The 189321-nt window shown below is 56.0% G+C and carries 189 protein-coding genes, 3 tRNA genes, 2 pseudogenes and 2 riboswitches (1 of these 196 cut by a window edge); of the genes and pseudogenes, 85 read left to right on the forward strand and 109 right to left on the reverse strand.

The window, feature by feature from the left end:
- The 10 genes from AC2FD9_RS08180 to AC2FD9_RS08225 form a co-directional block, all read right to left on the reverse strand.
- Positions 1-68, reverse strand: partial view of a UDP-glucose dehydrogenase family protein gene (locus AC2FD9_RS08180; RefSeq protein ID WP_496836301.1) — the start only. It extends 1282 nt beyond the left edge of the window; the window shows 68 of its 1350 coding nt (coding positions 1-68); the start codon lies at positions 66-68; its stop codon lies off the left edge, out of view.
- Positions 68-1177, reverse strand: coding sequence for an NAD-dependent epimerase/dehydratase family protein (locus AC2FD9_RS08185; RefSeq protein WP_496836303.1), 1110 nt, complete (start codon positions 1175-1177; stop codon positions 68-70). The genes AC2FD9_RS08180 and AC2FD9_RS08185 overlap by 1 nt, the downstream gene beginning before the upstream one ends.
- A 311-nt stretch (positions 1178-1488) precedes the next feature.
- Positions 1489-2187 carry an SDR family NAD(P)-dependent oxidoreductase gene (locus AC2FD9_RS08190; protein WP_496755428.1) on the reverse strand — a complete coding sequence of 233 codons (699 nt, stop codon included), beginning with the start codon at positions 2185-2187 and terminating at the stop codon, positions 1489-1491.
- The gene (locus AC2FD9_RS08195) at positions 2184-3479 is read right to left on the reverse strand and encodes a DUF4910 domain-containing protein (protein ID WP_496836305.1); all 1296 of its coding nucleotides are present in this window, start codon (positions 3477-3479) and stop codon (positions 2184-2186) included. The genes AC2FD9_RS08190 and AC2FD9_RS08195 overlap by 4 nt, the downstream gene beginning before the upstream one ends.
- A gap of 5 nt (positions 3480-3484) precedes the next feature.
- Positions 3485-4819, reverse strand: a complete 1335-nt coding sequence (locus tag AC2FD9_RS08200) for a methyltransferase domain-containing protein (RefSeq protein ID WP_496836307.1) — start codon at positions 4817-4819, stop codon at positions 3485-3487.
- A gap of 363 nt (positions 4820-5182) precedes the next feature.
- Complete coding sequence (locus AC2FD9_RS08205) at positions 5183-6058, reverse strand: hypothetical protein (RefSeq protein WP_496697407.1); 876 nt, start codon at positions 6056-6058, stop codon at positions 5183-5185.
- 12 nt (positions 6059-6070) lie between these two features.
- Positions 6071-7279, reverse strand: a complete 1209-nt coding sequence (locus AC2FD9_RS08210; protein WP_496836309.1) for a Gfo/Idh/MocA family protein — start codon at positions 7277-7279, stop codon at positions 6071-6073.
- Positions 7280-7772: 493 nt separating this feature from the next.
- The gene (locus AC2FD9_RS08215; RefSeq protein ID WP_282170089.1) at positions 7773-8432 is read right to left on the reverse strand and encodes a hypothetical protein; all 660 of its coding nucleotides are present in this window, start codon (positions 8430-8432) and stop codon (positions 7773-7775) included.
- A 5-nt stretch (positions 8433-8437) separates the two neighbouring features.
- Positions 8438-9295, reverse strand: coding sequence for a hypothetical protein (locus tag AC2FD9_RS08220; protein ID WP_496697412.1), 858 nt, complete (start codon positions 9293-9295; stop codon positions 8438-8440).
- 344 nt (positions 9296-9639) lie between these two features.
- Positions 9640-10773, reverse strand: a complete 1134-nt coding sequence (locus AC2FD9_RS08225) for an aminotransferase class I/II-fold pyridoxal phosphate-dependent enzyme (RefSeq protein ID WP_496836311.1) — start codon at positions 10771-10773, stop codon at positions 9640-9642.
- Between the two features lie 154 nt (positions 10774-10927).
- On the opposite strand from AC2FD9_RS08225, the gene AC2FD9_RS08230 reads away from it, so the two are divergent.
- Entirely contained in the window at positions 10928-12673 is a 1746-nt protein-coding gene (locus AC2FD9_RS08230) for a GMC oxidoreductase (protein ID WP_496836313.1), read from the forward strand.
- A gap of 162 nt (positions 12674-12835) precedes the next feature.
- On the opposite strand, the gene AC2FD9_RS08235 is transcribed toward AC2FD9_RS08230, so the two are convergent.
- Positions 12836-12911 (reverse strand) — tRNA-Lys (locus AC2FD9_RS08235).
- A gap of 211 nt (positions 12912-13122) precedes the next feature.
- Here AC2FD9_RS08235 and dapF point away from each other — a divergent pair.
- Both dapF and mtaB read left to right on the forward strand, forming a co-directional pair.
- Entirely contained in the window at positions 13123-13965 is an 843-nt protein-coding gene (dapF, locus tag AC2FD9_RS08240; RefSeq protein WP_496697644.1) for a diaminopimelate epimerase, read from the forward strand.
- Complete coding sequence (gene mtaB / locus AC2FD9_RS08245; RefSeq protein WP_496836315.1) at positions 13962-15218, forward strand: tRNA (N(6)-L-threonylcarbamoyladenosine(37)-C(2))-methylthiotransferase MtaB; 1257 nt, start codon at positions 13962-13964, stop codon at positions 15216-15218. The genes dapF and mtaB overlap by 4 nt, the downstream gene beginning before the upstream one ends.
- 90 nt (positions 15219-15308) lie before the next feature.
- On the opposite strand, the gene AC2FD9_RS08250 is transcribed toward mtaB, so the two are convergent.
- Genes AC2FD9_RS08250 through petA form a run of 3 tightly spaced genes read right to left on the reverse strand, consistent with a single transcriptional unit; the run spans position 15309 to position 18043 of the window.
- Positions 15309-16094, reverse strand: a complete 786-nt coding sequence (locus tag AC2FD9_RS08250) for a cytochrome c1 (protein ID WP_496836316.1) — start codon at positions 16092-16094, stop codon at positions 15309-15311.
- A gap of 17 nt (positions 16095-16111) precedes the next feature.
- Positions 16112-17443 carry a cytochrome b gene (gene petB / locus AC2FD9_RS08255; RefSeq protein WP_108860628.1) on the reverse strand — a complete coding sequence of 444 codons (1332 nt, stop codon included), beginning with the start codon at positions 17441-17443 and terminating at the stop codon, positions 16112-16114.
- 15 nt (positions 17444-17458) lie between these two features.
- Complete coding sequence (petA, locus tag AC2FD9_RS08260; protein WP_058279154.1) at positions 17459-18043, reverse strand: ubiquinol-cytochrome c reductase iron-sulfur subunit; 585 nt, start codon at positions 18041-18043, stop codon at positions 17459-17461.
- A 363-nt stretch (positions 18044-18406) separates the two neighbouring features.
- On the opposite strand from petA, the gene AC2FD9_RS08265 reads away from it, so the two are divergent.
- The 3 genes from AC2FD9_RS08265 to AC2FD9_RS08275 all read left to right on the forward strand — a co-directional run bounded on the left by AC2FD9_RS08265 (position 18407) and on the right by AC2FD9_RS08275 (position 20115).
- A complete protein-coding gene (locus AC2FD9_RS08265; RefSeq protein WP_496836319.1) occupies positions 18407-18955 on the forward strand; it encodes a helix-turn-helix domain-containing protein in 549 nt (182 codons plus the stop codon).
- Complete coding sequence (locus tag AC2FD9_RS08270; RefSeq protein WP_282119708.1) at positions 18952-19485, forward strand: GNAT family N-acetyltransferase; 534 nt, start codon at positions 18952-18954, stop codon at positions 19483-19485. The genes AC2FD9_RS08265 and AC2FD9_RS08270 overlap by 4 nt, the downstream gene beginning before the upstream one ends.
- 186 nt (positions 19486-19671) lie before the next feature.
- Positions 19672-20115, forward strand: coding sequence for a c-type cytochrome (locus tag AC2FD9_RS08275; protein WP_282119709.1), 444 nt, complete (start codon positions 19672-19674; stop codon positions 20113-20115).
- Between the two features lie 52 nt (positions 20116-20167).
- Here the strand turns inward: AC2FD9_RS08275 and AC2FD9_RS08280 are convergent, their stop codons facing one another.
- Positions 20168-20776, reverse strand: coding sequence for a glutathione S-transferase (locus tag AC2FD9_RS08280; RefSeq protein ID WP_282119710.1), 609 nt, complete (start codon positions 20774-20776; stop codon positions 20168-20170).
- 74 nt (positions 20777-20850) lie between these two features.
- A complete protein-coding gene (locus AC2FD9_RS08285; protein WP_496836321.1) occupies positions 20851-21462 on the reverse strand; it encodes an FMN-binding negative transcriptional regulator in 612 nt (203 codons plus the stop codon).
- A gap of 53 nt (positions 21463-21515) precedes the next feature.
- Positions 21516-21663, forward strand: a riboswitch (FMN riboswitch).
- A 72-nt stretch (positions 21664-21735) separates the two neighbouring features.
- Here AC2FD9_RS08285 and AC2FD9_RS08290 point away from each other — a divergent pair.
- The 5 genes from AC2FD9_RS08290 to cobO all read left to right on the forward strand — a co-directional run bounded on the left by AC2FD9_RS08290 (position 21736) and on the right by cobO (position 25654).
- Positions 21736-22176: a 6,7-dimethyl-8-ribityllumazine synthase gene (locus AC2FD9_RS08290; RefSeq protein ID WP_496755439.1), complete on the forward strand. Its 441-nt coding sequence runs from the start codon at positions 21736-21738 to the stop codon at positions 22174-22176.
- A 94-nt stretch (positions 22177-22270) separates the two neighbouring features.
- Positions 22271-23371, forward strand: a complete 1101-nt coding sequence (gene aroC, locus AC2FD9_RS08295; RefSeq protein WP_496755440.1) for a chorismate synthase — start codon at positions 22271-22273, stop codon at positions 23369-23371.
- Positions 23355-24017: an HD domain-containing protein gene (locus tag AC2FD9_RS08300; RefSeq protein WP_496836323.1), complete on the forward strand. Its 663-nt coding sequence runs from the start codon at positions 23355-23357 to the stop codon at positions 24015-24017. The genes aroC and AC2FD9_RS08300 overlap by 17 nt, the downstream gene beginning before the upstream one ends.
- Before the next feature lie 44 nt (positions 24018-24061).
- Positions 24062-24997 carry a DMT family transporter gene (locus tag AC2FD9_RS08305; protein ID WP_058272776.1) on the forward strand — a complete coding sequence of 312 codons (936 nt, stop codon included), beginning with the start codon at positions 24062-24064 and terminating at the stop codon, positions 24995-24997.
- A 57-nt stretch (positions 24998-25054) separates the two neighbouring features.
- Positions 25055-25654 (forward strand): cob(I)yrinic acid a,c-diamide adenosyltransferase, encoded by a 600-nt coding sequence (gene cobO, locus AC2FD9_RS08310; protein WP_058272720.1) that lies wholly within the window; start codon positions 25055-25057, stop codon positions 25652-25654.
- A 37-nt stretch (positions 25655-25691) separates the two neighbouring features.
- On the opposite strand, the gene AC2FD9_RS08315 is transcribed toward cobO, so the two are convergent.
- The 4 genes from AC2FD9_RS08315 to AC2FD9_RS08330 all read right to left on the reverse strand — a co-directional run bounded on the left by AC2FD9_RS08315 (position 25692) and on the right by AC2FD9_RS08330 (position 28684).
- Positions 25692-25889 carry a hypothetical protein gene (locus AC2FD9_RS08315; protein ID WP_145975814.1) on the reverse strand — a complete coding sequence of 66 codons (198 nt, stop codon included), beginning with the start codon at positions 25887-25889 and terminating at the stop codon, positions 25692-25694.
- A 374-nt stretch (positions 25890-26263) separates the two neighbouring features.
- Positions 26264-26629: an SPW repeat domain-containing protein gene (locus tag AC2FD9_RS08320; protein WP_496836325.1), complete on the reverse strand. Its 366-nt coding sequence runs from the start codon at positions 26627-26629 to the stop codon at positions 26264-26266.
- A 109-nt stretch (positions 26630-26738) separates the two neighbouring features.
- Positions 26739-27689, reverse strand: a complete 951-nt coding sequence (locus AC2FD9_RS08325; protein WP_496836327.1) for an AraC family transcriptional regulator — start codon at positions 27687-27689, stop codon at positions 26739-26741.
- A gap of 128 nt (positions 27690-27817) precedes the next feature.
- On the reverse strand, positions 27818-28684 hold the full coding sequence (locus AC2FD9_RS08330) for a branched-chain amino acid aminotransferase (protein ID WP_496836329.1): 867 nt from the start codon (positions 28682-28684) through the stop codon (positions 27818-27820).
- 158 nt (positions 28685-28842) lie between these two features.
- Between AC2FD9_RS08330 and AC2FD9_RS08335 the strand changes: the two genes are divergently transcribed.
- From AC2FD9_RS08335 to AC2FD9_RS08365, 7 genes are all read left to right on the forward strand, one after another.
- Complete coding sequence (locus AC2FD9_RS08335; RefSeq protein WP_058272723.1) at positions 28843-29355, forward strand: MarR family winged helix-turn-helix transcriptional regulator; 513 nt, start codon at positions 28843-28845, stop codon at positions 29353-29355.
- Positions 29352-30053, forward strand: coding sequence for a response regulator (locus tag AC2FD9_RS08340; protein ID WP_108860615.1), 702 nt, complete (start codon positions 29352-29354; stop codon positions 30051-30053). The genes AC2FD9_RS08335 and AC2FD9_RS08340 overlap by 4 nt, the downstream gene beginning before the upstream one ends.
- Positions 30054-30122: 69 nt before the next feature.
- On the forward strand, positions 30123-31049 hold the full coding sequence (locus AC2FD9_RS08345; protein WP_496836331.1) for a histone deacetylase family protein: 927 nt from the start codon (positions 30123-30125) through the stop codon (positions 31047-31049).
- Complete coding sequence (locus AC2FD9_RS08350) at positions 31046-31288, forward strand: exodeoxyribonuclease VII small subunit (protein ID WP_058272726.1); 243 nt, start codon at positions 31046-31048, stop codon at positions 31286-31288. Before AC2FD9_RS08345 ends, AC2FD9_RS08350 begins: the two co-directional genes overlap by 4 nt.
- Positions 31289-32155, forward strand: a complete 867-nt coding sequence (locus AC2FD9_RS08355; protein ID WP_496836332.1) for a polyprenyl synthetase family protein — start codon at positions 31289-31291, stop codon at positions 32153-32155.
- 14 nt (positions 32156-32169) lie between these two features.
- On the forward strand, positions 32170-34098 hold the full coding sequence (gene dxs / locus AC2FD9_RS08360; RefSeq protein ID WP_496836333.1) for a 1-deoxy-D-xylulose-5-phosphate synthase: 1929 nt from the start codon (positions 32170-32172) through the stop codon (positions 34096-34098).
- A gap of 213 nt (positions 34099-34311) precedes the next feature.
- Positions 34312-34746 (forward strand): hypothetical protein, encoded by a 435-nt coding sequence (locus AC2FD9_RS08365; RefSeq protein WP_496836335.1) that lies wholly within the window; start codon positions 34312-34314, stop codon positions 34744-34746.
- Between the two features lie 78 nt (positions 34747-34824).
- On the opposite strand, the gene bfr is transcribed toward AC2FD9_RS08365, so the two are convergent.
- Together bfr and AC2FD9_RS08375 are read right to left on the reverse strand one after the other, a co-directional pair.
- Positions 34825-35310, reverse strand: coding sequence for a bacterioferritin (gene bfr, locus AC2FD9_RS08370; protein WP_108860610.1), 486 nt, complete (start codon positions 35308-35310; stop codon positions 34825-34827).
- A 359-nt stretch (positions 35311-35669) separates the two neighbouring features.
- A tRNA-Thr gene (locus AC2FD9_RS08375) sits at positions 35670-35745 on the reverse strand.
- Between the two features lie 223 nt (positions 35746-35968).
- Here AC2FD9_RS08375 and AC2FD9_RS08380 point away from each other — a divergent pair.
- From AC2FD9_RS08380 to arsB, 4 genes are read left to right on the forward strand one after another with little or no spacing between them, the layout of a single operon-like run.
- Entirely contained in the window at positions 35969-36802 is an 834-nt protein-coding gene (locus tag AC2FD9_RS08380; protein WP_496697450.1) for an arsenate reductase/protein-tyrosine-phosphatase family protein, read from the forward strand.
- The gene (locus tag AC2FD9_RS08385; RefSeq protein WP_496836336.1) at positions 36799-37797 is read left to right on the forward strand and encodes an ArsJ-associated glyceraldehyde-3-phosphate dehydrogenase; all 999 of its coding nucleotides are present in this window, start codon (positions 36799-36801) and stop codon (positions 37795-37797) included. The genes AC2FD9_RS08380 and AC2FD9_RS08385 overlap by 4 nt, the downstream gene beginning before the upstream one ends.
- Positions 37794-39059, forward strand: a complete 1266-nt coding sequence (gene arsJ / locus AC2FD9_RS08390; RefSeq protein ID WP_496836338.1) for an organoarsenical effux MFS transporter ArsJ — start codon at positions 37794-37796, stop codon at positions 39057-39059. The genes AC2FD9_RS08385 and arsJ overlap by 4 nt, the downstream gene beginning before the upstream one ends.
- Positions 39056-40078: an ACR3 family arsenite efflux transporter gene (gene arsB / locus AC2FD9_RS08395; RefSeq protein WP_496836340.1), complete on the forward strand. Its 1023-nt coding sequence runs from the start codon at positions 39056-39058 to the stop codon at positions 40076-40078. Before arsJ ends, arsB begins: the two co-directional genes overlap by 4 nt.
- Positions 40079-40104: 26 nt before the next feature.
- On the opposite strand, the gene glf is transcribed toward arsB, so the two are convergent.
- The 3 genes from glf to AC2FD9_RS08410 are packed head-to-tail and all read right to left on the reverse strand — an operon-like array spanning position 40105 to position 42942.
- Positions 40105-41253, reverse strand: coding sequence for a UDP-galactopyranose mutase (gene glf / locus AC2FD9_RS08400; RefSeq protein ID WP_496836342.1), 1149 nt, complete (start codon positions 41251-41253; stop codon positions 40105-40107).
- Position 41254: 1 nt separating this feature from the next.
- Positions 41255-42145: a hypothetical protein gene (locus tag AC2FD9_RS08405; RefSeq protein ID WP_496755450.1), complete on the reverse strand. Its 891-nt coding sequence runs from the start codon at positions 42143-42145 to the stop codon at positions 41255-41257.
- Positions 42142-42942 carry a glycosyltransferase family 25 protein gene (locus AC2FD9_RS08410; RefSeq protein ID WP_496836345.1) on the reverse strand — a complete coding sequence of 267 codons (801 nt, stop codon included), beginning with the start codon at positions 42940-42942 and terminating at the stop codon, positions 42142-42144. The genes AC2FD9_RS08405 and AC2FD9_RS08410 overlap by 4 nt, the downstream gene beginning before the upstream one ends.
- A 590-nt stretch (positions 42943-43532) precedes the next feature.
- On the opposite strand from AC2FD9_RS08410, the gene AC2FD9_RS08415 reads away from it, so the two are divergent.
- The 5 genes and pseudogenes from AC2FD9_RS08415 to AC2FD9_RS08435 all read left to right on the forward strand — a co-directional run.
- On the forward strand, positions 43533-45311 hold the full coding sequence (locus tag AC2FD9_RS08415) for an ABC transporter ATP-binding protein (protein WP_496755452.1): 1779 nt from the start codon (positions 43533-43535) through the stop codon (positions 45309-45311).
- Positions 45312-45645: 334 nt separating this feature from the next.
- Entirely contained in the window at positions 45646-46623 is a 978-nt protein-coding gene (locus AC2FD9_RS08420; protein WP_496836347.1) for a glycosyltransferase family 8 protein, read from the forward strand.
- Positions 46613-47743, forward strand: a complete 1131-nt coding sequence (locus AC2FD9_RS08425) for a rhamnan synthesis F family protein (protein ID WP_496755454.1) — start codon at positions 46613-46615, stop codon at positions 47741-47743. The genes AC2FD9_RS08420 and AC2FD9_RS08425 overlap by 11 nt, the downstream gene beginning before the upstream one ends.
- A gap of 6 nt (positions 47744-47749) precedes the next feature.
- On the forward strand, positions 47750-48016 hold the full coding sequence (locus AC2FD9_RS08430; protein WP_496755455.1) for a hypothetical protein: 267 nt from the start codon (positions 47750-47752) through the stop codon (positions 48014-48016).
- A gap of 160 nt (positions 48017-48176) precedes the next feature.
- Positions 48177-48338 (forward strand): annotated as a pseudogene (locus AC2FD9_RS08435) (integrase core domain-containing protein); the annotation flags it as partial.
- 364 nt (positions 48339-48702) lie between these two features.
- Here the strand turns inward: AC2FD9_RS08435 and rfbA are convergent.
- The 5 genes from rfbA to AC2FD9_RS08460 form a co-directional block, all read right to left on the reverse strand.
- A complete protein-coding gene (rfbA, locus tag AC2FD9_RS08440; RefSeq protein ID WP_496755456.1) occupies positions 48703-49611 on the reverse strand; it encodes a glucose-1-phosphate thymidylyltransferase RfbA in 909 nt (302 codons plus the stop codon).
- 14 nt (positions 49612-49625) lie between these two features.
- Positions 49626-50471 carry a dTDP-4-dehydrorhamnose reductase gene (gene rfbD / locus AC2FD9_RS08445; protein WP_496755457.1) on the reverse strand — a complete coding sequence of 282 codons (846 nt, stop codon included), beginning with the start codon at positions 50469-50471 and terminating at the stop codon, positions 49626-49628.
- Complete coding sequence (gene rfbB / locus AC2FD9_RS08450) at positions 50468-51517, reverse strand: dTDP-glucose 4,6-dehydratase (protein WP_496755458.1); 1050 nt, start codon at positions 51515-51517, stop codon at positions 50468-50470. Before rfbB ends, rfbD begins: the two co-directional genes overlap by 4 nt.
- Positions 51517-52086, reverse strand: coding sequence for a dTDP-4-dehydrorhamnose 3,5-epimerase (gene rfbC, locus AC2FD9_RS08455; RefSeq protein ID WP_496755459.1), 570 nt, complete (start codon positions 52084-52086; stop codon positions 51517-51519). Before rfbC ends, rfbB begins: the two co-directional genes overlap by 1 nt.
- Positions 52087-52372: 286 nt before the next feature.
- A tRNA-Arg gene (locus AC2FD9_RS08460) sits at positions 52373-52449 on the reverse strand.
- Between the two features lie 114 nt (positions 52450-52563).
- On the opposite strand from AC2FD9_RS08460, the gene AC2FD9_RS08465 reads away from it, so the two are divergent.
- The 6 genes from AC2FD9_RS08465 to AC2FD9_RS08490 all read left to right on the forward strand — a co-directional run bounded on the left by AC2FD9_RS08465 (position 52564) and on the right by AC2FD9_RS08490 (position 59873).
- A complete protein-coding gene (locus tag AC2FD9_RS08465; protein WP_108860587.1) occupies positions 52564-53589 on the forward strand; it encodes a LacI family DNA-binding transcriptional regulator in 1026 nt (341 codons plus the stop codon).
- 4 nt (positions 53590-53593) lie between these two features.
- Complete coding sequence (locus AC2FD9_RS08470) at positions 53594-54808, forward strand: winged helix-turn-helix domain-containing protein (RefSeq protein WP_496755460.1); 1215 nt, start codon at positions 53594-53596, stop codon at positions 54806-54808.
- Positions 54809-55038: 230 nt separating this feature from the next.
- Positions 55039-56070, forward strand: a complete 1032-nt coding sequence (locus AC2FD9_RS08475; protein WP_496755461.1) for a glycosyltransferase family 2 protein — start codon at positions 55039-55041, stop codon at positions 56068-56070.
- Positions 56071-56222: 152 nt separating this feature from the next.
- Positions 56223-57608: a glycosyltransferase family 61 protein gene (locus AC2FD9_RS08480; RefSeq protein ID WP_496755462.1), complete on the forward strand. Its 1386-nt coding sequence runs from the start codon at positions 56223-56225 to the stop codon at positions 57606-57608.
- Positions 57605-58777, forward strand: a complete 1173-nt coding sequence (locus AC2FD9_RS08485) for an ATP-grasp domain-containing protein (RefSeq protein ID WP_496755463.1) — start codon at positions 57605-57607, stop codon at positions 58775-58777. The genes AC2FD9_RS08480 and AC2FD9_RS08485 overlap by 4 nt, the downstream gene beginning before the upstream one ends.
- Before the next feature lie 217 nt (positions 58778-58994).
- Positions 58995-59873 (forward strand): FkbM family methyltransferase, encoded by an 879-nt coding sequence (locus AC2FD9_RS08490; protein ID WP_496836353.1) that lies wholly within the window; start codon positions 58995-58997, stop codon positions 59871-59873.
- Between the two features lie 5 nt (positions 59874-59878).
- Here the strand turns inward: AC2FD9_RS08490 and AC2FD9_RS08495 are convergent, their stop codons facing one another.
- The 5 genes from AC2FD9_RS08495 to hpaR form a co-directional block, all read right to left on the reverse strand.
- On the reverse strand, positions 59879-60940 hold the full coding sequence (locus AC2FD9_RS08495) for a Gfo/Idh/MocA family oxidoreductase (protein WP_496755465.1): 1062 nt from the start codon (positions 60938-60940) through the stop codon (positions 59879-59881).
- The gene (locus tag AC2FD9_RS08500; RefSeq protein ID WP_496755466.1) at positions 60937-62052 is read right to left on the reverse strand and encodes a DegT/DnrJ/EryC1/StrS family aminotransferase; all 1116 of its coding nucleotides are present in this window, start codon (positions 62050-62052) and stop codon (positions 60937-60939) included. The genes AC2FD9_RS08495 and AC2FD9_RS08500 overlap by 4 nt, the downstream gene beginning before the upstream one ends.
- Complete coding sequence (locus AC2FD9_RS08505) at positions 62049-62465, reverse strand: sugar 3,4-ketoisomerase (protein WP_496836356.1); 417 nt, start codon at positions 62463-62465, stop codon at positions 62049-62051. The genes AC2FD9_RS08500 and AC2FD9_RS08505 overlap by 4 nt, the downstream gene beginning before the upstream one ends.
- Before the next feature lie 560 nt (positions 62466-63025).
- Positions 63026-63757, reverse strand: a complete 732-nt coding sequence (locus AC2FD9_RS08510; RefSeq protein ID WP_496755468.1) for a fumarylacetoacetate hydrolase family protein — start codon at positions 63755-63757, stop codon at positions 63026-63028.
- A gap of 488 nt (positions 63758-64245) precedes the next feature.
- Positions 64246-64680 (reverse strand): homoprotocatechuate degradation operon regulator HpaR, encoded by a 435-nt coding sequence (hpaR, locus tag AC2FD9_RS08515; protein WP_496755469.1) that lies wholly within the window; start codon positions 64678-64680, stop codon positions 64246-64248.
- A 240-nt stretch (positions 64681-64920) separates the two neighbouring features.
- Between hpaR and AC2FD9_RS08520 the strand changes: the two genes are divergently transcribed.
- Entirely contained in the window at positions 64921-66333 is a 1413-nt protein-coding gene (locus tag AC2FD9_RS08520; protein ID WP_496836358.1) for a pyridoxal phosphate-dependent decarboxylase family protein, read from the forward strand.
- 15 nt (positions 66334-66348) lie between these two features.
- Positions 66349-67119, forward strand: coding sequence for an HpcH/HpaI aldolase family protein (locus AC2FD9_RS08525; RefSeq protein ID WP_496836360.1), 771 nt, complete (start codon positions 66349-66351; stop codon positions 67117-67119).
- Between the two features lie 4 nt (positions 67120-67123).
- On the opposite strand, the gene AC2FD9_RS08530 is transcribed toward AC2FD9_RS08525, so the two are convergent.
- Positions 67124-68266: a DUF3095 domain-containing protein gene (locus AC2FD9_RS08530; RefSeq protein WP_496836362.1), complete on the reverse strand. Its 1143-nt coding sequence runs from the start codon at positions 68264-68266 to the stop codon at positions 67124-67126.
- A gap of 139 nt (positions 68267-68405) precedes the next feature.
- Between AC2FD9_RS08530 and AC2FD9_RS08535 the strand changes: the two genes are divergently transcribed.
- The 4 genes from AC2FD9_RS08535 to AC2FD9_RS08550 all read left to right on the forward strand — a co-directional run bounded on the left by AC2FD9_RS08535 (position 68406) and on the right by AC2FD9_RS08550 (position 72819).
- Positions 68406-69578: an MFS transporter gene (locus AC2FD9_RS08535; RefSeq protein ID WP_496836364.1), complete on the forward strand. Its 1173-nt coding sequence runs from the start codon at positions 68406-68408 to the stop codon at positions 69576-69578.
- A 23-nt stretch (positions 69579-69601) separates the two neighbouring features.
- Positions 69602-70636 (forward strand): glycosyltransferase family 4 protein, encoded by a 1035-nt coding sequence (locus AC2FD9_RS08540; protein WP_496836366.1) that lies wholly within the window; start codon positions 69602-69604, stop codon positions 70634-70636.
- A gap of 111 nt (positions 70637-70747) precedes the next feature.
- Positions 70748-71770, forward strand: a complete 1023-nt coding sequence (locus tag AC2FD9_RS08545) for an aspartate-semialdehyde dehydrogenase (protein ID WP_058275078.1) — start codon at positions 70748-70750, stop codon at positions 71768-71770.
- A 230-nt stretch (positions 71771-72000) separates the two neighbouring features.
- Positions 72001-72819 (forward strand): DUF2189 domain-containing protein, encoded by an 819-nt coding sequence (locus AC2FD9_RS08550; protein WP_496755475.1) that lies wholly within the window; start codon positions 72001-72003, stop codon positions 72817-72819.
- Between the two features lie 48 nt (positions 72820-72867).
- On the opposite strand, the gene AC2FD9_RS08555 is transcribed toward AC2FD9_RS08550, so the two are convergent.
- Both AC2FD9_RS08555 and AC2FD9_RS08560 read right to left on the reverse strand, forming a co-directional pair.
- Positions 72868-73404 carry an SRPBCC family protein gene (locus AC2FD9_RS08555; RefSeq protein ID WP_282170632.1) on the reverse strand — a complete coding sequence of 179 codons (537 nt, stop codon included), beginning with the start codon at positions 73402-73404 and terminating at the stop codon, positions 72868-72870.
- A 104-nt stretch (positions 73405-73508) separates the two neighbouring features.
- Positions 73509-74159 carry a carbonic anhydrase gene (locus AC2FD9_RS08560; RefSeq protein ID WP_282119743.1) on the reverse strand — a complete coding sequence of 217 codons (651 nt, stop codon included), beginning with the start codon at positions 74157-74159 and terminating at the stop codon, positions 73509-73511.
- 153 nt (positions 74160-74312) lie between these two features.
- On the opposite strand from AC2FD9_RS08560, the gene AC2FD9_RS08565 reads away from it, so the two are divergent.
- The 3 genes from AC2FD9_RS08565 to AC2FD9_RS08575 all read left to right on the forward strand — a co-directional run bounded on the left by AC2FD9_RS08565 (position 74313) and on the right by AC2FD9_RS08575 (position 76873).
- Complete coding sequence (locus AC2FD9_RS08565; protein ID WP_496836369.1) at positions 74313-74693, forward strand: hypothetical protein; 381 nt, start codon at positions 74313-74315, stop codon at positions 74691-74693.
- Positions 74694-74756: 63 nt separating this feature from the next.
- Complete coding sequence (locus tag AC2FD9_RS08570; protein ID WP_496836370.1) at positions 74757-76139, forward strand: leucyl aminopeptidase family protein; 1383 nt, start codon at positions 74757-74759, stop codon at positions 76137-76139.
- On the forward strand, positions 76136-76873 hold the full coding sequence (locus AC2FD9_RS08575) for a C40 family peptidase (protein ID WP_496836372.1): 738 nt from the start codon (positions 76136-76138) through the stop codon (positions 76871-76873). The genes AC2FD9_RS08570 and AC2FD9_RS08575 overlap by 4 nt, the downstream gene beginning before the upstream one ends.
- Here the strand turns inward: AC2FD9_RS08575 and AC2FD9_RS08580 are convergent.
- The 13 genes from AC2FD9_RS08580 to AC2FD9_RS08640 form a co-directional block, all read right to left on the reverse strand.
- The gene (locus AC2FD9_RS08580) at positions 76870-77220 is read right to left on the reverse strand and encodes a DUF2794 domain-containing protein (RefSeq protein ID WP_058275250.1); all 351 of its coding nucleotides are present in this window, start codon (positions 77218-77220) and stop codon (positions 76870-76872) included. The genes AC2FD9_RS08575 and AC2FD9_RS08580 overlap by 4 nt on opposite strands.
- A gap of 76 nt (positions 77221-77296) precedes the next feature.
- Positions 77297-78961 carry an ABC transporter permease gene (locus tag AC2FD9_RS08585; protein WP_496836374.1) on the reverse strand — a complete coding sequence of 555 codons (1665 nt, stop codon included), beginning with the start codon at positions 78959-78961 and terminating at the stop codon, positions 77297-77299.
- Positions 78962-79080: 119 nt separating this feature from the next.
- On the reverse strand, positions 79081-80298 hold the full coding sequence (locus AC2FD9_RS08590) for a phenylacetate--CoA ligase family protein (RefSeq protein WP_496836376.1): 1218 nt from the start codon (positions 80296-80298) through the stop codon (positions 79081-79083).
- Between the two features lie 19 nt (positions 80299-80317).
- Positions 80318-81151, reverse strand: a complete 834-nt coding sequence (locus AC2FD9_RS08595; RefSeq protein ID WP_496836377.1) for an ABC transporter ATP-binding protein — start codon at positions 81149-81151, stop codon at positions 80318-80320.
- 75 nt (positions 81152-81226) lie between these two features.
- Positions 81227-82507 carry an ABC transporter substrate-binding protein gene (locus tag AC2FD9_RS08600; RefSeq protein ID WP_496836379.1) on the reverse strand — a complete coding sequence of 427 codons (1281 nt, stop codon included), beginning with the start codon at positions 82505-82507 and terminating at the stop codon, positions 81227-81229.
- A gap of 75 nt (positions 82508-82582) precedes the next feature.
- Positions 82583-83659 carry a branched-chain amino acid ABC transporter permease gene (locus AC2FD9_RS08605; protein ID WP_058275085.1) on the reverse strand — a complete coding sequence of 359 codons (1077 nt, stop codon included), beginning with the start codon at positions 83657-83659 and terminating at the stop codon, positions 82583-82585.
- Positions 83660-83662: 3 nt separating this feature from the next.
- Positions 83663-83920 carry a hypothetical protein gene (locus tag AC2FD9_RS08610; protein ID WP_058279215.1) on the reverse strand — a complete coding sequence of 86 codons (258 nt, stop codon included), beginning with the start codon at positions 83918-83920 and terminating at the stop codon, positions 83663-83665.
- Between the two features lie 4 nt (positions 83921-83924).
- Positions 83925-84911, reverse strand: a complete 987-nt coding sequence (locus tag AC2FD9_RS08615; protein WP_058279216.1) for a branched-chain amino acid ABC transporter permease — start codon at positions 84909-84911, stop codon at positions 83925-83927.
- A gap of 29 nt (positions 84912-84940) precedes the next feature.
- Positions 84941-85759, reverse strand: a complete 819-nt coding sequence (locus AC2FD9_RS08620; RefSeq protein ID WP_058275088.1) for an ABC transporter ATP-binding protein — start codon at positions 85757-85759, stop codon at positions 84941-84943.
- Between the two features lie 78 nt (positions 85760-85837).
- Positions 85838-87781: an AMP-binding protein gene (locus AC2FD9_RS08625; protein WP_496836468.1), complete on the reverse strand. Its 1944-nt coding sequence runs from the start codon at positions 87779-87781 to the stop codon at positions 85838-85840.
- Positions 87782-88290: 509 nt separating this feature from the next.
- A complete protein-coding gene (gene mutT, locus AC2FD9_RS08630) occupies positions 88291-88689 on the reverse strand; it encodes an 8-oxo-dGTP diphosphatase MutT (protein ID WP_058279219.1) in 399 nt (132 codons plus the stop codon).
- A complete protein-coding gene (gene argJ / locus AC2FD9_RS08635; protein ID WP_496836382.1) occupies positions 88686-89912 on the reverse strand; it encodes a bifunctional glutamate N-acetyltransferase/amino-acid acetyltransferase ArgJ in 1227 nt (408 codons plus the stop codon). Before argJ ends, mutT begins: the two co-directional genes overlap by 4 nt.
- 5 nt (positions 89913-89917) lie before the next feature.
- A complete protein-coding gene (locus AC2FD9_RS08640) occupies positions 89918-90766 on the reverse strand; it encodes a peptidylprolyl isomerase (RefSeq protein WP_109313769.1) in 849 nt (282 codons plus the stop codon).
- A gap of 176 nt (positions 90767-90942) precedes the next feature.
- On the opposite strand from AC2FD9_RS08640, the gene secA reads away from it, so the two are divergent.
- The 3 genes from secA to AC2FD9_RS08655 all read left to right on the forward strand — a co-directional run bounded on the left by secA (position 90943) and on the right by AC2FD9_RS08655 (position 96268).
- On the forward strand, positions 90943-93660 hold the full coding sequence (gene secA, locus AC2FD9_RS08645) for a preprotein translocase subunit SecA (protein ID WP_108860649.1): 2718 nt from the start codon (positions 90943-90945) through the stop codon (positions 93658-93660).
- A 100-nt stretch (positions 93661-93760) separates the two neighbouring features.
- Positions 93761-94687 (forward strand): hypothetical protein, encoded by a 927-nt coding sequence (locus AC2FD9_RS08650; protein WP_109313770.1) that lies wholly within the window; start codon positions 93761-93763, stop codon positions 94685-94687.
- Positions 94688-94711: 24 nt separating this feature from the next.
- The gene (locus AC2FD9_RS08655; protein ID WP_058279222.1) at positions 94712-96268 is read left to right on the forward strand and encodes a phosphate ABC transporter substrate-binding/OmpA family protein; all 1557 of its coding nucleotides are present in this window, start codon (positions 94712-94714) and stop codon (positions 96266-96268) included.
- A gap of 3 nt (positions 96269-96271) precedes the next feature.
- Here AC2FD9_RS08655 and radC read toward each other — a convergent pair whose 3' ends face one another.
- The 13 genes from radC to dnaK form a co-directional block, all read right to left on the reverse strand.
- Positions 96272-97027: a RadC family protein gene (gene radC, locus AC2FD9_RS08660; RefSeq protein ID WP_282119755.1), complete on the reverse strand. Its 756-nt coding sequence runs from the start codon at positions 97025-97027 to the stop codon at positions 96272-96274.
- Between the two features lie 35 nt (positions 97028-97062).
- Positions 97063-97797, reverse strand: a complete 735-nt coding sequence (locus AC2FD9_RS08665) for an ABC transporter permease (RefSeq protein ID WP_496836386.1) — start codon at positions 97795-97797, stop codon at positions 97063-97065.
- Entirely contained in the window at positions 97794-98522 is a 729-nt protein-coding gene (locus AC2FD9_RS08670) for an ABC transporter ATP-binding protein (RefSeq protein ID WP_496836387.1), read from the reverse strand. Before AC2FD9_RS08670 ends, AC2FD9_RS08665 begins: the two co-directional genes overlap by 4 nt.
- The gene (tenA, locus tag AC2FD9_RS08675) at positions 98519-99193 is read right to left on the reverse strand and encodes a thiaminase II (protein WP_496836388.1); all 675 of its coding nucleotides are present in this window, start codon (positions 99191-99193) and stop codon (positions 98519-98521) included. Before tenA ends, AC2FD9_RS08670 begins: the two co-directional genes overlap by 4 nt.
- The gene (locus AC2FD9_RS08680; RefSeq protein WP_496836390.1) at positions 99190-100125 is read right to left on the reverse strand and encodes an ABC transporter substrate-binding protein; all 936 of its coding nucleotides are present in this window, start codon (positions 100123-100125) and stop codon (positions 99190-99192) included. Before AC2FD9_RS08680 ends, tenA begins: the two co-directional genes overlap by 4 nt.
- A 20-nt stretch (positions 100126-100145) precedes the next feature.
- A complete protein-coding gene (locus AC2FD9_RS08685) occupies positions 100146-101108 on the reverse strand; it encodes a HesA/MoeB/ThiF family protein (RefSeq protein WP_496836392.1) in 963 nt (320 codons plus the stop codon).
- On the reverse strand, positions 101105-101701 hold the full coding sequence (locus AC2FD9_RS08690; protein WP_496836394.1) for a thiamine phosphate synthase: 597 nt from the start codon (positions 101699-101701) through the stop codon (positions 101105-101107). The genes AC2FD9_RS08685 and AC2FD9_RS08690 overlap by 4 nt, the downstream gene beginning before the upstream one ends.
- Positions 101698-102462, reverse strand: coding sequence for a thiazole synthase (locus tag AC2FD9_RS08695; protein ID WP_282170616.1), 765 nt, complete (start codon positions 102460-102462; stop codon positions 101698-101700). The genes AC2FD9_RS08690 and AC2FD9_RS08695 overlap by 4 nt, the downstream gene beginning before the upstream one ends.
- A gap of 3 nt (positions 102463-102465) precedes the next feature.
- Positions 102466-102660 carry a sulfur carrier protein ThiS gene (gene thiS / locus AC2FD9_RS08700; RefSeq protein ID WP_282119763.1) on the reverse strand — a complete coding sequence of 65 codons (195 nt, stop codon included), beginning with the start codon at positions 102658-102660 and terminating at the stop codon, positions 102466-102468.
- Positions 102644-103621: an FAD-dependent oxidoreductase gene (locus AC2FD9_RS08705; protein WP_496836396.1), complete on the reverse strand. Its 978-nt coding sequence runs from the start codon at positions 103619-103621 to the stop codon at positions 102644-102646. Before AC2FD9_RS08705 ends, thiS begins: the two co-directional genes overlap by 17 nt.
- Positions 103618-104421 (reverse strand): bifunctional hydroxymethylpyrimidine kinase/phosphomethylpyrimidine kinase, encoded by an 804-nt coding sequence (gene thiD / locus AC2FD9_RS08710; RefSeq protein WP_496836398.1) that lies wholly within the window; start codon positions 104419-104421, stop codon positions 103618-103620. Before thiD ends, AC2FD9_RS08705 begins: the two co-directional genes overlap by 4 nt.
- A 45-nt stretch (positions 104422-104466) precedes the next feature.
- Positions 104467-104572: riboswitch (TPP riboswitch) on the reverse strand.
- Positions 104573-104701: 129 nt separating this feature from the next.
- Positions 104702-105856, reverse strand: a complete 1155-nt coding sequence (gene dnaJ / locus AC2FD9_RS08715) for a molecular chaperone DnaJ (protein ID WP_282119766.1) — start codon at positions 105854-105856, stop codon at positions 104702-104704.
- Positions 105857-105930: 74 nt separating this feature from the next.
- Positions 105931-107841: a molecular chaperone DnaK gene (gene dnaK / locus AC2FD9_RS08720; protein WP_058275103.1), complete on the reverse strand. Its 1911-nt coding sequence runs from the start codon at positions 107839-107841 to the stop codon at positions 105931-105933.
- 212 nt (positions 107842-108053) lie between these two features.
- Between dnaK and AC2FD9_RS08725 the strand changes: the two genes are divergently transcribed.
- On the forward strand, positions 108054-108656 hold the full coding sequence (locus tag AC2FD9_RS08725) for an alpha-ketoglutarate-dependent dioxygenase AlkB family protein (RefSeq protein ID WP_282170612.1): 603 nt from the start codon (positions 108054-108056) through the stop codon (positions 108654-108656).
- Here AC2FD9_RS08725 and AC2FD9_RS08730 read toward each other — a convergent pair.
- Complete coding sequence (locus AC2FD9_RS08730; RefSeq protein WP_496736646.1) at positions 108653-109474, reverse strand: ABC transporter permease; 822 nt, start codon at positions 109472-109474, stop codon at positions 108653-108655. The genes AC2FD9_RS08725 and AC2FD9_RS08730 overlap by 4 nt on opposite strands.
- Before the next feature lie 123 nt (positions 109475-109597).
- Between AC2FD9_RS08730 and cysQ the strand changes: the two genes are divergently transcribed.
- From cysQ to AC2FD9_RS08765, 7 genes are all read left to right on the forward strand, one after another.
- Positions 109598-110395 (forward strand): 3'(2'),5'-bisphosphate nucleotidase CysQ, encoded by a 798-nt coding sequence (gene cysQ / locus AC2FD9_RS08735; RefSeq protein ID WP_282119769.1) that lies wholly within the window; start codon positions 109598-109600, stop codon positions 110393-110395.
- On the forward strand, positions 110395-111195 hold the full coding sequence (locus AC2FD9_RS08740) for a 3-deoxy-manno-octulosonate cytidylyltransferase (RefSeq protein WP_472722525.1): 801 nt from the start codon (positions 110395-110397) through the stop codon (positions 111193-111195). The genes cysQ and AC2FD9_RS08740 overlap by 1 nt, the downstream gene beginning before the upstream one ends.
- Before the next feature lie 68 nt (positions 111196-111263).
- The gene (gene galE / locus AC2FD9_RS08745) at positions 111264-112247 is read left to right on the forward strand and encodes a UDP-glucose 4-epimerase GalE (RefSeq protein ID WP_496836401.1); all 984 of its coding nucleotides are present in this window, start codon (positions 111264-111266) and stop codon (positions 112245-112247) included.
- Between the two features lie 55 nt (positions 112248-112302).
- A complete protein-coding gene (locus AC2FD9_RS08750) occupies positions 112303-113313 on the forward strand; it encodes a glycosyltransferase family 2 protein (protein ID WP_496836470.1) in 1011 nt (336 codons plus the stop codon).
- Between the two features lie 147 nt (positions 113314-113460).
- Positions 113461-114447: a glycosyltransferase family 2 protein gene (locus AC2FD9_RS08755; RefSeq protein ID WP_496836403.1), complete on the forward strand. Its 987-nt coding sequence runs from the start codon at positions 113461-113463 to the stop codon at positions 114445-114447.
- The gene (locus tag AC2FD9_RS08760; RefSeq protein ID WP_496836405.1) at positions 114444-116144 is read left to right on the forward strand and encodes a DUF5927 domain-containing protein; all 1701 of its coding nucleotides are present in this window, start codon (positions 114444-114446) and stop codon (positions 116142-116144) included. Before AC2FD9_RS08755 ends, AC2FD9_RS08760 begins: the two co-directional genes overlap by 4 nt.
- Positions 116145-116150: 6 nt before the next feature.
- Complete coding sequence (locus AC2FD9_RS08765) at positions 116151-117596, forward strand: nodulation protein NodH (RefSeq protein WP_496836406.1); 1446 nt, start codon at positions 116151-116153, stop codon at positions 117594-117596.
- Here the strand turns inward: AC2FD9_RS08765 and AC2FD9_RS08770 are convergent.
- From AC2FD9_RS08770 to hslO, 8 genes are all read right to left on the reverse strand, one after another.
- Positions 117580-118098: a L,D-transpeptidase family protein gene (locus AC2FD9_RS08770; RefSeq protein WP_058275258.1), complete on the reverse strand. Its 519-nt coding sequence runs from the start codon at positions 118096-118098 to the stop codon at positions 117580-117582. The two genes, AC2FD9_RS08765 and AC2FD9_RS08770, sit on opposite strands and share 17 nt — an antisense overlap.
- Positions 118099-118155: 57 nt before the next feature.
- The gene (locus AC2FD9_RS08775) at positions 118156-118941 is read right to left on the reverse strand and encodes an ion transporter (protein ID WP_472722519.1); all 786 of its coding nucleotides are present in this window, start codon (positions 118939-118941) and stop codon (positions 118156-118158) included.
- 21 nt (positions 118942-118962) lie between these two features.
- Positions 118963-120186 (reverse strand): class I SAM-dependent RNA methyltransferase, encoded by a 1224-nt coding sequence (locus AC2FD9_RS08780; RefSeq protein ID WP_496836408.1) that lies wholly within the window; start codon positions 120184-120186, stop codon positions 118963-118965.
- Between the two features lie 38 nt (positions 120187-120224).
- The gene (locus tag AC2FD9_RS08785) at positions 120225-122057 is read right to left on the reverse strand and encodes an ABC transporter ATP-binding protein (protein WP_496836410.1); all 1833 of its coding nucleotides are present in this window, start codon (positions 122055-122057) and stop codon (positions 120225-120227) included.
- A complete protein-coding gene (locus AC2FD9_RS08790) occupies positions 122054-123892 on the reverse strand; it encodes an ABC transporter ATP-binding protein (RefSeq protein ID WP_496836412.1) in 1839 nt (612 codons plus the stop codon). Before AC2FD9_RS08790 ends, AC2FD9_RS08785 begins: the two co-directional genes overlap by 4 nt.
- A gap of 190 nt (positions 123893-124082) precedes the next feature.
- Positions 124083-125237, reverse strand: coding sequence for a CCA tRNA nucleotidyltransferase (locus AC2FD9_RS08795; RefSeq protein WP_496836413.1), 1155 nt, complete (start codon positions 125235-125237; stop codon positions 124083-124085).
- Positions 125234-125839 (reverse strand): CoA pyrophosphatase, encoded by a 606-nt coding sequence (locus AC2FD9_RS08800; protein ID WP_496836414.1) that lies wholly within the window; start codon positions 125837-125839, stop codon positions 125234-125236. Before AC2FD9_RS08800 ends, AC2FD9_RS08795 begins: the two co-directional genes overlap by 4 nt.
- Entirely contained in the window at positions 125823-126800 is a 978-nt protein-coding gene (hslO, locus tag AC2FD9_RS08805; RefSeq protein ID WP_496755498.1) for an Hsp33 family molecular chaperone HslO, read from the reverse strand. Before hslO ends, AC2FD9_RS08800 begins: the two co-directional genes overlap by 17 nt.
- Before the next feature lie 76 nt (positions 126801-126876).
- Between hslO and AC2FD9_RS08810 the strand changes: the two genes are divergently transcribed.
- Positions 126877-127320 carry an NUDIX hydrolase gene (locus tag AC2FD9_RS08810; RefSeq protein WP_058275119.1) on the forward strand — a complete coding sequence of 148 codons (444 nt, stop codon included), beginning with the start codon at positions 126877-126879 and terminating at the stop codon, positions 127318-127320.
- On the opposite strand, the gene AC2FD9_RS08815 is transcribed toward AC2FD9_RS08810, so the two are convergent.
- The gene (locus tag AC2FD9_RS08815) at positions 127317-128588 is read right to left on the reverse strand and encodes a PP2C family protein-serine/threonine phosphatase (protein ID WP_496836415.1); all 1272 of its coding nucleotides are present in this window, start codon (positions 128586-128588) and stop codon (positions 127317-127319) included. The two genes, AC2FD9_RS08810 and AC2FD9_RS08815, sit on opposite strands and share 4 nt — an antisense overlap.
- Before the next feature lie 152 nt (positions 128589-128740).
- On the opposite strand from AC2FD9_RS08815, the gene AC2FD9_RS08820 reads away from it, so the two are divergent.
- Positions 128741-129064, forward strand: coding sequence for an Hpt domain-containing protein (locus AC2FD9_RS08820; RefSeq protein WP_058275121.1), 324 nt, complete (start codon positions 128741-128743; stop codon positions 129062-129064).
- A 109-nt stretch (positions 129065-129173) separates the two neighbouring features.
- Here AC2FD9_RS08820 and ilvA read toward each other — a convergent pair whose 3' ends face one another.
- The gene (gene ilvA / locus AC2FD9_RS08825; protein ID WP_496836418.1) at positions 129174-130400 is read right to left on the reverse strand and encodes a threonine ammonia-lyase IlvA; all 1227 of its coding nucleotides are present in this window, start codon (positions 130398-130400) and stop codon (positions 129174-129176) included.
- A 58-nt stretch (positions 130401-130458) separates the two neighbouring features.
- Positions 130459-131163 (reverse strand): hypothetical protein, encoded by a 705-nt coding sequence (locus AC2FD9_RS08830; protein ID WP_496836419.1) that lies wholly within the window; start codon positions 131161-131163, stop codon positions 130459-130461.
- A 177-nt stretch (positions 131164-131340) separates the two neighbouring features.
- On the opposite strand from AC2FD9_RS08830, the gene AC2FD9_RS08835 reads away from it, so the two are divergent.
- The 3 genes from AC2FD9_RS08835 to msrA all read left to right on the forward strand — a co-directional run bounded on the left by AC2FD9_RS08835 (position 131341) and on the right by msrA (position 133767).
- A complete protein-coding gene (locus AC2FD9_RS08835; RefSeq protein ID WP_496836421.1) occupies positions 131341-132567 on the forward strand; it encodes an argininosuccinate synthase in 1227 nt (408 codons plus the stop codon).
- A 148-nt stretch (positions 132568-132715) separates the two neighbouring features.
- Positions 132716-132997, forward strand: a complete 282-nt coding sequence (locus AC2FD9_RS08840) for an SCP2 sterol-binding domain-containing protein (RefSeq protein ID WP_282170595.1) — start codon at positions 132716-132718, stop codon at positions 132995-132997.
- A gap of 98 nt (positions 132998-133095) precedes the next feature.
- Positions 133096-133767, forward strand: coding sequence for a peptide-methionine (S)-S-oxide reductase MsrA (gene msrA, locus AC2FD9_RS08845; RefSeq protein WP_496836423.1), 672 nt, complete (start codon positions 133096-133098; stop codon positions 133765-133767).
- Here msrA and AC2FD9_RS08850 read toward each other — a convergent pair.
- The gene (locus tag AC2FD9_RS08850; protein WP_496836425.1) at positions 133764-134636 is read right to left on the reverse strand and encodes a ribokinase; all 873 of its coding nucleotides are present in this window, start codon (positions 134634-134636) and stop codon (positions 133764-133766) included. The genes msrA and AC2FD9_RS08850 overlap by 4 nt on opposite strands.
- Positions 134637-134639: 3 nt before the next feature.
- Positions 134640-136895 (reverse strand): NADP-dependent malic enzyme, encoded by a 2256-nt coding sequence (locus AC2FD9_RS08855; RefSeq protein WP_472722505.1) that lies wholly within the window; start codon positions 136893-136895, stop codon positions 134640-134642.
- A 161-nt stretch (positions 136896-137056) separates the two neighbouring features.
- Here AC2FD9_RS08855 and mutS point away from each other — a divergent pair, with 161 nt between their 5' ends.
- Positions 137057-139672 (forward strand): DNA mismatch repair protein MutS, encoded by a 2616-nt coding sequence (gene mutS / locus AC2FD9_RS08860; RefSeq protein ID WP_496836471.1) that lies wholly within the window; start codon positions 137057-137059, stop codon positions 139670-139672.
- 58 nt (positions 139673-139730) lie between these two features.
- On the opposite strand, the gene AC2FD9_RS08865 is transcribed toward mutS, so the two are convergent.
- Positions 139731-140294: a nucleotide exchange factor GrpE gene (locus tag AC2FD9_RS08865; protein ID WP_058275130.1), complete on the reverse strand. Its 564-nt coding sequence runs from the start codon at positions 140292-140294 to the stop codon at positions 139731-139733.
- 10 nt (positions 140295-140304) lie between these two features.
- Entirely contained in the window at positions 140305-141369 is a 1065-nt protein-coding gene (gene hrcA / locus AC2FD9_RS08870; protein ID WP_282119790.1) for a heat-inducible transcriptional repressor HrcA, read from the reverse strand.
- A 112-nt stretch (positions 141370-141481) separates the two neighbouring features.
- Between hrcA and rph the strand changes: the two genes are divergently transcribed.
- Genes rph through AC2FD9_RS08890 form a run of 4 tightly spaced genes read left to right on the forward strand, consistent with a single transcriptional unit; the run spans position 141482 to position 144307 of the window.
- Positions 141482-142195: a ribonuclease PH gene (gene rph, locus AC2FD9_RS08875; RefSeq protein ID WP_058279370.1), complete on the forward strand. Its 714-nt coding sequence runs from the start codon at positions 141482-141484 to the stop codon at positions 142193-142195.
- Positions 142192-142806, forward strand: a complete 615-nt coding sequence (gene rdgB, locus AC2FD9_RS08880; RefSeq protein WP_282170591.1) for an RdgB/HAM1 family non-canonical purine NTP pyrophosphatase — start codon at positions 142192-142194, stop codon at positions 142804-142806. The genes rph and rdgB overlap by 4 nt, the downstream gene beginning before the upstream one ends.
- Positions 142799-143950, forward strand: coding sequence for a radical SAM family heme chaperone HemW (hemW, locus tag AC2FD9_RS08885; RefSeq protein WP_496836473.1), 1152 nt, complete (start codon positions 142799-142801; stop codon positions 143948-143950). Before rdgB ends, hemW begins: the two co-directional genes overlap by 8 nt.
- A 3-nt stretch (positions 143951-143953) precedes the next feature.
- Entirely contained in the window at positions 143954-144307 is a 354-nt protein-coding gene (locus AC2FD9_RS08890; RefSeq protein WP_496836428.1) for a YbaN family protein, read from the forward strand.
- Here the strand turns inward: AC2FD9_RS08890 and AC2FD9_RS08895 are convergent.
- The 7 genes from AC2FD9_RS08895 to AC2FD9_RS08925 all read right to left on the reverse strand — a co-directional run bounded on the left by AC2FD9_RS08895 (position 144297) and on the right by AC2FD9_RS08925 (position 151662).
- Positions 144297-145193 carry a ParB/RepB/Spo0J family partition protein gene (locus AC2FD9_RS08895; RefSeq protein ID WP_058275136.1) on the reverse strand — a complete coding sequence of 299 codons (897 nt, stop codon included), beginning with the start codon at positions 145191-145193 and terminating at the stop codon, positions 144297-144299. The genes AC2FD9_RS08890 and AC2FD9_RS08895 overlap by 11 nt on opposite strands.
- 20 nt (positions 145194-145213) lie before the next feature.
- Positions 145214-146017, reverse strand: coding sequence for a ParA family protein (locus AC2FD9_RS08900; protein WP_058279264.1), 804 nt, complete (start codon positions 146015-146017; stop codon positions 145214-145216).
- Positions 146010-146624, reverse strand: coding sequence for a 16S rRNA (guanine(527)-N(7))-methyltransferase RsmG (rsmG, locus tag AC2FD9_RS08905; protein ID WP_058275138.1), 615 nt, complete (start codon positions 146622-146624; stop codon positions 146010-146012). The genes AC2FD9_RS08900 and rsmG overlap by 8 nt, the downstream gene beginning before the upstream one ends.
- Entirely contained in the window at positions 146621-148489 is a 1869-nt protein-coding gene (gene mnmG / locus AC2FD9_RS08910; RefSeq protein WP_496836431.1) for a tRNA uridine-5-carboxymethylaminomethyl(34) synthesis enzyme MnmG, read from the reverse strand. Before mnmG ends, rsmG begins: the two co-directional genes overlap by 4 nt.
- Before the next feature lie 12 nt (positions 148490-148501).
- On the reverse strand, positions 148502-149788 hold the full coding sequence (gene mnmE / locus AC2FD9_RS08915; RefSeq protein ID WP_496836433.1) for a tRNA uridine-5-carboxymethylaminomethyl(34) synthesis GTPase MnmE: 1287 nt from the start codon (positions 149786-149788) through the stop codon (positions 148502-148504).
- Between the two features lie 30 nt (positions 149789-149818).
- The gene (gene rho / locus AC2FD9_RS08920) at positions 149819-151090 is read right to left on the reverse strand and encodes a transcription termination factor Rho (RefSeq protein WP_058275260.1); all 1272 of its coding nucleotides are present in this window, start codon (positions 151088-151090) and stop codon (positions 149819-149821) included.
- Positions 151091-151212: 122 nt separating this feature from the next.
- Entirely contained in the window at positions 151213-151662 is a 450-nt protein-coding gene (locus AC2FD9_RS08925) for a CopD family protein (protein WP_472722500.1), read from the reverse strand.
- Positions 151663-152065: 403 nt separating this feature from the next.
- Here AC2FD9_RS08925 and AC2FD9_RS08930 point away from each other — a divergent pair, with 403 nt between their 5' ends.
- The 4 genes from AC2FD9_RS08930 to dnaQ are packed head-to-tail and all read left to right on the forward strand — an operon-like array spanning position 152066 to position 154800.
- Positions 152066-152665: a Maf family protein gene (locus AC2FD9_RS08930; RefSeq protein WP_472722499.1), complete on the forward strand. Its 600-nt coding sequence runs from the start codon at positions 152066-152068 to the stop codon at positions 152663-152665.
- Positions 152662-153495 carry a shikimate dehydrogenase gene (locus AC2FD9_RS08935; protein WP_472722498.1) on the forward strand — a complete coding sequence of 278 codons (834 nt, stop codon included), beginning with the start codon at positions 152662-152664 and terminating at the stop codon, positions 153493-153495. Before AC2FD9_RS08930 ends, AC2FD9_RS08935 begins: the two co-directional genes overlap by 4 nt.
- Positions 153492-154085 (forward strand): dephospho-CoA kinase, encoded by a 594-nt coding sequence (gene coaE / locus AC2FD9_RS08940; RefSeq protein WP_472722497.1) that lies wholly within the window; start codon positions 153492-153494, stop codon positions 154083-154085. Before AC2FD9_RS08935 ends, coaE begins: the two co-directional genes overlap by 4 nt.
- Complete coding sequence (gene dnaQ, locus AC2FD9_RS08945; RefSeq protein ID WP_496836436.1) at positions 154078-154800, forward strand: DNA polymerase III subunit epsilon; 723 nt, start codon at positions 154078-154080, stop codon at positions 154798-154800. The genes coaE and dnaQ overlap by 8 nt, the downstream gene beginning before the upstream one ends.
- 27 nt (positions 154801-154827) lie before the next feature.
- Here dnaQ and secB read toward each other — a convergent pair whose 3' ends face one another.
- A complete protein-coding gene (gene secB, locus AC2FD9_RS08950; RefSeq protein WP_472722495.1) occupies positions 154828-155325 on the reverse strand; it encodes a protein-export chaperone SecB in 498 nt (165 codons plus the stop codon).
- A 54-nt stretch (positions 155326-155379) separates the two neighbouring features.
- Complete coding sequence (locus tag AC2FD9_RS08955; protein ID WP_496836438.1) at positions 155380-155880, reverse strand: FxsA family protein; 501 nt, start codon at positions 155878-155880, stop codon at positions 155380-155382.
- A 107-nt stretch (positions 155881-155987) separates the two neighbouring features.
- On the opposite strand from AC2FD9_RS08955, the gene AC2FD9_RS08960 reads away from it, so the two are divergent.
- The 3 genes from AC2FD9_RS08960 to AC2FD9_RS08970 are packed head-to-tail and all read left to right on the forward strand — an operon-like array spanning position 155988 to position 158265.
- Positions 155988-156647: a Tim44/TimA family putative adaptor protein gene (locus AC2FD9_RS08960; protein ID WP_282119801.1), complete on the forward strand. Its 660-nt coding sequence runs from the start codon at positions 155988-155990 to the stop codon at positions 156645-156647.
- On the forward strand, positions 156644-157678 hold the full coding sequence (gene mltA / locus AC2FD9_RS08965; protein ID WP_282119802.1) for a murein transglycosylase A: 1035 nt from the start codon (positions 156644-156646) through the stop codon (positions 157676-157678). The genes AC2FD9_RS08960 and mltA overlap by 4 nt, the downstream gene beginning before the upstream one ends.
- The gene (locus tag AC2FD9_RS08970) at positions 157678-158265 is read left to right on the forward strand and encodes a Smr/MutS family protein (RefSeq protein ID WP_496836440.1); all 588 of its coding nucleotides are present in this window, start codon (positions 157678-157680) and stop codon (positions 158263-158265) included. Before mltA ends, AC2FD9_RS08970 begins: the two co-directional genes overlap by 1 nt.
- On the opposite strand, the gene AC2FD9_RS08975 is transcribed toward AC2FD9_RS08970, so the two are convergent.
- The 3 genes from AC2FD9_RS08975 to hslU all read right to left on the reverse strand — a co-directional run bounded on the left by AC2FD9_RS08975 (position 158262) and on the right by hslU (position 161985).
- A complete protein-coding gene (locus tag AC2FD9_RS08975) occupies positions 158262-159482 on the reverse strand; it encodes an MFS transporter (RefSeq protein WP_496836441.1) in 1221 nt (406 codons plus the stop codon). The two genes, AC2FD9_RS08970 and AC2FD9_RS08975, sit on opposite strands and share 4 nt — an antisense overlap.
- On the reverse strand, positions 159479-160579 hold the full coding sequence (locus AC2FD9_RS08980; protein ID WP_496836443.1) for an alpha/beta hydrolase: 1101 nt from the start codon (positions 160577-160579) through the stop codon (positions 159479-159481). Before AC2FD9_RS08980 ends, AC2FD9_RS08975 begins: the two co-directional genes overlap by 4 nt.
- Positions 160580-160677: 98 nt before the next feature.
- Positions 160678-161985 (reverse strand): ATP-dependent protease ATPase subunit HslU, encoded by a 1308-nt coding sequence (hslU, locus tag AC2FD9_RS08985; RefSeq protein ID WP_108860507.1) that lies wholly within the window; start codon positions 161983-161985, stop codon positions 160678-160680.
- A gap of 197 nt (positions 161986-162182) precedes the next feature.
- Between hslU and AC2FD9_RS08990 the strand changes: the two genes are divergently transcribed.
- Together AC2FD9_RS08990 and AC2FD9_RS08995 are read left to right on the forward strand one after the other, a co-directional pair.
- Positions 162183-162584, forward strand: coding sequence for a DM13 domain-containing protein (locus AC2FD9_RS08990; RefSeq protein ID WP_058279372.1), 402 nt, complete (start codon positions 162183-162185; stop codon positions 162582-162584).
- Positions 162585-162700: 116 nt separating this feature from the next.
- Positions 162701-163942 (forward strand): MFS transporter, encoded by a 1242-nt coding sequence (locus AC2FD9_RS08995; RefSeq protein WP_496836446.1) that lies wholly within the window; start codon positions 162701-162703, stop codon positions 163940-163942.
- Here the strand turns inward: AC2FD9_RS08995 and hslV are convergent.
- A complete protein-coding gene (gene hslV, locus AC2FD9_RS09000) occupies positions 163939-164490 on the reverse strand; it encodes an ATP-dependent protease subunit HslV (RefSeq protein ID WP_058279280.1) in 552 nt (183 codons plus the stop codon). The genes AC2FD9_RS08995 and hslV overlap by 4 nt on opposite strands.
- A gap of 197 nt (positions 164491-164687) precedes the next feature.
- Between hslV and AC2FD9_RS09005 the strand changes: the two genes are divergently transcribed.
- Complete coding sequence (locus AC2FD9_RS09005; RefSeq protein WP_496760758.1) at positions 164688-164882, forward strand: DUF1127 domain-containing protein; 195 nt, start codon at positions 164688-164690, stop codon at positions 164880-164882.
- A gap of 61 nt (positions 164883-164943) precedes the next feature.
- Here AC2FD9_RS09005 and AC2FD9_RS09010 read toward each other — a convergent pair whose 3' ends face one another.
- The 10 genes from AC2FD9_RS09010 to regB all read right to left on the reverse strand — a co-directional run bounded on the left by AC2FD9_RS09010 (position 164944) and on the right by regB (position 177591).
- The gene (locus AC2FD9_RS09010; protein ID WP_496760759.1) at positions 164944-165306 is read right to left on the reverse strand and encodes a Lin0512 family protein; all 363 of its coding nucleotides are present in this window, start codon (positions 165304-165306) and stop codon (positions 164944-164946) included.
- Complete coding sequence (locus tag AC2FD9_RS09015; protein WP_496836448.1) at positions 165303-165653, reverse strand: Lin0512 family protein; 351 nt, start codon at positions 165651-165653, stop codon at positions 165303-165305. Before AC2FD9_RS09015 ends, AC2FD9_RS09010 begins: the two co-directional genes overlap by 4 nt.
- Before the next feature lie 91 nt (positions 165654-165744).
- Positions 165745-166065: a thioredoxin gene (gene trxA / locus AC2FD9_RS09020; RefSeq protein WP_058275159.1), complete on the reverse strand. Its 321-nt coding sequence runs from the start codon at positions 166063-166065 to the stop codon at positions 165745-165747.
- A 59-nt stretch (positions 166066-166124) separates the two neighbouring features.
- Positions 166125-169484, reverse strand: a complete 3360-nt coding sequence (gene addA, locus AC2FD9_RS09025; protein ID WP_496836449.1) for a double-strand break repair helicase AddA — start codon at positions 169482-169484, stop codon at positions 166125-166127.
- On the reverse strand, positions 169481-172408 hold the full coding sequence (gene addB / locus AC2FD9_RS09030) for a double-strand break repair protein AddB (protein WP_496836451.1): 2928 nt from the start codon (positions 172406-172408) through the stop codon (positions 169481-169483). Before addB ends, addA begins: the two co-directional genes overlap by 4 nt.
- On the reverse strand, positions 172401-173087 hold the full coding sequence (locus AC2FD9_RS09035) for a nucleotidyltransferase family protein (RefSeq protein WP_496836453.1): 687 nt from the start codon (positions 173085-173087) through the stop codon (positions 172401-172403). The genes addB and AC2FD9_RS09035 overlap by 8 nt, the downstream gene beginning before the upstream one ends.
- Positions 173084-174088, reverse strand: coding sequence for an aminoglycoside phosphotransferase family protein (locus AC2FD9_RS09040; protein WP_282170570.1), 1005 nt, complete (start codon positions 174086-174088; stop codon positions 173084-173086). Before AC2FD9_RS09040 ends, AC2FD9_RS09035 begins: the two co-directional genes overlap by 4 nt.
- Positions 174085-174558 carry a tRNA (adenosine(37)-N6)-threonylcarbamoyltransferase complex ATPase subunit type 1 TsaE gene (gene tsaE, locus AC2FD9_RS09045; RefSeq protein WP_496697624.1) on the reverse strand — a complete coding sequence of 158 codons (474 nt, stop codon included), beginning with the start codon at positions 174556-174558 and terminating at the stop codon, positions 174085-174087. Before tsaE ends, AC2FD9_RS09040 begins: the two co-directional genes overlap by 4 nt.
- 41 nt (positions 174559-174599) lie before the next feature.
- Positions 174600-176108 (reverse strand): PAS-domain containing protein, encoded by a 1509-nt coding sequence (locus AC2FD9_RS09050; RefSeq protein ID WP_282170568.1) that lies wholly within the window; start codon positions 176106-176108, stop codon positions 174600-174602.
- 85 nt (positions 176109-176193) lie between these two features.
- Positions 176194-177591 carry a sensor histidine kinase RegB gene (gene regB, locus AC2FD9_RS09055; RefSeq protein WP_058275166.1) on the reverse strand — a complete coding sequence of 466 codons (1398 nt, stop codon included), beginning with the start codon at positions 177589-177591 and terminating at the stop codon, positions 176194-176196.
- 92 nt (positions 177592-177683) lie between these two features.
- On the opposite strand from regB, the gene AC2FD9_RS09060 reads away from it, so the two are divergent.
- The 6 genes from AC2FD9_RS09060 (at position 177684) to AC2FD9_RS09085 (ending at position 180713) form a co-directional block, all read left to right on the forward strand.
- The gene (locus AC2FD9_RS09060) at positions 177684-178304 is read left to right on the forward strand and encodes an SCO family protein (RefSeq protein WP_058275262.1); all 621 of its coding nucleotides are present in this window, start codon (positions 177684-177686) and stop codon (positions 178302-178304) included.
- Between the two features lie 86 nt (positions 178305-178390).
- Positions 178391-178945 carry an ActR/PrrA/RegA family redox response regulator transcription factor gene (locus AC2FD9_RS09065; RefSeq protein ID WP_058275167.1) on the forward strand — a complete coding sequence of 185 codons (555 nt, stop codon included), beginning with the start codon at positions 178391-178393 and terminating at the stop codon, positions 178943-178945.
- 138 nt (positions 178946-179083) lie between these two features.
- Positions 179084-179578, forward strand: coding sequence for a lactoylglutathione lyase family protein (locus AC2FD9_RS09070; protein ID WP_058275168.1), 495 nt, complete (start codon positions 179084-179086; stop codon positions 179576-179578).
- 92 nt (positions 179579-179670) lie between these two features.
- Positions 179671-180066 (forward strand): DUF805 domain-containing protein, encoded by a 396-nt coding sequence (locus AC2FD9_RS09075; protein WP_496755522.1) that lies wholly within the window; start codon positions 179671-179673, stop codon positions 180064-180066.
- A gap of 8 nt (positions 180067-180074) precedes the next feature.
- Positions 180075-180260, forward strand: a complete 186-nt coding sequence (locus tag AC2FD9_RS09080; RefSeq protein ID WP_496836457.1) for a hypothetical protein — start codon at positions 180075-180077, stop codon at positions 180258-180260.
- Positions 180261-180341: 81 nt separating this feature from the next.
- On the forward strand, positions 180342-180713 hold the full coding sequence (locus AC2FD9_RS09085) for a VOC family protein (RefSeq protein WP_058275170.1): 372 nt from the start codon (positions 180342-180344) through the stop codon (positions 180711-180713).
- On the opposite strand, the gene AC2FD9_RS09090 is transcribed toward AC2FD9_RS09085, so the two are convergent.
- On the reverse strand, positions 180710-181303 hold the full coding sequence (locus tag AC2FD9_RS09090) for an HD domain-containing protein (RefSeq protein ID WP_496755523.1): 594 nt from the start codon (positions 181301-181303) through the stop codon (positions 180710-180712). The two genes, AC2FD9_RS09085 and AC2FD9_RS09090, sit on opposite strands and share 4 nt — an antisense overlap.
- Before the next feature lie 204 nt (positions 181304-181507).
- On the opposite strand from AC2FD9_RS09090, the gene AC2FD9_RS09095 reads away from it, so the two are divergent.
- The 3 genes from AC2FD9_RS09095 to AC2FD9_RS09105 all read left to right on the forward strand — a co-directional run bounded on the left by AC2FD9_RS09095 (position 181508) and on the right by AC2FD9_RS09105 (position 184078).
- The gene (locus AC2FD9_RS09095; protein ID WP_282170565.1) at positions 181508-181822 is read left to right on the forward strand and encodes a hypothetical protein; all 315 of its coding nucleotides are present in this window, start codon (positions 181508-181510) and stop codon (positions 181820-181822) included.
- A gap of 103 nt (positions 181823-181925) precedes the next feature.
- Positions 181926-183314: an adenosylhomocysteinase gene (ahcY, locus tag AC2FD9_RS09100; RefSeq protein WP_496836460.1), complete on the forward strand. Its 1389-nt coding sequence runs from the start codon at positions 181926-181928 to the stop codon at positions 183312-183314.
- A gap of 14 nt (positions 183315-183328) precedes the next feature.
- On the forward strand, positions 183329-184078 hold the full coding sequence (locus AC2FD9_RS09105; protein ID WP_282170563.1) for an extensin-like domain-containing protein: 750 nt from the start codon (positions 183329-183331) through the stop codon (positions 184076-184078).
- A 17-nt stretch (positions 184079-184095) separates the two neighbouring features.
- On the opposite strand, the gene AC2FD9_RS09110 is transcribed toward AC2FD9_RS09105, so the two are convergent.
- On the reverse strand, positions 184096-184743 hold the full coding sequence (locus AC2FD9_RS09110) for a DUF899 family protein (protein ID WP_282170562.1): 648 nt from the start codon (positions 184741-184743) through the stop codon (positions 184096-184098).
- 199 nt (positions 184744-184942) lie between these two features.
- On the opposite strand from AC2FD9_RS09110, the gene AC2FD9_RS09115 reads away from it, so the two are divergent.
- Positions 184943-185284 carry a DUF2853 family protein gene (locus AC2FD9_RS09115; RefSeq protein WP_282170561.1) on the forward strand — a complete coding sequence of 114 codons (342 nt, stop codon included), beginning with the start codon at positions 184943-184945 and terminating at the stop codon, positions 185282-185284.
- A gap of 213 nt (positions 185285-185497) precedes the next feature.
- On the opposite strand, the gene AC2FD9_RS09120 is transcribed toward AC2FD9_RS09115, so the two are convergent.
- From AC2FD9_RS09120 to tsaD, 4 genes are read right to left on the reverse strand one after another with little or no spacing between them, the layout of a single operon-like run.
- Complete coding sequence (locus tag AC2FD9_RS09120; RefSeq protein ID WP_282170560.1) at positions 185498-185920, reverse strand: EVE domain-containing protein; 423 nt, start codon at positions 185918-185920, stop codon at positions 185498-185500.
- Positions 185920-186189, reverse strand: a complete 270-nt coding sequence (locus AC2FD9_RS09125) for a YciI family protein (protein ID WP_058275177.1) — start codon at positions 186187-186189, stop codon at positions 185920-185922. Before AC2FD9_RS09125 ends, AC2FD9_RS09120 begins: the two co-directional genes overlap by 1 nt.
- Before the next feature lies 1 nt (position 186190).
- Entirely contained in the window at positions 186191-187153 is a 963-nt protein-coding gene (locus tag AC2FD9_RS09130) for an NAD(P)H-dependent glycerol-3-phosphate dehydrogenase (RefSeq protein ID WP_472722472.1), read from the reverse strand.
- Entirely contained in the window at positions 187150-188247 is a 1098-nt protein-coding gene (tsaD, locus tag AC2FD9_RS09135) for a tRNA (adenosine(37)-N6)-threonylcarbamoyltransferase complex transferase subunit TsaD (protein ID WP_496836463.1), read from the reverse strand. The genes AC2FD9_RS09130 and tsaD overlap by 4 nt, the downstream gene beginning before the upstream one ends.
- Before the next feature lie 96 nt (positions 188248-188343).
- Between tsaD and AC2FD9_RS09140 the strand changes: the two genes are divergently transcribed.
- Together AC2FD9_RS09140 and AC2FD9_RS09145 are read left to right on the forward strand one after the other, a co-directional pair.
- Complete coding sequence (locus tag AC2FD9_RS09140; RefSeq protein WP_282119825.1) at positions 188344-189057, forward strand: uroporphyrinogen-III synthase; 714 nt, start codon at positions 188344-188346, stop codon at positions 189055-189057.
- 54 nt (positions 189058-189111) lie between these two features.
- Positions 189112-189321, forward strand: a pseudogene (locus AC2FD9_RS09145) (hypothetical protein); the annotation flags it as partial.

Consider the following 189321-nt stretch of genomic DNA (forward strand, 5'->3'; position numbering starts at 1 on the left):
CCCTTCATTGCCAGACAAGCGCCCGAGACCAACCCAACATATCCCGTTCCTATGACTGATACACGCATCACATATCCTCTGCGTCTCGATTGCCGCTGTACCAAATCATTGCGCGACGCAGCCCCTCGTCCACTCCGATCTCAGGGTCGTAGCCAATATCGGACCGGGCTTTAGCGATGACCGGGCAGCGACGATTGGGATTGTCGACAAGGTAGTCTTTGTCTTCCGAGACTTGAAAAACCGCTTTGCCCTGATAGCCAAATTCGTCGCGGGCAATTGCGATAACACGCTCGGCCAAATTAGCCATAGAGATTTCGGGGTCTTCAATACCAATGTTGTAGGCTTCGCCCGGCTTTCCGTTCAACAGAATCTTGTAGTAACCGCAGACGGCATCCGCGACATAGCAAAATGTCCGAGTGGGCGCGCCATCGCTGAACATCACGATATCGCGTTCAGCAAAGATATCGCGGGCAAAATCCGGCAGCACTCGGCGGTCCGAAATTTTCAGGCCTGGGCCGTAGTTATTGAACGGGCGCACTATCGTTATCGGCAGATCGTGTTGTTGGGCGAACACTACGCAAAGCGTTTCGCCGTATCGCTTGGACTCGTCATAGCAAGCTCGCGGGCCAGTGCACGACACATTTCCCCGGTACGTTTCCGGAGTTGGAATGTTTTCGGGGGTTGGATCACCGTAGATTTCGGATGTTGAAAAAAAGAGAAACCCTTTGATCGGTTTTTCCTTTGAATGCTGCGCCAAAGCGTAGTCCAACATATACCGCAATCCACCGACATTGGCGTCCATCGTCTTCAGCGCGTGTTGGCGGTAATAGATTGGCGAAGCGATCGAGGCCGCGTGGATGATGTAATCGAAATCGGCCATGTCATCCGGCAACGGTTCCGTAATGTCATGGGTTACCAGTGCTAGGTTGTCATCATCCTGTATGGACTTCAGCCAATCCGGTACGCCGCGCATGTAATTGTCAAACACTGTTATCTTGATCGGTGCTTGACCCGAAACGTTGTTCCAATGGACCACGGATTGCACCAAATAATACCCCAAAAAGCCTGCCCCTCCGATAATCAAAAGGCTTCGGCCTGACATGGTTTCAAATTCTGGTCCAAGCTTGGAAGCGATATATTCCAAATCGGTGAACACAACTTCTTGAGCGGTTTTCACGAGGCTTCTCTCTGCAAACTCAATGATTGGTGATACGGAACTTTGAATCTCGCGATGAACACAACGCTGCTTACTGCAGGCAAATTCTTTCTGGTTCGAAGTCTTGAAACCAAACGGAGACCTGGGTTGGTGTCGACTGTATTCAACTTGATTCACCGAAGAAAAATTTCATTTAGATCTTAGCATGCACCGCAGTGGATGAAGCAAAAGATTGTTAAGTGAATTCAACTTGCGACCCCGCCAAGTCAAACGGAGTGAATGCTGCAACTATCCAAGTTGCATTGTTGCAGCTTGGTTTTTTACCTGGACGGCTAGAACTTTTTAGCCGGGCGCACATGAATGTCGGTCACTTCCGCTGTGTTTGCCGACAACAAAGACTGCAGCACAATCTGCGATATGTCATCCGGCTGCAGTAGAAGGTCTGGATTATAAGCTCGGTTCTCTTCTGCGAAAATACCTTGCTGCATGGCACTTGCCGTTCGCCCAGGAAAGACGCTTAAGACACGGACGCCGACCGGGTTCAACTCATCACGCAAGGCGTCGGCAAAGGCTTTGAGCGCGTATTTGCTGGCTGAATAGGCGCCGGTGCCACCTCGGGCGTTGTTCCAAATCGATGAGTTCAAAAATACTACCGATCCATGTCGGGCTGATAGCGCGCGCGATAACGCCTTCGTCAGAACCCAAGGCGCGCGCAAATTTATTCTCCACATCCGGTCTAATTCCGTGATCGGCGCACGCGCAACGGTGCCCATGGCAAAGTCGCCAGCGGCGTGAACAAGTATATCAAGCTCATCGATAGTGGATGAAATTTTGTCGGCAGCAGCTTCCATCGCCCCGTCGTCAGAGAGGTCAACTTTATGCCAGATAAGTCGGTCACTCTGTTTCGTTTTACGCGACAATGCATGAACTTCGGCACCTTCGGCCACTAAAGCCTCGGAAATTGCGCCGCCGATTCCACCGCTTGCCCCTGTAACCAAGGCAACTTGCGACTCAAATCGAGCCAACCTCATGACGCGACTACCAGCAAGCCATGTTGCAGCAAAATTTCAGCCGCACGCGCCACACGATCAAACCCAAGTTGAGATCGCTCCGCGATATCCAAAAGACTGTGATCCCCATCCGAATAGTTCAGCACCCAAAGCAACGCCATCTGCTGCTCCTTGGAATCCGATCTGCCACCAATCGCGTCATACAAGCCACGTCGTCCAAGCATCGGTTCCCCTTTCGGGTTGAGGTTCATGAACTTTTTGTCACGCTCAAGGATATCGATTACCTTCTCCAACCTAGTCAACGAGTCTTCCAACGCTTCCGGTCTGACGAATTCGGGATTGTCCGCCGAGGTATGATACTCTGGGAAACTGGCATATGGCGTTCGGGAAAAACAGCCCATTGGCATGTCAAAGCCCGGCGAACAAAACTGCCTTTCGTCATAACCATAGGGTTCGAATTCCAGCATTTTGTGATCCGGTTGATCCTGAATCACCAATCTGACTGCCCGGTTGATTTCTGTGTCATCTCGGCGGCTTTTCTTGTAGTGAATCGCCCCCGGATCGCCAAGGTTTGCCAGCACCAGACCATGCTTGACCCGGTCAACGGTTGCAGTGTTGCGCGCGAGCCAAGTGATCGAGCCAATTGTGGCGGGGATAAACAGAACACGGATTGTGTGCTGCGGCTGCGGCCCTTCCAATAGTCGACGTGCAAGTTCAGTCGCAACCACAATCGATGATAGGTTGTCATTAGCCAAAGAGGGATGGCAAATGTGGACCGACAGTAGAATTTCATCCTTCGTTTGCCCTGGTATGACACACTCAGCGTAGGTGAGAGATCCGTCCTCAAGCGTCGCGTCCACGACGACCTCATATTCCCCTTCCTGCATAGCCTCAAGATCACGGTGCGGCAGACAAAAACCCCAGTTCTCCGCGTAGTACCCGGTTCTATAGGGAATCCATTCGGGATTCGAAGGATCCGAATGCAGGTGTGGCTTCAGTTCCGACAGTGACATACGGGTGTGCACCGGACGACTATAGCTTACGATATGCAGATTGTGCTTTTGGAAATCGATCACCCTGTTCCCGGAGGCATCAGCAACCCAAGCGTCGCGAATGGTCCATTCCTTTGGGACATGCCAATCCAGAACGGGTTCGCCTGAAGGGACCTCGGTGACGGAAAGTGGAATATGCTCGCCTATCAGCGAAAGCGTTTCGCGTACACCTGGGCCCGTGATTGAACGGCATATTGGATATAGGCGAACGAGCTGAGAATGAAGCAACTCCCCGACGGGGGTATCCGCGCGATCCGCCATCATCACTACTCCAAGACCTTTACTTCGGGCAATGGAACAACAAATCTTCCGCCCCATTCGACTATGCCCTTCATCGAGTCCATGATCTCTTCTTTGATGTTCCATGGAAGGATCAGCACATAATCGGGCCGAGTCTCGAAAATCTTATCGGGCGCGTGAATCGGAATACGTGTTCCTGGCAGCAACTTGCCCATTTTGGCAGTGCTCACATCTACGGTGTACTCAAGAAGATCCGTCTTGACGCCACAAAAGTTCAAAAGGGTGTTTCCCTTGGCGGGGGCTCCGTACCCGACGACGGTTTTTCCAGCTTCCTGCGCGTCCATCAGGAACCTCAACAGATCCCGCTTTGATTTGTGAACCTGTTTCGCGTAATCCCGGTATCGATTGAGCGACGTTAGTCCCTCAGCCACTTCGCGAACTTCAAGTTCGGCCACGGAAGGCAACACCGGATGATGGGTATCCACGTCCTCCGCACGGCAGGCGAACACTCTCAACGACCCACCTTGTGGCGCGATCTCTTGCACCTCGAAGACCTTGAGCTTGTGGCGTTCAAAAATCTCCCGAACTGCAATCAATGAGAGGTAGGAATAATGCTCGTGATAGATCGTGTCGTAATAGTTCTTTTCGATCAGATTCAGCAGATGCGGGAACTCCATTGTAAGCACCCCGCCCTCTGCCAGGGCCGGATGGAAGCCGCTCACAAAATCGTCAATGTCCGGGACATGGGCCAGTACATTTGCACCGTGAAGAAGTTTAGCCTGCAGGCCTTCGCTTTGCAGCCACTCACCAGTTTCTCGGCCGAAAAAGCGAATTTCCGTTGGCAAACCTTTTTCGCGCGCGACCTTTGCGACTCCTGCCGATGGCTCAATCCCCAGCGTAGATACGCCATTTGCGTGAAAATATTGAAGCAGATAGCCGTCGTTGCTTGCGATCTCGACAACCCGGTGTTCCGGGCCGATCCCAAATCGTTCGGTCATCTCGGCGACATAGCCTTTTGCGTGATTCAGAATCGTCGACGAGAAGGACGAGAAATAAGCGTAATCCTCATTGAATATGGTTTCGCGCTGTTCGACAGCTGGCAACTGGACCAGCCAACAGTGTGGGCAAACATATGCATGAAGCGAATAAAATGGCTCTGGCTCGAGAACTCTGGACGGATCTACATACGAATTCGCCAGCGGCGTGGCGCCTAGATCGACAAATGTTTCGGCTAAACCTTTGCCGCAACCTCGGCACGAAAGCTTGACGCTCTTTGGAAAAACCTGATCGGGCATAACAACATTCAAAACAATGAACAAACACGAATTTGGTAGCATAGATGGAACGTCACCCAAAGCCATTTTTCCTGACTAGGTAGACTCTTAGGTCGCCAATCAAACCTAAGTATCGGTTTCGTTGATCTGTGAAAAATGAGGCATATGAAACAGCTGGTCACCGTTTGTTTCTGGCTTTTCAAGATTAGTCAGGAATCATCGGCGCTTAGCGCTCTGGCCCTTAGACCGGTTTTAACACCTGCACTATGGTTGAAAATCACGACGTCAGCGCGCAAAGCAATGCGCATCGGATTTCGGCCAAACCAATAGATATGCATGCTCCCGGATCCAAAAAACGCAATTGTATCGGGCATGCCTTATTGTTTGCAAAAGTTTGACAATAAGGACATCAGGTGTGTCGGAACGGCCGAGTAGCTTGACGGGCTCAATTCATGCATTGCGTCGCCCGCCAATGTATTTGTCAACCAACGCCTTCGTCCCACGAATATTTCCCGCGCTTGAAGCCCCGAACACAATCGATTCAACGCCCGGGAGCTCTGATATCCAGTGGATTGCTTCATCTGCGGGGATCGCCCCAGAGGCATAAACAGACATAGCGACAGCCCGCACACGTCCGGATTTCAATGCGTCAAGATAGGCATCATATCCACCAGACATACGGAAGCCGATCTTGTTGATATTCGAACAGATTATTGGGCGTTCAATGCCCTGCTTTTCCAGTATATCAAGAAGCAGCGGCATGTTCATTGTGATGTAAGCAGGCTCGGCGCCGTATTTCTCTTGGATGTGATCGTGGAAAATTCGGAAAGCCCGATGGAACCCCACGCCAATCAACAAATCAGCAAAGACGTTCTGTATGAAAACAACAGGAGTTTTTGCTCCCGTGAACATCTTCATCTCCATATCAATCATTGCCCTGGCGATGCCATCCATTTCTTTTGATGCTAGGGCTTTTGTCCCCGCAAGCGCGGTTGCAAACAGACCATCATTAGGCATGAGGTGTCTTATGGCCCCCAACATACCGTGGTCAGTTACGGCGTTGGCGTATTTATGCGCGTAGGGCATACAGGGGTAGAACTGGAAATCGCTGTAACGAACGGGATCGGCCCGAACACGATCAGCCACTTCTGAAATCTGATCGTGGGTCGTACACATGAAAGTGCGAATACCCACATCATAGGCAACATCCAGAACGTCCATAATCGCGTCAGTTCTCTGAAAACGCATCGCTTGCGCCCGCGCTTTTTCTTCGGACATGTGGTTGACGCCAAAAAACTGATTATCGCCGAAAAGCAACTTATCCACGTCATGCACTCCTTAAAGACGAAACCATCCACGCCTTTTCGCGGGCGCGGGCTGCGTGACGATCGGGGCTTCACCAACAGGCATACCGGTGTCGGCATTGGACAATATCATCGACATAGTTTTGTCGGTTTCGGTGGCAGAAGCAAAATCGTTTAAAATGAGGTCTGGTTTTCCTTGGGCCACAGCGGTGATAAATCCATCAAGCTGGGCTGAGTATTCTTCGCCTCGCAGATAGAACCACACGTCGTCCGTAAGATCTGTCGTATATCTGACGTTCCAGCCTTTGGTATAAGTCGGCAATTCAGGATCAGCATTTCGCAGATAAAGCTGACACTCCTGACGGTCAGCGAAAAGGCGTCCATTGGTTCCAATCATTGTGATCTTCGTCGACATTTTTCGATGGCTCTCGTCAGACCAGTTGACTGAAAGCTGTGCCGTGGGTCCATTATCCCATCGTAGGGTCGACATCACCTGATCATCTGCATCTTCTGAGAAAACGCGCGTGAGAACTGAGCCGGAAACCTGCGTTGGAGTACCAAAGAACCAGTTCAAAAGGTTCAAAGGGTGAGCCGCATAATCATAAAGGCAGCCGCCGCCTTCGGAATTGTCAGTGCGCCATGTGCTACGCCGATGACGCAGTACGACGGGTCCATAAGCTTCGGCCTGCACGTGTGTGATATTACCCAGTGCTCCGGAATTCAGGATTCTCCTGACTTCCTGGAACGCGCCAACATATCTGTAGTGATAGCCAACCTGCGTGACGACGCCCTTGTCTTTCGCCAACTCCGCCAAACGGAGGCTATCCTGCCAGTTAAGGCAAAACGGCTTTTCGCAAAAGACGTGCAAACCTTTTTCTAGGGCGGCGTAGGCCATGGACGCATGCAGACGTGACGGGGTCGCAATGACGACCGCATCCAAATTCTGAGTGGCAAGCATCTTTGCGTAGTCACTGTGAATTGTAACTTGCGCGTTCTTTTTTAGCACATCGCTGATGAATCTGGAATCATCACAGGCTACCGCATTGGCCATCGGATGCACATTGGCTATGGCATAGTGTGACAAGCCCATTTTACCCAGGCCAACAACGGCAATGTTGATTTTGTCCGCCATTCTCCAGTGCACCTCAAACTCATTAAAAAAATTGACGCATGTCGCCACGAAGGTTGCACAAACGTAGACAATTCCAGTGTCATACACCACCGGGCGAAATTCAAATTGCAATGCTAGTACTTTTTGACGCAGTGGATCTTCAGATGGGTATGGGTGCCTCGACAATCATTCAAAATGAACCGTAACAACTTGAAGTTCTTTGTTACCAACGCTGTTACATGCTAAATTTGTTGGTGCGACAGTAAATTGAAGTCTGCAATTACAGCCTCAGAATTAACACAGACGCCGCGTTGACAGCGCGACCTTCAATAAACGCAACTCGATTAGACGACACAAACAAAATCGGTAACAGTTTGAAACCACCCTAGTGTTATGTTTCTAAATTCGAAACACTCTTAGGCAGAATCACTCACACGAAGCCACATACAATGGCGACGCCAAAGGCTCATCGACATGACGCTTGGGCAATACTTTCGATCACCCCTGTGCAAAAAGACAAATAGCAAACGCGTGTCGGTTGGGGTTGACGTGCGCATCAAACGGCCGCTGGACCAGATCCATTGAATTTGTGCATCACCCAACATCTGCTGCTTAATAGAGGCCGCTAACGTTTGGCAAAGGCCTTTTCGTATCGGGCGTCAGGCCAGACGCACAGCAGACCGTTACTTACCCGTGCCAACAGTTCGGCGTCATCTTCGTGGTCCGTCACCACTGTGGCATCATCCAATTGTCCAGCATCAAAATACGCTTCGGCATTCGCAAGCTTGCCTGCGCGGCGCCATTTCCAGCCGGATCTTAAGGAAGCTGCTGCAAGCTCAGGTCGGGTTCCGGGGTAGCATTGCAGTAAGGGCGCGATAATAGCTTCATAACCATTTGAGAAAACGACAAACCGCGCCGGCCGAGCCTTGCCTATTAGGTCCTCAAGTGCTGTGTTGGCGAAAGTGCGACCAAGCTTGGGAGCGATGCGTGCCCAACTGCGAAGGGTCCATGGCATCAACGTCGCGATGGCCATCACACGAAGCCAATCACGATAGTCTCGCGCCCGTCGCCGCCCGCCAATGACCCTCCACGGGCGTGTCAAATCAAGACCGCGCAAGATTGCCGCTGCCAAAGGAGCAGGACGCGCATGGGCCAGAAAGCACTCGGTAGAATTGCGCAACCAAAGTGTCTCATCGAAATCCACGATCAGCAGCTTGCCCGCAGCTTTTTCCATGGCATGTGTGAGCTGTTCAGGAGAAGCAGTTTCGTAAAGGGGACGCTGCATCACCATTAACTGTCCATACCGCCTGAAGACGACCATTTGTCGTGCTGCACATGCTGCATCTCACGTACCACTTTTCTTGTTTGCTTGAACCCTCGCAAGCAGAGCCACCCCAGAATAATGCCCCCGTGAATAAGGTAGCTTTCGCTCAGATTGGATGGCAACAACAATAGCCAGATCGACACGAACGAGAGTATTCGCAACACTTTAGACGGAAGTCCTACAAGGCCACTGCGTCCGTATCGGTACACGATGTATGGCACCCAACGGCGCAGGCATTGCGCAAATATGAGGGCTGCGCCCGCAGCAGGCAGGTAAAAGAACAGCAACGGAAACCCGTATTTCAGGATCTGTAAGGGTAAATAGACCCATACGCGGCTCAACTTATCGATACGGTTGTACGCATAATAGACCGCCCGAAGACAACCCAGTAAAGTGATCCAAGTAAGCAGGTATAAGAGTACAAATAGCCCGGTTGCTTCGGGTTCTGTAACCCACGCAGCCAGCAATGCCCCAGGCGCCGCAAACGCCACCGCCCACAACCAAGCTTGGCGTTCGGAGAAGTACGTCGCGGCCCTGTCAAAGCCAGGCGTTACCTTGGCTTCATGTTCAAGGCTTGCCGACACCGCGTCGTTTTCGAAGTAGCCGATCTCGTAGACGGTCCAGAAAGAAATGTGGAAGAAAAAAATGGCTAGGGCGACGCTGATTGGATCCGATGAAAATGGCACGAATGCCAACAGAACCAACAGCAAATCATCGCCAAGATTATCGAGAAAAAACGGTAGGCCGGTAGACTTGTTGCGTTTGAAGCGAAACGAGTAGTCTAGCGGAACATACCTGCGCGGACTTTTTACATTGTTATCCATAAAGAACCTTTTACCGGGGCATTAGACGCACACGCATATCAATCACTATTCGTTTATATTTTGACGACTCTACGATTTTTTGACGTGGTCGCAAAACAGATCAAGTTTCGACATAAGACTGCTGCCGCATTTGCGAATAGATGCTGTTTCCCTAAATCATTGGAAGCAGAACGTTTCTTTCAGATGTGAAGAAGGACAGTTTTTGACGTCTCGAGACCTTTTTGGATGTCGACTGCACATCAGTTCGGGCGGCAGGACGGTGCTTTGCGCGTCAACTCTGGGCCCCTTTCAATCTAGATACCTACTTTCACAATCGCGCAAACCAAAGTCCGAGGCGCATGAAATTATCCCTTGGAAAAATCGCGCGCGACCATTTTCACCAATGCGAGTGGATATCGCTCTCCAATCCCGACCCGGCAACTGCGCCGCAAAATATCCAGTGTTCGCGGGCACATGTCCGGAGCATATTCGATCGGCCGTTGCGCCCATGCCCAAGGATCGACCTTTGGATGGAAGGTCCTTTTTTCCAGGATCGGATCCCAGTTTGAATAAACGTGTTTAGTGCTGTCAAAAACACGACTAACCCCGCGGCGTTCGGCAAAAGCCTCGGCTTCGTTTTCCGTATCAAATGTAACGACGACACCAAGTGCATTCTCGGGGTCATTTTGTGGAGTGAGGGGGAAGCGACCTTTTTCTAGCGCTTCTGTCACCACCTCGTATCGCTGCTTCATACGTGAGATAACGCGGTGCAGTTTAGACAGTTGCGTATTCATCATGGCACCAGAAATCTCGTTTGCCCGCAGATTCAGCCCAATGAACATAGGAGAGGGTTCGGTAAACGCATCATTCCGATAGGAAATCCCGATGTCGTGGTAGTTAAACGCACGAAAGTAGTCGTGATCGCTGCTTAACAAAACTGCGCCGCTTTCGCCGATGGTTATGTTTTTGTGCTGATTGAAACTGAAGGCGCCAGCGTCGCCAATTGCTCCGCAGTACTGACCCCTGTACTTTATCCCGACGGCCTGGCACGCATCCTCTACAACCAATAAACCGTGTTTCTTCGCGGTTTTAAGTATTGCGTCCATGTTGCACGGGCGGTTGCTCATGTGCACCGGCAAAATCGCCCGTGTGTAGGGTGAAATTTTGTTTTCTATGTCCTTTGGATCAATCGCCAACGTCTCATCAATTTCGACCAGAATTGGCACCGCCCCAACGTGGACGACGGCCGCCGCGCTTGCCATCCATGTATATGCGGGAACCAGCACCTCATCACCGGGCCCGACACCCAAAGATGCAAGGGCCACGGTAAGGGCCGAGGTTCCGCTGTTAACCATCAGCGTTTGTTTCGCACCGGTCAGTTCGGACAATCGTTGCTCAAAACGGCGACAGTATTGGCCAGACCCAGAGTTTCGAAGCAAATCACCCCGAGCGATCGCTGTTCCCGCTGCCAACCACTCTCTAAATCCCAAACGCTGCACGCGACCCTCCCCCTGTCCCTGTTTTCAGATGGCCGTGCGAAGGTTTACAGATCGCTAAAAAGATGTTTCCAATATTCATCTCTAATTTACTCGCAAAATTCACCAAGTAACTTTTTCCAATCGCGCCAGATAAAAAGCGCTCCGACACAACAATATGGAAATTATTCAACTTCAAGAAGCACCGCATGAAAAGGTGATTCGAACAGACGTACTGATCGTCGGCGGCGGAGCCTGCGGTTTGACCATTGCCCGCGAGTTGATCGGGTCAGGTCTAAATGTGGTCGTGGCTGAAAGCGGTCTGCAACAAGAAACACCTGAACATTCAGCGCTCAACACCGTGGACATGCCCGATGCAGTTCGATCCCAAGCTCGGGCCAAATTCAATTCAGGTCTGGCGACTCATTGGGATCAAGACAGCCAGCCATTCGGCGTCCGGTGTCGCGGCCTCGGTGGGTCCACATTGGCGTGGGCTGGGAAGTCTGCAGCTTTCAGCGAAATCGACTATCAGCAGCGGGAATGGGTTATCGGCTCGGGTTGGCCGATTTCACAGCGCGAGCTTGCACCATATATCGAGCGAGCCGGACAAATACTTAACCTTGGTCCACAGGTATACAACTCTGCTTTGTGGGAGCTTTTAGGGACGACTCCGGCGCAACCTTCAATCGACCCGGCGGTATTCGAGGATTGTTTCTGGCAGTTTTCGCGTGGCCGAGAAAACCCTCTCGACCTTTTGCGAATGGGGAGCGAATTCGCCAATTTGACCGCCAAAAACGTGCGTGTTCTGCTCAACGCTACTGCAACTAAGATAAACGTCGACACTACCGGAACCCGTTTCGAAAGCGTGAGTTTTGCAACGCTGTCGCCAGAAATCCGTAATGTTACAATCCATGCGGAAAAATGCGTCCTGTCGGCAGGAGCAATCGAAAACGCAAGGTTGCTACTGGTATCCAACGATGTTCACCCAAATGGCTTGGGCAACCGTTTCGACTTGGTCGGACGCTATCTTTGTGACCATCTGCAGGCGGAACTCGGTTATTTTGACGCCTCCGACGCACAGAGAATGACGCAGCGATTTGGCTTTTTTGGCCTCCCCACAGGTGGGCGCACGCATATGTACTCTAGTGGGCTTGCAACCTCCCCGGCAATTCAGCGAACCGAAAAGCTGTTAAACGGCGCTATCTTTTTTCTGGAGGAACGTTCTCAGGAAGATCCGGTCAGTGCGTTAGGGCGGTTATTGGGCGGCAAGAGCCAATCCAGATTGCAAGACGTGATGTTTGTGGCGCGAAGCCCGGTTTTTGCTCTTAAGGCCGCTGGAATGAAAGCACTGAATAGCGGAAAGCTCCCCAAATCCGTTCGCAATCAGATCGCCGAAGCTGCTGCTGCACTCTTTCTAAATTCCTCTGTCCGCGAATTTCGTTATCGAGGGCTCCCACACAAGCTGGATGGCATCGTGGCCCATGCAATAATCGAACAAGCGCCCAATCCTGAAAACAGAGTCGTACTTTCAGATCGTCAAGATCAACTGGGACAACACCTACCCAAGGTAAACTGGTCGACCGGTTTTGAAGAGCGCCACACACTGCTTCAAATGGGGAAGAACTTTGTATCCGAGTTCAAGAAATGCGGCTTACCACCCCCTAAGGTTTCCGAGTGGCTGCGCAATGGAAAGCCGGATCAGGCGGATATGTTTGATGTCGGGCACACCATGGGGACCACGCGAATGTCACTGTCACCAAGGGAAGGGGTCGTTACAACTGATTTGAGAATTCGAGATATTGAGGGACTTTATGCTGCCGGCGGTTCCGTTATGCCAACGACGGGACACGCAAATCCAACACTTATGATGATGTCCCTATCGATTCGCCTTGCAGATCACTTTAAGCAAAAGGGGGCTTCTTAGGCTGAATACTCGTTTCGCAGGTGTTCAGGATGAGTCCATTCCCAAGCGGTGAACGGACGAACGATCCACTATTTTCTTTCGGCTGAAATCAGATCCCTACATACAATGAATGCTACGGTGCTTCTTTGATCACTTTGTAGCAAGGATGGATAATTAAAAAAGTGGTGAGCCGTGCAGGATTCGAACCTGCGACCCACTGATTAAAAGTCAGTTGCTCTACCAACTGAGCTAACGGCCCACTCTTTTGCTGGATCTTGTCGATCCGTGGCGCTCTTTAAGTCATTTTCCCGACCGGGTTCAAGACCTTATTTGCACCTCGTTTCGCCAAAGTAGTCAGTGTTTCCGGCGACCCGATAGGCGGCCTAATTAGGCAGGTGGCGCTGGGGGGTCAACCCCCTTTTTAAAGGAATCTGCGTCGCAGGGTGGATTCCTTTCAGGCGCAGGGTTATATGCGCGCCATGCAAGGATTACAGAACACTGGTTTGCCCTTCATGAAGATGCACGGGCTGGGCAATGACTTTGTCGTTGTGGACGCGCGCGCGTCTGCGACGCGGATTAGCCCGGCACTTGCGCGGGGAATCGGGCATCGTCAATTCGGCGTAGGTTTCGATCAGCTTGCCGTGATCGAAAACGGCAGGTCGGATGCGCATCTGGTGTTCTACAATTCAGATGGATCTACCTCGGCAGCATGTGGAAATGCCACCCGTTGCATCGCCCGTTTCCTGATGCAGGAATCGGATAGATCCGACCTGACACTGACGACCGAACGCGGCACTCTTTACGCCAAGGACGCCGGAGACGGCCTGACCTCAGTTAATATGGGACACCCCCAACTAAACTGGAACGAGGTTCCGTTGTCTGAGGAGGTCGACACGCTGGAACTGCCCATCGAGGGAGCGCCGACGGCCACCGGGATGGGTAATCCGCATTGCACCTTTTTTGTTGATGATGCCGAGGCTATCCCTCTGACCGAGTTCGGTTCGCGTTACGAGCACCATCCACTCTATCCTGAGCGTACGAATGTCCAAGTGGCACAAATCATTGGACCGGACCACATCCGCATGCGCGTGTGGGAGCGTGGCGTGGGCATCACCCTGGCTTCGGGATCATCCTCATGCGCCACAGCCGTTGCTGCTGCGCGTCGCGGCCTGACCGGACGCAAAGTGCAAATTGAACTGGATGGCGGGACGATCTGGATCGACTGGCGCGACGATGGCGTCTGGATGACCGGACCAACCCGCCACGTCTTCTCGGGCACACTGACACCGGAATTTCTGGAATCACTGGAATGAGCGCGCCGAAGTTCACCACCCTGGGCTGCCGCCTGAACGCCTATGAGACCGAGGCGATGAAAGAGCTGTCAGCGCAGGCCGGGCTCACCGACGCGGTGATCGTGAACACCTGCGCCGTCACGGCAGAAGCGGTGCGCAAAGCCCGGCAAGAGATTCGCAAGCTGCGGCGGGAAAACCCTAACGCGCGGCTGATCGTGACAGGCTGCGCGGCCCAGACCGAGCCTGACACCTTTGCCCAAATGGATGAGGTCGACGCGGTCATTGGCAATACCGAGAAAATGCAGCCGGAGACCTGGAAAGGCATGGCGGCGGACTTTATTGACCAGACCGAGGCCGTGCAGGTCGATGACATCATGTCCGTCACCGAAACCGCAGGCCACCTGATCGACGGTTTTGGCACCCGCTCACGCGCCTATGTTCAGGTCCAAAACGGCTGTGACCATCGCTGCACTTTTTGCATTATCCCCTATGGCCGTGGGAACTCGCGCAGCGTCCCTGCCGGCGTTGTTGTGGATCAGATCAAGCGGTTGGTGGATCGGGGTTATAACGAGGTCGTACTGACCGGCGTTGACCTGACCTCTTGGGGCGCCGACCTGCCTGCGCAACCCAAGCTGGGCGATCTGGTCATGCGGATTCTGAAACTGGTGCCCGACCTGCCACGCCTGCGGATCAGTTCGATCGACTCGATCGAAGTGGATGAGAACCTGATGCAGGCCATCGCGACCGAACCGCGCCTGATGCCGCATTTGCACCTTTCCCTGCAACATGGCGACGATCTGATCCTGAAACGGATGAAACGCCGCCATCTGCGCGATGACGCCATCCGGTTCACCGAAGAAGCCCGCAAGCTGCGCCCCGAGATGACCTTTGGCGCCGATATCATTGCTGGCTTCCCGACCGAAACGGATGATCATTTCGAAAACTCGCTGAAACTGGTGACAGATTGCGATCTGACCTGGTTGCACGTTTTTCCCTATTCCAAGCGCGAAGGCACCCCGGCCGCCCGCATTCCGCAGCAGGTGAATGGGAACATCATCAAGGACCGCGCCGCCCGCCTGCGCGCGGCCGGTGAGGCGCAGGTCACACAGCATCTGCAAGCCCAAATAGGCAAAACTCATCACATCCTGATGGAAAACCCGCATATGGGCCGCACCGAACAATTCACCGAAGTCGCTTTTGAGGCACCACAGGCCGAAGGGCAGATTGTGACGGCAACAATCATAGGTGCCACCGGCACGCAGCTACAAGCCTGATCCGGCCTTCATCAGGCCCCTGCCCGATTGCAACAAAAAAACCCCCGCAGCCGGTGGCGCGGGGGTTCAAACATTGCGGGGCTGTGAAACTCAGCCTTGTTTCTTGCCTTTGACACCTGCCCACAGGCGCTTGTTGACAAGGTACAGAAGCACCGACAACAGCGACAGGAACAGAACGCCGACGAAGCCCGAGTACTTGCGCTCCATCATTTTTGGCTCGGCCGTCCACATCAGGAAGGCCGCGATGTCTTCGGACAAGGCTTCGACAGTGGCCGGGTGGCCATCGGCGAATTCAACCTGATCTTCGGACAGCGGCGGCGCCATCGAGATCCAGCCACCGGGGAAGGCTTTGTTTTCATACAGGATGGTGCCTGCTTCTTCTTTTTCTTCACCGGTATAGCCGTCCAGCAGCGAGGCGATGTATTCCGCGCCACCCATGCCTTTGAAGAACTGGTTGATGCCCAGACCATAAGGTCCGTGGAATCCGGCGCGGGCCTTGGCCATCAGGCTCAGGTCCGGTGCGCCAACACCGTCATTGACCGGGAAGTGGTCGGTCGGGATTGCCGGACGGAAATCGTCCAGCTCGGGATCGAACACTTCGAAGTTGTCTGCCGAATAGGCGATGACTTCTTCTTCCGAATAGCCCAGCGCTTCGAGATCACGCAGAGGCACATAGCGCAGGCCGTGGCAGGCTGCGCAGACCTCAGTATAGATCTGAAGGCCACGCTGCAGCTGGTTTTGATCCCAGGTGCCAAAGGGGCCTTCAAACGAGAAGTGGAAGTCTTCGATGTGCTGCTCGCCACCACCCGCTGCGAAGGACGCAGCAGGGGTAAGGGCCAAAGCAAACGCGGCACCGATTGCAAGTTTCTTGAACATGTTTCCGGTCCCTCTTCTTACTCGGCCGGCGTGGCGTCGGCGTCGGCCTTGCCATAATGCGCGTTGAAGTCTTCTTCGATGGTCTCTGGCTGTGGCAGCGGTTTTTCGATGACACCCAGGATCGGCAGGATCACGAAGAAATAGGCGAACCAGTAGGCGGACGCGATCAGCGAGAAGGTCGCATAGGGCTCTTCCGCGGGCATCGCACCCAGCCACATCAGGGCAAAGAAGTCGATGATCAGCAGGTAGAACCACCATTTGAACATCGGGCGGTATTTGCCCGAACGCACGGTCGACGTGTCCAGCCAGGGCGCCAGCGCCATTGCCAGGATCGCACCGAACATCGCAATCACACCAAAGAACTTGGCGTCAACGATGCCTCCGGTGATGAAGCTGGCAAATTGTACAACCCAGACTTCACCGGTAAAGGCGCGCAAGATCGCGTAGAATGGCAGGAAGTACCATTCGGGCACGATGTGTGCAGGCGTGACCAGCGGGTTAGCTTCGATGTAGTTGTCCGGGTGGCCCAGATAGTTCGGCATGTAGCCGACGATGGCCCAGAACACGACCAGGATCACGGCCAGAGCGAACAGGTCCTTGATCACAAAGTACGGCCAGAACGGCAGGGTGTCTTTCTCGGCATCGGCTTTCGACGTGCGGCGAACTTCAACACCTGTGGGGTTGTTGTTGCCGGTGGTGTGGAAGGCCCAGATATGCACGATGACCAGAGCCGCGATAACAAACGGCAGCAGATAGTGCAGCGAGAAGAAGCGGTTCAGCGTGGCATTGTCCACCGCGGGTCCGCCCAGCAGCCAGGTCTGGATCGCGTCACCCACAAACGGGATCGCGCCAAACAGGCCGGTGATCACCGTCGCACCCCAGAAGGACATCTGACCCCAAGGCAGAACATAGCCCATGAAGGCAGTACCCATCATCATCAGATAGATAAGCATACCGATGATCCACGTGATCTCACGCGGGGCTTTGTATGAGCCGTAGAACAGGCCACGGAAGATGTGAATGTAGACCGCAACAAAGAACAGTGACGCGCCGTTCATGTGAATGTAGCGCAGCATATAGCCGCCATTCACGTTGCGCATGATGTGCTCGATGCTGGCGAAGGCCAGATCGACATGCGGTGTGTAGTGCATCACCAGAACGATACCGGTGACGATTTGCAACGCCAGGCAGAACGCCAGGACGATGCCCCAGATCCACCACCAGTTCAGGTTCTTGGGGGTGGGGATCATGATGGTGTCGTAAATCAGGCCGACGATGGGCAAGCGGCTGTTCAGCCACTTCTCGCCGTTTGTCTTCGGCTCGTAATGATCGTGGGGAATTCCGGACATAAGTTTGGGTCTCCCTTAGCCGAGTTTGATGGTGCTGGCGTCGGTCCACTCTGCAGGCGGAACGGGCAGGTTTTCAGGTGCGGGGCCCTTACGGATACGTCCGGCCAGGTCGTAGTGCGATCCGTGGCAGGGGCAGAACCAGCCGCCAAAGTCGCCAGCATCGCCCAGCGGCACACAGCCAAGGTGCGTACATACGCCCATCTGAACAATCCACGCGCCCGGCGCTTCGCCCTCGGGCGACGGCATCACGCGGTTGGCGTCGGTTGCCGGAGCATCCGCGTTCAGGTTGAAGTTGCGGGCCAGCGGATCAGGCAGTGCATCAACGCCTTCGGCGTCCTGTTCCTGCGCTTCTTGAATTTCAGCACCAGTGCGGTGGCGGACAAACACGGGTTTACCCAGCCATTTCACGGTCAACTGCGTACCGGGTTCAACGCCGCTCACATCCACGCGGATCGAGGACAGCGCCTGAACGTCTGCCGATGGGTTCATTTGATTGATCAGGGGCCATACGGCTGCACCCGTCGCGACGACACCTGCGCCGCCTGCGACGTAGTAGAGGAAATCTCTGCGGGTGCCTTCGTGGTCTTCTGCGTGGGACACGAGGTTTTCTCCGATTCCGGCGCCCGGGGGTGACCCGAGCAAACATGCATCAGCACCGCATCAAAGCGGCGTCTCATCGCGGCTATCTATCCGGGAGAATTCGGTTCGTCCAGCGGTCATAGGCGCGCAGTGCGCCACATCAGGGCATTCATGTCACAACGAGGGGCGAAAGTTTCAAGATACGGACCTGTTTTTTGGCGAAAACACTCCGGTCCCCCGGCTTTTCCAAATGTGATTCGATTCGCTTCGGCGGGGTAGAACGGTGCTGAACAGACCCAGCCCCACAAGGTTTTGCAGAATGCCGATCCGCCCACCTTGAACTTTTCGGCATATTCGGGAATATTTCCGTATATGAGAAGTTCCATGGAAGCCACCTCTGACAAACTGGCCACGCATTTGCGTGGATTGCGAGAGCAGCACAACATGACCCTCGACACTTTGGCCGGAAGAACTGGTTTAAGCCGCGCCACCCTGTCGCGGATCGAGAAAAACGAAGTCAGCCCGACCGCCGAGACGCTAGGCCGTCTGGCAACGGTCTATGCAGTGCCGATCTCTCAGCTACTTGCCCCGCTGGAGCAAGGTTTCCAACCGATCGTCCGGCGGCACGACCAGCCGTTCTGGACGGATCGTGGGCGCGCGTTTCAACGTCGCAGCGTTTCGCCCCCCAGTGGGCACCTTTCGGTTGAATTGATCGAAGGAACCCTGACCGCGCGGCAGCGCATCGCCTATGATGCACCCGCAGTTCCGGGGCAAGAGCATCACCTGTATGTCTTGTCCGGGCAGATCGAAATCACGGTCGAGGGGAAAGCTTATGACCTTCGACAAGGGGATTGTCTGCGGTACATTTTGTTTGGCGAGACAGTCTTTGAAACGACCCATAGTCCCTGCACTTACGTGATCGCATTGTCATGACCATTCAGACACCCAACGTCTCCCGTCTTACCCCGGCGGATATCGACAACAATCTGACAGATCTATGCCGCACGCTTGTTGACAGCGTTGCCGACGGTGCCGCGATCAGCTTCATGATGCCGCTCGACCATGACACCGCCGCGCGGTTCTGGACGGATGACGTCAAACCCGCCATCGAAACAGGCGCGCGGCACTTGTTTGGCGCATTTTATCAGCGTCGCATGATCGGTACGGTCCAGCTGTTGCTTGCCATGCCCCCAAATCAGCCCCACCGGGCAGAAATCTCGAAAATGATCGTTCACCCTGATGCCAGGCGTCGCGGTTTGGGCAAGGCCCTGATGCAAGAAGCCCTGAAATCCGCACAAGAAGCCGGGAAGACACTCATTACACTAGACACGCGCACCGGAGACGTCTCGGAATCCCTTTACAGGTCTGTCGGGTTCAAATCGGCAGGTGTCATCCCCGATTTCGCATTCGACCCGGAAGGAAAATCACGTCACGCGACGACCTATATGTACCGATACCTTTGACTTAAGCTCGAATTCACGGAGACGCCCGACATAGTAAGACGCGCCGCTTCTGCAGGGCATATAGATGTAGAAAATCTGAGTTAAAAATAGATATTTTACAAAGGCTTAGTCATGTTTGATTTCGATTGAACTTTAGACGCAAATGATCGAAATGCGGGAAATCCCAATCTCTGCAGGACGTTTCTCATGTCAAAGCTCTTTGCACCAACCCTGATCCTCGCACTGACCGTGCCCTTTCAGGCGATAGCGGCCGGTGATCCGGCGAAAGGCGAAAAACTCTACAATCGCTGCTCTTCTTGCCACGCAATCATCAAAGATGGCCAAATTCTGGTCAAAGGCGGCATCACTGGCCCGAATCTTTACGGCGTCGTCGGTCGCGTCGCAGGAACCGAGTCAGATTACCTGAACGGAAGCGAGCGTTTGCCCATCGGAATGTTCACCGACGACATGATCCGGGCGGGCCAGGAAGGGCTGGTCTGGACGCAAGAGAATATCGCCACGTATTCCAAAAACCCGATCGCATTTATTCAGGAGTATCTAGATGACGAAACCGCGCGCCCAAACATGAGCGTCAAACTGAAAAAGGGCGCCGATGACATCGCAGCCTATCTGGCGACGTTCAACGAATGATGTCTGTCGCTGGTCGTTCTGCCGTCAGAGCGACCAGCGCATTGATCCCCGATCAGGCCGGCGGTTGCGTTGCGACCATGCTGGGACGCTCGGCGAACTTCTCGTACCAAGCGGCCAGCGCGTCATTTCCCTTGCGCCACCCGCGCGCATCGTGGCGGAAATCGACGTAGCCCAGCGCGCAGGCCACTGCGACCTGCCCCATATCCAATGGTCCGGACAGATGCGCCATCCACCGCTGGTTCAACGCGGCGCAGGCGCGTTCTATCTTGTCCCATTGCGCATCGGCCCAGCCCTCCCATTGCTTGTCTTCGGGCCGCATCCGAGCCTCATAGGTGATCAGCAACGCCGCATCCAGAATACCATCCGCCAGCGCTTCAAGCGTCAGCACATCCCAATGCCGGGCACCGTCCTGATAAAGACCGGCCTGCCCGCGTGCGTCCAGAAACGCACAGATAACACGGCTGTCGAACAGGGTCGGCCCATCAGGGCGCTCTAACGCGGGCACCTTTGTCAGCGGGGCCTTGGCCAATAGCGGCTCGGCCGGGGACATTGGCGTTGTTGCAACATTCAGCAGTTCGACATCCTGCAACTGGTCTGTTTCATGCAACAAAACCATGACTTTGCGGACATAGGGCGAAGTGGGGCTGAAATAGAGTTTCATAAGAGATCTCCCTGAATTGCCGGAACTCTACATCACCCAATGCAAAACAAAACCCGTCAATTGGTGCGCCAACCTCACCCTCTCATCAACTTTTGCAGAGTATCAAGCTCGGACCCGATCCCGTCGTTTGCGATATGTTCTGACGCGCTCAGGCGGGCTGCATCGGGCTTGTTCTGGTTTAGCTTCCAGGTGCCTTGAATGTCGTCAATGCGAAACTGAAACGGCACGATCATGCGCATCATCTTATCCAACGCGTCCTGGCTCATCTTGCCGGTAGTCCAAGGCGGTTTGGGCAGCAAGCGTGCCTCATAAAAGGCGGACTGGCGATTTAACAGGTCCAGCAACTCCGCGTGCGGCCGCTGTTCTAACTGACCGATCAGATGCACAGCGACATAGTTCCATGTCGGAACCTGATCGGCGATCCCGTACCAATCCGGAGATACATATCCGTCTGGTCCCGTGACGGCGATTCTCGCCGGTTTAGGCTCTTTCAGCATGCGGACGATCGGGTTGGATCTGACAAGATGCAGCTCGGCCAGCGCGCCATCCTCAGACAGCATAAACGGCACGTGGCTAATCAACGGCGCTTCATCCGTCGACACCGCAAGAACCCCGAACGCGCGGTCACGCGCAAAGGTAACGTGGCGCTCGGTCTCTTCTGCGCGGAAGGCTGGATTGGGGTGCATGGCTATCCTCCTGCAAAATCTCTTGCAGAACCGGCCGCACCTTGGCAAGGTCCGCCCGTTCTCAGGGCGGGGTGAAATTCCCCACCGGCGGTATGCGGGCGATGACCCGTAAGCCCGCGAGCGGCCCCGGTGTACGGGGTGTCAGCAGATCTGGTGAGATGCCAGAGCCGACGGTTAAAGTCCGGATGAAAGAGAACGTGCAGTGCGTCGGCCCTGGCTTGCGCCTGCCCGTGATCGCCTTGGGTGACGTGTCTGTTGCGAAAGGAGATCATGATGACACACACCCGCTATGCTTTTGTGAAAGCCAACTGGCATTCCGATATCGTTGACCAGGCTCTCGAAGGGTTTCTGGAGCTTGTCCCCGCCGAACAGGTTGACGTTTTTGACGTCCCCGGCGCGTTCGAGATGCCGCTGCTGGCTCGCGATCTGGCCCAAACCGGGCGCTATGCCGCGGTCGCCTGCGCGGCGTTTGTCGTGGATGGTGGCATTTACCGGCACGATTTTGTCGCACAGGCCGTGGTAGATGGGCTGATGCGCGCCAGTATGGACACCGGCGTTCCGGTACTGTCAGTCTCGCTGACGCCGCACCAGTATCAGGAAACCGATCACCACAATGCCATCTACCGCGCGCATTTTGTCGAAAAGGGTCGCGAGGCTGCGCAGGCGGCCCTGAAGATCACCCAAACGCGCGCGTCGTTTACGCGTGCCGCATAGGCACAGCTGGTTGGGGTTCCCCTGCCCCAACCGCAAATCCGCTTGAGGCCAAGGGCCTCGCCCGCTAATCACGACGCGCAAAGGAGCATGCCCCATGTCGATGAACAGTTTTGGCCACCTTTTCCGCGTCACCACCTGGGGTGAAAGCCACGGGCCCGCATTGGGTGCGACCGTCGATGGCTGCCCTCCGGGTGTTACGATCGACGAGGCGATGATTCAGCAATGGCTGGACAAGCGCAAACCGGGTCAGAACAAGTTCACCACCCAGCGGCGCGAGGCAGATCAGGTCAAAATCCTGTCGGGCGTGTTCGAAGGGCAAACCACGGGCACACCGGTGCAGCTGATGATCGAGAACACGGATCAGCGCTCGAAAGACTACGGTGATATCATGGACAAGTTCCGTCCCGGGCACGCCGATATCACTTACTGGCAGAAGTACGGCATCCGCGATTATCGCGGCGGCGGGCGCAGCTCGGCCCGTGAAACTGCGTCGCGTGTGGCCGCAGGCGGGCTTGCGCGTGAGGCGATCAAACAGATCGCATCGAATGTGCAGATCACCGGATACATGACCCAAATCGGCCCGCACAAGATTGACCGGAGCAATTTCGACTGGTCCCAGATTGAACAGAACCCGTTCTGGACCCCGGACGCACAAGCCGCCGAAGACTGGGCCAACTACCTGGACGAATTGCGCAAGTCCGGGAACTCGGTTGGTGCGATTGTCGAGGTTGTGGCCCGTGGCGTCCCAGCAGGCATCGGTGCGCCGGTTTACGCCAAGTTAGACACTGATTTGGCCGCTGCGATGATGTCCATCAACGCCGTCAAAGGTGTCGAGATCGGCGAAGGCATGGCCGCCGCCGAACTGACGGGCGAAGCCAATGCGGACGAGATTTTCATGGGCCAGAACGGCCCGCAATACAGCTCAAACCACGCGGGCGGTATCTTGGGCGGTATCTCGACTGGACAAGACGTTGTTGTGCGGTTTGCTGTCAAGCCGACTTCGTCAATCCTGACGACGCGCAAGACCATCACCAAATCCGGTGAAGAGACCGAGATCATCACCAAGGGCCGTCACGACCCCTGCGTAGGCATCCGCGCCGTTCCGGTGGGTGAGGCGATGATGGCTTGCGTGATCCTCGACCACCTGCTGCTGCATCGCGGCCAGATCGGAGAGAACCGTGGACGGATCGGCTGATCTGCGCACGCGCCTGCGGGCCGTCGTTGCGCAGCGTATGGAAACCGACCCGGCGCATGATCTGGCCCATCTGGACCGGGTCTGGGTAAACGCGCAGGCCATTGCAAACGACCAGACCGACATGCCGGTGCTGCTGGCCGCCGCTTATCTGCATGATCTGGTAAATTTGTCCAAGGACGACCCAGACCGCCATTTGGCATCGCGTCGATCGGCCGAAGAATCAGAGTCTATTTTGGTAAACTTAGGCTATTCTACAGGTCAGATCCACGCAATCAAACATGCTATCGAGGCACATAGTTTTTCGGCCAACATCACGCCGGAAACGCTCGAAGCCTGCATTCTGCGCGATGCCGACAGGCTGGACGCGCTGGGCGCGATTGGAGTTGCCCGGAATTTCTCAGTCTCCGGTGCTTTGGGACGGTCGCTTTATGACCCGGCAGATCCCTTTGCTGCCAGCCGCCCGCTGGACGACCTGCATTTTTCAATCGACCACTGGAAGGTCAAACTACTGGGCCTTCCTGGCGATATGCTGACCGAGGGTGGCAAAGAGATCGCGCAGCGCAGAATCACACGCATGATCCGCTTTCTGGAAGAGTTCGCGCAAGAGATCGGCAGCCCACTGCCGACCGATTGGACGAATCTGTAAACGACGCGTTGATCTTTCCCCGCCAAAAGCGCAGTTTCGCGCCGATGGCAAAACCCTTAACATCGCATCGACCTTTGCTGGCCGTCGCTCTGAAAACGAGCGCGGTGTTTTTGTTCACGGTCATGGCGGCGATTGTCAAAGCGCAGTCCGATCACTTCCCACCTGGCGAGATGGTGTTTTTCCGGTCCCTTTTTGCCATTCCGGTGATTGTCATCTGGCTGATGGCGCGCGGAGAATTGGCGCAAGGGTTCAAAGCCCGCAAACCTTCGGGTCATTTCTGGCGCGGCGTGTTGGGCACCACGGCGATGGGGCTTACATTTACCGGCCTTGGCTTGATCCCGCTGCCCGAAGCGACGGCGATTGGCTATGCCACCCCGATTTTCACCCTGATCCTTGCCGCGGTGATGTTAGGCGAACGCATCCGTAAGATCAGAATCGCGGCTGTGTCCATCGGGCTTTTGGGTGTCCTGATCATGATCTGGCCCAGACTGGGTGGCAACAACATGGAAGCTGCTGCCACCTTCGGCGCATTGTGTATTCTGGGTGCGACCGTTGCCAGGGCCTTTGTGCAGATCCACATCCGGCAGCTGGTGCAGGTCGACCACCCTGCGGCCATTGTCTTCTATTTCTCGATGACGGCGACCATCCTGTCCGGGCTGACTATTTTTTGGGGGTGGGTCATGCCCACATGGGAACAGGCAGGCTTTTTGATTCTGGCTGGTCTGATCGGAGGTGTGGCGCAGATTCTAGTGACTTCGTCCTATCGGTTTGGGCAGGCTTCGATGCTGGCGCCCTATGATTACACCTCGATGCTGTTTGCCATCGTCATTGGCTATGTCTGGTTCAGTGAACTGCCAACGCTGGTCATGCTGGCCGGAGCGGCGCTGGTGATTGTCGGTAACGTCGTGGTGATCTGGCGCGAACATCAACTGGGCTTGGAGCGCGGCAAGGCACGCGCGGTCACGGATCCCAAAGCCTGACCTTTACCTTTGCAGAACTTCCCCTAGGGTGTGCCCAACACAAGATGAGGGTTTCCCATGAGCGACGCACAGGACCACAAGGAAAAGATGCAAAAGGTGCAGGCCCAGCACCGCAAGAAAGTGTCCGAGGCAGTTGATCCCGACCGCGGGCTGGTGCTGATCAACACTGGCAAGGGTAAGGGTAAGTCCTCGGCCGCGTTCGGGGTCGTGATCCGTGCGCTGGGTTGGGGCCAGAAGGTCGGCGTTGTTCAATTCATCAAAGGCAAGTGGAAAACCGGCGAACGTCGCTTTTTCGAAGAACGCGATCTAGTGACATGGCACACGATGGGCGAAGGTTTCACCTGGGACACTCAGGACCGTGAACGCGACATCGCCGCTGCAAACGCCGCCTTCGACAAGGCGCGTGCCCTCATGTCCAGCGGCGAATACGATCTGATCGTACTGGACGAGATCAACATCGCGCTTCGCTACGAATACCTTTCGGTTGAACAGGTGATCGATGGGCTGAAAGAACGGTCTGACAAGACCAGTGTTTTCCTGACGGGTCGGGATGCGCCGCAGGCGTTGCGGGACTATGCCGATCTGGTCACCGAGATGACCGAGGAAAAGCATCCGTTTCAGGCCGGAATCAAAGCCCAGCGCGGCGTGGATTTCTGAGCATCAGGGTCAAAACAGTCCCCCCCCTCAGGGGCTGTTACGCTGGCGGGTTTTCGTTGAGAAACCTAACTGACCCGCGTCGACACGCGGCGCTATCCGGCAACGGTTGTTCAGCCCTGTCACCCTGGGCCGCCTTGGGTTTGTCGACATAGGCGCAATAGTCGTCGTCACAGCAACATCCACAAGCGGTGGCCGCTTCGTGCCGTGCCATGATTTCATCAAGTGGGTCACCCATCGTCATTTCCTGTTGCGCGTGTCGTTTCCGAGGCGGTGGCGCGCTCTCACCAAGCTATACGCTAAGCCCGCAGACCGCCTCGAAACCCCGTGCTGGATGCTAACACATCTGGCCTTGATCTTTATCTGATTATTTTTGTCGGAATTTGCAAGATCAAAATAACACTTCCTGGATAGCCCCACAGTTAATCGGCTTGGAACGGAGTTACTTCAGGCGTTTTGAGAATACCAATTTCCTGAAATCTCTTTTTTTAGGCTCACATATGCTGATACACGGCGCGAACAAACAGATCAGCAAGCCGCTTGTCGGCTGGACAAGCGGCTCTGGTTTTTTGAGAATTCACCTTGTTGTGGTGAACCCAAGGTGCGTCAGGTTCAGGCCGTAACACCCTGCTCTGGTGCGCTAAGCGAGATGACGGCGACCACCGCAGCCCCGTTCAGCCAGTAGAAAATTGCATCCAGGCCCGAAAACCCAAACAAGCTGGGCGCGGCCAAGAAAACGACGCCGACCAGAAGATCGACCGCCAAGTGAAAGTTGTAGGGAAGAACGCGCCAGATCCCCAAATGGTGATCCGTCAACACCGTCAGGACAAACGCCGCGACGCCGGTGACCACCGACAGCCACAACGCCATCGGGTTGGATTGCCCCAGTCCAAGCAAAAAGGGCAACCCCATCAGCGCAAAGGCAACAGGATAGTCTAGATAAGCGTGAATATTGCGGGTGACAAAGCGGAGAGACATGAGAGTTCCTTTCCTGATATGGGATGACCTCAAACTAGGAAAGGATCTCGGAACGTTTAATTCTGGATCGTCCGTGAAACGTTGCAGATCGTCCAGAGTTTGAATTCGATCAGTGCATTGATCGATAGGCGGCTGGCGATACGCCAACCTGCTTCTTGAACACCCGCGAAAAGGCGGCTTCCGAAGCATAGCCGACCTCGGCCGCGGCATCGGCCACGTTCCAGCGGGCCTCAGTCAATCCGTGACACGCAATCTGCATCCGCCAATCGGTCAGATACTGCATGGGCGTTGTCCCCATCTTGTCTGCGAATAGCTGTGCGAAAGCAGTGCGAGACATTCCGGCCTCACGTGCCAGAGACTCGACGCTCCACTCTTGCGCGGGCGAATGGTGAAACGCAGTCAATGCACGCGAAATGCGGGAATCGGCGAACCCGGCAAGCGCGGTTTCGCTGGGGCTTTGATGTTCAAGATGGGCCCGAATGGCCTGCGCAAACAGGACCTCGGACAGTTTCAACGCTATGAGGTCACCACCGATCCGCGCGCCGTTGATCTCGGACCCGATCATACGCAAGGTGGCTTCGATCCAGGCCCCGGCTTCCTCGCCATAGTTTTCGATCAGGATGTATGGGGGAAGCCGATCAATCAGCATATGCCCTGTTCCCTGTCGCCCCGGCGGTCCTGTGAATGAGAAATGACCGCAGATCAATTGCGTATCGCGGCTTTTGTCTTCGCCGCCATAAAGCAGAACCCCGTCGCCCTTGTACCCGGCCTCTTCCAATACGCGTTCAAGCGGCAGGGCATCCATTGGCTGGACCTCACTGCACAGCAGCGCGTGGGCAGATCCGTGTGGGATCAGGATCAGATCGCCCTGCTTGAGACGCAAAGACTCCCCTGTATTAGAGACGAATACTTTTAGCTCGCCACGCTGTACAAAGTGAAATCGGGCCACGTTTTGATAGGCCGGCACCTGTACGCCAAACGGCGGTGTAAACGAGGTTCGAAAGTAGAATGTGCCCTTCAAGGACAGGCGGGTGAGAATATCGCTAAGTAGATCCAACATTGGATTAAGATAGACACGGCCGCGCGTTCGTCCAGCTGTGTGAACGATCTGCAAGGATTCTTGAACGTACGGCAATGAAAAAGCCCCCACGAAAACGCAAGGGCTTCAATCACAGCTGCAAGATCCGATCAAGCGCGCACGAGCGCCTCATAATCTGCCGCGATTTCACGGGTCAGATCTCCGACCTCAAACGTATAGTCGCCGATCTGGCCCACCGGCGTGACCTCGGCTGCCGTCCCGGTCAGCCAGCACTGTTCGAAACCGGCCATTTCCTCAGGCTTGATGCGGCGTTCGTGAACAGTGATGCCTTTGTCCTTAAGCATCTGAATGACGGTCTGGCGGGTGATCCCATTCAGAAAACAATCGGCCAGAGGCGTATGAACCTCACCATCTTTCACGAAGAACACATTCGCACCGGTCGCCTCGGCCACGTAACCGCGCCAATCCATGAACAGCGCGTCTGAGCAGCCCTTGGCCTCGGCCTTATGCTTCGAGATGGTGCAGATCATGTACAGACCCGCCGCCTTGGCGTGCACCGGAATAGTTTCCGGGCTGGGGCGTTTCCATTCCGCGATATCCAGCTTGGCGCCCTGCATCTTGGCGTCACCATAATAGGCACCCCAAGGCCACACGGCGACGGCCATCCGGACCGGGTTCTTGGCTGATGCCACACCCATGTCTTCCCCCGAGCCACGCCAGACCAGCGCACGGACATAGGCGTCCTGCAGACCGCTGGCTTTCAGCGCTTCGTCCTTGGCGGCCTCGATGTCATCCACCGAATAGGGCATAGGCATGTCCAGCGCTTCGGCCGAGGCAATCAAACGCTCAGAATGTTCGCGACTTTTGAAAATCTTGCCGTTATAAGCACGTTCACCTTCGAACACCGAAGACGCATAGTGCATCGCGTGGGACAGGATATGCACATTGGCTTCGCGCCAGGGCACAAGTTTGCCATCCAACCAGATGACGCCATCACGATCATCATACCCCGCCATGCGAAACCTCCTGACATGGGATCAATTTCCGATTATTGCGTAAATTAAGTCCACATCGGACATAAAGTTGCGCAAAAACTGCGATTCGATACCCGTACACTCTTGGAATGTCAATAACGCTGACATAAACTCGGGTCGAGTAACGAATGAGGCATACTATGTCGGATACCCGCCCCGCCCCAGCCTTTGGTGGCGAGAGCCTGTTGTTTTTGACCGACGAACAGTTGCGGCAGGGGATCGAGGCGATGTTTTTCGCCTATCGCGGCTTTACCGCAGATCCTGATCGCATACTGACCGAAATGGCCTATGGACGGGCGCACCACCGGGCAATCCACTTCATCAACCGCGCGCCGGGTACGACTGTCAACAACCTTCTGGCCATTCTGGGCGTAACAAAACAGTCTCTGAACAGGGTTTTGCGGACGTTGATCGACGACGGTCTGGTCGAAAGCCGGGTCGGATCAGTGGACAAACGCGAAAGACACCTATTTCTGACAGAACAGGGCAAGGCGCTAGAGGCCAAACTGTCTGAGGCCCAGCGCGTTCGAATGCGTGCGGCGTACAAAAAGGCGGGACCCGAGGCTGTGTCGGGGTTTCGTAAAGTGCTTGAAGCAATGATGGATGCTGATATGCGTCATGCCTATACGAAACTGCGGGATACCACCTCATGAACGAAATGGATGCCCATCTGCTGATCGTCGACGATGACGAGCGCATTCGCGATCTGTTGAAGAAGTTTCTGATGCGGAACGGATTTCTGGTCACGGCTGCAAGGGATGCAGCACATGCACGGCGGGTGCTTTTGGGGTTGGATTTCGACATGATCGTGCTGGACGTGATGATGCCCGGCGAGGATGGGGTCAGCCTAACCAAGGCGCTGCGCGAAACCCATACCACTCCTATCCTGCTTTTGACCGCGCGCGGCGAAACCGAACATCGCATTGCCGGGCTTGAGGCCGGTGCGGATGACTACTTAGCCAAACCGTTCGAGCCAAAAGAGCTGTTGTTGCGGATCAATGCAATCCTGCGGCGGATGCCGGAAACGCCTGCGCAGGACGCGACGGCGAAGATACTGCATCTTGGTCCGATCCGGTACGATATCGAGCGTGGCGAGATGTGGCAGGGCGAAGACCCGGTGCGCCTGACGGCGACCGAAAGCCAGTTGATGAAGATTTTCTCGGCCCAGCCCGGAGAGCCGATCAGCCGAACCAAACTGGTCGAAGATCTGGGCCGCGACAAGGGTCAGGCGCAGGAACGCGCAGTGGACGTTCAGATCACCCGTCTGCGCCGCAAAATCGAACAGGACCCCAAGCAGCCGCGTTACCTGCAGACCGTCCGCGGCGCCGGATATATGCTGGCACCAGATTGATTCAGCCGTGGCGCGGCGCTTTCTTGCCTTGGGCGAGGATAATTATGGCCAGATGAAGATGGGATCCCGATGACAACCGCCCTTTTGACCCACGCCGATTGCCTTGATCACGTGACACCGCAAGGTCACCCCGAGAGGGTGGCGCGGTTAGAGCATATTCTGCATGCGTTAGAAGGCTTGGAACTGACACGTGTAACCGCCCCTTTGGCGGCGGATGACGACCTGCTGCGCGTGCATCCGGAAAGCCATATCCGTGAAATCCGTAATAGCAGGCCATCCGATGGCTTTAAACAGATTGACGGCGACACCTTCATGTCTCCGGGGTCGGTGGACGCGGCTTACCGGGCTGCAGGTGCGGTTGTGCGGGCGGTAGATATGGTTTTGGGTGGCGAAGCCTCGAATGCGTTTTGCGCCATCCGCCCGCCCGGTCACCATGCCGAAACCGAAACGGCAATGGGGTTCTGCCTGTTTGGAAACGCCGCGCTGGCGGCCAAGCACGCATTGGATCATCATGGATTGAAACGCGTAGCCGTCGTCGATTTCGACGTTCACCACGGAAACGGCACGCAGGATCTGCTGTGGGACGAAAGACGTGCACTGGTGATCACCAGCCAGCAAATGCCGCTGTGGCCCGGATCGGGGCGCCCGGATGAAACCGGCGCTTATGAGACCGTTTTGAACATCCCGCTGGCACCCGGCACTGGTGGGACCGAGATGCGGACAGCTTACGAAACGCAAGCCTTCCCGAGTCTGCGCGCATTCAAGCCGGAACTGATCATCATCTCGGCAGGTTTTGATGCGCATCAGGACGATCCGCTGGCCAACTTGAACTGGTCTACAGGCGATTTTGCCTGGGTTACTGCTGAGCTGTGCAAGATCGCCGATGAGCTGTGTGAAGGTCGTATCGTCTCGACTTTGGAGGGCGGGTATGATCTGAACGCCCTTGCCGAGGCCACTCGTGCCCATGTGGAAGAACTGATGAAGGCAGCCCGATGACCGATACTCCTGTTGATCAGATGACATTCGAACAAGCGATGAAAGAGCTTGAGGCCGTTGTCGGCCAGTTGGAGCGTGGTGACGTGGCGCTGGATCAGTCCATTGCGCTGTATGAGCGCGGTGCCGCGTTGAAGAAACGCTGCGAAGACGAATTGAAGCGGGCTGAAGAAAAGGTCGCAGCCATTACTTTGGATGCCAATGGGCAGCCAACCGGGACGACGCCTGTCGAAGGTCAGTAAATGTTCAAGGAAATTCTGGCGCAGGATGCCGCGCGGATTCAGGCTCAGTTCGATCTGGTCCTGAGAGCGCTGGACGAATTGGATGTTACCCGGGCGATGGCCTACACCACCCAGGGCGGCAAGCGATTGCGCGGGTTTCTGGTTCTGGAAAGCGCGCGGATGCATGGCATCGACTCAACACAGGCAATCTGGCCTGCGACAGGCATCGAAGCCCTACACGCCTATTCTCTGGTCCATGATGACCTTCCCTGCATGGACGATGACGATCTGCGACGTGGACGTTCGACCGTGCACGTAAAGTGGGACGAAGGCACCGCCGTTCTGGCCGGTGATGCCCTGCAGACACTAGCCTTTGAGCTGTGCACCCGGCCCGAGGTCGGAAATGCAGAAATTCGTGCTGAATTGGCTCTAACCCTGGCCCAAGCAAGCGGTGCGCAGGGAATGGTGCTGGGGCAAGCGCTCGATATGGCGGCTGAAACAGCGGCCGCGCCCCTGACACTGGAGCAGATCACCACGCTTCAGGCTGGCAAAACCGGTGCGCTGATTGAATGGTCCGCCTGCGCCGGTGCGCGTTTGGCCCAGGCAGATCCCGAACCCTTGCGCCAATATGCCCAGGCGCTTGGCCTTGCTTTTCAGATCGCTGATGACATTCTGGATGTTGAAGGTGATGCCGAGAAGGCCGGCAAACGACTGCAAAAGGACGCCCAGGCGGGCAAAGCCACGTTTGTTTCGCTTTTGGGTCTGAACGCCGCGAAATCCCGCGCCGTAGAACTGGTCGATCAGGCCTGCGCTGCGTTGGATGGTTACGGTGCCAAGGCTGAAACCTTGAAGGACGCGGCACGCTTCGTTATTGCCCGGGACAGCTAAGCCAGGAACGCCACATGTCTGACCGCCCGAATACACCCCTACTGGACCTTGTGAACCGCCCTGCGGATCTCAAGCAGTTTTCGGACGCACAGTTGCATAAGTTGGCGCAGGAATTGCGGACCGAGACAATATCGGCCGTGTCCGTCACCGGTGGGCATCTGGGCGCGGGTCTGGGCGTGGTCGAATTGACGACCGCCCTGCACGCCGTGTTCGACACGCCGCGCGACAAGATCATCTGGGACGTTGGTCATCAGTGCTATCCGCACAAAATCCTGACCGAGCGGCGCGACCGTATCCGTACGCTTCGCATGAAGGACGGGCTGAGCGGCTTCACCAAGCGCAGCGAAAGCCCCTATGACCCGTTTGGCGCAGCGCACAGCTCAACCTCGATCAGTGCCGCGCTGGGGTTTGCCGTTGCGCGCGATCTGGGCGGTGTGACGCCCGAGGGATTGGGTGACGCGATTGCCGTGATCGGTGACGGTTCAATGTCTGCAGGCATGGCCTTCGAGGCGATGAACAACGCCGGACACCTGAAGAAACGCCTGATCGTCATTCTCAATGACAATGAAATGAGCATCGCACCGCCTGTCGGCGCGCTGTCCAATTACCTGTCCCGAATTTACGCTGAAGAGCCGTTCCATGATCTGAAAGCCGCAGCCAAGGGCGCGGTCTCACTGCTCCCGGAACCCTTCCGCGAGGGTGCCAAGCGCGCCAAGGAGATGCTCAAGGGCATGGCCGTGGGCGGCACATTGTTTGAGGAGCTGGGCTTTTCCTATCTCGGTCCGATCGACGGGCACGATATGGATCAGCTATTGCCTGTCCTGCGCACGGTCAAGGCCCGCGCCACGGGCCCGATCCTGATCCACGTGCTGACAAAGAAGGGCAAGGGGTATGCCCCAGCCGAGCAGGCCCGCGACAAAGGCCATGCGACAGCGAAGTTCGACGTCGTCACGGGCGAGCAGAAGAAAGCACCCTCAAACGCACCGTCTTACACATCGGTCTTTGGCAAAACGCTGGTGGAAGAGGCCGCGCGCGATGACAAGATCGTTGCGGTCACCGCTGCGATGCCCGACGGCACCGGGCTGAACTTGTTTGCGGAACGCTACCCTTCACGCTGTTTCGATGTGGCGATTGCCGAACAGCACGGCGTGACCTTCGCCGCCGCTCTTGCCGCCGGCGGGATGAAGCCCTTCTGTGCAATTTATTCCACGTTTTTGCAGCGCGGGTACGATCAAGTCGTGCATGACGTAGCCATTCAGCGCCTGCCGGTTCGTTTTGCGATCGACCGTGCGGGTTTGGTGGGCGCGGATGGCGCGACCCATGCGGGGTCGTTCGATATCGCCTATTTGTCCAACTTGCCCGGCATTGTGGTCATGGCCGCAGCGGATGAGGCCGAGCTGGTGCATATGGTGGCCACCGCCGTCGCACATAATGAAGGCCCGATTGCTTTCCGCTATCCTCGCGGTGAAGGTGTCGGCGTCGACTTGCCGGAACGTGGCGAAGTCCTGGAAATCGGCAAAGGCCGGATCATCCAAGAAGGCGCACGGGTCGCAATGTTGTCCTTCGGGACACGGCTGGCCGAAGTGCAGAAAGCGGCCGAAGCTTTGACCGCGCGTGGGATCACCCCCACTATCGCTGATGCTCGATTTGCCAAGCCCTTGGACCACGACCTGATTTTGGATCTGGCCGCCAACCACGAGGCGTTGATCACCATTGAAGAAGGTGCCATCGGCGGCTTTGGCAGCCATGTTGCCCAACTTTTGGCCGATGAAGGCGTCTTTGACCAGGGGCTCAAGTATCGCTCGATGGTTCTGCCTGATACCTTTATCGACCAGGCCAACCCCGCAGATATGTATACAGTAGCAGGCCTGAATGCCGAGCAAATCGAGGCCAAAGTGCTATCCGTTCTGGGTGTTGCAACCATCGGCGAAAAACGCGCCTGAGGCACGACGCTAACCAACTGAATTTCACCGTTGTTTGAAAATCCGTAAGTACCGTTTTTGGCGTAGTTTTCGGAAAGCCGTCGAATTCATCCGGTTTCGGGTGAGTCCTTGAGAGCACAGAAACCACTTGCGTCCCGGCGCGCCGTTCCAGCACGCCCGCTTTTCTGATAATGATAAGAAAAACGAAAACTCCACCCTTGAGCAGGCGGGCGGATGAGAAACACGATAGCAGCGTTGGCGACGCTCGTTCTGATGAGTATGCCGGCAAGTTCAAAAGAGATTCAGGTTGGCAATGATCCGGGTGGGCGGATTGTGGATCGCATGGTTCAGATCGAAATCGCCAACCGGACAAACGCGCAGTTTCAAATCATCGGAGATTTTTGCCACTCTAGCTGCACCATGCTGCTGGGTGCGGACGAAGTTTGCGTTTCGCCCGAGACTGTCTTTGGCTTTCATGGCCCCCATCGCTCGAACCGAAAGAAAATGACGGCAGATGAGTTCGACAGGAAAAGCGCGTCACTATCCAGCTACTACCCAAACCCGGTCAGAAATTGGTTCATGTCCAAAGCGCGGTTCGCCGGACCAAATGAACTTTTGTTCGTGACCGGTGAGTACCTGATAGGTCTCGGCGTGCAGGAATGTGCTTAGGGCAACGACGCCCTAATCCTGCAACCACCCGCTGATAGGAAACCCTATGCCCGCGGCCATCGTCGCCAACACGACCACCTATTCGGCATCTTCCATTTTGGTTGCATTGAGTTGCGCGAAAAGCTCGGGTCCGACGCGATCATACAGTTCGATCTGAGTCTCCAGAAAGTCGATATGACCTTCTTCATCCGACATCAGGCTTTCGAACAATCCCATCGAGACATAGTCTCCTGCCTCTTTGCAGACATCCCGCGCCTCTTTGTAGAGCGCGCGCGCGCTTTGTTCCGCCGCCAGATCGCATTCCAGCGTTTCCCGGGGGTTTTCGCCGATCCGCAGGGGATCAAGTTTTTGCAGGTTGGGATGACCTTCCAGGAAAATGATCCGCTCGATCAGTTTGTCGGCGTGTTCCATCTCTTCAATGGATTCTTCTCGACTTTTCTTGGCCATGCTGCCAAGGCCCCAATCGTCTTGCAGGCGATAATGCAACCAGTATTGGCTGACGGCTGTTAGTTCGTGGCGCAGAGCTTTGTTCAGGTATTCAATTACCTTTTTGTCACCTTTCATGATGAAACTCCTTGGCTTTGTCTAAGAATTGGCGTGGAAACAACTTTTTAAGCTGAATGCTACCACCAGAGCAGCTTAACCCAAAACCTTCAAATATCTGTTTTAAAACAGGTAATTGAAAATTTCCTGACGATTCTCGTTTGAATCAGAACCCGTCACTTGAAAGCGTTTTTCCACCGCACATACGATTCCCTGATACCTGCTTACCGATCGCAAGCATGGCCCTTGCGGATCAAAATCACGCAGGCAAATAGCTACGGAGATTGAGCTGCGCTAGCATCCGATGATAGCCCGCAGGATCAAACCAAAAGTGAGATACGAGGTAGGCCGCTAGTTTAGCTTAACTATCCAAGGGAAAGTGGTGCCTCAAGAGGGACTCGAACCCCCGACCTTGTCCTTACGAAGGACCTGCTCTACCAGCTGAGCTATTGAGGCAAGCGACGGTTCCTTTAAACCCTCGGGCAGATGCGTGCAAGTCTCGATATCCTCGGACGCCTACCGGTGTGTGATGGTGATTCCCGCAGCTCAGATCGCTTGAAGCCCATTCCATCACCACGCTCCAGCAAGAATATCACGCCTGCTCCAACGCTTACGCGCACCTTCGATGGCCATGTATTTTCGGTTGACTGGGTTGTATTATTTTAATATTTCATGAAATATGATAGAACAGATAACAGACCAATTGGCCATCCTGGGTCATCCGCAGCGTATCCTTGTGTTTCGCATGCTCATGCGACGTTTTCCTGACAGTGTTCCGGCGGGCGAGCTGGCGGCGGAGCTCGACGTGAAGGCCAGCACCTTGTCGAACTATCTGAACGCGCTTCAGCGTTCCGGGCTGGTCAAGCAGGAACGTTCCGGGACATCTCTGCTCTATTCGATTGAAATGAAAAACGTGCAGCAGATGCTCGACTATCTGATTGTCGATTGCTGTCGCGGTCGCCCTGATATCTGCATGCCGTTTGCTCAGGGAAATAAGGCGGCGACGGATCGGAAATTCAACGTCTTGTTTTTGTGTGTGGGCAATTCTGCCCGGTCGATTTTTGCGGAATCCCTGCTGCGCACGCTGGGAGGTGACCGGTTCAACGTTTTCTCGGCCGGCACGCAACCCACATCCGAGCTCAACCCGATGGCCGTGCAAGTTCTGGACGACAAAGGACATGACACATCCATCCTGCGATCCAAGAACATGTCCGAATTTGCAACCCCCGGCGCGCCCGAGATGGACTTCGTCTTCACGGTCTGCAATCAGGCCGCGAATGAGGAATGCCCCGCTTGGGAAGGCCAGCCAATCAGTGGCCATTGGGGCATGCCGGACCCGGTCAGGGCCGAGGGCACGGATGCCGAAAGAAGCCTTGCATTTCAACATGCATATGGCGCGCTCAAGCGCCGGATTGAGGCCTTTACGTCTTTGCCGGTCGAAAGCCTCGACCGGATCGCACTGCAAACTGCTGTTGATGACATCGGCAGGACGCCCACTGAGGACATGAAATGACGACTTATGCTGTGAACGGATTGGGGCGGATGGGAAAGCTGGCCTTGAAACCGCTGCTCGACAAAGGCGCAAAGATCGCCTGGATCAATGATGCAGTCGGTGACCCCGAGATGCACGCGCACCTGCTGGAGTTTGACACGGTTCATGGGCGTTGGGATGCCGCGTTCGCGCATGACGCCGACAGCGTTACGATCAACGGCACCCGCCTACCCTTTATCGGCACCAGAGATCTGGCGGAACTACCGCTGGACGGTGTCGATGTGGTGATCGACTGCACCGGTGTTTTCAAGACCCAGGCCAAGCTGGCCCCCTATTTCGAAGCGGGTGTTAAGAAGGTTGTTGTCTCGGCCCCGGTCAAAGATGGCCCGACCGCCAACATCGTTATGGGCGTGAACGAGGCCACTTATGATCCGGATGTCCACAGTATCGTGACGGCGGCCTCGTGCACCACGAATTGTCTGGCCCCAGTGGTCAAGGTCATCCACGAAAACCTTGGTATTCGCCACGGGTCGATGACCACAATTCACGACGTGACCAACACGCAAACCATCGTGGACCGCCCCGCCAAAGATCTGCGCAGGGCGCGATCTGCTTTGAACTCTCTGATCCCGACCACCACCGGGTCGGCCACGGCAATCACGCTGATCTACCCGGAACTCAAGGGGCGGCTGAACGGCCACGCGGTGAGGGTTCCCTTGCTGAATGCCTCGCTGACCGACTGCGTCTTCGAGGTTGAGCGTGAAACCACAGTCGAAGAGGTCAACGCGCTTTTCAAGGCCGCGGCCGAAGGTGAGTTGAAAGATATCCTTGGCTATGAGACGCGGCCGCTGGTTTCCACCGACTACACCAACGACGAACGGTCCTCGATTGTGGATGCGCCCTCGACCATGGTGGTGAACGGGACACAGGTGAAGATCTATGCCTGGTACGACAATGAAATGGGTTACGCGCATCGTCTGGTCGACGTTGCCCTGATGGTTGGTGCATCGCTGTGACCCAAAGGCCCGAAGGTATGTCGGCCTATATCACGGTCACAGCAGCCTATTGGGCCTTCATGCTGACCGACGGGGCCCTGCGTATGCTGGTGCTGCTGCACTTTCATAGCATGGGATTCTCGCCGGTTCAGTTGGCATATCTGTTTGTTCTGTATGAGATCGCCGGCATGGGCACGAACCTTGCCGCCGGTTGGATCGCGGCGCGGTTCGGGCTGACCTCGACGCTTTATGCAGGGCTGGCACTGCAGATTGCAGCGTTGCTGGTTCTTACGCAACTAGACCCTAATTGGGCGATCCCGGTAAAAGTTGTCTTTGTGATGATTGTGCAAGGGGCCAGCGGGGTTGCAAAGGACCTGGCCAAGATGTCCTCAAAATCCGCCGTCAAACTGCTGGCCCCGACCGAGGGCGGAGGGTTGTTTCGCTGGGTCGCGATTTTGACCGGCTCGAAGAACGCTGTGAAAGGGTTTGGGTTTCTGCTTGGGGCGGCACTGTTGGCGACAGTGGGCTTCATGTGGGCCGTTCTGACTATGGCGATCATACTTGCTGCATTCCTCGTCGCCGTCATCCTGTTCATGCCGACCGGCCTGCCCAAAGGGCGCAAAAGCGCCAAGTTCTCCGAGGTCTTCTCAAAATCCGCCAATGTGAACTGGCTATCCGCCGCTCGTGTCTTCTTGTTTGGCGCGCGGGACGTGTGGTTCGTGGTCGGCATTCCGATCTATTTTTACGCAGTTCTGTCGGATGGAACTGAGGATGGCAACCGTGCCGCATTTTTTATGATCGGCACATTCATGGCCGTTTGGGTCATACTTTACGGCACTGTTCAGGCCAGCGCGCCGAATATCCTGCGCGCAAAGGAACGCCCGGAAGGGGATCTTATCCACGCCGCCAAAAATTGGGCCGCGGCGCTGTTCTGCGTGCCTGCTGCCCTGACCATCGCGGTTCTGCTCTCATCCGGCCCCGAGACATGGCTGACCGTTACGCTGGTTGTGGGCCTATTGGCATTTGGGGCAATCTTCGCCGTCAATTCGGCGCTGCATTCATACCTCATCCTGGCCTTCACCAAGTCCGAGCGTGTGACGATGGATGTGGGCTTTTACTACATGGCCAACGCGACTGGCCGCCTGGTCGGCACTGTCCTGTCGGGACTTACCTATCAGATTGGCGGGCTTCCACTGGTTCTGGGCACCGCTGCTGCTATGGTCGCGCTGGCCGCCCTGACATCCGGCAAACTAACCGACCAGACGAATGAGGCATATACATGAGCATCTTCGAACGCTACCTGACCGTCTGGGTCGCGCTGGCCATGGTTGGCGGCGTATTGATCGGACTGGTTGCACCCGGCCTGGTTCAACTGATCGCCTCGGCCGAAGTGGCCAGCGTCAATCTGGTCGTGGCCTTGCTGATCTGGGCGATGGTCTACCCCATGATGGTCGGTGTGGATTTCGGCGCAGTGGCGGGCGTAGCACGCCAGCCACGCGGGCTGATCGTAACGCTGGTTGTCAACTGGTTGATTAAGCCGTTCACCATGGCATTTCTGGCGGTTCTGTTCTTTGAACACGTCTTTGCACCATGGATCGAACCTGAAGACGCGGCTCAATACACGGCCGGGCTGATCCTGCTGGGTGCGGCACCGTGCACCGCTATGGTATTCGTCTGGTCTCAGCTGACTAGGGGCGATGCGACCTATACGCTGGTGCAGGTTTCCGTAAACGACTTGATCATGGTGGTGGCATTCGCCCCAATCGTGGCCTTTCTGCTGGGTGTGACCGACATTCAGGTTCCATGGCAGACACTTGTTCTGGCAACTGTGCTGTATGTCGTTTTGCCGCTGATCGCCGGCCTGATAACGCGCCGTACATTGGGATCGCCCCAAGCCATCGACACGTTTTCCGCACGAGTCAAACCCTGGTCGGTCATGGGCCTTATCGCCACTGTCGTCATTCTGTTTGGCTTGCAGGGACAGACCATTCTGGCCAAACCGCTAGTGATCGTCCTGATCGCGGTACCAATTCTGATACAGAGCTACGGCATCTTTGCCCTGGCTTATGGTGCAGCCTATGCCCTAAAGGTGCCGCACCGGATCGCCGCACCCTGCGCAATGATTGGCACGTCCAATTTTTTTGAGCTGGCTGTCGCTGTAGCCATCAGCCTGTTCGGATTGAACTCGGGCGCGGCACTGGCAACGGTTGTCGGCGTTCTGGTTGAAGTTCCGGTCATGCTGTCACTGGTCGCATTTGCAAACCGCACACGCGCGCGGTTCCCCGAACTCGCGCCGTCGTAAACCTAACTAACGCTCCATCGTGTGTGTCAGAGAACTGGAACAAAGAACGGCTTTAGCCGTTCCTTTTCCGAGATCGCAGACAGCACCGCCCAGGCGGTATCCAGCGACTCGCGGATCGTGACATCCATATCCAGGTACCGATAGGTTCCCAGACGGCCAACGAACGTGACGTTTTGGGTGTCTTCGGCCAGCGCAACATACTCACTCAGCAGCGCTTTTTCCTTTAGCTGACGGATCGGGTAATACGGTATGTCATCCGGACCAGCAGCTCGAGAAAACTCGCGATAGCAGACCGAGCCGTCATGCGTTTCCCATGGCGAAAAGTGTTTGTGCTCGGTAATCCGGGTAAAGGGCACCTCTTCCTCGCCATAGTTCATCACCGCGCAACCTTGGTAGTCGCCGTCATAGGTGAACCGTTCGAAATCAAGCGTGCGATAACCCAGGCGCCCAAGCTCGTAGTCGAAATAGCCATCCAGCGGGCCAGAATAGAACACGTGATCGAAGCCATCCGCCATGCCGCGATCGAAAGTGGTATTCAGCTTCACTGTGATGCCGGGGTGATCGAGGATGCCACCAATCATGTCGGTATACCCATTCTCGGGCATGCCTTGGAATTTATGGAAAAAGTAATTGTCGTCGTAGTTAAACCGCACTGGCAGACGCTTAAGGATCGACGCCGGCAGCTCGGATGGGTGACATCCCCACTGTTTGATCGTGTAGCCTTTGAAAAACGCCTCATAAAGGTCGCGACCGACGAACCGCATCGCCTGTTCCTCGAAACTCTGCGGGTTGGTGATGGATGTATCAGCCTGTTCTTCGGTGATAAACGCGCGGGCTTCGTCCGGGTGCATGGTCTTGCCAAAGAACTGGTTGATTGTATGCAAGTTCACCGGCAGCGAATAGACCTGCCCGCGCGAGGTGGTTTTGACCCGGTTCTTATAAGGCAAGAAGTTGGCGTATTGGTTCACATACTGCCAAACCTCTTCGTCATCCGTATGGAAGATATGTGGCCCGTACACATGGACCATCACGTCGGTATCGGCATCCCGTTCTGTGTGGCAGTTTCCACCGATATGGTCACGGCTGTCGACCACGGTGACATTATGCCCTTGTTCCGCAAGTTGCCGACCGATCACAGCCCCGGACAATCCGGCCCCAACCATCAAGAACTGCATATCAGGGGCTTTCCTGTTTCATCGAAATCGTCGTCATGTCGAGGGGTTTGATCAGTTGACGGCGGGCAATTTTGAATATACCCGACCGCGCCTCGCTGGCGCTACGGAACTTCGGCAGGACCGACATCCATGCCCGGCACATGTGCCATCCCAACTGCAAACGACCCGAGATGGGTTGCCCACCTTGCAGGATCGCGGCAAAGACGACCGGAACGGTACGCCGCGACAGATCAAACATCTGCTTTAGAACGGCCTCTTCTTCCTCTGAGCTGAGGTTATTCGACTCGGCCATCGCAGCTTTCAGGTTCTTTCCGATCGGCCGCGTGTGGTGCATCGCGATCTCGTCCAGAATGGCGGTTCGAAACGCGCCAGCCTCGGCCCATCGGCACCATATATAGTCCAGACCATAGCCGCTCATGGTGCCCTGAAAAAGCGGCAGTGCCTTTTTCAAAATGTCCTTGTGCAGGCACGGCGCCATGATCTCGATATAGTTTGTGTACCGCAGCACGAAGCCCGGGCATTGGCTGAACACAAAATGCGAGAAATAGCTTTCGGGGGTCAGCGACGGTTGTGCAATACGCAATCCGTGAACCTGCATGGCATCAAACAGCGCGTTTACATCCGTAGCGCTGATGTCCAGATCGTCATCTGGCAGCCAATAGTAGTCATACTTATCAAGGTCACGTTCAGCGAGGGTTTTGAACAACCCATCCCATTTGCCGCCTTTTACCAGCACAGCCTCGACACCGGGTTCAGGTTTGAATGCCGCAAAAGCCTCGTCCGAGAAATAGCTGATCAGAAGATCGTAGGTGCGATCTTCATAGGGGATTTCTTGCCACCGATGGTGCAATGACTTGTTGCCCGCACGGACAACCACAAGGCTATTCTTCATGCGCGGTTCCGAACCCGATTTCCTGCCTGCATCAACGGGCCGAGCCCCTCAATCATGTCTGGGTTCAACGGATGGCTCAACCGTCCGTACGTGTACTTTGTTTGGTACATTAGGTTTCGAACGAATCTGGCCATGGGCGAGCCGGGTTTCATTTTACTGCGGCAGTGGTCAATCGTGCTGTCTACCTCTTTGCGCTCCGCGACCATCTGCTCGGCAAGTGTGAGGATGGGTACGTTGTGTTCCCAATAGAATTTCAAGTCGATGTCGATGGGGCGCGCAATCGGGGCCTCGATCGCAAATAGTTGAGCGGCAGCACGCCGACCGATGATGTAACCTGTGGTTCTTGGCGGCAGGCGATCCGACAGGACAAGATCCTGATCTGCCACGGATTTAATCACCTGCCCGTTGCTCCTCGAAGTGCCATCCAGCTTTATCATAACACCTTCGAAACATTCGCCACATTCAGCCAGTTCATTGAAAAATGGCCTGGGATCTTGCACGAATGTCGCGTCATCTTCCAAAACAAGGCTCACGAAATCGGAAGAGGCCGCAATATCCCTCCATATCCGGCGATGCCCAAGGGTACATGCGACTTCGTTGCGGCTGAGCGGGCGTTTGAATTTGCTCCGATTCATGTCGGCATCATAAACGCGCTGCAACTCAGAGTTGTTCAGCTGGTCTCCAGCAATGGCGTCGCAAAACTCATGGTTCAAGCCAAAGCGGGTAAATTCGCTTTCGCAGAAACGTCGCCGTTCAACATCTTGCGGCAAACTCAGAATGACGGCCTTAATCGACACTGTTCCATTACCAATAATTTTTTTTGCACCGCGTTACTACGGGCCGTATTTACTAAGCACAAGCGAAACTGGTCTACCCTTTTCCCGCGACGCGTCAAGGATTTCCTGCTGCAGAAAACCGCTGAAATTCAATCGTTACTCTCACGCTACAGCAATTTGCCCCACAATATCAGAGCTTACATTCTTCCAAACATGTAGATATCACGATGAAACCAAAAAGAAAATCACCTGACCACTTCACGCGGGCTAGCGCGAATTTCTGCCAACGCTTCAATCTATCCACCATAATCAAGGGACCTCGCGCAGCAGAAGGTGCATACAAGACGCTATAAAGTTGTGCGGACAACTACCGGCATAGACATTTAAACACCAAATAGAGGTCGGTGCACGAAGGCCCACAATACATCGCGCCAGCTTGTTGAACGAGAGCATCAAAACCTTGAACAACCCAGCTCCAACCCTTATCTGCCAAGGCCCCCCGCGCAACCTTAGGATTGGGCAACTCTGTCGCGTCATTTGATCTGCCCTTTAGGCGGGAACGATTATAGGTTATCTGAGCGAGCGCATGATTTCACGATCTGGAGAAAGCAATGATTAAGCGTGCCTGGACCGAATGGCGATCAGGCTATATGGGCCGCCTCATCGGCGAGAGTTTTTTTGCCCAAGGACGCCTTTATGCCGTCGCCATCGTTGCGATGATCGCCGTTGCCGCGACCACCGCGGGCTCTGCGTTTATGATGGAATACATCATTGATGCGATGACCAACCCGGATATGCGAGAGTGGGCAGCCATGATTGCCCTGGGTGTTGTTTTGCTTTTTCTGGCAAAGGCGGTCGCCTCTTATATTCAGTCCATCTATCTCGCGCGCGCTGGAAATCGGATTATCGCAATGCAACAAGACCGCGTATATCGTAAGTTGTTGCGGCATGGCGTGTCATTCTTCGCCGAGAATGAATCCTCAGACGTTATTATGCGAACAACGCTTGGAGCACAGGCAGCGCGGACACTCATTGATGTTCTCGTCACTGGCTTCGTGCGTGACGCCTTTACGTTGGTTGGTCTCGTGGTCGTGATGGTCTATCAGCAACCCGTGCTGTCCATCATGTTTTTCGTAGTCGGTCCTGTAGCTATGCTGGGTGTTCGCTATCTGTTAAAAAGTGTGCGGTCCATCATGCAAAAAGAATTCAAATCGTTGGCCGAGATCATTCGAGTCTTGCAGGAAACAACTGCTGGTATCAAAGTGATAAAAGTGTTCTCGCTAGAAGATCGTATGATCGACCGAATGGAAAACGCGATCCTAAAAGTCGAAGAACGTTCGAATGACATTGCAAAACTGCAGTCTATTGCCAGTCCGCTGATGGAGTTTTTAGCCGGCTTGGCTGTGGCTGGGGTCTTGGTCATTAGTTCCCTCGGAATCGCGGGAAGCGAACAGCCGAGCGCAGGTCAGCTAATGTCCTTTATTACAGCCCTGCTGATGGCATATGAGCCGGCAAAACGCTTGTCGAAGATGCGCGTACAAATCGAGGCCGCAATGGTCGGTGTCGGTATGCTTTTTGGGCTGTTGGATCACGAAGACACGATGCAGGAAAGCCCTGAGGCGCGGGACCTTCTGGACGGGCCAGGTGAGATCGCGCTTCGTAATGTCACCTTTAGCTATAATGGCTCCGTTCCTGTAATAAAGGATATGAATATTACATTTGATGCTCAAAGAACTACTGCGCTGGTTGGCCAGTCCGGGGGGGGCAAGTCCACAATTTTCGGTTTAATCATGCGGTTCTACGACCCTGACGGAGGAAATGTCGAAATCGACGGGCAGAACATTCAGTTTGCCAGTTACCCCTCTCTGCGGCAAAAAATTTCTTACGTGGGACAGGACACTTTCCTGTTTTCGACAACTGTTATGGAAAACCTGCGATGTTCAGCGCCAGAAGCGACCGACGAAGAGGTCATGGAAGCTGCAAAAGCCGCGCACGCACATGACTTCATTTGCGAATTGCCTGCAGGTTACGACACGGAGGTTGGAGAAAACGGGACTTTCCTATCAGGCGGTCAGAAGCAACGCATTGCGATCGCTCGGGCGATCTTGCGCAATGCAGAAATATTGTTGCTGGATGAAGCCACCAGTGCGTTGGACGCGGAATCAGAAGCTTTGGTCAAATCAGCGTTGGACTCGCTGACGCAGAATATGACTGTAATTGTGATTGCGCACCGCCTCTCAACTGTCCTTGAGGCGGACAAAATCATGGTCGTTCAAGATGGTACCGTGGTCGAGCAAGGAAACCTAGACGAACTCATGCAACTTAACGGTCAATTCCGCAATCTGTTCGACCAGCAGTTCAAAAAACGCGAAACCGCAGCTATAGGGTGACGATTTCGTTAGGAAAGCTATTGGAAAGTAAGGTTTAGGTGAGCCGTTTTCCCGCTTCCTGGCCAAGGCTAGAAAACAAACGTAGCTTTAGGGAAAGATGTTGATCTGCCTGGCTTGATCTAGCTTGAAAACACTCAATTTCCTGAGATGAAAGGCCCAAAACCACATTCAATGTTGCTAATATCTGGCGTAACTTCAAAAAACGGTTGGAGGCGCTTCTTTGGAAGCACCGTAATTGGCAATCGGAACGCAATACAAAGTTAGCTGTTTGGGACATGACAGCCCAAGAGCGAGGAGCAATTTGACATTACGTAACGACAAACTGGCAACGGAAATGGACAAGCGGAACAATCAGGCCGCACCGGAAAGCACTCAAGAGCAACTTGAGTGCGTATCGCTAGGATCATCAAACGAAACGATTGAAATTTGTTTAGCGTTTGATCGCAATTTTGTTCAGCATGCAGCCGTAACGCTCTTGTCCGCATCTCAATCATTGAGCTCAACTGAAAAACTGATCGTGCACGTTTTGCAGGCGGGTGACATCGGTTCTGAAGTTCAGATCGCATTCGAGAACGTTGCGCCGGATTGCACATTTCACTGGTACGAAATCGACGTGGAACGTTTCAACAGCCTTCCAGATAACCGTGATCATGTTTCTCTGGCCACTTACCTCAGGCTTTTCATTCCCGAAGTACTAAGCGAGTTTTCCTCGCGGGTGATTTATCTGGATTGCGATACAATCGTCGCGGACGAACTTGGAAAGCTGTGGTGCCAAGACCTTGGCTCAAGCCCGATCGCAGCAGCACCGGATGAAGGCGGGTTGACACAAGCAAAGCGATTGAATTTAGAAAACAACGCCTTCTATTTCAATGCCGGGGTTTTGGTTTTTGACTTGGAGGCGTTGGACCCTGCGAAGTATTGGCAATTAGTCGAAACAATTGTGTATGATGAATCCATCAACCTCGAACTCCAGGACCAAGACATTTTGAACCTGGCCTTCAAGGGACGAACTCATTGCCTTGATCTTCGTTGGAACGCAAACACACGGCTGTTTATTCCTGACGATATTGAACCAGCTTATACCCCAGAAGAAGCCCTATCGTCAGCACTATCCCCTGGAATTCTCCATTTCACCGATAGAAAAAAGCCATGGTGCACCAACTGCAATCATCCATTGCGCCATCTCTACTGGGAACTTAGGAACCAAACACCTTGGCGTGAAACTACATCAAAGCGGTTCTTACGGCAGGTCAAAAACTCACTTCGAAATCGATTTAGCAAGTCCCGAAAGGCTGTAAACCGTGTCTGGTAAGAAGGCTTCAAAACTCATTCGTGAGATTGCACGGCCCGCGAAACAGTTAACAAAACTGACCCATAGGGTTTCGTCGCGACTGTATTCGCCCTACCTCTATGACCTAACAGCACGCCGTCGCGTGCGGATTTCCCCAGGTGCTATCCACTGGAAAAGCCATGCTGCGATTTACGTGATTGCGCCATTTCACGGCGTTTGGCCGTCTCACCTTCAAGCACTCGATTTTTTGGTAGCATCAGGCGCCGCACCGATTGTTGTTTCAAATCTACCATTAAGCGAGACCGAGAAGAACAGCATCTCGGAGCGAGCGACTGTAGTTATCGAAAGACCAAATCAAGGATATGACTTCGGAGCATTTCGAGAAGGATACCTGTACCTGTGCGATCGTTTCGAAGAGTTATCACGAGTAACTATGCTCAACGATTCTGTTTGGTTTCCTGCTCCGAATGCCACCAACTGGTTTTCGTCTCTAGATGCTCAGAACTCTATTTTTACAGGTGCAACTTCGAACTATGGGGGATCCCTTAAAGTTCCAAAATCACTGGGTCCGGAAACTTGGAGATACGGTCCACAGAGGAAGAACTTCCACTATCAGTCATACGCGCTTTCGTTCCGCGATAGTGCATTCAAAGACCCGGCGTTTTCTAAGTTTTGGGCCAATTTTCCACTGACAAATAACAAAGATCTGACTGTCCTTCGCGGAGAAATGGGTTTGTCTCAGTGGGCGCTTTCGCGGGATTGGTCCACTTCGTCTACGTACCCGATAGAAAATATGGATACGCTGATAGAACCCCTTTCAGAACCTCGCTTGAGAGCCATCTCTGAAAACTTAATTGTGCTTGGAAATCCAGAATTTCTTGCGCTTAAACATCGAGTTTTGAAAGAAAAAACGGACAAAAACAACCTGCGTGCTCTGATCTTGTCTGCGGCACGATGTTTGGGAGTCGCCTACGCGACACCAGATTTCAACCTGAATGAAATGAAGTTCCCATTTCTGAAGAAGTCACCAGTTTGGCACCAACAGGAGGCATCCGACACGACGCTCCGCATAATTCAGGAGTATGGTGATACGTGGGGGATTTTGGAGGAAGCAGAGTTTCTAAGGCGCAATTTGCTTTAGGCTGTCTTGCTGCAATTGGATTCAACTGAGCCTTGTACGGCTGGAGGTGGCAACAACCTTGCCGCCGCAAAAAGAGCTTATAAGCAGTTAGTTTTTGCGGTTCGTGGCCATAATAGAAAGAATACTGCGTTCACAGATGTTGTTGCCGAATTCAAGCCGCTCGTCGCTGAAGTACTCCAGATCTCCGGCGGCATGCTGGCCGAACTGGCACAAAGTACCACCGAAGTCAGTGCAGCCTTCTTCTGCAGAAGGTACCGAGTCTCGCCGTTCTAAATTATCAGGCGGCGGCTTACGGATTTGCTGACGTTTGGGCGGAGCGCTCCTTTGCGGTTCAGCCGCGACTTCAATCTCTGAGTCTTTCGCTACATCTGCGTATTCCCTCTATATTGCCGGTTGAATCCAAAGCTCGCTGTGCTTTTGTCCCTTGGCCGCGGTGCTGATCAGCGAGACCTTCTACAGCCTACGGGAAGCGCAAATCCTGATTGAACAATGGAGGAAACACTGCAACACGAAACGACCACATAGTGCCTTGGACTACCGCCCACCGGCGCCGGAAACCATCGTGCCGATAGAACCCAGGTCGATCATGAACTAACATTCAAACTGGACCACTCATGTGGGGCTGATCAGATCACGAAGCCAATTGTGGATCAGATTGACGTTCATCGAATACCGACGCGCCGCCTGCGCAACCCAAACGCCCAGCGCCTGCGTCTAAGAACAGATCGACCGCTTCTTCTGACCTTTCTTCCCGACCATTGAATGCACCAAGAATTCTACTATGAACGTGGACATTTTCAACTCACTCCATAAGACGTCAGAGCAGGCAAACCGGACAAATGCTTTGTAATTAAATTACCATCATGAGCATCTAACAACAAAATTATGCACTGTGTTGAATGTCAACGGTTTGAAAACCGGGAAGCACGATCAAAACCAGATGAGAGTGCCCACCTCTTTCAAAATGCCCTGTCGGAATTTTCGGCCTGGGTAGCGGTCTCGGCAAGCTCATAAAGGTATTGCCCATATGCATTTTTCTTTAGCATTGTCGCCAGTTCTTTCAATTTTGTGACACTTATCCATCCTTTACGAAAAGCGATTTCCTCGGGGCTACCAACCTGTTGACCCTGTCGCTCGGACAGGGTTCTAACAAAGTTTCCTGCGTCAAGAAGGCTAGAATGAGTTCCCGTATCCAACCATGCGAATCCTCGACCCATTTGCTGAACTTCAAGCGTGCCCTCATCAAGATAGCTTTTTAGAAGATCAACAATTTCCAATTCCCCGCGCGCAGAAGGTTTTACCCCTCGCGCACGTTCAGGCGCTGTTCCATCCATGAAGTAAAGGCCTGTCACGGCGTAATTCGATGGGGGCACAGTCGGCTTTTCAACGATTTCAGTTACCCGGCCACGCACGTCATACCCAACAACGCCGTATCGCTGTGGGTCAGAAACCCGGTATCCAAAAACGGTGCCGCCCTTATTGCCCACGTCAGCTGCTGCGAGCACGTCTTGCAAACCGTGCCCGAAAAACAGGTTATCTCCTAGAACCAACGCAGATGGCGCTCCGTCCAAAAATTCTTCGGCTAAAAGATAGGCTTGCGCCAGGCCGTCTGGACTCGCTTGTTCAATGTAGGTGAAGGAAACGCCCCATTTGCCTCCGTCGCCCAAGACGCGCTTAAACTGATCTTGATCAAGTGGCGTCGTAATAATCGCGATTTCGCGGATACCAGCTAACATAAGCACACTAATTGGGTAGTAGATCATCGGCTTATCATAGATTGGCAGCAATTGCTTTGAGACTCCGATTGTGATCGGATAAAGCCGCGTTCCCGATCCACCAGCCAAGATAATTCCTTTGCGATCTTTCATGATTTCATCGCCTCTTATTCAAAAATTGTATCTTTAAGCCCATTGCGCCAATCTGGTCTTTTAATTCCAAAAACGCTCTCAAGACCACCGTTGTCCAATCTGGAGTTCAAGGGACGCTTTGCCGGCGTCGGAAATGCGGTGCTTGGAATATCAGTGACTTGGCAACTTACCCCGCTCAACCGAAAAATCTCTCGGGCGAATTCGGCCCAACTTGTATCCGGCCCGCCAGAGTAGTGGTAGGTTCCTGATTTTTCGGGGTGCCGAATAAGTTGTCTGGCACAGTTCAGACACGTAACTGCAATATCTTTTGCAGGCGTAGGCCCGCCGATCTGATCAGCAACGACAGAAATCTCATCTCGATGGGTACCCAAGCGTAGCATCGTTTTGACGAAGTTTTTCCCATGACTCGAAAAAACCCACGATGTCCGCAAAATCAAGTGTACTCCGCCTGCGACCCGCACGGCATCTTCGCCCTGCAGTTTTGTGCGTCCGTAGGCACTTAAAGGACCTGTCGGATGGTCCACTTTGAAGGGCGCGGTGCCACTACCATCGAACACATAATCAGTCGACAGGTGCAAAAAAGGCAAACCGCGTTCTGCTGCTTCTGACGCCATAGCTGCTGGAGAAACGGCGTTAACTATCCGCGCCGCTTCTTCTTGTTCTTCAGCAGCATCAACAGCCGTGAATGCCGCTGCGTTGATGACAGCGTCGGCATCAGTTGCCCTGACAAAAGATGCGCACGCATCAGGATCCGATAAATCTACTACATTTCGGCCGATTGCTTCCACAACAACGTCGCTGGCGTGCCGCTGCAATTCCTGACCTACTTGGCCAGTCTTCCCGAAAACGACAACCTTCACGTCTTTGTCCCGAGTCGCTTGCCTACGCCGTCACGCTGCTGCAGCGGGCCCCACCATGCTTCGTTATCCAGATACCATTGCACTGTTTTGCGCAGGCCCTCGTCAAGAGTCACTGCGGGCTCCCATCCCAATTCCTCACTAATTCGCTTCGCATCGATGGCATATCGGGCGTCGTGTCCTGGCCTGTCCGCCACAAATGTGATTTGATCAGCGTAGCTACCGGAGCTCTTTGGACGTAGCTCATCTAAAATAGCGCAAAGCGCCTTAACAAGATCAAGGTTGGAGGATTCGTTGTTCCCACCAATATTGTAGGAACGGCCAATCTGGCCTTTCGTCATGACCTCGATCAAAGCATCAGCGTGATCTTCCACATACAACCAGTCTCGAACGTTCGATCCATCACCGTAGATCGGCAACGGCTTACCAAACAACGCATTCAAAATGGTGACGGGGATAAGCTTTTCGGGAAAATGAAAAGGGCCGTAATTGTTTGAACAGTTACTTAAAACGACCGGCAATCCATAGGTGGCATTCCAAGCGCGAACTAAGTGATCGCTCGCAGCTTTAGACGCGGAATATGGCGACCTTGGATCGTATGAAGTATCTTCAGTGAACTTAATCGAAGTATCCATAGGAAGAGAACCAAAGACTTCATCTGTAGAAACGTGATGAAACCTGAATTTCTTAGGTCGACCAGTCCGTTCCCAATGGTTGCGGGCCGCCTCGAGAAGGTTATAAGTTCCCTTTATGTTTGTATCGATAAAGTCCTCAGGCCCATCTATCGACCGGTCAACGTGGCTTTCTGCCGCCAGATGCATAATCGCATCCGGCTTGTGTTTTTCCACAACTTCTTCGACTGCCGCTCGATGGCGCAAGTCCGCTTGTTCAAAACAGTAGTTTGGATGATCAGCGACACTTGCGACGTTTTCGAGGCAAGCAGCATAGGTCAAGGCGTCCAGATTAACAACATCATGCCGGCGGGCGATCGCCAATCGTACGACCGCAGAACCGATAAAACCGGCCCCACCGGTCACAAGAACTTTCATTATTGAGATCCTTCAAAAACGAATGGGCTAGCTACATCCCTTAACCGTCGGGCCGTCGAGTCTTTTGGGGATAGTATGGGCACTTGGCCCGCCAGGTCCCAGTCAACATTAAGATCGGGGTCATCGAAGCACACAGTTCCCTCGGACTCCGGCGAATAGTAGTCCGAACATTTGTAGATTATTTCTGTATTCGATTCACGAGTTAGAAATCCATGCAAAAATCCTTTTGGAATATACAATTGCTTGCCGTTCTCCGAACTAAGTTCCACACCCAACCATTTTCCGTAACTTGGGCTCCCGCGGCGGATGTCTACAATTACATCAAATAGGCGGCCTTGACCGCAACGTACAAGTTTGGCTTGCGCAAACGGTGGCGCTTGGAAGTGAAAGCCACGCAATGTTCCCGATGATGTGGACAAAGAATGATTGTCTTGAACAAATTGCGTGTGGACACCAAACGACTTCATCTTCTCCTGGTTCCAAGTCTCGCTGAAGTAGCCGCGATTATCTTCGAACCGTTCTGGTGTGACGACCAAAACCCCCGGAAAGGCAGTTTTTTCAACCTTCATTCAACGCTCCATCGTCTTTCTCGCCTATCTGAGTGCACGCTTGGAGCCAGGAATGAGTCCGTCCAAATTTAGTGGCCCGGCCATGCAAATATTTGCACTAAAAAGGTCCTTGATCGTTGATCGAACCTTTATTCAACTTGCCGTGTCACTACAAGTACTTCGCTGGAGATCCAGCCATCGGCCGCTATTCATCATAAGCCACAGGGCAGATTTCACCGGTTTTTTCACATATCGGAGCGCTCAAATTTGTTAGATCACCATTAGCAAGATAAACTTTGTAAAATTTTGGCGACCCCGGCAGGATTCGAACCTGCAACCTGCCCCTTAGGAGGGGGCTGCTCTATCCAGTTGAGCCACGGGGCCGTGCGACGCTCTCTTTAGCCCGGTTTTTCAACCTTGTCATGGCCTTTGCGCGACGGTTGTAAATCTTGCGCTGTTCACGCTACCATCGGGCAAAACAACATCGCAGGTGCCTCAGTGACAACAGAAACCAAACGCCCGCTTACTCTTCGTGATGTCTCGGAAGCGTCCGGAGTGTCGGAAATGACGGTCAGTCGGGTTCTGCGCAACAGGGGCGATGTTTCGGACGCCACGCGCACCCGCGTCTTAGCCGCCGCGAAAGAACTGGGGTATGTGCCCAACAAAATTGCGGGCGCATTGGCATCTAGCCGGGTGAATTTGGTGGCGGTGATCATCCCCTCGCTATCGAACATGGTCTTCCCTGAGGTTCTGACCGGCATTAACCAGGTGCTGGAAGACACCGAGCTGCAACCGGTTGTGGGCGTCACCGACTATATGCCGGAAAAAGAAGAAAAAGTGCTGTACGAGATGCTCTCGTGGCGGCCGTCCGGAGTAATCATTGCTGGCCTCGAACACACCGAGGCCGCGCGCGCCATGTTGGATTCAGCTGGTATTCCGGTGGTCGAGATCATGGATACCGACGGCAAACCGGTCGACGCGATGGTTGGGATTTCCCATCGCCGTGCCGGGCGCGAAATGGCGCAGGCGATCCTGAAGGCGGGCTATGAGCATATCGGGTTCATGGGAACCAAAATGCCGCTGGATCACCGGGCGCGCAAACGGTTCGAAGGCTTCACCGAAGTTCTGGGCAAACACGGGGTTGAGATCGAGGATCGCGAATTCTACTCTGGTGGATCGGCTCTGGCCAAAGGGCGTGAGATGACCCAGACCATGCTGGAACGGTCCCCCGATCTGGATTTCCTCTATTACTCCAATGACATGATCGGTGCAGGTGGGCTGCTGTATCTGCTGGATCAGGGTATTGATGTGCCGGGACAGATCGGCCTCGCCGGGTTCAACAATGTCGAGCTTCTGCAAGGTCTGCCGCGCAAGCTGGCCACAATGGACGCCTGCAGGTTGGAGATCGGACGCACAGCGGCAGAGATCATCGCGGCGCAATTGGCTGATCCCAATGCCGAGGTCGACACGCGTGTGACCCTGACCCCCAAGATCAGCTTTGGCGACACCCTAAAGCGGCGCTGAACACGTGGCGCTGCAACGGCTGGACAACCGAACAACTCGCGCGCTGTTCATGGATCGTCATGCATTGGCCGAGCCGCCATCGGGCGGCGCAAAAGGCGCGGAATTGCTGGACCTGATCCATCGTCTTGGCTTTGTGCAATTGGACAGCATCAACACGGTTGCGCGCGCCCATGACATGATCCTGTTTTCGCGGCGCCCATCCTATCGCGCAGGCAATCTCAAACGCTTGTACGAAAGCGACAGGGCGCTGTTTGAACACTGGACCCATGACGCAGCTGTCATTCCGATGGCGTTTTATCCGCACTGGCATTTGCGGTTTCAGCGCGATGCAGATCTGCTGAAGTCCCGATGGAAAAACTGGCGCCGCGACGGGTTCGAGCAGCGATTTGAAACCGTTCTGCAACATATCCGGGATCACGGGCCAGTATCCTCGTCCGATGTTGGCAAGGACGAGAAAAAGGGGTCCGGCGGCTGGTGGGACTGGCATCCGTCAAAAACGGCGCTGGAGTTTCTTTGGCGCTCGGGCGCACTGACGGTCATAGGGCGGCAAGGATTTCAAAAGCGCTATGATCTGACTGAGCGGGTGATCGAAACGCATCTTTGCCTGGGCAATATGCCCTGTGATGCCGAGGAGACGGTGGATTGGCTGTGCAACGCGGCGCTTGATCGGTTGGGGTTTGCAACCTCGGGCGAATTGGCTGCGTTTTGGGACACTGTCACGACAAGCGAGGCAAAATTCTGGTGTGAACAGGGTCTAATTCAGGGAACATTGGAAGAGATCGAGGTGACTTGCGCGGACGGCAAGCTGCGCAAAGTGATCGCCCGACCAACCATTTCCAAGGATGCAGAGGCTGCACCCCGTCCCCCAGGTCGCATTCGGGTCCTTAGCCCATTTGATCCCATGCTGCGCGACCGTAACCGTGCCGAACGATTGTTCGGCTTTCACTATCGCATCGAGGTTTTTGTACCTGCCCCAAAGCGCACTTACGGTTACTATGTGTTCCCGTTGCTTGAGGGCGACCGATTGACCGGGCGGATTGACATGAAAGCCAACCGGGATTGCGGGGCGCTGCAAATCAGCGCCTTATGGCCGGAACGATCCGCGCGCTGGTCCGATGCCAGAACCAAAAGGTTGCAGTCAGAGCTCGACCGAGTCCGACGATTTGCCGGGCTGGACAACGTGGAATTCGCCCGTGATTGGTTAAAAGACCCATTGTAAGTTGTTACAGAAGCACGACAACCGTAAACAATGACCTAGAAGCCCTGCCGATTTTGGCCGTCCGTAGGTTTGTTGCTTCTTCACAGAAATTTTGTTCGAACTGAACAATGATTCACAGGTCTGATAAAAGTACAGATGAATTGCTTTAACCGATGAGTATCAGGACTGGTATCCCACCTTAATCACATATATCAGTCCGTGACCGCACCCTGGGCTCATAAGGAGAAGCAATGTCGAGTGAACTGCCGAAAGTTTCCGTGGTTGTGTTGACATATCAGCACGAGAAATACATCGAAGCTTGCCTGCGTAGCTTGTCATCTATCCGTTACCCAAATTTCGAGGTCGTTGTTTTGGACGACGGTTCGGTCGATCGCACTGCCGAAGTTGCCATATCCTTTGCTTCTCAAACGAATAGCCCTATCAGGATCTTGCAGCAGGAAAATACTGGCCGCACGGCCGCGAATACTCAAAAATTAATCGACGCCACCGATGCGCCATATGTTCTAATGATGTCCGGGGATGATATGCTAACGCCCGGATATCCCCTTGATGATATTGTCGCAGGCCTAGAGAAAAATAGAAACGTAGATTTAGTCCTTCCCTATCTTGTTTATTTTGACGAAGATCCGGCCCAAAGAACACCCCATTTTTATGACGCTGGTTTTATTGAACCACTACGAAGCGGCGATGCGAAAAGGGTACTGGAAGAGCATTTATTTAGACAGGTCTCACGGATATTTCTTCAGGGAACCGTGATGCGTCGAGATCTAATAAACTCCGTGGGCGGGTTTGACGAAGAATTGCTTGCTGATGATTACTCATTTGTTCTTCGCATTTTTAAACACATGGCTAATAATGATCGTATTTTCGAGTTCCACGAGAAAGCAACTTGGTTGTATCGAGTACACCAAAAAAACGTGCACAAAGTAAAATTGCGTCAGAGCAAACTGATATTGGAAGTGGTCGCCAAATATGTCCCAAAATCATATTGGAAAACCTTCGACTGGTCACATGTAAGAACGTTAACCTTTAACGACTACAAAATAGTGCGGGGTTGGGTAATTGATTTACTCGGTCATGACTCTGGAGGCTTAGTAGCCGACAAAATTGGGTTACTCGCACTTAAAGAAGCTCGCAATCGGCGAGATCAGGTACTTCTTAAAGAGTTCTACGAGTCCCGCGTTGTGTCGCTTCCACTAAGGTTTAAGGCACTGCGTTACTATTGGCAGGTTTGGATGCGGCAACTGCGCAACAAGAAGTAGGGTGAGCGGGTGATTTTTAGACTTTGTTTTACTTGATGCCAGCTTCAAATTACCGTAGTGGCCAGCCACATCTGCAACGGGGCAACATAGCTTACTGCCTCTTCTAACGGTATATTTCAATTGCAGACCCACTCAATTGGGGAGGGAACAACTTGAGTTACAGAAAATTAAAAAAAATTGAAACGGCGATTAGGAGAAGAATTCGAACAAAAAGCTACAAACTTGTCAAGGTTTCTTCTCTGGCAAAAATCTGCAATGCGACAAGTTTTGTAATAGAGAAAAGTTCGAAAATTGATGGGCCTAGTCCGAAATTTTTTGGTATCAACTCCAATGATCTAAACAAGCGGTATTCCGTCGACTTCTACTCTCCAGAGCTCAACCTTATTCGCTTCTTTGATGTTGAGGTAATGGGATGGAGTGACTTTGTCATCTGGAAAAACCATGCTGCATATCCGGATGTGGCAGATATTAATCGCGATGTTCAAATTGTTGAACTGGAAAAGCGCGGGCGAATTAATCTCGAAGAACACTCGCTAAGCATTCTGCCATTGAAAAAACCCCTTCATGTTAAACAAGGGATTTCATTGCTTGGTCAATCAAGCTCAAATTACGCACATTGGCTAACAGAAGCGCTTGCAAGGTTGGCTATTGCAGATCAGTTTGAAGAGTTTTTAGATTTCCCCATCCTCGTTGACAGAGAAATTCATGACAACATTCTTAGATCACTGTCAATATTCGGTCTTCGGACTAGAAACGTAATCTTTGTCGACAAATGGCAAAGGGTCAAAGTCGACAACCTAGTTTACTTATCTCCGCCCAGCTATACTCCCGCGGATAGTCGTGAGCGAGTCCAAAGTGGCGATCTGCAAGACGACAGACGACAAGATTCTTTGTTCTCACAAAGTGCTCTTAAGTTGGTAAGGCAACGAATTAGGGAGCGGTGTGAACCATACATGTATGCTGATTTCTCCAACTTGCCGATGCTCGAAGTACCCTCTGTATTCAGTCGTTTAGAAAATCCCAAGGAGGCGACTGCGTTACAGGTAAATATCGCGGGCAAAAACGGAGAAAAATCTGAAGAAACGCCAAAAAGAGTGTTTTTGAGAAGAGCACCAAACACCACTTTTAATCAACGTGAGGTGGCAAACTCGCATGCTTTGGAAGCATTGTTGGCAAAATGGGAGTTTATCGCAGCAGATCCGACAAAGTTGTCTTTTGAAGAGCAAGTACACTTGATGAAAGATTGTCGATGCGTCGTGTCAACTGTCGGAGCAGCGGTGAGCAACTTAATCTTTAGCGCTGCTGGTTGCAATGTTGTGGTACTTGCACCGTACTACAAAAACGCGAGTTTCGCATACTTTTCTGCACTTCTTTCTGCTCTGGAACATAAAGCACTGTTTGTGCTGGGAGCTCAAATTCCTGACCCAGCGCGGAGCGTTTACAAACGAGACTTTTATGTGGATCTGACGGCCCTAGAAGACGCCTTGAGGAATGTGCTAGGCGAACCCAAAACTCGAATGCAAAAGGCTGACAAATGAAAGCACTTCTCATCGGCTCCAGTTTCAGTGCGGCCCCAATATTTGAGGCAATGCGAGAACTCGGTGCTCAGGTAACCGTCATTGGCCGCAATCCGGATGATCCCTGCCACGCCTATGCAAATGCGTCCATCTACGAAGATTACTCAAACCCTGAGACTTTGCTTGAAGCATGCAAGGCGAACGACTTCGATTGCATTGTACCATCGTGCAATGACTATGCGTATATGGCCGCAACCTATGTTGCCGACAAACTTGGCTACCCGGGTTTTGATACACCGGAAGTTGCGCACGTTCTTCACACGAAAGATGCATATCGGGAGAAGTTAGAGGAGCTAACGATTCCTTCGCCCCGTAAATACGGTGAGTTTACTCCTGACAGCCTGTTTGACGCCGGTCACATCCCAATGCCCGCGATCGTAAAGCCAGTTGATAGTTTTAGCGGTCGCGGCGTTAATGTTGTTTACCAGCAGGGAGATTTAGAACGCGCGATCCAGGATGCGTTTGGCAGTTCCAGGCAGAAACGTGTCTTGATCGAACAGTTTGTTGAAGGAAGTCTGCATAGCCATACGGCATTTGTTTTCAATGGTGAGGTCTTTTGGCATGAATTCGCAGATGAGTATTGCGAGGTGTATCCCTATGCAGTCGATCGCTCGGTTTTTCCGTCCATCCTCCCAGAACAGATCAAGACGGGCGTGCAAGAAAGCATGTGCCGCCTTGTCGACGATATGAGACCCAATAACGGACTGATGCACACACAGTTCATCGCAAAGGGCGATGAATATTGGATTATTGAATGCATGAGAAGGTGTCCCGGCGACCTCTACGGACATAAGATCGAACTTTCATGCGGCATCGATTACGCAAAGTACTATGTGATGCCCTTCCTCGGTTTGACTTACGACACTCAAAAAGTGATGCCTCAGGCTACGGTTCAGGTTGAGCGCCGCATTTTGACAGTCTCTCAAAAACAGCCCTTGTTCTCTGTTACATTCAATAATTCTGGAAACAGATTGGAATATGTACCACTAAAAACTAGTGGTGGGGAATTGGAAGTCGCCCCCTACGATAAAGCAGGGATACTGTTCTCCGTCAGTAGCAGTGAGGATACTCCTAACCCACAAATCGAAGTAGGTACGCAAGGTTATGACCAATCGCACTCCCAAAACTGAGAATAACTCTTTTGAAAGCTGAAAAATTGGAAAATAAACATCAATCTGAAGAGCGCACAGACATAGCTAAAGCGTTCTGCTCCCGGTTTCTCAATGCCGACACACGACAACGGTTCGTGTTTGGACGTAAGTTTATACAAAGAGCATCCTTGAACACGTCAGTATTGCCGGAGTAATCGGCGATTTCACAAACGAGCAATTTTACTGTGGAATTCCCGTGTTAAAGATTAGCGATCTTCCGGCAGATGCACTCGTTTTGGCTGCATCGGGCGGGAAACCCCTGACAGTGGCAAAGCTCCTGGGCGATCTCAGCATTGATCACCTCGACTATTTTTCATTCCTAAAGCACTCGAATCTGCCGCTCCGCGATATTGTTTTCAATGAGGGGTTTAACGAAGCACTAGCCCAAAACCCTGAACGTGTTGAGTGGCTAAGAAATCTAATGGCGGATCCGACGTCGAGCGAGATTCTCGACAAGCTTTTGGGCTTTAGGTCCTCACTTGACCTGGCACATTTGGACGGATTTTCGGATCGGCAAAAAGAACAGTATTTTGAACCCTTCATAACCTTTCCTGATGGCGCCGTTTTCTGGGACGTCGGTGGTTTTGATGGGTATACCTCTCAAGAGTTCGCCAGGCGATTCCCAGGATACGATTCCATTAAAATCTTCGAACCGGAGCCGAGAAATCAAGAGAACTGCAAAAAGGCGACCGAAGACCTGCATGACGTGGAAATCATGCCCTACGGCGCCGGATCGGAGCCCGGTGAAGCGCGGTTTTCATCTGATGGTTCGGCATCTACCCTGGCAACAAACGGCGAATTGGTAATCAAAATACGCAGACTGGATGAGTTTGGAAGTGTTCCACCCACATTCCTAAAAATGGATATTGAAGGGGCAGAAATAGGCGCGTTGAAGGGCGCCGGGGAACTTATTTCAAAACACAGACCAACACTAGCGATTTCCGTCTATCATCGTCCCAGCGATTTTTGGGAAGTCCCAGAAATCGTGCTGGGCTTCAATCCCAATTATCACGTCCATTTGCGACACTACACGGAATCGATTTATGAAACCGTGATGTACTTCATCCCGTCATAGCCACACTATGACGGGTTAGCACTCCGGGGTGTTGGTACTTTTAGATAACGCCCCGGTTCATCAAGTGCCTGACGGACAACCAACGCAGTGTTCAATGCGTTCGTTCCATCCCGCGCCGAAATTCTTGGCACAGCCTTGCCGAGAGCAACATCGTGAAAATGGGCAAGCTGATCTGAAAAAACACTCTGCCAGCTTTGCGTCAGCCTATTGCGATCTTCAGTTTCAAACGGCTTTGTCCAATCGGGGTCTTCTTGCTTCCAAATCTTTAATTGGGGAAACTCTACCGCCCCCCGGTCAAACAGAAAGCGATATGGATTCTTCCTGGATTGAGGGAAAGTCGGTGCGTTCTCCCCAGTCGCTTGCTCCCAACTCCAAGGAGACGCGGCGCTATCACTCAAGAGTATTGTCCCTAACGCCCCACTCTCGAACTCCATATTCAACGAAACTGTAGCTTCGACTTCTGGCCGGCGTCGCCGATTGGCGCAGAATGCCGACAGACCGTGGATTCGACCAACCATCGCTTGCAGATACTCAATTTCATGAATCAAGTTGATCATGATTGGCCCACCCGAAGGACCAACACGCCAATCAGTATTGAAGTAGTCGTCGGGCTTTCGAACAGACCAAACGCCCGAAAACCCTACCAAAGACCCCAGTTCTCCTCCTCGAATGAGGTCATGCATTTCTTGGATGACTGGATTGTACCTACGGTGATGACCAACGAGTACCGGCACTCCAGTGCGTGCTTCCGCGTCTAAGATGGCCTCACATTCTTCCAGAGATGCTGCGATGGGCTTTTCAATCAAAACGGGCATACCTGCTTCAAGCAAGTCAATTGCAATTTCTGCATGTGTCTCATTCGGGCTTGAGATAATCGCAGCCTCGGCAAGGCCCGCGCCAATCAGATCTCGGTGCGATCCAAAATTTGGAACGCTATACGCTTCCATAATGTCGAATGGGGTGTGATTTGGATTCACAATTGCCGCTAATTCCAGACCAGGGTTCTCTGCAATCAAATCGATGTGTTTTCGACCGATCAATCCGCTTCCAATTACAGCGATCTTCATTTCTTAAACACCTTTTCCAGCGTGCAGCTCAACTCTCTGAGTACTTTGTTTTGGTCGTTTTGCGAAAAGTGTGGTCCGATTGGTAGGCTCAGCAGACTCTCGGCCATTTGCGTTGCAACTGGAAAAGCGTTGTTAGGAATATCAGCATCTTGGTAAGCCTCCTGAAGGTGCGGAGGGACCGGGTAGTGAATCAGCGTGTTTATGCCAGCTTCCGTCAATTTGGACTGAACAATATCCCGTTGATCTACCTGAACTACAAACAAGTGCCAAACAGGCTCCGCCCAGTTTGGCACATAAGGCATGATCAGACCCGAGACATCGACTGAATCAAGGTAGTTCTTGGCGACAATACGACGTCTTTCATTCCAATCGTCCAAATGCTGGAGTTTGACACGCAGTATAGCCGCCTGGATCGGATCCAATCGACTATTGGTCCCTTTGACTTGATGATAGTATTTTTTCTGAGATCCATAATTCCTATAGAGAGCAATTCTATCAGCAATGTCGGGATTGTTCGTGGTCACTGCACCGCCATCGCCCATGGCACCAAGATTCTTGCCCGGATAGAAACTCCAACAAACTACATCGCCATGAGATCCAATGCGCTTTCCCTTGTACCGAGCTCCGTGCGATTGAGCAGCATCCTCAATAACGAATAGCCCACGCCCTTTTGCCAAAGAGCAAATCGGATCAAGATCTGCCGGCTGTCCATAGAGGTGAACTGGCATAATTGCACGAGTCCGATCAGTTATCGCCTTTGAGATATTGTTGGATTCAATATTAAATGTCAGAGGGTTAGGATCTACTCCTACGGGAGTTGCGCCGACCGCAGAAACAGCGAGCCAGGACGCAATATACGTATTTGATGGCACTATGACCTCGTCACCGGGACCGACCCCAAGCGCCCGTAGAGATAGTATCAAGGCATCTAATCCATTACCGACACCTATAGCTCTTTCAGCCTCACAGTAATTGGCAAAATCATGCTCGAAGGATTCGACTTCTGGACCCGAAATATAGTAGCCACTTGAGAGGACACGCCCAACAGCGGCGTCAATATCGACCTTTAGCTCTTGGTATGCTGCGGCGAGGTCAAGAAATGGTACAGTCATCGATTTTCTTCCTTCGCTTTCAGTAGAAATTCATCATAGTCCCGATAGTAATCGGCTTCGTCGTAGGTTTCTGACGCTAAAACCATACAGACTGCACCAGAAGTGAAATTATTGAGATCGCGCCAGACCATAGGGCCGATGTACAGCCCTTTATGTGATCTATTCAGTTGAATTGTTTTCTTCGAATGACCATCGTCCAGTGTTACTTCAAAGGCACCTGAAATTGCCACCATCAGTTGGTGCAGCGCCTTGTGTGCGTGACCACCGCGAACACTTCCGCCGGGCACGTCATACAAATAGTAAACTCTTCGTATACTGAAATCCACATGATTGCCGCCTTCAATAAAGGTCAGATTACCGCGATGGTCCTCTATTTTGGGAAGATCAAGGACCTTACAACCGTCAATTTTCATTCTGAAAACAATCCTTTAATCTATGGATATTGACCCCGGCTCTGGCACATCGAACATCCGGCTATCGTTAAGAGAGAAAGCCATTCTCTACTCTATTATAACGTTTTTAGTAGTTACTTAAATGTCAGCACATGGTAAAGGGTTCTGATCCAAAAACAACGGCTTAGGGCAAGGAATTGCCGCATCTCCTCTCACTATGCAATACAATGATTCAACAAGCAGGCCGACTGGCGAATATTGACCTCACTCGCGGCTAAAATGGTGCAATCGCCCACTGCAAGATCTACAACGAAGAAGAATGTTTTCAGCAACCACCCTAATTTGGCCGGCTACCAAAACAAAATTTTATGCATCTTGAGAATTGGCCTCTAACGACCCTCAGACCAAGCAGAGCCCAAACTCTTGGTAATCCAAGAAGACCAATCCGCAAGAAACCAGCCTCTAGGGCACCCAAGCCACCAAAAAATCGGTAAACACTGACTGAAATTACGAATTACATATCAATGCTTTAACGTATTCTTGTTTTGCATGCCTTGGTGTGTTTAGCTTGCCAACCCTGCCTATAGTCCACCGACGCAAACTATTTTAGCGAGGTCTTCAGCCTCTAAAACAGCCATTCCGATACGCAGTAACCCGTCAATCCCGCCTTCCAGGACATCGCCCGCCAACACCGGGCCAACCCCAGCCGGTGTACCAGTCAGGATCAGATCACCGGGCCGCAGGTGATAGTATCCAGACAAATGGCAGATGACCTCATCTATCTTCCAGATCAGCTCTTCCAGCGTCGCGTCCTGCCGCGTTTCCGCATTCACGTTAAGATAAATGCGTTTATTGTCGTCCGGGGACCAATCTGCCGTGCGGGTCAAAGCGGCCAACACAGTGCCGTTTTCCAGATCCTTGCCCAAATCCCACGGGCGCTGTTTATTCCGCTCGCGGACTTGCAGGTCACGGCGTGTCATGTCCAGCGAACAACTATAGCCATAGACCGCATCCAGCGCATCGGCACGCGTCGCACGGAAAACGGGTTTGCCGATCGCGACCGCCAGTTCCATCTCGTGGTGAAAATTCTCAGTTCCAGGCGGATAAGGCACGGTTGCACCCGACAGAACCGCGTTCGGAGCAGATTTTGTAAAGTAGAAAAGCGCCTCACGATCGACCTCATTTCCCATTTCGGCCGCATGGGCCGCATAATTGCGGCCAACACAAAAAATGCGTCCCACGGGATAGGTCGACAATTCACCCTCAACCGGGATCGAAATCGGGTCGGGTAAGGAAAACAAGCTGTCCGGCATCAAAGCCCCCTAACTGCAACTTGCAGCTTGTTTCTAAGTTGGCGGGACCAGTTGAACAAATCATGCAGGTTCGCGCCAGGCATCACCCTCACGCGAACTAGCCCCGTGGCTGGCTGTTCACAATTCAAAGTTTTGCCTTGGAAAGCCTTGGGTGCGCGCTACCTTTGGTTGTATCATGGATCACGCCACCATCGTTTTGACACTCATTCCCTAGCGATATCCGAAATCCACTCGTCGCTGATCAGGTGATTTGCCTGTAGGCGAGTGCAACTGAATCAGAGAGCGACGGCCAAAGACTTGTACCCCCACACGGTCTTTGCGTCCGGATGTCCGCTTATTTTCAGGTGGCTGTTTCTCTGAGGTGTGAGCCGGATAAATCCATCCGGCCGCGGGCCAGACACGCAGTCCAGTCAAAGTCTGGCCACCCCGCCGGAGGATATCCATACTTCTCTGGCGGGGACAAAAGCCTTTGCATGCGCGACGTGCAATCAGGTCTTCAGATCATGCAGGTCGTTCAGTAAGTCCAGCAGCGCTTCGTGCCGATCCGGGCCTAGCTGAGTCTTGATCTCTTCAGCCAGACGTAGTGTCACCTGTATGTTGTCTTGGATGATCTTTTCGCCTTTGGCCGTGATATCGATGATCTGACGACGCTTATCCTCGGGATGGACCCGGCGCCGGATCAAATCCTTGGCTTCCAGTTTTTGCAGAATGCGCGTCAGACTGGGTAGCAAAAGGCACGATCGATCCGCTATATGCGTTGGCTCTTGAGGGCCTTCTTCTTTCAGAACACGCAGAACGCGCCATTGCTGTTCCGTAACTCCCGCATCAGCCAGCATATTTCGAATGGGCCCCATGACCCTTTCGCGCGCCCGCAGCAGTGCAATCGGCAATGAGCGGGACGTATTAGGCAGGTCTCTGGTCATATTGGAATTTTTGCCCAAATTGGATCAAACTGCAACTGTCCAAGAATTTTAGTTATGATATCAGTAACTTGAACGCGCAATATACTACCCTTTTAGGCACATCGCAGCTTCGAGCCGCATCTCAAAATTAGTAAACAAAGCAATTAATATTGACGTTTTCTTCAGAATGACGATCACTGGACGCACAAAGAAACTAAGTCCCGGTCCGATCCCGGGGTTGGCAGATATCTGAGGGTTAAGATGAAGTGGGATGAGTTTTCGGATTGGGGCAAACGAATTGCCGAGTGGACGCAGGATTATCACCTGACTGTAGGTGACAAACCCGTCCGCGCCCGGACTGAGCCGGGGGATATCCTCAATGCCCTGCCCGCGCGGCCACCCGAGCACGCGCAGCCACTGGAGGACGTGTTTCAGGATTTCGAACAGATCGTGATGCCGGGGATAACGCATTGGCAGCATCCAAGGTTCTTTGCCTATTTCAACTCGAACGCCTCAGCCCCATCGGTCCTGGCCGAATTTCTGGCCAGCGCCATCGCACCGCAATGTATGTTGTGGCAGACCTCACCGGCCGCGACCGAGATGGAAACGCGGATGATGGACTGGTTGCGCCACGCACTGGATCTGCCCCAGGGTTTCGCTGGCGTTATTCAGGACTCCGCCTCATCAGCGACATTGGCTGCTGTCCTAACGATGCGCGAGAAGGCGTTGAAATGGCAGGGTAATCAACAAGGATTGTTTGGGCAAAAACCCCTGCGCGTCTATTGCTCGGCCGAAGTGCACACGTCGGTCGATCGTGCCATTTGGGTTGCGGGGATCGGGCAAGACAATCTGGTGCGGATTCCGATCAAGGGAGATTGGCGCGGGATGGATCCCGAAGCACTGGAGGCAGCGATCCAGGCCGATTTAGACTCTGGTTTACATCCGGCGGGCGTTATCCTTTGCGTTGGCGGAACAGGAACGGGTGCAACCGATCCTGTGGATGAATGTCTGAAGATCGCCCAGAAATACGGTCTTTATTCCCACGTGGATGCGGCCTGGGCCGGATCGGCCATGATTTGCCCGGAATACCGCCACTACTGGCCCGGCGTGGATCAGGCCGACAGCATCGTGTTCAACCCGCATAAGTGGCTGGGTGTACAGTTCGATTGCTGTGCGCATTTCCTGAAAGACCCCGATGATCTGGTGCAGACGCTGGCGATCAGCCCCGAATTCCTCAAGACCCACGGCAAGGATGGCATCATCAACTATTCGGAATGGTCTGTGCCACTTGGCCGCCGGTTCCGGGCGCTCAAACTGTGGTTCGTGATCCGGGCTTATGGTCTGGAAGGGCTGCGCCAACGCCTGCGCAACCACGTGAACTGGTCTGTGGCGCTGCATGATCGGCTGGCGGCCGAGGCGGATTTCCAAATCGTCACTCAGCCCATGTGGTCATTGTGGACGTTCCGCTATGCGCCGGAAGGTCATGCGGATCTGGACGACCTGAACCTGCGTTTGGTGAACGCCATCAATGACGACGGCCGCATCTATTTGACGCAAACCCGCGTGGATGGCGATCTGGTGATCCGGTTCCAGGCCGGTCAGTTCGAAACCACCGAAGACGATGTCCGAATGGCCTATGACGTCATAACCGAAATCGCCCGCTCACTGACATAAACAGGAGGTCCGGCCATGCCAGTCCCAAAAAACAGCTTCAAACAGGCTCTAATACAGGGTGATCGGCAGATAGGCTGCTGGATGAGTTTTGCCGAATCCATCACTGCCGAAATTATGGGCACCGCCGGATTCGACTGGCTGGTCATTGATGGTGAACACGCGCCGAACGATATCCGATCAATCCGTGATCAGCTTATGGCGTTGGCTGCCAGCTCCTCGCATCCGGTGGTGCGGGTTCCGGTTGGCGACACCGCTTTGATCAAGATGGTGCTGGATGCCGGGGCGCAAACCGTTCTGGTACCGATGGTCGAGACCGCCGATCAGGCGCGACAGTTGGTTCGGGACTGCCGCTATCCCCCGACGGGTGTGCGCGGCGTTGGGGCCGGTGCGGCCCGAGCGACAATGTACGGCTCAATCCCCGAGTACATTCAATCTGCAGACGATCAAATTTGCCTTTTGGTTCAGGTGGAAAACCGCGCCGGGATGGCCGCGCTGGATGATATCCTGAAGGTCGAAGGCATCGACGGAGTGTTTATCGGCCCTGCGGACCTGTCCACCGACATGGGGTTTCAGGGAAACAGCGCAGCACCCGAAGTGCGCGCTGTCATTGCGGACGCCATCACAAAGATCAGGGCCGCGGGCAAAGCCCCCGGCATACTGGGCACCAGTGAAGAGGCCAGTCAAACCTATTATGAAATGGGCGCACAGTTTCTTGCGGTCGGCATTGATGTGATGTTGCTGGCGCAGGCATCCCGGGCGCTGGCGGCGAAATGGAAGGCGAAATAGCGCGTCAGGCGTACATGGTGGCCGCGGCCTGCGCATAACCACCCGAGGCCCCATCCACAAAGTGAACATGATCGTCGCGTGTCGCCGAGGGGACGATACAGGTCATCATTGCCTCGTCTTGCGCATGCAGCCCATAGCGGATCTTGCCCTGTCCGCGTGCCTGTTCAAGCATCATCCGGATTTGCGTCAACGTGGCAGCGTCACAATCCAGCGTCATTTTCAGCCCATCATCGAATTTTCGGTAATCGGCGTTTCGGCTGACCATACGCTTGTAGTGACCGGGTTCGAAATTGCCCAACCGTTTGCCCGATGTGAACAACAGGGCGATCAAAAGGTTCTGGCCCAGCAATTTGATCCGCTGCAGCAACAAATTGTTCCCGGCTCGTGATACGCGGGCATCCAGGCCAACATCCGGCGGTGGCCAGCTGATCGGCGGGCCATCTTCTGGTACTGGATGACCCGAACGCTCCAACCCCTCCGAAGCTGACAGAACCGAGCGGGCCAAATCCGCAAAGTCACTCTCGGTCGCATTTGCTGTGGGCTGAACGACGACCGAGACGATTTGACCATTGCGTGCCTTGCTGTTGGACCACCGGCAGGACAAACCGGTTAGGTCGGGCTGTGCACCAGGTTTGGCAGGCGGCACCATAAAGGTACCAGCCTTCATCTGCGCCTCAGCCCAGGCCAACCCGCCACCCGAGAACATGGCGTAATCCACCCCATCAGACGGCGCATAACGCGCGACCCGCAGGTCCTTACCTGCCTTACGAATTTCGGCAACCGGAACCAACGCCGCGCGCAGCGAGATCGAGAACTCTTCGTCCGCCCAGCGCCTGAGGTCCGCCATTACCGCTTTTGCAGTGTCGATCTCACTTGCGGGCACGGCGAATCCGGCGCCGTCACCGCCAAAAACATAAGGGAACTCCTTGCCGTGAAGCGCGTTGATCATGGCCGAGATCACCGCCGCGCCGACCATATTCACCGTCTTGTAGCGCCCTTTTGCAATCTCACCAGTGGAGTCGACGATATCTGCCACGCCCAACGCCCAATCGCCCGGAACAGCAGAGAAACGCGCCGGGTCCACCAAACGGGTAAAGTCCCGCAACAGGGGAAGACTGTCATAGAACGCGGCCTGGGCGTCTTTCATTGGCACCTCGGATATTCGGTAAGGACAAGGATAGCCCGAATGTGATCACTGTCCGGCAAAATCAGTATAGCACACGCGCTTGTGTGTGGCACCGTGACGTGCCAAGCATTTCTTCGCCGGTTTGGGGGAGAGGGTTTTCATGAAGGCAGGTCTGGTGGTGTTGTGCCTGGGCTATGTGCTCAGCCAGTTCTTTCGCGCCTTTCTCGCGGTTCTCAGTGTTGATCTGGGGCGCGATATCGGGGCCACACCCGAGGATCTGGCCTTTGCGTCAGGTCTTTGGTTTCTGATCTTTGCCGCCATGCAGTTGCCCGTAGGCTGGGCACTGGACCGAGTTGGACCGCGCCTGACAGCGGCGGTCTTGCTGCTGGTCGGTGGTGCCGGCGGAGCGGCATTGTTTGCCCTATCCAGCTCCCCTTTTCACATCGCCATCGCCATGGGGCTGATCGGGGTCGGCTGCTCACCGGTTTTGATGGCGTCTTACTATATCTTCGCCCGCGAATTCCCCCCTGCCCGCTTCGCCACTTTGGCGGCTGTCATGCTTGGCGTCGGATCGGTCGGCAATCTGGTTGCCTCGTACCCTACTGCGCTGGCGGTTGAGCTGATGGGATGGCGGGCCACGATGGGGACGCTGGCCGTTTTTTCCGCCGCGATCGCGTTGGGCATCTGGTTCAGCGTGCATGATCCCAAACGTGTCGAGACCGAACACAGGGGAACGGTGCTGGACCTGCTGAAAGAGCCCGCCCTGTGGGCGATCTTGCCGCTGATGCTGGTGGCCTATGCCCCGTCGGCGGCAACGCGCGGCCTTTGGGCCGGGCCATACCTCAGCGATATCTTCGGCCTTAGCACCACCCAGATCGGGACAGCGACCCTGATCATGGGGGCGGCGATGATTGCAGGTACCTTTGCGTATGGGCCGCTCGATCGAATGCTGGGCACGCGAAAATGGGTGATCTTTGGCGGCAACGCGCTGGGCACGGTGGGGCTGGTTCTGATGTGCCTTTGGGTCGACAACGCAATTTGGCTGGCGGTTGTCCTGATGGCAGCGATCGGGTTTCTTGGGGCCAGCTTTCCGGTCATCATGGCTCATGGACGGGCCTTTGTGCCACCGCATCTGGTTGGGCGCGGCATGACCCTACTGAACCTCTTCGGCATTGGCGGTGTAGGACTGGCGCAATTCGTCACCGGCCGCATCCATGCCGCCACGGTGGACATCAGCCCGACCGCGCCCTACACAGCGATATTCGGCTTTTTTGCGGTCACGCTGGCCATCGGCTGCGTGATCTATTTGTTCAGCCGCGACAGCGTCGACTAACGCTGGAACTGCCAGGAGTGTCCATGTCCGACCCGCGCGTCATTGCCCCCAACCTCAAACGCAGACTTTCGGGTGTGACCGCGACGATTGCCCGGTTGGTGCCGCTGCAAGTGCAATGGATCGACATCGCGGCCACCGGGCCGGGTCTGCCGGATGACATCCCACATATCCCACTGGGCCGCCTGCCCTTTTTGTCGCGCAAAACACTGCGCGTCTGGCACGCGCGCCGCAATACCGAGATGCTGCTGGGCCTGATCCTGCGCAACGTGCTGCGGCTGCGGTTGAAGCTGCTGTTCACCAGCGCTTCGCAACGCGCGCATTCGGGTTACACCAAATGGCTGATCGACAAAATGGACGCGGTCGTCGCAACTTCTCGCAAAACTGCCGGATATCTTGAGAGAGATGCGCAAGTCATCATGCATGGCATTAACCTGCAGGATTTCACACCGCCCGAAGACAAAGCCGCAGTTCGGGCGCGACTGGGTTTGCCAGATGGTCTATTGCTGGGCTGCTATGGCCGCATTCGTCACCAGAAGGGCACCGATGCCTTTGTCGACGCAATGATCGACCTGTGCGGCCGCTTCGACGACGTCCATGGCATCGTCATGGGCCGCGCCACGGAAAAGCACACCAACTTCCTGACCGAACTGAAAGACAAGGTCGCCGAGGCGGGCCTGTCCGACCGCATTCTGTTCATGCCCGAGGTGAACGTCGATCAGATCGCCGAATGGTATCAGGTGCTGGACCTGTTCATCGCCCCGCAACGGTGGGAAGGGTTCGGCCTGACGCCGCTGGAAGCAATGGCCTGCGGCGTGCCGGTTGTTGCGACCGACGTGGGCGCGTTTTCCGAGATTGTCACCGACCCGTCGCTGGGCCGCGTGGTCGAACCCGGCGATATCCCCGCGCTGGCCAACGCCGCCGCCGAGGTGTTGGCCGACCGTGATTCCCTTGCGCATTCTGGTGCCGTCGCCCGCGTCCATGTCGAGCAGAATTTCGACATCAACGGCGAGGCAAAGACGCTTGTGGCGCTATATGAACGTCTTTTGACCGACACCTGAGGCGATGCGCCACGTCAAATCGGTGTCATTGCGCGAAATAAACCCCGAAAACTCTTTTTTATTTGCTGCAACGCGGCTATGAACGCGCGTCCTTAACATTGGAGACATGAAATGGGCTATCGCGTCGTAGTCGTCGGCGCCACGGGTAACGTGGGCCGCGAAATGCTGAACATTCTGGCTGAACGCCAGTTCCCCGTCGATGAACTTGCTGTTCTGGCAAGCCGTCGTTCGCTGGGCACCGAAGTAAGCTTTGGCGACACGACACTCACTACCAAGGATCTGGACACGTTCGATTTCACCGGCTGGGATATGGCGCTGTTTGCCGTAGGGTCCGAGGCGACCAAGGTCTACGCCCCCAAGGCGGCCAAAGCTGGCTGCGTGGTGATCGATAACTCGTCGCTCTATCGTTATGACCCGGACATTCCGCTGATCGTGCCGGAATGTAACCCGCAGGCGATCCACGACTACAAAAACAAGAACATCATCGCCAACCCCAACTGCTCGACCGCGCAGATGGTTGTCGCGCTGAAGCCGCTGCATGACCGCGCGCGCATCAAGCGCGTCGTCGTGTCGACCTATCAGTCGGTGTCTGGCGCCGGTAAGGAAGGCATGGACGAGCTGTGGGATCAGACCAAAGCGATCTATAACCCCACCACGGACGTGCCGCCGAACAAGTTCCAGAAGCAGATCGCTTTCAACGTCATTCCGCAGATCGACGTCTTCATGGAAGACGGCTCGACCAAGGAAGAGTGGAAGATGGTTGTTGAGACCAAAAAGATCGTCGATCCGTCGATCAAGGTCACAGCCACATGCGTTCGCGTTCCGGTTTTCGTCGGCCACTCTGAGGCCGTGAACATCGAGTTCGAGGAATTCCTGGACGAAGACGAAGCCCGTGACATCCTGCGCGAAGCCCCAGGCATCATGGTGATCGACAAGCGCGAACCCGGCGGCTACGTCTCGCCGATCGAATGCGCAGGCGATTTTGCCACGTTCATCAGCCGGATCCGCCAGGACTCGACCGTGGAAAATGGTATCAACCTGTGGTGCGTCTCGGACAACCTGCGCAAAGGTGCGGCGCTGAATGCAGTGCAGATTGCGGAACTTCTGGGCCGTGAGGTTCTGAAGAAGGGCTAAGCCCCGACCCGAAACTGCGGATTTTTTTAAACCCTGCTGCGCTGTCAGTGGGGTTTATTTTTGGCAGGCAGCGGAATCTTCGCGGACTCGAAGGGCGTCCAGGATCGCCCGGGAACCTTGCTCTTGTCCTTTAGCTGATACACACTTCGATACGCAGCAGGGGCTACTTTCGCCGCAATGCCTGTTGTCGAACCGACAAGTACGATTCCGCCCTTTTGGAGGAGTGTGTCATGACATCCAAAACCAATGGGTCCTCGCCCCCGGACAACCTGACGCCGCAGCAGCAAGCCATGCCCGAGGTGAACACATTGACGGCGGCAGATATCAGCGCATCGCTAAAAGCCGGATTAGCCGATTTTCTGGCACGCCCGGTCATGAGCGGCTTTTTTGGCCTATTCTATGCAATTTTTGGGATTCTGTTTGTCTGGTGTCTGGTCTGGCTTGGCAAAATCTGGATGATCATTCCCGCGGCTGTTGGCTTTCCGTTGGTTGCGCCTTTTGCCGCCGCCGGGCTCTATGAGATGTCTCGGCGGATGCAAAACAACGAGGATTTCGGATGGTCTGATATCCTCACCGTCATGGCCAACCAGCGAAAGCGTGAAATGGGCTGGATGGCCTTTGTAACCCTGTTCATTTTCTGGGTATGGACCTATCAAATACGGCTTTGGCTGGCGATCACGCTGCAAAATGCATCGTTTTCTGATTTTGACCGTTTTCTGAACATCGTCTTCTTTACGCCGCAGGGCTGGACGTTCCTTGTCATAGGTACCTGTGTGGGCGCATTTTTGTCGGCAGTCCTGTTCTCGGTAACGGTCGTCGCCATGCCAATGCTGCTGGACCGAGAGACGAACTTCATTTCCGCGATGATCACATCCATCCGGGTTGTCACCGGAAACCCAGTGGTCATGCTCAGCTGGGCAGCGATTATCTCGGTCACGATGTTGCTGTCGATGTTACCTGCATTTCTAGGCCTGATCTTCACCCTTCCGATTCTGGGCCACACCACGTGGCATCTTTATCAAAGGGCTGTTTCCCCAGCCGAGGGGTGATCAGACCGATCAAACCCAGCCGTCGCGAAATGCATCGAAGCGCCTGATTTACCCCTGCCCCTCGACCAATGCTTTGAGGTTTGTCAGACCGCGCTCGTAATCTCCGCCGACCCATTTATCCATCATCAGACCCATCCAGCGTGACATGGGGTTCATGCCTAGATCGGATTCGAACCCCCAGGTCACCTGAGTCTGATCGCCCTCTGGTGTCAGATCGAACGAGGCCGATGCGGACCCCATCGGGCCGAAATCAAGCGCCGTTTTGACGGTTTGATCCGGGACACTTTCGACGATTTCCTGTGATCCCGTGCCCACCTGTGGGTGTTCAGACGTCCAGTTCAGGGTGTTGCCAACGCCCGCCTCAGGTCCGCTGTAGGACAATTGGGTTTCGGGATCACGCGTCAACCAGGGCGACCATTTTTCAGTTTCCTGCATCGAATTCACGTAAGGAAAGATCGCGCTGGCGGGTGCGTTGATCGTGATGCTGCGGGACAGTTCGGCCTTGCCGGGCAAAAGGTAAGACACGCCAACCAGAACCAGGATAAGAACAAGCAGAGTGATGAGAATACGTTTAATGAATCGCATGACGCGCTCCTGATCGAAAGAGTTTGGTTTCGATCATAACAAAAAATGGCGCGAAATCAGAGACCTGATCCGCGCCATTCAAAAATTCTCAGATGCCAGCCCGTTTAGACAACCACGAATTTCTTCTCGGCCGGGTCATAACATTGCAGGCCACCCTCACCGATGTCGGTCCACAGCCCATGCAAGCTCAGCGAGCCGTCATCTACCGCAGATGAAACGAAGGGAAAGGTCATCAGGTTCTCCAGCGATGCCACGACTGCCTGCCGTTCAAACTGCCGCGCTTGATCGACGCTGTCTTCAACATCGGCAACCAAGTCATATTTCGGTTTCAGGATGTCCATCCAGCGGCCGACAAAGCTTTCTTTCGCCTCCAGTTGCGGGGCTTTTCCCTTGCACATGTCAATGCAGCCCTGAACGCCACCGCATTGCGAATGGCCAAGAACGATCAGGTGCGCGACTTTCAACGCCGTAACCGCATATTCGATTGCCGCACTGGTGCCGTGGTGATCGCCATCAGGTGCGTAAGGCGGCACAAGGTTTGCGATATTGCGGTGAATAAAGAACTCGCCCTGATCGGCACCGAAGATCGATGTCACGTGAACCCGGCTGTCACAGCACGAAATCACCATCGCACGCGGGCGCTGCCCTTCAGTGGCCAGGCGGCGATACCAGACCTGGTTTTCCGAATAGGTGGTGGCTTTCCATCCGTGGTACCGCTTGACCAGATAGGTCGGCAGAGGTTTGGCTAAGTCCATTCTCATGTCCCCGTTCTTTTGTCTGTCGGCTGCTGTAACCTGAATTCGCAGAAAATTCGACCCATTTTCCAGCATCGACGCAAGGTTTTGCAAAGGATTTTACCGCCAATGTCCAACTATGCCGTGGGGGCGTAGAGAATTGGGGTAGATGTGGTGGATAAAATAGTCACGCTTGAACAAAAGGAAACCGTTCGGCTGGATACGGACCGCTTGAACGGGCTGTATCACCAATTGGGCGACAGGAACGCATTGGATGTTTTGTGCCGTACGGTCGAGGAATTGGCCGTGCGCCTGTCAAACTGCGAGCGATTTTGGCGTCAGCGCGACTGGGCCGGGCTGCGCAAATGCGCCCGGTCATTGGTGGCCATCGCCGAACAGATTGGCATGACCGCGCTGGCCCGAGTCGCCGGTGATGTGGCGCAATCTGTGGATGTTGGGGATGCGGTCGCGACGGGGGCCACCCTGTCGCGCCTGATCCGTGTAGGTGAGAAATCGCTGACCGTGATCTGGGATCAGCAGGATCTTTCCCTCTGACGGGGCTTGCGGACGGATCGTGGGCGGCTAGGCTGAGCGTAATTCGAACCAGCCGAGATACACATGACCCTGTCCTTCGCTTCGCCATCCGAACCCTCTGTTCCGCTGCATGTCATTTCGCAACCCAATCTTGACGATTGGTTGAAAGACCAGCCAAGCCACATCGCATCGTGGGTCGAGGTCAGCGGATTCACCGGGGCCATGGGGCAAGCTCTGCTGATCCCGCAATCGGATGGTACCCCCCAAATGGCCTTGGCGGGTTACGGAAAAAGCAGCAAGCGCGCGCGCAAACGGTTCCCGCTGGCAGCGGCGGCCGAAGCCTTGCGGAAGGGAACCTATCACATCGTGTCCGGTGTGCCCGCAGATGCGCTAAGCAACGAGTGCCTTGGTTGGCTGCTATCGGGATATGCCTTTGACCGTTACGCAAATCAATCACCTCCCAAGGCGCGACTCATTGCACCCGAAGATGTCGATGCCGCGCGAATTGAGGCGCTGGCCAATGCAGAGGCGCTAACCCGCGATTTGGTCAACACACCGGCCTCGGACATGGGACCGGGTCAGCTGCAGGCCACAGCCGAGGATTTGGCTCAGGAATTCGGCGCGACATGTTCGACGATTCAAGATAACGCCCTGCTGGACCAGAATTTCCCGCTGATTCACACGGTCGGACGCGCCGCCGCGCAAGCTCCGCGCTTGATCGAGATGACATGGGGCAACACCGGGCCCAAATTGACCCTTGTCGGCAAGGGTGTGTGCTTTGACACTGGCGGACTGAATCTGAAACCAGGGAATTCGATGTCCCTAATGAAAAAGGACATGGGCGGTGCGGCCAATGTGCTGGGTTTGGCGCGGATGATCATGGCAACAAAGCTGCCTTTGCAACTGCGCGTGCTGATCCCGGCGGTTGAGAATTCGGTCGCGGGGAATGCCTTCCGTCCGGGGGATATCCTCACCTCGCGCAAAGGTCTGACGGTGGAGATTAACAACACCGACGCCGAAGGGCGGCTGGTTCTGGCCGACGCATTGGCGCTGGCGGATGAGGGTGAACCTGACCTGATCATCTCGATGGCGACGCTGACCGGTGCCGCGCGCGTGGCGGTTGGCCCCGATCTGGCGCCCTTTTACACCGATGACGATGGCGCGGCAGACGCACTGGCCAACGCTGGTCGGCAATCGGCCGACCCTGTCTGGCGGATGCCTTTCCATGAACCCTATGAGGCGATGATCGAACCCGGCATTGCTGATCTGGACAATGCGCCTTCAGGTGGGTTCGCAGGCTCGATCACCGCGGCCCTGTTCCTGCGCCGCTTTGTGGGTGACAGCCGCTATATGCATTTCGACATCTATTCCTGGCAGCCCAGCAAGGCCCCCGGACGCAGCAAAGGCGGTCTGGGCCAAGGGCCGCGTGCCTTGCTGACCGCCCTGCCCGAGATTCTGAACCTATGACCCGCTTGCGCGTCATAAAGCCGGTTGTTGATTTGTTGCGCAGCCCGAATGGCCCCAGGGACCGGCAGCTGTTGTTTGGCGACCCGGTAGATGTTGTTGACAAAACCGATAGGTGGAGCCGGATCACCTCGGACAAGGACGGCTATCCCGGTTGGGTCAGGTCCGATCAGTTGGGACCTGAGGCGCAACAGACCCACTGGGTCACCGCGCCCGCGACACATGCCTATAAACAGCCCGACATGAAAAGCCAGGACCGCGTATCGCTGAGTTTCGGCAGCAAATTATGCGTGCTGTCGGAACAGAATAGGTTTCTGGAAACAGAACTGGGGTTCATTCCGGCGATTCACGCCAAACTCAGCGCAACTCACCTGACCGATCCCGTAGCGGTGGCCGAGCTGTTTCTGGGCACACCCTATCTTTGGGGGGGAAACAGTCGCTTCGGTATTGATTGTTCCGGGTTGGTTCAGGCCGGTTTGCTGGCCTGCGGCATACCCTGCCCCGGTGATAGCAGCGATCAGGAACGCGAACTGGGTACGGCGCTGCCTGCCGGAACTGAACCAAAACGCGGGGATCTGTTGTTCTGGAAAGGCCACGTGGCATGGGTCTATGGCGAGAACATGCTGCTTCATGCCAACGCCTACCACATGGACGTGACGTTCGAGCCGATGGATCAAGCAATCACACGGATTCTGGAGCAGGGCGACGGGTCTGTAACAGCCCACAAAAGGCTCTAATCAAGGTCAACCGACCGGATCAGCTTGCGTTCCAACACGCGCAGAACGGTGCGCAGGTCATGGCCCCGCTTCAAGATACGCCCGTCCATGCCGATCACCGAATACATCCCCTGTTTGGACCGCAGACGAGGGTGTTTTTCGACCCGGTAGATCGGATGCTCTGCCGTGCGTCTGAAAATGGAAAAAACTGCCATATCGCGCAGGTTGGAAATGCCATAGTCACGCCATTCTCCGGCGGCGACCATCTTGCCATAGACAGACAGTATATGTGACATCTCGCGCCGGTCGAACGCGACGGGCATCTGGGCCGAGTTTGCAGAAAACCGGCTGGGAGGCTGCATGTTCATACCCTCAGCCTTGCCGGAAAACGCATTTGAATCAAGTCCGGTGCCAACAGGTGTGGTAAATTTGAATCGTTTCGTCCTACCGCCGCCCAACTTGCCGACAGATCAGAATCACCGGCAAAAGCCCAACTGCCAGGATCACAAGCGAGGGAACCGCTGCCCCCTCCAACCGCTCGTCTGAGGCCAGACGATAGGCCTGGACCGCAAGCGTATCAAAGTTGAATGGGCGCATGATCAAGGTCGCGGGCAGCTCTTTCATCACATCCACAAATACGATCAGCAAGGCCGTCAGCAGCGAGGGTGTCAGTATTGGTAGATGCACTCGTCGCAAGGTACCCAGAGGCGATTGGCCCAAAGACCGGGACGCGGCATCCATATTGGCGTGCACAGTACTCTGCCCGCCTTCATACGCGCTGAGCGCTGCCGCCAGAAAGCGCACCATGTAAGCCGCCACCAGCAACCAGATTGACCCCGTCACCAGCAGACCTGTCGAGACGTCGAACGTCTGGCGCATCCACGAATCCAGCGCGTTGTCGAATCTGGCGAAGGGTACCATCAGGCCAACGGCGATCACGCCGCCGGGCACCGCATAGCCCAACCGCGCCAGATAGCCGGTGGTCGATGATCCCCGACCCGGGCGAAGGCGCTGAAAGAACCCAACACAGATCGCGGCGCAGACCGTAACCACGGCGGCCACTCCGGCAAGTGTCAGCGAGTTTTGAATGAACCCGAGATATCGCCGCGACAACAGGTTTTGTTCCGAGGTCAGACCCATCTGGATCAGGATAAATACCGGCAGCAAGAACCCCAGCACCACTGGTATAACGCACAAGGTTATGGCTGCTGCGGATTGCCAGCCCTTAAGCTGCGCCGAAGGCAGCGAGGCATGGCTTTTGCCTGCCTGATAGTACTTTGCCTTGCCGCGCTGCGTCCGCTCGGCCACAGCCATGACCAGCGCAAAGCCCAGCAGGCACAAGGCCAACTGCGCCGCACCCGCCCGGTCGCCGATCGAGAACCAGCTTGTGTAGATGCCCGTGGCAAAGGTCTGAACTCCAAAATAGGCGACGGTTCCAAAATCGGCGATGGTTTCCATGATGGCCAGCAGGACACCACCGGCAATGGCCGGGCGGGCCATCGGCAAAGACACGTGCCAGAACGCCAACCACGGGCTTTTGCCCAGCGCACGAGCGGCCAGAAAAGCGGTGGCACTTTGCTGCAGAAACGCAGCCCGCGCCAGCAGATAGACATAAGGGTAGAGCACTAGGATCAGCATCACCGCCGCGCCCTCGGTCGAGCGGATTTCCGGGAACCAATAATCGCGCGGCCCCCAACCCGTCACGTCGCGCAGCGTGGTCTGCACGATACCGGGATGATCCAGAATGAACGTATAGGCATAAGCCAGAACATAGGCCGGAAAAGCCAGCGGCAGGACCAGAGCAATTTCCAGAAAGCGCACACCGGGAAAGCGTGTCATCGTCACCAGCCACGCCGCGCCAACCCCGATAGAGAACGTGCCGATAGCCACCAGAACGACAAGGATCACGGTTGTCAGTGCATACCCGGGTAAAACCGTCTCAAACAGATGCGAGACCGTTTCCGTACCCCCCGTCACCGCCGCCAGAACAACCGCAACCATCGGCAGAAGACAAGCTGCTGCCACCATATAGGCCACAGTGGCCACCAACCGGGTGCCCAGCGCGCCGCGATTGCGTTTCCCGTGTTCTGAATAGTCGATTTCGGCCATGGACCTGGATTGTAACTGGCGTTGGCTATTGATCAGCCTTTAATCGACCAAAATGCTAAGAAACACCAGTGCAGGGAAAACAAATCTGCGGCACATACTGCCGCAGACATGGCTCGGGGTTATTCGTAAACGCGCTGATCCTCGATCACCAACCCGTCCTTCGGCAGTGATCCGGGGGTTACGACCTCGATTGCGCCTTTCAGTTTCAACACCTCGACTACGGATTTGGCATAGGCCATGTCGTCGCCTCCCGCGCTTTCGATCTGGACGGTCATCGTGTCCATCTCTCCCTGACGGGCGGCGATGACGCGGGCTTTGACGATTTCCTCGTGTTTGTCGACCAATGCTGCCACCTGTTCAGGACGCACAAACATGCCCTTGATCTTGGTGGTCTGATCTGCGCGACCCATCCAGCCTTTAATACGCAGATTGGTCCGCCCACAGGGCGACACGCCCGGCATGATCGCGGACAGATCACCAGTGGCAAAGCGGATCAGCGGGTAATCAGGGTTCAAAGAGGTCACCACAACCTCACCGACCTCACCCGGCTCTACCGGTGTTCCGGTGCCAGGGGTGACAACCTCGATGATGACATGTTCGTCGATGATCATCCCTTCCATCGCGGCGCTTTCATAGGCGATGTTGCCCAGATCGGCCGTGGCATAGCATTGCAGGCAGGAAATACCCCGATCAGCATAATCCTGACGCAAAGATGGGAACAGCGCGCCGCCGCCCACAACAGCCTTCGAGAAGTTCAGGGCCACGCCCATCTCATCTGCCTTGTCCAGAATGACCTTCAGATAGTCCGGTGTGCCCGCATAGGACGTGCAGCCCACATCGCGCGCTGCTGTCACCTGCAATTCGGTCTGGCCAGTACCTGCTGGCAGCACAGCGGCTCCTACCGCGCGTGCGCCGCTTTCAAAAATCATACCAGCTGGCGTCAGGTGATAGCCGAAACAGTTCTGCACAATATCTCCGGGTCCGACGTCGGCGGCGTTCAGGAAACGCCCCATGCGCCACCAATCATGATCCGTGCTGCCGGGCTCATAGATCGGACCGGGAGACTGGAACACATGATGGAAATGTCGGGCTGGTTTGACGGTAAATCCGCCGAATGGCGGACGCGACGCCTGTGCTTGCGCCAGATCGGATTTCCGCAAAACCGGCAGTTTCACCAGATCGTCGGCTGAAATCACCGCGCTGGTATCCGCATCGGCCAGATGCGCAGCAAAGCCCGGAGCGGACAGGGCGCGGTCAATCTGAGTACGCAGCGCCTGCGCCTGATCAGCGGAGCGTTCATCGGCTGATCGGGTTTCGAGAGCGTCGTAGTAGGTCATCGCCAGATCCTCCATTCGCTTACAACCACCTCTTGCGGCGGCGGTAAGACCGCACGTCACGGAAGCTTTTGCGGCCTTCGTCGGACATGCCCAGATAAAATTCTTTAACGTCCGGATTTTCACGCAGATCGGCGGCGGGGCCGTCCATCACAACACGCCCGGATTCCAGAATATAGCCGTAATGCGCAAACCTTAGAGCCACATTGGTGTTCTGTTCGGCCAACAGGAAAGAAACACCTTCTTTCTCGTTCAGGTCCTTCACGATACCGAAAATCTCTTCGACCAGCTGCGGCGCCAGACCCATCGAGGGTTCGTCCAGCAGGATCGTCTCGGGCCGCGACATCAAAGCCCGACCCATTGCAACCATCTGTTGCTCACCACCCGAGGTGTAGCCTGCCTGCGACCGGCGGCGTTCCTTCAGACGGGGAAAATATGTGTAGACCAGTTCAAGGTCCTGCTGGATGGCGGCCTTGCCATCCTTGCGGGTATAGGCCCCGGTCAGCAGGTTTTCTTCAACCGTCAGGTGTTCAAAACAATGGCGGCCTTCCATCACCTGGATGACGCCCTTTTCCACCAGATCGGCAGGATCGCTTTCATGCACGCTGGAGCCGCGATATTCGATCGTACCCTTGGTGACCTCACCGCGCTCGGAATGCAAAAGGTTCGACACCGCCTTGAGTGTCGTTGTCTTCCCCGCGCCGTTGCCGCCCAACAGGGCCGTGATACCGCCCTTGGGCACAGTTAGGCTGACGCCTTTCAGAACGAGGATCACGTGATTGTAGATCACCTCGATATTGTTGACCTCAAGCAGGTTTTCCGACTTGGTGTCAGTGGTTTGTGCCGCATCCAGCATCTGCGCGTGTCCTTAAGCGAGTGTGGGGTTCGGGACGGCGGTCTGCCGCCGCCCCGGGTTGTTCAAAGCGCTGTATCAGCAACGCCCTTCAATGTTGTTTTCTGCTGCATAAGCCGCAGAATCTTCATCGATTAGCGCGCCGATCACTTCACCATCGGTCTGCTTGAAGTCCGAGATCAGCGTCCAGGTTTTGTTTGCTGCATCCCACTGCGTCACGCCGACCAAAGCATCACCGCCATGGTTTTCGCAGGAGACCGAGAAGGTCGGACCGAAGTTCGCCAGGCCCAGTTCTGCCATCTTCTCTTCGGTCATCTCCAGTGCTTCCATACCGGCACGCATCTCAGACGGGGTGATTTCCGCATTGCCCGAGATTTCCTGGGCTTTCTTGATGGCTTCGGCAGCCAAAACAGCCGCGTACAGGCCACGGTTGTACAGAACCGTGCCTACCTGATCGCCCGCGCCAGCAGCCTTGCCCGCATCGACCACGTGTTTCTGCAGGTCATCAAAGACCGGGAAGTCCGTGCCCACGTTGTGGAAGGTCAGCGCCTTATAGCCATTGGCGGCTTCGCCCGCTGGCAGAACATCGTTCTCAGAACCGGACCACCAGATGCCGATGAAGTTTTCCATCGGGAAGCGGATGTTTGCAGCCTCTTGTACCGCAACCTGGTTCATCACACCCCAGCCCCACATCAGGACATAGTCGGGACGATCACGGCGGATTTGCAGCCACTGCGACTTCTGCTCCTGACCCGGGTGATCGACCGGCAGGGCGACCAGCTCAAAGTCGTGCTTTTTGGACAGCTCTTCCAGGGTGCGGATCGGCTCTTTGCCGTAGGCCGAGTTGTGATAGACCAGCGCAATTTTCTTGCCGCTCAGGTCGCCACCGTTTTCCTCAAGCAAATAGTTGACCGCGCCCGAGGCCCCGTCCCAATAGTTGGCCGGGTAATTGAAAGTATGGCTGAAGACGTCGCCGTTTTTGGCCGAGGTCCGCCCATATCCCATCGTGTGCAGCGGAATGTCGTCCGCAGTGACTTTTGGGATCAGCTGGTACGTAATACCTGTGGACAGCGGCTGATAAACCAAAGCGCCTTCGCCTTTGGTGGCTTCATAGCATTCCACACCTTTTTCGGTGTTGTAGCCGGTTTCGCATTCGACCATCCGGATCGGAACACCGCCGATGCCGCCATCGCGCTCATTAAGCAGGGTGAAATAGTCGTTATAGCCATCCGAAAACGGAATGCCGCCAGCGGCGTAAGGCCCGGTACGATAGCTCAGATCGGGGATCACAAGATCCGCCAGAGCGGGTCCTGCAGCCATCAGGGCGCTTAGCGCCGCGGTTGCCAGTTTCAATTTCATCGGGTGTCTCCTCCCTTGGTTAGTCCGATGTTGCATTCAGGCTTGTTCCGCCCGTTTTTTCATTGGGCCGACCCCTTAGTGCGGGAACGGCCATAGTCTGAGTTTCTCTTTCGCCACGCGCCACAGTTGTGCCAGCCCGTGCGGTTCCAAGATCAGGAACATGATGATCAGCGCGCCGACGATCACCAGCTGCAGATGTGCTACGATATCCGTGGGCCAGCCCAGAACGTCGACGCCCACCACTTTCAGGACCACCGGCAGCAGAACAAGGAAAGCGGCACCGGCGAACGATCCGAAAATAGACCCTAACCCTCCGATAATAATCATGAACAGGACTAGGAACGATTTCTGGATACCGAATACTTCGCCGACCTCGACCGCGCCAAGATAGACTGCAAAGAACAGCGCTCCTGCGATGCCGATGAAGAACGAGCTGACGGCAAAGGCGCTCATCTTAGCCTTTAGTGGGTTCACCCCGATGATCTCGGCCGCGATATCCATGTCTCGGATTGCCATCCATGTCCGGCCCGTGGTGCCGCGCGTCAGGTTGCGTGCGATCAGGGCGCTGACGGCCAGGAAAATCAGGCAGAACAGATAGGTGGCCCATGCCGGTGCATTCGGACCGGTGATGATGATGCCAAACACATCCCGTTCCGGCGCGTTGATCTGACCCGAAGCTGAATAGTTGTAGAACCACGGCACCCGGTTAAAGAGCCACACAAGGAAGAACTGCGCCGCCAGCGTGGCCACCGCCAGATAAAACCCCTTGATCCGCAGACTTGGCAGGCCGAACAGCACACCGACAATGGCCGTTATGCCGCCAGCCAGAATGACATGGATGAACATGCTGACATCAGGGAATGAGGTCATCAGCTTGTAGCAGGCATAAGCGCCTACAGCCATGAAACCACCGGTACCCAAGGATACCTGCCCGCAATAGCCCACAAGGATGTTCAACCCGATTGCCGCAATGGCATAAATCAAAAAGGGCAGTAACAGCGCATTGGCCCAATAGTCATTGATGACGAAGGGAATTATCCCGAAAGCCACCGCCAGAACCACATAATACCGATACCGGTCGAACTTAATCGGAAAGGTTTGGCTGTCATCTGTGTAGGAGGTTTTGAAATCCCCGGCCTCACGATAAAACATGTCTTACTTTCCCCATTCTTCCTGCGCCCGGTTGCGGGCCTCGGCGTTCAGCTGCTTGGAGCCTTTTGCATATCCGCTCGCCTCTGAGGCGCGCACAAGTTTCATGTAAGCCAGGATGCCCATGGCGAGTCCGGCAAAAGCCAGAATTGCTGCAATCACCAACTGGCCTTCGGTCAAATCGTCCGAAGTGAGCGCGATGTAGCCAAAAGCCCAGAACCCGGCCCATGCGATCACGTTGATGATGGCGATCAGCTTGGTCATGTCGCTAGACCCTCTCGATGATCTTTTCACCGAACAGGCCCTGCGGCCTGAACACGAGGAAGATCAGCGCCAGAACATAGGCGAACCAGTTCTCGGTCGCACCGCCGACCAGTGGGCCGATGGCAAACTCGAACAGTTTCTCACCGACACCGATGATCAGTCCGCCGACGATGGCACCGGGGATTGAGGTAAACCCGCCCAACATCAGCACCGGCAGCGCCTTGAGCGCGATCAGCGACAGCGAGAACTGTACGCCCGACTTGGTACCCCACATGATGCCCGCAACAAGCGCGACAAAACCCGCAACCGACCACACCATGATCCAGATGAAGTTCAGCGAGATGCCAACCGACAGAGCCGCCTGGTGGTCATCCGCCACGGCGCGCATCGCCCGGCCCTGCTTGGTGTATTGGCTGAACGCGACCAGTGCGGTCACCAGCAGCGCGGCTATCACCGTCGCCACAAGGTCCAGATTGTCGATAAAGAAGCCGTAGCCAAAAATGTTGAACGTGGTCTCATCGATCCACAAGTTGATACCCTGCGGCAGGCCGACATCCAATGTCTTGATCTCGGATCCCCACATCAGGTCAGCCACGCCCTCAAGGAAATAGGCCAGGCCGATGGTCGCCATGAACAGGATGATTGGCTCTTGCCCGACTAGATGCCGCATCACAAAGCGCTGCACCGCCCAGGCCAGCAGAACCATGACACCCATCGTCAGGATAATCGCCACAAACGCAGGTACATTCCATCCGAACTTGTGGATATGCGTCCCGAAAGTCGCGTTGATGAGATGGGCAAACGGGACCTGCCCGTTCATGATCCCGACCAGCGTCATGGCGGCAAACAGGGCCATAACCCCTTGAGCATAATTGAAAATTCCGGACGCCTTGTAGATCAACACAAAGCCCAGCGCGACCAGAGCGTACAGCACACCGGCCATAAGACCGTTGAGGAAAACCTCCATCGCGAAAATCAGCTGATCAGGCATGTGCGCCCCCTCTCATGTCTGTCAGTTGCTCAGTCATGGCTCACCCCCAGATAGGCGTCGATGACTTCCTGATTACTGCGCACCTCGTCCGGGGTACCGTCGCCGATCTTTTTGCCATAATCCATCACGACCACACGGTCGCTCAGGTCCATCACCACGCCCATGTCATGCTCGATCAGCGCGATGGTGGTGCCAAACTCGTCATTCACATCGAGGATAAAGCGGCTCATGTCCTCTTTCTCTTCAACGTTCATGCCGGCCATTGGTTCGTCCAGCAGCAACAACTTAGGCTCGGCCGCCAAAGCGCGGGCTAACTCGACCCGCTTTTTCAACCCGTACGGCAGGCGGGAAACCGGCGTCTTGCGGATGTGCTGAATTTCGAGAAAGTCGATGATTTTCTCGACCGCTTCGCGGTTTTCAACCTCTTCCGCCTCAGCCTTGCCCTTCCACATGGCCTGCTGAAAGAGGTTGGTTTTCATATAGTTCAGCCGTCCGGTCATGACGTTGTCCAGCACGCTCATGCCTTCGAAAAGGGCAATGTTCTGGAACGTCCTAGCAATACCTTGCCGCGCAACTTCATAAGGGCGCATCTGCGGACGCTTGGCCCCATGGAACCAGACCTCGCCCTCCTGCGGGATATAGAACCCGGATATCACGTTCAGCATCGAGGATTTACCGGCGCCGTTCGGACCGATGATCGCGCGGATCTCGCCCTCACGGATATCGAACGAGATATCCTTGATCGCCACCACGCCGCCAAAGCGCAGGGTGATGTTCTTCATCTCCATCACCACGCCGCCGATTTTGCGGCCGTCTTCGGTGACATATCCTTCGGAGTTATCCAGCATCAGTCACTCCCTGACTTGCGGAAAAACGGGACGGTGGGCGGGGCGATGACCGCAGGTCGAGCGGCGCGTGACCGGCCCTCATTCCGCCGCCACCTTGTGCTGAGCAACCGGCACGACCGGTGCATCGATAATCTCAAGCGTTGCGCTGATCGAACCTTTTCGGCCGTCCTCATACGTCACTTCGGTCGTGGTCGAGACCTGCTTGGACCCGTCATAAAGCGCATCGATGATGTCACTGAACTTGTCCTCAACAAACCCACGGCGCACCTTCCGCGTACGGGTCATCTCACCGTCATCCGCATCCAGTTCTTTGTGCAGAACCACAAAGCGATGCACCTGACAGCCCGACAACATCTCATCAGCGGCCACAGACTTGTTCACCTCTTCAACATGGCTACGAATCGTCTCTAACACACGAGGATTCGCTGTCAGTTCCTGATAGGACGCATAGGCCACGTTGTTGCGTTCTGCCCAGTTCCCAACAGCCGTCAGGTCGATATTGATAAACGCCACGCAGCGGTCCTTGCCGTTTCCGAACAAGACAACCTCGAGGATATCGGGATAGAATTTCAGCTTGTTCTCGACATATTTCGGAGCAAACATCGAACCATCGGCCATTTTGCCGACGTCCTTGGCGCGGTCGATTATCCGCAGATGGCCCGAGCTTTCCTCGATGAATCCGGCGTCGCCTGTAGCGACCCAACCCTCGGCATCCTTGGTCGAGGCCGTTGAATCCGGATTGTTGTAATACTCGACGAACACACCGGGTGAGCGATAGTGGATCTCACCCATTTCGTCGATCTTCAGTTCGACATCCGGGGCAGGCACACCAACGGTGTCGGCGCGCACCTCACCATCCGGCTGAACCGTGATGAAAACTGTCGCTTCGGTCTGACCGTAAAGCTGTTTCAGGTTGATGCCGAGCGAGCGGTAGAAATCAAAAATCTCCGGCCCAATCGCCTCACCCGCCGTATAGCCAACGCGAAAGCGGCCATAACCCAGCGTATCCTTGAGCGGGCCATAGACCAGTAGGTTGCCCAGCGCGTATTTCACGCGGTCGCCAAAACTCACCGGCTTCCCGTCCAGTAACAGTCCACCCACTTTCTTGGCATGCGCCATGAAGTGGTGGAACATCCGTTGCTTCAGTTTACCTGCGTCCTCCATCCGGATCATCACGTTGGTCAGCTGAGTCTCAAAAACCCGCGGCGGAGCGAAGAAATAAGTCGGCCCGATCTCACGCAGGTCCGTCATCATCGTATCGGCGCTTTCGGGGCAGTTCACGCAAAAGCCGCACCAATACGCCTGACCGATGGAAAAGATGAAATCGCCAACCCAGGCCATCGGCAGGTAAGACAGGATGTCTTCGTTCCGGTTCAAATGATCGAATTCGGCCGAGTTCTTGGCGCTTTCGATCACGTTGCGGTTCGACAACACCACTCCCTTGGGTTTACCCGTGGTGCCTGACGTATACAGCATGACGCAGGTGCCGTCGTATTCGATCTCGGCAATCCGACGATCCAGTTCCGCATCAAAACGCGCGTGACCGGCGCTGCCTTCGGCCATCAGATCGTCCAATGCGTTCATCTGGCTGTGATCGTATTTCCGCATCCCCCGCTTGTCGGTGTAGAGGATGTGTTTGACCTGATGCAGGTTCTCTTGAATCTCGATGACCTTGTCGACCTGCTCCTGATCACCACAAACGACGTATTTTGCGCCGCAATGATCCAGCACATAGGCCATCTCTTCGGCGACTGCGTCCTGATAAAGCGGCACCGGCACGGCACCCACCATCTGAGCCGCAACCATCGACCAGTAATGCGCCGGACGATTGCGCCCGATCACTGCGATGTGGTCGCCTTTCGCGACGCCAAGTTCCAGAAAGCCCAGGGCAATCGAACGGATTTCCCTGGCCGTTTCGGCCCAGGTCCAGCATTGCCAGATTCCGAATTCCTTTTCCCGGTAGGCCGGGGCGTCCCCGAACTGGGTCGCATTGCGGTGTAGCAGCGCCGGAAGAGAGTGCATCCCTTCAGCGCCCGACTGCGTCTGAGCCAATCTCTTTCTCCTCCCCATCCGACCCCTCCTCCGGGCCGGAAATGGCAAACCCGAGGGTCAACCCCGGACGCCAACGCCCCGATAAGGGACGCAGGAAAGATCAGCGTCAACTTTTTCCTGATGTTTTCTCAATTCTTACGAATTGTAACAGGGTTGAAGGAGTGATTTTCCCTACAGAAAAAGATGCATTCAAATCGGCAAAAAAGAGCAAATTTGGCTAGGACTGTCTTTTCCTCAATCGAAAGAGGAAAACCAATTGAACCAAAAAAACCGCGAGAAATGCAGGAATCGTAAGAAAAGTGATCGGTAGGCAGATGAAGACTGGCCCATGTTGCCTCATCATGTCATCGCATTCTGCGAGTTCGAATGGCAAGTAACCGACCAAAGCTATAAGCACGACACCTGTTAGGATTGTAAAACGCTTGAGCATTCGAGACTAGTTCCTCTCAGACCGAAGAGGGCCCGCAAACGGGCTGCCTCTATAACCAATCTCGCAAAATCGGGATCAGTGGCACATCCGCCGCAGGCATCGGATAGTTCCGCAACTCATTCGCGCGCGCCCATTTAAGCGCCTGCCCTTCCTTAGACTGCGGGATACCCTCCCACTTGCGGCAGGCAAACAGCGGCATAAGCAGGTGGAAATCATCATAGCTATGGCTGGCAAAGGTCAGCGGGGCGAGGCATGAGGCCCAGGTGTCGATGCCCAGTTCCTCGTGCAATTCGCGGATCAGGGCGGCCTCGGGGGTTTCGCCGGGTTCGATCTTGCCACCGGGGAATTCCCAGAGACCGGCCATAGATTTGCCCTCGGGTCGTTGGGCCAGAAGCACCCGGCCCTCAATGTCGATCAGGGCGACAGCGGACACCAGTAAGGTCTTCACGAGCGATAATCCGCGTTGATCTCGATATAGCCGTGGGTCAGATCGCAGGTCCAAACGGTGGATTTGCCTTCGCCCAACCCAAGATCGACCGCAATCACAAGGTCTTGACCTTTCATATAGGCGGCAGCGTCATCCTCACGGTAATCCGGGCTGACCCAGCCCTTTTCGGCAACCAGAATATCCCCGAAGGAAATACTCAGCAGGTCGCGGTCAGCGGCGGCACCGGATTTGCCGATGGCCATAACGATCCTGCCCCAGTTCGGGTCTTCACCAGCAATAGCCGTTTTAACCAGCGGTGAGTTGGCAATCGCCAGCCCATGCACCTTGGCGTCCGTATCCGACGCGGCACCGGTTACACGAATTTCCACAAATTTCGTAGCACCTTCACCGTCGCGCACCACCTGTTGCGCCAGATCCAGCATCACGCTTTCCAGCGCCTCGGCAAACGCCGGGTTGCCGGTGGCATCTACGCCCGAAGCTCCAGTTGCACAGAGCAACAGGCTGTCCGAGGTCGAGGTGTCGCTGTCCACGGTAATACAGTTGAATGTCCGGTCGGTTTGGGCGCTCAGCATCGCCTGCAGGGCGGACTGTTCGACCTGTGCATCGGTAAAGATGTAGACAAGCATCGTCGCCATATCCGGCGCGATCATGCCTGACCCCTTGGCAATCCCTGCGATAGAGACTGTTCTTCCGTCAATCTCGACCTTTACGCTGGACCCTTTTGGAAAGGTATCCGTGGTCATGATCGCCCGCGCTGCGTCCTCGATCGCTTGTCGGCTGAGGCCCGCCTTCAACGCCTCAAGCTGTGCCACGATGCGGTCGTGGGGCAGCGGCTCACCAATCACGCCGGTGGAAGAGGTGAAGACGCGTTCCACTGCAACGCCGGTCGCTTTGGACACTGCTTGCGTGACCTCAGCCACCGAGGTTTGACCATAATGACCTGTAAAGGCATTGGCATTGCCCGAATTCACCAAAATCGCCGCTGGCCCATCGCTGGACCCGCCGATCTTGTCCTGACAGTCCAGCACGGGGGCAGCGCGGGTGGCCGATCGAGTGAACACCCCGGCCACAGATGTGCCTGGATCCAGAACCGCCAACATTACGTCGGTGCGGCCCTGATAACGCACGCCAGCCTCGACGGTGGCAAAACGCACACCGTCAATGGCAGGCAGATCGGGAAAACCCGCTGGCGCGAGCGGCGAAACCTTGGTGATCGCGGCCACTGGGGTTACTCCTGAATCAGATCGATCTGACGGATGACCTCGGGGCCAACACCGTCCAAAGCGGGACGTTCGATCTGCGACTGCTGCGTCAGCTCGTCAATCTTGGCTTGAATCGCGTCCTGCTGAAGAGACTGGGCCAGCTGTTCACGGACGGCATCAAGCCCCGGCGCTTCGGATTTTCGCGTGTCGTTGAGAATGATCAGGTGCCAGCCGAACTGTGTTTGCACCGGATCCGAGATCTGACCCTTTTCCAACGAAACAACGGCGTTTTCGAATTCCGGAACCATCTGGCCCTTGCCAAACCATCCCAATGACCCGCCATTCGGACCCGATGGGCCGGTCGACTTTTCCTTGGCCGTCTCGGCAAAATCGCCGCCGTCATCCAGCAGGGTTTTGATTTCCTTGGCTTCTTCTTCGGTAGCTACAAGAATATGGCTGGCGTCGAACTCATCTTCGCCTTCGAAGTTGCCGAATTCCGCGTCATAGGCTGCCTGAATTGACTCTTCGGTCACAACATCGCCCAGCAACGCATTTACTGTCTGCACCGCCCGCATGGACCGGCCTTCGTTTTCCAGTCCCAACTGGTTCAGCCGGTTCAGATCGTCCTGCTGCTGCGCCAGCAATTGCTGCTGGATCAATTGCTCGATGACGAATTCGTACAGAACATCATCTTCGACCTCGGAGTAATTCGGCGGCAGCGCCGCGACAGATGCGATAACGTGACCCAGTGTGATTTCATCCCCGTTCACATTGGCGACAACCGTATCCGCGTCCGGCTTGGTTTCGGCAGCAACCGGCATCGCCATCACGGCAGCCAGAGCCAGCGATGGCAGAAAAGTGAGGCCTTTGGGCATGGAATCATCCTATTTCTTTGCCGCGACGGGGCGTGGCGTTGACACTCTGGGACCTGCCGCTTACATCGCTTTGAAGCCTTGGACAGGGCCGCCTTTCATCCCCCGTATCTATGGGTTGCAAGCAAGGTGGGCAAGCCTGTCGCAACCAAGACAAGAACAGATCCGCTGGAGTGAACATGCTGGGACTCGGAACGCTCGCCAAAAAGGTGTTCGGAACACCGAACGACCGCAAGATCAAGGCGACCCGCCCGCTGGTCGAAAAGATCAATGCGCTGGAACCTGAGTTCGAAAAACTGTCCGATGAGGGCCTGATCGAAAAGACCGCCGAACTGCGTAAACGCGCACTTGATGGTGAGGCGCTGGACGACCTGCTGCCCGAAGCCTTTGCCAACGTTCGCGAAGGTGCCAGACGCGCGCTGGGTCTGCGCGCCTTTGACGTACAGCTGATGGGCGGCGCGTTCCTGCATCAGGGCAATATCTCGGAGATGAAAACGGGTGAGGGCAAGACGTTGGTTGCCACTTTCCCCGCCTATCTGAACGCACTGACCGGCAAGGGCGTGCACGTGGTCACGGTAAACGAGTACCTGGCCAAGCGTGACGCCGAATGGATGGGCAAGGTGTTTGGTGCCCTTGGCATGACCACCGGTGTGATTTGGTCTGGTCAGCCGGACGCCGAGAAAAAAGCCGCCTACGCCTGTGACGTCACCTATGCCACCAACAACGAGTTGGGCTTTGATTATCTGCGCGATAATATGAAAGCGGAACTGGATCAGATTTACCAAAAGTACCACAATTTCGCGATTGTGGACGAGGTCGACTCGATCCTGATCGACGAGGCGCGGACGCCGCTGATCATCTCGGGCCCGTCCGAGGACCGCTCGGACCTGTATACCGCCATCGACGCCCTGATCCCGTCGCTGCAGGATGACCATTTCTCGTTGGACGAAAAGTCCCGGAACGTGACCTTTACGGATGAGGGAAACGAATTCCTGGAACAGCAGCTGAACGCCAACGGTCTGATCCCGGAAGGCCATACTTTGTATGATCCGGAAAGCACCACAGTCGTTCACCACGTCAACCAGGGTCTGCGCGCACACAAGCTGTTTACACGTGACAAAGACTATATCGTCCGTGACGGCAACGTCATTCTGATCGACGAATTCACTGGCCGGATGATGCCAGGTCGCCGCCTGTCCGAAGGCCTGCATCAAGCCATCGAAGCCAAGGAAGGCGTGCAGATTCAGCCTGAAAACGTGACACTGGCCAGTGTGACCTTCCAGAACTACTTCCGCCTGTATGACAAGCTGGGCGGCATGACCGGCACCGCGCTGACCGAGGCCGAAGAATTCGCCGAAATCTACGGTCTGGGCGTGGTCGAGGTTCCGACCAACAGGCCGATTGCCCGTCTTGACGAAGACGATCAGGTTTATCGCACTGCCGATGAGAAATACGGCGCGATGATCAATGAGACCAAAGAAGCGCAGGAAAAGGGCCAGCCGGTTCTTTTGGGCACAACCTCGATCGAGAAATCCGAACTGCTAAGCCAGCTGCTGCAAAAGGAAGGCATCGAACATAACGTTCTGAACGCCCGCCAGCACGAGCAAGAGGCACAGATCGTGGCCGATGCCGGCCGGTATGGTGCGGTGACCATTGCCACCAACATGGCTGGCCGCGGCACCGACATTCAGCTGGGCGGCAATGTCGAGATGAATGTGCTGCAGGCGCTGGCCGAAAACCCCGAGGCCGATCCTGCCGAGCTGCGAGCCAAGGAAGAGGCCCGCCACGCCGAAGAAAAGGAAAAGGTTCTGGCGGCCGGTGGTCTATATGTCATGGCATCCGAACGTCACGAAAGCCGTCGGATCGACAACCAGCTGCGCGGTCGTTCGGGCCGTCAGGGTGACCCGGGCCGCACAGTGTTCTACCTGAGCCTCGAAGACGACCTGATGCGCATCTTCGGATCAGAGCGGCTGGACAAGGTTCTGACCACGCTGGGCATGAAAGAAGGCGAGGCTATTGTTCATCCTTGGGTGAACAAGTCGCTGGAACGCGCACAGTCCAAGGTCGAAGGTCGCAACTTTGACATGCGCAAAAACGTTCTGAAATTCGACGACGTGATGAACGACCAGCGTAAAGTGGTGTTCAGCCAGCGGCGCGAGATCATGTCTACCGATGACTTGTCCGAGATCGTCTCGGACATGCGCGAACAGGTGATCGACGATCTGATCGACGAACACATGCCGCCAAAAACCTATGCCGATCAGTGGGACACCGACGGTCTGCACGAGGCGATCAAGGAAAAGCTGACCATCGATGCGCCCGTACAGGACTGGGCCGCCGAGGAAGGCGTCGATGATGAACAGGTGCGCGAGCGTCTGGTCAATGCTGCCGATGAGATGATGGCGCAAAAGGCAGCGGCCTTTGGTCCTGAAAATATGCGCAACATCGAAAAGCAGGTTCTGCTGCAGACGATCGACAGTAAATGGCGTGAGCACTTGCTGACGCTGGAACATCTGCGCTCGGTCGTTGGATTCCGCGGTTACGCCCAGCGCGACCCGCTGAATGAATACAAGAACGAGAGCTTCCAGTTGTTTGAGTCCATGCTCGACAGTCTGCGCGAAACCGTGACTCAGCAATTGTCGCGCGTCCGTCCGCTGACCGAAGAGGAACAGCGCGAGATGCTGGCACAGATGCAGGCACAGCAAGCACAGGCACAACAGGCGGTGGATCAAGCTACCGATAAGGCCGAAGCACTGGCCGAAGCTCAGGCTTCAGGCGATGCACGCCCCGGCTTTGTCGAAGACGATTCCTCGACTTGGGGGAACCCGTCGCGCAACGATCTCTGCCCGTGTGGATCGGGCAAGAAATTCAAACATTGCCACGGCCGACTGACCTGACGTCACCTTGATCAAAACACATTGAGTCCGTTTCACGGCCACATATTGGCCGTGATTCAACTTCAGGATGCGACTCGCTCCTTCAACTGGGGAGGGTGTTTTGTTTGTAATAAAGAATTACGTGACCACTGGCGGCACCGTCGCTTGTGCCTTAGCCATTGGTTACCTGATGCAAAATGGATCGCCAGCGCAATCGGATGGCGCGCAGGCTCCTGTAACTGTGGCTGCCGCCAATCAGTCCTCGGTGATTGCCGGGCTGGAAGGAATTGTTCTGACCTCCTCGCTTCCGGCCGCTGATGCAACCACCGACATCAAGGCATCGCGGCGAGCCCTGCAACCCGCCCGATCGACCCCCTCTGATCAGAAAAGCTGCACTCTCAGTGCCCGCGCAAAATCCGTCCCCGGCGCTGCGGCGCGCCTGACCGTCAAAGCCCCCTGCCACGGCAATGAACGGATCGAAATCCATCACAGCGGACTAACAGTTACCCAACGAACGGACAAAAACGGCGCTTTGGATCTGACGATCCCGGCCCTGTCGGAATATGCGATCTTTCTGATCTCGGTAGATGATCAGACCGGGACCGTAGCCACCACTCACATCCCCGACCTGGCCAACTACAACCGCATCGCACTGCAATGGCAGGGTGAGACAGACCTGCAGATCCATGCGCTGGAATTTGGGGCCAGCTATGGAACCGCCGGACATGTATCGTCGAACCCTGACGCGAAAGGTGCGGGTAAGGTCGTGCATCTGGGCCAACAGGCGTTCGGCGACGCGCAGAATATCGAAATTTATTCCTTCCCTGCAGGCGAAACCAGCCAGACCGGTTCGATCGAACTGACGGTGGAGGCCGAAGTGACCGAGGCAAATTGCGGCCGGGATTTGGCCGTTCAATCACTCGAGCTGCGTGGCGATCGCCGCCTGCGGTCGCGCGATTTGACGCTGCCCATGCCGGATTGCACGCGGGCCGGTGATTTTCTGGTGTTGAATAATCTGCTCCAAGACCTGACAATCGCGGCAAATTAAACCGCAGGCAGGCTCGACTTTCTTATGACATTTTTTCGTGTGGCAGTGGCCACACTGATTTCGGTGACTCTGGCGTCATATGTGCACGCACAGGATATCACGCTGACCTCGCAAGACGGCAAGGTCGAGGTCACAGGCAACCTGCTGAGCTTTGATGGCGAGTTCTATCGCGTGGATACGCAGTTCGGTGAGCTGACAGTGGATGGGTCGGGTGTTACCTGCGAAGGACCCGCCTGCCCCAACCTTACGGATTTCGTGGCCGAGGTTCGGTTCTCTGGTTCCTCCGTCATGGCGGAAAAGGTACTGCCGGCCCTGATCGTTGGTTTCGCCCAGCAAGAGGGGATGTCGGCGACGCCGCAGCGTTTGGATTCGGGCGCATTCACCTATGAGCTTCACCAGACCGGGCGCGATGCTCCTTTGGGACGGTTCTATTTCGCCCCCAACAACACAGGTAGCGGCTTTGCGGATCTGATCGCCGATGAGACCGATATCGTCATGGCACTGCGTGAAATTCGCCCATCGGAACAGGAGGCTGCGCAGACCGCTGGTCTGGGTGATCTGGCAGATGCAAGGCGTTCCCGGGTCATCGCGCTGGACGCGCTGGTCCCAATTGTGGCCCGGGAAAACCCGGCGCGGCAAATTTCGCCCGCAGAACTGATGAGCGTGTTTTCCGGCGAGATCCAAAACTGGTCTGAATTAGGAGGACCCGATGCGCCCGTTTCCCTGCACTTACCAGACGCCGGTTCAGGTTTGGCGCAAGGGGTTGAGGATCGGTTGCTGGCCCCCGCTCAATCCACGCTGGCCGAGGGAATCGTCCGTCACACCCGTAGCAGCGATCTGGTTCGCGCTGTTGCTGATGACCCTTTTGCCATCGGTATCGCCAGCCATGCCGAGGTCGGGCCTGCCCGGGGCCTGCCTTTGACCGGCGGTTGCGGTCACGCGCTGACCGCCACGCGGCAATCCATCAAGACCGAAGACTATCCGCTGACATCGCCGATGTTCCTGTATCTGCCGGAAATCCGCCTGCCCCGCATCGCACGGCAATTCCTGGCCTATTCGCAAAGCGCCGAGGCACAGATGGCGATCCGCGATGCCGGATTTGTGGATCAAGAACCCGAAACCATGCGGATCGGGTTGCAAGGGGATCGTCTGGCCAACGCAGTGGTTTCAGGTGGTGCCGAGGTCGGGTTGGAAGAGTTGCAGCGCATGATCGACACGCTGCGCCCGCAATCGCGCCTGTCGCTGTCGTTCCGGTTCGAGGCAGGTTCCTCAAGACCCGATGCGCAGTCACGCTCAAACATCCGGCAATTGGCCCATGCCCTTGAAACCGGAGCCATCGACGCGCGCAAACTGACCTTTGTCGGTTTCAGTGATGGTGACGGCGCGGCCTCATCCAATGCCAGAATCGCATTGCTGCGGGCAAAAACCGTGCGCAACGCGGTGCTATCGGCGGTAGAAACAGCCATTCCGGATAGCGTCGAGATCGCCGTGGACGCATTTGGCGAGGCGATGCCTATGGCCTGTGATGACACGGACTGGGGTCGCAAAGTCAATCGTAGGGTCGAGGTCTGGGTTCAGTAACCTTTACAAATAGCCCTCGGACCGAAAGCTCAACTCATTCGATTTGCCAATAATCAGATGGTCATGCAGCGTCAGGCCCAGCGCGACGCAGGCATCCTGAATTCGGTTGGTCATATCGATATCCGATTGCGAAGGTGTCGGATCGCCCGATGGGTGATTGTGTACCAAGATTAGCGCCGAGGCATTCAGCTCCAGCGCGCGTTTGGCTACCTCACGCGGATAGACGGGAACGTGGTCGACAGTGCCTTTGGCCTGTTCTTCATCCGCGATAAGTACGTTCTTGCGGTCAAGGTAGAACACGCGAAACTGCTCAGTCTCGCGATGCGCCATCGTCGTATGGCAATAATCCAGCAGCGCGTCCCAGCCTGATACGACGTGCCGTTGCATGACCCGCGCGCGGGTCATCCGATGGGCACACGCTTCAAGGATTTTCAGGTCGGTGATCACCGTATCGCCTACGCCTTTGATTTGCCGCAGCCGTTCTTCGGGTGCGGTCAGCACGCGGTTAAAGTCGCCAAACGTATCCATCAGCGCACGGGCCAGGGGTTTGACATCCTGCCGGGGGATTGAGCGGAACAGGGCAAGTTCCAACAATTCGTAATCCGGCATTGCCGCCGACCCACCAGACATGAACCGTTCGCGCAATCGTTTGCGGTGATCTTTGATATACGACGGCAAGCGACCAGACGGCAGCGGTTGCACCGGGGCTTCGTCGGTTTCAAACAGCATCGGGGCTTCGGCAAAGGCGTCCTGAGTCATTGGACCACCGTGCCGCAGAATCGGTTTCTGAATGGTTAACGCATCTCACCCGCAATGCCTGCAGTTGCCCGTCGGACAACCATGTGCAACAGGATCGAAAACACCCCCAACGTCAGCATCGCCGCAAACATCAAATCGGTTTTGGCCCGCCCATTGGCTAGCAGCATTAGGTACCCCAATCCTTGCGACGACCCGACCCATTCGCCGATCACCGCTCCGATCGGGGCATAGACGGCCGCCAGCCGCATGCCCGAAGCCAATGAGGGCAAAGCTGCGGGGATACGGATGTGCCACAACACGGCGCGCCGACTTGCCTGCATGGTTCGCGCCAGATCAAGATATCCGGGCGGCGTGCGCATCAACCCGTCGAAGAAGGATGAGGTGATCGGGAAATAGATGATCAACACCGCCATCGCGACCTTGGACCACAGCCCATAGCCCAACCAAAGGGTCAGCAAAGGAGCCAGAGCAAAGACCGGGAGCGCCTGCGTAAAAACCAGCATCGGCTGCACCAGCACCCGCGCAGCATGGGAATTTGCCAATTGCAGCGCGGTAACGACCCCCAATACAGTCCCACAGGCCAGGCCGATTATGACCTCAACGGCCGTGACCCATGTGTGTTCAGCAATGATCCAGCGGTTTTGCCACCAGGTCTCAGCCACCAAAGCGGGGCCCGGAAGGATGAATTTCGGAAGGCCGGTTGCCGAGACGATTGCCTGCCAGATTGCCAACGCGAACAGAGTGGCGGCAAGGCCCGACAGCAGTTTCATGCCGCCGCCTCCCGCAACAGCCGCAGTAGCGCACCTTGCGTTTCCAGCGTTTCCAGATCATCCACCTTGCGCGGGGCCGGTGCATGTGGGGGCTGGCAAGGCGTTATGCCATTCTGCGTCATGACCACGATGGATTGACCTAACCGGGCAGCCTCGCCCGGATCATGGGTGACCAGCAGAACGGTCCGGTCCTGTAACGCTTCGGCCGCAAGGTCCTGCATATCCGCGCGGGTGCGGGCGTCCAGCGCCGAGAACGGCTCATCCAAAAGAACGATGGGCCGATCTTCCATCAACGTGCGGGCCAGAGCCACGCGTTGACGTTGGCCACCAGAGAGTTCGCCTGGCTTCTTGCCCATATGGTCCTGCAGGTGCATCCGTTCGATCAGTCGGTCACAACGGGTCAAGTCCGGCTTTTCTCCGCGAAGCCGCGCGCCCAGCGTGACGTTTTGCGCCACGGTGGCCCAAGGCAGCAGCAGATCGTCCTGTGCCATGTAGGCTACCCGCTCCCGCACAGATTGCCCGTCACTGGCGGTAATCTGACCGGTGAACTCTGCGCCGGTGTCCAAGCTAGCAATCAGGCGCAGAATGGTGGTTTTGCCAACCCCCGATCCACCCAGTAAACACGTCCACCGCCCGGCCGCTAGCGTCAGGGTCAACGGCGCGAACAATAACGCGTCGCCAATTGCGGCCGAACCACGGATGGTTAGATCGGGGGCTAGGGTCATGGGGTCAGGCCCATTTGCCAGAAATTGACCTCCAACTCGGTCGCGGTACGGAAGGTGTGGCACAGCCGGGTCCAACGCGGGGATGCTTCGAAATCCTCGCCAATACGCCTTGTTAGAGCCGAATCCAGCAATTCCCCGACCGCCACGCAGGCACCTTGGTAGTCATCGCTGGCATAGGTGGCGATCCAATCGCGATAGGTGTCAGACGTCGCCTCAGCCGCTAGTCTTGTGCCAATCTCACCATAGCCCATCACACAAGGTACCAAAGCCGCCAGCAGGTCCAGCAGATCGCCGCTATACCCAGCCTCAAGCACGAAACGCGTATATGCGAGATTCTCGGCCCGCTCCGGCGTCGCAAAAAGCTGGTTCTGTGAGATGCCTTCGACCTCGCAGATCCCGATATGCAGCTTCATCTCTTCGCTGATCAACCCGTTCACGGTGCGCGAGGCTGCCAGCATTTCCTCATGCGTTTCCGACTTCACAACCGCCAGTGCCCATGCGCGAGAGAAATGAATCAGGAACACATAGTCTTGCCGCAAATAGTGCAGAAACGCCGCGCGCGGCAGCGAGCCGTCCTTCATCCCTTCGACAAAAGCGTGGCAGGTGTAATCCTGCCACGGCCCCTGCGCTGCCTCACGCATCAGCGCGAATGCTTTGCCATAGTCGCTCATTGCACGGTCACATCTACTGAAATGTCGCTGACTGGATTGATGCTGTCGATCATGCCGCTGTCTTTCAGGAACGCTTCGAAACGGGCATAGCGACCCGCATCAAAACCCGCCGGGCGCAGCGCGAAACGGGGCAGTGTATCAACCCATGCACGCGCGTTCAGCTCATCCTGCAATTCGGGTGAGGTGGCGGCGAAGATTTCCCAGCTTTTTTCGGGGTTGTTGACGATGAACTGGGTCGCCTTTTCGGTCGCAGCCAGGAAACGGGCGACCTTATCCGCATCCATCGTGTCGGGATTGGCGACATAGATCAGCTCATCATAAGACGGTACGCCTTCTTCCTCGATGTAGAAACAGCGGCCCGCGACGCCTTCGATATCCATCTGGTTCAGCTCAAAGTTCCGGAAGGCCCCGATCACCGCATCCACCTGACCGGTCATCAGCGATGGCGACAGCGAGAAGTTGACGTTGACCATCTCAATATCGTCCAGCGCGACATCATGGGCGTTCAGCATGGCGCCCAGCACCGCCTCTTCGACACCCGCGACCGAGAAGCCGATTTTTTTGCCCTTGAGGTCGGCGAGCGATTTGATCGGACCGTCCTGTAGCACCAGCAGGCAGTTCAACGGCGTCGCGACCAAGGTGCCGACGCGCTTCAGCGGCAAACCCTCATGGATTTGCAGGTGAAGTTGCGGCTGGTAGGACACCGCCAGATCAGCCTGACCGGCGGCAACCAGACGCGGAGGGGCCGATGGGTCGGCGGGTGGCACAATCTCAATCTCCAACCCCTCGTCGGCAAAGTATCCATTCTCTTGCGCCACGATGATGGGCCCGTGGTCGGGGTTAACGAACCAGTCCAGCAGAACGGTCATCTTGTCTTCGGCCCAGGCTGGCGCGGCGGCCAGCAGGGCAATTGCTGTCATCAGCTTTTTCATATCTCGCGTATCCTTTTCGTTCACGAGGTTGAGGCCGCGACGAGAACGATCTCGCCCGGCCAATCCGGTTGCAATTTTTCGGCAGTACGCCACGCACGCAGACCAGTGGCGCAGCACAGTGCCAGCCTTTTTCCATTATTAGGCTCTGATATAACCAATTCAGAGGACCCGCGGAGCGCTTTGGGATGAATGGGCTCAGGCGCCTCATCCGGGCTGCGCAATTCGATGATCAGATCATCCGTGGTCAGTTGGCAGGCCGACACAAACGGGAAGTGATGGCTGGGCTCGGGCGCATCGTCAAAGCGAAACGTGCTGCTTCGCATCGTGCGGGCATCGAACTGAATCATCTGCCCGAGTGGCGAAGGGTCCAGCCCGAGAATAACGCTCAGCGCCATTTGCGCTTGCATCGCGCCAATCATTCCGACGACCGGGCCCAACACTCCCGAGGTGGCACAGCTTTCACCGCTGCCCGGCGCGTCGGGAAAAACCGCCCGCAAAGATGGGGCACCGCCGCAGAAACCGCCGACATAACCCGACAACCCTAGGACCGAGGCGCTTATCAGCGGTTTGCCAAGCGCGCGACACGTATCCGACAGCGTATAGCTTGCCGCATAGCTGTCTGCGCAATCGAGGATGACATCGACTTGTGAGGCAAATCGTTGCGAATTTAGGTTAGTTAGAGCCTGATTTTTCGTGGAGATCGTAATTTCAGAGTTTAAGGCCTGACAACGCTCAGCCGCGACTTCGGCTTTGGGGCGGCCACAGTCCCCTTCAGCAAACAAGGTCTGGCGATGGAGGTTCGACAGGGCCACTTCATCGGAATCCATGATGGTCAAATGTCCGACCCCTGCACCAGCCAGCAGAGGCAAAACCGGTGCTGCCAGCCCCCCGGCCCCCACCACAAGAACCCGCGCGCCGGACAGGCGGGCCTGTCCACGCGCGCCGACCTCCGGCAGGATCATCTGACGGGCGTAGCGGCTCATGTGGTGACCTCGATCCACGCACGTACGCGGGCTTCTGGGTCTGCATTCAAGGTGATGTCTGTCACGACTGAGACAATGTCCGCCCCGGCCTGCAACACACCCGGCACGCGCTCGACACTCATCCCGCCAATACCGACCAAAGGGACTTCCCCCACGCGCGCTTTCCATTCAGTGACACGCGGCAGGCCCTGTTGTTTCCATTTCATCTTTTTCAGGATCGTTGGGTAGACCGGCCCAAGCGCAACATAGTCGGGGCTCATGGCCAGAACACGCTCAAGCTCGTCATCGTCATGGGTCGAGACACCCAGTTTCAGCCCTGCGCGTCGGATCGCCTTCAGATCTGCGTCATCCAGATCCTCTTGTCCCAAATGAATCCAGTCGCAGCCTGCGTCGATGGCAACCTGCCAATGGTCATTCACCACCAGAACAGCCCCATTCGCACGGCACAGATCCCGCGAAACCGCGATCTGTTCACGCACGACCGCATCCGCTTGGTCCTTGATCCGCAACTGCACCAGTTTCACGCCCAAGGGCAGCATCCGGCGCAGCCAGTCGGAATGGTTGAAGATTGGATAAAACCGGTCGAGGTTCATGACAAAAACGCCTTTCCAATAACAGGGGTCGAGGGTTCGGCCATATCGCGCGCTTCGATCGGGTCGGCCTGATAGGCCAATCGCCCGGCCTCGATGGCCAGCTTCATCGCCTTGGCCATTGCGGCGGGATCGCCGGCCCGTGCCACCGCGGTGTTCAGCAGAACGGCATCATACCCAAGCTCCATCGCATGTGCGGCGTGGCTGGGCAGGCCGATACCAGCGTCAATCACCAGTGGTATTTCGGGAAACTCAGCGCGCATTGCGCGCAGGGCGTATTCATTGTTCAGACCGCGGCCCGAACCAATCGGGGCCCCCCAAGGCATCAGAACTTCACACCCTGCCGCCAAAAGGCGCTCACCCACGATCAGGTCGTCCGTGGTGTACGGAAACACCTCGAACCCGTCTTCGCTCAGAATGCGCGCGGCCTCGACCAATTGGAACACGTCGGGCTGCAGGCTGTCGGTATGCCCGATCAGTTCCAGCTTGATCCATTTGGTGTCAAACACCTCTCGCGCCATATGAGCGGTGGTCACAGCCTCTTTCACCGTATGGCAACCTGCTGTGTTGGGCAGGACAAGAACGCTCAGATCGCGGACCATCTGCCAGAAGGTTTGTCCTGCGCCTGCTTCGCGTCGCAAAGATACGGTGGCCACCCCGGCCCCGCTGTCCCGAAATGCCTGTTCCAAGATTGCAGGGCTTGGATATTGCGCGGTGCCCAGCATCAACGGGTTCGGCAGTGATGTGCCGTAGAAGGTCTTCATCGCTCAGCCCCCCTGCATCGGGGCGACGACTTCGATCCGATCGCCATCCTTGATATTGCGAGCTTTGCGCAGGCTTGAGGGCACAAAACCCTCGTTCACAGCCGTCGCCACCCGGCCCGAAAACCCACATTCCTGCAAAAGATCGGCAAGAGTTTCGGCCTGCACCTCGCGCTTTTCGCCATTAAGTACAATCTTCATCAACCATCTCCGAATGTTTGTTGTCCAACGCCAGGTCAGCCACGCCCTTTGCCAGTGCAGGGGCCAGCAGGTAGCCGTGGCGGTAGAGGCCGTTGGCGTAGATTGTCGGTCCCAGTCGCCGAATACGCGGCAGGTTGTCGGGGAAAGCGGGGCGCAGATCGACACCGATTTCCAACACTTCAGCCTCTCCAAAGGCGGGGTTCAGGGCGTAGGCTGCGCTCAGCAACTCAAGCATCGAGCGTGCGGTAATTCGGCTGCTGTCCTCGGATTCGATCATTGTTGCGCCCAGCATGTAGACGCCGTCGCCGCGTGGAACGATATACAGCGGCACGCGTGGATGAAGCAGTCGTATAGGCCGGGTCAGTGTCACGTCTGGGCACCGGATCACCAGCATCTCACCCTTCACGCCGCGCAAGTCCTGCAGATACTCGCGCGCGTGCAGACCTCGGCAATCAATGGCGTTGTCCAATCCCGTCGGAGCGCGCGCATGATGTAATTCAACACCGTGATCCTGAAGCTGGTGTGACAGATCCAGTAAGGCCTGACGCGGGTTCAAATAGGCCTCGGCATCAAAGTAGAGACCCTTTCCGAAACCGTGAAGATAAGGCTCTAATTCGGCGATTTCGCCAGTATCAACTTCGGAAAACCCCTCAGTTCTGCGGGCGAAACGACGCAGATCCGGCAGGTCCCGTGGGTTAGCAACAACCAGTGTGCCGCGCCTGTGGACCTGAGTTCGCTTGGCCCACCAGTCGATTGCCAATTGCCCCAGACGCAGGACAGGTTCCTCCGCGTTTTCATACTCGCACCACGGTGCCAACATTCCGCCCGCCCACCAGGAGCAGCCATGCGGCCCTGGTCCACCGCCGGGATCAAACACCTGAACCTTGGCCCCGCGCGCGACAAGTTCGGACGCGACGGCCAACCCGGCCACACCTGCCCCTATGATCGACCAGACGGTCACGCGGGCCAAACCTGATGGAAGTGATGAACAGGTCCGTGACCTTGCCCGACGTTTAAAGCATCGGCCTGAGCGATGGCGCCCTGCAGATAGTCATGTGCTTGCGCCACGGCTTGGGTTAGCGAAAGGCTCTTGGCCAACCCGGCCGCTATGGATGAGGACAGGGTGCAGCCGGTTCCGTGGGTGTTGCGGGTCTGTCGGCGCGGCGCTTGAAACTGAGCAATCACGCCCGAACGTGAGATCAATATGTCATGGCAGATGTCACCCTTGCCGTGACCGCCCTTCATCAGAACCGCACCAGCGCCAAGTGCACACAGATCTTGCCCTTGTGCGATCATCTGTTCGAGGCTGTCCGCAGACTCAGAGCCCAGCAGGCAGGCTGCTTCGGGCAGGTTTGGCGTTAACACGGTCGCGCGTGGCAACAATACGTCGCGCAGGGTTTGCACCGCCTCTTCTGCCAACAACGCATCGCCGGATTTCGCAATCATGACCGGATCCAAAACTACCGGCCCATCAAATTCGGCGATACTGTCTGCGACACATTGGATGATCTGAGGGGTCGCCAGCATTCCAATCTTGATCGCGCCAACATCCAAGTCGGTCAGAACAGCCTCGATCTGGGCTGCAATGACGTCCAGAGGGATGCCATGCACCGCCGTAACTGCGCGAGTATTCTGCGCCGTCACTGCGGTAATCACGCTGGCCCCGTAAACGCCAAGCGCGGACATCGCCTTGAGGTCAGCCTGAATTCCAGCCCCTCCGCCGCTGTCAGATCCTGCGATTGTTAAGGCAATGGGTGCCATGTCGTTGCTCCAGTTCAAAATGGGCAACGGGCATGGAAAACGTCTAAGCACTATAAGACCGTTCCCTACGCCGGTATTGCCCGGATCAGGTTCGATGGGTTAGCGCGTTCACGCCTCTCAGCCCCCAAACAGGGCACCCCAACGGTTGGGGCGACACTCTCAGGGGATGGTGGGGGAATCAAGGGCCAATTTTGGTGCAGATTACGATCAAACTGGACTTATGAAATGCAAAAGCCGGCCTCAACGGACCGGCTTCTGTTTGATGTTCAGGTGTGCAGGTTCAGCCCTTCATACCGTCCCAAAATGACTTGACTGACGAGAAAAAGCTTTTTGATTCCGGATGGTTATCTTCGCCCAGATCGTCGAACTCACGCAGAAGCTCTTTTTGACGGCTGGTCAGATTGACCGGGGTTTCGACGGCCAGTTCGATGAACATATCGCCAACGCCACCGCCGCGAAGGGCGGGCATGCCTTTGCTGCGCAAGCGCATCTGACGTCCTGACTGACTGCCAGCCGGAATTTGCACGCGACCACGGCCACCGTCGATGGTGGGCACTTCGATCGAACCGCCCAGCGCTGCCTTAGCCATGCTGACCGGAACGCGGCAATACAGGTTTACGCTGTCGCGCTCGAACAGCTTGTGGTCCGAAACTTCGACAAAAATATACAGGTCGCCCGGAGGACCACCGCGCATCCCGGCCTCACCTTCGCCCGCAAGACGGATGCGTGTGCCGGTTTCGACACCAGCTGGAATGTTGACCGACAGCGCGCGTTCTTTTTCGACGCGCCCGGCGCCGCCGCATGATTTACAGGGGTTCTTGATAATTTGACCCAGACCCGAACAAGTCGGACACGACCGTTCAACTGTGAAAAAGCCCTGTTGCGCCCGCACTTTTCCCATGCCCGAACAGGTCGGGCAGGTTGTGGGCTCAACCCCGCCTTCCGCACCCGAGCCGTCACAGGCCGAGCAGGCCACGGCAGCAGGCACGTTGATCGTCTTTTGCAGGCCAGAGAATGCTTCTTCCAAGCTTACACGCAGGTTGTAACGCAGGTCTGACCCGCGCGCGGCCCGTCGACCACCCCCGGTAGCACCGCGCTGACCACCCATAAAATCGCCGAACAGGTCATCGAACACGTCCGAGAAGGCACTGGAGAAATCGCCCTGTCCGCCAAATCCGCCGCCGGGACGGCCACCGCCGCCCATACCGTTTTCAAACGCGGCATGACCAAAACGGTCATACGCGGCCTTTTTTTCGGCATCGCGCAAGACGTCGTAAGCTTCGTTCGCTTCTTTGAACTGAGCCTCGGAATCCGGGTTGTCCTTGTTGCGGTCGGGATGCAATTCCTTGGCTTTCGTGCGAAAGCCCTTCTTGATCTCGTCCGCTGATGCGCCCTTGGACACGCCGAGCACATCATAGTAGTCGCGTTTTGACATCAGTATTTCCTTCTGCCGCAACGTAATCGGGCCGGCCCGGTGACCGGACCGGCCCGAATTGGCCCGGTTTCCCGTTACTTACGCTTTTCGTCGTCAAGATCTTCGAATTCGGCATCGACGATATCGTCTTCACCAGCCGGAGCGGCATCCGCCGCCGCTGGCTCATCCTCGGTCTCTTCAGACTGCGCCTTGTAGATGGCTTCGCCCAGCTTCATGGCGGCTTCGGTCACGTTCTGAATGCCTGACTTGATCTTGTCGGCATTCTCGGTTTCCAGCTCGTCCTTCAGCGCGACAATCGCCAGCTCGATGGCTTCGATGGTGGTCGGGTCGACCTTGTCGGCATGCTCTTCCATCGACTTCTCGGTCGAGTGGATGAGGCTTTCCGCCTGGTTCTTCGCCTCGATCAGCTCGCGGCGTTCCTTGTCCGCCTCGGCGTTCTCTTCGGCGTCCTTGACCATCTTGTCGATATCTTCGTCCGACAGACCACCCGATGCCTGGATGGTGATCTTCTGCTCTTTGCCGGTACCTTTGTCCTTGGCCGAAACCGAGACAATGCCGTTGGCGTCGATGTCAAAAGTCACCTCGATCTGAGGCATGCCGCGCGGTGCGGGCGGGATATCTTCAAGGTTGAACTGACCCAGGATCTTGTTATCCGCAGCCATTTCGCGCTCACCCTGGAAACAGCGGATGGTCACAGCGTTCTGGTTGTCCTCGGCGGTCGAGAAGACCTGAGACTTTTTCGTCGGGATCGTGGTGTTACGGTCGATAAGACGAGTGAACACGCCACCCAACGTCTCGATACCCAGCGAAAGCGGGGTTACGTCCAGCAGAACCACGTCTTTGACGTCGCCTTGCAGAACGCCGGCCTGAATGGCGGCACCCATGGCAACAACTTCGTCCGGGTTCACGCCTTTGTGGGGCTCTTTGCCAAAGAATTTGGTGACCTCTTCGATCACCTTCGGCATGCGGGTCATACCACCGACCAGAACAACCTCATCAATGTCGCCTGCCGACAGACCGGCATCTTTCAATGCGGCCTGACAGGGTTTCATCGACTTCTTGATCAGATCGCCGACCAGCGATTCCAGCTTGGCACGGGTCAGTTTCATGACCATGTGCAGCGGCTGACCGTTGGCGCCCATCGAGATGAACGGCTGGTTGATCTCGGTCTGCGAGGTCGAGGACAGTTCGATCTTGGCTTTTTCCGCGGCTTCTTTCAGACGCTGCAGGGCCATCTTGTCGCTGGACAGATCGACACCGTGTTCCTTTTTGAACTCATCCGCCAGGTAGTTGACGATGCGCATGTCAAAGTCTTCACCACCCAGGAAGGTGTCGCCGTTGGTCGATTTGACCTCGAACAGTCCGTCGTCGATTTCCAGAATGGTCACGTCGAACGTACCACCACCAAGGTCATAGACCGCGATGGTTTGGGTTTCTTCTTTGTCCAGACCATAGGCCAGCGCAGCCGCTGTCGGTTCGTTGATGATCCGCAGCACTTCCAGACCGGCGATTTTGCCTGCGTCTTTGGTGGCCTGACGCTGTGCGTCGTTGAAATATGCCGGAACGGTAATGACCGCCTGTGTGACTTCTTCACCCAGATAGCTCTCGGCGGTTTCCTTCATCTTGCCTAGAGTGAAGGCCGAAATCTGGCTTGGAGAGTATTTTTCACCGCGGGCTTCCACCCACGCGTCACCGTTGCCGCCATCCACGATGGCGTACGGCACCATTTTCTTGTCCTTCTGGACTTCTGCATCATCCACACGACGACCGATCAGACGCTTGACGCCAAAGATCGTGTTGTCGGGGTTGGTGACCGCCTGACGTTTTGCAGGCTGACCGACCAGACGCTCATCTTCGGTGAAGGCGACGATCGAAGGCGTGGTCCGCGCCCCTTCTGCGTTTTCAATGACCTTTGGCTGAGAGCCGTCCATGATGGCTACACACGAGTTGGTGGTGCCGAGGTCAATACCGATTACTTTTCCCATATGTTCAATCCCTTTCTCTTCAAGGCGATGTCTCGAGGTCCGGACCCGTTATGGCATCCGGTCCCGATCTGGTTTGCGCAACAGCACTACACCATCGCGCGTCCCGGCGTATATAAGGGCGAGATCAGAGGCCTGCAAGCGGTGTAAAAGGCAGGTTTTCGGGAATCTGCGGCCTTTTTGACAAGGTTTTGGCAAGGATTGGGGAATCTTCAATGGCGCGGCTGCTCTTGCGCGGATTTGACATCAGAAAAGCCTATCTGGACGTTGCGGCACAAACGCAACTGATTGAGGCGTTGCGCCCGATTCTGAAATCGGCGCCGCTGTTCCGGCCGGTTACGCCCTCGGGCAAGGAAATGTCGGTGCGCATGACCTCAGCCGGAGCGTTTGGTTGGGTCACTGACAAAGGGGGCTACCGATATCAGGCGCAGCACCCTAAAGGAATGGTGTGGCCCGACATTCCTGATACGATACTGGGCATCTGGCGCAAGCTTGCCAGCACCCAACGCGATCCGGATTGCTGTCTGATCAACTATTACGGCGAAGGTGCGCGCATGGGGCTGCATCAAGACAAGGACGAGGCCGATTTTTCCTGGCCTGTCCTGTCGATATCCCTGGGCGACGATGCCCTTTTCCGCATCGGAAACGAAACCCGGGGCGGCAAGACCGAGTCGATCTGGCTGAACTCCGGCGACGTCGTGGTTATGGGCGGCCCCGCCCGCCTGACCTATCACGGGGTAGACCGCATCCGTTTCGGTTCATCCAAGCTGTTGCCCAAAGGTGGGCGGATCAACCTGACCCTACGGGTGGCGAGTTAGCGGCGCGCCCCCCAACTGGCCGACACATGCTGGCGGGTGTAAAAAATCCCCAGCAATCCAATTGTCAGCAAGGCCAGCCCAACCCAAAGCGCGTATTCCCAACTGGAGTTTCGCGGATAGTAGTTACGAAAGACAAAGCCACGGCATTGGTCAATTATGTGAAACAACGGGTTCCAGGCAAAGAAACTCAGCAAGAAGCCACCCAGCGCATTCCCTACAACCATTTTGCCCGAAAAAATCATGTTCATGCGTCGGTACAAGTTTCTGAGAATATCAGAAGTCCCGGGGAACCACGGTTTGAGCGCCATGAAAACAACACCCACCGCACATCCCGTAAACCAGGCCAGGATCAGCATATAGAACGCGCCGCCGGGCTCTTGGATCTCCAGCGGCTCAATTATGACGCTGTAGGCGAAGAGGATCACAAGGATCGAAACCAATTGCGTATAAAGCGATCCGAAGGCGGTCGCCAACAATGCGACCATCATATTCATCGGAGAGTGCAGCATCATCGGGTTGTTTCCTGTAGCCACGCCAGCGACGGTCGAGACGGCTTTGATGTGAGTCAGGAACAGAAAGACACCTGATAAGAGAAACAGGATAAAGTTACCCCGGATCTTGGCCACTCGTGTGCCCAACATCGACAAGATCAGATAAAAAACGGTCACAAGTGCGAGAATTTGCACGATATTGATGATGATCGCGATCACGGCATTCGCGTGTTTTGATCGTATCCCGTGCACAACCGCATGATAGATAAGCTCAGCGGTCGTGAAAGCGCTGCCCAAAAGCGTCTGTTTTCGCTTAAAATAAAACACTCAGTACACTCTTTCCCGCTGAACTGCCTGCAAACTGCCACGAAATTCTTGCCGTTCCGTAACCGCCGCATCATAAGGCCCACAAGGATTTCGATCAACAAACTACAGCAACGGAGCATTTTTGTGACCTACGACGCCCTTATTCCCGTAATCAGACGTCTGGCGCTGGAAGCCGGGGACACGATCATGCAGATCTACGAGTCGGATGATTTCGACGTCAAAGTCAAATCCGACGCCAGCCCCGTGACCGAAGCGGACGAGGCAGCCGATGCCCTGATATCGGCAGGCTTGCGCGCCGCGTTCCCGGATATTCTGCTGGTGACCGAAGAACAGGCCGCATCACATTCCGAAAAAGGCGACACATTCCTGATCGTCGATCCGCTGGACGGCACCAAAGAATTCATTAACCGGCGCGGTGATTTCACGGTGAACATCGCATTGGTCGAAAACGGAGTGCCAACTCGGGGCGTTGTGTATGCACCGGCCAAGGGGCGCATGTTCTACACGCAAGCAGACGGTCAATCGGTTGAAGAAACCGGCGCGCTGAACAAGGCACAGGCCGGTGACGTAACCCCGATTTCGGTGTCTGAACCAAACAATTCGGCACTTTTGATCGTCGCGTCAAAATCACACCGCGATCAGGCGACCGAAGATTACATCAACAAATATCAGGTCAAGGACAGCAAAAGCGCGGGCTCGTCCCTGAAATTCTGTCTGGTCGCAACAGGGGAAGCGGACCTCTATCCCCGCGTCGGGCGCACGATGGAGTGGGACACAGCCGCCGGTCACGCCGTTTTGGCGGGTGCGGGCGGCAAGGTTGTTCGTTTCGATGACCACTCGTCATTGACCTACGGCAAGGACGGCTATGCAAACCCGTTCTTTATCGCCTACGCTCCGGGCGTTGACCTGAAGGAGGCCTGATGTCCGTATTGATTGCCATCCCCGCCCGCTATGCCTCGACCCGCTACCCTGGCAAGCCGCTGGTTCCGCTGACCGGGGCAAGCGGTAACGCGATGACCCTGATCGAACGATCGTGGCGCGCCGCCTGTTCTGTGTCAGGTGTGGACAAGGTGGTTGTCGCCACCGATGACGACCGAATCCGCGACGTGGCCGAGCGGTTCGGGGCCGAGGTGGTAATGACATCCGAGACCTGCGGTAACGGCACCGAGCGCTGCGCCGAGGCCCATACTGCTCTGGGCGCGGGCTATGAGATCGTGGTGAACCTGCAAGGGGATGCACCACTGACACCACATTGGTTTGTCGAAGACCTGATCGCCGGTCTGCGCGCCGCGCCCGATGCCGGGGTCGCAACGCCAGTTCTGCGTTGTGACGGAGATGCTTTGAACAGCCTGCTGAATGATCGAAAAAACGGACGGGTCGGCGGCACAACAGCCGTATTTGCCACCGATCACAGCGCAATGTATTTCTCGAAAGAAGTCGTGCCTTTTACTGCCGAAACTTTTGCTGGCCCCGAACCGACACCGGTGTTTCACCATGTCGGCGTCTACGCCTATCGCCCCGATGCGCTGTCAGCCTATCCAACCTGGCCAGTGGGACCTTTGGAGCAATTGGAAGGGCTGGAACAGCTGCGCTTCATGGAAAATGGTCGCAAGGTTCTGTGCGTTGAGGTGGAGGCGAAGGGCCGCCAATTCTGGGAATTGAACAACCCACAAGATGTGCCGAAACTCGAAGAGATGATGGCCGCTATGGGGTTGGATTGACCCATTTTCACCTTAACCCCTTGCAAGACGGCGTCTAACCGGGCGTGGCACCGCAATTTGGAACGATCATGAAAAATATTCTTGTCACTGGCGGTGCCGGGTACATTGGATCTCATGCCTGTAAGGCGCTTTCTCAAGCCGGTTACACGCCTGTGACCTTCGACAATCTCGTTACCGGCTGGCAGGACGCGGTGAAGTTTGGTCCGTTCGAACAGGGCGATCTGCTGGATCGTGCTCGACTGGATGAGGTGTTCGCCAAATACGAACCCGTGGCCATAATGCACTTTGCTGCCCTCAGCCAAGTGGGTGAGGCCATGTCCGAGCCCGGCAAATACTGGTCCAATAACGTGACCGGTTCGCTGAATTTGATCGAAGCCACGGTGGCCGCCGGATGTGAGAACTTTGTATTCTCGTCCACCTGCGCCACCTATGGCGAGCATGACAATGTGGTGCTGGACGAAGACACGCCGCAACTGCCGCTGAACGCATACGGCGCCTCAAAACGTGCCATCGAAGATATCCTGCGCGATTTCAAGGCCGCGCACGGGCTGAACCACGTGATCTTTCGGTATTTCAACGTGGCCGGTGCCGATCCCGATGGCGAGGTGGGCGAGTTCCACCGCCCGGAAACCCACCTTGTGCCGCTGATGCTGGACGCCATCGACGGCAAGCGCGACGGGCTGACTGTTTTTGGGACGGACTACGAAACACCAGACGGCACCTGCATCCGCGATTATGTGCATGTTTGCGATCTGGTCGATGCCCACGTTTTGGGATTGAACTGGTTGGAACAAGGCAAAGACAGCCGCGTCTTCAACCTGGGCACCGGCTCTGGTTTCTCGGTGATGGAGGTGATCAGCCACTCCAACGCCGTCACCAACCGCGACGTGCCCTATTCGATTGGACCGCGCCGGGCTGGGGATTGCACAAAGTTGGTTTCTGGTTCTGTGCGCGCTGGCGAGGAACTTGGCTGGTCGCCCAAAAGGTCCTCGTTAGAGACGATGATTGCCGATGCATGGCGCTGGCATCAGAACGGCCATTACGAAAAATGAGCTTATTGTGACTGGTACAGGGGAAGATACGCTTCCGCCCATCTCATGGGTGCAAATGTACAAGTTGCGGCTAAAACGACGGCGGTTGTTGTGGCGGTCCTTTCGCAGCCGCCATCTATTGTCCAGTCTGAGCGACCGCACGGCGAACATTAAACCCGGTGGTATCCTGGCCTTCACCACGCTGCGCAATGAAATCACCCGCCTGCCCTGGTTCCTGCGCCATTATCGCGCATTGGGGGTTGATCACTTTCTGATCGTCGACAACGACAGCGACGATGGCTCGGCGCCCTTTCTCAAGGAACAGCCGGACGTGTCACTGTGGCAGACCCGGGACAGCTATCGCACGTCGCGCTATGGGTTGGATTGGCTGACTTGGTTGCAAATGCGCTATGGGCACCACCACTGGACTCTGATGGTCGATGCGGATGAGTTGTTGATTTACCCCGATCATGACACCCGGCCCCTACCGGACCTGACGAAATGGTTAGATGATCAGGGACGTGTAGAGTTTGGCGCGCTGATGCTGGATCTTTATCCCAAAGGCCCGTTGGGGGAACAAGGCTACGATCCTGAAACCGACCCGACCGAGGTGGTGAGTTGGTTTGATGCCGCGCCCTACCGGACACAACGGCAAAGCCCGCTCGGCAACCTTTGGGTGCAGGGCGGCGCGCGCGAGCGTATGTTCTTTGCCGACGCCCCACGCCGATCCCCGACGCTTAACAAAATCCCGTTGGTCCGGTGGTCGCGGCGCTACGCCTATGTGAATTCATGCCATTCCGCATTGCCACGACATCTGAACGCCAGTTACGGAGGGCCCGGCGGCACGGCACCATCTGGTGTTTTGTTACACACCAAATTCCTGCCCGAAGTTGTGGAAAAATCAAAGATCGAGAAAGAGCGCCGGCAACACTTTCATGATCCCGAACAGTTTGCAGACTACTATGACGGCATCACGGATCGCCCGGTCATGTGGGCGCCAGAGTCCAAGCGATACACCGGTTGGAACTCATTGCAGCAACTGGGTCTGATGGGAACAATTGATTGGGAAAGCCACAACTCAAACTAACGGTTTTTAAAGTCGTTGCTTCGAAAGATGGAAAAATGGCATAAAACGGCAATTGTCCGGTACCACTCTGGCTTGTACAGCCTCCGGGCACGCTCGCGTAAATAACAAAGGTTGGGCAGTCGCGTGGGCCTATTGGATTCATACCGAATGAGATTGCGGCGCAAGCGCCGTATATTGCGTTGCCTTCGAAAGCGGCGCGATCTTAATCCCGTTTCCGTAAATGTAAATTCGATAACACGGAAAGACGTCCTGCTGGTCAGCGTCATACGGAATGAGAAAATTCGTCTGCCATATTTTCTGACCTACTACCGGCAGCTGGGCATCAACCATTTTCTGTTCGTTGACAACGCCAGCAATGACGGATCACTGGAATATCTGGCGGGTCAACCCGATGTGTCGGTCTGGCGCGCTGATGCTAGCTATAGGCGCGCGTCGTTTGGGGTGGACTGGACAAACTATCTGTTGCGCAAATATGCGCACCGCCACTGGGTTCTGACCGTCGACCCGGACGAATTCTTCATCTATCCATTCTGCGATACCCGGCCGATCCGCGCCCTGACTGACTGGCTGGATGGCTGCGCCGTGCGCAGCTTCAGTGCAATGCTGATCGACATGTATCCCGAAGGGCCGGTCGAAGACGCCATCTATTCCGAGGGGCAAAACCCGTTCGAAATCGCCAAATGGTTTGATGCAGGAAATTATACGATCACAAAGAACCCGACCTACGGAAATCTCTGGATTCAAGGCGGACCCCGCGCGCGTGTGTTCTTTAAGGACACGCCGAAAAAAGCGCCTGCGCTGAACAAGATTCCGTTGGTGAAATGGGACAAGCGCTATGTCTATGTCAGCTCGACCCATGCGCTGCTGCCACGCGGATTGAACCAGGTGTTTGATGAATGGGGTGGCGAAAAAACAAGCGGTGCGTTGTTGCACGCCAAACTCATCAGCACATTGGGCGAGAAGGCCCAGGAAGAGATGGAGCGCGGCCAGCATTACCGCAGCTCTGGGGAATATCGCGCCTATGCCGAACATTTGGCGGACATGCCCGAGTTCTGGTGCGACAAGTCCGAAGCTTATATCAATTGGCGACAACTTGAGATTTTAGGCCTCATGTCAAAAGGAAACTGGGCATGAGCAATCTGGGCATCATTATGCTGGTTCACACCGCGCTGAACCGTGCCGGGCAAGTGGCCCGCCACTGGACGTCTTCGGGGTGCCCGGTGGTGATCCATGTGGACCGCAAAGTGCCAAACAATGTCTATGCGGAATTCGTTGCCGCCTGTGCGAATGACCCGCTGATCCGGTTTTCTGACCGTCATGTCTGCAACTGGGGGGGGTGGGGCATCGTTGCCGCCTCGCAGTCTGCCGCCGCACTGATGCTTGAAACATTTCCCGATGTCCGCCATATTTTCCTGACTTCAGGATCCTGTCTTCCTTTGCGGCCAGTGGATGAACTGGTCAATTACCTCTCGGACAGGCCGCGCGTGGATTTCATCGAAAGCGCCACTACCTCTGATGTAAGTTGGACCATCGGAGGCTTGGATCAGGAACGCTTTACCCTGAGATTTCCGTTCTCGTGGCGAAAGAACCGCAAACTGTTTGACGCCTATGTGAAACTGCAACGCGCGTTGCGCATTCGACGCCACATACCCGAAGGGCTTGTACCGCATATGGGTAGCCAGTGGTGGTGTCTGACCCGCCAAACCCTGTCGGCTATATTGCAGGATCCAAAGCGCGAGACCTATGATCGGTTTTTTCGGCGCGTCTGGATACCTGACGAAAGTTACTTCCAGACGCTGGCGCGCCTGTATTCCACCCATATCGAAAGCCGGTCTCTGACACTGTCCAAGTTCGACTATCAGGGTCGTCCGCATATTTTCTATGACGATCACCTGCAGCTACTGCGCAGGTCCGATTGTTTTGTTGCCCGCAAAGCCTGGCCCAACGCGGATCGACTGTATCAGGCTTTTCTGACCGATCAGGCAGGCGCCATGAAACCCACAGAGCCCAACCCAAGCAAAATTGACCGGGTGTTTTCCAAAGCGGTCGAACGGCGCACACGTGGGCGTGACGGGTTGTACATGCAAAGCCGGTTTCCACGGCACGGCAACGAAAACGGGCTGACGTCCTCTCCGTATTCGGTTTTTCAGGGCTTTTCCGAAGTGTTCGAAGATTTTGAACCCTGGTTGAGCAACATCACTGGCGCGCGTGTCCACGGGCATCTGTTTGACCCGAAGCGCGCTGAATTCGCCGGCGGAGAAACCATCGTCAACGGCGGCCTCAGCGATTGCGCAAAGCTGCGGGATTACAACCCAACAGCTTTCCTTTCGAACCTGATATGGAACACGCGTGGCGAAAAACAGTGTTTTCAGTTCGGCCCCGCTGACACGCAAGAGATCAACTGGCTCTTGGCTCGGGACAAGAATGCGCTGATTTCCGTCATAACCGGGGCCTGGGCAATCCCGCTGTTTAGATCAAACCTGAACTTTGCCGATATCCGCGCCGAGGCCGCGCGGCTGCAGCAGATCGAAACCAAGCAATTGGAAATCCTGTCTTCTGTCTGGACCAAGGCGCGGGTTCGCAGGTGGACGTTGGCAGAATTCGTTGAATCTCCGGTCGAGCCTTTACAGACCGCGGTCGAGGATACCGGAACCACCCAAACCAGCCACCTGACCGAAGCGCCAAAAATGGTGGATCTGTCCGGGTTTGGCCAGTTCCTGCAAAACCTGAAGAACCAGGGCATGCACCCTTATCTGATGGGCGATTTCCCACCGGACGACAGCTTTACGGACCGGGTCCGGCCATATCGAAAACCCTATCTGGTGCAGTAAAGATAAATGACGCCCCAATTCGACTATTTTATCATTCTTGCAGCCATGCGGACCGGTTCCAACTTGCTAGAGGCGAACCTGAACGCCATCGAAGGAGTCACCAGCCACGGCGAGGCGTTCAATCCCCATTTCATCGGGCGCCTGAAATCCGATACTCTGCTGGGCATCTCGGTGGAAGAGCGGGATCGTGACCCTTCCACATTGCTTGAGGCAATCCGGCAGGCACCAGGTGAACTGAACGGGTTTCGCCTTTTTCAGGGACATGATCCTCGTGTGTTAGAGCCTGCTTTGACCGATCCACGTTGCGCCAAGATCATTCTGACTCGAAATCCTCTGGACAGTTTCATCTCGTTGAAGATTGCGCGCGAAACCAAGCAGTGGCAGCTGAAAAACATTAAGCGTCGTCGCGAAGCACAGGTTGAGTTCGATGCCGAAGCGTTCATGAAATACCTGAACCGGCAGCATGAATACCACCTGATGCTGTCGCAGCGTTTGCAGCAAAGCGGCCAGACCCCATTTTACATTGCCTATGAAGACCTGAACCAGGTGCACCTTCTGAATGGTCTTGCCGCCTGGTTGGGTGTGTCAGGCAGGCTGTCGGCGATCGACGAAACACTCAAACCGCAAAACCCCGAGCCGGCGCTGGCGAAAGTGACGAACCCCGATGAGATGGAGCAGGCGTTGTCACAGATCGACAGCTTTAATCTGCACAGCACTCCGAATTTTGAACCACGCCGACGTCCATTGGTGGCGAATTACGTTGCCGCACCAAAAACGCCGCTGATGTACATGCCGATCCGCGGAGGAATGGAAAGCCCGGTAACAAGGTGGATGGCCGCGCTGGACCATGTTGATGTTGAACAATTGCTGACCAATCAGAATAGAAAGCAGACGCGTCAGTGGTTTTTATCCAATCCCGGGCATCGAAAGTTCGCCGTGCTGCAACACCCATTGGCGCGCGCGCATCGGGCCTTTTGCAGACATATCCTCAACACAGGTTCCGGCGCCTATCCGAAAATCCGACACGTCCTGCGCAACCGGCTGAAGATTCCGATCCCCGGACAATTGCGTGATGGCAATTACCCGGTTGAGCAGCATTACGAGGCGTTTTCCGCTTTCCTGACATTCCTGCGCCAGAACCTTGCCCAACAGACAGCCATACGCGTGGATGCGGCATGGTGCAGTCAGTCGCAGGCCCTTGAGGGGATGGCGCCCTTCGCATTGCCCGACCTGATCCTGAGGGAGGATGAGGTCACGACAGCGCTGCCCGATCTGGCGCGCGGGATGGGGCATAGCACACCGCCCCTACCCGAACTCAGTGAACCGGATACCCCGTTCACTTTGGCTGAGATTTATGACGACAAACTGGAAACGCTGGCCGCCCAAGCGTACCAGCGTGACTATATGCAGTTCGGATTTGGGTCTTGGAAACCGATTAGGGGCGCAGAGTAATCAGCGTTCCCCGGTTTACCATTGAATAGATCTCTTCGATCTCGTCATTCTTGACAGCGATGCAACCCGCAGTCCAATCCGACGTCTTTTTGGCGCGCTTACGCTCTTTGCGACGGTTCGGTTGTCCGTGGATAAAGATATCGCCGCCCGGATCGACACCCATAGCCTTCGCTTTCGCAACATCTTCAGAATTCGGGTACGAGATCCCCAGCGACAGATGATAGCGGCTGTTGGGATTGTGCCGATCAATCAGGTAGCTGCCTTCCGGCGTACGCCCGTCACCGCGCTTTGCTTTGGTGCCGTTGGGCGCAAATCCAAGATCAACCCTGTATTCTTTCAGGATCTTATCATTGTGCAGAAGATATAGTTTCCGCGAGCCCTTGTTGATGACCAGAGAGGTCACTTCGGGTCCGTTGTAAGTTAGAATTCTGGGGTTGGCTGAGGCACAAGCCGAGAGGCTCAGCGTTGCCATTGCACCCAATCCAAATGCTCGACGATCCATGTTCACTGCCTGCTGCTCTTTTTTTCTGTATTATGCCAGAAAATGTGAAAACTGAAATCACTTTTTGATGTTTTGCTGCTCTGTCAGGCGACGTTCGATGCTTTCAAGCCGCTCCAGCACTTCGTCACGATAGGCATCGGTTTTGACTTCGTCCTCGGCATGGTGCGCGTCTTGCATCGAATTCACGATCAGACCAACCAGCAGGTTTACCACCGCAAAAGTGGTCACCATGATGAATGGCACAAAGAACAGCCAGGCGTAAGGATAGATCTCCATCACCGGGCGCACGATCCCCATGGACCAGCTTTCCAGCGTCATGATCTGGAACAGTGTGTAGGCAGACAGGCCCAGATCGCCGAACCAGTCCGGGAAGGTCTGCGAGAACAGTTTGGTTGAAATCACCGCACCGATGTAAAACAGGATCGCCATAAGAAGGAACACGCTGGCCATGCCAGGCAAGGCCGAAATAAACCCTTCGACCACGCGGCGCAGGCGTGGCGCGACCGAGATGACACGCAGAACCCGCAAAATCCGCAATGCCCGCAGCACCGACAGGCCGGACCCACCCGGTACAAGAGCGATGCCGACAATCACGAAATCAAAGACATTCCAGCCGTTGGTGAAAAACCTGCGCCCTGTAGCCAGCAGTTTAATCGCAATTTCAACAACGAAAATGGTCAGGCAAAGGCTGTCCAGTGTTACGATCAATGGACCTGCAATTTCCATAAGGGTGGGTGATGTCTCCATCCCCAGCAGCACGGCGTTGAAGATGATGACACCGGTAATGAACTTCCCGAAAGCTGGTGCTTCGATAAGGGTCAGCAGGCGTTGGGTGATCCCCATTCGGGTGGTCTCCTGTAAGTCTTAAGGGTTCAGGGTGAACCGTGCCGCAAGTTCGGTGTGTGACGACCATCGAAATTGGTCAACGACCTGTACCCATTCAAGGGTGTAGCCCGCATTAACAAGAATTTTCGCATCACGGGCAAAGGTCACAGGGTTGCAGGACACATAGGCAATCACCGGGCGCAGGGCTTGCGCCAGTTCGGCCACTTGCGCCTCGGCCCCGGCGCGTGGCGGGTCGATCACCACAGCATCAAAAGACTTTAGCTCATCCGGCATCAGCGGTCGCCGAAACAGGTCCCGTGCCTCGGTCGTTATCCGTTTGAGGCCCTGCGCCCTGCGCCACCCCTGATCCAGCGCTTGCGTCATCGCTGCTTCGCCCTCGACGGCGTGAACCTCAGCCCCCTCGGCTAGCGGCAAAGAGAATGTGCCGCTGCCAGCAAACAGGTCCACAACGCGCTTGGAACCACTCACAGCTTCGGAAACCGCCTTTAACAGAGCCTGTTCTCCGTCCTTTGTCGCCTGTAGAAACGCGCCGGGCGGCGGAACAACATTTGCCTGACCAAAACGCTGAACGGGTGGCTGGCGCATGGCAATCACTTCACTATCCCAGCTTAGCCGGGCAAGACCGTGTTTCTCGGTCGCTTGTGCCAAAGTTGACTCAAGCGGGCCGTCCAGCGGTTTGCCGCCTTTGACCGCCACATCAAGCCCGGCTTCGGACAAGGTTAGCGTCACCGCCAACACGCCTTTACGGCTGCCACCCAGAATCGCCAGTGCTTCGGCCACCGGAATGGCCGCGATCAGGGCCGGGTCGAGCAAATGGCAATCCGGGATCTCAGTGATCGTGTCTGACGCACGGCCATGGAACCCGGCCAGAGTGCCCTTTTTGGTCCGTCGTACCGCGATCGTTGCGCGACGGCGGGACCGTTCTGGCGACGTATGGATCGGGCGCATCGACGCCTCCAACCCTTGCGCGGCCAGCGCGGTACGCACCACCTCGACCTTCCAATCCGCAACAAAACCATCTGCCGCGTGCTGCAACTGGCATCCACCACAGGATTTGTAGTGACGACACGGTGCCTTGACCCGCTGGTCCGAGGGCGTCTCGACACGGATATCTGTCAGGAATTGATCCAGCAGCGTGCCGCTGACGACCTCACCCGGCAAGGTGCGCGGAGCGTAAACGGGGCCATCAGCGATGCCGTCGCCTTGATGACCAAGGCGGGTAATGGTGTAGGTTTGCGTCATGAGGGCCTGATACCGGGGCTTGGCCCGCAACAAAACCCTTATTCCGCAGCTTCGGCCTGAATGAACCCACCCGACTGGCGATGCCAGAACCGTGCATATAGCCCGCCCTGATCCAACAAGGCGTCATGGGTGCCGGTTTCAACGATACGTCCCTGGTCCAGGACAATAATCCGGTCCATCTCGCTGAGTGTGGACAGACGGTGCGCAATAGCCAGAACCGTCTTGCCTTGCATCACCCGATGCAATGCCGTCTGGATCGATGCCTCAACCTCGGAATCCAGTGCCGAGGTTGCCTCATCCAGCACCAAAATAGGCGCATCCTTCAATATGGCGCGCGCCAGAGCAATCCGCTGACGCTGACCACCACTAAGCTTCACTCCGCGCTCGCCCAGATGTGCGTCATAGCCGGTGCGGCCGTGGGCATCCTGAAGGCTGAGGATGAATTCATGCGCCTCGGCCTTTTTGGCCGCCTCGATCATTTCCCCTTCCGAGGCGTCAGGGCGGCCGTAAAGAATATTCTCCCGCGCCGACCGATTGAACATCGCGGTTTCCTGCGTGACCATGCCGATCTGACGGCGCAAGCTGTCCTGCGTTACTCCGGATACGTCCTGACCATCTATCAAGATCGTGCCCTTTTCACCGTCGTACAGGCGCAACAGCAGCGAAACCAAGGTTGATTTCCCCGCCCCCGAAGCGCCGACAATGCCCAGTTTCTCGCCGGGGTGCACGGTCATGTTCAGGCCTGATACACCGCCAACATCCCGACCGTAGGCAAAGCTGACATGGTCAAAGGTGATCTGGCCTTCGGGCACGGACAACTCCGCCGCGCCCGTTTGATCCTCAACCCGTTCACGCTTGGCCAGCGTATTCATGCCGTTCTCGATCTCGCCAACATTGGCGTAAAGACCCATGAGGGTGAAGCTGACCCAGCCAGTCATCTGGGCAATGCGGATGGAAATGGCACCTGCGGCCACAATGTCACCGGCTGTCGCAGACCCCGCTTGCCACAGCCACAGCGTTGCACCTATCAGCAAAACCGGCAGAACCCCGGCCAACAGCATCAAGATAAAGCGGAAACTGGCCGACAGGCTTCCGAACGCCAACATCTTTTCTCGCAGATCAACCATGGAATTCCGCGCGGCCTGATCTTCGAAGTCAGAGTGGGCAAACAGTTTAACGGTTTTGATATTGGTGATCGTGTCGACGACTTGCCCGGACACCATCGCGCGAGCGCCTGCCCGCGCCGCTGAGCTTTTACGGATGCGCGGCAGATACCAACGGACAAGCAAGAAATACACGACCAGCCAAGCCGCAAATGGCAGCATAACCAGCGGATGAATAGACCCTAACAAAAGTAATGAGCCCGCCAGCGAGGCCAAGGCAAACACGATCGCACTGATCGTCTCGGATACCACTGACGCCATCGCGTTGGATGTTTGCATCTGCTTCTGCGCGATCCGCCCGGCAAAATCGTCGTCGAAATATGTGACCGACTGGCCCAACGTCCACCGGTTCAGCTTGGCCAGAACCAACGGCGTGATATTGGGCATGACGATATAGTTGTTGGTCAACGACGAAAGCCCGAACAGGGCTGGCCGCAGTAGCATGAAAAACGCAACGACCCCAAGGATCATCCAGACGTTGTTGGCGGTCAGAAAGTTCTCGGGTCCGCTTGTGGTTGCTGCGTCAATGACTAGGCCCAGCATCCACGCAGTGCCCGCCTCCATCGCACCCGCAGTAGCCGAGAAAAACGCTGCGACGAAGATCATTGGCCATGCGCCAGACAGGCACCAGCGAATGAACGCCCCCAGAGTTTGCGGCGGGGGCGTTTCGATGTTCTTGAACGGATTTATGAGGTCGGCAATCCTCATTCAGCGGCCTCCGGGTTCAGGAAGCCCCCAGATTGCCGTGCCCAGAACTGGGCGTAAAGCCCACCTTGCGCCAGCAGTTCCGAATGCCCGCCCTGTTCAACGATCCGACCACTATCCATGACCAGAATACGGTCCATCTGCGCGATGGTGCTCAGCCGGTGGGCGATGGCGATCACGGTTTTTCCTTGCATCATACCGTAGAGAGTTTCCTGAATTGACGCTTCGACCTCGGAATCTAGAGCGGATGTCGCCTCGTCCAACAGCAAAATGGGTGCGTCCTTCAGGATCACCCGCGCCAGCGTCACGCGCTGCCGCTGACCGCCGGACAGTTTCACACCCCGCTCGCCCACATGCGCATCATACCCCGTGCGCCCTTCTGGGTCTTGCAGATCAAGGATGAACTCATGCGCCTCAGCCTGTTTGGCGGCGGCGATCATCTGTTCTTCAGTGGCATCGGGGCGACCATAGAGGATGTTGTCACGCACCGACCGATGCAACAGGGCGCTGTCCTGCTGAACCATACCGATATGGCTGCGCAAACTGTCCTGCGTGACCCTGGAAATGTCCTGATCGTCAATCAGGATCGCGCCCTGTTCAACGTCGTAAAACCGCAAAAGCAACTTAACTAGGGTCGATTTTCCAGCACCAGACCGCCCGATCAAACCAATCTTTTCGCCCGGATTGAGGGTCAGATTGATGTGATCCAGCCCGCCGGTCTTGCGACCGTAATGGTGTGACAAATCACGGATGTCGATCTGGCCCTTGCTCAGCTGCAAGGGCTTGGCATCCGGCACGTCCAACAGGTCAACGGGCTGGGCAATGGTCTGCATGCCCTCGGCCACGACACCAAGCTGGCGAAAGAAGCTGGTCAGCGCCCACATGATCCATCCGGTCATCGCATTCAGTCGCAGGGTCAAAGCAGTCGCCGCCGCAACGACACCCACAGATGCACTCCCTTGCATCCAAAGGGAAATGGCCCAACCAACCACGCCAACAATCAGCAAACCGTTCAGAGCGACCAGTACCGCATCCATTATGGTGAAAATCCGCATTTCGACCTGAAAGGTACGACGCGTTTCTTCAATGGCTTCGCGGGCATAGTCCAACTCTTGTTCGTTATGGGCGAACATCTTGACCGAATGGATGTTGGTATAGCTGTCCACCACCCGACCCGTCACAGCCGAGCGCGCATCGGACGCAGCCTGCGAAGCCGGACCGACCCTTTTCACCGTCCAGCGCACCAGAATGGCGTAAAGCGCAAACCAGATCAGCAGCGGCAGCAATAACCGCGGATCAGCTGCCATCAACAGGATCGCAGCGCCAATCAGATAGGCTATCGAAAATGAGATGGCGTCAAACACCTGAAACACGGCCTCGCCTGCGGCAGGCGGCGTTTGCATGATCCGATTGGCAATGCGACCGGCAAAATCATTCTCGAACCAACCGACGGATTGGCGCAGAACGTGTTTGTGGGCACGCCAGCGGATCAGGGTGCCAAAGTTCGGTAGGATCGTGTTGTTTAACAACAGCACATCCACGACATGCAGCATCGGGCGCAGCAGCAGCACAAACGCCGCGACCAGGATAAACTCGGTGCCGTGGTTCTGCCAGACCTCGGCCGGAGGGCCCGACAGCAGGTCAACCACCCGGCCCATGTAGTAAATCAGGCCAACTTCAACTGCCGCAACAACGACAGAGATTAAACCAGCCCAGAAGAACACCCGCATGAACGGTTGCGAGTAATCCAGCATGAATGGCCACAACCGCGTCGGCGGCGTGTCGGTTTCCTTGTAGGCAACAAAAGGGTCAACGAGGTTTTCGAAATAGCGAAACATGGAGAGTGCTCCGGTTGAGCAAAAAGTAAGTCATGCGAAGAAAGATGGCGCCAGAACACCACCCCTACGGGTCAACGTGTTCCAGCCTTAGCTGTCCCAGATCCCGTAATACATTCGCATCCCTCCATTCATTTGACAGGGGCAAATAATCATAAACTCTTTTACTTGTCATCCCCTTTTGAGACTTCCTTTATCCGCCAAGCAGATCTTCGCGGCCCAGTGTGAACCCCGAGGCGATCCACTTCGCCTCAAGATCGGCCAGTTTCTTGCCCAGCGCAGGACCGGTGAACTCGGGGATCAGATCGGTTGCCTTAATCGGGAAGGTCGCGCCCGCACCAACGTGGAGATCGTGCTTTATCGAGTCTAACCAGGGTTGTTCCAGAAAGGCACACCGCAATAGTGCTTCATGAAGCCCGTCTGTTTCACCGTACCGAAATCCCAATTCGGCAAAGCTGGCCGGGCTGGACGCCTCATCCCGCATTCGGGTCAGGCGCTGCAATTGCGCGCGGCTCAGGCGCAGGGTTTTTGCGACTTCCGGCGGCGCAATCGCAGCTAGTCGCCGCACCGGTTCCGGATCAGCGCCTGCCTGTTGTTCCAATGCAATCAACGGGGCCAATGCACGATCATCAGCACCCGGCAATAGCTGCACCAGTACTCCGGCGCTGCGCATTGCGGCGACGGACGGCGCGGGGTCTGGTGCGCCCAGAAGCTTCAAAAGCTCAGCACCCACGCGTTCGTGGGACAAGCCGGCCAGACCGTCCAGGTTGGACGCAATGGCGGCCAGAGCGTCGGGATCGAACCCTGCCTCGACATCGCCATACCAGGCGTGAAACCGGAAATAGCGCAGCGAACGCAGATAATCCTCGCGAATGCGGTTCGCGGCAGTGCCGATAAATCGGACGCGGCGCGCTTGCAGGTCTGGCAAACCGTTCAGAGGGTCCAAGATTGTCCCGTCGGGCCGTGCATATATCGCGTTCATCGTGAAATCGCGACGTGCGGCATCCTCTTCGACCTTGCCCGAAAAGGCGACGACGGCGCGACGGCCATCCGTTTCAACATCACGGCGAAAGGTAGTGATCTCATGCGGGATACCCTGACTAACCACGGTGATTGTGCCGTGATCAATCCCTGTGGGTATGGCCTTAAGTCCTGCTTTCTGCGCCAGCTCTACCACTGTGTCGGGCTGCGCATTTGTGGCGATGTCGATATCCGATACCGGAGCGCCTAACAGCGCGTTACGTACACATCCACCCACAAACAAGGCTTGGTATCCGGCATCGGTCAGGACAGCACAAACCCGTTGCGTTGCAGGTTCCGTCACCCAGTCTTCTGAAATTTGCGTCATTCGTTGATCCGTGATGCCAATCCCCGCAGAATTCGGGCTGTTGCGCCCCAGATGTAATAAGGGCCGAATGGTACCGTGAAGTAATACCGCCTTTGTCCGCGCCAGCGGCGCGATTCAACGATATAATTCGCAGGGTTGAGCACATGTGCAAGTGGAACTGAAAACACCTCGGCCACTTCGCCCGGCTCAGGCACGGGTTGGAAAGGTTTCCGCAGGATCGCCACCACAGGTGTGATGGTGAATGAGGTCACTGTTTCATGCGTCGGTAGGTGGCCAAGAATTTCCGGCATTTCCTGCGGCAGTCCGATCTCTTCGCGCGCCTCACGCAATGCAGTGGCAGTCACGTCCGCATCGCCGTTATCCTGCTTACCACCTGGGAACGCTATCTGCCCCGGGTGATGCTTAAGCGCCGAGGATCGCTTGGTCAAAATCAAGCGCGGGGCACCATCTGCTACTGAAATCGGAACCAAAACACCGGCAGGGCGCAGTTTGCGACCCTCAGGTAGGGCAAAATCGGGATTCAGGTCAAAATCACTGGACCCGTTGCCGGGGCGACGCAAGGCCGCCCGCAGCTGATCAGTTGGATCAGGCGTTGTCAGCATCAAATCCGACCGTAGTAGGATCCAGCACGTAATGTGCACCGCAGAACTGACAATCAGCCGTCACGTCGCCTTCGGGCGTGGTCATCTTTTCGATGTCCTTGGCCGAATAGATCGACAGGCTCTGACGAACACGGTCTTCTGAACAGGTACAGCCGAATTGCACTGACTGCGCATCGTATACCCGCGGCTGTTCCTCATGAAACAGCCGGACCAACAGATCCGTGGGTGCAATCGACGGACCGATCAGTTCCAAATCGTCGACCGTATCCAGCAGGATGTTGACGCGGCCCCAGTTTTCACCTTCTTCACCATCGACAAGGTCATCCGCTGTCAGGATGTTTCCGTCGCCCTCGCTGGATGCCACGAAGGGCGAAGCCTTAGGCATGTGCTGCAGCATGACACCACCGGCGCGCCAATGTTCGCCAACGCCGGGTTCGGTCGATTTGCCAAAGCTCAGCGAAAACCGGGTCGGTAACTGTTCCGACTGGGCGAAATACGCCTCGGCACAGGCACTCAGCGACCCACCGGCCAAGGGGGTGATCCCCTGATACGGCTGGGTCCCCTCACCCTGATCGATCATGATGGCAAAATACCCCTCACCCACTTGATCGAACGGCGCACCATCGGTCAGACGGTCGCGGTCAAAGCTGGCATAGGCGCGAATGCGGGCCGGCTCCCCCTCTTGCTGAGGCGCATAATAGTCGGTCGCAATCATGCGCACCGGACCTTTAGACTGAACCTGCAGGGACAGCTTCCAGCGCAGCGCTACTGTCTGGCCGATCAATGCGGTCAGCAGGGCCATCTCGGCCACCAGTGCCTCGACCTTTTCTGGATAGTCATGCTGGCTTAGGATGCCATCAAGCACACCATCCAGACGGGCCACGCGGCCGCGCATATCCGATACATCAAGTTGAAATGGCAGGACGGTGTCGTCCCACGCGATTTTTGTTCCAAGAGACATGGGGTTTCCTTACACGCCACAGGTTGGCATACCGCCAGCATATAGGTCGAACTATTCGGGTTTTAAGGGGCCATACATGATCAGACGGTTTGGTGAAACCCCTCAGGCCGGGCGAACATATACACGCCGGGTGGGTGTTTATGCGTTGCTGCCCCGAGGCCGCAGCCTTTTGCTGACCTGTCAGACAGAACCCGGACCCGATCTACAATTGCCCGGCGGCGGAATTGATCCGGGCGAATCACCCATCACTGCCCTGCACCGAGAAGTGTTCGAGGAAACCGGCTGGTTGATCGCGTCGCCCCGCCGCATCGGCGCTTTTCGTCGGTTCACTTATATGCCCGAATACGATTTGTGGGCCGAAAAGCTGTGCCATATCTATCGCGCGCGTCCCATCCAGCGCATGGGTCCACCGTCTGAGCCGTTCCATGAAGCCATATGGATGGACACCGCCGATGCGGTCCAATTGCTGGGCAATGACGGAGATCGCCACTTTGCCGGGCTGCATGAACAGCGGCTTTAGTGTCCATTGTATTCAAAGAAAACAGCCGAAACATCATCATCCATACCTCGGCCAGGTGCCATCGCTTGCGTCAGCCGCCAGAACATATCGTCCAGGAATTCCGTTCCGATCCGATCCGGCCCGCAATCCAACGCCATCTGCCGCAAGCCATCCTCGTCCAGTAGGCCACCGTCGGCGAGACTGCATTCTGTGAACCCATCGGAATACAGCAATAGCCTGTCGCCGGGTTGCATGTAGAACTCGGTCCGCTGAAACGTGACGTCCGGCAGCAATCCAATAGGCAACCCGCCCTCGCCCAGAAATTCCGTTCTGCCGTCCTGACATAACAACAGCGGATGAGGGTGCCCGGCCTGCACCATTTTCACATGCCCATTGCGCAAGTCTGCGATGGCATAGACCATCGTGAAATACTCTTCGATTCCCGTATCCGCCATCAGCCGCGAGTTCAGGGTTTCGGCAACTTCTTCCGGTGGCAGCAGAGCGTAAAACTTGTCGAACCTCCGTGCCATCGCTACGTTCTGATCAAAATGATTGCTGGACAGATAGCCCCCCAAACGCGCGGTCATCATCGCAGACGTGATGCCATGCCCGGACACATCGATACTGTAAAACCCAAGCCTGTTCACACCCGGAGAGAACATCCCCACCAGATCGCCGCCGATATGGCCGCAGGGTTTCAGCAGCATGCTGACCCGGGACTTGCCGAAATCGCGCGTCAGATCGGGTACTAGCGATTCCTGTATCTTGCGTGCCTGGATCAGGTCCTTGTCGATCGCGTCATGGGCGACGCGCAGTTCTTCAAGCGCGGTTTCGATCATCTGATTTTTCTTGGACAATTCACGCTGCATATCCAGAATACGCGCACCAGCTGATATACGCGCTCGCAGCTCATCTGCCTCAAGCGGTTTGATCAGAAAATCATCCGCACCGGCATCGAGACCACGCGCCACCTCTTGCTTTTCGCTTTTGGAGGTCAGAAGGATAAAATAGCTGTATTGCTTGTTGTCCAAGGCACGGAACGCCTTGCAGAAATCCAGCCCGCTCATCCCCGGCATAACCCAATCGCTGAGGACAAGATCCGGCGCGTCCGCCCCGCACATTTCAATCGCAACGTCGCCGCTATCGGCCTCAAGCACGTCGAAGCCCCATTTTTTGAGCGAGGCGACCAGAATACGGCGCTGCAGGCGGCTGTCATCGACGACAAGCACCTTTTGGATCACACCAAAATCCAGATCTGATCCACTGTCTGCCTGACTGACCCTTGTCACCTTAACCCTCTGCCCAGCGGCGCTTATCGGAATGGGAAGACTCTATCGCGCCGCAGCTTAACAATGGGTGAAAGCCGAAATTCATCCCGCTTAACCTGCTCTTTACCGGTTCCGTGGTACCAAATCCCCGGGGCAGATAAAGCGAGGATGGTATGATCAACTGGTCCAGGGTCCGGCAACTAAGGGACGAGGTTGGCGCCAATGAGTTTGATGAAGTGGTGCAGATCTTCCTTGACGAGGTGAACGAAGCCCTTACCCGGCTTCGGAACGACACCGCCCGCACAGAGTTTGAACAAAACCTGCATTTCGTAAAAGGTAGCGCGCTGAGCCTTGGATTCGAGGCTGTGGCCAAGCTGTGTCAGGACGGGGAACGACAATCGGCACAAGGGGACAGCAAGGCGGTCGACTTTGCCAATATCCTCAGCATTTTTGAACGCTCAACCGCCGAATTTAAGGCGGGGCTCGGCAGTCTTTAGCGAATGTCAGCGTGGCTTCTTCCTGTTCGCGACGCTACATTTCCCGGCAATTCCAGAAATCGAAATGAGAATTGAACAGGCCGGAGAGACACACAAATTGATCGTGGCTTCAAATCACGAACTGCGCCAGCGTTTCGTCTTCGGTGATGTCTGTATAGGTAAAACCCGCATCATCAAGATGCGCAAACAGGCGCACAAAATTTTCAGGCTTTCGCGTTTCGATACCGATCAGCACAGACCCGAAATTGCGCGCCGACTTTTTCATGTATTCAAAGCGGGCAATATCGTCTTCGGGGCCCAGGATGCCCAGAAACTCTTTTAGTGCACCCGGACGTTGTGGCAGGCGGAGGATGAAGTATTTTTTGACGCCCGAATACCTCTGCGCCCGTTCCTTAACCTCGGGCAAGCGTTCGAAATCGAAATTGCCGCCCGAGGTGACGCACACCACGGTCTTACCCCGGATAAAGCTTTGCACGTCGCCCACAGCCTCAACCGCCAGGGCCCCCGCTGGTTCCAGCACGATGCCCTCGACGTTCAGCATTTCGATCATGGTGGTACAGATGCGATCTTCGGACAGAACCAAAACGTCGGACAAATGGCGAGATTTCAACAGCTCAAACGGCTTTTCACCGATCCGACCTACTGCCGCACCGTCGACAAATGTATCTACGTGATCCAGAGCCACCGGATGGCCCGCCGCCAAAGCCGCGCGCAGACAAGCGCCACCCGCCGGCTCCACGAACAGACAATGCGTCCGATCCCCGAACCATGTGGCCACGCCAGACGACATGCCACCACCACCCACTGGCAAGATGACATGATCGGGAACCTGTCCAAGCTGTTCCTCAATCTCAACCGCTAAGGACGCCTGACCTTCGATCACGTCCTCATCATCAAAGGGCGACAGAAAGTACCCACCTTGCTGGGCGCACCAGTCTTGCGCAGCAGCCAGGGTGTCGTCGAAATAATCTCCGGTCAGGTGGATCTCGATATTGTCGCCGCCGAAAATCCGGGTCTTCTGGATTTTCTGCTGCGGCGTGGTCACAGGCATGAAAATGACACCGCGTACGTTCAGATGTTTGCACATATAGGCAACACCCTGCGCATGATTGCCCGCACTGGCGCAGACGAACAGATCCTGCCCTTGCTGGTTGCGCATGGCATTGAACGCGCCGCGGATCTTATAAGACCGCACCGGGCTGAGATCCTCACGCTTAAGCCAGATATCGGCGCCATAGCGGTCGGACAGATGGGCATTCCGTTGCAACGGCGTTGCCGGAAAAACAGAACGCATCACCTGTTCGGCGGCGCGGGCGCGGGTCATGAAATCGGTCATGAACGTTTCAGTGCCGCATCACCGCCGAAAGGGCAAGGAGTACATATGTGTACGCGAGTCAGGCGAGTTCGCGCTTTTCGACACAAAGACCGTACATGGTTGTCAGAACGCTCAGGCTTACCATTGCGATCATCCAATTTACGATGGCCTGAAGCGCATACCCTAATAGTGCCGAGAAGACCCCTAAGAACCCTGCAACAAAACCAATAGCAAAACCAAACGCGCCCAAAATCGGGAAAACGATAAGAATTGCTGTCGCAATAGGCCGCGTAGCACGCCACGAGTCATCAAATCTGATCGGCTTTCCCACAGCGCTTGCGGGAAGAACCAGGCTCAGACGCTGAGTGACCCAAATAGTAAAAATCAGCCCGACACCCAATAGAACGCCGCCAAACAATGACAGCGATCCTGCTATAAAACCGCCGGCGGCGTAAACAACGGCGAACAATAGGGCTACCATACCTAAGAGGATCAACCCTAACAAAAGACCCCACCCGAAATACCCTAAAATGCGTGAAACATTAAAATCCGGGATTGTCTTTTCTGGATACTCTTCCAGCAGGCAGTAGCGATGCCAAGAAACAGCAACCCATATGGTGGCAATGTAACTCAGAAGCCCAAGCAGCAAGACACCCTCGAACTGACCCTGTCCTCCGGTGACGTATTCCGACCCTTTTACGATGAAAAGCACAACCCCGAACAGGGAAACCGCTATTAACGGGGACGACACTCGCAACGCAGTACCAAAATCATTAAAAATCATGTTAAGCGCGTGCTTAAAAATTCTCCAACCCAACATCCGAAAACTGCCCTCTCAACCAATCCTTGTTTTATAGACGAACGTTTCACCTCAATTCCGGCGCCGGGTCAACGCAGATAACTTGCCCCCGCTCACAAAACCCGTTAGGGGCCAATCGTCTTATGAATAAGGGGAAGTCAGATGTCCGCGCCCAAGAAAGTTGTTCTGGCCTATTCCGGTGGCCTTGATACTTCGATCATCCTGAAATGGCTGCAGACCGAGTATGGTTGTGAGGTCGTAACCTTCACTGCCGATCTGGGTCAGGGTGAGGAACTTGAGCCAGCGCGCCAAAAGGCCGAGATGCTGGGAATCAAGCCCGAGAATATCTTTATTGAGGATGTCCGCGAGGAATTCGTCCGCGATTTTGTCTTCCCCATGTTCCGCGCCAATGCGCAGTATGAGGGCCTGTATCTGCTGGGCACTTCGATCGCGCGCCCGCTGATTTCGAAACGTCTGGTTGAGATTGCCAAAGCAACCGGTGCCGACGCGGTTGCCCACGGCGCAACCGGCAAGGGCAATGATCAGGTGCGGTTCGAACTCGCGGCTTACGCGCTGAACCCCGATATCAAGGTAATCGCGCCCTGGCGCGAATGGGACCTGACCAGCCGGACCAAGCTGCTGGAATTTGCCGAAGCAAACCAGATCCCGATTGCCAAGGACAAGCGCGGCGAGGCACCCTTTTCGGTCGATGCCAACCTGCTGCACACCTCGTCCGAGGGTAAGGTTCTGGAAGACCCCGCCGATATGGCGCCCGACTATGTCTATCAGCGCACGGTTCACCCCGAGGATGCGCCGAACGAGCCTGAATTCATCGAGATTGGTTTCGAAAAAGGCGACGCGGTCAGCATCAATGGCGAAGCGATGAGCCCCGCGACCATCCTGACCAGGCTGAACGAATATGGCGGCAAACACGGTATTGGCCGTCTCGATCTGGTCGAGGGTCGCTTTGTCGGAATGAAATCGCGTGGCATCTATGAAACACCGGGCGGCACCGTCCTGCTGGAAGCGCACCGTGGTATCGAGTCGATCACTATGGACCGTGGCGCGATGCACCTGAAAGACCAGTTGATGCCGCAATATGCGGAAGCAATCTATAACGGCTTCTGGTACTCACCCGAACGCGAAATGCTGCAAGCTGCGATCGACAAGTCGCAGGAACACGTCACCGGCACCGTCCGCGTGAAACTGTACAAAGGTCTGGCATCGACCGTTGGCCGCTGGTCGGATCACTCGCTGTATTCAGAGGAACACGTGACCTTTGAAGACGATGCCGGGGCATATGATCAGAAAGACGCAGCCGGATTTATCCAGTTGAACGCCCTGCGTCTGAAATTGCTGGCCGCGCGCGAAAAGCGTCTGTCCAAGTAAGTCGCGCCATTGTTGGATAATGAACCCAGTGTCCAAGAGGGCGCCGGGTTTTTCTTTGTCTTCGCTAACCAGACAGTTCCAGTAGCGTCACCCTTGCCTGTTTCGTCCCTTTTTCTTTACGCAAGGGTCAACAGGGAAAGGGTAGACCATGCTTCAGGACATCGCCGACGGGATTCAAAAAGGTCTGAAAGACAAGACGTTTGACGGCTCTCTCAAGTTCGATTGCGGTGATGACGGGGTGATCGTGCTGATCGACAATCAGGCGACGACGCAAGATCAGGATGCAGACTGCACAATACGAATTTCACAGGAAAACCTGACCAAACTGCTGACCGGCAAGCTGAACCCAATGACCGGCGTAGCATTGGGCAAGCTCAAGATCTCGGGCAATATGGGTGTGGCGATGAAACTTGGACAGTTGCTGGGGTAAGCGCCGATAAACTCGTCTCACCAGCGCGTGACAAACCATGTCAGCGGATTGCAACGGCAGAAAAGTAGGGGCAGCCTGATCTCAGAAGGAGATCTGCCATGACCCGGACCACATACCTCTGTTTCGTTAAACCGTCGCTTCTGTTTGTCCTGATCACACTGGCCGCGATGTTGCGCGCCCTGCCCGCGCCAGCTGCCGGCACTGAAACCCTGACCGTAGCCGGAGGGTGTTTCTGGTGCGTTGAATCCGATTTTGAATCGGTTCCCGGCGTGATTGGCGCCGTATCCGGCTTTACCGGCGGTAAGACAGCCAATCCGACTTATGACCAAGTGACGAAAGGTGGCACCGGACATTACGAGGCTGTTCAGATCACCTTCGACTCTTCGCGGGTTTCCCGTGAAACGCTGCTGAGCATGTTCTTCCGTTCCGTTGATCCAACCGATGCAGGCGGCCAGTTCTGTGATCGCGGCAACAGCTATAGCACTGCTGTTTTTGTCTCTAACACAGGCGAAAAAGCGTTGGCGCAGAAAGCCAAAGCCAATGCGCAGCAAGCGCTGGGTCAAACCGTAGTCACGCCCATCTTAAACGCGGGCACCTTTTACCCGGCCGAAGCTTACCATCAGGATTACTACAAGGGCGACAAGCTGGTGCTCACCCGCTTTGGACCGAAACGCCAGAAAAACGCATACAAAGCCTACCGCAAAGCCTGCGGTCGGGATGCGCGCGTCAAACAGCTCTGGGGTAGCAACGCACCATTCGCCGGGTCCTAACCGAACCGGGCTTCCAGCACCTCTTTGAGGTCGGGAATAACATCCGCCGTGCCGTGCCGCGTGACCATCAGGGCCGCGGCACGATTTGCTTGTGCAATCGCCTGCGGCATCGGCAACCCGCGGTCCATTCCGGCCAGAACGTATCCGGTAAAGGTATCCCCTGCGCCGGTCGTGTCCACGGCTTTTACTTTGTGTGCCGAAATCTCAAGTGCCTCACCATCCTTGGGTAGGTAGCGCGCGCCTTTAGACCCCAACGTGACCAGTACATGCTTAACGGGCAATTCAGCGACGGATTGGCCCGTACTTTCGTGCAGCTGTTCTGCCTCGACCTCATTCAGGATCAGGAAGTCCAGATAAGGCAGCACCGCCTGTACGGCATCAGCCTGAAACGGCGCGGCGGCATAGCAGACGGTCAGTCCAAGATCACGGCCCATACGCGCGGCTTCGACCTGCGCGTTGGTCTCGTTCTGCATAACCAGCAGATCACCGGGAACAGCCTGCGATAAGGCCTGTCCCAGCTGATCCTGTTCGATGGCGTGGTTCGCGCCGGGATACAGAATGATCTGGTTCTCACCCAGCTCGTCCACCGCAATGATCGCGTGACCTGTAGGCACGTCGACCTCGGTAATGAACCGGGTGTCGACGCCATATTCGGTCATGCGATCCAGGGCCCAGCGCCCGTCCGGCCCAATGCCACCGATATGCGCCACACGCGATCCGGCACGCGCCGCTGCAACGGACATGTTGGCCCCTTTGCCACCCAGAAACCGCTCCAAGTTCGAAGCGGCCAGGGTTTCACCGGCAGTGGGCAGATGCGGCAGGGCATAGACCATGTCCGCATTGATCGAGCCTAGGTTCCAGATCGTCACGGTTTATCCAATATCGCAAGAGGCCAGAATGGCCATGTTCAGAATGTCATTTGCTGTCGAGCCAGTCGAACAGATCTGAATCGGCTTATCGACACCGGTCAGGATCGGGCCAATGACGTTCGCGCCGCCCATCTCTTGCATCAGCTTGGTCGAGATCGAGGCCGAATGCCGTGCGGGTACAATCAAGATATTGGCTGGGCCCGTCAGACGCGAGAAGGGATAAGCCTCTTGCTGTTCCACGTTCAGCGCCACATCCACGGTCATCTCGCCATCATATTCAAAATCGACGCCGCGCTTATCCAGAATCTCGGGCGCTACGTGCATTTTCTCAGCCCGCTCAGATACCGGATAGCCGAAGGTGGAAAAGCTGACAAAGGCAACGCGTGGGTCCAGCCCCAAATGCCGCGCGACCGAGGCCGAGCGTTCGGCGATATTGGCCAGATCATGCTCATCCGGCCATTCATGGACCAGCGTGTCACCAATCAAAACGATCTTACCCTTGTGCAACAGCGCCGTCACACCAACGGCCCCATGTTCGGCATCAGCGTCAAACACATGATTGATGCGTTCCAGCACATGTGCCGATTTCCGCGTTGCACCGGTGACCATGCCGTCGGCGTGACCATGCGCCAACATCAGGCAAGAGAACACATGGCGATCCCGCGCGGCCAGACGATGGATATCCTTGCGATCAAAACCACTGCGCTGCAGACGCTTGTAAAGGAAATCCTTATAGGCTTCGAGATGCGTGGTTGTGGAGGCGTTAATCACCTCCAGCTCGCGCACTGCGTCCTCCAGACCGGCGGCTTCCAGCTTTTCCTTCACATCGTCTGGACGACCAACAACCAGCGCCTTGCCAAAGCCCGATCGCTGATACATCACCGCCGCGCGCAAGACGCGTGGATCGTCGCCTTCGGCAAAGATCATCCGGCTTTGCGCCTGACGTGCACGGGCGTTCAGGCCGCGCAGGATGCTGGCGGTCGGGTCCATGCGGGATTTCAGGCTCAGCTCATACGCGTCCATGTCGATGATCGGGCGGCGGGCTGCCCCAGTGTCCATCCCGGCCCTTGCCACGGCAGGTGGAATACGGTGGATCAGGCGCGGGTCAAACGGCGTCGGAATAATGTAGTCCCGGCCAAAGGTCAGAGATTTGCCATAGGCCATGGCAACCTCATCCGGCACATCCTCGCGCGCCAGATTGGCCAGTGCATGGGCGCAAGCGATCTTCATCTCGTCATTGATAGCGCGGGCGTGAATGTCCAGCGCGCCGCGAAACAGGTAAGGGAAACCCAGAACGTTGTTCACCTGGTTCGGGTAATCGCTGCGCCCGGTGGCGACGATGGCATCAACACGAACCTCATGCGCCTCTTCTGGCGTAATCTCCGGGTCCGGGTTCGCCATGGCGAAAATCACCGGGTTGTCTGCCATGCTGGCAACCATATCCTGCGTCACTGCCCCTTTGACCGACACACCAAGGAATACGTCCGCGCCCTTCATCGCCTCTTCCAATGTGCGCAACTCGGTGGTGATCGCGTGGGCCGATTTCCACTGGTTCATGCCCTCGGTCCGGCCCTGATAGATCACGCCCTTGGTGTCGCAGACGATGCAGTTCTCGTGTTTTGCGCCCATCGACTTGAGCAGCTCGATACAGGCGATACCCGCCGCACCCGCGCCGTTCAGGACGATTTTCACGTCTTCGATCTTTTTGCCCGAGATACGCAGCGCGTTCAGCAGGCCCGCCGCACAGATCACCGCCGTGCCGTGTTGGTCGTCGTGGAAGACGGGGATGTCCATCTCTTCCTTCAGGCGCTGCTCGATGATGAAACACTCGGGCGCCTTGATGTCTTCCAGGTTGATACCGCCAAAGGTCGGTCCCATCAGACGCACAGCGCGGCAGAATTCGTCCGGGTCTTCGGTATCCAGTTCGATATCGATCGAGTTCACATCAGCGAACCGTTTGAACAGGACTGATTTCCCCTCCATCACCGGCTTCGAACCCAGCGCGCCAAGATTTCCAAGGCCCAGAACCGCCGTGCCGTTCGAGATCACCGCAACCAGATTGCCCTTGTTGGTGTAGTCGTAAGCAGTCTCTGGGTTTTCGGCGATAGCTTCACATGGAACAGCGACACCGGGGCTATAAGCCAGCGACAGATCGCGCTGCGTCGTCATGGGAACGGTGGCCTGAACCTCCCACTTGCCGGGTGTCGGGTCGAGGTGAAAGGCCAGCGCCTCTTCTTTGGTGATCTTCGCTTTGGGCATGTGATGGGTCGTTTCTTTACATCTGCGGGACTTTTGCCTCATAGCGCAGGCAGGCGCGCGCCTCAACGAGAATACTTTTCACCTTTCGTCGAGATGGGTGGATTTGTAAGGTCGCGACCGGAATACGCCAAAAGGGGTCAGCCTTGTCCACAGTCACGCCGATGATGGCGCAATATCTCGAAATCAAAGAAGCGCATGCCGATGCCTTGCTGTTTTACCGCATGGGCGACTTTTACGAGATGTTCTTTCAGGACGCCGTCAACGCCGCCGAAGCGCTGGACATCGCCTTGACCAAACGCGGAAAGCATAACGACACCGACATTCCGATGTGCGGCGTACCTGTCCATGCGGCCGAGGGGTATCTGCTGACCCTGATCCGGAAAGGGTTTCGCGTGGCCGTCTGCGAACAGATGGAAAGCCCGGCTGAAGCGAAGAAAAGAGGCTCTAAATCAGTCGTAAAGCGCGATGTTGTGCGTCTTGTTACGCCTGGCACGTTGACCGAAGATGCCCTGCTTGAGGCTCGCCGCCACAACTTCTTAGCCGCCTATGCCGAGGTTCGCGATGAGGCCGCGCTGGCTTGGGCCGATATCTCAACTGGCGCGTTTCACGTGATGCCTTTGACCTCAGTGCGCCTCAGTCCCGAATTGGCCCGGCTGGCACCATCCGAGTTGATCGTGGCCGATGGTGTGCAGGACAAACTGAACGAACCCGTTATGGATCTCGGTATCTCGCTGACTCCGATCGGGCGTGCCAGCTTCGACAGCACTGCGGCGGAAAAGCGCATCTGCGGGCTGTTTCACGTGAGCGCACTGGACGCGTTCGGCAGTTTTGGCCGCGCCGAAATCTCGGCCATGGGTGCGCTGATCGACTATCTGGAAATCACGCAAAAAGGCAAACTGCCGCTTCTGCAAACCCCATTGAAAGAATCCGAGGACCGAGTCGTTCAGATCGACGCTGCCACACGGCGCAACCTGGAACTGACCCGATCCCTATCCGGTGGCCGCGCGGGTTCGCTACTATCTGTGATGGATCGCACCGTCACACCGGGTGGTGCACGACTGTTGGACCAACGGCTTTCGAGCCCATCCCGCAATCTGGACGTCATCCACGGGCGGCTGGATGCTGTAACTTTTGCGGCCGAAGACAGCCTGATCACATCAGACCTGCGCGAGGCTTTGCGCAAAACCCCGGATCTGGATCGGGCGCTGTCCCGCCTGTCACTGGACCGCGGTGGCCCACGGGATCTGACCGCCATTCGCAACGGCCTGACACAGGCCGCAGCAATCGCCGAACTCTGCGCAGGTCGAGACCTGCCGGTTGTCCTAGCCACCGCCCTGCAAAATCTGGTCGGATTTGACGACCTGCTGAACCTGCTTGACGAAGCGCTTGTGGCCGAACCCCCATTGCTGGCCCGGGACGGCGGGTTCATCGCCCCGGGTTATGATGCCGAACTGGACGAAGCCCGCACCCTACGCGACGAAGGTCGTTCCGTCATTGCCGGGTTTCAGCAGAAATATGCAGAACACACCGGCATCACGTCGCTGAAGATCAAGCATAACAATGTGCTGGGCTATTTCATCGAAACTACGGCCACCCATGCCGAGAAAATGCTGAACCCACCATTTTCTGAGACCTATATCCACCGTCAAACAACCGCCAACCAGGTCCGGTTCACGACCGTGGAGCTGTCCGAGATCGAGACCCGCATTCTAAACGCCGGAAACTTGGCGCTTGAGATCGAAAAACGGCTCTATGCAAAGCTTTCTGGCGAAATTCTGGATAAGGCCGCACGTCTCAACCAAGCAGCGCGCGGTTTGGCTGAACTGGATCTGACCACTGCTCTGGCCGATCTGGCGCGTGGTGAAAACTGGTGTCGCCCGCAGGTTGATGCCTCACGCGCGTTCGATGTTCAGGGCGGAAGACACCCGGTGGTCGAACAGGCATTGCGCCGGCAAAACGGTGACGCCTTCATTGCTAATGACTGCGATCTCAGTGCTGATAAAGGCGCGGCGATCTGGATGCTGACCGGCCCCAATATGGCCGGTAAGTCGACCTTCCTACGCCAGAATGCCCTGATTGCCTTGCTTGCCCAGATGGGCAGTTACGTGCCTGCGGAACAGGCGCATGTCGGGCTAGTCAGCCAACTGTTCAGCCGCGTCGGAGCGTCGGATGATTTGGCCCGCGGACGCTCGACCTTTATGGTCGAAATGGTCGAAACCGCCGCGATCCTCAATCAGGCTGATGACCGCGCTCTTGTTATTCTTGATGAAATAGGTCGCGGCACGGCCACCTATGATGGCCTGTCCATCGCCTGGGCCACGCTGGAACATCTGCACGCCTCCAACAAATGTCGCACCCTGTTCGCAACCCATTACCATGAACTCACCGCACTTGCCGGCAAACTGGAAGGCGTGGAAAACGCCACCGTTTCTGTCAAAGAATGGGAAGGCGAAGTGATCTTCCTGCACGAAGTTCACAAAGGCGCGGCTGACAGGTCCTACGGTGTGCAGGTCGCCCAATTGGCAGGACTGCCCGCCTCGGTCGTTGAACGTGCCCGTATCGTTCTGGATCAACTTGAAAAAACCGAACGCGAAGGGGGGAAGCAAAAGACCCTGATCGACGATCTGCCTTTGTTTTCGGCCGCCCCGCCACCGCCACCACCAGCGCCCAAAGCTTCTCCTGTAACCGGCATGCTGGACGATATTCTGCCGGATGAGCTTACCCCGCGAGAAGCACTCGACCTGATCTACAAACTGAAAGAGGCGGCCAAAACCTGACCGCCCCTTCATCTTTTCAAGAATACTCTCGCCCAAGGCTTGGCTTCAACGAAGCCAATTAACTTGCCGGAGTAGACGACACCCCAACCTGCGCCGGACGCAGCAGGCGATCATGCAACATGAAGCCTTCTGCGGACACCTGTATAATGTCACCTGCACGGGTACCCGGCACCGGGGCCTCGAACATCGCTTCGTGCACGTTGGGATCAAACCGGTCGCCAACTTCGGGCGTGATCACTTCCATCCCATGTTTTTGGAACACGTCCTTCAACGCACGCATGGTCAGTTCCACGCCTTCCAGAAGGGGTCCTGCCACTTCTTTCTGCTCATCGGTCGCGGCTTCAAGCGCACGTTTCATGTTGTCGTAAACCGGAAGCATGTCGCGGGCCAGCTTCGATCCGCCATATTGTTCCGCATCGCGGCGCGCCCGGTCACCCCGCTTGCGGGCGTTTTCCGCATCCGCCAGCGCGCGCATGAACTTGTCTTTGAAATCATCCCGCTCAGCACGCAGCGCATCAAGTTCCAGCGCTTCTTCACTGATCTCGGCAAATTCCTCGGCCAGCTCTTCCGCCTCGGCGGCTGCGATATCGTCCAGAAATTCTTCGTTTTTGGGCTCTGCCATCTCTTACCCTCTAGCTCCGGTCGGAAATCAGTTTGCCGACCAGTTGCGCCGTATAATCCACGATCGGCACGATCCGCCCATAATTCAGACGAGTGGGTCCGATGACCCCAACCGCACCAATTATCTTTCGATCAGCGTTCATATATGGAGACACCACCAAAGAGGAACCCGAAAGTGAGAAAAGTTTGTTCTCTGAGCCGATAAAAATGCGCACACCCTCGCCTTCTTCGGTCAATTCGAGGAATTCAGCAATGTCTTGCTTTCGCTCCAGGTCGTCAAACAACGTTCGGATTCGGTCCAATTCCTCGGCTTCGCCTGGCTCCCCCAGCAGATTCGCCCGCCCGCGCACGATCAAACGGGCCGAGTCTGTCCCGTCCCCATCCCAGGCCGCCATGCCGCTTTCGACCATCTCGCGCGCCAATACATCAATTTCCTGCCTGCGCGCGGTAATCTGGGTCTGCATCTGACGCAGCACTTCGCTGAGCGTTCGTCCTTCGATCAGAGAGTTCAGAAAGTTCGCCGCCTCGCGCATCGAACTGGGTGTCTGTCCCGGCGGAGGCGTAAATAGCCGGTTTTCCACATGCCCGTCCGCAAAAACCAGAACCACCAAAGCGCGGTCATGGGCCAGCGAGACGAACTCAATATGCTTGATCTCGGACTCTTGCTTGGGGGTAAGAACCAGCGATGCGCCATGTGTCACGTGTGACAAGGCCGAACCAACTCGGTCCAGCATCCCGCCCACATCACCCGCGTTAGAGCCTAGTGTTTCATCTAACTTCTGCCGATCGTCTACACCAAGATCACCCACTTCCAGCAACCCATCGACGAACATCCGCAGACCCATCTGCGTGGGCACCCGGCCTGCACTGACATGCGGGCTGTCGAGAAGACCCAAAAATTCGAGATCCTGCATTACATTGCGTACGGTGGCGGCGCTGACCTTTTCCGACAATGTGCGGGTCAGCGAGCGGCTTCCGACCGGTTCGCCGCTGTCCAGATAGCTCTCGACGATCAACCGGAACACCTCGCGTGACCGGTCATTCATTTCGTCCAGAACTCTACTTGCTTCGCTCATCGGCAATCCTCTGCTGGATTGGCATTAAATCGCAGACATCTGAAAGGTCAATCGGGGTTGCATCCTAAGGCACGGGGACGTTATCCCCAACCCAGCAAACAAAGGATTTTCCATGCGACCCTCAGGACGAGATTTAAGCGAAATGCGCGCCGTTTCAATCGAAACGGGGTTTACCAAACATGCCGAAGGTTCCTGCCTGATCAAAATAGGCGATACCCATGTCCTGTGCACCGCCACGATTGAGGATCGCGTGCCGCCGTTCATCAAAGGCTCGGGCCTGGGTTGGGTTACTGCCGAATACGGCATGTTGCCCCGCGCAACAAACACCCGCATGCGGCGCGAGGCGGCCAGTGGCAAGCAAGGCGGCCGTACCGTAGAAATTCAACGCCTGATCGGTCGTTCGCTACGCGCAGGTGTGGATCGGGTTGCGTTGGGTGAGCGTCAGATCACCGTGGACTGCGATGTTATCCAGGCTGATGGCGGCACCCGCTGCGCCTCGATCACCGGTGGCTGGGTCGCGCTGCGTCTGGCCGTGAACAAGCTGATGAAAACCGGGGACGTCATTTCCGACCCGCTGGTCGATCCCGTCGCGGCCGTATCCTGCGGCATCTACGCGGGCCAGCCGGTTCTGGATCTGGACTATCCTGAAGACAGCGAGGCCGGTGTTGACGGTAACTTCATCATGACCGGATCAGGCAAACTGATCGAAGTGCAGATGAGCGCCGAGGGCTCTGTTTTCAGCCGTGATCAAATGAACCAGCTGATGGATCTGGCAGAAAAAGGCGTGGGTGAGCTGGTTGCGGCCCAAAAGGCAGCCACCGCATGACCCGCAAGTTCGACGGCGACAGGCTACTGGTGGCCACGCACAACAAAGGCAAGCTTGAGGAGATGACCCATCTCCTTGAGGCCTTCGGCGTGAAGGTTGTTGGAGCGGCAGAGATGAACCTGCCGGAACCGGAAGAAACCGAAGATACGTTCGTCGGTAACGCCCGGATCAAGGCCCATGCGGCGGCACAAGCCACCGGCCTGCCTGCCCTGTCGGACGATTCCGGAATCACGATCGACGCGCTGGACGGCGCGCCCGGTGTCTACACCGCCGATTGGGCAGAAACCGGCAATGGCCGCGATTTCCTGATGGCGATGACCCGGGCACATGATGAGCTCGAGGCCGCACAGGCGCCTCATCCACGCACTGCACAATTTCGCTGCACACTGGTCCTGGCCTGGCCCGATGGTCATGACGAAGTGTTTGAGGGCGTCATGCCCGGTCAGCTTGTCTGGCCCATCCGTGGGGAAAACGGCTTCGGTTATGACCCGATGTTCCAACCGGACGGGCACGATGTGACCTGTGCGGAAATGGTTCCGGCGGAAAAACACAAAATCAGCCATCGCGGACGCGCCGTAAACGCCTTTGTTCAAGGCTGTTTCGGTGGATGACTGGCGGCATGGAGGCTTCGGCCTCTATGTTCACTGGCCTTTTTGCGAGGCTAAGTGCCCCTATTGCGATTTCAACAGCCATGTTTCAAAAAATATTGTTCAAAAACAATGGCTTAAATCGTATTTGACTGAACTGCGTCGCTCGGCATCTGAAACCCCTGACCGGGTTTTGAACACAATCTTCTTTGGTGGCGGCACGCCGTCCCTTATGGCACCAGAAACGGTGGCAGCCATTGTCGACGAGGCGCGCAAGCTCTGGCGCCCTGCGAACGACATGGAAGTCACGCTTGAGGCCAACCCCGGATCGGTCGAGGCAGGCCGGTTTGCCGCCTATCGCGATGCGGGCGTGAACCGCGTTTCCATGGGTGTTCAGGCCCTGAATGACGAGGACCTGCGCCGATTGGGTCGTATCCACACGGTCGCCGAGGCCCGTGCCGCCTTTGCCATCGCCCGCAACTGCTTTGACCGTGTCAGCTTTGACATGATTTACGCGCGTCAGCACCAAACCCCGAAGGCCTGGCAAGCGGAGCTGACCGAGGCGCTGTCGATGGCCATCGATCACCTCTCGCTCTATCAATTGACGATCGAGGAAGGCACCGCCTTTGGGGACCGGTATGCAGTTGGTAAGCTGCGTGGACTGCCCGAGGATGACCGCGCCGCCGACATGTATCTGGCCACACAAGAGATCTGCGAAGCCCACGGCCTGCCCGCCTATGAGGTTTCCAACCATGCCCGTCCGGGGGCAGAATCCCGGCACAACTTGATCTATTGGCGTTACGGAGATTACGTCGGTGTCGGACCCGGCGCGCACGGGCGTATTACGCTGGACGGCCAGAAGATAGCGACAGAGACCTATCTGTCACCCAACGCCTGGCTCAGTGCTGTTGAAAAAGGAAACGGCGAGAAAGAAAGATCATTGCTATCTACGCAAGATCAGGCAAGTGAATACCTTATGATGGGTATGAGAATTTCTGAAGGACTAGATGTTGATCGTTTCAATGCACTTTCCGATCTCACACTGCCAGAAAACAAACTGAGAGACCTGGAAGAGCTGGGTATGATACACCGATCAAACGGCCGATTGATCGCCACCAAAGATGGTCGCGCAGTCCTGAATGCGGTCATTCGAGAGTTATTGGGATAAACGATGCAGTACCTCTGGGCCGCAATGGGATTGATCTGCGTCGGGTTGGCTGTTGTCGGCATTGTGTTGCCGCTGCTGCCGACGGTCCCGTTTCTTTTGCTGGCCGCGTTCTTTTTTGCCCGATCTTCCTCCCGACTGCACACTTGGCTGGTCAGTCATGGAACCTTCGGGCCGATGATCTTGGATTGGCAACGCTCGGGCGCCATTCGTCCGGCCGCAAAAAAGACGGCCACCCTGTCGGTTGCCGCCGTTTTTGGATTGTCTGTCGTTCTTGCGCTTCCAAGCCACGTCCTGATCATTCAGGCAGTTGTCCTTAGCGGGGTTATGATTTTTATCTGGACCCGCCCTAACGGCTGAGCTTGGCGCAAAGATCGTCCAATTGATCAAGGTTTTCGTAGGTCAGCACGACCTGCCCCGTTTCCGATCCCGCTTTGTGGTTGATAGCTACTTTCATCGCCAGAATGGCTGAAAGATCCTTCTCCAACGCGCGCGTATCCGCATCCTTGCCAGCATTCAGATTTCTGGACCGCGGCGCCGCCTGAGGAGCATCCCCCTGCTGTTGTTTTTTCACCAGCGCTTCAGTCGCACGCACGCTCAGCCCGTCCTTGACGACGATCTTCGCCAGCTCAGAGGGGTCTTCAGCTGTGATCAGCGCCCGGGCATGACCGGCAGACAGTTTTCCTTCAACAACAAGCTTCTGAACATCCATAGGCAACGACAGCAAACGTAAAAGGTTCGCAATATGACTGCGGCTTTTACCCAGCGCTTCGGCCAGTTTTTCCTGTGTATGGCCAAAACGGTCCATCAACTGCTTGTAACCCGCGGCCTCTTCAACAGCGTTCAGGTCTGCGCGTTGAATATTCTCGATAATGGCGACTTCCAGAACTTCGGTGTCGTCAAAATCCCGCACGATAACCGGGATATCATGCAGCTGCGCCATCTGAGCCGCACGCCAGCGGCGTTCGCCCGCCACGATTTCATAGTCGCCGCCGCGAACCTCACGCACGATCAGCGGCTGAATGATGCCCTTTTCCTTGACCGAGGCCGCAAGTTCATCCAATCGCTCTTGCTGAAAGGTTCTGCGTGGCTGGTTCGGGTTCGCTCGTAGTTTTTCAATCGGGACTTTCATATCCGGACGGCGCGGGTCTGTGGGCATAAGCCCCCCGGTATCCTGCGTCACATCCGCCATCAAAGCGGAAAGTCCCCGGCCCAAACCTCTGGGTTTTGTTTTTTTGGCGGCCACGGTGCCCTCCTCACTGTCGCTTAGGCGGCGACTTTCTTGTTCTTGTGCATGACTTCCCGGGCCAGGTGCCGGTAAGCCATCGCCCCCAGTGATCCCGAGTCGTACTGCAAAACGGGCAACGCGTAAGACGGAGCCTCGCTGACCCGCACATTTCTGGGTATCTTGGTTTTAAATACCATCTCGCCCAGATTGTCACGCGCGTCTTTTTCAACCTGACGGGACAAGTTGTTGCGGTTGTCATACATGGTCAACACAACACCTTCGATTCTGAGGTCCGGATTCGCAGTCTGGCGCACCTCTCGAATAGTCAGCATCAATTGCGATAATCCTTCCAATGCAAAGAACTCACTCTGCAACGGCACCAGGACAGAATGTGCAGCGACCATAGCGTTGACGGTCAGAAGGTTTAACGAAGGCGGGCAGTCGATTAGCACAAAATCCAGGTCAAACTTGTCGATTGCGGTTTGACGTAGTGCGTCATGCAACAGATAGCTGCGCTTTTCATTGGATATCAGCTCAATATCCGCCGAGCTTAGATCAACCGTCGCCGGGACAACAAACAACCCCTCGATTTCGGTTTCCTGAACGACCGCCTCTAAAGGCGCGTCATCCAATATCAGGTCATATGTCGTCCAATCACGATCTTCGACCCCCAACCCGGTAGACGCGTTCCCCTGAGGATCAAGATCGACAACCAGCACTTTGCATCCAGCCTCGGCCAGGCCGGCCGCAAGGTTGATCGCTGTTGTGGTTTTCCCAACCCCGCCCTTCTGATTGGCTACCGCAATAATCCGGGGCCCTGAGGGACGAGACAAATCAACCACGTGATACTCCTTTGATTTTAAGGATAACGGCCTGAGGCTCAGTTAAACTTGTAATCGGGTCAACGTCGAAATTCCATTCTTCCTGCGCCTCTTCCAGCTCTTTTTTCCACCTTTCGCCTTTCGGCAACAGCGCCAGCCCCTTTTTGCTCAAATGTCTGTCGCAAAAGGACAATAGCGTAGGAAGATCAGCAAGAGCCCGCGCAGAAAGGATATCAGCGCTCAACGGTTCAACCACTTCGATTCGCTTGGAAACAACAGTGCATTTCGCGCCGCACTCGCGTGCAACGTTGCGCAGAAAAGCGGACTTTCGTTGGTCACTTTCAATAAAGGTGAACTGGGCATCTGGTGCGTCTTCAATGGCCATTATGGCACAAACCATCCCGGGGAATCCGCCTCCGCTACCCAAATCCACCCAGTTTTCGAATGGGCCTGCGCTTTTATAAACTTGTACGGAATCCTTTATGTGTCGAACCCAGATGTCATCCAAGCTTTTCCGTGAAACAAGATTAATCTTCGGGTTCCACCGCTTCACAAGCTCTACATAGGTTGTGAGACGCTCGAATGTTTCACGTGAAACATCCAAATCATCAATAGTGGTCCCATTCATACCTTGCGGACCTTCTGATCGCGTCGAAGCTTAGCCAATAACAACGTCAGTGCCGCAGGGGTAACTCCTTCGACACGCCCCGCCTGTGCAATGTTCTCCGGCTTTGCATTTGAAAGCTTTTGCTTCATTTCAGAAGATAGCCCTTCCATCGAAAAATAGTCGAAACCCCGTGGAATCTCATATGATTCATCGCGTTTCATTGCCTCAACATCTTTTTGTTGCCGGGCAATGTAGTTTGCGTACAAAGCGTCCCGCTCTACTTGCAGACGGATCTCCTCCTCAACACTCTCAATCTCGGGCATCAGAGGAACAAGATTACCAAAGTGAACATCCGGGAACGCCAGAATAGCCATCCCGTCCCTGCGGTTTCCATCTTGATTGACATTGATACCAGCTGCCCGAACTTCTTTGGGAGTAAAAGTCTTTTCTGTCAGTTGGGACTTTGCGGCGGACAGCCTCTCCATTTTATTGGTAAACACTCTCTTCCGCTCACCGCCAACACAGCCGATATCCAAGCCAATTGGCGTGAGGCGCTGGTCTGCGTTGTCCGCACGCAAAGACAGGCGGAACTCTGCGCGTGATGTGAACATGCGATAAGGTTCCACAACACCGCGTGTTGTCAGGTCGTCGATCATCACGCCGATATAACTGTCAGCACGTGTAAAATGCAGCGGTTCCCGGTCAAGCACCTTTAGCGCAGCATTCAACCCCGCAACCAAGCCTTGCGCAGCTGCTTCCTCATATCCTGTAGTTCCGTTTATTTGCCCTGCTAGATATAGTCCTTCGACATCTGGTAGCGAGAGAGTCGATGTCAAAACACGCGGATCCACATAGTCATACTCAATCGCATAACCAGGCTGCAGGATCTCTGCCGCCTCAAGACCTTTGATTGAACGCACATACTCAAGTTGCACGTCCTGAGGCAAAGAGGTCGAAATCCCGTTCGGATAGATCGTGTGATCATCGACACCTTCGGGCTCCAGGAAAATCTGATGTGATTCCTTATCAGCAAAACGTACGATCTTATCCTCGATGGATGGGCAATACCTGGGGCCCACCCCATCAATATGCCCGCCATACATCGCCGATCGAGACAAGTTTTTTTCAATAATTTCGTGCGTCCGCGCGTTTGTATGCGTGATTCCGCAGGAAATCTGTGGGGCAATCACCTTTGTTGACAAGAATGAAAACAAGGTTGGGTCATCATCCCCGTCTTGCTGTTCCAGATCACTCCAATCAATCGTCCGACCATCCAGCCTCGGCGGTGTTCCTGTTTTCAAACGCCCCAGGGGTAGCTCGAAACTGTCGAGCCGTTCTGCCAATTTGACTGACGGGCGATCACCCATACGACCGCCGGGCCGAGATACATCCCCAATATGAATAACACCGCGCAAGAAGGTTCCGGACGTCAGGATAACCGTTTTACTCTTGATTTCAGAACTGTCGGCCAGTTTCACACCTGAAACTTGGTTCCCGTCCATCAGGAAATCGACAACTTCGCCGGTAACGACGAAAAGATTTGTCTGTTTTTCCGTCTCTTTCTGCATGGCCGCGCGGTATAGCGCACGATCTGCCTGTGTTCTGGGACCTTGAACGGCTGGCCCTTTGCGTCGATTTAGCAAGCGGAATTGAATGCCGGCCTGATCGGCAACACGTCCCATGACGCCATCCAGGGCATCAATTTCACGGACCAAATGGCCTTTACCCAGCCCACCAATTGCCGGGTTACAAGACATGACGCCTATATCTGATGCGGACAATGTGACCAGTGCTGTCTTGACACCCATACGCGCTGCCGCATGAGCTGCCTCTGTACCCGCATGGCCTGCGCCAATTACAATCACGTCGAAATCTGAATGTTTCACGTGAAACACTCCTTACTTACCCAAGCAGAAACTCGAGAAGATCTCATCCAAAAGGTCTTCTACACCGATTCTGCCAACCAAGGTTTCAAGTGCACGGATCGCCGTGCGCAATTCTTCTGCTGCGATATCATACAAGTCTGGACCCGATTCCAGAACCGCCATAGCAGAACTCAGGGATTCCCGCGATTTGATCAAGGCAACCCGGTGCCTTTCCCGCGTCGCAATACCACTGCTTGTAGTTCGGGTACTAAGTACATCCGAAATCTGGGAAATGAGTTGATCAATACCCAGCCCGGTTTTTCCGGATATTCCACCTTCGGATGGATCTCGAAGATCAGATTTCGGCAAAACCTGTATATCGCCATTCATAATCTGAACACCCAGGTCCTTCGGGTCATCTGTCAGGAACACACGCAAATCAGCTGAATCGGCGCGCTTTCTTGCCAGTTCGATTCCCAAGCTTTCGACGTGATCCTCAGTTTCCCGCAATCCTGCGGTGTCCAGCAATGTGACCGGAAGTCCTGCAAGATCCATTCGAACCTCGATTACATCGCGAGTAGTTCCAGCATATTCCGAAGTAATCGCCGCCTCTCGCCCTGCCAGAGCATTTAGCAAGGTTGATTTTCCGGCATTCGGAAGACCAACAATCGCGACTTCAAACCCTGTTCGAATGCGCTCTGCAATCTGTACGCTATCTGCTTCACGTTGCAGATCAGCCATGACACCCGTCACAAGGGATTTTACCTCGGGTGTAACGTCTGTTGGGACGTCCTCATCCGCGAAATCAATGACGGCTTCCAGCAAGGATGCAGCACGGATCAGATCGCGTCGCCACCGTTCCGCCAATACACCCAAATCACCAGCCAGAATAGTTTGCGCTTGTTTGCGCTGCGCCTCGGTTTCCGCATCAATCAGATCAGCAAGACCTTCGACCTGTGTCAGGTCCATCTTGCCGTTTTCCAGCGCGCGTCGGGTGAACTCACCTGGCTCCGCCAGCCGCAGCCCGTCCATATCGGAAAGGCACCGCATCACTGCGTTAACCGAAGCGGTGCTACCATGGATCTGCAGTTCAGCCACGTCTTCGCCGGTAAAACTGGCCGGCACCTGAAAGGTTAGAACCAGCCCGTCATCCAACCTTGCGCCATCCGCGGCATATAACGACCGGACCCGCATACCACGAGGCGGCAGCGGGCTTCCGGTTAAGCTGGCAGCTGCGGAATGCGCGTGTGGTCCCGACAGGCGGATGACCGCCACCCCGGCTTTGCCTTGCGCGCTGGCCAAGGCGAATATCGTATCCATTCGAAGGCCTCGCGTCGTTTAAGACCTATGTCAGGTGTTCATCGAATCGAAGAACTCACCGTTCGTCTTGGTCTGTTTCAGCTTGGACAACAGGAACTCGACCGCGTCGGTTGTGCCCATCGGGTTAAGGATACGACGCAAGACGAATGTCTTGGCCAGATCGCCCTTGTCGACCAGCAGATCCTCTTTCCGGGTGCCTGACTTGAGGATGTCGATGGCCGGGAACACGCGCTTATCTGCGATCTTGCGATCCAGAACGATTTCCGAGTTACCGGTGCCTTTGAATTCTTCGAAGATAACTTCGTCCATCCGACTGCCGGTGTCGATCAGCGCGGTGGCGATGATAGTCAGCGAGCCACCCTCTTCGATATTCCGCGCGGCACCAAAGAACCGCTTGGGCCGTTGCAGAGCATTCGCGTCCACACCACCGGTCAGAACTTTACCCGATGATGGCACCACAGTGTTGAAGGCCCTACCAAGTCTTGTGATCGAGTCGAGAAGAATAACAACATCTCGTTTATGTTCGACCAAACGCTTGGCTTTTTCGATCACCATCTCAGACACAGCCACGTGGCGCGTTGCAGGTTCGTCGAAGGTTGAAGACACAACTTCACCCTTAACCGAACGCTGCATGTCGGTCACCTCTTCGGGGCGTTCGTCGATCAGCAGAACGATCAGATAGCACTCTGGGTGGTTCTGTTCGATCGAATGCGCGATGTTCTGCAGGATCACTGTTTTACCGGTCCGCGGCGGCGCCACAATCAGCGATCGCTGGCCTTTACCGATCGGGGCCACCAGATCGATCACACGCGCCGACTTGTCCTTGATGGTGGGATCCTCGATCTCCATCTTCAGGCGTTCATCGGGATAGAGCGGCGTCAGGTTGTCAAACGCGATCTTGTGTCTGGCTTTTTCCGGTTCTTCAAAGTTGATCTTGGTGACCTTGATAAGCGCAAAGTAACGCTCATTGTCATCAGGCGCTTTGATATCCCCTTCGACCGTATCACCGGTGCGCAAGGAATGCTGGCGGATCATGTCGGGTGAGACATAGATATCATCCGGACCTGGCAAATAGTTCGCCTCGGGCGAGCGCAGAAAGCCAAAGCCGTCTTGCAGCACTTCCAGCACGCCGTCGCCGCCAACGGTCCAGCCTTCATCCGCGCGTTCGCGCAGAATCTGGAACATCATCTCGCCTTTTCGCATGGTCGAGGCGTTTTCGATCTCCAGCTCTTCGGCCATCGCCAGAAGGTCTTTGGGGCTTTTGGCCTTCAGGTCGGCCAGATTCAGGGATTCAGTGGACATGATATATACCTTCGCCGCTGACATTGCGGCACGAAGTGGAATTTCAGTACGGAAGATACGCCGCCCGGACGGGCGTGTTGATCCCTACATAAGCGCGCGGGCCGTCGGAGTCAAACAGGCCCTCAGAACTTCACAACGACTGCCAGAACGATGATAACCATCAGAACGGTGGGAACCTCGTTCATCATGCGAAACTGCCGCCCAGTGAGCTTATTTCGGCCTTCCAGGAAATCCCTACGTCTCGCCATCAACCAATGATGGAACCAGGTCATGCCAATTACGGCAGCACCCTTGATCCAGGGCCAGGACCATTCCCACCCGACGATGCCGGGCGTGAACACCATGATCAACCCGCAGAGCCACGCTACATACATCGCAGGGCGCATGATCACACGCAGCAGCTTCTCTTCCATCTCAAAGAAGATGGTTTCTGCGCCTTCGACCTTTTGGGCTTTCTCAACGTGATAGACGTACAGTCTGGGCAAATAGAACAAACCTGCCATCCATGAGATCACAGCCATGATGTGCAATGACTTCACCCACGGGTAAATCGTGAAAAGAAGATCGGTCATTCTGGCTCCGAGCGTTGGTTGGAACCCTCCCTAATAAAAAAATAGGAAAAGAAAAAGGATGATGGTTTTGTAGGGTGAGTAAATTCCGTGGATTACTTTTTTGCGCATGTGTTTTCCCCAGGTGGATAGAATTGTGCCGTGAAAAGGTGATTCTGTTGATTTCAGTTTTTATTATTTAATTTCAGTATATTAGTCCGATATCATTCAAGCTTGTCTGGGGATAACTCGTTGGGTAAGACAGGAAATCCCAGTTTTCCCGCGCAGCAAAGTTATCCTTGTCCCAAAAGGACGGTCTTCGAACGACTCATGGAAGTTTCAGGCGAAATTCCCGGGGTTGCGTGTCAACCGGAAAACCATACAAACCATCCTAGAACGCTCAACGATTTGCTCAGGGGTTTTCCACATGTCTGTCCCCATCATCCTTGCCTCGGGGTCATCTATCCGCGCGCAGCTTTTGCGCAATGCGGGCGTGCCGTTCACGGTGGAAACCGCGCGCGTGGATGAGGATACTGCCAAACGCGCCCTTTTGGCCGAAAATGCGCCACCACGGGATATCGCAGACACTTTGGCCGAAATGAAGGCCCGCAAGGTTAGCGACAAGAACCCGGGCGCGATGGTTCTGGGCTGTGATCAGGTGCTGGACTTCGATGGCCTGCTTTTGTCGAAACCAGAAACGCCCCAAGACGCGCTGGCGCAGTTGAAGGGAATGCGGGGCAAGCGACATATGCTGTTGTCTGCGGCCGTGATTTATCAGAACGGTGAACCGATCTGGCGCCATGTTGGTCAGGTACGTCTGCGCATGCGCACGAGTTCCGATGCCTATCTGCGTGACTACATAGACCGCAACTGGGACAGTATTCGTCATGCGGTCGGGGCTTATAAGCTTGAGGAAGAAGGTGTGCGCCTTTTCGCGACCATTGACGGCGACTATTTTAATGTTTTGGGTATGCCCCTGTTGGAGTTGCTGAATTTTCTGGCTGTTAAAGGGGTGATTGATCAATGACGGATAACCAAATTCCTTTGGCCGGCGTAATTGGGCATCCGATTGGACATTCAAAATCCCCTAAACTTCATGGGTATTGGCTAAAGACTTATGGGCTAGCTGGGCACTATGTCCCTATGGACGTCGCACCCGAGGATTTGGAGAGTGTTCTGCGGACCCTGCCCAAAGCCGGGTTTGTCGGCGTAAATGTAACCGTCCCCCATAAAGAAGCCGCCTTGCAGATTGCGGATCACGTGTCAGATCGGGCGGCAAAGATTGGTGCGGCGAATACACTTGTCTTTCAGCCCGATGGCTCGATCCACGCAGACAACACCGATGGCTATGGATTTATGGAAAATCTGCTTGCAGGGGCGCCCGACTGGAACCCACAGGACGGACCAGCCGTGGTTCTCGGCGCGGGCGGGGCTGCGCGCGCCGTTTTGCAGGCCCTGGTAGATGCCGGTGTGTCCGAGATTATGCTGACCAATCGCACGCGTGCCCGGGCCGACCAATTGAAAGAAGAATTTGGACCGCGCATAACCGTGGTTGATTGGGTCAAGGCCGGCAATGTGATCGAAAATGCGGAACTGGTGGTGAATACCACATCGCTGGGTATGCAGGGACAGCCCGAATTGCGTGTGCCGTTGGATGGGTTGCAGCCGGGCTCTGTGGTTACTGATCTTGTCTACGTCCCTCTGAAAACTAGGCTTCTGCAAGCGGCCGAAGAGGCCGGGTGCACAACCGTCGACGGTCTGGGCATGTTGTTGCACCAGGCGGTTCCGGGCTTTGAGCGTTGGTTTGGAAAACGGCCCGAGGTAACGGATGAGTTGCGCGCCACGGTGCTGGGATGAGCTTTGCTCTTGGCCTGACAGGCTCGATCGGAATGGGCAAAAGCACCACGGCGCAAATGTTCGTGGACGAAGGCAGTGCGCTGTGGGATGCGGATGCAGCTGTGCATCGGCTGTATTCATCGGGCGGCGCTGCGGTAGAGCCGATGCGCGATGCGTTTCCTGAGGCAATTGTTGATGGCGCGGTCAGCCGGGATGCTTTGAAAAAAGCCATATCCTTGGATCCGGCGGCATTGAAAGTGATCGAAAGCATCGTGCACCCTTTGGTGGCCGCCGACCGGGCGGGTTTTCGGGATAGCGCCACGGCGGACATTCTGGTTTTCGACATCCCCTTGTTGTTTGAAACAGGCGGCAATGCGGCGATGGATGCGGTTGCTTGTGTTCAGGTCCCGGCGGACGAGCAAAAGCGACGTGTGATGGAGCGCGGAACGATGACTGAGGCGCAGTTCGAACAGATCCGCGCCAAGCAGATGCCCAATGACGAAAAATGCGCGCGGTCGGACTTTGTGATCGTGACGGACACACTGGACCACGCCCGCGCACAGGTGCAGGATGTGGTCAGACAGATACGGGCGAGGATAGCTAATGCGTGAGATTGTACTCGATACCGAAACCACGGGGTTTGAACCCGAAAGCGGTGACCGGATCGTAGAAATCGGCGCAGTCGAACTGTGGAACCATATGGCCACGGGTGAGACCTATCATGTCTACATCAACCCCGAGCGTTCGATGCCCGAAGAGGCATTTGGCGTGCACGGTATCGGTCCCGACCTGCTGGACACTCCGCGCGCCCCGGAAAAGGGTGAGGTCACGCTGAAAGACAAGCCGGTTTTTGCCAAGGTGGGCCAGGGCTTCCTTGATTTCATTCAGGATTCCAAATTGGTAATCCACAACGCATCCTTCGACATGAAATTCCTGAATGCGGAACTCAGGTGGATGGGATTGCCGCAGGTGCCGATGGATCAGGCGCTGGACACGCTGGCGATTGCGCGCAAACGGTTTCCGGGATCTCCTGCATCATTGGATGCGTTGTGTCGACGGTTTAACATCGACAATACGAACCGTGTCTTGCACGGCGCGCTGCTCGACTCGGAAATTCTGGCCGAGGTTTACCTGGAACTGATTGGCGGGCGACAGCCAGACTTTGGCCTGTCCACCAGCGCGGCTACTGCCGGTGGCGGAGGGGACGATTGGCGGCCAACAGCGCGCCAGACGCCGCTGGCGTCGAAAATCACCGCGGAAGAACGCGCGGCACATGAAACATTTGTGGAGAAGCTGGGCGAAAACGCCCTGTGGACCCGCGCCTGAGCCCCTGCCCGGCGCGGGTCGTACCGATTAGGCTTCGGTTTTTTCGGTTTCGGCCTGACGGCGCATCAGCTCGTTGCGGTACAGCGCAACAAAGTCGATATTGTCCAGGTTGACCGGCGGGAAACCACCGTCACGGGTGATGTCGCTGACAATGCGGCGCAGGAACGGGAACAGCATGCGCGGGCACTCGATCATCAGGAACGGGTGCAACTGGTCTTCTGCCACGCCTTCGATGTGGAACAGGCCGCAATAATCCAGCTCGCACAGGAACAGAATGTCTTCCATGCCCTTAGCTTTCGAGGTCAGGTTCAGTTTGACGGCAACTTCGTACTGATGCTCGGTCGGGCGCTTTTTGGCGTCCAGGTTCACCTGAACGGCAATCTCGGGCTGAACGTCGCCAGACACGCCTTTTTGCGCCATCACGTTTTCAAAAGACATATCGCGAATGAACTGTCCCAGAACGCGCATCTGAATCTGAGGAGCGGTCTGTGCCGCGGTGTTTTCTGCAGGGCTTTCGTCAGCCATGGATCTACTCCGAAAATGAAATTTGCCACTGCTTAGCAAGTTGGGCGCGGCACCTCAATGCTGGGGTGGACCTTCGACCCATTTGGATGGCTTTGAGGGGTTCTGACGCGGGCGAACTTCGGTAAAATCTCCGTCGATCACGTCATCCTGATCAAACGGGGTGGGACCAGTGCGGAACTGCGCGCCGGTGCCCATCTGGAACTGTGTGATGGTCGCCTTGGATTTCAGGTATTTGAATACGGCCACCCGAATACCCGGAACAAGCAGTGCAAATCCAATGGCATCGGTGAAAAACCCCGGCGTCAGCAACAAAACACCAGACAGCAGGATCATGGCACCATGGGCTAAAGGCTCGGTCGGGTCGTCCAGTTCAGCAAAGGACCGCTGCAAGTTAGCCAGTGCCATGCGACCTTGTGTCCTGACCAAAACCGTGCCGATTACGGCTGTTAGAACGACTATCGCCAGCGTCGGCCACAGTCCGATCAGGCCGCCGACCTGTATGAACAGGGCGATCTCGATGATGGGCACCAACAAAAATGCCAAGAACAAGTACATCTGCGTTATCCTTTCCCTTAGGCCGGGCTGTGGACTTGCCACGATCTGTCACCTACATAGTGGCATGAGGCCGCGTATACAAAGTCGCGGTCTGAAAAGAGGATGAAATGAACGAACCGATGATCCAGTTGCTGGTCCTGGCCGGAATTGCCGTTTTCCTGATCCTGCGCCTGAAAAGCGTGCTGGGTACACGTGAGGGTTTTGAGAAACCCCCTGTTCAACAGCAACCCGAGGCGGACAAGTCGCGTCGCGGCTTCGAGGTGATCGAAGGCGGGCCGGATCATGACATCACAGACCATGTCGCCGAAGACAGCGAACAGGCGAAAACGCTGGCCGCGATGAAGCGGGTCGAGCCCGAATTCTCTGTTGGTGAATTCGTGCAGGGTGCCCGCGGAGCCTATGAGATGATCGTCATGGGGTTCGAAAAGGGCAATCTGGATGAAATCCAGCCCTTCCTGTCCGAAGAGGTGTTTGACACATTCGTTTCAGTCGTGGCGGCCCGCGAAGATCAGGGTCTGACCATCGAGGCTGAGTTTGTCGGCGTGCGCGAAACCGCGCTGGCGGATGCGACCTTCGACAAAGACACAAACCAGGCGGAAATCACCATGCGGTTTGTGGGTGAGCTGACCTCGGTCGTGCGTGATCGTGGCGGTGATATCATCGAAGGCAACCCAAACACTATTAAACGCCAAAAGGACAGCTGGACCTTTGCCCGTGTCATGGGCGCTGATGATCCAAACTGGCTGCTTGTTGCCACGGACGCATGATTGGCGCGCTCCGGTCGCTATTTCTGGTGGCAGTTATGACCACTGCCGCCAGCGCTGAACCGACGCGATCAATTCTTTCCTTTGACGATCTGGATGGATGGGCTGCCGACGATCACGGGGCGGCCCTTTCGGTATTTCTGAACACCTGCGGCGATCTGGACGATCCGGATTGGCAGGCATTGTGTCGCGTCGCCCGAACCTACGACGCAGACGCGGCGCGGTCGTTTTTTGAGCTGTTCTTTCGTCCAGTTCTGGTCGAGGACGGAGAAGAGGCCCTGTTCACCGGTTATTTCGAACCTGAACTAGACGGGTCCAAAACCCGGACCGACCGGTTCAAATACCCGATCTACAAAATGCCGCCGGAGGCGCGGGCCGAAGGGCTTTGGCTCAGCCGCCGTGAAATCCTGACGGGCGACGCGATGCAGGGCCGCGGCCTTGAGATCGCCTGGGTGGATGACCCGGTCGAGTTGTTCTTTCTGCAAATCCAGGGCTCGGGGCGTGTGCGCCTTCCAGACGGCAGTGCCTTGCGCGTCGGCTATGGCGGCGCGAACGGTCACCCCTATCGTTCCATCGGGACCGAGCTGATTCGTCAGGGTGCGCTGGGTGCGCATGAGGTTAGTGCTCAGATGATCCGCGCATGGGTCCGCAAAAATCCCGAAGCAGGGGCCGAGTTGCTGTTTCACAACCCTTCTTACGTGTTCTTCCGCGAGGTCTCGCGCGTTGCGCCCGAGCTTGGGCCGTTGGGTGCCATGAACCGGTCGGTCACCACGATGCGCAGTATTGCAGCTGATCCGGCTCATACGCCGCTGGGTGCCCCTGTTTGGGTGGAAAAGGACGGCAAGACCCCGTTGCGAAGGTTGATGATTGCGCAGGACACCGGTGCCGCGATCAAGGGGGCGCAGCGCGCGGATATCTTCTTTGGCACGGGGGACGAGGCGGGAAAGGCTGCCGGGCGCCTCAGGGATCCGGGGCGGATGGTGTTGCTGCTGCCGATCCAGCGGGCCTATGCCCTGTTACCGGATGAATTCTGATGTCCCGACGCAAATTGACGGCAGACGAGGTCGAGCTGTGGCGCAAGGTTGCCAAACAGGCTGAGCGGCTGCATCCCGAAATTCCACAATCGGTCCACCCGGTCACACTGCCCAAACCCAAGCCGAACAAACCCCCAAAACCCCGGTTTGAGGCATTCGAGGTCGGACAAAACGCGCCCGGTAGACCCGTGCGAAATGCGTTAAAGCCCTCGATCAGTGAAAATTTGCGGACCAGCCCGGTGCAAATGGACACCAAGGCATTTGGCCGCATGAAACGCGGCAAGATCAAGCCTGAAGGGAAACTGGACCTGCATGGCATGCGCATGGACACGGCTTATCCGGCGCTGACCCGGTTTATTCTAACTGCCCAGGCGTCGGGTAAGCGCCTTGTTCTGGTTGTCACCGGAAAGGGCAAGGACAGGGATGAACCCGGCCCAATCCCGACCCCACGCGGCGTGTTACGCAACCAGGTGCCGCAGTGGTTGGCGTTGCCGCCGCTTGCACAGGCGGTTCTGCAGGTGACCCCGGCCCATATCAGCCACGGTGGCGAAGGGGCCTATTACGTCTATCTGCGCCGGACGCGTTAAAGCGTGCGCACAGCGCGCGTAATTCCGATTTTAGCCGACAGGCATACAAGTATGAAAACACCGCCGATCCACAGGAACTGCGTGCTCAGCGGCATACCGGCGTCGATCAATATCCCGGTCAGGCCGGGGCCGATTGCTGATCCCAAAACCATAACTGCTGTAGCCATCGCCTTGATCGCCCCAATGTGCCGAGTGCCGTAGAATTCCGCCCAAAAGGCGCTTGGTAGCGTGTTGTTTGCTCCAACCGTCAGGCCCAGAAAGATCATTGCAATCAGGGCCCCGCCGATTGAGTTTGTCATTCCTGCGATCACAAAACCAATTGCGATCGGGATTTGGTAAAAAGGCATCAGCCTCGCGGTGCCCCATTTGTCCAGCGCCCAGCCAGCCGCAAACATCCCAATCAAGGATACGCCGGTGAAAACCGGAAACAGGGCGACCAGTTCGATATGCTGCCAGCCCTTGACTTGGGCAAGATGCACCTGATGGAAGAAAAACGCGGTGATAAAGGCCGATGGGGCTAGTATAGTCGGGGCCATGAACCAGAACAGAGGGTGAAACAGCGCGTCTTTCCGGGTCCAATGGCGGCCCTGCATCCCTGTCGCTGAATACGCATCCGCCAGACTCTGCGGCGTGCGCTCCTGACGTAAAAGCCGCGTTAGAACGGGTATGCCCGTCAGGACGATCGCTGCAGATATCACCCATAGCCACCGCCAGTCCAGAAACGCCATCGCGGCCACAAATGCCAGCGGCAGCAGCGCCTCACCAATCGCGTAGCCGACGGATGCAATCGACAGGGCTTTGCCACGTGTAACGATGAACCATCGCGCCATGGCGACCTGTGCCAGATGGACACTCATCCCCTGCCCGAACAGGCGCAACAAAAAGACCACCAGCGGCAACAGGACAAGCCAGCTGTTCACAGCCATGGCAACTGCCGCCACGGCCAGACCGGCCAGAACGGCGGGCCCCAATACGCGGACGCGGAAAACATCTGTCAGCCCGCCAGCCCAGATCATAACGATGGCTGAAACGGTGGTGCCCAAAGAGTAAAGACCGCCCCACGCGCCGTGCCCAAGACCAAATTCCGCGCGAATGTTTCCAGCGAAGATCGAGATGAAGAAGGTCTGCCCAAAGCTGGACAGAAAGGTCAGCAAAACCCCCGCGCCCAACCAGGTCGCGTTGTCCCGAAAATATTGACGCAAGCTAAACTGCGTCACGGGGTAGTGACCTGAGCCTGCCCTGTTTCTGTCAGAACGATTTCAGTGGCACCGTCTGGATTACGCTCGCTGGGCGGAACCAGTATATCGATGCCGGGCCTGTCTTCGCGTCCGAACGTGTTATTGACGCGTCGCAACGAACTGAGAATTGACAAGAGTGCTGGAGAAGTGGCGGCAACGAAATGCGAAGACTCGGCGTCTTTGTTGAACGCAGTTGTATCAATCACGTTTATCGGGAACTCTTCGAGTGTTTCCAGCGAACTGATCCTGCCCAATCTCTCGCCCTCATCCGTTCCGCGAAGGCGAGCGGAGATATTCAAAATTTTGTCTTTTTGCGAAACCATAACCAGGAAAGGATCTGGTGGGTTCTTAATACGCTTCATCTGCGACCGAAACACGTCGACATCCAGATCAGGGGAAATCAAGATGACCCCTTCGATGTTCCTGTTGGCCCAGCCCGGTTCTTGTAGTTCAGCCTGTCGCATCATCTCCATTGACAGGGCACCACCCATTGAATGCGCGACCAGAATAATGCGTTTGACACCCATTGATTTCAGGTCACGGATCGTCTGCTCCAACCCGTCTCGTGCGAACAACATACTGTCGAGATCGTAGGCATATCCATACCCTGTCGCGCGGCTAGGCCAGGAGTAAACCAGCGTGGAGCCGGGAAGACCAATGTCATGGGTCAGCTGGGCCGCGCGGAAAATCGTCTCGGTTTGGGTCGAGTTGTAGCCGTGTACAAAAATCGTAACATCGTCTTCGCCGCGCAAATGTTCGCGTAAACCCTTTGGCCCGCCCAGTTCGGTCACATTTGTAAGAACAAATTCTTTTTTCGGGTTCGGGTTCGCATAAGAGAATTTCAATGTTCCCGGTGTGTGTGATGGCGGGATCGACACTGTTGTTTCCAAAAACTTCAGAGCTTCCCCACGTTTGAATCCATAAGTTCCGTTTGCTTCACGCGCTCGCGTCGTGGCTGCGAATATCTTCTCAGGCGTTCCGACAGTTACGGCCGATGGAACAATCTCGGTTACTGTCCGATCGACACAGGCACTTAGCGGCAGGGACGTAATCAGAATTATTAAATAGCGCAGCACTGGTCAGCCCTCTGGGTGAATTGCGACTACGCTATCTCATTCTGGCCCGGCGTCCAGCGGCACAACGCTGCCAAAGCGGCAAAAACCGGCTGGCGATGTTACAAAACGTAACGGCTGAGGTCGGTGGATTTGGTCAATTCGCCCAGATTGTCGTCCACGAATTGGGCATCAACCGTGATCGAAATTCCGGCCTGATCGGGCGCGGTAAAGGACAGCTCTTCGAACACGCGCTCCATCACCGTGTACAAACGACGCGCACCGATGTTTTCGACGCTTTGGTTCACATCAGCTGCGATACGCGCAAGGGCCGCGATTCCGTCATCGGTAAAGCTGACCGTGACTTCTTCGGTGCCCATCAAAGCGGTGTATTGACGGGTCAGGGCGTTGTCGGTTTCGGTCAGGATGCGCACGAAGTCTTCTTCGGTCAGTGCGCGCAATTCCACGCGGATCGGCAGGCGGCCCTGCAGTTCCGGCAGCAGGTCCGACGGTTTGGCGATATGGAACGCACCCGACGCGATGAACAGGATATGGTCGGTTTTGACCGGGCCGTGCTTGGTGGATACTGTCGTGCCTTCGATCAAAGGCAACAGGTCGCGCTGTACGCCTTCGCGGCTGACATCGCCGCCCCGCGCGTCAGTGCGGGCGCAGACCTTGTCGATCTCATCCAGGAACACGATGCCGTTCTGTTCAACGGATTCCAGCGCGATGCGGTTAACGATCTCATCATCCAGCAGCTTGTCGGCCTCTTCCCCGATCAGCGCTTCATAGCTTTCCGAGACGGTCATTTTTCGTTTCACGGTACGCCCGCCAAAGGCCTTGCCGAAGATATCGCCCAGATTCATCATCCCCATCTGGCTACCGGGCTGGCCGGGAATATCGAACATTGGCATCGGGTTCGACGAGTCGGACAGCTCCAGCTCGATCTCCGTATCATCCAGCTCGCCCGCTTTCAGCTTTTTGCGGAACATCTCGCGTGTGCCTTCGCGGGCATCGGTGCCTGCAATGGCCTCGATCACGCGGTCTTCGGCGGCCTGATGCGCCTTGGCTTTGACATCCTCGCGCATGTATTCGCGGGTTTGCAGGATGGCGGCGTCGGCCAGATCGCGCACGATCTGTTCCACGTCACGACCGACATAGCCCACTTCGGTGAATTTGGTGGCTTCAACCTTGATGAAGGGCGCGCGGGCCAGTTTGGCCAGACGACGGCTAATCTCGGTCTTGCCGACGCCGGTGGGGCCGATCATCAGGATGTTCTTCGGATAGACCTCGTCCCGAATGTCGTCAGCCAACTGCTTGCGCCGCCAGCGGTTGCGCAGCGCAACGGCTACGGCCCGTTTGGCATCCTTCTGCCCGATGATGAAACGGTCCAGTTCCGAGACGATTTCGCGCGGGGTCAGGTCGGTCATGTGAGTTCTATCCAATTGTTTCGCACCGGAACCTAATCATAAGCCACAAAAACACAAGCTGATCACGAAAAACTCACGCCAACACACGGTCTGCACACGGAAAATCGTGGTGATGTGAATCGCCAGACAGAAAATAGCTGCGCATAGTCTGCGTCGACGGGCAAGTTCGCCTGCACTTTGAAATGGAGACCCACATCATGATGACTCGTCGTTCGCTCTTTTTGAATGCCGCTGCAACGGGCGCCGCTCTGACACTGGCCAGCGCCAATGTCGCTGCCGCCGGCGGTGCCAAGAAAAAGGGCACATTCGAGGGCCGCTCGAAACATATCACCACCGGTTCGGTCAAAGTGGTCAAGGACGGTGAGCGCTATATCGTTGAGCTGGGTGATGACTTTTCGCTGGATAACGGTCCGGACCCGCGCGTGGCCTTCGGCAAGGACGGCACCTATGACCCCAACTCGAAACTGGGGGCGTTGCTGAACCTGAAAGGCAAGCAGTCTTATGCGGTACCGCCGACCATGGATATCTCGGGCTATAACGAAGTTTACATCTGGTGTGACGTTGCCGGCGTTCCGCTGGGCGTTGCAGCGCTTTCGTAACCCAACGACGAATTGCGCCCGGAGGCCGGTAAATTACCGGCCTCTGACAAGGCGTTAGGTGCCATAGCACCTGTCTGTTACACTCACCTCAAGGAACCAGTTCCAAGGTGTGTATCATGACGAAGATTGCCAAGATTACGTTATTGTTCGTGGTATTTGTGGATCTGATCGGACAAGGGCTGGTCTTTCCCATCATCAACTCTCTGATCATGGAAACAAAATCCGGGTTCCTGCCGGAAAGCACATCTATGGGCCAGCGCCATTTCTACTATGGGTTGGTGATCGGGTGTTTCTTTCTGTCCTGGTTTTTGGGTGTGGTCTATGTCTCGAAAGTGTCGGACTCCATCGGGCGTAAGAATGCTTTGTTGGTGTGTTTAGGTGGGGCGCTGGCCGGTTATGCCATCACCATCACTGCACTTTACCTTAACAGTTTGCTTCTGCTGATCGTTGGTCGGTCGATCACAGGCTTTACGGCAGGCAATCAGCCCATTGCGCAAGCGGCGATGATCGACGGCAGTACCGATGCCGCCGACCGTGACCGCAATATGGGGTATATCATCACCGGCGTCAGCTTTGGTCTGGTCGGCGGCCCGATTATCGGAGCTGTTCTATCCGACGCGGCGATACTGGGCAGCTATGCCACGCTCAAGATGCCGTTCTACGGCGCGTTTGTTCTGGTGTTGATCGCCATCTTCCTGGTAAGCGTCTACTTCAAGGACACCCGCACCGAACGCGCGGCTTTCGTATTCCGTCCACGTGATATCACCGACAGCTTGATCGCAGTGCGGGAACATCCGATGGTTTTGAAAATCCTGCCCGTCTACGCATTGTTCATGATTGCCAACGTCACGTTCTACGTCTTCGTCGACAACTTTCTGACCAGTGCATGGGGCTACGGCGTGATCGGTGGCAGCATGGCGATGGTGGTCATCGGCTTTGCGCTGGCGTTTTCCAGCACATTCCTTGTGAAACCGGCGCAAGAGCGGTTCAGCAAACACTCCATCATCCACACCTCATTGGTGGTTATGGTGATCTGCGGCTTTGGCTTCGCCTTCAGCCCCAGCGGCGTTCTGAGCTACGTCCCGGTCTTCTTCTTCTATTTCTTCTTCGGCGTCGCCTACCCGACCCTGCTGGGCCTGTTTTCATCCAGCGTTGGCGAAGCGGATCAGGGTTGGGTCATGGGCGTTACGACGGCGGTCTTCTGCCTTGCCGGTGGTGTCATGTCCCTGGTCGGCGGCGGATTGATGAGCATCGACATCCGCCTGCCTTATTACATCGTCATCGCAACCGCCCTACTTGGGCTGGTCGGCATGTACCGGCGCTGGAAGGGGAAAGATATCTCGGCGTTGTTGGCCTAGATCGTCTCAACCGTCAGATTTCCATTGGTATAGACGCAGATGTCCGCGGCGATCGCCATGGCTTCGCGCGCGACCTCTTCAGCGGGCTTATCGCTGCCCATCATTGCCCGCGCAGCGGCCAGGGCAAAGTTCCCGCCCGATCCAATAGCGGCCACGTTGTGTTCCGGTTCAAGCACATCCCCCGCCCCGGTGATAACCAACAGGTCTTTGCCGTCAGTGACGATCAGCATTGCCTCAAGCTTTTGCAGGTACTTGTCGGTGCGCCAGTCCTTGGCCAGCTCGACCGAGGCACGGGCCAGTTGACCGGGTGTTGCTTCCAGTTTTGCCTCAAGCCGTTCCAGCAGGGTAAACGCATCTGCGGTTGATCCCGCAAACCCGGCGACAACTTCAAATCCGCCCGGCGACAGACGACGCACTTTGCGCGCAGTGCCTTTGATCACGGTCTGGCCCAGGCTGACCTGTCCGTCCCCGGCAATAACGACTTGCCCGTCTTTTTTGACACCAATGATCGTGGTCCCGTGCCATCCGGGAAAATCGCTGTCCGCCATGAAAGCCTCCGTGTTCTCAGTCGCTATATATGGGCCGGGCGCGGGATCGGCGCAACCCGTTGCACAACTGCCCAAAAGATATGCACAAAACGCAAACCGGGGTTACCAGACCAGCAATTGTGAGTCCCCGCCCGTGGGACTACATGAGGCTCACAACCGACAACGGGTCGGCTGTTTCAGATACAAGGACTGGGAACATGGCAACAACTGCAAACATCCATGCCCCACTCGGAGCAGCTACTATCCTGCACGTAGTGGATGCATTCATCAATGTCTTCGACTCCGCTGTTGAGCGGTACGAAAACCGCAAGACGCGCAAGATTCTGTCGGGTCTGAGCAACGCACAGCTGGAAGACATCGGTCTGGCGCGCGCGGACATCGCAAAAATCTGATCCCGCAATCAGAACCAGAATTTGAAGCAGCCGCCCGGGTATCCGAGCGGCTTTTTCTTTGTCAGCTTTGCACGTATTTACCAGCCTGATCCGGCAAAAACGCCTCGATCGCGGCTGTGGCGATGACATGGCGCGTGCCAGCGGCGTCATCCACGACATCCAACCCGCCCTTGACGGCCCGCACTTCGGCGCGGCCCCTTGGCAGATCAGCGGCGACCTTGTCACAGTCAACCTCATCAGGTTGTTGAACGGCAATGGTCACCTGAACCCGCATCTCCTTGTGATCGATTCCAAGCTTGGAAAACAGCGTGATCGACGAATGATGCAGCGCGTCCTGCACGGCGCGACAGGCGGCTTTGGTGTAGTCCTGACCATAAAGATCGTTGCCGGTGCCCATTTCCAGAATGATGCGTTTTTCGGTCATTGGGCGGGCTCCATATCGAATGAAACGATGACGGCGGCGTTGGCGATCACGGTGCGGCCATCGGTGTGGGGTTTATCAATATCCAATCCGCCCTTGGTCACAGTGATGTTAGGCTGGCCGTACGGAAAGATCGCCTTCAGCATATCGGTATCGACCTTGTCGGGCTGCTGCACACCCACTTCGGCGTCGATGATCATCGCCTCTTTCGGAAACCCAAACAGCTCGGCCATGTTCACCGAGTTATGCCACAGCGCATCCTTGATCGCGCGCAGGGCGGCCTCAGTGTAATCCTCGCGCCGCAGGGATGTGCCCATCCCGAATTCCACCAGAACCCGTGTTTTCGCCATTTGCTTTCCCTGTATTGACGGCCCAATTAAGCCAATCACAAAAAAGGGCGCCCAAATTCGGACGCCCTTGATCAAAACCGATCACATCGGATCAGATGGATTCGTCGATCCAGCTTTGCAGTGCGGCCTTGGGTGCCGCACCGGCGCGGTTCGACACGACTTGACCGTCCTTGAAGATGAACAGAGCAGGAATGCCACGCACACCCATGGCGGCAGCGGCGTTTGGGTTGCTGTCCACGTCTACCTTGGCAATTTTGATTTTGCCGCCGTATTCGTTGGCTAGTTCTTCCAGAGCGGGGCCGATTTGTTTACAGGGGCCACACCATTCGGCCCAGAAATCCACCACAACGGGGACATCAGAGTTTTTGACTTCGGCGTCAAAGGTATCGTCGGTAACGGCAACGGTCGACATATTCTGTCTCCTGAATGGGGTATCTCGGGAACAGAACGTAGGGGCCGGGCAATCCAAGGTCAAGATATCTGGGTGCGCGACAGGGCGTGCGTCACAAGATCGTGTGGCAGCCACATCAGATCTGCTTTTCTGGTCCATAGGATCGCGGTGCGGATTTCGTGGTTCGGATAGACCTGCGACAAGGCGTTGGCATACGCCCCCATCTGTCGCAAAAGCCCCTCAGGGCATGTCTCTGCACTGTTGGGAACCGTTGCATTTGTTTTGAAATCAATGACCTGAACCTCGGTATCGGTGACGATCAATCGGTCGATCACCCCGTGCATGCGGCGTCCGTTCAGGTCGGCTGTCACGGGCACCTCAGCCAAGGCGCCGGCGGCAAAGACAGGCCGAAGATGCGCCGCAGTCAAAACGTCGCATGCCTCATCCATCAGCTCTTGCCGTTCCGCGTTCTGCATATCGGGCAGAACCCGCGCGCAAAGCTGCGGCCAGTCTTCCCGCGTGACCGAAGGCAAGTGTTCCAGCAGCAGGTGCAATCGTGTGCCGCGCAACTTTGCCACTTCTTCGTCGTGACCTGCATCGCCGGGCAAAGCCTTGGCGCCGCCCAGATCTGAAGGGCTGAGCGTTTCCGCTTCGGGCTCTGGTGGTGTGGCGGGAGACAGGAACGGGGCTGGCAGGTCCGTCACGGCAGTTGAGGTCTTTGCGGATTCAATAATCGGCGATGCGTTCCAATCACCATGTGACAATCGCAGGGTTTCTGAGCCGGGCAGTGCCACCGCCCCTGCCCGTTCCATCGCGGCTTGAACCATCTGATACCAGCTGGTCCCATCCTTACCGACATCGCCGGCAGCCGCCACGATTAACCACTTTTCAGCTCGTGTTAGAGCCACATAAAGCAAGCGAAGCCGCTCATTTTCTTCCCTCGCTCGGGCTTCGTCGCGCGCGCGCGCAATCAATGCCGGAGAAGCATCTGCCGGAACTTTCCAAAGCGGTGTGCCTTCGGCCACCATGATCTCGGCATCGCGCGGAGCTTGCCGTTTGCCCGTATCCGGCAGGATCACAATCGGAGCCTCCAACCCCTTGGAACCATGCACCGTCATCACCCTGATCATGTTTCCGACGCCGCTCATCTGCCGTTTGATTTCCAGATCATCGGTCTGCATCCACACCAGAAATCCAGTCAGGCTTGGGATATCCGTGCGCTCGTACGCCAATGCCTGCGACAACAGCGCGTTGATCCCGTCTTCCGCCTCGGCTCCCAGCCTGCCCAGCAGTTTACGACGGCCATCATGGCGGGTCAGGATGCGTTCTATCAGGTCGTAGGGGCGCAGAAAGTCGATCTGCCCGCGCAAGTCGTGCAGAACGGCCAGTGTTTCAGGGTACTCTTCGGCGCGTTGACGCAGAGCCGCCCAAAGGAACTGTTCTTTGCGCCGATGTGCCAGGTCGAACAATTGTTGTTCGCCCCACCCGAACAGCGGCGATTTCAGAACTGTGGCAAGCGACAGGCTATCCTCGGGCGTGGCCAGAAAGCTCAGCAGCGCGGCCAGGTCTTTGACCGCCAATTCCGCGCCGACCTTCAGCCGGTCTGCCCCGGCGATCGGCAGGTCAGCGGCTTTGCAGGCGCGGATGATCTCGGCAAACAGGTCCGAGCGGCGCTGAACGAGGATCAGAAAATCCCCCGGTTGAACCTTCCGCCGTACAAATGTGCCGGGCGTTTCGCCATCCTCGGGGATTGTCTCACCCTGTTCGATCATTGCCTTGATCGACTGCGCCACCTTCTCGGCCAGAATGACGGTATGATGCCGCGCGCCGGGCCGATCTACCGGATCGGTCCAGTCGGTATCGTCATCGTCTTCGATCTTTTCGACCACGGGCCACAGATCAACTCGGCCCGGCAGATCCGCCTTGAACGCGCGGTGCTGGCTTTCCTTGTGAAACCCGGCCTCAGCGCGGTTTTCAAACAGGATGTCGACCAAGGACAAGATCGCGCTGGAGGATCGGAATGAGTATTCTAACGTGGAATCCCACAATTTAGAGCCTGATTCAGAGAGCTTCCGCCCAAACTCAGCCTGCATCAGATCGAATGCCTGCGGATCGGCGCCTTGGAAGGAATAGATCGACTGCTTTTTGTCACCGACCACGAAAATCGTGCGTTCAACCCCGGACCGGGCCCCTTCCCCGCTGGTAAATTCCTGCGCTAGTTTTTCGACCACATCCCACTGATCGGGACTGGTATCCTGCGCTTCGTCCACCAGAATGTGGTCGATGCCGCCATCCAGCCGGTACAACACCCATTCGGCAACCGCCGGATCATTCAGCACCTGCCGCGCGCGTAGGATCAGGTCGTCAAAGTCCAACCAGCCGCGTAGTTGCTTGCGCCGCTCATATTCCGGCAAAAACGCCGCAGCCAAGCGGTGCAGCACCATTGTCTTGCGCGCGGCCACCAGGGCCAGCCGATTTTCGCGCGCGGCCTCGACCCGCAGCATCAATGCTTCGAGCTGGGGCATCTGGTCCACCAGCACGTCTTCTCGCAGAGCTTTGGTGGGGAAACTGTTGATTTTGGCCGTAAAAGGTTCTTTGGCGGATTTTCCGGTCAGAAATACACTTTCCAGAATTGGCAGGCTGCTGACGCGAGCCTCGGTAAACGCTGCCAGCTTATCGGCCGCCTTGGCGTTATTGCCGCCGCTTTCAGAAAGCGCCGGCAGGATCGACCGGATCAATTCCACTTCGCCGCCCAAAAACACACATCCTATCAAAGCGTCTTCATCGAATCCGTTGGCCAGTTCAAACTGCTGCAGCACATCGGCCCATTCCAGCGGCTGCGCAAACAGGTTGCGTTTCTGGGTGATGGCCGCGGTGAGTTTGTCGAACCCAGTATCGGTGACAAACCGCGCGACGTCTTCGATCAAATTGGCTTGGGGACCTGCGGCGAAATCTTCGACAATCTCTTCACGCAAAAGGGCCGCCGCGCGGTCCTCCATCTCTGAAAATTGCGGGCTGACCCCGGCTTCAAGCGGGAAACGCCGTAGCAGTGAAGCGCAGAACGAGTGGATCGTCTGGATCTTCAGGCCACCGGGTGTTTCGATCGCGCGTGCAAACAACGTTCTGGCCTGTGCCAGCCGTTCGGGGTCAATAACTCCCGGAACACCCAGATCGGTCAGTTGGGAAAGAAGGCCGACATCATCCTTCATTGCCCATTGTCCGAGGCGATCAAACAACCGGTTTTGCATCTCGCTGGCGGCGGCCTTGGTGTATGTCAGACAAAGGATATGCTGTGGCTGCACGCCGCCCAACAACAGACGCGCCACCCGATCAGTCAGAACCCGCGTTTTTCCAGAGCCTGCATTGGCCGCCAACCAGGTCGAGGCGTCGGGCCGCGCGGCCTGTACCTGCCGCTCGGTTGCGTCGTTGCGGGCGATCATGTCAGGTCCTCAGGCGTTGTGTCATCAGTGCGGTCCCATTCCCCGAACCGGGCCAGTTGATCGTAGTCACCCACATCCGAATCCTTGTGCAACATTCGACGGGATGAAAACCCTTGCTCAGGCTCTAAATAGGCAGAAACCAACTCTTTTAGCTCGGCCAGAACCTTGTCTGGCGGCTCTTTCGACAGCGGCGCGGGTACTTCTTTGTAAGTGCCGCCCATACCAATGAAAATCGCCTCGGCCACGGGAGAAGGGTCGAAACCGTCGATACCGCCCTCTTCGGCCATCGCGGCTTCGATCAGCAACTGTTTGTCGAACTTGGACTGCTGGCTTTCCGTCGGGGGCGTTCCTGTCTTGTAGTCAACTATCCGCAACGCGCCGCGTTTGTTGCGATCTATCCTGTCGGCGCGCCCCGCGATGGTGAAATCCAGGGGCGTCAGCACAAGTTTCACCGCCGCCTCGAAGGCGACTGGTCCCCCGTCCCCTCGCCGCGCGATTTCAGCGGCCAGAAAATCATCCGCGATGCGTTCCAACCGCGCCAGCCACAGTTTACGCGCTGTGGGCCACGCAACATGTTGATCCAACAAGGTTTCCGCGCGTTTCAAAAAGTTTTCGCGGGTCAACAAGGCGGTGTCCAGAACACTGTCTTTGACGAAATGTTCCAGAATTTCGTGAATCACGATCCCGCGCAACAAGGCATCCGGCGCTTGCACCAAAGGGTCCAGCGGTTTCAAGCGCAGCACATGTTTGGCGAAAATCGCATAAGGATCGCGGATCAGCCGTTTGATTTCCGTCACGCTCAGCCGATTTGGGCGCGATGCCACTGGCGGCCGCGGAGATGGGCGCGTTGCCGGTTCGATATGCGGCGCGACTTCAAGCTGTTCCGCCCATTGCAGCCATTGCCGGCCTTTGTTGCGCATTTCTGACAGTGCCTCACGCCCGCCCTGCCCCGGCAAGCCGTGCAGCAGGTTCGTCAGGCGGTTCAGCCAGCGTGATGGAACGGTTTCTGCGTCATCGGACCGCTTGGCACGGGTCAGCCAGACCTCGGGCGCGCCGATGGCTTGTTGAAAGTCATGTGCCGACAAGCCGATCCGCCGTTCGGGCAGCAAAAGTCCGGCCTTGTCGCGCATCTGGCGGTTCAGCCAGGGGTCTGGCGCGGCGGCCTCGGGCCAGCTGCCTTCATTTAGGCCGCCCAAGATAAGCAAATCTGCCCCTTGCACGCGCGCCTCAAGCGTGCCCCAGATCATGATGTGTGGATGCGGGGCGTCGCGATCCCGGACCTCTTCGCCCGCGAGCAAAGCACCCAACAGGTCGGCGAAATCATGGGCGGTCATCGGGCCGCCGTGTTGTGCCTCTTTTTCCAGTGCGCTTAGGACGCCTTGCGCCTTTTGGCCTGCGTTCTTGTCCCAGAGCGTGCCTGTTTCCCCTGACGCGCCCGCCGAAATCGCCTCGGCCAAGATGCGCAGTCTGGCAACCCAATCCGTCAATGGGAGTTGGCCCGCGATCTGTTGATCGCAGAAATGGGAGTTTAGCCAACGTACCCAGTCCTCGGGAACTTCTTTGCGGATTGCAAAAGCGGTCAGGCTAGCGCTGTCCGGGAAAGGCGGGCCATGTCGGCGCAAATCTAGTTCAAGGTCCCGCGTGTGCAGCAAATGCGCGCCGCGCTCGTCACCATCATGACACAGCGGGTGTTTCAGAAGGGTCAACAATGCCTCGCCATCCAGACGCCGTGCGAAAAGCCCCGCCACGTGACGCAGAAACCGGCCGGGCGGCGATAGTTGCAGCGGTAGACCAGCGCTGTCATCGGGAAGGATGTTCCAGCGATCTAAAGCAGCGCTGACTTGGCGGGTCAGCATCCTGTCAGGTGTGATTAGCGCGGCAGTTTGGCCGGTTTCGGCTGCCTGGCGAAGGCGCAGTGCGATGGCCAGGGCCTCGGATCTGGGCGATTGCGCCTCGACCAGTGTCACGTCCTTTGTGGCGCCATCCAGATCGGTCAGTTGCGGGCCTTCGGACATCCATGCATCAGTGATTGGCGCCGGGCGTAAAGCCAGCGAAACCAAGCGGTTGCGAGCAGGCGAGGGTGGTTGATCACCCGTCCAAGGCATGATTTGATCTGGCTCCAAACCAAGCCGTGACATCAGCTTGCGGAACCGGTACTGCGGGTGATCTTCCGATGTCAGCGCATCGTCCAGTCCTTGCCAAACGCGGTCGGGCTGATCGAAATCGTAACCCGGCAGGATCAACGCGCCTTGCGGCAGGCGCGCGACCGCCTCCATTAGCATCAGAGTGGTTCCGCGAGACCCGGTTGACCCGGCAAGGATAACCGGATGCTGCGGCGGAGCGACTTGCCAACGTTCTATCAGGTTTTCCACCACAAGCCGCTGCCGGGCCTGAACATCCAGCGCATCTGGGCCTGAGTCTATGATTTGATCGGCAATTCCGATGAACTTTTGCGCCCTTTCCCAATGCCCGGACATGTCACTGACATCCAAATTCCGGATCGCGTCGGGCGAAACACCTTCGCCCTGCATCTCATCAATCAACGCGGCTAGGCTGTCGGACAAGTCAAAAAGTGAAGACCGTGCAGCCAGATCAGGCTGTTGTTCCAACAGCTTAGCGATCAACTGCGTCAACTCTAACCTGCGCCGCAGCGGTGGAATCGCCGGAGGTATCTGCGCAAGATCGACGCTTTCCCCCAGATCGGTAACCAGTGAAAGACGCGGCAAAAGGCACGCCGGGCCTTGGTCAAACAGGTCGCGGACGCGCCGGGCCATACGCCTTGTATTGACGACCAGTTGAACGCGCGCCAGCATCTCGGGCGGATGCGCTGCACTGCGATCTTGCAGCCCCTGAACCAGCATTTTTGGGAAGTCCGAACCGGGCGGAACGGCAAAAACGCGCGGAGCTGGGCTGGGTTCAAACATCGGCAATCAACCCCTCGGCTAGTGCAATCCCTTCGGGGTGGCCGACATCGCACCAGCGGCCGGGATAGGTGAGCGCAAACAGACGATCCTGCCGCTGCAACCGGTCCCATAGCACGTTAAGTGAGAACGCTTTCTCAGGGATATCCATCAACCCTTCGGATTTCATGATCTGCGCACCGCCATAGATCAAACTGCCGCCGCGCACGATCCGTCCGTTCTCATCTGCTGTGAAATCGCCTTTGCCCGTGTGCCCGACAGTCTGATCCACCGGTACGCACATCAACAGCGCGTCCATGTGATCGGGGTTCCACGCCTCGCGGAGCATCGTCAAAGGGTTCGGTCCTGACCAGATCGCGTCTGGGTTCAGGGTGTAAACCGGGTGCGAACCAAGCAGGGGCAAAGCGGCGCGTATTCCGCCGCCAGTCTCAAGAATCTCCGGCGTTTCATGGGAAAGCTGAACACCTTTTGGGACCAGGTGAGCCTCAAGCTGATCTGGCAGATAATGCAGGTTGGCCACGATACGCTTGGGTTGCAGGTCATTCACCAGATCCAACGCGTGGTCTATCAAGGGTCGACCGGCGACCTTGATCAGTGGTTTGGGCCGATTTTCGGTCAATGCGCCCATACGGGTGCCAAACCCGGCTGCAAACAGCATGACGGCTTCGGGGTCTTGGGTCATTTCTGTCGGAGCCTGTCCAGATTTTCAGGGGTGGGTGCGGGCAAGGCCTCGCGCAACAGATTGGCGATGGTTACCAGTGCGGGATGTTCGAGATCCCGCATCAGGTGGGCCCAAGTCGCCGGAATCAGATCGACATAGCTGGGCTTGCCGTATTCGGTTGCCAGCCGGGCAAAGACGCCCAGAATACGCAGATTTCGCTGAGCACCCAACACCGCATAGGCGGTGCGGAAGTCATGATCATTCACCCCAGTCGCCACGATATAGCGATTCACCATTTGCATCTCGGTTCCGAGTGACACATCGCGACGCACATCCTGCAACAAAGATACCAGATCATAGGCCGGATGGCCCAGCATGGCGGTTTGAAAGTCCAACAGACCAGCGCGCTGAACCCCGTCGCGATCCGGCAACCAGATCAAGTTTTCAGCGTGGTAATCGCGCAGCACAACAACTTTGGACCCCGAAGTTTCCCGGTGCAGAATGTCCGAGAACCGGTTTTCAAATCGGTTACGCGCATCGGCGTCGTGCGTGCCCTGCACGGCCTGCGCGTATTTGGTAAAGGACAACGCGGCCAGCTCGGTCATCAAACTCGGATCATAGGATCGCAAAGAAAGGCTTGGCGCGTTGTACAGGTCGATCAGAACATCCGTCGCGACCTCATAAAGCGCACGCTCCATGCTGGGGGTCTGCGCAAGCACGCGCGCGAAGAGGTCGTCGCCGAGATCTTCGAGCAGCAGAAAGCCGTAATGCGTATCCTCGGCATAAATCTCGGGCGCGCTCAGACCAAGGGACCGCAGGTATTCGGACATGCGGGCAAAATCTTCGACATTTTCTGCCTTGCCCGGAGGTGAATCCATTAACACCGCCGTCTTGCCGGTTTCCGGATCGGTCAGCCGCTCGTACCGCCGGTTCGATGCATCCCCGGCCAGCGGCGCGTGCTTTGCATTTGACCATTTGGTCTGCGCGATCAACGCTTCGGCCAATACCGCGCGGTTTGTCATGCGGGAATCCTTAGTTTCACGGGCCATTTCGGGTCTGACCAGCGAAGGGTCAGATGGCGTGCTTCTGTCATGTTGGGGTCTGTTTCGAAGGATATCTTCGCCGCAGACTCCGGCATCAGCGGGCCCAGTTTATCCGGCCATTCAATCAGACAGATTGCGGTTTCGAAAGCCTCGGTCAGGCCCAGTTCTTCGACCTCCTCAACCGCGCTCAGGCGGTACAGGTCACAGTGCCAGATTTCCCCGGCCGGCGTGTCATAAGCCTGAACCAAGGTGAAAGTCGGCGAAGGCACATCTTCGGGCTCGATCATCAGCGATTGGATCAGGCTGCGGGCAAAATGGGTCTTTCCGCTGCCGATCTCGCCCTCAAGCAACAAGATGTCTCCAGATCTCAATTCTGCACCGAGGCGGGCAGCGAATTCTGCTGTTTCCTCGGGCGAATTCAAAGTGATCGTGCAGGGCGAATTGGTCATGGCGCCACAATGGCCTTGCGCCCGGTTGGCTGCAACCCGGTTCAGGCGCTGATTTGCTGCGCCTCTTGCCGCATCAATGCATCCCGATCCACCGAGAAACGAACTATGGTGGCCCCGTTTTGCATTGGGCTGACCGTGCACAACACCTGGATACCGTTTCGCAGATAGATCACGCCTGACCATTCCGCGCGATTTTCCCGCGCCTCTACAAAATCGCGAATTTCGCCAAGGATCGGTGTCGCGGTGCAATGTTCCTGCCAGCTTTTGGTCACCTCAAGAACGGAGTCCGCGTCAAAGCCTGCGTCGCCAGTATCACCCCAAAGCTGTTGGTAGGCGAAATTGGTAAAAGCCAGCGTACCATCGTCACTGAAGACGGCGATGGCATCGGCCAGTTTGTCCAGAATGGATTGCATCAGATCCATTTCTGACCGGAACCGGCGGGTCAGAGTGATCTCGGCAGTGATGTCCTCGAACAGAAAAGCAACCGCTCCGTCCGGGTGCGGGCGCCCACTGACCGAGTAAACCGAGCCGGAGGGCAGGGACCAAGTTTCTTGATAGTTCCCGTCTTCTGCCGCTTCTAGAAGGTCGTTCATCTGACTACGCCAGCTGCGGTAATTCTTGGGCTCGGGCATCATGTGCTGATCCCGCAAGCGATCGAAAAAGCTGGACAGGCTGGGGCGGCAGCTTAGGAAATCCGGGGGCAGGGTGGTCAGGTCGATCAGGGCCGGGTTGAACAATGCCAGCTGGCGGTTGCGGTCAAAAATAGCCAGCCCGATGGGCAATTGCGCGAAGGTCTTGGTCATGGTCTGAACGAATTTGCGCTGCGCCACCTCCGCCTCGACGATTGCGTTGATGTCCACGGCATAAGACAAGTGCCCTTCGGGGTGATCTACTAACGTCAGATCGAACCACAGCTTGTTTTCACTGAACTCGGAGGAAATTGAGACCCGCGCCTTTGCACTTAGCCGTTGGTCGGCATCGGGGACCGGAAACAATGGTGCGGTCAGGTCCGTGTCCTGATCCCGTACTTTGCGCACCAGCGAAACATAAGCAGCATTGCACCAGCGCACATCGCCCTGATGATCCAACAGCCAGACAGGGTAGGGCGCTTTTTCCATGGCAAGGCGGTTTGGATCATTTGATGCGATTTGAGTTATCGTGGGGCAATCGGTACGGTCGCGCAGCTGAACGCGTACAATTCCGTCTATCCATTCGCACAGAACATCGCGTTCAACCGTGCAATCGATGGCCGGGATGACCAGGTTGCCTTCACGCCGGACCTGATCAGGTGTTTCGGGGAATGTTGGAAAATCCCTGTGCAGCAGCCGGCACAGATCGGCCCAATCACGGACCTGCTCGAACCCTTCCAACGCGATGTCCGAGTGACTGATAAGCCGGTCACCATCAAACAGGAATGCCGCATCAAACAAGGAGGCAGGTGAGGACAGCCCAAAGTTGTCCCCCCGTTCCCGCCTGCGGGGCAACAGCCACTGCACGGCAAGACTTGCGGAAACAAGGCCGATGATGGCCAGAATGATCCAGTCGACCATGCGCCCTCCGGTGCGCGAAACCAAGAAGCGGTACTATGCGCCTTAATAGTTAACGGGGTCTTAACCAATGTTAGCCCGTGTCAGATCAGGTTTGGAACCGTTGGTTTACACCTGAAGGCACAGGCGTATCGCCGGTTTGCGCATCCACAAGGTTACGGGGCCAGGTCACCTTGACGATCGCACCCCGGCGTTCGGGGTTATCCGACAGGGTTTGGTATGGGTCCGATCCGTTGGCAAAATCCAGCTCTGCTCCGCTGCGTTCAAGCAGCGTTTTGGCAATGAAAAGACCCAGACCCATGCCTTCATATTCCGGACGGGTCCTTTTTTCGGTCTCGCTGCGGCGGCGGCGCATGAAGGGATCGCCGATCCGGCCAATCATCTGCGACGGATATCCACGACCGTCATCCATGATGCTGACGGTGATCTGTTTGGTGGACCATTCCGCCTCGACCCAGACATTTCCGCGCGAAAAATCCACCGCGTTCTGGATCAAGTTGCGCAGGCCGTGAATGATCTCGGGCTTGCGCAGGATCGAGGGCTGCTGCACATCGCCATCCTCGGCCGGGCCTTCGAAGAAATGAACGGTCTTGCCTCGGTTGATATGCGGCTCGGCAGCTTCATGCACCACGGTAGAAAGCGGGGCTTGACGCAGATGCAGGTCGTCTTTGCCCGCCCGGCCCATGTCTCGCAGGATATCGCGGCAACGGTTCGCCTGTTCGCGGATCAGGGCGGCGTCCTCGATAAGGTCGGGCCGGTCATCCAATTCCTCAATCAACTCGGAGCTCGCCAGTTTGATCGTTGCCAGCGGCGTACCCAGCTCATGCGCGGCGGCGGCGACCACGCCGCCTAGATCGGTCAGCTTCTGTTCGCGTGCAAGCGCCATATGGGTGGCGGCCAGCGCTTCGGACATAGATTGTACCTCTGAGCTGACGCGATGCGAATACGCGCCCAGAAAGACAATTGCGATGACGATTGCGGCCCAGTTTCCGAACAGTAGAATATCTGGGATGTCCAGTTCTGCCCCCAATGCGGTGCGTAAAGGCAGGTGGAATTCGGCCAGAAGTGTTGTCAAGGCAATGGCAACGCCGCCGATTATCAGGGTTGACCGGGTGCTCATGACGCTCGCGGAAATCGTGACAGGCCCCACCAGCAACAGCGCAAACGGGTTGTTCAGCCCGCCTGTAAGGTACAGCAAAATGGTCAGTTGCAGCAGGTCGAACAGCACCATCAGGAAGTTCTCGAACTCGGACAGGCGCTTGTTGCGGGGAAACAGCAGAATTGCAGTCAGATTCCCCATGACCGAGACGCCAATCGCCAGGTAGCAAAGCGTTGCGTCCAGCTGGATGTCATAAGTTTGCTGCGCGACCGTGATCGCCGTGATCTGGCCGAAGATAGCCACCCAGCGCAACAGGATCAGGGTGCGCAGCCGAATCCAGCTGCTGCGTTCCTGACCGCGCCATAATGTGATGTTGGAATTTGCCATCGGTCGATTATGTCCTGTTGCATCGGCTGAACTTCTTGATAGGTGTCCCGGCCGAAACGATCAACAACCCCTCTTACGTCAGGATTGATGTCATGGTCCGTCTTTATGCCATCCTCGCAACCGTTGTTCTGGCCGTGGGCTTGGGGGCCATGTGGCTGCTGACGCGCGGTGCCGGATCAGATGACAAGTTCGCACAATGCCGGACCAGTCAGATTGCTGGCGGGACGGCGGCCATCGGCGGGCCTTTTGAACTGCTCAACGGCAAGGGCGAAACAGTCACCGATACCGATGTGATCACCGAGCCGACGCTGGTATACTTCGGCTATACCTTCTGCCCCGACGTCTGCCCGTTCGATATGTCACGTAATGCCGAGGCTGTGGACATTCTGGCCGAGCGTGGCCAGTCCGTGACGCCCTTGTTCATTTCAATTGACCCGGATCGCGATACGACCGAAGTGATGGCCGATTATGCCTTTAACCTGGGCGGCAAGACCATCGCGCTGACCGGCACGCCTGAGCAGGTCAAGGCCGCCAGCAAGGCCTACAAAACTTACTACAAGGCCCATGACAAAAGCGATGAGTACTATCTGGTAGACCACTCGACCTTTACCTATCTTGTCACGCCCGAGGATGGGTTCATCGAATTCTTCAACCGGGACGACACCGCCGAGCAAATGGCCGACAAGGTTGGGTGTTTCCTCGACAAAATCTAGAAAACGACGGGTTGTTTGACCTTTGGGATGGCGCTGCTATTACTCATGGTTAAGCCAAAGGCGTGAAATAGCGGAAAGAACAGAATATGGCGGACAGCTCTGACCTCGACATCGGCCCCGATAAAACGCTGCTTTTGGTGGACGATGACGAACCGTTTCTGAGACGTCTGGCAAAAGCGATGGAAAAACGCGGGTTCGAGGTTGAAACCGCAGGTTCCGTCGCCGCAGGCCGCGCCATTTCCACCGCCCGCCCGCCCGCCTACGCGGTCGTTGACCTGCGTCTCGAAGATGGCAACGGTCTGGATGTGGTCGAAGTTTTGCGCGAAAAGCGCCCTGACAGCCGGGTTGTGGTCCTGACCGGATACGGTGCGATTGCCACCGCCGTTGCTGCGGTCAAGATCGGCGCCACGGATTACCTGTCGAAACCCGCCGACGCCACGGACATCACCAATGCGCTACTGGCCAAGGGCGACGAACTGCCCCCACCACCAGAAAACCCCATGAGTGCGGACCGCGTCCGTTGGGAGCATATCCAGCGGGTCTATGAGCTGTGCGACCGGAACGTTTCCGAGACCGCACGGCGCCTGAACATGCACCGCCGGACATTGCAGCGGATTTTGGCGAAACGCAGCCCACGTTAAATCTCTTCTGGTCGGACCAAAGCGGACCTTTGCTTCGTTCTGGACGTGGAGATAGAAACAAGCGCACTATTTCTGGGGTATCGGCAAGGGTGCTGATGCCCTTTCTCTTGTTTGCTGCGGAACGAGGAGTATCTAAAAATGTCTGCACTAACCTTTTCACACATCGGAGTAACCGTTCCAGACCTGGAAAAAGCGGTGGAATTCTATTCTAAGGCATTTGGACTTTATGTGCTTATGGAGCCCACCGAAGTGCTGCATGACGATAGTGCCATAGGTCAGATGTGTGACGATGTTTTTGGAGAAGGCTGGGGTTCATTTCGGATTGCTCATCTTTCGATGGGGGATGGTATAGGTATTGAACTCTTCGAGTTTCCAAACACGATCGAAGAAGAGAGGCCGTTCGAATATTGGCGTCGCGGGTTGTTCCATTTCTGTGTTCAGGATGACAACCTTGAAGAACGGGTCAAGATCATCGAAGAGCTCGGTGGAAAACAGCGAATGAAGCAGGTTCGCAAATACTACCCAGGCGACAAACCCTATCGCATGGTCTACATGGAAGATCCGTTTGGAAACGTATTTGAGCTATACAGTCATTCTTATGAACTAACCTATTCGGCCGGGGCATACGCGTGACTTGTTTGTTGGCAGACCACCAATCTGGTAGTTTCCGTGTTAAATAATTTGAAATAGTGATATGTGAATGTCGTCCAATTGCGGAGGATGGCATGAACAATCTCACGACGGCATTTCGAAGGGCTCTGTCAAACTACGCCAATTTCAATGGGCGTTCTTCGCGCCCGACGTTTTGGTGGTGGGTTCTGGCCGTTCTTCTCGTTCTTCTGGTGACGCGAATAATTGATGGCGCTTTGATCGCTCCGATGCTCGGATTTGGGGTGTTTGAGCCGAACGCCGGACAACCGCTTTCCGTTTTGGTTTCGCTTGGGCTTTTGCTTCCCAATCTGGCGATTGGAGCCAGACGTTTGCACGACATCGGACGAACTGGTTGGTGGCTGTTGATTGGCTTGATTCCGATAATCGGAACTCTGGTCCTGTTGTACTTCTACATTCAGCCAAGTGAGAGTGGTTCAAACCAGTTTGGAGAACCCGACGTCTTCCCCTGATTTGAGGGATGAAAGTCGTCGTTTCAGGCTACAGTTTCAACAGCAGTTCTTCGCGCCGTTCAGTGTATGTCTGCCGCACCTCCGTCGGCGGGCGCAACGTGATCCCCAACCCCTCCATCATCGCTTTGTCCGGCCGCCCAAAATCCTTGAATGCCCTGGCCCAGGAAAAGTCTGCAACAGTGCGCCGGTCCTGACAGTTTAGTGACTTGATACCAGTACCACTTTGCCCGAGGTTCGGGCAGGGAATTCATCTTTCGTCACAATGGAGTAAATCAATGATCGGCTATGTGACCATCGGCGTTTCGGATTTGGAGCGCGCCAAAAGTTTTTATACGACACTGTTTGCCGACAAGGGCGCAAAGGTTGTAATCGACGCTGGGCGCATCGCTTTCATCGGTAATGACCCTTCAGCGCCAATGCTCGCCGTTTGCACACCCTACGATGGCGAAGCCTGCGAGACCGGTAATGGCGGAATGGTTGCTTTTGCAGCTGACTCCAAGGATGAGGCTAAGGCGCTTTACGAGAAGGCAATCAGCCTTGGTGCCACAGATGAAGGAGAACCTGGCCAGCGCGTCCCTGATCGGTTCTACGGCGCTTATGCTCGCGATCTGGACGGCAATAAGCTGTGTTTTTACGTCTTTGGCTAAAGCTGCGTCAGCAGAGCCATATGACGTTCCATATACGCCCGCCGCACTTCAATCGGCGGGCGTAACGTGATCGCCAACCCCTCCATCACTGCTTTATCTGGCCGACCAAAGAATTTGGTCGCCTCAGCCTCAGAAAACCCAGCGATCTGTGTGGCCTCCATCCAAGCGCTGATCTTGTCGGCCTTTTTAATCTGTCGTTTCACCGTTTTCGGCACCGCTGCAGGTAGGCCGAACCGAATGTGGATGGCTGCTGCCAAACGGTCATCCAGCGCGCCGTAATCCGGGCCAACGGCGGATTTTACGGGCGAGATCATATCTCCGATCACGTATTCCGGCGCGTCGTGTAACAACGCCGCCAGTCGCCATTTCACCGGGGCTTTGGGTGCAATTCGGCCGAAAAGCTCTTCAACCAGAAGGGAGTGCTCGGCCACGGAATAGGCAAAATTACCTGCTGTCTGACCGTTCCAGCGGGCCACAAAGGCCAGACCGTGCGCGATATCCTCGATCTCGATATCCACAGGCGTCGGGTCCAGCAAATCCAGTCTGCGACCGGAAAGCATTCGCTGCCATGCTCTGGGTTGTGTTGCCATTCTGCCATGCCTTGTGAAGTAGGACACGTTAACTTCGCGCTTTTGTGCTATGATGTACCTGTCTGGATCACAGGCTGCCAACAATTTATTGAGCTTTCGTGCTTTGAACCTGCACGTTTTGATCCCGACATATGGACTGAGGGGGGCGTACTCCTTTCAGTTGTGCCCCTCTCGTACTGAAACGCGTATCGAAAGGAGCATGTTATGTTCAAACGTCTATTTGCTATAACTCTAACCTTCGGCATGGCCGCTACTGCGCCGCCTGCCTTCGCCAAAAGCTGTGCACAGCGCGAACATGTGATCGCCAAACTGCAGGACAGTTATTCAGAAGAACTGGTCTTTGGCGGATTGCAGAAAACACGGGGCGCACGGGCTGTTATGGAGGTTTGGACCTCGAAGACAACCGGAAGCTATACGGTTCTGGTCACCCAGGCGAACGGCATTAGTTGTATTGTCGCCGTTGGCACAGATTTTTTTGAAGCGATACCAAAGATAGAGCTAAAGGGTGAACCAAGTTGATTTAGACGGACGGTTTATCCCCTTTCCGGCCATCCACGTTGCCACCTGCCCCTAGGAGTGCTAGGGGCTGCCCGGACTGTGATTTACCGGAATGGAGCACCTGATGGCCGGGGACTATATCGTCAAAGACATTACATTGGCCGGGTTTGGCCGTAAGGAACTGGACATCGCCGAAACCGAGATGCCGGGCCTGATGGCTTTGCGCGCGGAATACGGTGAAACCAAACCGTTGAGCGGCGCGCGTATCGTTGGTTCGTTGCACATGACCATCCAAACGGCTGTTCTGATCGAAACACTGGTCGCGCTGGGCGCGGACGTGCGCTGGGCATCGTGCAACATCTTCTCGACGCAGGACCATGCGGCGGCTGCAATTGCAGAGGCTGGCATTCCTGTATTCGCCATCAAGGGTCAGACGCTGGAAGAGCACTGGGATTATCTGGACAAATCCTTCCTGTTCGACGATGGCCCAAACATGATCCTGGACGATGGCGGCGACGCGACATTGTACATTCTTCTGGGTTCACGTGCTGAAGCAGGTGAGGACATCATCGCTGTCCCGACCTCCGAAGAAGAAGAAGTCATCAAAGCGCAGATTGCCAAGCGTTTGGCGGCATCCCCGGGCTGGTTCACCAAGATGCGCGACCAGATTCAGGGCGTGTCAGAGGAAACCACCACCGGCGTGAACCGCCTGTATCAACTGGTGAAAGACGGCCAACTGCCGTTCCCGGCGATCAATGTGAACGACTCGGTCACCAAGTCGAAGTTTGACAACAAATACGGCTGCAAGGAATCGCTGGTTGACGGCATCCGCCGCGCCACTGACACCATGATGGCCGGCAAGGTTGCCGTGGTTTGCGGTTACGGTGACGTTGGCAAAGGTTCGGCCGCGTCTCTGCGCGGTGCTGGTGCCCGTGTGAAAGTGACCGAAGTTGACCCGATTTGCGCCCTGCAGGCCGCGATGGACGGTTTCGAAGTCACGTTGCTGGAAGACGAAGTCGCTTCTGCCGACATCTTCATCACCACCACCGGCAACAAGGACGTGATCCGCATCGAGCATATGCGCGAGATGAAGGACATGGCGATCGTCGGCAACATTGGTCACTTCGATAACGAGATTCAGGTGGCCAGCCTGAAGAACCACAAGTGGACCAACATCAAGGAACAGGTGGACATGATCGAACTGCCCTCGGGCAATCGCATCATCCTGCTGTCCGAAGGCCGCCTGCTGAACCTTGGTAATGCGACCGGTCACCCATCTTTCGTGATGTCAGCCTCGTTCACCAACCAGGTTCTGGCGCAGATCGAGCTGTTCACCAAGGGCGATCAGTACAACAACGACGTCTACATCCTGCCCAAGCATCTGGATGAGAAGGTCGCGCGTTTGCATCTGGATCGCATCGGCGTGAAGCTGACCAAGATGGATAACGAGCAGGCATCTTACATTGGTGTGAAGCCCGAAGGCCCCTACAAGCCGGAACACTACCGTTATTGAGTGCGAAAGAACGCATGAGCAAACACACCGGACGCCGCCGATTCCTGTTATCGGCGGCGTCTTTTGTTTTTAGTATTGCCGTTGTAGCCATCCTGTTCGGAGGGGGCGGATGGTGGTTGTTGGCGCACCCGGAAACACCCGTGCCATCGCATTGGAACCCTTTGCGAGAGCTGAAAATCACCGCGCCGGTCACGCCAATTACCCGGTTTCAGCTTAATCGAGCGCTGGCGAATGAAGTACAGTGCCGAGCCGCCTTGGCCGACGCCGGCGCAAACTTTGAAGCGATGGATGATCTGATCGTGGATGAGAATTGCGGCATCACCGGGCGCGGTCTGTTGTCTGCGCTGGTGACATCGGGTGTAAATGCAGTTGTAACCAGTTGCGCGACCACTCTGCGGCTGGCCATGTGGGAACATCATGTCGTTCAACCCACTGCGAGAGATCTTTTGGGCACGCAGGTCAGCCGATTGCGGCATATAGGCAGTTACAATTGCCGCCAGATGCGTACCGCTCAGGGTCAGAGCAGTGGTTGGAGCAGCCATGCCAAGGCGGATTCCATTGATATTGTTGGTTTGCAATTTGCTGATGGGCGCAGTCTGACCTTGCTATCCGATTGGAGCGCCGACGGACCTGAGGGTCAATTTTTGCGTCAGATCTGGCGCGGCGCATGTGATTGGTTTCGTGTGGTATTGGGCCCTGATTTCAATCACTTGCACGCGGACCACTTTCATCTGCAGGGTCCCGGTTGGGGTTATTGCCGATAGGTCACCTTGACGGGTATTTAACGCAGGGACGGAAAGAAATCTCCGCGTCCTTGTGGTGTGAAATCCAGAATATTCCACAGGGGCCACGCCGCATCCACGTGCCGCGGATGCCAGTCACTGGGTTCGAAGAACAGCTCGGAACTCCAGAAATGGCTTATGCCGTCCGCATCGCGCTGAAAGATGTTCAGGATCGGCAGTTGGCTTCCATCCTCGGCCTCGGCCAGATAGTCGCGCTGATAGTCTGTGCCCAATGCAGAATAAAGCGGCAGATCATCCCAAGACATTTCCGCTTTCAGCGCTGCCAGCCTTTCACAGGTGTTTTGCGCCACGACCGCAAAGGCGATTTTCTGCGATATATGGGCGATCTGCCCATTCAACCCGTCCAGAAAGGCAGAACACATCGGGCAAGGTGCCTCTGCATCCGGACCGTACATAAGCGAGTATATAGCCAAGGTGTCATGTGATCCGAACAAAGACGACAGCGGTGTCGGCGCACCCTTGTCTGACCGGAATGCATAGTCCTGCGGAACTGCCCCACCTTTGGGCAAACCGCGGCGCAGTTTTGCAACATTTTCAATCTGAGCCCGCAGTTCGGCTTCAGCCGACAGCAAGGTGTTTCGTGCGGTTCTGTATTGCGAAGTTTCGTTGGGTAGCGACACAGGCATTGTAGCCTCCTGGTTCTGGAACAAGTAATATATTTAACCTTATTGTTAAATAAAGGGCCATCAAAATCAAGCCTCAGATCAGACCGGCAGGGTTTAGGGGGAATGCCGCTAATTTTTCCCTTTGTGCAAATTCCCGCTCCCGTTACCGTGTCTGCGGCGCTGGTATGGCCAAAAAACGAGTTTCAACCGGGAGATAACCATGGGAAAACGCGACGACCTGATCGCTAAATATGCCGAGGACCTGAAGTCCAAATGCGGTATGAACGCAGATATGGATCTGCTGACCAAAGTCACAATCGGCTGTGGCCCTGCAATTTATGACGCCGACGCATCGACTGTCGCGGCAACTCAGGAAGGTGAGTTGGAAACGGTCAAGAACAACTTCCTCATCAAAAAGCTGGGCCTGTCGGACGGACCGGAACTGATGGAAGCGATCAACAAGGCACTGGAAACCTATGGCATGTCCGAGCGTAACAAATACCGCGCCGTCGTGTATTACATGCTGACCAAGCACTTCGGCAAAGAGGCTGTTTACGGCTGATCCCGCCACACCTTTTTTGCGGCGCCCGTCAGATCCCTGGCGGGCGTTTCCAATTTTAAGTACTTGCCGTTTGAACTGCGCCGTAAGGATCGATTAGTGTCAGAATGTGACCAGGACGGTCAGAGCCAAAATTTCCATACGCGTGTGGTGAGTCGGGAGCACGCGGGGTAGGGAAGGTTCTGCATCTGTCAGGGCCTTCCCTTTAATCTGTTATTAAGTAGCCTGCGTGCCGCCCAGATCGCAGATCACCTGCCATTCCGCCTCGCTGACCGGCTGAACGGACAGGCGAGAGTTTTTGACCAACACCATTTCCCCCAAACGCTCGTCAGCCTTGATCTGGTCCAGCGTGACGGGGGTTGCAAACGGGCGAACGGCCTTGATGTCCACGCATTCCCAACGCTCATCATCCGTGGTGCTGTCGGGATGCGCCTCAGCGCAGACCTCAACAATACCAACAATCGCCTTGTCCCTTTGCGAGTGGTAGAAGAACCCGCGATCGCCAACTGCCATCTGACGCATGAAATTGCGCGCCTGATAGTTGCGCACGCCGTCCCATTCTTCGCCCGCATCCCCTTTTGCAACCTGCTGGTCCCAGCCCCAGGTCGATGGTTCGGATTTGAACAGCCAGTACGCCATCAGCCTATGACCTTTTTCCACGCAATCAGGTCAACCGATTGGAACAACCCGGCTTTTGCATAAGGATCGTTGTCCGCCCAATTTTGCGCGGCGGCCATGTCTTCGACCTCCAGAATGATCAAAGAGCCGATCATTGCGTCGCCGTCCAGCAGCGGACCCGCCTGCGCAACGACACCCGTTTCCTCAATATAGGCCAGGTGGGCAGCGCGATTGTCCAGCCGGGTTTGCAGCGCGCCGTCCTTGTCACGGGCGATGAGAGCGATCAGCATATTATTCCTCCTTCAGGGGTCGGTTGAGCAGGGCTCGGATAGCTTCGGTAACACTGTATGCGCCACTGCTTAGGTCCGCCACCGTTGTACTGATGGGCATGTCCAGCCCCTCAGCGGTGGCAATTTCCGTCATGGCCCGCGCGGTGGCGACCCCTTCAACGGTGGTGTGGGTATCGAACTGGATATTCCGACCCAATGACAGGCCAAAGCGATAGTTTCGGGACAGTTCGGACGAACAGGTCAGCACCAGATCCCCCAACCCAGACAATCCCATTAGTGTATCGGGTCGCGCCCCGCGCATCAGCGCAAAGCGCTGCATTTCTGCAAACCCGCGTGTCATTAAAGCGGCGCGTGCGCTGTCGCCCAACCCGGCCCCGATTGCAGCGCCGCATCCGATGGCCATTACGTTCTTCAAGGCGCCGCCAAGTTCCGCCCCAATCATGTCGGTGGTTCGATAAAGGCGCAGGTTGGCAGTGGTCAGGTCGTGTTGCAGCGTCAGACTCAGCGAGTCATCTGCGCAGGCCAAGGTTAGCGCCGTTGGCAGCCCGCGTGCAATGTCGTCGGCAAAGCTGGGCCCGGTCAGCAGGGCGGGTCGCGCATCCGGGATCGTTTGCTGGATCACTGAAATCGGCCCAAGCCCGGACGATAGCTCGATACCCTTGCAGCACGCCACCAAGGTTTTTCCGGCCAGATCAGAGGCCTGCGCTTGCAAGGCATCGCGCAATTTTTGCATGGGGACAGCTATCAGCAGAACATCAGCCTTGGTCGCCTGATCGATGTTCGATGTCACCGTGATATCAGCAGGTAAAGCCACGCCAGGCAAACGCTGAGTGTTTTCACGTTCTGTCTGTATGTGCCGGGCCTGATCCGGATCCCGTGACCACAGCGTAACCGGCCCGTTCCCGGCCAGTGAAATGGCCAGGCTCGTGCCGAATGCGCCAGATCCCAGAACCGAAACGCTCATGCCTTGGCGCCTTTCTTGCCGCCGCCCAGCATCGCGGGGCTGGTTTTATCCAGCGGCCAGCGTGGACGGGCCGTCAGGTCCAGCCCGTCGCGTGCGCCCATGCGAAACCGTTCCATCCCGGCATAGGCGATCATGGCGGCATTGTCGGTGCAAAGGTTGAGTGGTGGTGCGGTAAAGCGCGCGCCTTTTTCTGCGCAAACAGTCTCTAATGCGGACCGAATGGCGGTATTGGCGGCCACACCACCTGCGACGGCAATAACCGGCTCTGTAGGGTTTTCCTCAAGATACCTGTCAATCGCACGGCGGGTTTTCTCGGCCAGAGTATCGACGATGGCTTGCTGAAATCCGGCACACAGATCAGCGCGGTCCTGACGGGTCAGGCCGCCCTTTTCGGCAACAATTTGATCCCGCATCCGCATCAACGCGGTTTTCAGCCCCGAAAAGGAGAGATCACATCCCGGCCGATCCAGCAGAGGTCGGGGAAACCGGAAACGCTTGGGATCGCCAGAACGTGCTTCGGCCTCCACAGAGGGACCGCCGGGTTGTGACAGGCCCAGCAGGCGGGCGGTTTTGTCGAACGCCTCGCCGGGGGCATCGTCGATTGTGCCGCCAAGGCGGGTAAATTGCTCGGGCCCGTGCGCGATAAGGTACTGGCAATGCCCGCCTGAAACCAGCAGCATCAGGTAGGGAAAGGCGATGCCATCCGTTAATCGGGGCGTCAGCGCATGACCCGCCAGATGGTTTACGCCGATCAGGGGAAGCCCGGTCGCGGCACTCAGCCCCTTGGCGCACATGACGCCGGACATGACCCCGCCGATCAGGCCGGGACCCGCAGTGACGGCGATCGCATCCATATCGGCCAGTGTCAGTCCTGCAGCCTCTAACGCCTGCACCACGCAAATATCCAGTTTTTCGGCATGGGCCCGCGCTGCGATTTCGGGCACGACCCCGCCGAATGCGCTGTGCAGCTCGGTTTGACCGTGAACAATAGACGACAGAACCTCGGCACCCGCACCATCGGATTGGCGCACAACAGCAGCGGCCGTGTCATCACAGCTGCTTTCCAATCCAAGAACGGTAAGTGTTTGCACCATAGGCCTGATCCGTTGCATCATGACACTCAAGCGGGGTATCACCCTGCGCGGACGCAAACAATCCCAAGGCCGAAGGCCCCGCCATTGTATTTGTTGATGACCCGCCCTCGCGCCGCCTCTGAAAGGTTTGTGGCACAGCTGTCGGACCGCGTCAGGTCGCGGGTGGATGTCATCTATTCTCCGATCCTGGAAATCCGACCCCTGAGGGTTGCGGTCGAAACGGACGGAATTCGCGGATTGATCTTTACTTCGGCCAACTCGGTCAATGCCGCCGCGTCGTTGGGCGTTAAACCCGATCTGCCCGCCTATTGTGTTGGTCCGGCGACCACTGGAACCGCCAAAGGGGCTGGATGGGATGCATTGATGGTGGGTAATACCGCCGAAGAACTGGTGGCCTACCTGTTGAAGCACCGGCCTGAAAGCCCATTGCTGCATCTCAGGGGTGAACATACGCGGGGAAATGTTGCCGGGCGTCTGACCGAATCGGGGCTGACGGTTCACGAACAGATTGTTTATCAACAGCGTTTGTTACCGCTGACATCCGAAGCGGCTGCGGCCACATCCAGTGACAGACCTGTTCTCGCACCGCTGTTTTCGCCCCGAACGGCGCGACAATTTGCCGAAATTTGGACCGGAACCGCGCCCTTGTGGCTGGTTGCCATTAGCGAAGCCACGGCCGAGCCCCTTTATTCCTTGGACTATGAGCGCCTGAAGATCGCCAAAGAGCCGACACCCAAGAAAATGCGGAAAGCCGTGAAAAAGCTTGTCAAACACGCGATGCGGGTTGAGCGTGGAGAGACCACTGATTAACTTAGAGCGGTCTGTTATTCATATGAAATTGGATTCGATAAGGGGAACGTCGCGGTGGCTCGTAAGAAAAAAACCGATCAAAAGCCGGTGGAAGACCCCAAGTCGGACGAAACAGTTGAATTCACCTCGCTGCGTGATGAGACAGTCGTTGACGCGGATGAGCCGCTAGAAGAGGCCCTTTCCGAAGCCGAAGCCGAAGCCGAAGCCGAAGCCGAAGCCGAAGCCGAAGCCGAAGCCGAAGCCGAAGCCGAAGCCGAAGCCGAA

This window comes from Ruegeria sp. YTSC230, assembly GCF_059609665.1.

What these genes read in the sequence shown, in the direction of transcription:
- thiD (WP_496836398.1), bottom strand. Translation starts at nt 104,421, where the DNA reads ATGGCACCCATTGCCTTAACAATCGCAGGATCTGACAGCGGCGGAGGG.
- petB (WP_108860628.1), bottom strand. Translation starts at nt 17,443, where the DNA reads ATGTCCGGAATTCCCCACGATCATTACGAGCCGAAGACAAACGGCGAG.
- rph (WP_058279370.1), top strand. Translation starts at nt 141,482, where the DNA reads ATGCGACCCTCAGGACGAGATTTAAGCGAAATGCGCGCCGTTTCAATC.
- radC (WP_282119755.1), bottom strand. Translation starts at nt 97,027, where the DNA reads ATGACTCAGGACGCCTTTGCCGAAGCCCCGATGCTGTTTGAAACCGAC.
- AC2FD9_RS09075 (WP_496755522.1), top strand. Translation starts at nt 179,671, where the DNA reads ATGAACAATCTCACGACGGCATTTCGAAGGGCTCTGTCAAACTACGCC.
- dnaQ (WP_496836436.1), top strand. Translation starts at nt 154,078, where the DNA reads ATGCGTGAGATTGTACTCGATACCGAAACCACGGGGTTTGAACCCGAA.
- AC2FD9_RS08725 (WP_282170612.1), top strand. Translation starts at nt 108,054, where the DNA reads ATGGCGCGGCTGCTCTTGCGCGGATTTGACATCAGAAAAGCCTATCTG.
- hslO (WP_496755498.1), bottom strand. Translation starts at nt 126,800, where the DNA reads ATGTCTCTTGGAACAAAAATCGCGTGGGACGACACCGTCCTGCCATTT.
- AC2FD9_RS08385 (WP_496836336.1), top strand. Translation starts at nt 36,799, where the DNA reads ATGACGACTTATGCTGTGAACGGATTGGGGCGGATGGGAAAGCTGGCC.
- AC2FD9_RS08475 (WP_496755461.1), top strand. Translation starts at nt 55,039, where the DNA reads ATGTCGAGTGAACTGCCGAAAGTTTCCGTGGTTGTGTTGACATATCAG.
- galE (WP_496836401.1), top strand. Translation starts at nt 111,264, where the DNA reads ATGAAAAATATTCTTGTCACTGGCGGTGCCGGGTACATTGGATCTCAT.
- AC2FD9_RS09140 (WP_282119825.1), top strand. Translation starts at nt 188,344, where the DNA reads ATGACCCGCCCTCGCGCCGCCTCTGAAAGGTTTGTGGCACAGCTGTCG.
- ahcY (WP_496836460.1), top strand. Translation starts at nt 181,926, where the DNA reads ATGGCCGGGGACTATATCGTCAAAGACATTACATTGGCCGGGTTTGGC.
- AC2FD9_RS08270 (WP_282119708.1), top strand. Translation starts at nt 18,952, where the DNA reads ATGACCATTCAGACACCCAACGTCTCCCGTCTTACCCCGGCGGATATC.
- AC2FD9_RS08330 (WP_496836329.1), bottom strand. Translation starts at nt 28,684, where the DNA reads ATGGCGGGGTATGATGATCGTGATGGCGTCATCTGGTTGGATGGCAAA.
- AC2FD9_RS08795 (WP_496836413.1), bottom strand. Translation starts at nt 125,237, where the DNA reads ATGACGCAAATTTCAGAAGACTGGGTGACGGAACCTGCAACGCAACGG.
- AC2FD9_RS08555 (WP_282170632.1), bottom strand. Translation starts at nt 73,404, where the DNA reads ATGCGATTCATTAAACGTATTCTCATCACTCTGCTTGTTCTTATCCTG.
- AC2FD9_RS08690 (WP_496836394.1), bottom strand. Translation starts at nt 101,701, where the DNA reads ATGAACCTCGACCGGTTTTATCCAATCTTCAACCATTCCGACTGGCTG.
- AC2FD9_RS08955 (WP_496836438.1), bottom strand. Translation starts at nt 155,880, where the DNA reads ATGTACTTGTTCTTGGCATTTTTGTTGGTGCCCATCATCGAGATCGCC.
- AC2FD9_RS08640 (WP_109313769.1), bottom strand. Translation starts at nt 90,766, where the DNA reads ATGCCCAAAGGCCTCACTTTTCTGCCATCGCTGGCTCTGGCTGCCGTG.
- AC2FD9_RS08790 (WP_496836412.1), bottom strand. Translation starts at nt 123,892, where the DNA reads ATGTTTCGCTATTTCGAAAACCTCGTTGACCCTTTTGTTGCCTACAAG.
- ilvA (WP_496836418.1), bottom strand. Translation starts at nt 130,400, where the DNA reads ATGACCGATTTCATGACCCGCGCCCGCGCCGCCGAACAGGTGATGCGT.
- AC2FD9_RS08305 (WP_058272776.1), top strand. Translation starts at nt 24,062, where the DNA reads ATGGCAAAACCCTTAACATCGCATCGACCTTTGCTGGCCGTCGCTCTG.
- AC2FD9_RS08510 (WP_496755468.1), bottom strand. Translation starts at nt 63,757, where the DNA reads ATGCCGGACAGCTTGTTTTCCTTACCCGACCCGATTTCGATCCCGGTT.
- AC2FD9_RS08540 (WP_496836366.1), top strand. Translation starts at nt 69,602, where the DNA reads ATGTCCGACCCGCGCGTCATTGCCCCCAACCTCAAACGCAGACTTTCG.
- rfbB (WP_496755458.1), bottom strand. Translation starts at nt 51,517, where the DNA reads ATGAAAGTTCTTGTGACCGGTGGGGCCGGTTTTATCGGTTCTGCGGTC.
- rfbC (WP_496755459.1), bottom strand. Translation starts at nt 52,086, where the DNA reads ATGAAGGTTGAAAAAACTGCCTTTCCGGGGGTTTTGGTCGTCACACCA.
- AC2FD9_RS08755 (WP_496836403.1), top strand. Translation starts at nt 113,461, where the DNA reads ATGAGATTGCGGCGCAAGCGCCGTATATTGCGTTGCCTTCGAAAGCGG.
- dnaK (WP_058275103.1), bottom strand. Translation starts at nt 107,841, where the DNA reads ATGGGAAAAGTAATCGGTATTGACCTCGGCACCACCAACTCGTGTGTA.
- addA (WP_496836449.1), bottom strand. Translation starts at nt 169,484, where the DNA reads ATGATCGCCCGCAACGACGCAACCGAGCGGCAGGTACAGGCCGCGCGG.
- AC2FD9_RS08550 (WP_496755475.1), top strand. Translation starts at nt 72,001, where the DNA reads ATGACATCCAAAACCAATGGGTCCTCGCCCCCGGACAACCTGACGCCG.
- AC2FD9_RS09015 (WP_496836448.1), bottom strand. Translation starts at nt 165,653, where the DNA reads ATGGCGAAAACACGGGTTCTGGTGGAATTCGGGATGGGCACATCCCTG.
- mtaB (WP_496836315.1), top strand. Translation starts at nt 13,962, where the DNA reads ATGAGCGCGCCGAAGTTCACCACCCTGGGCTGCCGCCTGAACGCCTAT.
- AC2FD9_RS08485 (WP_496755463.1), top strand. Translation starts at nt 57,605, where the DNA reads ATGAAAGCACTTCTCATCGGCTCCAGTTTCAGTGCGGCCCCAATATTT.
- rho (WP_058275260.1), bottom strand. Translation starts at nt 151,090, where the DNA reads ATGTCCACTGAATCCCTGAATCTGGCCGACCTGAAGGCCAAAAGCCCC.
- rdgB (WP_282170591.1), top strand. Translation starts at nt 142,192, where the DNA reads ATGACCCGCAAGTTCGACGGCGACAGGCTACTGGTGGCCACGCACAAC.
- AC2FD9_RS09010 (WP_496760759.1), bottom strand. Translation starts at nt 165,306, where the DNA reads ATGACCGAAAAACGCATCATTCTGGAAATGGGCACCGGCAACGATCTT.
- AC2FD9_RS08420 (WP_496836347.1), top strand. Translation starts at nt 45,646, where the DNA reads ATGGACAAGCGGAACAATCAGGCCGCACCGGAAAGCACTCAAGAGCAA.
- regB (WP_058275166.1), bottom strand. Translation starts at nt 177,591, where the DNA reads ATGGCAAATTCCAACATCACATTATGGCGCGGTCAGGAACGCAGCAGC.
- AC2FD9_RS08500 (WP_496755466.1), bottom strand. Translation starts at nt 62,052, where the DNA reads ATGACTGTACCATTTCTTGACCTCGCCGCAGCATACCAAGAGCTAAAG.
- AC2FD9_RS08775 (WP_472722519.1), bottom strand. Translation starts at nt 118,941, where the DNA reads ATGGGGATCACCCAACGCCTGCTGACCCTTATCGAAGCACCAGCTTTC.
- AC2FD9_RS08525 (WP_496836360.1), top strand. Translation starts at nt 66,349, where the DNA reads ATGCCAGTCCCAAAAAACAGCTTCAAACAGGCTCTAATACAGGGTGAT.
- AC2FD9_RS08810 (WP_058275119.1), top strand. Translation starts at nt 126,877, where the DNA reads ATGATCAGACGGTTTGGTGAAACCCCTCAGGCCGGGCGAACATATACA.
- AC2FD9_RS09130 (WP_472722472.1), bottom strand. Translation starts at nt 187,153, where the DNA reads ATGAGCGTTTCGGTTCTGGGATCTGGCGCATTCGGCACGAGCCTGGCC.
- AC2FD9_RS08935 (WP_472722498.1), top strand. Translation starts at nt 152,662, where the DNA reads ATGACGGATAACCAAATTCCTTTGGCCGGCGTAATTGGGCATCCGATT.
- AC2FD9_RS08990 (WP_058279372.1), top strand. Translation starts at nt 162,183, where the DNA reads ATGATGACTCGTCGTTCGCTCTTTTTGAATGCCGCTGCAACGGGCGCC.
- AC2FD9_RS08290 (WP_496755439.1), top strand. Translation starts at nt 21,736, where the DNA reads ATGACACACACCCGCTATGCTTTTGTGAAAGCCAACTGGCATTCCGAT.
- dxs (WP_496836333.1), top strand. Translation starts at nt 32,170, where the DNA reads ATGTCTGACCGCCCGAATACACCCCTACTGGACCTTGTGAACCGCCCT.
- AC2FD9_RS09110 (WP_282170562.1), bottom strand. Translation starts at nt 184,743, where the DNA reads ATGCCTGTGTCGCTACCCAACGAAACTTCGCAATACAGAACCGCACGA.
- AC2FD9_RS08405 (WP_496755450.1), bottom strand. Translation starts at nt 42,145, where the DNA reads ATGAAGAATAGCCTTGTGGTTGTCCGTGCGGGCAACAAGTCATTGCAC.
- tsaD (WP_496836463.1), bottom strand. Translation starts at nt 188,247, where the DNA reads ATGGTGCAAACACTTACCGTTCTTGGATTGGAAAGCAGCTGTGATGAC.
- AC2FD9_RS08190 (WP_496755428.1), bottom strand. Translation starts at nt 2,187, where the DNA reads ATGAGGTTGGCTCGATTTGAGTCGCAAGTTGCCTTGGTTACAGGGGCA.
- AC2FD9_RS08350 (WP_058272726.1), top strand. Translation starts at nt 31,046, where the DNA reads ATGACCGATACTCCTGTTGATCAGATGACATTCGAACAAGCGATGAAA.
- msrA (WP_496836423.1), top strand. Translation starts at nt 133,096, where the DNA reads ATGACCCGGACCACATACCTCTGTTTCGTTAAACCGTCGCTTCTGTTT.
- AC2FD9_RS09085 (WP_058275170.1), top strand. Translation starts at nt 180,342, where the DNA reads ATGATCGGCTATGTGACCATCGGCGTTTCGGATTTGGAGCGCGCCAAA.
- AC2FD9_RS08605 (WP_058275085.1), bottom strand. Translation starts at nt 83,659, where the DNA reads ATGTTTTATCGTGAGGCCGGGGATTTCAAAACCTCCTACACAGATGAC.
- AC2FD9_RS08200 (WP_496836307.1), bottom strand. Translation starts at nt 4,819, where the DNA reads ATGGCTTTGGGTGACGTTCCATCTATGCTACCAAATTCGTGTTTGTTC.
- AC2FD9_RS08505 (WP_496836356.1), bottom strand. Translation starts at nt 62,465, where the DNA reads ATGAAAATTGACGGTTGTAAGGTCCTTGATCTTCCCAAAATAGAGGAC.
- AC2FD9_RS08220 (WP_496697412.1), bottom strand. Translation starts at nt 9,295, where the DNA reads ATGGATAACAATGTAAAAAGTCCGCGCAGGTATGTTCCGCTAGACTAC.
- dnaJ (WP_282119766.1), bottom strand. Translation starts at nt 105,856, where the DNA reads ATGTCAAAACGCGACTACTATGATGTGCTCGGCGTGTCCAAGGGCGCA.
- AC2FD9_RS08380 (WP_496697450.1), top strand. Translation starts at nt 35,969, where the DNA reads ATGATAGAACAGATAACAGACCAATTGGCCATCCTGGGTCATCCGCAG.
- AC2FD9_RS08760 (WP_496836405.1), top strand. Translation starts at nt 114,444, where the DNA reads ATGAGCAATCTGGGCATCATTATGCTGGTTCACACCGCGCTGAACCGT.
- aroC (WP_496755440.1), top strand. Translation starts at nt 22,271, where the DNA reads ATGTCGATGAACAGTTTTGGCCACCTTTTCCGCGTCACCACCTGGGGT.
- AC2FD9_RS08320 (WP_496836325.1), bottom strand. Translation starts at nt 26,629, where the DNA reads ATGTCTCTCCGCTTTGTCACCCGCAATATTCACGCTTATCTAGACTAT.
- AC2FD9_RS08340 (WP_108860615.1), top strand. Translation starts at nt 29,352, where the DNA reads ATGAACGAAATGGATGCCCATCTGCTGATCGTCGACGATGACGAGCGC.
- AC2FD9_RS08595 (WP_496836377.1), bottom strand. Translation starts at nt 81,151, where the DNA reads ATGCTGGATGCGGCACAAACCACTGACACCAAGTCGGAAAACCTGCTT.
- AC2FD9_RS08285 (WP_496836321.1), bottom strand. Translation starts at nt 21,462, where the DNA reads ATGCACCCCAATCCAGCCTTCCGCGCAGAAGAGACCGAGCGCCACGTT.
- AC2FD9_RS08620 (WP_058275088.1), bottom strand. Translation starts at nt 85,759, where the DNA reads ATGCTGGATAACTCCGAAGGATATGTCACCGAAGACGGCCGCAAAATC.
- AC2FD9_RS08665 (WP_496836386.1), bottom strand. Translation starts at nt 97,797, where the DNA reads ATGAAACTGCTGTCGGGCCTTGCCGCCACTCTGTTCGCGTTGGCAATC.
- arsB (WP_496836340.1), top strand. Translation starts at nt 39,056, where the DNA reads ATGAGCATCTTCGAACGCTACCTGACCGTCTGGGTCGCGCTGGCCATG.
- AC2FD9_RS08740 (WP_472722525.1), top strand. Translation starts at nt 110,395, where the DNA reads ATGTCCGTATTGATTGCCATCCCCGCCCGCTATGCCTCGACCCGCTAC.
- trxA (WP_058275159.1), bottom strand. Translation starts at nt 166,065, where the DNA reads ATGTCGACCGTTGCCGTTACCGACGATACCTTTGACGCCGAAGTCAAA.
- AC2FD9_RS08820 (WP_058275121.1), top strand. Translation starts at nt 128,741, where the DNA reads ATGATCAACTGGTCCAGGGTCCGGCAACTAAGGGACGAGGTTGGCGCC.
- AC2FD9_RS08545 (WP_058275078.1), top strand. Translation starts at nt 70,748, where the DNA reads ATGGGCTATCGCGTCGTAGTCGTCGGCGCCACGGGTAACGTGGGCCGC.
- AC2FD9_RS08680 (WP_496836390.1), bottom strand. Translation starts at nt 100,125, where the DNA reads ATGAAAAAGCTGATGACAGCAATTGCCCTGCTGGCCGCCGCGCCAGCC.
- AC2FD9_RS08865 (WP_058275130.1), bottom strand. Translation starts at nt 140,294, where the DNA reads ATGGCAGAGCCCAAAAACGAAGAATTTCTGGACGATATCGCAGCCGCC.
- AC2FD9_RS08230 (WP_496836313.1), top strand. Translation starts at nt 10,928, where the DNA reads ATGGAAATTATTCAACTTCAAGAAGCACCGCATGAAAAGGTGATTCGA.
- AC2FD9_RS08835 (WP_496836421.1), top strand. Translation starts at nt 131,341, where the DNA reads ATGTCCGCGCCCAAGAAAGTTGTTCTGGCCTATTCCGGTGGCCTTGAT.
- AC2FD9_RS08365 (WP_496836335.1), top strand. Translation starts at nt 34,312, where the DNA reads ATGAGAAACACGATAGCAGCGTTGGCGACGCTCGTTCTGATGAGTATG.
- AC2FD9_RS08580 (WP_058275250.1), bottom strand. Translation starts at nt 77,220, where the DNA reads ATGAACATGCAGCCTCCCAGCCGGTTTTCTGCAAACTCGGCCCAGATG.
- AC2FD9_RS09070 (WP_058275168.1), top strand. Translation starts at nt 179,084, where the DNA reads ATGTCTGCACTAACCTTTTCACACATCGGAGTAACCGTTCCAGACCTG.
- AC2FD9_RS09125 (WP_058275177.1), bottom strand. Translation starts at nt 186,189, where the DNA reads ATGCTGATCGCTCTCATCGCCCGTGACAAGGACGGCGCGCTGCAAACC.
- hpaR (WP_496755469.1), bottom strand. Translation starts at nt 64,680, where the DNA reads ATGACCAGAGACCTGCCTAATACGTCCCGCTCATTGCCGATTGCACTG.
- dapF (WP_496697644.1), top strand. Translation starts at nt 13,123, where the DNA reads ATGCGCGCCATGCAAGGATTACAGAACACTGGTTTGCCCTTCATGAAG.
- AC2FD9_RS08415 (WP_496755452.1), top strand. Translation starts at nt 43,533, where the DNA reads ATGATTAAGCGTGCCTGGACCGAATGGCGATCAGGCTATATGGGCCGC.
- AC2FD9_RS08615 (WP_058279216.1), bottom strand. Translation starts at nt 84,911, where the DNA reads ATGCCTGATCAGCTGATTTTCGCGATGGAGGTTTTCCTCAACGGTCTT.
- AC2FD9_RS09090 (WP_496755523.1), bottom strand. Translation starts at nt 181,303, where the DNA reads ATGGCAACACAACCCAGAGCATGGCAGCGAATGCTTTCCGGTCGCAGA.
- mutS (WP_496836471.1), top strand. Translation starts at nt 137,057, where the DNA reads ATGATGGCGCAATATCTCGAAATCAAAGAAGCGCATGCCGATGCCTTG.
- AC2FD9_RS08995 (WP_496836446.1), top strand. Translation starts at nt 162,701, where the DNA reads ATGACGAAGATTGCCAAGATTACGTTATTGTTCGTGGTATTTGTGGAT.
- AC2FD9_RS08925 (WP_472722500.1), bottom strand. Translation starts at nt 151,662, where the DNA reads ATGACCGATCTTCTTTTCACGATTTACCCGTGGGTGAAGTCATTGCAC.
- AC2FD9_RS09095 (WP_282170565.1), top strand. Translation starts at nt 181,508, where the DNA reads ATGTTCAAACGTCTATTTGCTATAACTCTAACCTTCGGCATGGCCGCT.
- AC2FD9_RS08195 (WP_496836305.1), bottom strand. Translation starts at nt 3,479, where the DNA reads ATGGCGGATCGCGCGGATACCCCCGTCGGGGAGTTGCTTCATTCTCAG.
- hslU (WP_108860507.1), bottom strand. Translation starts at nt 161,985, where the DNA reads ATGACCGACCTGACCCCGCGCGAAATCGTCTCGGAACTGGACCGTTTC.
- AC2FD9_RS08750 (WP_496836470.1), top strand. Translation starts at nt 112,303, where the DNA reads ATGTACAAGTTGCGGCTAAAACGACGGCGGTTGTTGTGGCGGTCCTTT.
- rsmG (WP_058275138.1), bottom strand. Translation starts at nt 146,624, where the DNA reads ATGAATGGGACCACTATTGATGATTTGGATGTTTCACGTGAAACATTC.
- AC2FD9_RS08655 (WP_058279222.1), top strand. Translation starts at nt 94,712, where the DNA reads ATGACATTTTTTCGTGTGGCAGTGGCCACACTGATTTCGGTGACTCTG.
- AC2FD9_RS08930 (WP_472722499.1), top strand. Translation starts at nt 152,066, where the DNA reads ATGTCTGTCCCCATCATCCTTGCCTCGGGGTCATCTATCCGCGCGCAG.
- AC2FD9_RS08600 (WP_496836379.1), bottom strand. Translation starts at nt 82,507, where the DNA reads ATGAAATTGAAACTGGCAACCGCGGCGCTAAGCGCCCTGATGGCTGCA.
- AC2FD9_RS08590 (WP_496836376.1), bottom strand. Translation starts at nt 80,298, where the DNA reads ATGACCTACTACGACGCTCTCGAAACCCGATCAGCCGATGAACGCTCC.
- cobO (WP_058272720.1), top strand. Translation starts at nt 25,055, where the DNA reads ATGAGCGACGCACAGGACCACAAGGAAAAGATGCAAAAGGTGCAGGCC.
- AC2FD9_RS08535 (WP_496836364.1), top strand. Translation starts at nt 68,406, where the DNA reads ATGAAGGCAGGTCTGGTGGTGTTGTGCCTGGGCTATGTGCTCAGCCAG.
- AC2FD9_RS08335 (WP_058272723.1), top strand. Translation starts at nt 28,843, where the DNA reads ATGTCGGATACCCGCCCCGCCCCAGCCTTTGGTGGCGAGAGCCTGTTG.
- AC2FD9_RS08530 (WP_496836362.1), bottom strand. Translation starts at nt 68,266, where the DNA reads ATGAAAGACGCCCAGGCCGCGTTCTATGACAGTCTTCCCCTGTTGCGG.
- AC2FD9_RS09120 (WP_282170560.1), bottom strand. Translation starts at nt 185,920, where the DNA reads ATGGCGTACTGGCTGTTCAAATCCGAACCATCGACCTGGGGCTGGGAC.
- AC2FD9_RS08770 (WP_058275258.1), bottom strand. Translation starts at nt 118,098, where the DNA reads ATGGATCGTCGAGCATTTGGATTGGGTGCAATGGCAACGCTGAGCCTC.
- AC2FD9_RS08890 (WP_496836428.1), top strand. Translation starts at nt 143,954, where the DNA reads ATGCAGTACCTCTGGGCCGCAATGGGATTGATCTGCGTCGGGTTGGCT.
- AC2FD9_RS09050 (WP_282170568.1), bottom strand. Translation starts at nt 176,108, where the DNA reads ATGGTCGACTGGATCATTCTGGCCATCATCGGCCTTGTTTCCGCAAGT.
- AC2FD9_RS08315 (WP_145975814.1), bottom strand. Translation starts at nt 25,889, where the DNA reads ATGGGTGACCCACTTGATGAAATCATGGCACGGCACGAAGCGGCCACC.
- AC2FD9_RS09035 (WP_496836453.1), bottom strand. Translation starts at nt 173,087, where the DNA reads ATGACCCAAGACCCCGAAGCCGTCATGCTGTTTGCAGCCGGGTTTGGC.
- AC2FD9_RS08695 (WP_282170616.1), bottom strand. Translation starts at nt 102,462, where the DNA reads ATGAAGACCTTCTACGGCACATCACTGCCGAACCCGTTGATGCTGGGC.
- hrcA (WP_282119790.1), bottom strand. Translation starts at nt 141,369, where the DNA reads ATGAGCGAAGCAAGTAGAGTTCTGGACGAAATGAATGACCGGTCACGC.
- AC2FD9_RS08570 (WP_496836370.1), top strand. Translation starts at nt 74,757, where the DNA reads ATGACCCTGTCCTTCGCTTCGCCATCCGAACCCTCTGTTCCGCTGCAT.
- AC2FD9_RS08560 (WP_282119743.1), bottom strand. Translation starts at nt 74,159, where the DNA reads ATGGACTTAGCCAAACCTCTGCCGACCTATCTGGTCAAGCGGTACCAC.
- AC2FD9_RS08800 (WP_496836414.1), bottom strand. Translation starts at nt 125,839, where the DNA reads ATGCTGACAACGCCTGATCCAACTGATCAGCTGCGGGCGGCCTTGCGT.
- AC2FD9_RS08780 (WP_496836408.1), bottom strand. Translation starts at nt 120,186, where the DNA reads ATGACGCAAACCTACACCATTACCCGCCTTGGTCATCAAGGCGACGGC.
- AC2FD9_RS09115 (WP_282170561.1), top strand. Translation starts at nt 184,943, where the DNA reads ATGGGAAAACGCGACGACCTGATCGCTAAATATGCCGAGGACCTGAAG.
- glf (WP_496836342.1), bottom strand. Translation starts at nt 41,253, where the DNA reads ATGCAGTTCTTGATGGTTGGGGCCGGATTGTCCGGGGCTGTGATCGGT.
- AC2FD9_RS08830 (WP_496836419.1), bottom strand. Translation starts at nt 131,163, where the DNA reads ATGATTTTTAATGATTTTGGTACTGCGTTGCGAGTGTCGTCCCCGTTA.
- AC2FD9_RS08625 (WP_496836468.1), bottom strand. Translation starts at nt 87,781, where the DNA reads ATGCACTCTCTTCCGGCGCTGCTACACCGCAATGCGACCCAGTTCGGG.
- AC2FD9_RS08275 (WP_282119709.1), top strand. Translation starts at nt 19,672, where the DNA reads ATGTCAAAGCTCTTTGCACCAACCCTGATCCTCGCACTGACCGTGCCC.
- mltA (WP_282119802.1), top strand. Translation starts at nt 156,644, where the DNA reads ATGATTGGCGCGCTCCGGTCGCTATTTCTGGTGGCAGTTATGACCACT.
- coaE (WP_472722497.1), top strand. Translation starts at nt 153,492, where the DNA reads ATGAGCTTTGCTCTTGGCCTGACAGGCTCGATCGGAATGGGCAAAAGC.
- AC2FD9_RS09005 (WP_496760758.1), top strand. Translation starts at nt 164,688, where the DNA reads ATGGCAACAACTGCAAACATCCATGCCCCACTCGGAGCAGCTACTATC.
- AC2FD9_RS08575 (WP_496836372.1), top strand. Translation starts at nt 76,136, where the DNA reads ATGACCCGCTTGCGCGTCATAAAGCCGGTTGTTGATTTGTTGCGCAGC.
- addB (WP_496836451.1), bottom strand. Translation starts at nt 172,408, where the DNA reads ATGTTTGAACCCAGCCCAGCTCCGCGCGTTTTTGCCGTTCCGCCCGGT.
- AC2FD9_RS09065 (WP_058275167.1), top strand. Translation starts at nt 178,391, where the DNA reads ATGGCGGACAGCTCTGACCTCGACATCGGCCCCGATAAAACGCTGCTT.
- AC2FD9_RS08610 (WP_058279215.1), bottom strand. Translation starts at nt 83,920, where the DNA reads ATGACCAAGCTGATCGCCATCATCAACGTGATCGCATGGGCCGGGTTC.
- secA (WP_108860649.1), top strand. Translation starts at nt 90,943, where the DNA reads ATGCTGGGACTCGGAACGCTCGCCAAAAAGGTGTTCGGAACACCGAAC.
- AC2FD9_RS08325 (WP_496836327.1), bottom strand. Translation starts at nt 27,689, where the DNA reads ATGTTGGATCTACTTAGCGATATTCTCACCCGCCTGTCCTTGAAGGGC.
- AC2FD9_RS09080 (WP_496836457.1), top strand. Translation starts at nt 180,075, where the DNA reads ATGAAAGTCGTCGTTTCAGGCTACAGTTTCAACAGCAGTTCTTCGCGC.
- AC2FD9_RS08520 (WP_496836358.1), top strand. Translation starts at nt 64,921, where the DNA reads ATGAAGTGGGATGAGTTTTCGGATTGGGGCAAACGAATTGCCGAGTGG.
- hslV (WP_058279280.1), bottom strand. Translation starts at nt 164,490, where the DNA reads ATGGCGGACAGCGATTTTCCCGGATGGCACGGGACCACGATCATTGGT.
- AC2FD9_RS08970 (WP_496836440.1), top strand. Translation starts at nt 157,678, where the DNA reads ATGTCCCGACGCAAATTGACGGCAGACGAGGTCGAGCTGTGGCGCAAG.
- AC2FD9_RS08785 (WP_496836410.1), bottom strand. Translation starts at nt 122,057, where the DNA reads ATGAGGATTGCCGACCTCATAAATCCGTTCAAGAACATCGAAACGCCC.
- AC2FD9_RS08585 (WP_496836374.1), bottom strand. Translation starts at nt 78,961, where the DNA reads ATGGCCGAAATCGACTATTCAGAACACGGGAAACGCAATCGCGGCGCG.
- AC2FD9_RS08265 (WP_496836319.1), top strand. Translation starts at nt 18,407, where the DNA reads ATGGAAGCCACCTCTGACAAACTGGCCACGCATTTGCGTGGATTGCGA.
- AC2FD9_RS08280 (WP_282119710.1), bottom strand. Translation starts at nt 20,776, where the DNA reads ATGAAACTCTATTTCAGCCCCACTTCGCCCTATGTCCGCAAAGTCATG.
- AC2FD9_RS08765 (WP_496836406.1), top strand. Translation starts at nt 116,151, where the DNA reads ATGACGCCCCAATTCGACTATTTTATCATTCTTGCAGCCATGCGGACC.
- AC2FD9_RS08670 (WP_496836387.1), bottom strand. Translation starts at nt 98,522, where the DNA reads ATGACCCTAGCCCCCGATCTAACCATCCGTGGTTCGGCCGCAATTGGC.
- mnmE (WP_496836433.1), bottom strand. Translation starts at nt 149,788, where the DNA reads ATGGATACGATATTCGCCTTGGCCAGCGCGCAAGGCAAAGCCGGGGTG.
- AC2FD9_RS08960 (WP_282119801.1), top strand. Translation starts at nt 155,988, where the DNA reads ATGAACGAACCGATGATCCAGTTGCTGGTCCTGGCCGGAATTGCCGTT.
- AC2FD9_RS08495 (WP_496755465.1), bottom strand. Translation starts at nt 60,940, where the DNA reads ATGAAGATCGCTGTAATTGGAAGCGGATTGATCGGTCGAAAACACATC.
- AC2FD9_RS08250 (WP_496836316.1), bottom strand. Translation starts at nt 16,094, where the DNA reads ATGTTCAAGAAACTTGCAATCGGTGCCGCGTTTGCTTTGGCCCTTACC.
- rfbA (WP_496755456.1), bottom strand. Translation starts at nt 49,611, where the DNA reads ATGAAAGATCGCAAAGGAATTATCTTGGCTGGTGGATCGGGAACGCGG.
- AC2FD9_RS08685 (WP_496836392.1), bottom strand. Translation starts at nt 101,108, where the DNA reads ATGAGCCGCTACGCCCGTCAGATGATCCTGCCGGAGGTCGGCGCGCGT.
- thiS (WP_282119763.1), bottom strand. Translation starts at nt 102,660, where the DNA reads ATGAAGATTGTACTTAATGGCGAAAAGCGCGAGGTGCAGGCCGAAACT.
- bfr (WP_108860610.1), bottom strand. Translation starts at nt 35,310, where the DNA reads ATGAAAGGTGACAAAAAGGTAATTGAATACCTGAACAAAGCTCTGCGC.
- AC2FD9_RS08855 (WP_472722505.1), bottom strand. Translation starts at nt 136,895, where the DNA reads ATGCCCAAAGCGAAGATCACCAAAGAAGAGGCGCTGGCCTTTCACCTC.
- AC2FD9_RS09060 (WP_058275262.1), top strand. Translation starts at nt 177,684, where the DNA reads ATGGTCCGTCTTTATGCCATCCTCGCAACCGTTGTTCTGGCCGTGGGC.
- AC2FD9_RS08345 (WP_496836331.1), top strand. Translation starts at nt 30,123, where the DNA reads ATGACAACCGCCCTTTTGACCCACGCCGATTGCCTTGATCACGTGACA.
- AC2FD9_RS08215 (WP_282170089.1), bottom strand. Translation starts at nt 8,432, where the DNA reads ATGCAGCGTCCCCTTTACGAAACTGCTTCTCCTGAACAGCTCACACAT.
- AC2FD9_RS08355 (WP_496836332.1), top strand. Translation starts at nt 31,289, where the DNA reads ATGTTCAAGGAAATTCTGGCGCAGGATGCCGCGCGGATTCAGGCTCAG.
- tsaE (WP_496697624.1), bottom strand. Translation starts at nt 174,558, where the DNA reads ATGACCAATTCGCCCTGCACGATCACTTTGAATTCGCCCGAGGAAACA.
- AC2FD9_RS09040 (WP_282170570.1), bottom strand. Translation starts at nt 174,088, where the DNA reads ATGACAAACCGCGCGGTATTGGCCGAAGCGTTGATCGCGCAGACCAAA.
- tenA (WP_496836388.1), bottom strand. Translation starts at nt 99,193, where the DNA reads ATGAGCGACTATGGCAAAGCATTCGCGCTGATGCGTGAGGCAGCGCAG.
- AC2FD9_RS08840 (WP_282170595.1), top strand. Translation starts at nt 132,716, where the DNA reads ATGCTTCAGGACATCGCCGACGGGATTCAAAAAGGTCTGAAAGACAAG.
- AC2FD9_RS09105 (WP_282170563.1), top strand. Translation starts at nt 183,329, where the DNA reads ATGAGCAAACACACCGGACGCCGCCGATTCCTGTTATCGGCGGCGTCT.
- secB (WP_472722495.1), bottom strand. Translation starts at nt 155,325, where the DNA reads ATGGCTGACGAAAGCCCTGCAGAAAACACCGCGGCACAGACCGCTCCT.